Origin of the sequence: Vibrio iocasae (assembly GCF_042245395.1) — a bacterium.
In the GTDB taxonomy this organism is placed as follows: Bacteria; Pseudomonadota; Gammaproteobacteria; order Enterobacterales; family Vibrionaceae; genus Vibrio; species Vibrio iocasae.
Map to the genome: position 1 here is coordinate 3,052,549 of NZ_CP145311.1, position 230,686 is coordinate 3,283,234.

General features: G+C 43.8%; 206 protein-coding genes, 14 tRNA genes, 3 rRNA genes, 1 other RNA gene, 1 pseudogene and 1 riboswitch (2 of these 226 running past the window's edge). Of the genes and pseudogenes, 87 read left to right on the plus strand and 138 right to left on the minus strand.

Going from position 1 to position 230,686, the window contains the following annotated elements:
* From SNR28_RS23715 to recA, 19 genes are all read right to left on the minus strand, one after another.
* Positions 1-2,042 carry the 5' portion of a M16 family metallopeptidase gene (locus tag SNR28_RS23715; protein ID WP_375751352.1) on the minus strand. Its footprint begins 811 nt before the window's first position, so the window shows 2,042 of its 2,853 coding nt (coding positions 1-2,042); its start codon is at positions 2,040-2,042; its stop codon lies off the left edge, out of view.
* Positions 2,043-2,050: 8 nt separating this feature from the next.
* Positions 2,051-2,491 carry a YqaA family protein gene (locus tag SNR28_RS23720; RefSeq protein WP_375751353.1) on the minus strand — a complete coding sequence of 147 codons (441 nt, stop codon included), beginning with the start codon at positions 2,489-2,491 and terminating at the stop codon, positions 2,051-2,053.
* A complete protein-coding gene (locus SNR28_RS23725; protein ID WP_375751354.1) occupies positions 2,488-3,441 on the minus strand; it encodes an NADP-dependent oxidoreductase in 954 nt (317 codons plus the stop codon). The genes SNR28_RS23720 and SNR28_RS23725 overlap by 4 nt, the downstream gene beginning before the upstream one ends.
* Positions 3,442-3,562: 121 nt before the next feature.
* Entirely contained in the window at positions 3,563-4,693 is a 1,131-nt protein-coding gene (locus SNR28_RS23730) for a sodium ion-translocating decarboxylase subunit beta (protein WP_375751356.1), read from the minus strand.
* A 9-nt stretch (positions 4,694-4,702) separates the two neighbouring features.
* Entirely contained in the window at positions 4,703-6,496 is a 1,794-nt protein-coding gene (oadA, locus tag SNR28_RS23735) for a sodium-extruding oxaloacetate decarboxylase subunit alpha (protein ID WP_375751357.1), read from the minus strand.
* Between the two features lie 35 nt (positions 6,497-6,531).
* Complete coding sequence (locus SNR28_RS23740; RefSeq protein ID WP_375751358.1) at positions 6,532-6,792, minus strand: oxaloacetate decarboxylase subunit gamma; 261 nt, start codon at positions 6,790-6,792, stop codon at positions 6,532-6,534.
* 391 nt (positions 6,793-7,183) lie between these two features.
* A tRNA-Arg gene (locus SNR28_RS23745) sits at positions 7,184-7,260 on the minus strand.
* Positions 7,261-7,294: 34 nt separating this feature from the next.
* Positions 7,295-7,371: transfer RNA gene (locus SNR28_RS23750), tRNA-Arg, on the minus strand.
* Positions 7,372-7,407: 36 nt separating this feature from the next.
* Positions 7,408-7,484 (minus strand) — tRNA-Arg (locus SNR28_RS23755).
* Between the two features lie 44 nt (positions 7,485-7,528).
* Positions 7,529-7,605, minus strand: a tRNA-Arg gene (locus SNR28_RS23760).
* A gap of 46 nt (positions 7,606-7,651) precedes the next feature.
* Positions 7,652-7,728: transfer RNA gene (locus SNR28_RS23765), tRNA-Arg, on the minus strand.
* 94 nt (positions 7,729-7,822) lie between these two features.
* Positions 7,823-7,915: transfer RNA gene (locus SNR28_RS23770), tRNA-Ser, on the minus strand.
* A gap of 12 nt (positions 7,916-7,927) precedes the next feature.
* A tRNA-Arg gene (locus SNR28_RS23775) sits at positions 7,928-8,004 on the minus strand.
* A gap of 36 nt (positions 8,005-8,040) precedes the next feature.
* Positions 8,041-8,133: transfer RNA gene (locus SNR28_RS23780), tRNA-Ser, on the minus strand.
* A 194-nt stretch (positions 8,134-8,327) separates the two neighbouring features.
* Positions 8,328-8,525, minus strand: coding sequence for a carbon storage regulator CsrA (gene csrA, locus SNR28_RS23785; protein WP_277829125.1), 198 nt, complete (start codon positions 8,523-8,525; stop codon positions 8,328-8,330).
* Positions 8,526-8,623: 98 nt separating this feature from the next.
* A complete protein-coding gene (locus tag SNR28_RS23790; RefSeq protein ID WP_375751359.1) occupies positions 8,624-9,808 on the minus strand; it encodes an aspartate kinase in 1,185 nt (394 codons plus the stop codon).
* 144 nt (positions 9,809-9,952) lie between these two features.
* Positions 9,953-12,541, minus strand: a complete 2,589-nt coding sequence (gene alaS / locus SNR28_RS23795; RefSeq protein WP_375751360.1) for an alanine--tRNA ligase — start codon at positions 12,539-12,541, stop codon at positions 9,953-9,955.
* A gap of 155 nt (positions 12,542-12,696) precedes the next feature.
* Positions 12,697-13,140, minus strand: coding sequence for a recombination regulator RecX (gene recX, locus SNR28_RS23800; protein WP_375751361.1), 444 nt, complete (start codon positions 13,138-13,140; stop codon positions 12,697-12,699).
* Between the two features lie 57 nt (positions 13,141-13,197).
* Positions 13,198-14,298, minus strand: coding sequence for a recombinase RecA (gene recA / locus SNR28_RS23805; RefSeq protein WP_375751362.1), 1,101 nt, complete (start codon positions 14,296-14,298; stop codon positions 13,198-13,200).
* A 98-nt stretch (positions 14,299-14,396) separates the two neighbouring features.
* Here recA and modF point away from each other — a divergent pair, with 98 nt between their 5' ends.
* Both modF and SNR28_RS23815 read left to right on the plus strand, forming a co-directional pair.
* On the plus strand, positions 14,397-15,848 hold the full coding sequence (modF, locus tag SNR28_RS23810; RefSeq protein WP_375751363.1) for a molybdate ABC transporter ATP-binding protein ModF: 1,452 nt from the start codon (positions 14,397-14,399) through the stop codon (positions 15,846-15,848).
* Positions 15,849-15,972: 124 nt separating this feature from the next.
* A complete protein-coding gene (locus tag SNR28_RS23815; protein ID WP_375751364.1) occupies positions 15,973-17,613 on the plus strand; it encodes a tetratricopeptide repeat protein in 1,641 nt (546 codons plus the stop codon).
* A gap of 2 nt (positions 17,614-17,615) precedes the next feature.
* Here the strand turns inward: SNR28_RS23815 and SNR28_RS23820 are convergent, their stop codons facing one another.
* The 25 genes from SNR28_RS23820 to rsmI form a co-directional block, all read right to left on the minus strand.
* Complete coding sequence (locus tag SNR28_RS23820) at positions 17,616-18,071, minus strand: NUDIX pyrophosphatase (RefSeq protein WP_375751365.1); 456 nt, start codon at positions 18,069-18,071, stop codon at positions 17,616-17,618.
* A gap of 1 nt (position 18,072) precedes the next feature.
* Positions 18,073-18,483 carry a VOC family protein gene (locus SNR28_RS23825; protein WP_375751366.1) on the minus strand — a complete coding sequence of 137 codons (411 nt, stop codon included), beginning with the start codon at positions 18,481-18,483 and terminating at the stop codon, positions 18,073-18,075.
* A 132-nt stretch (positions 18,484-18,615) separates the two neighbouring features.
* Positions 18,616-21,846 (minus strand): carbamoyl-phosphate synthase large subunit, encoded by a 3,231-nt coding sequence (gene carB, locus SNR28_RS23830; RefSeq protein WP_375751367.1) that lies wholly within the window; start codon positions 21,844-21,846, stop codon positions 18,616-18,618.
* Positions 21,847-21,861: 15 nt separating this feature from the next.
* Positions 21,862-23,001 (minus strand): glutamine-hydrolyzing carbamoyl-phosphate synthase small subunit, encoded by a 1,140-nt coding sequence (carA, locus tag SNR28_RS23835; RefSeq protein WP_375751368.1) that lies wholly within the window; start codon positions 22,999-23,001, stop codon positions 21,862-21,864.
* A gap of 511 nt (positions 23,002-23,512) precedes the next feature.
* Positions 23,513-24,322: a 4-hydroxy-tetrahydrodipicolinate reductase gene (gene dapB, locus SNR28_RS23840; RefSeq protein ID WP_375751369.1), complete on the minus strand. Its 810-nt coding sequence runs from the start codon at positions 24,320-24,322 to the stop codon at positions 23,513-23,515.
* Between the two features lie 86 nt (positions 24,323-24,408).
* Positions 24,409-24,807, minus strand: coding sequence for an 8-oxo-dGTP diphosphatase MutT (mutT, locus tag SNR28_RS23845; RefSeq protein WP_375751370.1), 399 nt, complete (start codon positions 24,805-24,807; stop codon positions 24,409-24,411).
* Positions 24,808-24,881: 74 nt separating this feature from the next.
* The gene (gene secA / locus SNR28_RS23850; protein ID WP_375751371.1) at positions 24,882-27,614 is read right to left on the minus strand and encodes a preprotein translocase subunit SecA; all 2,733 of its coding nucleotides are present in this window, start codon (positions 27,612-27,614) and stop codon (positions 24,882-24,884) included.
* A gap of 432 nt (positions 27,615-28,046) precedes the next feature.
* Entirely contained in the window at positions 28,047-28,964 is a 918-nt protein-coding gene (lpxC, locus tag SNR28_RS23855) for a UDP-3-O-acyl-N-acetylglucosamine deacetylase (protein WP_375751372.1), read from the minus strand.
* A 98-nt stretch (positions 28,965-29,062) separates the two neighbouring features.
* Positions 29,063-30,295, minus strand: coding sequence for a cell division protein FtsZ (gene ftsZ, locus SNR28_RS23860; protein ID WP_375751373.1), 1,233 nt, complete (start codon positions 30,293-30,295; stop codon positions 29,063-29,065).
* A gap of 29 nt (positions 30,296-30,324) precedes the next feature.
* Complete coding sequence (gene ftsA, locus SNR28_RS23865; RefSeq protein WP_375751374.1) at positions 30,325-31,590, minus strand: cell division protein FtsA; 1,266 nt, start codon at positions 31,588-31,590, stop codon at positions 30,325-30,327.
* Entirely contained in the window at positions 31,583-32,362 is a 780-nt protein-coding gene (locus SNR28_RS23870; protein WP_375751375.1) for a cell division protein FtsQ/DivIB, read from the minus strand. The genes ftsA and SNR28_RS23870 overlap by 8 nt, the downstream gene beginning before the upstream one ends.
* A gap of 163 nt (positions 32,363-32,525) precedes the next feature.
* Positions 32,526-33,986, minus strand: coding sequence for a UDP-N-acetylmuramate--L-alanine ligase (murC, locus tag SNR28_RS23875; RefSeq protein WP_375751376.1), 1,461 nt, complete (start codon positions 33,984-33,986; stop codon positions 32,526-32,528).
* A 14-nt stretch (positions 33,987-34,000) separates the two neighbouring features.
* Positions 34,001-35,062: an undecaprenyldiphospho-muramoylpentapeptide beta-N-acetylglucosaminyltransferase gene (gene murG / locus SNR28_RS23880; RefSeq protein WP_375751377.1), complete on the minus strand. Its 1,062-nt coding sequence runs from the start codon at positions 35,060-35,062 to the stop codon at positions 34,001-34,003.
* Complete coding sequence (ftsW, locus tag SNR28_RS23885) at positions 35,049-36,260, minus strand: cell division protein FtsW (protein ID WP_375751378.1); 1,212 nt, start codon at positions 36,258-36,260, stop codon at positions 35,049-35,051. The genes murG and ftsW overlap by 14 nt, the downstream gene beginning before the upstream one ends.
* A 34-nt stretch (positions 36,261-36,294) precedes the next feature.
* Positions 36,295-37,614 carry a UDP-N-acetylmuramoyl-L-alanine--D-glutamate ligase gene (murD, locus tag SNR28_RS23890; protein ID WP_375751379.1) on the minus strand — a complete coding sequence of 440 codons (1,320 nt, stop codon included), beginning with the start codon at positions 37,612-37,614 and terminating at the stop codon, positions 36,295-36,297.
* A 3-nt stretch (positions 37,615-37,617) separates the two neighbouring features.
* Positions 37,618-38,700 carry a phospho-N-acetylmuramoyl-pentapeptide-transferase gene (gene mraY / locus SNR28_RS23895; protein ID WP_375751380.1) on the minus strand — a complete coding sequence of 361 codons (1,083 nt, stop codon included), beginning with the start codon at positions 38,698-38,700 and terminating at the stop codon, positions 37,618-37,620.
* Positions 38,697-40,058 carry a UDP-N-acetylmuramoyl-tripeptide--D-alanyl-D-alanine ligase gene (gene murF / locus SNR28_RS23900; RefSeq protein WP_375751381.1) on the minus strand — a complete coding sequence of 454 codons (1,362 nt, stop codon included), beginning with the start codon at positions 40,056-40,058 and terminating at the stop codon, positions 38,697-38,699. Before murF ends, mraY begins: the two co-directional genes overlap by 4 nt.
* Positions 40,055-41,539 (minus strand): UDP-N-acetylmuramoyl-L-alanyl-D-glutamate--2,6-diaminopimelate ligase, encoded by a 1,485-nt coding sequence (gene murE / locus SNR28_RS23905; protein WP_375754164.1) that lies wholly within the window; start codon positions 41,537-41,539, stop codon positions 40,055-40,057. Before murE ends, murF begins: the two co-directional genes overlap by 4 nt.
* A gap of 12 nt (positions 41,540-41,551) precedes the next feature.
* The gene (locus SNR28_RS23910) at positions 41,552-43,339 is read right to left on the minus strand and encodes a penicillin-binding transpeptidase domain-containing protein (protein ID WP_375751382.1); all 1,788 of its coding nucleotides are present in this window, start codon (positions 43,337-43,339) and stop codon (positions 41,552-41,554) included.
* Positions 43,336-43,701: a cell division protein FtsL gene (ftsL, locus tag SNR28_RS23915; RefSeq protein WP_375751383.1), complete on the minus strand. Its 366-nt coding sequence runs from the start codon at positions 43,699-43,701 to the stop codon at positions 43,336-43,338. The genes SNR28_RS23910 and ftsL overlap by 4 nt, the downstream gene beginning before the upstream one ends.
* Positions 43,701-44,648 carry a 16S rRNA (cytosine(1402)-N(4))-methyltransferase RsmH gene (gene rsmH / locus SNR28_RS23920; RefSeq protein WP_375751384.1) on the minus strand — a complete coding sequence of 316 codons (948 nt, stop codon included), beginning with the start codon at positions 44,646-44,648 and terminating at the stop codon, positions 43,701-43,703. The genes ftsL and rsmH overlap by 1 nt, the downstream gene beginning before the upstream one ends.
* A 175-nt stretch (positions 44,649-44,823) precedes the next feature.
* Complete coding sequence (locus tag SNR28_RS23925; protein ID WP_375751385.1) at positions 44,824-46,998, minus strand: EAL domain-containing protein; 2,175 nt, start codon at positions 46,996-46,998, stop codon at positions 44,824-44,826.
* 42 nt (positions 46,999-47,040) lie between these two features.
* Positions 47,041-47,985 carry a phosphate/phosphite/phosphonate ABC transporter substrate-binding protein gene (locus tag SNR28_RS23930; protein WP_375751386.1) on the minus strand — a complete coding sequence of 315 codons (945 nt, stop codon included), beginning with the start codon at positions 47,983-47,985 and terminating at the stop codon, positions 47,041-47,043.
* Between the two features lie 182 nt (positions 47,986-48,167).
* Positions 48,168-48,564: RNase P RNA component class A (gene rnpB / locus SNR28_RS23935), an RNA gene on the minus strand.
* Positions 48,565-48,617: 53 nt separating this feature from the next.
* Entirely contained in the window at positions 48,618-49,481 is an 864-nt protein-coding gene (gene rsmI, locus SNR28_RS23940) for a 16S rRNA (cytidine(1402)-2'-O)-methyltransferase (RefSeq protein WP_375751387.1), read from the minus strand.
* A gap of 63 nt (positions 49,482-49,544) precedes the next feature.
* On the opposite strand from rsmI, the gene SNR28_RS23945 reads away from it, so the two are divergent.
* Genes SNR28_RS23945 through SNR28_RS23960 form a run of 4 tightly spaced genes read left to right on the plus strand, consistent with a single transcriptional unit; the run spans position 49,545 to position 53,060 of the window.
* Complete coding sequence (locus SNR28_RS23945) at positions 49,545-51,359, plus strand: penicillin-binding protein activator (protein WP_375751388.1); 1,815 nt, start codon at positions 49,545-49,547, stop codon at positions 51,357-51,359.
* Complete coding sequence (locus SNR28_RS23950) at positions 51,349-51,714, plus strand: YraN family protein (protein ID WP_375751389.1); 366 nt, start codon at positions 51,349-51,351, stop codon at positions 51,712-51,714. The genes SNR28_RS23945 and SNR28_RS23950 overlap by 11 nt, the downstream gene beginning before the upstream one ends.
* A gap of 2 nt (positions 51,715-51,716) precedes the next feature.
* Entirely contained in the window at positions 51,717-52,307 is a 591-nt protein-coding gene (locus SNR28_RS23955) for a phosphoheptose isomerase (protein WP_375751390.1), read from the plus strand.
* Positions 52,308-52,313: 6 nt separating this feature from the next.
* Complete coding sequence (locus tag SNR28_RS23960) at positions 52,314-53,060, plus strand: BON domain-containing protein (protein WP_375751391.1); 747 nt, start codon at positions 52,314-52,316, stop codon at positions 53,058-53,060.
* A 60-nt stretch (positions 53,061-53,120) separates the two neighbouring features.
* On the opposite strand, the gene sspB is transcribed toward SNR28_RS23960, so the two are convergent.
* The 8 genes from sspB to zapE form a co-directional block, all read right to left on the minus strand.
* Positions 53,121-53,594: a ClpXP protease specificity-enhancing factor gene (sspB, locus tag SNR28_RS23965; RefSeq protein ID WP_375751392.1), complete on the minus strand. Its 474-nt coding sequence runs from the start codon at positions 53,592-53,594 to the stop codon at positions 53,121-53,123.
* A 3-nt stretch (positions 53,595-53,597) separates the two neighbouring features.
* Positions 53,598-54,233 (minus strand): stringent starvation protein SspA, encoded by a 636-nt coding sequence (gene sspA / locus SNR28_RS23970; protein ID WP_375751393.1) that lies wholly within the window; start codon positions 54,231-54,233, stop codon positions 53,598-53,600.
* 87 nt (positions 54,234-54,320) lie between these two features.
* Complete coding sequence (locus SNR28_RS23975; RefSeq protein WP_375751394.1) at positions 54,321-55,061, minus strand: cytochrome c1; 741 nt, start codon at positions 55,059-55,061, stop codon at positions 54,321-54,323.
* Positions 55,058-56,323 carry a cytochrome bc complex cytochrome b subunit gene (locus tag SNR28_RS23980; RefSeq protein ID WP_375751395.1) on the minus strand — a complete coding sequence of 422 codons (1,266 nt, stop codon included), beginning with the start codon at positions 56,321-56,323 and terminating at the stop codon, positions 55,058-55,060. Before SNR28_RS23980 ends, SNR28_RS23975 begins: the two co-directional genes overlap by 4 nt.
* The gene (gene petA / locus SNR28_RS23985; RefSeq protein ID WP_375751396.1) at positions 56,323-56,916 is read right to left on the minus strand and encodes a ubiquinol-cytochrome c reductase iron-sulfur subunit; all 594 of its coding nucleotides are present in this window, start codon (positions 56,914-56,916) and stop codon (positions 56,323-56,325) included. The genes SNR28_RS23980 and petA overlap by 1 nt, the downstream gene beginning before the upstream one ends.
* Before the next feature lie 313 nt (positions 56,917-57,229).
* Positions 57,230-57,622 (minus strand): 30S ribosomal protein S9, encoded by a 393-nt coding sequence (gene rpsI, locus SNR28_RS23990; protein ID WP_277829160.1) that lies wholly within the window; start codon positions 57,620-57,622, stop codon positions 57,230-57,232.
* 15 nt (positions 57,623-57,637) lie between these two features.
* A complete protein-coding gene (rplM, locus tag SNR28_RS23995; protein ID WP_375751397.1) occupies positions 57,638-58,066 on the minus strand; it encodes a 50S ribosomal protein L13 in 429 nt (142 codons plus the stop codon).
* 225 nt (positions 58,067-58,291) lie between these two features.
* Positions 58,292-59,395: a cell division protein ZapE gene (gene zapE / locus SNR28_RS24000; protein ID WP_375751398.1), complete on the minus strand. Its 1,104-nt coding sequence runs from the start codon at positions 59,393-59,395 to the stop codon at positions 58,292-58,294.
* A gap of 121 nt (positions 59,396-59,516) precedes the next feature.
* On the opposite strand from zapE, the gene zapG reads away from it, so the two are divergent.
* The 3 genes from zapG to degS all read left to right on the plus strand — a co-directional run bounded on the left by zapG (position 59,517) and on the right by degS (position 62,656).
* The gene (gene zapG, locus SNR28_RS24005; RefSeq protein ID WP_375751399.1) at positions 59,517-59,942 is read left to right on the plus strand and encodes a Z-ring associated protein ZapG; all 426 of its coding nucleotides are present in this window, start codon (positions 59,517-59,519) and stop codon (positions 59,940-59,942) included.
* A 100-nt stretch (positions 59,943-60,042) separates the two neighbouring features.
* Positions 60,043-61,410, plus strand: coding sequence for a DegQ family serine endoprotease (locus SNR28_RS24010; RefSeq protein ID WP_375754165.1), 1,368 nt, complete (start codon positions 60,043-60,045; stop codon positions 61,408-61,410).
* 178 nt (positions 61,411-61,588) lie between these two features.
* Positions 61,589-62,656 carry an outer membrane-stress sensor serine endopeptidase DegS gene (gene degS / locus SNR28_RS24015; protein ID WP_375751400.1) on the plus strand — a complete coding sequence of 356 codons (1,068 nt, stop codon included), beginning with the start codon at positions 61,589-61,591 and terminating at the stop codon, positions 62,654-62,656.
* A 53-nt stretch (positions 62,657-62,709) separates the two neighbouring features.
* On the opposite strand, the gene parC is transcribed toward degS, so the two are convergent.
* The 6 genes from parC to nudF form a co-directional block, all read right to left on the minus strand.
* Positions 62,710-64,986: a DNA topoisomerase IV subunit A gene (parC, locus tag SNR28_RS24020; RefSeq protein ID WP_375751401.1), complete on the minus strand. Its 2,277-nt coding sequence runs from the start codon at positions 64,984-64,986 to the stop codon at positions 62,710-62,712.
* Between the two features lie 3 nt (positions 64,987-64,989).
* A complete protein-coding gene (gene parE / locus SNR28_RS24025) occupies positions 64,990-66,870 on the minus strand; it encodes a DNA topoisomerase IV subunit B (protein WP_375751402.1) in 1,881 nt (626 codons plus the stop codon).
* Between the two features lie 210 nt (positions 66,871-67,080).
* A complete protein-coding gene (gene yqiA / locus SNR28_RS24030) occupies positions 67,081-67,665 on the minus strand; it encodes an esterase YqiA (protein ID WP_375751403.1) in 585 nt (194 codons plus the stop codon).
* Between the two features lie 34 nt (positions 67,666-67,699).
* Positions 67,700-68,518: a 3',5'-cyclic-AMP phosphodiesterase gene (gene cpdA, locus SNR28_RS24035; protein WP_375751404.1), complete on the minus strand. Its 819-nt coding sequence runs from the start codon at positions 68,516-68,518 to the stop codon at positions 67,700-67,702.
* Positions 68,519-68,588: 70 nt separating this feature from the next.
* Positions 68,589-69,026: a DUF1249 family protein gene (locus SNR28_RS24040; protein ID WP_375751405.1), complete on the minus strand. Its 438-nt coding sequence runs from the start codon at positions 69,024-69,026 to the stop codon at positions 68,589-68,591.
* Entirely contained in the window at positions 69,014-69,625 is a 612-nt protein-coding gene (nudF, locus tag SNR28_RS24045; protein ID WP_375751406.1) for an ADP-ribose diphosphatase, read from the minus strand. The genes SNR28_RS24040 and nudF overlap by 13 nt, the downstream gene beginning before the upstream one ends.
* A 247-nt stretch (positions 69,626-69,872) precedes the next feature.
* Here nudF and tolC point away from each other — a divergent pair, with 247 nt between their 5' ends.
* Positions 69,873-71,186: an outer membrane channel protein TolC gene (gene tolC, locus SNR28_RS24050; RefSeq protein WP_375751407.1), complete on the plus strand. Its 1,314-nt coding sequence runs from the start codon at positions 69,873-69,875 to the stop codon at positions 71,184-71,186.
* An 83-nt stretch (positions 71,187-71,269) separates the two neighbouring features.
* Here tolC and hldE read toward each other — a convergent pair whose 3' ends face one another.
* The 3 genes from hldE to SNR28_RS24065 form a co-directional block, all read right to left on the minus strand.
* The gene (gene hldE, locus SNR28_RS24055; RefSeq protein WP_375751408.1) at positions 71,270-72,700 is read right to left on the minus strand and encodes a bifunctional D-glycero-beta-D-manno-heptose-7-phosphate kinase/D-glycero-beta-D-manno-heptose 1-phosphate adenylyltransferase HldE; all 1,431 of its coding nucleotides are present in this window, start codon (positions 72,698-72,700) and stop codon (positions 71,270-71,272) included.
* A 74-nt stretch (positions 72,701-72,774) separates the two neighbouring features.
* A complete protein-coding gene (glnE, locus tag SNR28_RS24060; protein WP_375751409.1) occupies positions 72,775-75,624 on the minus strand; it encodes a bifunctional [glutamate--ammonia ligase]-adenylyl-L-tyrosine phosphorylase/[glutamate--ammonia-ligase] adenylyltransferase in 2,850 nt (949 codons plus the stop codon).
* Positions 75,625-75,731: 107 nt separating this feature from the next.
* Positions 75,732-77,336, minus strand: coding sequence for a methyl-accepting chemotaxis protein (locus tag SNR28_RS24065; RefSeq protein WP_375751410.1), 1,605 nt, complete (start codon positions 77,334-77,336; stop codon positions 75,732-75,734).
* A gap of 118 nt (positions 77,337-77,454) precedes the next feature.
* Between SNR28_RS24065 and SNR28_RS24070 the strand changes: the two genes are divergently transcribed.
* On the plus strand, positions 77,455-78,210 hold the full coding sequence (locus tag SNR28_RS24070) for a potassium channel family protein (protein WP_375751411.1): 756 nt from the start codon (positions 77,455-77,457) through the stop codon (positions 78,208-78,210).
* Positions 78,211-78,258: 48 nt separating this feature from the next.
* Here SNR28_RS24070 and SNR28_RS24075 read toward each other — a convergent pair whose 3' ends face one another.
* Entirely contained in the window at positions 78,259-79,779 is a 1,521-nt protein-coding gene (locus tag SNR28_RS24075) for a CYTH domain-containing protein (protein ID WP_375751412.1), read from the minus strand.
* Positions 79,780-79,978: 199 nt separating this feature from the next.
* On the opposite strand from SNR28_RS24075, the gene SNR28_RS24080 reads away from it, so the two are divergent.
* From SNR28_RS24080 to SNR28_RS24090, 3 genes are all read left to right on the plus strand, one after another.
* The gene (locus SNR28_RS24080; RefSeq protein WP_375751413.1) at positions 79,979-80,659 is read left to right on the plus strand and encodes a TIGR00153 family protein; all 681 of its coding nucleotides are present in this window, start codon (positions 79,979-79,981) and stop codon (positions 80,657-80,659) included.
* Between the two features lie 97 nt (positions 80,660-80,756).
* Positions 80,757-82,016 (plus strand): inorganic phosphate transporter, encoded by a 1,260-nt coding sequence (locus SNR28_RS24085; protein WP_375751414.1) that lies wholly within the window; start codon positions 80,757-80,759, stop codon positions 82,014-82,016.
* A 194-nt stretch (positions 82,017-82,210) separates the two neighbouring features.
* The gene (locus SNR28_RS24090) at positions 82,211-82,822 is read left to right on the plus strand and encodes a TIGR04211 family SH3 domain-containing protein (RefSeq protein WP_375751415.1); all 612 of its coding nucleotides are present in this window, start codon (positions 82,211-82,213) and stop codon (positions 82,820-82,822) included.
* 64 nt (positions 82,823-82,886) lie between these two features.
* Here SNR28_RS24090 and SNR28_RS24095 read toward each other — a convergent pair whose 3' ends face one another.
* On the minus strand, positions 82,887-83,633 hold the full coding sequence (locus tag SNR28_RS24095) for a general secretion pathway protein GspB (protein WP_375751416.1): 747 nt from the start codon (positions 83,631-83,633) through the stop codon (positions 82,887-82,889).
* Positions 83,633-85,246, minus strand: coding sequence for an AAA family ATPase (locus SNR28_RS24100; protein ID WP_375751418.1), 1,614 nt, complete (start codon positions 85,244-85,246; stop codon positions 83,633-83,635). Before SNR28_RS24100 ends, SNR28_RS24095 begins: the two co-directional genes overlap by 1 nt.
* A 113-nt stretch (positions 85,247-85,359) precedes the next feature.
* Between SNR28_RS24100 and SNR28_RS24105 the strand changes: the two genes are divergently transcribed.
* Positions 85,360-86,595, plus strand: coding sequence for a multifunctional CCA addition/repair protein (locus SNR28_RS24105; protein WP_375751420.1), 1,236 nt, complete (start codon positions 85,360-85,362; stop codon positions 86,593-86,595).
* Positions 86,596-86,645: 50 nt separating this feature from the next.
* Here the strand turns inward: SNR28_RS24105 and SNR28_RS24110 are convergent, their stop codons facing one another.
* Genes SNR28_RS24110 through folB form a run of 3 tightly spaced genes read right to left on the minus strand, consistent with a single transcriptional unit; the run spans position 86,646 to position 88,297 of the window.
* Positions 86,646-87,449 (minus strand): undecaprenyl-diphosphate phosphatase, encoded by an 804-nt coding sequence (locus SNR28_RS24110; RefSeq protein WP_375751421.1) that lies wholly within the window; start codon positions 87,447-87,449, stop codon positions 86,646-86,648.
* 9 nt (positions 87,450-87,458) lie between these two features.
* Positions 87,459-87,941, minus strand: coding sequence for a 2-amino-4-hydroxy-6-hydroxymethyldihydropteridine diphosphokinase (folK, locus tag SNR28_RS24115; protein ID WP_375751422.1), 483 nt, complete (start codon positions 87,939-87,941; stop codon positions 87,459-87,461).
* Positions 87,938-88,297, minus strand: a complete 360-nt coding sequence (folB, locus tag SNR28_RS24120; RefSeq protein ID WP_375751423.1) for a bifunctional dihydroneopterin aldolase/7,8-dihydroneopterin epimerase — start codon at positions 88,295-88,297, stop codon at positions 87,938-87,940. Before folB ends, folK begins: the two co-directional genes overlap by 4 nt.
* A 134-nt stretch (positions 88,298-88,431) precedes the next feature.
* Between folB and plsY the strand changes: the two genes are divergently transcribed.
* A complete protein-coding gene (gene plsY, locus SNR28_RS24125; protein ID WP_375751424.1) occupies positions 88,432-89,022 on the plus strand; it encodes a glycerol-3-phosphate 1-O-acyltransferase PlsY in 591 nt (196 codons plus the stop codon).
* 117 nt (positions 89,023-89,139) lie between these two features.
* On the opposite strand, the gene tsaD is transcribed toward plsY, so the two are convergent.
* Positions 89,140-90,156 (minus strand): tRNA (adenosine(37)-N6)-threonylcarbamoyltransferase complex transferase subunit TsaD, encoded by a 1,017-nt coding sequence (tsaD, locus tag SNR28_RS24130; RefSeq protein WP_375751425.1) that lies wholly within the window; start codon positions 90,154-90,156, stop codon positions 89,140-89,142.
* A 208-nt stretch (positions 90,157-90,364) separates the two neighbouring features.
* Between tsaD and rpsU the strand changes: the two genes are divergently transcribed.
* The 12 genes from rpsU to SNR28_RS24190 all read left to right on the plus strand — a co-directional run bounded on the left by rpsU (position 90,365) and on the right by SNR28_RS24190 (position 101,876).
* Positions 90,365-90,580: a 30S ribosomal protein S21 gene (gene rpsU, locus SNR28_RS24135; RefSeq protein WP_001145625.1), complete on the plus strand. Its 216-nt coding sequence runs from the start codon at positions 90,365-90,367 to the stop codon at positions 90,578-90,580.
* Between the two features lie 25 nt (positions 90,581-90,605).
* On the plus strand, positions 90,606-91,049 hold the full coding sequence (locus tag SNR28_RS24140) for a GatB/YqeY domain-containing protein (protein ID WP_375751426.1): 444 nt from the start codon (positions 90,606-90,608) through the stop codon (positions 91,047-91,049).
* Between the two features lie 84 nt (positions 91,050-91,133).
* Complete coding sequence (gene dnaG / locus SNR28_RS24145; protein WP_375751427.1) at positions 91,134-92,882, plus strand: DNA primase; 1,749 nt, start codon at positions 91,134-91,136, stop codon at positions 92,880-92,882.
* 99 nt (positions 92,883-92,981) lie between these two features.
* Positions 92,982-94,838: an RNA polymerase sigma factor RpoD gene (rpoD, locus tag SNR28_RS24150; protein ID WP_375751428.1), complete on the plus strand. Its 1,857-nt coding sequence runs from the start codon at positions 92,982-92,984 to the stop codon at positions 94,836-94,838.
* 222 nt (positions 94,839-95,060) lie between these two features.
* Complete coding sequence (gene tnaC, locus SNR28_RS24155) at positions 95,061-95,135, plus strand: tryptophanase leader peptide (RefSeq protein ID WP_375754166.1); 75 nt, start codon at positions 95,061-95,063, stop codon at positions 95,133-95,135.
* A 222-nt stretch (positions 95,136-95,357) separates the two neighbouring features.
* Positions 95,358-96,818 carry a tryptophanase gene (gene tnaA / locus SNR28_RS24160; protein ID WP_375751429.1) on the plus strand — a complete coding sequence of 487 codons (1,461 nt, stop codon included), beginning with the start codon at positions 95,358-95,360 and terminating at the stop codon, positions 96,816-96,818.
* A 73-nt stretch (positions 96,819-96,891) separates the two neighbouring features.
* On the plus strand, positions 96,892-98,106 hold the full coding sequence (locus tag SNR28_RS24165) for an aromatic amino acid transporter (protein WP_375751430.1): 1,215 nt from the start codon (positions 96,892-96,894) through the stop codon (positions 98,104-98,106).
* Between the two features lie 16 nt (positions 98,107-98,122).
* Entirely contained in the window at positions 98,123-98,503 is a 381-nt protein-coding gene (locus SNR28_RS24170) for a Rid family detoxifying hydrolase (protein ID WP_375751431.1), read from the plus strand.
* A 183-nt stretch (positions 98,504-98,686) separates the two neighbouring features.
* Positions 98,687-98,762, plus strand: a tRNA-Ile gene (locus tag SNR28_RS24175).
* A gap of 266 nt (positions 98,763-99,028) precedes the next feature.
* Entirely contained in the window at positions 99,029-99,943 is a 915-nt protein-coding gene (locus SNR28_RS24180) for a hypothetical protein (RefSeq protein ID WP_375751432.1), read from the plus strand.
* Positions 99,944-100,143: 200 nt separating this feature from the next.
* Positions 100,144-101,001 (plus strand): DUF2608 domain-containing protein, encoded by an 858-nt coding sequence (locus SNR28_RS24185; RefSeq protein ID WP_375751433.1) that lies wholly within the window; start codon positions 100,144-100,146, stop codon positions 100,999-101,001.
* 245 nt (positions 101,002-101,246) lie between these two features.
* Positions 101,247-101,876: a glutathione S-transferase family protein gene (locus SNR28_RS24190; protein WP_375751435.1), complete on the plus strand. Its 630-nt coding sequence runs from the start codon at positions 101,247-101,249 to the stop codon at positions 101,874-101,876.
* Between the two features lie 57 nt (positions 101,877-101,933).
* On the opposite strand, the gene SNR28_RS24195 is transcribed toward SNR28_RS24190, so the two are convergent.
* The 6 genes from SNR28_RS24195 to SNR28_RS24220 form a co-directional block, all read right to left on the minus strand.
* The gene (locus tag SNR28_RS24195) at positions 101,934-103,868 is read right to left on the minus strand and encodes an ATP-dependent DNA helicase RecQ (protein ID WP_375751436.1); all 1,935 of its coding nucleotides are present in this window, start codon (positions 103,866-103,868) and stop codon (positions 101,934-101,936) included.
* Positions 103,869-103,962: 94 nt separating this feature from the next.
* Entirely contained in the window at positions 103,963-104,457 is a 495-nt protein-coding gene (locus SNR28_RS24200; RefSeq protein ID WP_375751437.1) for an outer membrane beta-barrel protein, read from the minus strand.
* Positions 104,458-104,573: 116 nt separating this feature from the next.
* Positions 104,574-106,676 carry a putative bifunctional diguanylate cyclase/phosphodiesterase gene (locus SNR28_RS24205; RefSeq protein WP_375751438.1) on the minus strand — a complete coding sequence of 701 codons (2,103 nt, stop codon included), beginning with the start codon at positions 106,674-106,676 and terminating at the stop codon, positions 104,574-104,576.
* A 1-nt stretch (position 106,677) separates the two neighbouring features.
* On the minus strand, positions 106,678-107,196 hold the full coding sequence (locus SNR28_RS24210) for a Rab family GTPase (protein ID WP_375751440.1): 519 nt from the start codon (positions 107,194-107,196) through the stop codon (positions 106,678-106,680).
* Positions 107,197-108,948, minus strand: coding sequence for an OmpA family protein (locus SNR28_RS24215; RefSeq protein WP_375751441.1), 1,752 nt, complete (start codon positions 108,946-108,948; stop codon positions 107,197-107,199).
* 8 nt (positions 108,949-108,956) lie between these two features.
* A complete protein-coding gene (locus tag SNR28_RS24220) occupies positions 108,957-109,538 on the minus strand; it encodes a hypothetical protein (RefSeq protein WP_375751442.1) in 582 nt (193 codons plus the stop codon).
* Positions 109,539-109,863: 325 nt separating this feature from the next.
* On the opposite strand from SNR28_RS24220, the gene SNR28_RS24225 reads away from it, so the two are divergent.
* Positions 109,864-110,664, plus strand: coding sequence for an acyl-CoA thioesterase (locus SNR28_RS24225; RefSeq protein WP_375751444.1), 801 nt, complete (start codon positions 109,864-109,866; stop codon positions 110,662-110,664).
* Between the two features lie 44 nt (positions 110,665-110,708).
* On the opposite strand, the gene SNR28_RS24230 is transcribed toward SNR28_RS24225, so the two are convergent.
* From SNR28_RS24230 to SNR28_RS24245, 4 genes are read right to left on the minus strand one after another with little or no spacing between them, the layout of a single operon-like run.
* Positions 110,709-112,028 carry a rhodanese-like domain-containing protein gene (locus SNR28_RS24230; RefSeq protein ID WP_375751446.1) on the minus strand — a complete coding sequence of 440 codons (1,320 nt, stop codon included), beginning with the start codon at positions 112,026-112,028 and terminating at the stop codon, positions 110,709-110,711.
* Positions 112,029-112,031: 3 nt separating this feature from the next.
* Entirely contained in the window at positions 112,032-112,652 is a 621-nt protein-coding gene (locus tag SNR28_RS24235; RefSeq protein WP_375751448.1) for a histidine phosphatase family protein, read from the minus strand.
* Positions 112,618-113,325, minus strand: a complete 708-nt coding sequence (locus SNR28_RS24240; RefSeq protein ID WP_375751449.1) for a zeta toxin family protein — start codon at positions 113,323-113,325, stop codon at positions 112,618-112,620. Before SNR28_RS24240 ends, SNR28_RS24235 begins: the two co-directional genes overlap by 35 nt.
* Complete coding sequence (locus SNR28_RS24245; RefSeq protein WP_375751450.1) at positions 113,315-114,139, minus strand: manno-octulosonate cytidylyltransferase; 825 nt, start codon at positions 114,137-114,139, stop codon at positions 113,315-113,317. Before SNR28_RS24245 ends, SNR28_RS24240 begins: the two co-directional genes overlap by 11 nt.
* Positions 114,140-114,402: 263 nt before the next feature.
* Between SNR28_RS24245 and SNR28_RS24250 the strand changes: the two genes are divergently transcribed.
* The 4 genes from SNR28_RS24250 (at position 114,403) to SNR28_RS24265 (ending at position 117,665) form a co-directional block, all read left to right on the plus strand.
* Positions 114,403-116,052 (plus strand): methyl-accepting chemotaxis protein, encoded by a 1,650-nt coding sequence (locus tag SNR28_RS24250; protein WP_375751452.1) that lies wholly within the window; start codon positions 114,403-114,405, stop codon positions 116,050-116,052.
* A 105-nt stretch (positions 116,053-116,157) separates the two neighbouring features.
* Positions 116,158-116,529 carry a PilZ domain-containing protein gene (locus SNR28_RS24255; RefSeq protein WP_375751453.1) on the plus strand — a complete coding sequence of 124 codons (372 nt, stop codon included), beginning with the start codon at positions 116,158-116,160 and terminating at the stop codon, positions 116,527-116,529.
* 136 nt (positions 116,530-116,665) lie between these two features.
* On the plus strand, positions 116,666-117,076 hold the full coding sequence (locus tag SNR28_RS24260) for a DUF2061 domain-containing protein (protein WP_375751454.1): 411 nt from the start codon (positions 116,666-116,668) through the stop codon (positions 117,074-117,076).
* A gap of 79 nt (positions 117,077-117,155) precedes the next feature.
* The gene (locus SNR28_RS24265; RefSeq protein ID WP_375751455.1) at positions 117,156-117,665 is read left to right on the plus strand and encodes a GNAT family N-acetyltransferase; all 510 of its coding nucleotides are present in this window, start codon (positions 117,156-117,158) and stop codon (positions 117,663-117,665) included.
* A gap of 8 nt (positions 117,666-117,673) precedes the next feature.
* On the opposite strand, the gene SNR28_RS24270 is transcribed toward SNR28_RS24265, so the two are convergent.
* The 3 genes from SNR28_RS24270 to rraB form a co-directional block, all read right to left on the minus strand.
* Complete coding sequence (locus SNR28_RS24270; protein WP_375751456.1) at positions 117,674-118,453, minus strand: hypothetical protein; 780 nt, start codon at positions 118,451-118,453, stop codon at positions 117,674-117,676.
* A 76-nt stretch (positions 118,454-118,529) separates the two neighbouring features.
* Positions 118,530-120,524, minus strand: coding sequence for a methyl-accepting chemotaxis protein (locus tag SNR28_RS24275; protein WP_375751458.1), 1,995 nt, complete (start codon positions 120,522-120,524; stop codon positions 118,530-118,532).
* Positions 120,525-120,722: 198 nt separating this feature from the next.
* A complete protein-coding gene (rraB, locus tag SNR28_RS24280) occupies positions 120,723-121,139 on the minus strand; it encodes a ribonuclease E inhibitor RraB (RefSeq protein ID WP_375751459.1) in 417 nt (138 codons plus the stop codon).
* A gap of 536 nt (positions 121,140-121,675) precedes the next feature.
* Here rraB and arcA (SNR28_RS24285) point away from each other — a divergent pair.
* The 9 genes from arcA (SNR28_RS24285) (at position 121,676) to SNR28_RS24325 (ending at position 131,994) form a co-directional block, all read left to right on the plus strand.
* Positions 121,676-122,896 (plus strand): arginine deiminase, encoded by a 1,221-nt coding sequence (gene arcA / locus SNR28_RS24285; protein ID WP_375751461.1) that lies wholly within the window; start codon positions 121,676-121,678, stop codon positions 122,894-122,896.
* Between the two features lie 511 nt (positions 122,897-123,407).
* Positions 123,408-124,853: a YfcC family protein gene (locus SNR28_RS24290; RefSeq protein ID WP_375751462.1), complete on the plus strand. Its 1,446-nt coding sequence runs from the start codon at positions 123,408-123,410 to the stop codon at positions 124,851-124,853.
* A 630-nt stretch (positions 124,854-125,483) separates the two neighbouring features.
* Entirely contained in the window at positions 125,484-126,704 is a 1,221-nt protein-coding gene (arcA, locus tag SNR28_RS24295) for an arginine deiminase (protein WP_375751464.1), read from the plus strand.
* A 46-nt stretch (positions 126,705-126,750) separates the two neighbouring features.
* Positions 126,751-127,662 (plus strand): carbamate kinase, encoded by a 912-nt coding sequence (gene arcC / locus SNR28_RS24300; protein WP_375751465.1) that lies wholly within the window; start codon positions 126,751-126,753, stop codon positions 127,660-127,662.
* Positions 127,663-127,781: 119 nt separating this feature from the next.
* Positions 127,782-128,786 (plus strand): ornithine carbamoyltransferase, encoded by a 1,005-nt coding sequence (locus tag SNR28_RS24305; RefSeq protein WP_375751466.1) that lies wholly within the window; start codon positions 127,782-127,784, stop codon positions 128,784-128,786.
* A gap of 440 nt (positions 128,787-129,226) precedes the next feature.
* Positions 129,227-130,156, plus strand: a complete 930-nt coding sequence (gene pyrB / locus SNR28_RS24310) for an aspartate carbamoyltransferase (protein WP_375751468.1) — start codon at positions 129,227-129,229, stop codon at positions 130,154-130,156.
* A 14-nt stretch (positions 130,157-130,170) separates the two neighbouring features.
* Positions 130,171-130,635, plus strand: a complete 465-nt coding sequence (gene pyrI / locus SNR28_RS24315) for an aspartate carbamoyltransferase regulatory subunit (protein ID WP_375751469.1) — start codon at positions 130,171-130,173, stop codon at positions 130,633-130,635.
* Between the two features lie 424 nt (positions 130,636-131,059).
* The gene (locus SNR28_RS24320; protein WP_375754167.1) at positions 131,060-131,515 is read left to right on the plus strand and encodes an arginine repressor; all 456 of its coding nucleotides are present in this window, start codon (positions 131,060-131,062) and stop codon (positions 131,513-131,515) included.
* Between the two features lie 86 nt (positions 131,516-131,601).
* Complete coding sequence (locus tag SNR28_RS24325) at positions 131,602-131,994, plus strand: RidA family protein (protein ID WP_375751471.1); 393 nt, start codon at positions 131,602-131,604, stop codon at positions 131,992-131,994.
* A 107-nt stretch (positions 131,995-132,101) separates the two neighbouring features.
* Here the strand turns inward: SNR28_RS24325 and SNR28_RS24330 are convergent, their stop codons facing one another.
* From SNR28_RS24330 to mlaF, 8 genes are all read right to left on the minus strand, one after another.
* Complete coding sequence (locus SNR28_RS24330; protein ID WP_375751472.1) at positions 132,102-132,851, minus strand: 1-acylglycerol-3-phosphate O-acyltransferase; 750 nt, start codon at positions 132,849-132,851, stop codon at positions 132,102-132,104.
* 69 nt (positions 132,852-132,920) lie between these two features.
* Positions 132,921-134,186 (minus strand): UDP-N-acetylglucosamine 1-carboxyvinyltransferase, encoded by a 1,266-nt coding sequence (gene murA, locus SNR28_RS24335; protein WP_375751473.1) that lies wholly within the window; start codon positions 134,184-134,186, stop codon positions 132,921-132,923.
* Positions 134,187-134,196: 10 nt separating this feature from the next.
* Entirely contained in the window at positions 134,197-134,451 is a 255-nt protein-coding gene (ibaG, locus tag SNR28_RS24340; protein WP_375751475.1) for a BolA family iron metabolism protein IbaG, read from the minus strand.
* Between the two features lie 12 nt (positions 134,452-134,463).
* Complete coding sequence (locus tag SNR28_RS24345; protein ID WP_375751477.1) at positions 134,464-134,769, minus strand: lipid asymmetry maintenance protein MlaB; 306 nt, start codon at positions 134,767-134,769, stop codon at positions 134,464-134,466.
* A complete protein-coding gene (locus SNR28_RS24350) occupies positions 134,766-135,383 on the minus strand; it encodes an ABC transporter substrate-binding protein (RefSeq protein WP_375754168.1) in 618 nt (205 codons plus the stop codon). Before SNR28_RS24350 ends, SNR28_RS24345 begins: the two co-directional genes overlap by 4 nt.
* Before the next feature lie 57 nt (positions 135,384-135,440).
* On the minus strand, positions 135,441-135,917 hold the full coding sequence (gene mlaD / locus SNR28_RS24355; protein WP_375751478.1) for an outer membrane lipid asymmetry maintenance protein MlaD: 477 nt from the start codon (positions 135,915-135,917) through the stop codon (positions 135,441-135,443).
* 2 nt (positions 135,918-135,919) lie between these two features.
* The gene (mlaE, locus tag SNR28_RS24360; RefSeq protein WP_375751479.1) at positions 135,920-136,711 is read right to left on the minus strand and encodes a lipid asymmetry maintenance ABC transporter permease subunit MlaE; all 792 of its coding nucleotides are present in this window, start codon (positions 136,709-136,711) and stop codon (positions 135,920-135,922) included.
* Complete coding sequence (mlaF, locus tag SNR28_RS24365) at positions 136,704-137,507, minus strand: phospholipid ABC transporter ATP-binding protein MlaF (protein WP_375751481.1); 804 nt, start codon at positions 137,505-137,507, stop codon at positions 136,704-136,706. Before mlaF ends, mlaE begins: the two co-directional genes overlap by 8 nt.
* A gap of 305 nt (positions 137,508-137,812) precedes the next feature.
* Here mlaF and SNR28_RS24370 point away from each other — a divergent pair, with 305 nt between their 5' ends.
* The 11 genes from SNR28_RS24370 to mgtE all read left to right on the plus strand — a co-directional run bounded on the left by SNR28_RS24370 (position 137,813) and on the right by mgtE (position 146,626).
* On the plus strand, positions 137,813-138,778 hold the full coding sequence (locus SNR28_RS24370) for a calcium/sodium antiporter (RefSeq protein WP_375751483.1): 966 nt from the start codon (positions 137,813-137,815) through the stop codon (positions 138,776-138,778).
* A gap of 19 nt (positions 138,779-138,797) precedes the next feature.
* Positions 138,798-139,766: an arabinose-5-phosphate isomerase KdsD gene (gene kdsD / locus SNR28_RS24375; protein ID WP_375751484.1), complete on the plus strand. Its 969-nt coding sequence runs from the start codon at positions 138,798-138,800 to the stop codon at positions 139,764-139,766.
* A gap of 44 nt (positions 139,767-139,810) precedes the next feature.
* The gene (gene lptC / locus SNR28_RS24380; RefSeq protein ID WP_375751485.1) at positions 139,811-140,374 is read left to right on the plus strand and encodes an LPS export ABC transporter periplasmic protein LptC; all 564 of its coding nucleotides are present in this window, start codon (positions 139,811-139,813) and stop codon (positions 140,372-140,374) included.
* Positions 140,355-140,858, plus strand: a complete 504-nt coding sequence (gene lptA / locus SNR28_RS24385; protein WP_375751487.1) for a lipopolysaccharide transport periplasmic protein LptA — start codon at positions 140,355-140,357, stop codon at positions 140,856-140,858. The genes lptC and lptA overlap by 20 nt, the downstream gene beginning before the upstream one ends.
* Before the next feature lies 1 nt (position 140,859).
* Positions 140,860-141,585 (plus strand): LPS export ABC transporter ATP-binding protein, encoded by a 726-nt coding sequence (lptB, locus tag SNR28_RS24390; protein ID WP_375751488.1) that lies wholly within the window; start codon positions 140,860-140,862, stop codon positions 141,583-141,585.
* Positions 141,586-141,708: 123 nt separating this feature from the next.
* Positions 141,709-143,178, plus strand: coding sequence for an RNA polymerase factor sigma-54 (locus SNR28_RS24395; RefSeq protein WP_375751489.1), 1,470 nt, complete (start codon positions 141,709-141,711; stop codon positions 143,176-143,178).
* Positions 143,179-143,202: 24 nt separating this feature from the next.
* Positions 143,203-143,490, plus strand: coding sequence for a ribosome hibernation promoting factor (hpf, locus tag SNR28_RS24400; protein ID WP_375751490.1), 288 nt, complete (start codon positions 143,203-143,205; stop codon positions 143,488-143,490).
* Positions 143,491-143,492: 2 nt separating this feature from the next.
* Complete coding sequence (ptsN, locus tag SNR28_RS24405) at positions 143,493-143,936, plus strand: PTS IIA-like nitrogen regulatory protein PtsN (protein WP_375751491.1); 444 nt, start codon at positions 143,493-143,495, stop codon at positions 143,934-143,936.
* A gap of 1 nt (position 143,937) precedes the next feature.
* Positions 143,938-144,831 (plus strand): RNase adapter RapZ, encoded by an 894-nt coding sequence (gene rapZ / locus SNR28_RS24410; RefSeq protein ID WP_375751493.1) that lies wholly within the window; start codon positions 143,938-143,940, stop codon positions 144,829-144,831.
* 9 nt (positions 144,832-144,840) lie between these two features.
* Complete coding sequence (locus tag SNR28_RS24415) at positions 144,841-145,131, plus strand: HPr family phosphocarrier protein (RefSeq protein WP_375751495.1); 291 nt, start codon at positions 144,841-144,843, stop codon at positions 145,129-145,131.
* A 127-nt stretch (positions 145,132-145,258) separates the two neighbouring features.
* Positions 145,259-146,626: a magnesium transporter gene (mgtE, locus tag SNR28_RS24420; protein WP_375751496.1), complete on the plus strand. Its 1,368-nt coding sequence runs from the start codon at positions 145,259-145,261 to the stop codon at positions 146,624-146,626.
* Between the two features lie 157 nt (positions 146,627-146,783).
* Here mgtE and pmbA read toward each other — a convergent pair whose 3' ends face one another.
* Positions 146,784-148,127 (minus strand): metalloprotease PmbA, encoded by a 1,344-nt coding sequence (gene pmbA / locus SNR28_RS24425; RefSeq protein WP_375751497.1) that lies wholly within the window; start codon positions 148,125-148,127, stop codon positions 146,784-146,786.
* Positions 148,128-148,255: 128 nt separating this feature from the next.
* Between pmbA and yjgA the strand changes: the two genes are divergently transcribed.
* Positions 148,256-148,783 (plus strand): ribosome biogenesis factor YjgA, encoded by a 528-nt coding sequence (gene yjgA / locus SNR28_RS24430; RefSeq protein WP_375751498.1) that lies wholly within the window; start codon positions 148,256-148,258, stop codon positions 148,781-148,783.
* A 247-nt stretch (positions 148,784-149,030) separates the two neighbouring features.
* Here the strand turns inward: yjgA and tldD are convergent, their stop codons facing one another.
* The 25 genes from tldD to csrD form a co-directional block, all read right to left on the minus strand.
* Positions 149,031-150,476 carry a metalloprotease TldD gene (tldD, locus tag SNR28_RS24435; protein WP_375751499.1) on the minus strand — a complete coding sequence of 482 codons (1,446 nt, stop codon included), beginning with the start codon at positions 150,474-150,476 and terminating at the stop codon, positions 149,031-149,033.
* Positions 150,477-150,486: 10 nt separating this feature from the next.
* Positions 150,487-151,305: a carbon-nitrogen hydrolase family protein gene (locus SNR28_RS24440; RefSeq protein WP_375751500.1), complete on the minus strand. Its 819-nt coding sequence runs from the start codon at positions 151,303-151,305 to the stop codon at positions 150,487-150,489.
* Between the two features lie 12 nt (positions 151,306-151,317).
* The gene (locus SNR28_RS24445; RefSeq protein WP_375754169.1) at positions 151,318-155,190 is read right to left on the minus strand and encodes a YhdP family protein; all 3,873 of its coding nucleotides are present in this window, start codon (positions 155,188-155,190) and stop codon (positions 151,318-151,320) included.
* Positions 155,191-155,212: 22 nt separating this feature from the next.
* Complete coding sequence (gene rng / locus SNR28_RS24450; RefSeq protein WP_375751502.1) at positions 155,213-156,682, minus strand: ribonuclease G; 1,470 nt, start codon at positions 156,680-156,682, stop codon at positions 155,213-155,215.
* Between the two features lie 17 nt (positions 156,683-156,699).
* Positions 156,700-157,284 carry a Maf family protein gene (locus SNR28_RS24455; protein ID WP_375751503.1) on the minus strand — a complete coding sequence of 195 codons (585 nt, stop codon included), beginning with the start codon at positions 157,282-157,284 and terminating at the stop codon, positions 156,700-156,702.
* Positions 157,285-157,292: 8 nt separating this feature from the next.
* The gene (gene mreD / locus SNR28_RS24460) at positions 157,293-157,781 is read right to left on the minus strand and encodes a rod shape-determining protein MreD (protein WP_375751504.1); all 489 of its coding nucleotides are present in this window, start codon (positions 157,779-157,781) and stop codon (positions 157,293-157,295) included.
* Entirely contained in the window at positions 157,771-158,664 is an 894-nt protein-coding gene (gene mreC, locus SNR28_RS24465; RefSeq protein ID WP_375751505.1) for a rod shape-determining protein MreC, read from the minus strand. Before mreC ends, mreD begins: the two co-directional genes overlap by 11 nt.
* Positions 158,665-158,697: 33 nt before the next feature.
* The gene (locus SNR28_RS24470) at positions 158,698-159,741 is read right to left on the minus strand and encodes a rod shape-determining protein (RefSeq protein ID WP_277821545.1); all 1,044 of its coding nucleotides are present in this window, start codon (positions 159,739-159,741) and stop codon (positions 158,698-158,700) included.
* A 171-nt stretch (positions 159,742-159,912) separates the two neighbouring features.
* Complete coding sequence (locus SNR28_RS24475) at positions 159,913-163,473, minus strand: DUF6701 domain-containing protein (protein ID WP_375751507.1); 3,561 nt, start codon at positions 163,471-163,473, stop codon at positions 159,913-159,915.
* A gap of 3 nt (positions 163,474-163,476) precedes the next feature.
* Positions 163,477-163,965, minus strand: a complete 489-nt coding sequence (locus SNR28_RS24480) for a hypothetical protein (RefSeq protein ID WP_375751508.1) — start codon at positions 163,963-163,965, stop codon at positions 163,477-163,479.
* Complete coding sequence (locus SNR28_RS24485; RefSeq protein WP_375751510.1) at positions 163,955-164,689, minus strand: prepilin-type N-terminal cleavage/methylation domain-containing protein; 735 nt, start codon at positions 164,687-164,689, stop codon at positions 163,955-163,957. The genes SNR28_RS24480 and SNR28_RS24485 overlap by 11 nt, the downstream gene beginning before the upstream one ends.
* Positions 164,689-165,261, minus strand: a complete 573-nt coding sequence (locus SNR28_RS24490; RefSeq protein ID WP_375751512.1) for a prepilin-type N-terminal cleavage/methylation domain-containing protein — start codon at positions 165,259-165,261, stop codon at positions 164,689-164,691. Before SNR28_RS24490 ends, SNR28_RS24485 begins: the two co-directional genes overlap by 1 nt.
* On the minus strand, positions 165,251-165,724 hold the full coding sequence (locus SNR28_RS24495; RefSeq protein WP_375751514.1) for a type II secretion system protein: 474 nt from the start codon (positions 165,722-165,724) through the stop codon (positions 165,251-165,253). The genes SNR28_RS24490 and SNR28_RS24495 overlap by 11 nt, the downstream gene beginning before the upstream one ends.
* Before the next feature lie 85 nt (positions 165,725-165,809).
* A complete protein-coding gene (locus SNR28_RS24500) occupies positions 165,810-166,274 on the minus strand; it encodes a type II secretion system protein (protein ID WP_375751515.1) in 465 nt (154 codons plus the stop codon).
* Positions 166,275-166,457: 183 nt separating this feature from the next.
* Positions 166,458-166,994, minus strand: a complete 537-nt coding sequence (locus SNR28_RS24505; RefSeq protein ID WP_375751517.1) for a prepilin-type N-terminal cleavage/methylation domain-containing protein — start codon at positions 166,992-166,994, stop codon at positions 166,458-166,460.
* A gap of 49 nt (positions 166,995-167,043) precedes the next feature.
* A complete protein-coding gene (locus SNR28_RS24510) occupies positions 167,044-167,484 on the minus strand; it encodes a hypothetical protein (RefSeq protein ID WP_375751518.1) in 441 nt (146 codons plus the stop codon).
* Between the two features lies 1 nt (position 167,485).
* Positions 167,486-168,709: a type II secretion system F family protein gene (locus SNR28_RS24515; RefSeq protein WP_375751519.1), complete on the minus strand. Its 1,224-nt coding sequence runs from the start codon at positions 168,707-168,709 to the stop codon at positions 167,486-167,488.
* 9 nt (positions 168,710-168,718) lie between these two features.
* Complete coding sequence (locus SNR28_RS24520) at positions 168,719-170,446, minus strand: GspE/PulE family protein (RefSeq protein ID WP_375751521.1); 1,728 nt, start codon at positions 170,444-170,446, stop codon at positions 168,719-168,721.
* On the minus strand, positions 170,436-171,623 hold the full coding sequence (locus SNR28_RS24525) for a tetratricopeptide repeat protein (protein ID WP_375751522.1): 1,188 nt from the start codon (positions 171,621-171,623) through the stop codon (positions 170,436-170,438). The genes SNR28_RS24520 and SNR28_RS24525 overlap by 11 nt, the downstream gene beginning before the upstream one ends.
* On the minus strand, positions 171,620-172,465 hold the full coding sequence (locus tag SNR28_RS24530) for an ExeA family protein (protein WP_375751523.1): 846 nt from the start codon (positions 172,463-172,465) through the stop codon (positions 171,620-171,622). Before SNR28_RS24530 ends, SNR28_RS24525 begins: the two co-directional genes overlap by 4 nt.
* A gap of 2 nt (positions 172,466-172,467) precedes the next feature.
* Positions 172,468-174,120 (minus strand): pilus (MSHA type) biogenesis protein MshL, encoded by a 1,653-nt coding sequence (gene mshL / locus SNR28_RS24535; protein WP_375751524.1) that lies wholly within the window; start codon positions 174,118-174,120, stop codon positions 172,468-172,470.
* A gap of 12 nt (positions 174,121-174,132) precedes the next feature.
* Entirely contained in the window at positions 174,133-174,480 is a 348-nt protein-coding gene (locus tag SNR28_RS24540; RefSeq protein WP_375751526.1) for an MSHA biogenesis protein MshK, read from the minus strand.
* Positions 174,473-175,117, minus strand: a complete 645-nt coding sequence (gene pilO / locus SNR28_RS24545; RefSeq protein WP_375751527.1) for a type 4a pilus biogenesis protein PilO — start codon at positions 175,115-175,117, stop codon at positions 174,473-174,475. Before pilO ends, SNR28_RS24540 begins: the two co-directional genes overlap by 8 nt.
* Before the next feature lies 1 nt (position 175,118).
* Positions 175,119-176,597, minus strand: a complete 1,479-nt coding sequence (locus tag SNR28_RS24550; RefSeq protein ID WP_375751528.1) for an MSHA biogenesis protein MshI — start codon at positions 176,595-176,597, stop codon at positions 175,119-175,121.
* Between the two features lie 15 nt (positions 176,598-176,612).
* A complete protein-coding gene (gene csrD / locus SNR28_RS24555; RefSeq protein WP_375751530.1) occupies positions 176,613-178,604 on the minus strand; it encodes an RNase E specificity factor CsrD in 1,992 nt (663 codons plus the stop codon).
* A gap of 612 nt (positions 178,605-179,216) precedes the next feature.
* On the opposite strand from csrD, the gene SNR28_RS24560 reads away from it, so the two are divergent.
* Positions 179,217-180,308: an acyltransferase gene (locus tag SNR28_RS24560; RefSeq protein WP_375751531.1), complete on the plus strand. Its 1,092-nt coding sequence runs from the start codon at positions 179,217-179,219 to the stop codon at positions 180,306-180,308.
* A gap of 81 nt (positions 180,309-180,389) precedes the next feature.
* Here SNR28_RS24560 and SNR28_RS24565 read toward each other — a convergent pair whose 3' ends face one another.
* A complete protein-coding gene (locus tag SNR28_RS24565) occupies positions 180,390-180,929 on the minus strand; it encodes a single-stranded DNA-binding protein (protein ID WP_375751532.1) in 540 nt (179 codons plus the stop codon).
* A gap of 287 nt (positions 180,930-181,216) precedes the next feature.
* On the opposite strand from SNR28_RS24565, the gene SNR28_RS24570 reads away from it, so the two are divergent.
* From SNR28_RS24570 to SNR28_RS24585, 4 genes are all read left to right on the plus strand, one after another.
* Positions 181,217-181,858 carry a LuxR C-terminal-related transcriptional regulator gene (locus SNR28_RS24570; RefSeq protein WP_375751534.1) on the plus strand — a complete coding sequence of 214 codons (642 nt, stop codon included), beginning with the start codon at positions 181,217-181,219 and terminating at the stop codon, positions 181,856-181,858.
* A gap of 133 nt (positions 181,859-181,991) precedes the next feature.
* Positions 181,992-182,864, plus strand: a complete 873-nt coding sequence (gene galU, locus SNR28_RS24575; RefSeq protein WP_375751535.1) for a UTP--glucose-1-phosphate uridylyltransferase GalU — start codon at positions 181,992-181,994, stop codon at positions 182,862-182,864.
* A gap of 137 nt (positions 182,865-183,001) precedes the next feature.
* On the plus strand, positions 183,002-185,842 hold the full coding sequence (gene uvrA, locus SNR28_RS24580) for an excinuclease ABC subunit UvrA (RefSeq protein WP_375751536.1): 2,841 nt from the start codon (positions 183,002-183,004) through the stop codon (positions 185,840-185,842).
* A 59-nt stretch (positions 185,843-185,901) separates the two neighbouring features.
* Positions 185,902-187,677 (plus strand): PglL family O-oligosaccharyltransferase, encoded by a 1,776-nt coding sequence (locus SNR28_RS24585; protein WP_375751538.1) that lies wholly within the window; start codon positions 185,902-185,904, stop codon positions 187,675-187,677.
* 33 nt (positions 187,678-187,710) lie between these two features.
* Here SNR28_RS24585 and SNR28_RS24590 read toward each other — a convergent pair whose 3' ends face one another.
* The gene (locus SNR28_RS24590; RefSeq protein WP_375751539.1) at positions 187,711-188,832 is read right to left on the minus strand and encodes a pyridoxal-phosphate-dependent aminotransferase family protein; all 1,122 of its coding nucleotides are present in this window, start codon (positions 188,830-188,832) and stop codon (positions 187,711-187,713) included.
* A 157-nt stretch (positions 188,833-188,989) separates the two neighbouring features.
* A riboswitch (Lysine riboswitch) is annotated at positions 188,990-189,163 on the plus strand.
* Positions 189,164-189,289: 126 nt separating this feature from the next.
* Between SNR28_RS24590 and lysC the strand changes: the two genes are divergently transcribed.
* A complete protein-coding gene (lysC, locus tag SNR28_RS24595; RefSeq protein ID WP_375751540.1) occupies positions 189,290-190,642 on the plus strand; it encodes a lysine-sensitive aspartokinase 3 in 1,353 nt (450 codons plus the stop codon).
* Positions 190,643-190,826: 184 nt separating this feature from the next.
* Here lysC and metH read toward each other — a convergent pair whose 3' ends face one another.
* Both metH and metA read right to left on the minus strand, forming a co-directional pair.
* Positions 190,827-194,504 carry a methionine synthase gene (gene metH, locus SNR28_RS24600; protein ID WP_375751541.1) on the minus strand — a complete coding sequence of 1,226 codons (3,678 nt, stop codon included), beginning with the start codon at positions 194,502-194,504 and terminating at the stop codon, positions 190,827-190,829.
* A 115-nt stretch (positions 194,505-194,619) separates the two neighbouring features.
* Positions 194,620-195,561: a homoserine O-succinyltransferase gene (gene metA / locus SNR28_RS24605; RefSeq protein WP_375751542.1), complete on the minus strand. Its 942-nt coding sequence runs from the start codon at positions 195,559-195,561 to the stop codon at positions 194,620-194,622.
* A 209-nt stretch (positions 195,562-195,770) separates the two neighbouring features.
* On the opposite strand from metA, the pseudogene SNR28_RS24610 reads away from it, so the two are divergent.
* Together SNR28_RS24610 and SNR28_RS24615 are read left to right on the plus strand one after the other, a co-directional pair.
* Positions 195,771-196,695: pseudogene (locus SNR28_RS24610) on the plus strand (IS630 family transposase); the annotation flags it as partial.
* Between the two features lie 50 nt (positions 196,696-196,745).
* Positions 196,746-197,769 (plus strand): IS630 family transposase gene (locus SNR28_RS24615; protein WP_375751544.1). Its coding sequence is split into 2 segments (ribosomal slippage): positions 196,746-197,200 and positions 197,199-197,769, totalling 1,026 coding nucleotides; the frame shifts between segments, so codons are not numbered across the junction.
* A gap of 268 nt (positions 197,770-198,037) precedes the next feature.
* Here the strand turns inward: SNR28_RS24615 and SNR28_RS24620 are convergent.
* The 15 genes from SNR28_RS24620 to dusA form a co-directional block, all read right to left on the minus strand.
* Positions 198,038-198,114: transfer RNA gene (locus SNR28_RS24620), tRNA-Asp, on the minus strand.
* 31 nt (positions 198,115-198,145) lie between these two features.
* Positions 198,146-198,261, minus strand: a 5S ribosomal RNA gene (gene rrf, locus SNR28_RS24625).
* A 92-nt stretch (positions 198,262-198,353) separates the two neighbouring features.
* Positions 198,354-201,243: ribosomal RNA gene (locus tag SNR28_RS24630) — 23S ribosomal RNA — on the minus strand.
* 353 nt (positions 201,244-201,596) lie between these two features.
* Positions 201,597-201,672, minus strand: a tRNA-Val gene (locus tag SNR28_RS24635).
* Positions 201,673-201,692: 20 nt separating this feature from the next.
* Positions 201,693-201,768 (minus strand) — tRNA-Ala (locus SNR28_RS24640).
* 28 nt (positions 201,769-201,796) lie between these two features.
* A tRNA-Lys gene (locus SNR28_RS24645) sits at positions 201,797-201,872 on the minus strand.
* Positions 201,873-201,874: 2 nt separating this feature from the next.
* A tRNA-Glu gene (locus SNR28_RS24650) sits at positions 201,875-201,950 on the minus strand.
* 93 nt (positions 201,951-202,043) lie between these two features.
* Positions 202,044-203,595, minus strand: a 16S ribosomal RNA gene (locus SNR28_RS24655).
* The 16S, 23S and 5S rRNA genes sit together here with 5 tRNA genes alongside, the layout of an rRNA operon.
* 576 nt (positions 203,596-204,171) lie before the next feature.
* Complete coding sequence (locus tag SNR28_RS24660; protein ID WP_375751546.1) at positions 204,172-204,948, minus strand: phosphoadenylyl-sulfate reductase; 777 nt, start codon at positions 204,946-204,948, stop codon at positions 204,172-204,174.
* Positions 204,941-206,656: an assimilatory sulfite reductase (NADPH) hemoprotein subunit gene (gene cysI, locus SNR28_RS24665; protein ID WP_375751547.1), complete on the minus strand. Its 1,716-nt coding sequence runs from the start codon at positions 206,654-206,656 to the stop codon at positions 204,941-204,943. Before cysI ends, SNR28_RS24660 begins: the two co-directional genes overlap by 8 nt.
* Positions 206,656-208,470 (minus strand): assimilatory sulfite reductase (NADPH) flavoprotein subunit, encoded by a 1,815-nt coding sequence (locus tag SNR28_RS24670; RefSeq protein ID WP_375751549.1) that lies wholly within the window; start codon positions 208,468-208,470, stop codon positions 206,656-206,658. Before SNR28_RS24670 ends, cysI begins: the two co-directional genes overlap by 1 nt.
* A 123-nt stretch (positions 208,471-208,593) precedes the next feature.
* Positions 208,594-208,824, minus strand: a complete 231-nt coding sequence (locus SNR28_RS24675) for a hypothetical protein (RefSeq protein WP_375751551.1) — start codon at positions 208,822-208,824, stop codon at positions 208,594-208,596.
* A 145-nt stretch (positions 208,825-208,969) separates the two neighbouring features.
* Positions 208,970-209,635, minus strand: coding sequence for a TIGR04219 family outer membrane beta-barrel protein (locus tag SNR28_RS24680; RefSeq protein ID WP_375751552.1), 666 nt, complete (start codon positions 209,633-209,635; stop codon positions 208,970-208,972).
* Positions 209,636-209,758: 123 nt separating this feature from the next.
* Positions 209,759-209,977 carry an envelope stress response protein PspG gene (pspG, locus tag SNR28_RS24685; RefSeq protein WP_375751553.1) on the minus strand — a complete coding sequence of 73 codons (219 nt, stop codon included), beginning with the start codon at positions 209,975-209,977 and terminating at the stop codon, positions 209,759-209,761.
* 154 nt (positions 209,978-210,131) lie between these two features.
* The gene (dusA, locus tag SNR28_RS24690; protein WP_375751554.1) at positions 210,132-211,142 is read right to left on the minus strand and encodes a tRNA dihydrouridine(20/20a) synthase DusA; all 1,011 of its coding nucleotides are present in this window, start codon (positions 211,140-211,142) and stop codon (positions 210,132-210,134) included.
* Between the two features lie 122 nt (positions 211,143-211,264).
* Here dusA and SNR28_RS24695 point away from each other — a divergent pair, with 122 nt between their 5' ends.
* The 3 genes from SNR28_RS24695 (at position 211,265) to SNR28_RS24705 (ending at position 213,269) form a co-directional block, all read left to right on the plus strand.
* Positions 211,265-212,335 (plus strand): tyrosine-type recombinase/integrase, encoded by a 1,071-nt coding sequence (locus SNR28_RS24695; RefSeq protein WP_375751555.1) that lies wholly within the window; start codon positions 211,265-211,267, stop codon positions 212,333-212,335.
* Between the two features lie 156 nt (positions 212,336-212,491).
* On the plus strand, positions 212,492-212,866 hold the full coding sequence (locus SNR28_RS24700) for a DUF6516 family protein (protein ID WP_375751556.1): 375 nt from the start codon (positions 212,492-212,494) through the stop codon (positions 212,864-212,866).
* 4 nt (positions 212,867-212,870) lie between these two features.
* Positions 212,871-213,269, plus strand: a complete 399-nt coding sequence (locus SNR28_RS24705; protein WP_375751557.1) for a helix-turn-helix domain-containing protein — start codon at positions 212,871-212,873, stop codon at positions 213,267-213,269.
* Between the two features lie 90 nt (positions 213,270-213,359).
* Here the strand turns inward: SNR28_RS24705 and SNR28_RS24710 are convergent, their stop codons facing one another.
* From SNR28_RS24710 to SNR28_RS24725, 4 genes are all read right to left on the minus strand, one after another.
* Complete coding sequence (locus tag SNR28_RS24710) at positions 213,360-214,946, minus strand: hypothetical protein (protein WP_375751558.1); 1,587 nt, start codon at positions 214,944-214,946, stop codon at positions 213,360-213,362.
* Positions 214,947-214,948: 2 nt separating this feature from the next.
* Positions 214,949-215,977 (minus strand): hypothetical protein, encoded by a 1,029-nt coding sequence (locus tag SNR28_RS24715; RefSeq protein ID WP_375751559.1) that lies wholly within the window; start codon positions 215,975-215,977, stop codon positions 214,949-214,951.
* 110 nt (positions 215,978-216,087) lie between these two features.
* Positions 216,088-216,627 carry a hypothetical protein gene (locus SNR28_RS24720; protein WP_375751560.1) on the minus strand — a complete coding sequence of 180 codons (540 nt, stop codon included), beginning with the start codon at positions 216,625-216,627 and terminating at the stop codon, positions 216,088-216,090.
* Between the two features lie 76 nt (positions 216,628-216,703).
* Complete coding sequence (locus tag SNR28_RS24725) at positions 216,704-217,393, minus strand: S24 family peptidase (RefSeq protein ID WP_375751561.1); 690 nt, start codon at positions 217,391-217,393, stop codon at positions 216,704-216,706.
* Between the two features lie 180 nt (positions 217,394-217,573).
* On the opposite strand from SNR28_RS24725, the gene SNR28_RS24730 reads away from it, so the two are divergent.
* The 22 genes from SNR28_RS24730 to SNR28_RS24835 form a co-directional block, all read left to right on the plus strand.
* Complete coding sequence (locus SNR28_RS24730) at positions 217,574-217,855, plus strand: pyocin activator PrtN family protein (protein WP_375751562.1); 282 nt, start codon at positions 217,574-217,576, stop codon at positions 217,853-217,855.
* Between the two features lie 37 nt (positions 217,856-217,892).
* Positions 217,893-218,441, plus strand: coding sequence for a phage regulatory CII family protein (locus SNR28_RS24735; protein ID WP_375751563.1), 549 nt, complete (start codon positions 217,893-217,895; stop codon positions 218,439-218,441).
* A 9-nt stretch (positions 218,442-218,450) separates the two neighbouring features.
* Positions 218,451-218,798: a hypothetical protein gene (locus SNR28_RS24740; protein WP_375751564.1), complete on the plus strand. Its 348-nt coding sequence runs from the start codon at positions 218,451-218,453 to the stop codon at positions 218,796-218,798.
* A gap of 94 nt (positions 218,799-218,892) precedes the next feature.
* Entirely contained in the window at positions 218,893-219,462 is a 570-nt protein-coding gene (locus SNR28_RS24745; protein ID WP_375751565.1) for a hypothetical protein, read from the plus strand.
* The gene (locus tag SNR28_RS24750) at positions 219,459-219,869 is read left to right on the plus strand and encodes a hypothetical protein (RefSeq protein ID WP_375751566.1); all 411 of its coding nucleotides are present in this window, start codon (positions 219,459-219,461) and stop codon (positions 219,867-219,869) included. The genes SNR28_RS24745 and SNR28_RS24750 overlap by 4 nt, the downstream gene beginning before the upstream one ends.
* A gap of 10 nt (positions 219,870-219,879) precedes the next feature.
* Positions 219,880-220,482, plus strand: coding sequence for a 3'-5' exonuclease (locus tag SNR28_RS24755; protein ID WP_375751567.1), 603 nt, complete (start codon positions 219,880-219,882; stop codon positions 220,480-220,482).
* Positions 220,482-221,123 (plus strand): DUF6012 family protein, encoded by a 642-nt coding sequence (locus tag SNR28_RS24760; RefSeq protein WP_375751568.1) that lies wholly within the window; start codon positions 220,482-220,484, stop codon positions 221,121-221,123. Before SNR28_RS24755 ends, SNR28_RS24760 begins: the two co-directional genes overlap by 1 nt.
* Positions 221,120-221,524, plus strand: coding sequence for a hypothetical protein (locus tag SNR28_RS24765; protein WP_375751569.1), 405 nt, complete (start codon positions 221,120-221,122; stop codon positions 221,522-221,524). Before SNR28_RS24760 ends, SNR28_RS24765 begins: the two co-directional genes overlap by 4 nt.
* Position 221,525: 1 nt before the next feature.
* Positions 221,526-221,771 carry a hypothetical protein gene (locus SNR28_RS24770; protein WP_375751570.1) on the plus strand — a complete coding sequence of 82 codons (246 nt, stop codon included), beginning with the start codon at positions 221,526-221,528 and terminating at the stop codon, positions 221,769-221,771.
* On the plus strand, positions 221,771-222,007 hold the full coding sequence (locus tag SNR28_RS24775; RefSeq protein WP_375751572.1) for a hypothetical protein: 237 nt from the start codon (positions 221,771-221,773) through the stop codon (positions 222,005-222,007). Before SNR28_RS24770 ends, SNR28_RS24775 begins: the two co-directional genes overlap by 1 nt.
* Positions 222,004-222,831 carry a DNA adenine methylase gene (locus tag SNR28_RS24780; RefSeq protein ID WP_375751574.1) on the plus strand — a complete coding sequence of 276 codons (828 nt, stop codon included), beginning with the start codon at positions 222,004-222,006 and terminating at the stop codon, positions 222,829-222,831. Before SNR28_RS24775 ends, SNR28_RS24780 begins: the two co-directional genes overlap by 4 nt.
* On the plus strand, positions 222,828-223,280 hold the full coding sequence (locus tag SNR28_RS24785) for a hypothetical protein (protein WP_375751575.1): 453 nt from the start codon (positions 222,828-222,830) through the stop codon (positions 223,278-223,280). The genes SNR28_RS24780 and SNR28_RS24785 overlap by 4 nt, the downstream gene beginning before the upstream one ends.
* A gap of 84 nt (positions 223,281-223,364) precedes the next feature.
* Complete coding sequence (locus SNR28_RS24790; RefSeq protein WP_375754170.1) at positions 223,365-225,995, plus strand: replication endonuclease; 2,631 nt, start codon at positions 223,365-223,367, stop codon at positions 225,993-225,995.
* A 9-nt stretch (positions 225,996-226,004) separates the two neighbouring features.
* Positions 226,005-226,265 carry a hypothetical protein gene (locus tag SNR28_RS24795; RefSeq protein ID WP_375751576.1) on the plus strand — a complete coding sequence of 87 codons (261 nt, stop codon included), beginning with the start codon at positions 226,005-226,007 and terminating at the stop codon, positions 226,263-226,265.
* Positions 226,262-226,747: a hypothetical protein gene (locus SNR28_RS24800; RefSeq protein ID WP_375751577.1), complete on the plus strand. Its 486-nt coding sequence runs from the start codon at positions 226,262-226,264 to the stop codon at positions 226,745-226,747. Before SNR28_RS24795 ends, SNR28_RS24800 begins: the two co-directional genes overlap by 4 nt.
* 2 nt (positions 226,748-226,749) lie before the next feature.
* Positions 226,750-227,001, plus strand: coding sequence for an ogr/Delta-like zinc finger family protein (locus tag SNR28_RS24805; RefSeq protein ID WP_375751578.1), 252 nt, complete (start codon positions 226,750-226,752; stop codon positions 226,999-227,001).
* Between the two features lie 34 nt (positions 227,002-227,035).
* Positions 227,036-227,257 (plus strand): hypothetical protein, encoded by a 222-nt coding sequence (locus tag SNR28_RS24810; protein ID WP_375751579.1) that lies wholly within the window; start codon positions 227,036-227,038, stop codon positions 227,255-227,257.
* Positions 227,258-227,537: 280 nt separating this feature from the next.
* On the plus strand, positions 227,538-228,728 hold the full coding sequence (locus SNR28_RS24815; RefSeq protein WP_375751581.1) for a DNA circularization N-terminal domain-containing protein: 1,191 nt from the start codon (positions 227,538-227,540) through the stop codon (positions 228,726-228,728).
* Positions 228,725-229,663 (plus strand): phage tail protein, encoded by a 939-nt coding sequence (locus SNR28_RS24820; protein ID WP_375751583.1) that lies wholly within the window; start codon positions 228,725-228,727, stop codon positions 229,661-229,663. The genes SNR28_RS24815 and SNR28_RS24820 overlap by 4 nt, the downstream gene beginning before the upstream one ends.
* Positions 229,656-230,228 carry a phage baseplate assembly protein V gene (locus tag SNR28_RS24825; RefSeq protein WP_375751584.1) on the plus strand — a complete coding sequence of 191 codons (573 nt, stop codon included), beginning with the start codon at positions 229,656-229,658 and terminating at the stop codon, positions 230,226-230,228. The genes SNR28_RS24820 and SNR28_RS24825 overlap by 8 nt, the downstream gene beginning before the upstream one ends.
* Positions 230,228-230,614: a phage GP46 family protein gene (locus SNR28_RS24830; protein ID WP_375751585.1), complete on the plus strand. Its 387-nt coding sequence runs from the start codon at positions 230,228-230,230 to the stop codon at positions 230,612-230,614. Before SNR28_RS24825 ends, SNR28_RS24830 begins: the two co-directional genes overlap by 1 nt.
* Positions 230,611-230,686, plus strand: partial view of a baseplate J/gp47 family protein gene (locus SNR28_RS24835; RefSeq protein ID WP_375751586.1) — the 5' end (the start) only. 971 nt of this gene lie beyond the right edge of the window; 76 of the gene's 1,047 nt are visible here — the first part of the coding sequence; it begins with the start codon at positions 230,611-230,613; its stop codon lies off the right edge, out of view. The genes SNR28_RS24830 and SNR28_RS24835 overlap by 4 nt, the downstream gene beginning before the upstream one ends.

The following is a 230,686-nucleotide window of genomic DNA, read 5'->3' on the forward strand; positions in this document are numbered from 1 at the left end:
GACTCAACCGTGCCATCATTTGAACGACCATATACGGAATCACCAAACAGTACTTGTCTTGTTGCCTGAGAAGCTAACCAGGACGGTTTTTGATGTTCGTATACTAAACCTTCTAAAGATTGCTTCTTAAGTCTGTCAAATGCTTCTTGAGTAAAGGCTGGTTTAAACAACAGCTCTTCTAAGATAGTCAAAGTATCGCTTAAGTTCCTATCCAAAGAACTGACTGTTACTGTCGTTGTGTAGTTCCCCGCCCCCATGGTAATGCTGCTTCCAAGCTTATCTAACTCTGCCTGGATTTGCTCGATGCTCCTCTTCTGAGATCCTTCCATCACCATATCAGCAGTTAGCGCGGCAAGCCCTTCTTTACCACGAGCGACAAATCGATTACCGGCTGGCATTTGTATTTTCAGCATCACAGTCGGAGTTTCCGACGTTCTTGTCCCGAGTACTTCGATACCACTGTCAAGGTGAAGGCGATAAAGCTTAGGCATTGTTCCTTTCACCGCATCACCAACAGATGGCATTACCGAACGATCAAAATCATCGACAGCTTTAGTGTATGCTAAGTCACTATCAGCCACTTTAACGTACTCTGGTAACGTCCTTGCTGGTGTAACAAACGTAGCTTCACGAACAGCCAACTTGTCCTGCCCTCTAGGAATAACACTCAACGTGACTTTGTTTTTTCCTTCTACATATTTGTTGTACACCTCCATAACAGATTCAGGTGTCACAGCGCGAATCTTCTCTAGTTCAGATTCAATACGATCAGGCTGGCCATAGAAGGTTTCATTGGATGCAAGTTGACTTACTTTTCCACGAACACTCTGCAGAGCAAACACAGCACCAGCTTCAGAACGACCAATTATTTGCTCCAGCTTATCCTGTTCTGCACCATCTTTAGCAAACTTATCCAGTACAGACATAAGCTCATTGTAGATAGGCGTTAAATCACCTTTATCTCCAGAGTTACCCATACCATAGACATAAAAGCTACACGACAACTCAGAACAGCTATGAAACGCACCAGCATCAATCGCTTTCTCTGTCTTCACCAGTTCCTGATAAAGAATGCTGTTTTTACCATCGCCAAGTACAGCAGCCAGTGAATCCAGAGCTATCTGATCTTCATCGCCACGGTACCCTGTTGGCCAGCCAATCATCACCATTGGCTGACGAATACGATCTTCTAAAGTGATGTAACGGTCTTCAGGTAGCATAACTGGCTGTTTAGGTGCATTTTTAACTTCTGGGCCACGAGGTATGGTTCCAAAGTATTTTTTCACCCATTCAAGTGTTTGCTCAGTATCTAAATCACCACCAATAGTAATGGTGGCATTGTTAGGACCATACCAACGCAGGAAAAATGCTTTCAGATCGTTTACATCAACGCGATCCAGATCTTCTACGTAACCAATAGTTTGCCATGAGTAGGGGTGACCTTCAGGGTACATCGCTTCCCCCATACGTTCCCACATCAATCCATATGGACGGTTATCATAATTTTGAGCACGCTCGTTCTTAACCGTATCTCGCTGGATCTCAAACTTTCTCTGAGAGACCGCATCTATCAGGAAGCCCATACGATCAGATTCCAGCCAAAGTACTTTCTCTAACTGATTAGCCGGTACCGTTTCAAAATAGTTTGTTCTGTCACGGTTTGTTGTGCCGTTTAACGTACCACCAGCTTCGGTGATGATCTTAAAGTGTTCCTGATCACCAACATGCTCAGAGCCCTGGAACATCATATGTTCAAAGAAGTGAGCAAAACCAGATTTCCCAACTTCTTCTCGCGCAGAACCCACGTGGTACGTTACGTCAACATGTACAAGCGGATCCGAGTGATCCGGAGAGAGTATGACCGTCAAGCCGTTATCAAGCTCATATTTTGAATATGGAATGTTTACCTTACCTGATATCTCGCCCACTTCTTCCACAAGAGTGATACCTTCAGGCAAATTTGATGACACATTGACAGGTGCAGACTGTGAGCAGCCATACAACGCCACAAGTGAGGCCATTCCAAGCCAGATTTTTCTCATAAGAGCTCCTAAAAAAAACCTAAAAATAGCGCAGCCAAAAGGCTGTATCTGAGTGCTTTTCCTATGGCAATAAGAACTAAACACGGCCAGAATTTCATTCGCAACCAGCCAGCGGCTAAACAAAGAGGGTCACCAATGACAGGTAACCAACTAAAGAGTAGTGCGAAGTAGCCGTGTTTGTTTAACCAGAGTATGGCTTTATGACCATGTTTTTCGTTTTGAGTTCGGTTTGGCAACCATAAGCCTAACCAATAGTTGGTTAATCCACCTAGTGTATTGCCAATGGTGGAAACTAACACAACCGAAATTACTGAATATTGTTCTAATGTCAGAGTTGCGACAAGAGCAGCTTCTGAGCCTCCGGGGAGAAGAGTCGCACTAAGAAATCCTGTAGAGAATAGAACCCAAAGTGCAGACTCACTAAACCAGTGGGAAATCGTTTCTATCAATGTTGCATATCAAGTAATATCTTGCCTCGCGTTCTGCCTGTTTCAACTTGTTTATGCGCTTCAATGGACTCTTTGTAAGAGTAAACTTTTTGGACTTCGGTCTTGAGCAAGCCAACACTGACCATATAAAGCATGGTTTCAAGCTGTTCCGTATCCGGTTCTACCAACATACCGGTTGCCTCAAAGCCCAGTAGTTTCGCCTTTTCGCATATCATTTCTGCGGTAATAGTAGGAATAGTCACAACCCGTGCGCCATCTTTAAGACACTTAAGCGCATCCAGAGCGGCATCCCCACCTACCAGATCAATTAGGACATCAACATCACTTAATCGTTCCGAAACTGGTGCAAACTGATAGTTAATGGCATGGGCACCAAGGTTAGCCAGAAAATCTAAGTTAGCTTCACTACAAGTGGTATAAACTTCAGCCTGAGCCGCAACAGCAATTTGAACCGCCAGGTGACCAACACCTCCAGCGCCAGCAAGTATCAAAACTCTATCTTCCGATGATACACCTGCCTTGTTCATCGCCTGAGCCGCTGTTTGCCCGGCAAGAGGAAGAACTGCCGCCCCCTCAAGTGTCACCGCATCGGGAACGCGACACAGTTTTTCTTCGGGAACCGATAAATATTGGCTATAACCACCACCTTCCAAAGGGAACCCGATGAAACCCGCTACATAGTTATCTACTTCGAAGGATACTACTCCCTCACCAACTTTGACGACTTTCCCGGAGACATCATAACCAGGCGTCCACGGAAGTTTGTCTTTGTTTTGCTCTGCTGCCCAGCCAAGACCCGCGCGAGTTTTCACATCAATAGGGTTAACACCGGCAAAGAACACCTTAACTAACACCTCTCCGGCTTTTGGTTCCGGAACAGGTTCACTTTGAATAGCTAAAACTTCCGGGCTACCAAATTCGGTGATAACGACTTTTTTATTCTCTGTCATGTAATTTCCCTATCAACATTCAAAAAGAAAGGGATGCATTTAGCATCCCTTTGACTATAAACCATTTTAAATGATTTGGTTAGACTCTGAACAAGCGAAAAGCCCTCAAAATATCCAACTTTTATCCAACAAGCGCTAACAGAATACCTGCTGCTACTGCCGAACCAAGTACACCCGCAACGTTTGGACCCATAGCATGCATTAGCAGGAAGTTATGTGGGTTAGCCTGCAGGCCAACCTTGTTAACAACACGTGCCGCCATAGGTACCGCAGAGACACCAGCCGCTCCGATGAGTGGGTTGATATCTTCTTCTGAGTACTTGTTCAAAAGCTTCGCCATTAATACGCCAGCAGCAGTACCGATACTGAATGCAACCGCACCCAGAGCAAGAATACCCAGCGTCTCAACATTCAAGAACTTATCTGCCTGAAGCTTAGAGCCAACGCCCAGGCCAAGGAAGATAGTTACGATGTTGATGAGCTCGTTCTGAGCAGTCTTAGACAGGCGCTCTACCACACCTGCTTCACGCATCAGGTTACCCAGACAGAACATACCGACCAGCGGAGTCGCAGGAGGCAGGAACAGAATAGCCATCAATAGTACAGCAAGAGGGAAGATGATCTTCTCTGCTTTACCAACATGACGTAACTGTGCCATCTTGATCTTACGCTCATCTTCACTCGTCAGCGCTTTCATAATCGGTGGCTGAATAATTGGAACCAGAGCCATATAGCTGTAGGCAGCTACTGCAATCGCACCGAGCAGATCAGGGGATAGTTGGCTCGACAAGAATATAGCTGTCGGCCCATCCGCACCACCAATGATCGCAATTGAAGATGCATCGGCAAGTGAGAACTCCATACCCGGAATATAGTTAAGCAAGATTGCACCAAACAGAGTGGCAAAAATACCAAATTGTGCTGCTGCACCTAACCATAATGTCTTCGGGTTAGCGATAAGCGCACCGAAGTCAGTCATTGCCCCTACGCCCATAAAGATAAGAAGCGGGAAGATCCCGGTTTCAATACCTGCATAGTAAACGTAGTACAGCAGACCACCTTCATCAGTAAAGCCTGCACCCGGAATGTTTGCCAGAATGGCACCAAAACCGATCGGTAGCAGTAGCAAAGGCTCAAAGCCCTTGCGAATTGCCAAGAACAGCAATAAACAACCAACGATGATCATGGAAATCTGACCAAAATCGAAGTTCGCTATCCCTGTCTCCGACCAAAGAATCAATAAACCGTCCATGATTCTCCCTTATGCAAGACTCAGAAGTGGTGCACCCACTGCAACTGAATCGCCTTCTTTAACTTGAATATCAGCAACTGTACCCGCACGTGATGCACGAACCTCAGTCTCCATCTTCATCGCTTCAAGGATAATAAGTACGTCACCTTCGGCTACCTGAGCGCCTGGCTGTACATTTACTTTGAAGATAGTCCCTGCAAGTGGTGCAGGAACAGCTTCGGCATTGCCTGCTGGTGCTGCCGCAGGGGCTGCTTGAGGAGCTGGCGCTGTTGAAGCAGCTGGAGCTACAGACGTTAGCTGTCCCTGAGGGCCAACTTCTACATCGTATACCTGACCATCCACTTTCACGCTGTATGACTCAACGCCACCCGCTGGCGCTGCTGCAGGAGCAGGTGCCGCTTTCACTTCAGGCTCTTTGCCCGGAGCTGGTTCAAACGCATCAGGGTTGCCACGGTTCTTAAGGAACTTCAGGCCAACCTGAGGGAACAGTGCGTATGTTAGAACATCATCGACTGTATCTTCAGCCAGAGAAATACCATCTGCTTTTGCTTTTTCCAAAAGGTCTGTTGTTAGTGTGTCTAACTCATCTTCAAGCAGATCAGCAGGACGACAAGTTACAGGTTCTGCACCATCCAACACTCGTGCCTGAAGCTCTTTGTTTACTTCTGCTGGGGCTGAGCCGTACTCGCCTTTTAGAACACCTGCCGTTTCTTTCGTGATGCTCTTATAACGCTCACCAGTTAGTACGTTGATAACAGCCTGTGTACCAACGATCTGAGACGTTGGTGTTACCAATGGAATAAAGCCCAAATCTTCACGTACGCGTGGAATTTCTTCCAATACCTCATCGATACGATCAGCAGCACCCTGTTCTTTCAGCTGACCTTCCATGTTAGTCAACATACCACCAGGAACCTGAGCAATAAGAATGCGAGAATCGACACCTTTCATTGCGCCTTCCCACTTCGCATACTTCTTACGTACTTCACGGAAGTAAGCTGCAATTGGTTCAATCTGATCAAGTTTCAAGCCAGTGTCACGCTCTGTACCTTCCAGCATAGCCACAACTGTCTCAGTTGGCGTATGACCGTATGTCTGGCTCATTGAAGAGATAGCCGTGTCCAGAATATCCAATCCAGATTCAACCGCTTTAACTGCAGTCGCTGTAGAAAGACCCGTAGTAGCATGACAGTGAAGAGCAAGAGGGACATCACAAGATGCTTTAATACGAGTGATCAACTCTTCTGCTTCATATGGCTTAAGCAGACCTGACATATCTTTAATACAAAGAGAATGACAGCCTAGATCTTCAAGGCGTTTAGCAAGATCAACCCAAGTATCCGCATTGTGCACCGGGCTAGTTGTGTAGGAGAGCGTACCCTGTGCATGTGCACCCACATCTACCGCTGACTTAACTGCCTTTTGAAAGTTACGAACATCGTTCATCGCGTCAAAGATACGGAAAACATCCATACCATTCGCGTGAGCGCGTTCAACAAATTTTTCAACAACATCATCACCATAGTGGCGATAACCAAGAAGGTTCTGGCCACGAAGCAGCATTTGCATCGGTGTATTTGGCATCGCTTTTTTCAGCTCACGCAGACGCTCCCATGGATCTTCACCCAGAAAACGAATACATGAATCAAATGTTGCGCCACCCCATGTCTCTAAAGACCAGTAGCCAACTTTATCTAGCTCGGCTGCAATCGGTAACATATCCTCGATACGCATACGAGTAGCGAATAGCGATTGATGAGCGTCGCGTAGTACTACGTCTGTAATAGCAAGTGGTTTAGACATGCTTGTAAACTCCTTTTATTCCTGCACAAAGCTACTTACTTAGCGGCAGAGTTGCGGTACTTATGTACAGCAGCAGAAATTGCTGCAACAACCTGAGGGCTAACAGTAGATGATGATGTAGATTGAACTTGTGATTTTTGAACTGGTGCTGGGATCGGTTGAGGCACTTCTTCTGGAAGTAACCTGGACATTAACCGAACCAGATAAACTAGAATTGTTAGAAAAACAAAAACAACGACCATTCCAGTGGCCATTAGTGTTGCTGCTTCCCCTAATAAGCTTCCAATATCTGTCATTATGCTTCCTTTCTTGTCATCCTGACAAAATACCAAGATTGCGTTTTTTGTACGGTAAACTTGGCGTGGCTTAGGATTATCTCGATTAGGAAATAATTGTCAATTTGGTTTACAGGTGTATGAAAGATAACACACAAAATTAACGCCATTCTCTTATAAATAAAGACTTTCAGCTCCATACAAAGCCTTTTCTAGTCTATTTAACTAAGCGTTAAGGTTAACTTAAGGGAAAATGCGCACAATTAATGCGATACGAGTAATAAAACTGGTATTTTCAGTTTAAAAACAGGCATTTGTAAATGATAAGTTAAATTATTTTAGCAAGGTTGTTACTTGAAGTGTAATTAAGGAGTAAATAAAAAAGCCTTGCGAATGCAAGGCTTTAGAATGATGGCGCGCTCGGAAGGATTCGAACCTTCGACCGCCTGGTTCGTAGCCAGGTACTCTATCCAGCTGAGCTACGAGCGCGCAATATCAGTTGTGTACATTTAAATGGAAAGAATGGCGCGCTCGGAAGGATTCGAACCTTCGACCGCCTGGTTCGTAGCCAGGTACTCTATCCAGCTGAGCTACGAGCGCGCAATATCAATTTGTGTACATTTAAATGTGAAAGAATGGCGCGCTCGGAAGGATTCGAACCTTCGACCGCCTGGTTCGTAGCCAGGTACTCTATCCAGCTGAGCTACGAGCGCGCAAGAATTCTTTTTTTGATGAACATAACAAAGGTAGTAGAAAATGGCGCGCTCGGAAGGATTCGAACCTTCGACCGCCTGGTTCGTAGCCAGGTACTCTATCCAGCTGAGCTACGAGCGCACTGAGATATTTTCTATAACCAAATGATTATATTCATTTTTAATAATGGCGCGCTCGGAAGGATTCGAACCTTCGACCGCCTGGTTCGTAGCCAGGTACTCTATCCAGCTGAGCTACGAGCGCGCGAGGGTGTGAAGCTTATCACACTTTCGTTTCTAAGAAACGAAAAAAATGGCCTTTTGACCATGTTATCAGTCTACCAAATAGATAAACCAAATGGCGGTGAGGGAGGGATTCGAACCCTCGATACGGCTACAAACCGTATACTCCCTTAGCAGGGGAGCGCCTTCAGCCTCTCGGCCACCTCACCTTTTTTATAGAATGGCGCGCTCGGAAGGATTCGAACCTTCGACCGCCTGGTTCGTAGCCAGGTACTCTATCCAGCTGAGCTACGAGCGCGTTTTCTATAATCTGCAAGACATCCTTAAAAAGGAATGGCGGTGAGGGAGGGATTCGAACCCTCGATACGGCTACAAACCGTATACTCCCTTAGCAGGGGAGCGCCTTCAGCCTCTCGGCCACCTCACCGTCTTGCGGACGCACATATTACGATTTACCAAAAATATGTCAATGACTTTCTGAGATTAAATCGGTAAAAAATGCGTGATAGAGCAGGAATCAACCAATAGTGGTTTAATTGCTGCTTTTTTGTTGCTTTTCATGATGAAAAACAACATTCAAAATAGAAAAAGGCCAGTGAACTCACTAGCCTTCAAGTCTGATTAGTAGTTTCCTGAACCTGGGTTTCCAGTTCCTTTCTCAGCTTGTATGCGCATATATATCTCTTCACGGTGAACAGATACTTCTTTAGGTGCATTTACACCAATGCGTACCTGATTACCTTTTACGCCAAGAACAGTAACGGTAACTTCATCACCAATCATTAAAGTTTCGCCTACGCGGCGAGTCAAAATCAGCATTCTGTGCTCCTTGAGTGATCTCTGAACTATCTTTCTTTATTTGTGCTTATTATCCAACAAAACCAATAGACCCGTAAATTAGCTTAATACGCCTATGGCTAAATTACCGCTAATTTTTCTTGTTTTTCAACTAAGTCTTTCGCAACTATGAAAGTTTCATGGATAATATTAGCTGCTCTTTCTATTACTTCTAGTTTAAGCAATAGCATTGAAAATTGCTGACCAGAAGTCGAAGCAAATATCTCTATCGCATTTTCTGAAAGAATGTCAGTTGAGTGTTGAACAATTCCTTCTGCCTTACTACCTACGCAAGTAAGTGAACTCACTTCTTCACTATTACGGATTTTAGAACCAAAAACCAGTGCTAACTTATCGAAAGCATCTTGTTTAACAACAACACCTTGTCGATTTGCTTCCTCGATCACAGTCCAGACAGTGATCCCCAGTAACTGGCATTGTTTGATCAATGTTTCAAATTCAACTTGTTCTACGTGAATAAAGACAAGATCTTTTTGTAAGGCTATCCCACAGATACCGTGCACACATTCATCCCCTTTAACAAGGGTACCGATACCTTCAGAAAATGATGACCGTACCCTTAATGGTACGTTTTTCTCTTTTGCTTCTATGACACATGGTAAATGCAATACTTTTGCACCTTTCCTTGCCATCTCTTCCATATTTGGAAAATCGACAATATCCAGTTTTTTCGAATCAGTTACAACCCTTGGATCACAACTGTATATTCCGTCTACATCGGTAAAGATCTGGCATTCATCCGCTTTTAACGCTCCGGCTAACGCAACTGCTGTCGTGTCAGAGCCACCACGCCCTAAAGTCGTGATATCTCCATTTTCATTAATGCCTTGGAATCCCGCTACGATAACGATCTGATCATCAGAAATAAGCTCGTTAATCAGTTCCGTTTTGATATGCCTTATAGTCGCATTGTTGTGTAAATTGTCCGTATATATTCCAGCCTGGCCACCAGTCAGTGATGTACTCCTATAGCCCATTCTATTTAATGTCATAGAAAGCAATGCCATAGATACCTGCTCACCAGCAGATAATAAAACATCTAACTCACGTGCATTGGGTACAGCATCTATCTCTTTTGCCATTCCCATTAGACGGTTGGTTTCACCTGACATAGCAGAGACCACAACCACCAGGTTCATACCTGACTCTTTTATTCGAACAATTCGTTCAGCAACAGACTTAATACGCTCAATTGAGCCTACTGAAGTGCCACCAAATTTCAAAACGTGTAGCGGCTTTTTCACCAGTCTTCACCTTCCCCGAGAATCTATCTCGTCCAGCTATTAATTACGTTATATTTACGTCAATCTTATACAGAAAAACCAACTAACCTCAGTTAGTTGGTTTCTATCTGCTCTATTCTTAAATCATATCTTCAAGAATATAAGTTATTTACCCAGGCGCTCTTCAAGCCAAGGGTTTACAGACTTAAGCGCTTCTGGAAGAGCATCAATATCCGTACCACCAGCCTGAGCCATATCCGGGCGGCCACCGCCTTTACCGCCAACCTGCTGTGCAACAAGGTTAACCAGCTCGCCAGCTTTTACTTGACCAGTCAGGTCTTTGGTTACACCTGCAATCAAACCAACCTTACCATTAGCAACGTTAGCAAGTAGGATAATGCCACTACCAACCTGATTCTTAATATCGTCAACCATAGTTCTAAGGTTCTTGTTGTCCGCACCTTCCAACGCAGCAATAAGCACTTTATGGCCAGCGATATTCTGAACTTTACCCATAACATTGGCACTTTCAACGGCTGCCAGTTTGTCTTTAAGCTGCTGAATCTCTTTCTCAAGAGATTTTGCTTTAGTCGCAGACTCAGATAGTTTCGCTTCAAATTGCAGTTGTTGAGCTTCGATTGCGTCCAGTGCAGCTTCACCTGTCACCGCTTCGATACGGCGGATACCTGCTGCGATACCACCTTCAGAAGTGATCTTAAACAGACCGATATCACCAGTGTTCGACGCGTGGATACCACCACATAGCTCCGTTGAGAACTCACCCATAGATAGTACACGAACTTCATCGTCATACTTCTCACCAAACAGTGCCATCGCGCCTTTAGCTTTCGCAGACTCAATATCCATCACGTTGGTTTCAATATTGTGGTTAGAGCGAACATGCAGGTTAACCAGACGCTCTACCTCTTTTAGCTCTTCCGGTTTAACAGCTTCCAGATGAGAGAAGTCAAAACGTAGGTTTTCAGGTTTAACAAGAGAACCTTTCTGAGCGACATGCTCACCAAGTACAGTACGCAATGCAGCATGCAACAAGTGAGTCGCAGAGTGGTTTAATGAGATAGCAGCTCGACGCTCTGCATCAACAACTGCATCAACTTTATCGCCTTTTGCAAGCACACCTTCAGTCAACTCGCCGTGATGAGCAATCGCATTACCCAGCTTTTGAGTATCTTCTACTTTGAACAGACCAGCCGTTGTTTTAAGGAAACCAGCATCACCACACTGACCACCAGACTCAGCGTAGAAAGGCGTTTCGCTCAATACAACGATAGCTTTGTCACCAGCAGATAGTGCATCAGCTTCATTGCCTTCGACAAACATGGCAACAACTTCTGAATTACCTTCTGTGCCCTCATAGCCAAGGAACTCAGTAGAAGCGTCAACTTTAATTGCTTCGTTATAATCGGTGCCAAACTGACCCGCTTCACGTGCACGCTGACGCTGCGCTTCCATTGCTTTTTCGAAGCCTGCTTCGTCGATCGAGAATTCACGCTCACGCGCGACATCATTTGTTAAGTCTGCCGGGAAGCCATATGTGTCATACAGCTTAAATACTGTCTCACCATCCAGCACCTTGCCGTCTAGGTTATCCAGAGCTTCCGTCAGGATTGTCATACCACGTTCAAGTGTACGACCAAAGTTTTCTTCTTCGATACGAAGTACTTTTTCAACCAGTTCCTGTTGTTTCTTAAGCTCTTCACCCGCAGTGCCCATTACTTCAGCAAGAACACCGACTAGCTTATGGAAAAATGCACCTTGTGCGCCAAGCTTATTACCGTGACGGACTGCGCGACGGATAATACGACGTAGAACATAACCACGACCTTCGTTTGATGGCATAACGCCGTCGACGATAAGGAATGCGCATGAACGGATGTGGTCAGCTACAACGCGCAGTGACTGATTGGTAAGATCCTTATGACCAGTGACTTCAGAAGCGGCTTTGATAAGCGTCTGGAATACATCAATCTCGTAGTTTGAATGAACGCCTTGCATGATTGCAGCGATACGCTCAATACCCATACCTGTATCAACAGATGGCTTAGGTAGCGGTTCCATTGTTCCGTCAGCATGACGGTTGAACTGCATAAATACGTTGTTCCAGATTTCGATGAAGCGGTCACCATCTTCTTCAGGTGAACCAGGGCGGCCACCCCAGATGTGTTCACCGTGATCATAAAAGATCTCAGTACATGGACCACAAGGTCCCGTATCACCCATCTGCCAGAAGTTATCTGATTCGTATGGCTTACCACCTTTCTTATCACCAATGCGGATAATGCGGTCAGCCGGAATATTCATTTTCTTATTCCAGATCTCAAACGCTTCATCATCAGTTTCATAAACCGTTACCAGAAGCTTCTCTTTAGGTAGCTTCAGAGTCTCAGTCAAAAATTCCCATGCATAAGCAATTGCATCATCTTTGAAGTAATCACCAAAGCTGAAGTTACCAAGCATTTCAAAAAAAGTATGGTGACGAGCTGTAAAACCTACGTTTTCAAGGTCATTGTGCTTACCACCAGCACGCACACAACGCTGAGCTGTAGTGGCTCGGGTATAGGCTCGTTTTTCAAGGCCAAGGAAACAATCTTTAAACTGGTTCATACCCGCATTAGTGAACAGCAGTGTTGGATCATTTGCTGGTACCAATGAAGAACTATCTACAATTTGGTGTCCTTTGCTTTCAAAGAACTTTAGAAACGCGCTGCGTATCTCGTCGGTGCTCATGTACATGCGACTCTTCCTGAAACTTTCGAGATGGAAATTAGGGCAGAAAACGCCCAAAATAATTTAATGGCGGGTATTGTATACTCAAACCCATCTAAGATGCGAGCTAATGGAAGAATTTATTCAAACGCAAATGATAAACAGAGATTTGTGGTGTAGATTCAACTCTCTCCCCGGAGAGCATAGTTGATCTGCTCGAAGTCAAACCCTCGATATTGAAGAAATCGGACTTGCTTCGCGTATTCTTTCTGATCAACTGCCTTTTTGCCTTTAAACTTTTTCTCAGCGACAACTTTAGCCAGCTCAAACCAATCCGTTTCTTCAGACTCAATAGCCTGATAGATAACCTCTTCTTCTACTCTTTTAAACGAAAGTTCCTGCTTGATTCGATTTACACCGTGCCCCTTAGAAATATGCTGACGTACCTGGCTTTGCGCATACCGGAGATCATTAAGGTAATTGCTTTCAACACAATACTGGACCGCTCTTTCTGCATCTTCTTCGGAGTAGCCTTTGCTTTTGAGTTTTTGCAGGAGTTCGTATCTACCGTGGTCACGACGGGATAACAGATAAATTGAAGTTTCTAGTGCGGTAAATGAAGACATATAAAATTCAGATAAAAAAGAAGGGCGCAAGCGCCCTTACTCTATTACTTTTAACAATTACTTGCCGTCTACAGGCATTTCAGCTGGAGCAGCGTCATCTTCTTCAATAACTGCTGGAGTCAACAGCATCTCACGAAGTTTTGTATCAATCTCTTTTGCTGCTTCAGGGTTTTCACGCATGAACTTACAAGCATTTGCTTTACCCTGACCAATTTTATCGCCTTTGTAGCTGTACCATGCACCCGCTTTTTCAACCAGCTTGTGCTTAACACCAAGGTCGATTAGTTCACCTTCCGCGTTAAAGCCCTGGCCGTACATAATCTGAGTGTGAGCTTCTTTAAATGGTGCTGCAATTTTGTTCTTAACAACTTTAATCTTAGTTTCGTTACCAACAACCTCATCGCCCTCTTTGATAGCGCCAGTACGACGAATATCAAGACGAACAGAAGCGTAGAACTTAAGCGCATTACCACCCGTTGTTGTTTCTGGGTTACCGAACATAACACCAATCTTCATACGGATCTGGTTGATGAAGATACACATACAGTTAGACTGCTTAAGGTTACCTGTTAGCTTACGCATTGCCTGAGAAAGCATACGAGCTTGCAGCCCCATGTGACTATCACCCATTTCACCTTCGATTTCGGCTTTTGGAGTAAGAGCAGCAACAGAGTCGACAACCAGTACATCTACAGCACCAGAACGGGCAAGTGCATCACAAATTTCCAGCGCCTGTTCACCTGTATCTGGCTGAGATACAAGTAGGTCATCAATGTTTACACCCAGTTTCTTTGCGTAGACAGGATCAAGAGCATGTTCAGCATCAACGAACGCACAAGTTTTTCCATCACGCTGAGCTGCAGCAATCAACTCAAGAGTTAGCGTTGTTTTACCTGAACTTTCTGGACCGTAAATTTCAACAATACGTCCCATTGGAAGGCCGCCAGCACCCAAAGCAATATCAAGAGACAGTGAGCCTGTTGATACTGTTTCTACATCCATAGTGCGGTTATCACCAAGGCGCATGATAGAACCTTTACCAAATTGTTTTTCAATCTGACCAAGCGCCGCGGCAAGAGCCTTCTGTTTGTTCTCGTCCATTACTTTCTCCACACAAAGTGTTCTTAAACTTTTTCGATCATTATACTGTTGATTCATACAGTGTCTATACCTGTATAAACTTTTTTTGTTTCCTCGCGATCAATACCAAATTTAGAGTAAGCTTTATTCAACATAAGAATGAAAAGAGAACAGATATGGAAATCGTTTTTAATCAGCTAATTGCTAAAGCTCCTACCTATCAACTACAAGTTGAAGAATGGAAGATTGAAGAAAAGCAATCTTGGGGAATCTTTAGTACAGACGGTGATATTGGCTCACTACTAGGGGATCTTCTTTGCGAGTCTTATCCGGTAGAAGCGGGTTCCTTTTCTGTTACCAGCGACAAAATGGCACAGGTTTCTCTTGTTGAACAACAGCGCTTATTAGAAGCCGAAATTGCCAAAGACGACACCGACTTTCTGGATCGAATTGATACTGGTAGTACTGTACTTTCTTTAGTTAGTGAGCAATGTAATGATGAATCGCTGGTCTTATCACTTATTGAAGAACTGGATCTTTCCCACCTAAAAGATTCGGGATTCAGAGTTCTGTCCACAGGTGAAACGCGCAGGGTCATGCTGGCAAGAGCATTAGCCACCAACCCAGAACTTGTAGTACTGGATGAACCCTTTGCGGGTCTGGATATAAAACACAGAAAGTCTTTGGCTGAATACCTGAAAAAGCTTTCGCAAGAAATTCAAATGGTAGTGATTGTTTCTCGGGAAGAAGACATGCCAGAATGGATTACAAACATTGCACTCTTCAGCAGAGGAAGGCTAGAAGAACAAATGGATAAATCTGACTGGGATAGTCACCCAATAATATCTCAGCTTAAGAAGCAATCTCAGGAACAGAGCGAGCAGATAATGTCACTCGTTCGTCGTCACCGGCATCAGGCTAAATTTGATAACCCCGTATTTCAACTTACTGAAGGAAGAGTTGCGTACACGGATAAGGTCATATTTTCAGGAATTGACTGGCGTATTGATAATGGTCAGCACTGGCAGGTTAAAGGACCAAATGGCTGCGGTAAGAGCACCCTGCTCGGAATGATTTTTGGTGACCACCCTCAATGCTACAGCAACAACATTCAGATATTTGGCAAGCAACGAGGTAGTGGCGAGACTATATGGGAAATAAAGAAACACATAGGGATGGTTTCGTCTTCACTCCATCTTCAATATCGGGTCAACTGCAATGCTTTAGACGTAATATTATCCGGTTTTTATGACTCCATCGGTTTATATCAAAAACCATCAAAACAGGAAACCGAAGTAGCAAAGGAGTGGCTGGACATCCTGCATATGAGCCACTTTAAAAACACGCCTTTCAAGCAATTAGAATATGGACAACAAAGGTTACTCTTGATTGCCAGAGCCATCGTAAAACAACCAACATTATTAATTCTGGATGAACCTTATCAAGGACTCGATTTCTTAGGGAGAAGACTAGTGAAAAATACTTTGGAAATGATAGCGACCGAAAACCTAAGTCAACTCCTGTATGTTTCCCATTATGAAGACGATGCTCTAGAAAGCATAAAGAACCATCTGGAGTTTGTTACAGAAAATAACTACGACGGCTACAGAGCTATAATCAAAAATTAGCGTTATCAAATATACCCTCGATTTTGGAATGAAGCGCCGATTTTTTGCTCTATATTGTCGCTTTTGATAAAAAATTTATATATACCGCTGCGTATAAATAAAAACCAAAACAAAATAAAGCTAGATGAAATCGTTCAGTGAAGCCTGTGTTCTTATTCTCAATCGTTCGACAACAACTGCAGAGAACTTAAAGAAGTTATTAATACTTCTGGGCTTCAAAGAACATCAAATTTATTCCAGCTACTCTCCCGAAGCCGCAGTCGGTGCATATTTCCCTGTAAAATTTGACCTTGTTGTCAGCGAGCACCTTTTCCCTAATTCATTACTGACATCTGTAGAAGTTGCTTCAGAAATGAAAGAAAAGAATATGGTTTGCCGCAACGTAACATTTGTTGTGTTCAGCGATAAACCCATTCCATCGCAAGGGGTTAATTCTGAAGTAGATGAAGTCATTGTTTTACAAGGTCCAGATTTTGCTTCCTTGAAGGCCGCAACCAAAAGGATTCGCGCTGCATTTATATCCCGACAAAAAATAAGTTTAATTGGTCTTGCTAGTGACAATGAGCCATTGGGTGAATTATTGAGCAAGTGTAATGAGGTGGAAATCAAGTACCCAGAGCTGTTCTATCCAATCCAGAAGTACAGAGGCGGCTTTTTTTCCGCGCATGGGATGCACGATGTTACTGTTAATTTGTATCGCTCGATGATCTCCCGACTCGACAAGAATACGGATAGTAGTTGGTTATATGAAGTTCTCATCTCTGCTCTCATCAATAATGGTCAAACTGACGAAGCCGAAAAAACATTTCAACGTATTTCATCCAATGGTAATTCTCTGCCACCGGGATTGATAGAAGCTCAAGCCCAGATTCTATTGTCCAAGTCTGACGTAGCTGGTGCTATAAATACATATGAATTACTCGCTAACCAGATAACTCTAGATGTAAACAGGCTGAGACTTTTGGGTCACATGTATTTGTTTGTTAAGAAGTTTGAAAAGTGCCTCGAAAGCTACTTACAGGCAGTTCAAATTGCAGAAGGAACCCGACGGACCAAACTGGATAACCAGCTCCTGTATATAAGAGCATTGCTTTATGTAAGGAGTAACTGCAGAGATGCTCAGGCAGCTTACAGAAAGAAGTTTGAGCTAGAAGTTAATAAAATAGAGAAGCGAAAATATACGCTCGAAGACAAAGTAAAACTGTCAATTATTGAGCTTCATGCTTTAGTTTTTAAAGGTCGCCTACCCGAAGCGTTAAGAATGATCTCAGACATCATTCCTATCATCGGAAAAGTAGATTCCTCAACGAAAGCGCACTTCCTTTCTATCTTAGACGATCTGATGCTCGTAAAAGAATTTGCCTATGTCTATCAAAAGATAGATAACAGAGACGATCAGGCTTCAGGTATGGAAAAGGAGATCAATAGGAAGCTTATTGAGCAAAGGAAAAAAGAACACCAACTCAGGTGCTCTCAAAGCAATAAAATCGCTCTAAAGGCTGAAAAGGAGATGGAACAAGGTTTGTTAAAGCAAGCGTGTCAAACCTGCTTGAGTGGTTATTACCTCTACCCTTACAGCGAACGTATCGGTCTCAATTTGCTTGATATACTTGCCAAAACCCGACCTGATAATATGGGCTCGAAACAGATTGCGACACTAATTACATCCGTCAATAAAACAGTACTGCCATTTCTTAAAAAAGATTCTGACAAAAGAGAAAAAGCAGAAAAAGCTGTCAAACTGGTGTATGAGGAGTACGCCTGACGCTACTCGGATATATTCACCTTGTAGAGATTATTTATTGGCTTATCGACAAAGTAAGACCAAACGTGCCTATAGACATCATGCTGGTTAGGAAATGGTGTTAGTTCGATGGCTTCCTCAAGACTGCACCACTTATATTCTGTATGCTCTTCGTTTAACGTCACTTCTTGATTTGGTGGGCATAACACTGTAAACACTGGAATCAGTTCAATAACGTTCACGTTCGCTTCGTAAAACTGTTCAATACACTGGCCATTGTATAGAGAAGTCACTTTGATGCCTGTCTCTTCATCAAACTCCCGGATTATTGCCTGCCAGCCAGTCTCATCATTTTCAATTGATCCTGCCACATGACACCAGTAGCCCCCTTTGACCCTTTTCATCAACAGCATTTTTGTTTCTCCATCAATTTCAGACAGAGCAACTCCAGCAACGATAGAAGTGTTTAGCGGTATCATATTAGGCTTCCTTTTCTTTAGCGTACTCAGCTGATCCACAAGCAATTTCCCATAGATGGCCATCGGGATCAGAAAAATAACCAGAAAATCCACCCCAAAATACTGGCTGACCCTGCTTAACGATTATACCGCCCTGCTCTTCAGCTTTGCTTAGCAATTCTATGACTTCTTTAGAGGATGAAACATTGTGAGCCAGTGTAATACCAGAAAAACCATTTCCTTCTGCTGGAATACCAATGTCTTTAGCAAGCTCACTTTTAGGAAACAGAGCCAGCTCTGGTCCATCAAGATCGAAAAAGATGATTTCTTCGGATTGATAATCCGTTCGTTTTAACCCGAGAACTGATTCATAAAAGTTAGCAGAGCGTTCTAAAGAATCAACGCCAAGAGTCAGGATAGATAACTTACGCATAGAGCTTCCTAGCAGAGCCATTCACACACTTAAGAAAATACAGTATGCAGCATCTAACTGCCTGATGAAAAGCAAAAAAGGGAGAAAGCCTAAGCTCTCTCCCTTTCAATTTAGCCATTAAGTAAAGCTAGCTTACGCCAGACTTTCTTTCACTTTAGCATGTAGCTCTTGTACAGAAGTCACTGAGTTACGAGCATCAGCAGTATGAGCCATACATGCAGCAAACGCAGCATTTAGCGTAGTAGTGTAGTTCACCTTCTCAGCCAGAGCACCACGACGAAGCACTTTAGAATCTTCGATAGCCTGACGGCCAGCCGTTGTGTTGATGATGTAGGTATATTCATTGTTCTTGATACGGTCAAGAATATGAGGTCGACCTTCATGAACCTTGTTCACAAGACGAGGGTTAATACCCGCTTCACCAAGGATAACCGCAGTACCGTGTGTAGCATCTAACTGGTAACCCAGCTTAGTTAGCTTAGAAGCAAGGTCAACAACACGCTGCTTGTCATCATTGCGAACAGATAACAGTGCACGACCACCCTCTGGATATACATTCCCACAACCTAGCTCTGCTTTCGCGTAAGCTTCCGCAAAAGTTGCACCAACACCCATTACTTCACCAGTAGAACGCATTTCAGGGCCAAGTAGCGGGTCAACACCCGGGAACTTGTTGAATGGCAGAACCACTTCTTTAACTGAGTAGTACGGAGGAATAATCTCTTTAGTGAAGCCCTGAGACTCAAGAGTCTGACCAGCCATAACTCGCGCTGCGATCTTAGCAAGTGGAGCACCAGTTGCCTTAGATACAAACGGAACCGTACGCGCTGCACGTGGGTTCACCTCAATCAGGTAAACTTCGTTATCTTTCACCGCAAACTGAGTATTCATCAGACCGCGTACACCCAGTTCAAAAGCAAGCTTCTCAACCTGAGTACGCATCTCATCCTGAATTTCCTGGCTTAGCGTATAAGCCGGAAGTGAACATGCAGAGTCACCGGAGTGAACACCCGCCTGCTCAATGTGCTCCATGATGCCACCGATAACTACGCGTTCACCATCACAGATAGCGTCGATATCTACTTCCGTTGCATCATCAAGGAAACGGTCCAGAAGAACCGGAGACTCATTAGATACGCTTACTGCTTCGTTAAAGTAACGACGCAGGTCCGCTTCGTCATATACGATTTCCATCGCACGACCACCTAGTACATAGGATGGACGTACAACCAGTGGGAAACCAATCTCTTTAGACTTTTCAACAGCCTGTTCGAGAGCTGTTACTGTTGCGTTTTCTGGCTGTTTAAGACCAAGACGGTCTACCGCAGACTGGAAGCGCTCACGGTCTTCTGCACGATCAATTGCATCCGGGCTAGTACCAATGATTGGCACACCAGCAGCTTCAAGAGAACGTGCCAGTTTCAGTGGAGTCTGACCACCATACTGAACGATAACCCCTTTTGGCTTCTCGACACGAACGATTGAAAGTACATCTTCCAGAGTTACTGGTTCGAAGTACAGACGATCAGAGGTGTCGTAATCGGTAGAAACGGTTTCAGGGTTACAGTTAACCATGATGGTTTCGTAGCCATCTTCACGTAGCGCAAGAGATGCGTGTACACAGCAGTAGTCAAATTCAATACCCTGACCGATACGGTTTGGACCACCGCCCAGAACCATGATCTTGTCTTTATCTGTTGGGTTAGCTTCACACTCTTCATCATAAGAAGAGTACATGTAAGCAGTATCAGAAGAAAATTCCGCAGCACAGGTATCAACACGCTTGTATACAGGGTGGATATTGAACTGCTCGCGAGAACGGCGAATTTCGCTTTCTGCAATACCAAGCAAGTCCGACAGACGAGCATCAGAGAAGCCTTTGCGCTTAAGCTTACGCAGCATGGCTTCGTTCAAACCTGCATAACCGCCCGCTTTAATTTCTTCTTCTAGTTTAATCAGCTCTTCAATCTGAACCAGGAACCAGCGATCAATCTGAGTCAGGTTAAATACACCGTCTACAGACATGCCAGCACGAAATGCATCCGCTACGTACCAAATACGCTCTGCACCAGCTTCTTTTAGCTCGTGACGAATTTTTGTCAGAGCATCTGGTGCGTCAAGGTCGACCATTGGGTCGAAACCGTTCACGCCAACTTCAAGGCCACGCAGTGCTTTTTGAAGAGATTCTTGTTGGTTACGGCCAATCGCCATAACTTCACCCACTGACTTCATCTGGGTAGTCAGTCGGTCGTTTGCACCAGCGAATTTCTCGAAGTTAAAGCGAGGAATCTTAGTTACTACGTAGTCGATAGTTGGCTCGAATGAAGCTGGAGTCGCGCCACCAGTGATGTCGTTCATCAGTTCATCAAGCGTAAAACCAACTGCAAGTTTTGCCGCTACTTTTGCAATCGGGAAGCCTGTTGCTTTTGATGCAAGAGCAGAAGAGCGGGATACACGAGGGTTCATCTCGATGATAACCATACGGCCATCTTTCGGGTTGATACCAAACTGTACGTTTGAACCACCCGTCTCAACACCGATTTCACGCAGTACTGCCAGCGATGCGTTACGCATCAACTGGTACTCTTTATCAGTTAGAGTCTGAGCCGGTGCTACTGTGATTGAGTCACCAGTGTGGATACCCATCGGGTCGAAGTTTTCGATAGAACATACGATGATACAGTTGTCCGCTTTGTCGCGAACCACTTCCATCTCGTACTCTTTCCAGCCGATTAGAGATTCGTCGATAAGAAGCTCATTGGTAGGAGAAAGATCCAAACCGCGGCGACAGATCTCTTCGAACTCTTCTTTGTTATAAGCGATACCACCACCGGTACCACCCATCGTAAATGAAGGACGGATAATACATGGGAAGCCGACCATATCCAGTACTTTGTAGGCTTCTTCCATGGTTTTCGCAGTATCAGCGCGAGGACACTCTAGGCCGATAGACTTCATAGCAGCGTCGAAGCGAGAACGGTCTTCTGCTTTATCAATAGCATCAGCCGTTGCACCGATCATCTCTACACCGAACTCTTCAAGTACACCCTGCTTTTCAAGCTCTAGCGCACAGTTAAGAGCCGTCTGACCCCCCATTGTCGGTAGCACTGCATCCGGACGCTCTTTTTCAATAATCTTACGTACAACTTCCCAGTGAATTGGCTCGATGTAAGTCGCATCTGCCATTTCAGGGTCAGTCATAATCGTTGCAGGGTTTGAGTTTACCAGGATTACTCGGTAACCCTCTTCACGAAGCGCTTTACACGCCTGCGCACCTGAGTAGTCAAACTCACACGCCTGACCGATAACAATCGGGCCAGCACCAAGTATTAGAATACTTTTAATGTCATTACGTTTTGGCATTCTCTACGGCTCCAATTAAGCTTTGTGCTGTTGAATTAGTTCAATAAAGTGGTCGAATAATGGCGCTGCATCATGTGGACCCGGGCTCGCCTCTGGGTGACCCTGAAAGCTGAACGCAGGCTTGTCTGTACGGTGGATACCTTGTAGAGAACCATCAAACAGAGACTTATGCGTTGCCCTCAGGTTCGCAGGTAAAGTCTCTTCATCCGCAGCAAAACCGTGGTTCTGAGAAGTTATCATTACTACTTCGCGATCCAAGTCTTTAACCGGGTGGTTAGCACCGTGATGACCAAACTTCATTTTCACTGTCTGTGCACCAGATGCCAGAGCAAGGATCTGGTGGCCAAGACAAATACCAAAGATAGGCAGACCTTTTTCAAGGAACACTTTTGTTGCTTCAATAGCGTATGTACAAGGTTCCGGGTCACCAGGGCCATTAGACAGGAAGACACCGTCTGGATTCATAGCCAATACATCTTCTGCACTTGTTTGTGCAGGAACCACTGTCAGGCGACAACCACGGTCAACCAACATGCGCAAAATATTACGCTTGGCACCGAAATCATAAGCCACAACATGATAAGGAAGTTCGCTGTCGTCTTTCGCTTCTGGCAGACCACCAGTTAGCGTCCATGAACCTTGTTTCCATGGGTAAGCTTCTTTAGTTGTCACTTCTTTTGCTAAGTCCATTCCCTTAAGGCCTGGGAACTCTTTTGCTTTAGCTAGTGCCAACGCTTCATCGATGTTAGTACCTGCCACGATACAACCGTTTTGTGCACCTTTTTCACGAAGAATACGCGTTAGCTTACGCGTGTCGATATCTGCTATACCTACGATATTCTGTGACTTAAGGTAATCAGAAAGGGATTGCTCGTTACGGAAGTTAGAAGCGATTAAAGGAAGATCACGAATCACAAGGCCTTGTGCATGAATAGATGAGGATTCTTCATCTTCGGAGTTTGTTCCGGTGTTGCCAATGTGAGGATAAGTAAGGGTTACGATTTGTTGTGAATAGGAAGGATCAGTGAGGATTTCTTGGTACCCCGTCATTGAGGTATTAAAAACGACTTCACCAACGGCAGTTCCATCCGCGCCTATGGATGCTCCGTGGAATACTGTCCCGTCTTCAAGGACTAGCAGTGCTGACTTACTCAAGACAACCTCCAGAATAAAAATGCATAAATTGTGTATTAATTTGCAATTCTACCTTCCTTTTAGCCATAAAAAAATAGCTTTACGGAATTTAGATAAACGGCGGCATTCTACGTAGTAGTGTGATTTATGTCAACAAACATTCTTATTTAAATATTCATTTATAGCAATCACAATTAAGTTTCAAACAAAAAGCCCCAAAAACCATACTAAACATAGTCCAATTAACATAGATATTGTACAAAGCACCATTTGCGGGAGAATTAGCTTACAATTTGTCTCGCCAACTTTTAAACCCCAACGAGCAAACGTTAAAATACAAATTAAACCACAACTTAACGCCAACAAAGAAAAAATAAGCAACCAAACAGTCAAAACCATAACTAAAATACATGATTTCGACTTAAATACGATTAGTTAATTTATAGGACACAGGGGAGAGAAAGGCAAATGCGTCAAGCATTCCTGACGCATAAATATGTAAATCGGTGAAATTATTTTTTAACGTGTGGGTTTAAAGCTCATCAAGTCCAAGTACTTCTGTCATAGTATAGAAGCCAGGTTCCTTGTCGTTTAGCCAGATTGCAGCTTTAACAGCACCATTGGCAAAAGTCATACGATCGGTAGCTTTATGAGTAATCTCTACACGCTCCCCGATATCGGCAAACATTGCAGTATGTTCACCCACGATATCTCCGGCACGAATAGTAGCAAAACCAATTTCATCTTTAGTACGTTCGCCAGTTATCCCTTCACGAGCGTAAACTGCTACATCACTTAGTTCATTGCCCATTGCTGTAGCAATTGCTTCCCCCATACCAATTGCAGTACCCGAAGGTGCATCAACTTTATGGCGGTGATGTGCTTCGACTATTTCTATATCCGTGTAATCACCCATTACTTTGGCAGCCTTTTCAAGCAACTTAAAGACCAGATTTACACCCACACTGTAGTTTGGAGCAAGCACCAGCGGGATAGATTTTGCAGCCTCATCAATCTGAAGTTTCTCTTCTTCTGAGAATCCAGTAGTACCGATAACGATTTTTTTATTGTGTTGCTTACAAAGCTCTATGTTCGCAAGTGTACTTACCGGTGCCGTAAAATCGATAATCACATCAAAGTTATCGATGCTCTTCTCAAGGCTATCTACAAGAGATACTTCAAAATGCCCTTCTCCACACAGCTCGCCAATATCGACACCAATAAGAGACGACTCTGGACGTTCCGAGCCAGCGCCAACAGATGAATGTGGATTGTGGTGGGTTGCTTTGACCAGATTACGGCCCATGCGGCCTGCAGCTCCTGCGATCGCAATTCTTACCATTGCGTTATTCTCCATTTTCAGGGGTATGAAATTTATTCTATCTAAAGTAATAAAAAAGGTGAGACGCGTAAACATCTCACCTGCTTTTATTCATATTCTTTTATTACCCGATGCAAAATTGGCACGTTGGCTTCGGGAAAGTCGTAATCTACTAGCTTAGGAATAGCTACCCACTCTCCTTTTTGCCCCTCTTTACCATAAGGAGTATTGGAGAACTCAGTAACTACGTAGAAATCAAACATGAGTGACTTATCCGGATAATCATGAGTAAGCGCTTCAAAGTGATGCAGTGCCGTTACTTCAATACCAATTTCTTCAAATAACTCACGCACAGTAGCTTGCTCTGCCGTTTCTCCTGCTTCTACTTTGCCGCCAGGAAATTCCCACAACCCGCCTTTATGTGCTTTGTCCGGTCTCTTCGTGATAAAAACTTTATCTCTGGATTCGTTAAGAATAATAGCGGCAGCGATATGAACTCTTTTCATTATTTTGATTCCATAAAAAAGCCTACCAACTTTTACAAGCTAATAGGCTTATATCTTCTGTCAGTAAACCTTATTTAACTAAGCTTACCGTGACATTGCTTGTATTTCTTACCTGAGCCACAAGGACAAGGATCGTTACGACCGACCTTTTCTCCTTCACGTACAACAGGTCGCTGCGGTGCATTTTGGCCTTGCTCTTGCTCACCATCATCAAGCTGGTTTTCAGCCGCCTGGTGTTGGAACTGCTGACGACGTGCAGCTTCTTCCGCCTGAGCACGACGCTGTGCTTCCATACGCTCAACTTCTTCTTGTTGCTGAACTCGAACCTTACTCAGGATCTGGATAACATCAAACTTCAGTGTCTCAAGCAAATTCTCAAACAGTTCAAACGACTCGCGCTTGTACTCTTGCTTAGGGTTCTTCTGTGCGTAACCACGTAGATGAATACCCTGGCGGAGGTGATCCATTGCCGCAAGGTGCTCTTTCCATAGGTTGTCGAGTGTTTGCAGCATCACTGATTTTTCAAAGTTACGCAGAACCTGTTCACCTACAGTCTCTTCTTTACCTTTGTATACAGCAACCGCTTGTTCCAGAATCTTTTCACGAAGCGCTTCTTCATAAAGCTTGTCGTCTTCATCCAGCCATGCCTGAACCGGCGCATCCAGATCAAAGTCATTCTTCAGACGCTCTTCAAGGCCGGCAACATCCCACATTTCTTCCAGAGACTGTGGCGGGATATACTCATCAACAACCGATGCAAACACATCTTCACGGTTATGAGTAATCATTTCGCTGATGTCATCTACGCTCATCAGTTCATCACGCAGTTCGTAAACGACTTTACGCTGATCGTTAGCTACGTCGTCAAACTCAAGAAGCTGCTTACGAATATCGAAGTTACGACCTTCAACTTTACGCTGTGCTTTTTCGATAGAGCGGGAAAGCATACGACTTTCAATCGCTTCACCTTCATCCATACCACTCTGGATAAGTCCAGCCATTCGGTCTGATGTAAAGATACGAAGTAGCGAATCTTCCATAGACAGGTAGAAACGAGAAGAACCTGCATCACCCTGACGACCAGAACGACCACGTAGCTGGTTATCGATACGACGAGATTCGTGACGCTCTGTACCAATAATATGCAGACCACCCGATTCTAGTACCGCATCGTGACGAACCTGCCAGTCTTCTTTGATCTTAGCAACTTGTTCATCAGAATGGTTTTCAAGCTTAGCGACTTCTGCCTGCCAGCTACCACCTAGCACGATATCTGTACCACGACCAGCCATGTTGGTTGCGATAGTTACTGCAGACGACGCACCAGCGTTTGCTACGATGTCCGCTTCTTGTTCGTGGAACTTGGCATTAAGTACGTTGTGCTTAATTTTCGCTTTCTTCAGTGCGTTAGATAGAAGCTCTGACTTCTCAATAGAAACAGTACCAACAAGAATTGGCTGACCTTTGGCTACACGCTCTTTGATATCTTCGATGATTGCGTTGAATTTTTCAGCTTCAGTACGGTAAACCACATCCGCCATATCATCACGAATCATTGGCTTGTTTGTTGGGATAACTACCGTTTCCAGGCCGTAAATAGACTGAAATTCGAATGCTTCCGTATCTGCGGTACCTGTCATACCAGACAGTTTTTCATACAAACGGAAGTAGTTCTGGAACGTAATCGATGCAAGAGTCTGGTTTTCGTTCTGAATCTTAACGCCTTCTTTAGCTTCAACAGCTTGGTGAAGACCTTCAGACCAACGACGACCTGGCATAGTACGACCAGTATGTTCGTCAACGATAATCACTTCGCCATCTTTAACGATGTAATCAACGTCTCTTTCAAATAGTACGTGCGCACGAAGTGCAGCATTAACATGGTGAAGAAGGCTAATGTTAGCCGGTGAGTAAAGCGTATCGCCCTCTTCCATCAGACCATTCTTAGTCAAAAGCTCTTCAACAAACTCCTGACCAGTTTCAGTAAGGTGAACCTGCTTGGACTTCTCATCTACTGTGTAGTGACCATCACCGCGATACTCTTCTGAGTCTTCTTGATCTTGTTTTTCAAGGCTAGGGATCAGCGTGTTAATACGAGTGTATAGCTCCGAGCTATCTTCTGCCGGACCAGAAATGATCAGTGGAGTACGAGCTTCATCGATAAGGATGGAGTCAACTTCATCGACAACCGCAAAGAAACGGTCGCGTTGAACGCGATCCTCATTTCTGAAGGCCATGTTGTCACGAAGGTAGTCAAAACCGAATTCGTTGTTTGTACCGTAAAGAACATCACAACGGTATGCAGCTTGTTTCTCTGGTGGAGCCATATTTGGCACGTTCACACCAACGGTCATGCCAAGGAACTCAAATAGTGGGCGGTTGGTTTCCGCATCTCGCTTCGCAAGATAGTCGTTCACTGTTACGATGTGAACACCTTTACTTGGAAGTGCATTAAGGTAAGCAGGTAATGTTGCTGTAAGTGTTTTACCTTCACCAGTACGCATCTCTGCAATCTGGCCATTGTTTAAAACCATGCCACCAATCAGCTGAACATCAAAGTGACGCATACCATATACGCGCTTAGAGGCTTCTCTTACTGTAGCGAAAGCTTCTGGTAGTAACTGATCAAGAGTTTCACCTTTCTCAAGGCGCTCACGAAACTCAACTGTTTTAGCTTTTAGCTCTTCGTCTGAAAGTGCTTCGAAGTCAGGCTCGTAGTTGTTGATCTGTTTTACAATTTTTCTTAATCGTCGCAGAGTTCTGTCATTGCGACTGCCAATTACCTTTGTCAGTAGCTTAGTTATCATTTGTTGTGAATCTCTTGTTATCTGGCTTACGTAGCCTAAAAATGCTGTCAGTCTCTATCACTAAGAATACTGAGAATAAATCCTGTGACTCTTGATATTGTGGTGAAGCGTAGAGTTTTCAAGCCTTGGTCAAAATAATGCGCCATATATTAAGGGATTATTTCATCCCCGACCATTAGGATTGCGATTAGTTTGAGCAGCCTTAAAAATTTTGTCTAATCTGCCCAATTCGCAAGCAATCTCTCATCACAAAATGCACATAAATTGGGCAATATTAAGGGAAGGGGAATGGCCGTTTTTTTCCGAAAGGTGGCAATAATGATCCTATTTAAAGAGAATTGAGCAAGAAAGATCACTCCAAAGATCCCAACTACAAAAAATAGGCAATAAAAAAGCCAGACATCATGTCTGGCTTTTTCGAAAATTAGCTTATTAAGCAAGAACCATATTTGGCTCTGCAAATGCGACTGGTGAACCAACTTCTTCTTCGAATGTTGCCCATTCCCATGCTTCTTGATTTGCCATTACAGCTCTAAGAAGCTTGTTGTTCAGACCATGACCTGATTTGAAAGCACGAAGCTCACCAACAATACTGTGGCCACCCATGTATAAATCGCCAATAGCATCTAATACTTTGTGAGTTACAAATTCATTATCAAAGCGAAGACCTTCTTCGTTCAAGATTCGGTATTCGTCCAATACGATTGCACAATCGAAGCTACCACCAAGACACAGGTTTTGTGACTGCAAGTACTCAATATCTTTCATGAAGCCAAAAGTACGCGCTCGAGAGATATCTTTAACAAATGCGTTTGAAGAGAAATCAAACAGCATGCGCTGTTCGTCTGATTCAATTGCAGGATGGTTAAAGTCTATTTCGAAGTCCATACGGAAACCGTTGTAAGGCACTAGCTCGGCCCACTTGTCACCGTCTTCTACTCGTACTGGCTTCTTGATTCGGATAAAGCGCTTTGGCGTATTAAGCACTTCAATACCAGCTGACTGGATTAGGTATACGAATGGACTCGCACTCCCGTCCATAATTGGAATCTCAGGAGCATCCACTTCGATGATTACGTTATCAACACCCATACCAGCAAGCGCTGCATTTAAGTGTTCAACCGTCGAAATTCTAACGCCTTCGTCATTAACCAGTGCTGTACATAGCATTGTATCGCGAACTGAGTCAGGATCCGCCGGAAAATCGACAGCTGGTTCCAAGTCGGTACGACGATAAATGATACCTGTATTTGCAGCTGCAGGACGCAGGGTAAGCGTAACTTTACGCCCGGAGTGTAAACCAACCCCAGTCGTTTTTACGATTTCTTTCAGAGTACGTTGTCTGATCATTTACCATGCCTCAAGTTAAGTGCTACAAATCACGGCCAGCTATGAAACCGGCCGCAGATAATATCACAAATAAGACCTCAGTCAAATTTGCCGGATTTTTAGTCAGCTTGACGACGTAAAAATGCCGGAATATCCAGGTAGCCGCTCTCCTTCTCCGTCTTAGCTGCAGCACTCTGACCGTTATTCACAGTAGAAGTTGCATTGGACGGGGCTGCCGGTTGCGGTTTTACCTCTGGTTTTTGATGCAAAGGTTGTGCCGCTTTCTCTTCAACTTTTGCAGCTGCTGGCTGTTGCGGTGCAGCTGGCTGAGCTATCTGAGGTGCTGGTTTTGGCTTAGCTGCCGAACCTGCTACCAAAGTTATCTCAGGCTTTTTGTCACTTCCGATACCAGTTGCAACAACTGTTACGCGGAATTCATCTGTCATATCTGGGTCTAGTGACGTACCGATAACTACTGTCGCGTTATCGGAAGCGAAGGCTTTAACTGTATTACCTACCGTTTCAAATTCGTCCAGACGCATATCCAGACCAGCAGTAATATTTACCAGTACGCCTCGTGCACCAGCCAAATCAATATCTTCAAGAAGTGGAGAAGAGATTGCCGCTTCAGCTGCTTCTTCTGCACGTTCTTCACCTTTAGCAACACCGCTACCCATCATTGCGTGGCCCATTTCAGACATTACTGTTCTAACGTCCGCGAAGTCCACGTTAATCATACCTGGGCGAGTGATTAGCTCAGCGATGCCCTGTACAGCGTTCTTAAGTACATCATTCGCATAACCAAAAGCTTCTAGCAAGGTTACACTGCGTCCATATACCTTTAATAATTTCTCATTTGGAATGGTGATCAAAGAATCGACATGTTTCGATAACTCTTCAATACCTTGTTCAGCAAATGCCAGACGCTTTTTGCCTTCAAATCCAAATGGCTTCGTTACTACGGCAACAGTAAGGATATTTAGTTCCTTCGCTACCTCAGCAATAACCGGAGCTGCACCTGTACCTGTACCGCCACCCATACCGGCTGCGATAAATACCATATCGGCACCAGAGATTGCTTCTTTAATCTTTTCTTTATCTTCGAGAGCTGAATCACGACCTACCTGAGGGTTTGCACCAGCACCCAGACCTTTGGTGATATCAACACCAATCTGGATTACTGAATTCACACTCGCTTTACGTAGTGCCTGTGCATCAGTGTTTACGCTAATAAAATCAACGCCTTCGATTGACTCACGAACCATGTGTTCTACAGCGTTACCGCCGCCGCCACCAACTCCAACGACTTTAATTACCGCATCGTCAGACATTTCCATCATCGGTTCAAACATGTGTTATCTCCGTTTATCCTGCTCTCAGGTTAAAACTCTTTTTGTATCCAATTACGCATTCTACTAAATAATCCAGAGAATGAGGAACTCTTTGGTTCACTATATTCACTGTCGTCATTTGTTTGACTATCTTTTGCGTAATGAAGTAATCCAACTGCCGTAGCGTGGTACGGCTCTTTAACATAATCGGTAAGCCCACTCACTTCCAGAGGCTTACCTATTCGTACTCTGTTTGCACCGAACACTCGTTCAGCACATTCAACCATGCCTTCAATCTGTGATGCCCCACCGGTTAAGACAATACCAGCAGCCAGATGGTGCTTGATATTTTCTTCTCTCAGCTTGGCCTGAACTGAATTAACTGATTGATTTATGAAACCCATCAACTCTGCATATCGGGCTTCAATGACGCCAGACAATTCCTGACGCTTTAATGTTCTTGAAGGTCGACCACCTACGCTAGGTACGTTTACTGTATCATCTTTGCTGACCAGTTCACTTAACGCACAGCCATAGCGTACCTTAATATCTTCCGCATCACCAACTGGTGTACCAAAAGCAAAGGCAATATCACTGGTGACTGCATTTCCTGCATAGGAGAATACTTCAGTATGACGTAGCGCGCCACCAGTCCAGATAGAAACATCCATGGTACCTGCGCCGATATCAACAACGCAGACACCAAGCTCTCTCTCATCTTCAGTGATAACCGCATTACTCGCAGCCAACCCAGAGAAAACCAGCTGTTCTACTTTAAGGCCACAGCGCTCTACCGCTTTAATAATGTTCCTCGCCATATCACTATGACAGGAGATAAGGTGCACACTTACTTCCATACGTACACCAGACAAACCAAGCGGATTTTTAATACCTTCTTGATAATCGATCGTAAATTCCTGAGGAATCACATGCAAAATTCGTTGCTCTTCCCCAATTTTGATCGATTTAGCCGTGTGAATAACACGGTCCATATCATCCTGGGAAACTTCTTCTTCTGAGATAGCCCCCATTCCTTTCTCTATCCGGCTTGCAATGTGTTTACCCGATAGTGAAATATAAACATTGCTGATTTTGCATTCGGCCATCATCTCGGCCTGATCAACTGCGCGTTGAACCGATTTAACTACCGATTCAAGATCGTTTACGCCACCCTTGTCCATACCTCTGGACGGGCTGCTTCCTGCGCCAAGTATATTGATCTGCCCGTCTGGTAGTAATTCACCGACAAGGGCTGATACGCTAGCTGTGCCTATATCAAGACCGACAATGATGTTATCGTCAGCAGTCTTAGTCATCTGTACTCTCTTGTGCTAAATCTTCTTCCGGAAACCACCCTATCGCAGCTCCCGTATCATACCGCAAGTCAATATAGCTAACTTGTGCAGCCTTGTTCCCTAATTGCGTATAGAGAGAAGCAAATCGATCCAACCTCTCATCTAAAGATTCTTTCCCTAACTCCAGACGTATACCATTGTCCAGAATCATCTGCCACGCTCGTCTGTCATTCAGCACCACGGAAGTGACTGAAAGTTCGAGAGAGGAAAACAGAGGAGTTACCTTTCGCCAGGTCTCTAATACTCTATGCTCACTGTCTGTAGGGCCATAAAGTTTTACTCTGTCTTCTTTTAACTGAGCTACGTCTGCTTCGAATACATCACCGTGCTCATTTAGCAATGCGTTGCCGTTCCAGATAGCCGAAGCTTTATGCTCTACCAGATAGACCTTGATAATATCCGGCCATTGTTTCCGTATTGATGCTTGTGCAACCCACGGAAGTTCGGTAATAGCCCTTTGCAGTACATTAACATCCTGAGACATAAACGTACCCAGATGGTCTAAGCTCGCCAATGCAGTTCGTACATCTTCTGGAGCGATATATTCAAGCTCACCCTGAAGCACAAGCTTTGACAGGGGTAGACGCTGTTCATCCAGCATCCAGCTTATTGTGGAATAGAGCAGAGTACCAACAGAAAGCAGAACAAAAAGCAAAAAAGCACCGCCTAAAGCGTGCTGTTTTATTCTGTTTATTGCCTGATTCGAGTCATCGATACCAACTGCACTATTCATTCTTAATTCAATATCGCTATCTTTTCGCTTTTTTATATAACTCGAAGCTTAGCAACTTTAGTCAGATTGGATTAAATCTTTTTAAAGCCATTGGAATTATACAAAGCACACACAAACTATCTACCCAAAAATGCGTAATATTAGAGAATGTGTGAGGTTTTAATTACTCAGACTTCATGTTTTTGATATCAAGCTTGAGTGAAGCTAGTTGTTTAGCGACTTTACCAACATCGCCAGCACCTTGTGTAAGTACTAAGTCATTATCTTGCATTATGTTTGCTAAAACCGATGGTAAAGCATTCATATTCGGAACAAAAATCGGATCAATCTTACCCCGACTGCGAATTGTTCTGCACAACGATCGACCATCTGCACCATTAATAGGCTTCTCTCCTGCGGAGTAAACATCGAGCATAATCAACACATCAACGTTTTCCAGCACATTCGCAAAATCATCATAAAGGTCACGAGTTCGGCTGTAACGATGAGGTTGGAAAATCATAACCAACCGCTTGTCTTCCCAACCTGCTCTTGCAGCCTGAATAGTTACATCAACTTCACTTGGGTGATGACCGTAATCATCCACCAGCATCACCTGGCCATTTCCTGTCTCAAACTCACCCAGATGTTCAAAGCGACGACCTGTCCCCTGCGTGCCAGCCATAGCTCGCAAGATAGCTTCATCGTCAATATCATCTTCTGTCGCAACGGCAATTGCAGCAGATGCATTGAGTGCATTGTGACGACCCGGGATGTTCAGCGTGATATCTAAAGCATCCTTACCTTCACGAATAACGGTAAATTTGCCCTGTTGCCCTTCCTGACGATAGTTTTCAATACGTACATCAGCATCTTCAGAGAAACCGTATGTAATGACCTGGCGGCTAATGCTAGGAATAAGTTCACGAACAACAGGATCATCAACACAAACGATCGCTTGTCCGTAAAACGGTAGATTGTGCAAAAAGTCGATAAAAGTCTGTTTTAACGTCTCAAAGTCGCCACCATAGGTTTCCATATGGTCTGCTTCAATATTTGTAACGATGCTAACCATCGGCTGTAGGTGAAGAAAAGACGCATCGCTCTCGTCTGCTTCAGCAATTAAAATTCTGCTAGAACCCAGACGTGCGTTTGTACCAGCGCTTTTTACCAATCCACCATTAACGAAGGTTGGATCAAGCCCTGCCTCTGAATAAATCTGGGTAACCAGAGCTGTCGTCGTGGTTTTTCCGTGAGTACCAGCGACAGCGATACCGTGCCTGAAGCGCATCAACTCAGCAAGCATCTCTGCTCGTCTTACTACAGGAATGCGCATCTCTTTCGCTGCGACCAATTCAGGGTTGTCCACTTTGATTGCCGTAGATACAACCACAACACTCGCTTTTTCTACATTTGATGCCTGATGACCTATGTAGACCTTCGCACCCTTGTTAGTCAGTCTTTCTGTAACTGGGTTTTCAGCAATGTCAGAACCCGTTATTTCATACCCTTCATTGAGAAGAACTTCCGCAATACCACTCATTCCGGCACCACCGATGCCTACGAAATGGATAGTCTTCACCCTGCGCATTTCTGGTACTACTGCGCGGATCTGGGAAATATTTTGGGTATGTTCAATAGTCATTCACTGTTTCTCAATTAGTTTGTTAAGGCAGCAATCGCTTTTGCAACGGTCTTATCTGCATCTGTCTTTGCGGCTGCACGAGCCTTGTTTGACATTGCTGTTAATTCTTCTCGGGATAAGCCTGCAATAATACCTGCCAGTTTATCAACAGACAATTCGGGCTGTTCTACCATTAAAGCGGCACCACACTCAACCAAATGATCTGCATTTAGTGCTTGCTGTCTGTCTTTGTGCATAAATGGGACAAAAATTGCGCCAACACCAGCCGCTGAGACTTCCGATACCGTTAACGCTCCAGAACGGCAAACAAGTAAATCAGCCCATTCGTATGCTTCAGATACATCGTCAATAAACTCGGTAACTTCCACGCTTTCAAAACCTGCAGCCTGGTAGAGCCCTTCAACTTCTTGCTGATTATTCTTTCCCGCCTGATGACGAACGGTATAGCCAGAACCTAACTTAGCTAATACATCAGGCAGTGTTGTATTAAGAATTCTTGCCCCTTGGCTGCCCCCCATAACAAGAATACGGATATCACCTTCACGCCCTTCTAACCTCTTCTCTGGTGAAGGAATGGAGACAACATCTTCTCTTACTGGGTTGCCAACAACTTCTGCGTTAGGGAAAGCTCCAGGGAAAGCCTGAAAGACTTTTTTAGCGATTTTTGATAGCCACTGATTTGTCAGACCCGCAACGGCATTCTGCTCATGTAAAACCAAGGGAATTCCTTCGATTCTGGCTGCAACGCCTCCCGGTCCACTTACATAACCTCCCATACCTAAAACCACATCGGGTTTCCATCGTTTGATATGAGTTCTTGCCTGAAAAATGGCATTAATGATCTGGAATGGTGCTTTAATCAGCTTAGCGATACCCTGACCGCGAAGCCCTTTAACCTTTATAAAATCGATCTCGATACCGTGTTTAGGAACCAGTTCTGCTTCCATACGATCTTCAGTACCCAGCCAGCGGATTTCCCAACCTTCAGACTGAAGCTGTTTTGCTACCGCCAACCCCGGAAAAACATGTCCTCCAGTACCACCAGCCATAACCAATAGACGTTTATTCTTCTTCATTATTATCTTCATTTTCCTTTTGATTATTTTCTGGTGTTATTGTTTGATTGAGTCTTAACTCGTGATCAATTCTCAACAATATCGAAACCGCTGTAGTCATGATTATCAGGCTGGAGCCACCGTAACTGATCAATGGCAAGGTGAGTCCCTTGGTTGGTACTAAGCCCGCAGCAGCCCCAACATTCACCAAAGTCTGGAAAGCAAACCAGATTCCAATACCAAATGCTAAGTAACCACCAAATTGTTCTTCCGCTTCTAACGCTTTTTTACCAATCAATACCGCTTTTATCACCAGAGAAAAAATCAGCATTAATACCAGTATCACACCAATAAAACCAAGCTCTTCACCTATAACAGCAAATACAAAATCGGTATGTGCTTCTGGAAGATACTCTAGTTTTTGAATAGAGTTCCCTAGACCTTGTCCAAACCATTCACCTCGGCCAAACGCCATAAGGGATTGAGTTAACTGATAACCGCTCCCGAATGGGTCTTCCCACGGGTCCCAAAACGACGTAACACGACGCATACGGTAAGGTTCAGCAAATATCAGAACAACAACACCGGCTACACCCGCCATCATCAACGCGATAAACTGCCAGAGTTTAGCCCCTGCGATAAACAACATACCGAATATTGTGACAAGCATTACAACAACCGTACCAAGGTCCGGCTGCCCTAAAAGCAACATGGCAAATACAAGAAATACGATTAAGGGTTTAAAGAAGCCATCAAAGAACTTCTCTCTCACCTCATCTCGCTTTCGAACCAGATAGCCCGCCATAAAGATAAACAGGGAAAGCTTAGCCACTTCGGCGGGCTGAAGGTTAAATAGCCCCAGAGGAATCCATCTTGAAGCGCCATTTACTGATTTACCAAAAAGAAGGACGACAATTAGTAGGGAGAGAGATATTCCTAATAAAATGGTGCTAAAACGCAACCAGCGCCTCATCGGAACCTGCAATACGGTTGCTGCCGTACAAAGAGCAAGCCCAATAAAGATGGCATGACGAAACATAAAGTGAAATGGCTGTCCGGTTAGCCTGGTACTGATCGGGAAGGAAGCGGATGTCACCATCACTAACCCGGTTAACATTAACCCTATAGCAATCCATACTAACTGACGATCAAACAGCGCTTCAGGAACAGAATCTGCTCCCCAATCACCCACTCTTCCTAGCCATCTTTTTATCGCCACTACAAACTTACCTACACTTAACTACAACGTCTTACTACGAATACTGCTCTGCCAGTTGAGCAAAAGCATCCCCTCTGGCCATAAAGTTTTTAAACTGATCAAAACTAGCACAAGCAGGAGATAGCATAACCATGTCACCTGATTGCACTTCCTGAGAAACAGAGCCCACGATCTCTTCAATAGAGACCCAGCGAGTAGCCGATGGGTGAAGTTTCAAGAACTCGTCTCCGTCTTCACCATAACAATAAAGCTTCACACTTAACTTCGCCAATACTGGTGCAAGTTCAGAAAAATCGGCTCCTTTGCCAACACCACCCACTAATAAATGCAATGTTCCTGAGCAATCTAAACCTGAAAGCGCAGCCAAGGTGCTCGCTACATTCGTCGCTTTTGAATCATTGACCCAGCGAACGCCATTCCTCTCTACTACGAGCTGACAACGGTGTGTTAGCCCTTTGTATCTTTTTAATGCATCAAATGCTTGTGTGTAATCTATACCTGCGCATTTTAGCAGTGCCAGTACAGTCAATACATTGGCAATATTATGCTTTCCAACCAGACTCAGTTCAGATGTCGCCAAAACCTGAGTTCCGTGATCGCTAAGGTATTCACAACCATTACCCTGCGATAAGCCGAACTCTTTCTCATCAAACCCAAATGTGACGACTTCACCATCAAACTGTTCCGGGAAAGTCTCTGGGTCATCTCTGTTCACCACCGCATAATCGGCATTAGCAAAGATACGTTGCTTGGCTTTTTTATATAGAGATAACTTCCCTTCATAACGATCCATATGATCTTCAGAAAGGTTTAGAAAAGCCGCAGCTTTGAGTTGCAGAGACGAGGTAGTTTCCAGCTGAAAACTCGAGAGCTCCAGGACATACAGTTCACAAGGATCATTTAAAAGCTCCAGGGCTGGAACACCAATGTTTCCTCCAACTCCGACTTTTAATCCTGCCGCTTTTGCCATGACACCCGTTAAATCTGTAACCGTGCTTTTTCCGTTCGAACCGGTAATGGCGATGATCGGGGCCTCAGCTGCCCAGGCAAAAAGTTCAATATCCCCGACAATCGGAATGTTCTTTTCGGCAACTTGCTTGAGTTCAGGTGTTGCCAGCGCAATGCCTGGGTTCGCCACAATCATATCGGCTTCTAGCAGCCATTCCATATTCCAGCTTCCGGTATGAAGCTCAACACTGCTGTTCAGTTCTTCTTTACCAGGAGGATTTTCTCTTGTATCAATCACTTTAATCGAAAGTGATTTGGGCATTTTTAGCAGGTAGTTAACGACAGAGAGCCCGGTAATACCGAGCCCTAGTACAACAACCTTATTTATATTGTTCCATCTATCCATTAATTAACGAACCTTAAGTGTTGCTAACCCGATCAGTACAAGAACAATAGAAATAATCCAGAAACGAACAATGACGCGAGGTTCCGGCCAGCCTTTTAACTCATAGTGGTGATGAATCGGTGCCATACGGAACACGCGCTGGCCTCGAAGCTTATATGAGCCAACCTGAAGAATGACCGATAATGTTTCCATTACAAACACACCACCCATAATCACCAGAACAAACTCTTGCCTTACCAGTACAGCGATCGTTCCGAGTGCCCCGCCAAGCGCCAAAGAGCCTACGTCCCCCATAAATACCTGGGCTGGATACGTGTTGAACCAAAGGAATCCAAGCCCTGCACCAACCATAGCAGCACAGAAAATAACAAGCTCACTTGCGTGCGGAATGTATGGAATGTGCAGATAAGCTGCGAAGTTCACGTTACCAGTGGCCCAGGCAATAAAAGCAAAACCACCAGAAACCAATACGGTTGGAAGAATAGCAAGACCGTCCAAACCATCTGTCAGGTTTACGGCATTACTTGTGCCCACGATAACAAAGTAAGTCAAAATGATGTACAACACGCCGAGCTGAGGCATGATGTCTTTAAAGAAAGGAACAACTAACTGAGTCGCAGCAGTATCTTTTCCGTGCACATATAGAGCAAATGCCACCACAATCGCAATAGCTGATTGCCAGAAATACTTCCAGCGCGCGATTAAACCTGCAGGATCTTTTCTTACTACTTTTCGATAATCGTCTACAAAACCAACAGCACCATAGCCCAGAAGTACCACCATTACAGCCCAGACATACGGGTTAGATAAGTCCGACCAAAGCAACACACTTACCACGATAGAAGCGAGAATCATCACTCCCCCCATCGTTGGCGTTCCACGCTTACTAAAGTGCGATTCAGGGCCATCATTTCGTACAACCTGTCCAATTTGCAGTAGTTGCAAGCGAGCTATCAGTCTCGGTCCCATCCACAAGGACAGTCCTAATGCAGTCAAAACACTCAGAATTGAGCGAAACGACAGGTACTCAAATAATCGAAAAAACGAAAAATATGGCTGTATTAATTCAGCAAGCCAAATAATCATTTAAAGTTCTCCTTCAAAGCTTCCGCTACCGTACTCATACGAGCACTGTTTGCTCCCTTAACTAAAAGAGTATGCACCTGGTCAGAGCTTTTGTATAAATTTTGTTCTACATATGTCAGAAGTTCGTCATGCGTGTCAAAATGCAAGCCATTACATACCTCACTAATTACCTTGGTATCTTCACCAAAAGTAAGTACATGCTCGAACTTAAATGGTGCTGCATGTTCCCCGACTTGACGATGAAGTGCAAGACTTTCCTCACCTAGTTCAGCCATATAGCCCAAAATGAGCCACCTTTGACCTGAATATGTTGAAAGCAGGTCTACCGCGGCTTTCATAGCAGGAACACTGGCATTATAGCTGTCGTCTATTAACTTAACCTTCTCTGTTAACTGATGGGTTTCTACTCGTCCTTTAACATTAGAAAGCTCGGCCAAACCTGAACGAACTTCCTCTAGTGACGCACCAAAACTAGTTGTGAGTGCTGCTGCTGCCAATGCATTAGAAACATTGTGAAGGCCAACAAGCCCCAAACTTACATCAATCTCACCTTGTGGTGTGTTCAGAGCAAAGGAAGCTTCACCCAGATCATTAATCGAAATGTCGGTTGGGTAAAAATCTGCTGTTTGATCATTGGCAGAAAAAGTGACTACACTTTTGTCACTTAGCACCGTTTGCCAGAATTGTTCACCGTTACTATCCAGATTAACAATCGCAGTGTCACCAGCGTTCAACCCCTGATAAATTTCGCCTTTCGCTTGCTTAACGCCATCCATTGAACCGAAACCTTCCAGGTGAGATTCAGCGACATTATTCACCAATGCTACGGATGGTTTTACCAAAGCCGTAGTGTAAGCAATCTCTCCTATATGATTGGCACCGAGTTCAACCACTGCGTAATCGTGCTTGGGTTCTGAGCGCAGCAAAGTCAAAGGGCAGCCAATGTCATTGTTAAAGTTACCCGCAGTTGCCAGTACTTCTCCCTTTTGCTTTAGGATAGAAGCGACCATCTCTTTAACAGTGGTTTTCCCACAACTGCCGGTGATAGCTAGCGTCTGGATATCACACTGTTTGTGAACCCAAGAGCCAAGTTCACCAAGCGCAATAAGCGTATCTTTTACAATTAACTGAGGAAGCTCAACAGGCAACTCTCGACTTACCAATAATGCACTTGCTCCGTTTTCTTTCGCTTGTAGCGCAAAGTCGTGAGCATCGAATCTCTCACCAATCAGTGCAACAAAAAGCGCACCATCAGAAAGCGTTCGGGTATCCGTTGATACTGCATTGATGGGACAGTCATCGCCAACCAAAGTCGCTTGCAGTACCTGTCCAATTTCATTTAGTGATGTTGAGATCATTCCACTAATCCTAAAATCTTCATTGCTGACTCTCTATCAGAATAGTGAATCGTCTCACCGTTTAATACCTGATAGTCTTCATGTCCTTTTCCGGCAAGAAGAATAATATCCTCTTCCCCTGCTCGCTCAGTGGCATACAGTAAAGCCTCATATCTGTCATGTCTGACAATCGCATCTTCAGGTTTGTTCATTCCTGCCAGCATATCTTTAACTATCAGCTCGGCGTTTTCACTGCGAGGGTTATCATCTGTCAGTATTGCTTTATCTGCCAACTTCTCGGCAATGCTCGCCATCATAGGGCGTTTGCCTTTATCTCTGTCACCACCGCAACCGAAAATAGCCCACAGATTCGCTTTACAGTGAACTCGTAAGGCAGAGAGCGCTTTTTCCAGAGCATCCGGAGTGTGTGCATAGTCTACAACGATCTTCGCTCTGCCAGAGGTTTTGAACAGTTCCATACGCCCTACTACAGGCTGCAACCTTGGAGAGCTGGCAATTAAATCAGAGCTGGAAAACCCTAAAGCCAGTAATGTTGCGAATGCCAGCATTAAGTTCGATGCATTGAATGCACCAATTAATGGCGCTTTTAACTCACCAGAACCCCAGTAGCCATCAAAGCTTATGGTAATGCCACTCTCTGAGTAAACGACCTCTTTCGCCCAAATCGCTTTTTTCTGTTCTGGCTTTTTTATTAAAGAAACCGCTATCGAATCGGTAAGAGAGTTAAGCCAGGCTTCGCCGACCACATCGTCGGCATTGATGATGGCATGCTCGCATTGGTGTCCAGTAAAAAGCTGCATCTTCGCGTTAGCATACTCTTCCATGGTGCCATGATAATCGAGGTGATCACGACTCAAGTTAGTAAAGACGCCTGCTGAGAAAGGAAGTGTTTTAACTCTTCCTTGGACCAAACCATGAGAGGAAACCTCAAGTGCCGTATATTCTGCACTTTGGCTGGCAAGTTCATTCAATGTTTTTTGAATTTCAATTGCGCTACCTGTTGTGTTTACTGCTGGCTGTAAATTTTCAAGAAAGCCATTCCCAGTTGTTCCCATCACTGAAGCTTTTTTGCCTATCAACGTCATCCACTGTGCGATAAGTTGCGTGATCGTTGTCTTCCCATTGGTGCCAGTAACACCTATCAATGCAGGTTTCTTTGGGTAAAGCCTGTCCGCCAGCGCAGAAAGGTTCTTATCTAAATCCTGAATGTAAATCACCGGGCAGTGATTTACGAATTCAATCAATCCATGTTTTTTGCTTTCACATGCCTGAGCGATAACGGAATTTGCGCCATTCTCGACCGCTTTTTCTATAAACGTTCGCCCATCTATGGCATGCCCCACAACAGCAATAAAAGTCGAGCCCAACATAACCTTACGGCTATCAAGCTCCAATGAGGTCACTTCTTGGTTTGCAAACTCTTCGTCTTCAATTTGTAACCAAGGTGAAATAAGGGAATTAAGCGTTAATGTCATTGTTATTATTCTCTGTTTTTACTTTGCATCTGGCGCAATGTTCAGCACCTGTAGGGTCGATTTCATTACTTTAGAAAAAACTGGTCCCGCGACTGAACCACCGTAATAAAGGTCGCCTTGTGGCTCGTTAACAATCACAACCATAGCGACCTTGGGTTTACTCACAGGAGCCACCCCAGCGACCACCGCAACATACTCATCACTGTATCCACCTGCGGTCGCCTTTCGTGACGTACCAGTTTTTGCTGCGATTCTGTACCCCGGAACCGCGGCACGAGTTGCAGTACCACCTTCTTGTGTCACCTTCTCAAGCATTTCCAGAACGTATTTTGCGTTTTCTTTGTCCACTACCTGACGAGATCGATCGTGTTTATTACCTTCTACAACGTGCAGAGGGCGATACATGCCATAACTGCCCAACGTGGCATAAGCATGAGCAAGCTGAACAGGTGTCACTGATAAACCATAACCAAACGCTAGTGTGGCTATTTCAAACTGCGACCAACGACGTCGGTTAGGGAAAATACCCTCGGTTTCACCAATAAGATTAATTCCTGATGTCGAACCAAAACCTACCGAGCTATACATCCCAAGCAAAGCTTCCAGAGGCATATCCAATGCAAGTTTCGCTACACCGATGTTACTGGATTTCTTCAAGATGGTTGGCAGGTCTGCTTTACCAATTTTTGAGGTATCACGTACGCGGCTACCGCCAATCTGCATGATGCCGTTTCCGGTATCAATCACGGTGTTCGAATCGGCCACATCATTCTCAAGCGCTGCAAGAACAACAAATGGTTTCACCGTTGAGCCTGGCTCCAATGCATCGGTTATAGTACGGTTGCGCATTCGGAAGCTTTGCAGCTGTTCACGGTTGTTCGGGTTGTAGGAAGGCGCATTCACCATCGCGAGAATCTCGCCAGTCTCTACATCCAAAATAACGATGGATCCAGATGTTGCCCTGTGGTCAGCGACAGATTGTTTTATCGCTCTGTATGCGATTGCCTGTAAACGTTGGTCAATTGTAAGACGAAGCGGTTTGCCTTCCTTACGTTCATTCAAAGAAATATTCTCAACCACACGCCCGTATCGGTCCTTACGGATAGTTTGCTTTCCCGCTTCACCCGTTAACCAGGAATCATAACTTCTCTCGACACCTTCGAGACCTTTGTCGTCAATACCAGTCACACCGATCACGTGAGCACTTACTTCACCAGAAGGGTAATACCGACGAGACTCATTATTAAGGCCGACTCCTTTAAGTTTCAGCTCTTTAATGTAGTTCGCCATTGCAGGGCTAACCTGACGCTGAAGGTATATAAAACGACGCTTCTTATTCTTTTCGATTTTTTTGATCAAGCCTTCACGGTCAAGACTCAGAACATCGGCAAGTGCATACCAACGTTCTCTTTCCTGAATACCACCAGCTTTGTATATCGCCACTGGATCAGCCCATACAGCCTGAACAGGCACACTCACGGCAAGCTGTTCATCATTTCTATCTGAGATGATCCCACGAGCTGAAGGTAAAGCCTTAACACGGACCGATCGCATATCTCCTTGACGAATCAGGTTATCTGGCTCTATGACCTGAATGTAAGCAGCCCGACCAACAAGGGCAAAAAATGCAAATACAACAAAACCCAAAACAACATATAGACGCCACTTGATAAGTAACGACTCTGGTTCTTTTTTTACAACTCGTTTATTCGCTGATTTATTGCGAGAGGCTTTTTTATCGGTACTTTTTTTACCGGTATTGTTTCTGGACCTTTTGGGAGGTGTTTTTTTCTTGTTTCCAATCATTGCAGAGATACCGAGACTTCTTTATCTGCATCTGGGCGAATCATTTCGAGATCTTTTTCCGCCACAGCCTGTACGCGGCTATGCTCTGATAATGCATTTTCTTCCAAAATTAAGTTGCGCCATTCGTTATCCAACCTGTCCCTTTCTTGTAAGGTCAGGTTCTTTTCTGTGACTGCCTGGCGGGTATGATGCGTACTGAATACCACTCCCATTGCAAGCGTAAAAATAACGATAAGCATCAGCAATGGAAGTCGACCAACTGTAAAAATGTCCTTTAAGATCAATCTCGCCAGATTGGGCTGATTAGCCCTATCTGGCGCTTCTTCTGTAGTAGCTCTTTTCTTGAATCGACTAAGGAGCATTAAAGTTTCTCAGCAATTCTCAGAACAGAGCTCCGTGAGCGGTTATTAACCTCAACCTCTTCTTTCGAAGGCATGATTGCTTTGCCCACAGTCTTAAGCTTTGCACTGCCAAGCTCTTTAATTTGATCTTCCGTTAAAGGAATTCCGTGAGGAACCTCCGGCCCTTTACTTTCTTTGCGCATAAAACGTTTCACCATGCGATCTTCAAGAGAGTGGAAGCTGATAACTGAAAGGCGACCTTCAGGAGCCAAAATACTTAACGCACCTTTTAGTGCAGTATCGATCTCTTCCAGCTCACTATTGATGTAGATTCGGATCGCTTGAAAACTGCGAGTCGCCGGATGTTTTTTCTTTTCACGGGATGGTGACACATCCGAAATCAACTTCGCTAGCTCGCTAGTGCGAGTCAGTGGTTCTTTCTCATCATCTTCACGATGTTCAATTATTGCGCGAGCTATACGACGGGCAAACTTCTCTTCACCAAACTGTCTAAGCACCCAAGTTATATCGTCTAAATCTGCTTCAAGTAGCCACTGAGAAGCAGGAATACCTGAGGTTGGGTCCATACGCATATCAAGAGGACCATCCTTCATAAAGCTGAAGCCTCGCTCGGCATCATCAAGCTGAGGAGACGATACACCAAGGTCCAGCAAAACCCCGTCGACTTTCCCTGCAATACCGTACTCTTCGGCATATTCAGCCATGCCTGAAAAAGGTCCATGAATAATAGTAAAGCGAGGGTCATCTATTTTTTTAGCTTCTGCGATTGCAGTAGGATCGCGGTCAATGCTGTATAAGCGACCATTTTCACCCAATCTGGATAATATGTTTCGGCTATGCCCGCCACGACCAAAAGTTCCATCGATGTAGATACCATCTGGTTTAATATCCAGACCGTCAATAGATTCATTAAGTAAAACAGAGATATGTTGGAACGATTCAGTCATGATTGGAACTCATTATCCTTCGAAGGCTTACATCATCAGCGTGGCCGCTGATCTTCATATTAAATAAAGCAGGGTAATAGTGTACTGATTTGCACTAATGTGGCTAGCTTTAATATGTTATTTGCAGTCAAATTTCTGCAAATGGGGAAGTATAATTCATATGCAACTAATACCGTTACAGGTAGTTTCGTTGTTCTAGTAAGCCAAAATACTCTGTTTCAAACTCGAAAGCGGGTAGCGGTTTGCTGTAATAGTATCCCTGAGCGATGTCACAACCTTTCTCAGCCAGAAACTCAGCTTGAAGTTTTGTTTCAACGCCCTCAGCTACAACAGCGATGTTTAGGCCTTTAGCCATATCAATAACCGCTGAAGTTAACGCACGATCAAAATTATCAACCTCGATATCGGAAACAAAGCTTCTATCAATTTTCACACCATCAAAATCAAAGCTCCTCAAGTAAGATAGAGATGAGTAGCCTGTTCCAAAGTCGTCCAGCCAGAGTTGTATTCCTAACTCTCTAATATTATCCAAAACGTTTTTGGCAACAGATTCATCCTTTATCAGAATACTTTCCGTTACTTCAGCATGTAGCTGATCTGGTGTTAACTGATGTTTTCTTAAAGCTTTGTCCAGTTTTTCGACTAAGTTAGAACGATAGACCTGCCTTGCTGACAGGTTTACCGCCAAATGAAATTTCTCCGAGCAGTATTTTTGCCAAATCTTCAGTTGTTCGCATGCTTCATCAATCACCCAATCTCCTATTGGAATAATTAAACCACACTCTTCAGCAATGCCGATAAACTCATCCGGAGGCACTAATCCTTTCTCAGGATGACGCCAGCGAATCAATGCTTCTGCACCGACTAACTCCGTTGAGTTCAGCGCAAACTGAGGCTGAAACCATAATTCAAATTGTTCCATACCTTCATCAATGGCTTTACGTAAGTCTCGCTCCACCACCATTCTGTTTTTAACCTGTAGATTGAGTAACTGATCAAAGTTGGCAAATGTATTTTTCCCCATACTTTTTGCCTTATACATCGCAATGTCTGCGTTTTTAATCAGTTCCTCTGCAGAAGTACCATCATTTGGATAGTTTGCAATTCCAATACTGGCTGCAATGATGATCTCTTTATCTTGAACCTGAATGGGTTTCTGAATAGCCTGAATAAGTCTGTTTGCTACCTTAGTAGCGCTTATGTTGTCAGCGACATCTGGCAGACAGATTAAGAACTCATCACCACCGATTCTGGCAACAAACTCTGGTGCTGGTGACATGTTTTCCAGAATAAGTTGTCCGCCTCTAAGGTTCTTGGCTATACGTTCTGCTACGTCACACAGCAACTGATCCCCAGTCTCGTGACCGTAGTTATCGTTCACAAACTTAAACTCATCCAGATCTAAAAACAGAACCGAGAAAATTTCATTTGTTTCTTTTCTGGAAATTAACTGGCTCAACTGTCTGAAGAACTGATTTCGATTTGGAAGCTTCGTCAGTGAATCATGATATGCCAGGAATGAAATCTCCTGAGTTTGTCGCTTAAGACTTCTACCCATCTCATTAAAGGCACTAGCCAGCTCGCCAATTTCATCATCCCGTTCCACTTTGTTTTTACTATCAAAGTCCCCTTTGACGATTTTTTGCGTGTGCTTAACCAAAGCTTGTATCGGAACAATTAAGGAACGAGATAAAGCAATAGAGACAAGTATGCCGGCCAATCCAGCTGTTGCTGCAGTAATAACCAATGCTATGACGATGTTTTTAAAACCAGTATCTGCAGTGGCATTTATGTGTGCGGTTATGGAGTAAATATCATGGTGTATGGAATCCAGAGACCAAACCAACAATACGCCACCCAAAGCTTTATCTGAGATTAGTATCGGCTGGGCCATAGTGATGGTATCTGTTTCTATGTATAAGTAGGGCTCTTTATCTATCAATACCTTATCTAACAAACTTCTCTGCTCTATCACCTCGCCATAAGTTGGTATGGTTTCTACACCATCGTGAAAGATTTTTCCTTTGTCATCAAACACCACAATGGTTTTGATCTCTTCATTCGAAAATAGAGGCTTAATTAAGTTGTATGTCGCCTCCAGATCATACTGATAGATTGGGTTGATCAGAGACACTGATAAGTAGTCTAACAAGCTCTTCCCTCTTTTTTTAGCTTGCGCAAGTAAACTACTTTTAGTGTCTTCTACGCTCTGAGCCAAAACTCGATCGGAAGTAACGTTGAAATTGTATAGCTGCACAAAAGAAATTACCGCAATGATAAGTGTCACAGACACTATACTGCCTACAATAAATCGCCCTTGCATTCCTAGCTTATATTTGAAAATCGCCATCTAAACCCTCCCTGAGATAACGAAGTGAAAATGTAGTACTCGCTATAGTTGCTCTGTCACTATTTTCACCAAATCATCAATTAAAAGGAGGCTTTCTTCATGAGCGGATAGCTCATCAAACTTAGTCGTTTTCTGATAAGCCCTGAGTGCATTTTTACCTTCTTCTGTTTCATGTGCAGTCAACAGAAGTTCGGTAATTCTCTGCTTTAACGCAGAGTCCATATCCGGTCTAAACAGTTCGACACTGCGAGGAAACGGTACACTTTCGTAAATAATGACACTGTCTGCACGAAAGTTTTCTGGTAAGTCTTCTTCATTATCCCAATCCAGATCGCTAAGTGCGCCGGCAGCTACGATACCTTTATGAACCCAGGCTGATATGTTTATTTCCTTGTTTGCAAACACATACCCTATAGTCCCTGGAGGGGTACTTTCTCGTGGGTTATCCAAAGGCACCAGCTGAAAACCTGACTGAATTAAAAGCGCGGCTGGGATGAAGAAAGCGGTGCTGGAACCAGCATCCTGAAAAGCGATGGTTTTTCCAACTAAATCGTCAAAAGATTTTATACCGCTGTCTTTTCTGGCAAAAATCAGGGATGAGTACTCAGGAACACCTTTCTTCCATCGACGTAAAACCATCTCTGCTCCCGCCCGATTCTTAAACTCAGTTGCAGAAAAGACAGTTTCAGTAATCAGATCAATTTTGCCCTGCTTGATGTATCGAATCATTTGCTCATTATTTTTGGCAAATAGAATTTTGCCTTCAGTGATTCCAAATTCACTCAGGTTTTTTGCAAGGTAATCAACCAGTAGTTTCTGATGTTTATAGTGCTTTTTGGGATTAGTACTTACCCGACCAACAACAATAGTATTCCTGGCTTGTTCGAAGCTCTGGGTACTGCTTTGCTCTCCAGCCCCATTAGCTAAACCACTGAACAAGAGTACGGCAAGCGATAAAGATAAACCCGACGTTATATTGCGGAACATATTATATTCCCCTAGCCAATATTGTTAGTTTTGTTATTTTGTTGTGACTTTTTACTCACAATTTAATATTAGCAGAGTTCCACAATATTCAATGTTTTTGAGCATAGGACTTTGGTAATAGATTTTTTTGAAAGGCTTATAGAATGCGAAAAGCCCACTGCATGCGCAGTGGGCTTTCTTATTGGGGGAGTCGACACGTAAGCCGGGTTCTGTTCCGCTTGCGCGGCGGTAGCCATTCGTCTAGGCCAGCAATCGCTCACTGGCTCCAGCAACCTACCCGCCTCCTTACGCGAGCAACGCAATGTGGAGGCCTATTTGGTCTTGCTCCGGGTGGAGTTTACCTTGCAACGAACTATTGCTAGTCGCCCGGTGCGCTCTTACCGCACCCTTTCACCCTTACCTGTTCTCCCTAAGGAGCCATCGGCGGTCTTCTCTCTGCTGCACTTGTCGTGGGCTTGCGCCCCCCAGGCGTTACCTGGCACCCTGCTCTATGGAGCCCGGACTTTCCTCCCCTTCGTCAGTCTCCCCCAACACGTGGAAGAAGGACATCAACGAAGCAGCGACTACCCGGTCAACTCCGGCGGCGGATTGTACTAGAAGCCTCACCACATATCAAGCTATTAGCCCGGCACCTACTCTAAGTTATCAAGACCCCATTTATAGAGAGCGTTCTTTTTAACGCCATGCATTTCAGCGACAATAGCTGCAGCTTTCTTCAAAGGTAGCTCTTTCGTCAGTAATCCAAGCAACCTCAAAGCCTCTTGTGGGAACTCTTCTTTCGAACTTTCTCTGTAGCCGTGAACCAACAGAACCATTTCCCCTTTCTTACGATTATCATCCTCTTCAATCCACGGAATTAGCTCTCCTAAAGGCATTCCCTGAATAGTTTCAAAGGTCTTAGTCAGCTCTCTGGCAAGTACTACTTCGCGGTCAGGCCCCAAAACTTTTAACATATCCTGCAAAGAATCCATGATTCGATGAGGTGACTCGTAAAAAATACAGGTACGTTCTGCTTTTTCAATTTCTCTTAGCTTATCCTGTCTGCCTTTGCTTTTTGGTGGTAGAAAACCTTCAAAGCTAAACCGGTCAGATGGCAAACCTGAGGCGCTAAGTGCAGTAATCACAGCACAAGCACCTGGCAGAGGAACAACTTTAACTCCTGCCTGACGACATTTTGTTACAAGATGATACCCTGGGTCACTGATAAGTGGCGTCCCTGCATCAGAGACTAGAGCGATTGATTGCCCCTGCTGCAGCCTTTCAACCAAAACCTGAGCCTTTTGTTGTTCATTGTGATCATGAAGAGCATAAGTTTTGGTCTGAATATTAAAGTGAGACAGCAACTTACCTGTATGTCTTGTGTCTTCTGCAGCAATCACATCAACAGACGCAAGTACATCAAGGGCTCGCTGGGTAATATCCCCTAGATTTCCGATCGGAGTCGGTACAATATAGAGAGTTGGGATCTCGGACGGGTAAGTTTTATTATCTGTCATTTGTTTACCATCACTTCAGCGATTAATATAGAGACAATTTTACACATAGTTGAATAAGAACTCATGGCTAGAAAGAACCACAAGCAAATTAGTGTACCACGCATCGTTACTCCAATTGCACTAGCAATTACATTAGCTGCGTGTTCTTCAAAACCGCCTGAACCTCAATCGGTTGATATTTCTTTAGCCCCGGCACAAGGTGTTGAAGCATATTTAATCAAGGCGGACAGCAGCAAGGGCAGCATACAGAATGATTGGTTAATCATGGCCCTTAAAGCCGCGATAGAATCAGGTGATACCCAGCAGGCATCTCTGATCATCTCTCGCCTTGAAAAGCAAAAGCTTACCGTTCCTCAAATGGCGGAATGGAAACTTTTACGAGCTCAAAATGATATGGCGCTCGAAAGACCAGAAGTTGTTCAGCAAGAGCTCTACTTCGAACCTTGGTGGGAGCTCGACAATGCTCAATGGATTGAGTACCACACAATAAGAGCAGATGCATACGAAACTACCGGTGACTATTTCAATGCCAGTCTTGAGTTGAATGAGCTTTATAACATCTCAGCAGAAACCGAGCATGAAGCACTGGCTTCCAGAATCTGGGACCATCTGTCACAGTACTCTGAAATCGACCTTAATGATTTCAAAGCAAGAACCGACGACTGGGTAATGCGTGGTTGGATTGACCTTGCGCTTTACATGAACGTCCTCAATGACGATGTTGCAGAACTAAAATCGACTCTTGAATCATGGTTTGAAGAGAACACTCAGCACCCAGCAGCGACATACACGCCAGGTGCTATTCAAGATATTTTAAACCTAGAGATTACTGAACCAAAACGTACAGCATTGCTTCTCCCGCTAACCGGAAAGTATGAAAAACAAGCCCAGCTAGTACGAGATGGCTTCCTGTTTGCACTTCTTCAAGACCCTATGAGACCAGAAGATGCAACGCTTTCGGTTTTCGACACCAACCAACTTAGTACTGAAGAAATCAATGAAAAGCTTTCTGAAGAAAATATCGACTTCATCGTTGGTCCTCTTGTGAAATCCGAAATTGAAGAGATTCAGGCTATGCAGGAAACAAGGGAGAATAAAATCCCTATGCTCGCTCTTAACTTCCCTGAAGAGTTAGCAGAAAACCCTCAGTACTGCTATTTGACTCTTTCGCCAGAACAAGAGGTTAGTCAGGCCGCAAAACACCTAACGGAAGAAGGGTACAAATATCCTCTGTTACTTGCGCCAAAAGGAGCTCTGGGACAACGCGTTACCGAAGCATTCAAAAAAGAGTGGGAAGCCAACAACAAAACTGAAGTTGAAGTGGCTTACTTCGGTTCAAAAGCCCAACTTCAACAGACTATCGATACCGTATTTGGTCTGAAATCAAGCCAGGCTCGCATCGTTCAAATGGATAACATATTGGGGACCGAGACAGAAAACCAACCTCGTAGCCGTCGAGATATCGATTCAGTTTATATCGTGGCTAGAAGTTCAGAACTAACGTTGATCAAGCCATTCATTGAAGTTGCCGTCAATCCGGAAGCAACCCCGCCTAAGCTATTCTCTAATTCTAGAAGTAACGCAGGTGGTAAGCGCCAGTTTGAAGACCTTTCAGGTGTTATCTACAGTGATATTCCGTTATTGATAGAAGATGACGAAATGCTGGATGCTAAGATGGAAGAACTCTGGCCAGAGCAGAGCAATGGACAGAAGAGGCTTCATGCTCTTGGTATGGACGCTTACCAGTTAATTACTGAACTTCCTAAAATGCAGATTGTCCCAGATTATCGAGTACAAGGTAAAACCGGCGAACTGACTATGGGTGAACAATGTATCATCCAGCGCGAAGTAGGCTGGGCGGAGCACAATGCTCTTTAGCCGACGAGTAATTGGAGATAAATATGAAGCTTTGGCGAAGAGCTTCCTGCTTCGCCAAGGTTTATCTTTCATAGGTCAAAACTACAACACTAAATTCGGTGAAATAGATTTGATTATGAAAGATGGCAACACATTTGTGTTTGTCGAGGTAAAATACCGAAAAGACAAACGCTATGGTAATGCAGCAGAGTTTGTAAACCATAAAAAAATAACCAGACTAAAACGCACTGTGAATGTCTGGCTTAACAAGAATAACCTTTCTCCTTATATGACGGAGTACCGGTTTGATGTCATAGCAATTCACGAAGATGGAAGAGATATCAACTGGATAAAGAATGCAATCACTGAAGGATAAACATGCAAGAACGCATTAAAGAAAGCTTTACCGAAAGTATTCAAATTCAAATCGCTTCTGCTGAGGCTCTGCCAGACGCAATAACACACGCAGCTCAGGCTATGGTTACGACTCTTTTGAATGGCAATAAGATTATCTGCTGTGGTAACGGGGGCTCCGCTGCTAACGCTCAACAGTTCGTATCTTGCCTTTTGAATCGCTTTGAAACAGAACGTCCTAGCTTACCTGCGATGACTCTAAATACTGATACGACAACGGTTACAGCAGTAGCTAACGATTATCACTACCAGGAAGTATTTTCTAAACAGGTGCGCGCTCTAGGGCAGGAAGGCGATGTTCTGCTAGCCATCTCTACCAGTGGTAACAGTAAGAACATTGTAAAAGCAATGGAGGCTGCTGTAAGCCGTGATATGACGATTATCGCACTCACAGGTAAAGACGGGGGCGAGATGGCTGGCCTACTGGGCGAGCACGATGTGGAGATAAGGATTCCATCTCAGCGAACAGCTCGAATTCATGAAGTACATATGGTCACATTGCACTGCCTGTGCGACTTGATTGATCAGGTGCTATTTCCTTCACACGAAGAGTAAGTAACTATGAAAAAGTACCTACGTTCTCTTTTCGTCATCGCCATGCTTGTCAGTGTATCAGGCTGTGCAGGACTGGTGGCCGTTGGTGCCGCTACCACTGTTTATGCCGTTACTGATCCAAGATCAAATAAGGAGCTGATCACCGATCAGGATATATCTTTGCAAGCAAGTGCGCTAGGTAATAAAGCGCCGCTCCAGTTTAATGTACGTATAAGCGCAACAACTTTCCGTGGCAACGTTCTGCTTATGGGGCAGGCTGTTAATCAGGAGTACAAAGCTCAAGTTACTAATGAAGTAAGTAAGATTAAAGGGGTGAAAAACATCTACAACCAGATGAAAGTTAAACCTCTTCTTAGTATCAGCGAGATCAGCAAAGATGTTTGGATTACAACAAAAGTTAAAACAGCTTTAGTTGGCAAAGAAGAGCTCAAAGACGCAAAAGTCTCGGTTTATACAGAAGATGGTGAAGTTTTCCTAGTAGGTGCAGTATCGCATCAGCAAGCCGATTTTGCTGTAGAAATAGCCCGTAATATTTCTGGTGTCAAAAAAGTGATGAAGGCCTTCTACTATGGCGAAAACGCACCTGTACAGAAAGAGCTAGAAAAAGACAAGAATGCCCCAGCACCCGCTGAAGAGCTATCAAATACGCAACCGGTTAAAGTTGTGGAAAACAAAGATGACGCCTCTTCTTCTGAATCAGTTCGTTATATCCAGCCAATTGAAGATGAGACTTTTACCGAAGAAGATCTTTGATCGAATCTAAGAGACTCATATAAAAAAAGCAGCTTACGCTGCTTTTTTTGATTGAATACGTTATTTAACGACTCTCAAACTAGGACGCCCTTTAGGTTTAGGCTTCTCTTCATCTGAGACTTCAATTTCGTCATTTGGTGCATCAGAGCTATCAACAGTAGAGAATCCTTCCTCTATCTGCTCTTCTGCTTCCTGCATGTCCAGGTATGCATCCTCTGGCTCAAACATTGTTCCTGCACCATTCTCTCTAGCGTAGATCGCCTGAACAGCATAAAGAGGAACAATCACAGAGTGAGGCCTGCCACTAAAGCGGGCATTGAACGTAATTGCGTCATTACCCATCTCAAGATTTCCAACAGCTCTTGGCGCAACATTCAGAATAATCTGACCATCCTGAACAAACTCAAGAGGAACACGCACACCTGCAAGGGTTGCATCAACAACCAGGTGAGGTGTCAGATCATTATCAACCAGCCATTCATAAAATGCCCTTAATAAATAAGGGCGGCGTGGTTTCATTGCATCAATATCCATGAATTAACGTACCAGACGCATCTCGCGCTCAGCTTCTGTTAGAGAAGCCAAGAATGAATCACGCTCAAATACACGGTTCATGTAAACTTTAAGCTCTTTAGAACCAGGACCTGTTAGCTCGATACCAAGAACAGGAAGACGCCATAGTAGCGGAGCAAGGTAGCAATCGATAAGGCTGAACTCTTCACTCATGAAGTATTCAAACTCAGCAAATACAGGTGCAAGAGTTAGCAGATCATTGCGAAGCTTCTGACGAGCCTGCTCTGCTTCTTCTGCGTTACCTTCTACAATCTTGCGAGCAACTGAGTACCAGTTGCGCTCAATACGGTAGATCATTAGACGAGTGTTACCACGAGCAACCGGATAAACAGGCATTAGTGGTGGATGAGGAAAACGCTCATCAAGATATTCCATGATGATCTTTGAATCGTAAAGAGCAAGTTCGCGATCAATTAGAGTCGGAACCGACTTATATGGATTTAGCTCAATCAGTTCATTTGGCAGATTGGCTTCATCAACCAATTCAACTTCAACACTTACCCCTTTTTCAGCCAGTACGATACGTACCTGATGGCTGTACATATCAGATGCACTTGAAAAAAGAGTCATAACAGAACGTTTATTGGCAGCAACAGCCATTGAGCCCTCCAGAACACTTACAAATAAAAAAACAATGGAGGCTAATTGCCTCCATTGCACAAAAATTAGCGCTGTATGGTAGCATAATTAATGCACATCACGCCAATATTCTTTCTTAAGCAATACTACTACGATAGTGAAGATAACCAGGAAGCCCATGACCCACCAGCCCATCGCTTGTCTTTCAAGCTTCATTGGCTCCGCAGAGTACTCCAGGAAGTTAACCAAATCACGTACCGCTTCGTCGTATTCACTAGCACTTAGCTCACCAGTGCCATCTGACTCAACACCCACTACAGTTGTAACTTCAACGCCATCTACTGTGTGAGTTTCATAAATAGGTGTCGTAACACCCTGAAGCTCTTCAAGCACATGAGGCATACCAACACTTGGGAAAACAATATTGTTTACACCAAACGTTTTAGCTGGGTCGTGGTAAAAAGTACGAAGATAGGTATATAGCCAATCAGTACCCCGAACACGAGCCACTAGAGTTAGATCTGGTGGAGCAGCACCAAACCACTTAGCAGCATCCTTTTCAGGAATCGCATTTTCCATCAAGTCACCGATCTTCGCCTCAGGATCGAACACCATGTGCTCTTTCATTAGATCCAAAGGGATACCGATATCTTCAGCTACTCTCTGGTAACGCTGATACTGTGTTGAGTGACAGCCAAAGCAGTAGTTCATAAATAGCTTGGCACCATTTTGTAATGACGCTTTATCCGACAAGTCGTTGTTCGCGGCATCTAAATGTACGTTACTTCCACCAGCAGCAAAAGCCAGAGTCGGTAACATTGCAAATAACGCTAGAATCCATTTTTTCATTTGAATGTCACCCTCTCTGGAAGTGGTTTAGTTGCCTCATTTTTACTGTAGAAGAACAGTAAAACGAAGAACATGAAATATCCCAGGCTGAATATACGCGCTAGAAGCGTGTACAGGTCAGTTGCTGGCAGAGCTCCAAGAATACCCAAAGCAATAAAGCTGACAGTAAACTGGATGATATTAATCAAATGAAACTTACTACGGTAACGGTAAGAACGTACTTTACAGCGATCTAGCCATGGTAGAAGGAATAGCACGACAATCGCACCACCCATTGCTACTACACCTAGTAACTTATCTGGTACCGCACGCAGAATTGCGTAGAACGGTGTGAAGTACCATACCGGAGCAATGTGCTCAGGAGTCTTCAACGGGTTCGCTGCTTCAAAGTTAGGTGGCTCAAGGAAGTAACCGCCCATTTCTGGGTTGAAGAACAGAACATAACAGAAGAAGAACAGGAATCCTGCAATACCGATAAAGTCCTTCACCGTACCGTACGGGTGGAAAGGAATAGAGTCGATAATGTCGTACTTCTTGTCGTAGTACTCGTGGAACTTAAACTGAGTCTTATACCCCTCACCCATAGTTCCTTTTGGCAGTTTGGTCTCAATACCGTCAGGGTTGTTCGAACCAACTTCGTGTAGCGCCAAAATATGCAATACAACTAACAGTAGAAGAACAATCGGAAGTGCAATTACGTGCAACGCAAAGAAGCGGTTTAGAGTTGCTCCAGAGATTACATAGTCACCACGAATCCAAAGTGTCAGGTCATCACCAATGACCGGTATGGCACCAAAGAGCGAGATAATTACCTGAGCACCCCAATATGACATTTGCCCCCAAGGTAGCAGGTAACCCATAAATGCTTCAGCCATCAACACTAGGAAGATAAGCATGCCAAAGATCCAAAGTAACTCACGTGGCTTCTGGTATGAACCGTAAATCAAACCACGGAACATGTGCAGATACACAACCACAAAGAATGCCGATGCGCCAGTAGAGTGCATATAGCGTAATAGCCATCCGTATTCCACATCACGCATGATGTATTCAACTGAAGCGAATGCACCATCACCTGATGGTTCATAGCTCATTGTCAGCCAAATACCTGTCACAAGCTGGTTTACCAAAACCAACATTGCTAAAGAGCCAAACAGATACCAAAAGTTAAAGTTCTTCGGCATCGGATATTCTGATAAATGCTTTCTGTACGCATTCATCATAGGCAGGCGTTTTTCAAACCAATCCATTAGTCCTTGCATTACGCTTCTCCCTCTTCATCCACGCCGATAATAATCCTACTATCGCTTAGGTACATATGCCTTGGTATTACCAGGTTATATGGTGCCGGTACCCCAGAGAATACACGACCAGCCATATCGAACTTAGAACCATGACAAGGACAGAAGAACCCAGACTTCACTCCCTGAACCTGTTCACTGAAACTGTCTGGTAAATAGGTAGGCGAACAACCAAGGTGAGTACAAATACCAACAGCAACAAAATACTCAGGTTTTATTGAGCGGTAAGCATTTTGTGCATATGCAGGTTGCTGTTCTACAGAAGAACCAGGGTCTGCAAGTTGATCATCAATTTCTTTGAGGGCATTAACTGTAGATTCAGGACGCTTAACAACCCAGACAGGTTTACCACGCCATTCGACGCGAACCATCTGACCATCATCAAGTTTCCCAATCTCAACTTCCACTGGAGCACCTGCAGCTTTCGCTTTTGCGCTAGGGTTCCAGGACTTTATAAAAGGTACAGCGACTGCGACAGTTCCCAAGCCACCAACAACTGCTGTTGTAGCGGTCAGAAAACGCCTACGTCCACTGTTTAAAGGCGCATTGCTCATCCAACATATCTCCCATTTACTCCGCAATTATGGTTATGGTGTGACTACGGAGCTTTCTGGCTAACAAAAAAATATTAGTTTTACTTATTAAGCGGGAATAATAAGGAAAAATACACCTTTTGTTAACATTTATAACAAGAAATCGTTTAGAACTTCACAAAAAAGTAAGGTTATTCAATATGTAGAGTTGAAATATTGAGAAGTGTTATGTGATTAGAAATTTCACAAGATATAAAAAACAAAAAGCCCGGCATATAGCCGAGCTTTGAACCACAATCCGGTATAAAACCAGAGCGTAATTTCTGGTGAGAAATTAACGCTTAGAGAACTGTGGACGACGACGTGCTTTACGTAGACCAACTTTCTTACGTTCAACGCGACGAGCGTCACGAGTAACGTAGCCAGCTGCACGTAGCGCAGGACGTAGAGACTCATCGTACTCCATAAGAGCGCGAGTGATACCGTGACGGATAGCGCCAGCCTGACCAGAGATACCACCACCTTTAACAGTGATGTATAGGTCAAGCTTGTCAGTCATTTCAACTAGCTCAAGTGGCTGACGAACAACCATACGAGAAGTCTCACGACCGAAGTAAACGTCTAGTTCACGCTTGTTGATTACGATGTTACCGCTGCCTGGTTTGATGAAAACACGAGCAGCTGAGCTTTTGCGACGGCCAGTGCCGTAGTATTGATTCTCTGCCATTTCCATAATCCCCAATTAGATGTCTAGTACTGTTGGTTGCTGAGCAGCGTGGTTGTGCTCGGCGCCAGCGTAAACTTTTAGCTTACGGTACATAGCACGGCCAAGAGGACCACGTGGTAGCATACCTTTAACAGCTAGTTCGATTACCATCTCAGGCTTCTTGTCGATCAACTTATCAAAAGTGATAGACTTTAGGCCACCTGGGAATTCAGAGTGACGGTAGTAAGTTTTAGCTGCAGCTTTGTTACCTGTTACAGTAACTTTCTCAGCGTTAACAACGATGATGTAATCACCAGTGTCTACGTGAGGAGTGTATTCAGCTTTATGCTTGCCACGTAGGCGAGATGCAATTTCACTTGCAAGACGACCAAGAGTTTTACCTTCAGCGTCTACAACGTACCAGTCACGTTTTACAGTTTCTGGTTTAGCAACGAAAGTTTTCATGCTAACAATAACCCGTTAATATTAAATTTTACACTTAAGGAGCTTTCGCTCCCACTGTCTAAGAGCCCCAGACATCACCCCTTCGAGTGGATGGCACTCTCGCCTCTAAGAGGCTGCAGTAACGGTGGGTCGCAGGATTATAGAGAAGTGTGGGGAAAAAATCATCTATTTTTTAAAAAAAATTTCAATCAACAGACAGCCCGGCACCACTTGCCGCTATTGACCTTAAGCTAAATGCTCTTTAGCAAGATAATCATGACTCTGCATTTCTACTAAACGAGACAAACAGCGTTTAAATTCAAACTCTAACTGTCCACCCTCATACAGTGAGTCCATCTCCACTTCTGCCGATATAATCAGCTTCACATTGCGCTCATAAAACTCATCGACCAGAGCAATAAATCGTCTCGCAGCATCATCCAAAGTTGCGCTCATTTGCATGACATCCGCAAGTAGAACCGTGTGATAAATTCTGGATATCTCTATGTAATCATTCTGACTTCTTGCCGACTGGCAAAGTTGCGCAAAGGTAGCATACAGAACACCATCACAAGCTTTAACGATAGGAATATCACGGTGGTTAATTTCAATATTGGTGACTAATGCATGGCATTCAGTAGTCAACTGCCCGTAGTATCGATTCAGGTTTTCTGTGGCTTGCACATCTAAAGGAGAATGAAAAATCTCTGCCTGCTCCAGAGTTCTCAGTCGGTAATCAATACCGCTATCAACATTTACTACTTGGCAGTTCTGCTCAATCAAGTCTATTGCAGGAAGGAAGCGAGCTCTCTGTAAGCCATTTCTGTATAAGTCTTTTGGTGGGATATTTGAGGTCGCTACTAAAACAGTACCTCTGGCAAACAATGCCTGAAACAACGTCCCCAGTATCATGGCATCCGTAATGTCAGAGACAAAGAACTCGTCAAAGCAAATGATATCGAACTCTGCTTTAAAATTATCTGCCACTTTTTCGAGAGGATCAGCCGTATCACCCAGTGCTTTCAGTTCATCATGTACACGAAGCATAAAGCGGTGAAAATGGACCCTAAAGACCCTTTTTCCTTCCAATGACTCACAAAAGGTATCCATGAGGTAAGTTTTTCCTCTACCCACTCCACCCCACATATAAATACCCTTGGGCAACGGATTAGGTTTTACCTTCTTCCTCATTAACTTTTCGAAACGATTTAGAGTAGGAACTGGCAGGGACTCGTAATGTCTATATTCTGAAAACAGCTTATCGAGTTGGGTTACTGCATTTTCCTGGGCAGGGTCTTTCTGAAACCCAAATTCTGCGATGTCTTTTTTATATTTTTGTAGAGGCGTCATTGATATACCTGATCAGCTTAAATTTCTTTATCAGACTGCTCTGTCATAGTACCATGACGCCAGAGCATGTGTAATTCTACTGTAACAAAATTGTTACTTAAAACTATTATAAGGAGCCGTTATGCCTTTGATTTATGGACTTATAGGCTTATTGGTAGGGGCGATTTTAGGAATCATCATAGCTCGTATAAAAACCCCCCAATATAAGAAACATAAGCAGATGCAAAAGGAACTGGAAGCATCTAAGTTTGAGCTGGAACAACAACGACAGGAACTTGCTGATCACTTTGCGAAGACTGCTGAAATGCTGGATATTCTGGGTAAAGACTACACCAAGCTTTATCAGCATATGGCAGATACCTCTTCTGAACTGCTGCCAAATCTTCCGGAGCAGGACAATCCTTTCTCTAAAAAGGTGAGTAAAGAAGTAGAGAAAAAAGAAGAAGAAATCGATATGCCACCTAAAGACTATGCAAAAGGTGCTACCGGTTTACTTGAACCAGAAGTCAAAGAGATACTTGATTCCCCTGAGCCAGTAAAAGCATAAGTTTGCTGACTGAACACTTTATTTGACTTACTTCAAATTTTTTCTGAACTAACCAAAGGTTTTTGAGTCATAATTCTCATAAATTAAAGAGGAGAATATGATGAAAAAACCTTTGCTTGTTTTGACTGCACTTTCTATCAGCTTAAGTTCACTCATCACACCACTACCTGCAACAGCGGCTCTACCGCTCGCGGTAAACAACGAACAACTCCCTAGCCTGGCACCTATGCTGGAGCAAGTCACCCCTGCTGTAGTCAGCATTGCTGTAGAAGGCAAACAAGTTTCAAGACAAAGCCTGCCAGACTCATTCAAGTTTTTCTTTGGCCCTGATTTTCCAACAGAACAATTGAGAGAACGTCCTTTCAGAGGGTTGGGCTCTGGTGTCGTTATTGACGCTAATAAAGGACATGTTGTTACCAACTACCATGTTATCGATGGTGCTGACGAAATTCGCGTGAAGCTGCATGATGGCCGCGAATACGATGCAGAGTTCATTGGTGGTGACGAAATGTCAGATATTGCTCTGCTAAAACTAGAGAAAGCAAAGGACCTGACTCAGGTAAAACTGGCCGATTCGGATAGCCTCCGTGTTGGTGACTTCACTGTAGCTATCGGTAACCCATTTGGTCTTGGTCAGACGGTAACTTCCGGTATCGTTTCTGCGCTTGGACGCAGTGGCCTTAATATCGAAAACTTCGAAAACTTCATTCAGACAGATGCAGCAATAAACAGCGGTAACTCTGGAGGTGCTCTGGTAAACCTTAGAGGTGAGCTAATCGGTATCAACACCGCGATTTTAGGACCAAACGGTGGCAACATCGGTATTGGCTTTGCTATTCCATCTAATATGATGAGAAACCTAACTGACCAAATCCTTGAGTTTGGTGAAGTTAAACGCGGCATGCTTGGGGTTCAGGGTGGAGAAGTCACATCTGAACTAGCTGAAGCGTTGGGTTACGAATCAAGTAAAGGTGCTTTTGTGAGTCAGGTGGTTCCTGATAGTGCAGCGGATAAAGCAGGTTTAGAAGCCGGTGATATCATCGTATCTATCAATGGTCGTGATATTCACACCTTTGGCGAGCTAAGAGCTAAAGTCGCTACGCTCGGAGCTGGTAAAGAGATTAAGCTCGAAGTTATCCGTGAAGGTAAGCGACAGTCATTTGATGTCACCTTAGGTGAATCTACTGAAATGAAAGCTCAGGCCAAAAAGATCCACGATGGATTAACAGGTGCGCAGCTCACCAACACAACCGATAAAGATCCGGTACAAGGCATTAAGGTTACATCTGTAGAAGAAGGTTCAAAAGCTCAGGCTTATCAACTAGAAGCCGGTGACATCATTGTTGGTGTAAACCGTCAACGAGTGAAGAATATTGCTGAGTTGAGAACTATCGTTGAGCAAGAACCAAGTGTTCTGGCATTAAACATCCAACGAAACGGAAGAAGTCTGTATTTGGTTGTCAGATAACTAAAATCACAACTTTCTCGTTGCTTAAGGGAGGACTCTGTTCTCCCTTTGTTGTTTTTTCGCTTTAGCTCATCCTACCAACACCCAATCATACCGCTATTGAATTGCTATTCAGATTGCCTAAATGTTATCCTTTCATGCTTACACATAAGATAATAACAACAGCATAGAGGACTCAATGCTGAGCTTTTTTCTACGTTCCATTAGTTTAGGTTTGGCGACTGCAGTTATCGTCTTACTCGCTATTCCTTCGCTCAGAACGAATATCAACCTTATCCCACAGGATATTGTCAACAAAGTCGAAAGCTTTCAGGATGTTGAGGTTTCGTTTAATAACGCGGTTCGCAGAGCTGCACCCGCTGTTGTAAACATCTACAGCCGACAATATACCGCTCAGGATCGCAGCAAACTTAAGACACAGGGGCTAGGCTCTGGTGTCATAGTGAGTGAAAAAGGCTATATCATCACCAACTTCCATGTTGTTGCTAAAGCGGATCAGATCATTGTCGCTCTGCAGGATGGCAGAATTGCTAACGCGCAGTTAGTGGGCAAAGATCAAAGAACCGATATTGCAATTCTTCGTATAGAGCTGACTAACCTACCAGTAATTCCTCTTAATCCTGAATACCAGGCAAAAGTGGGCGATATTGTTCTGGCTATTGGTAATCCATATAACCTGGGACAAACCACAACATTTGGCATTATTTCTGCCACTGGTCGTTCATCGATCAGCATGGGTAGACAATCATTTATTCAAACAGATGCTGCCATTAATCAGGGTAACTCTGGTGGAGCACTGGTTAATACACGTGGCGAGCTGGTAGGAATTAATACTGCGTCTTTTCAGCAAGCAACAGAACTTGAAACCTATGGCATATCCTTCGCGATTCCGTATGTGCTAGCCAACAAAATCATGCAAAAAATTATTGCTGACGGCAGGGTAATCCGTGGCTATGTCGGCATCGACGGACAAGATGTCAATGCCATGACGTCTCGCCTGCTTGGGGGGGACTATACTGGTGCAATTATCGTATTAGGTATCGATCCGATGGGACCAGCGGCAGATGCAGGTTTTGAGAAAAATGACGTAATTCTGAGTATCGGAGATCAGAAAATTAACGGCAGGCAGAGCGTTATGGATATTGTTACAGACTTAAGACCGGGTACCGTGATTGACTTCGGTGTATTGCGCGATGGAAAGAACATTAACCTCACCGTCACTGTTGCCGAGTCCGTAGACAACTAAACCTGAACCATTCTCCAGACAGAAAAAACCGGCTTTCGCCGGTTTTTTATTCTTTATTCACCAGTCTGCTCTGGTTGTTGCTCAGGTAAGTCAACTTCAATTCGAGTGACCCGTTGCAGACCACGAGGTAATAAGCCACCTCTTCGTCCACGCTCTCCACGGAAGTTATCTAAATCCGCTGGTTTGAGCCCAAGCTTACGTTTACCCGCATAAAGGGTTATCGAAGCCCCTTGTGGGATTGAAGTCAGATGAGACACTATCTCCTCACGAGCCTTAGCTTTGGCCGCAGGGATATTAATGATCTTATTACCCTTACCTTTGCTAAGCTGAGGCAAGTCCTTAATTGGGAACATCAACATCCGACCAAGGTTAGTAATGGCCAGAATCTCATCGGTATCAATATCTGCGACGGTCATCGGTGTCATTACTTCGGAGCTTGCTGGCAAGTTAACTAACGCTTTACCACTTCGGTTCTTAGAAAGCAGATCGGCGCCTTTACAAACAAAACCATACCCCGCATCAGAGCCAACCAGCCATAGCTGATCATCTTCACCCATTATGACCTGACGAACTGATGTCCCCTCTGCAACGTTCAGACGTCCTGTAATTGGCTCGCCCTGACTTCTGGCAGATGGAAGAGAATGAGATTCAAGCGAATAACTTCGTCCATCGGAGCCAAGGAATACGGCTTGCTGGTTACTCTTGCCTCTGGCGTGTGCCAGATAGCTGTCACCCGCTTTGTAGTTCAGACCTTCAGGGTCCACATCATGGCCTTTGGCGTGACGAATCCAGCCTTTGTCCGAAAGAACAACGGTGATCGCTTCACTTGGCACTAGTTCACGTTCAGTCAGTGCTTTTGCTTCACTACGCTCAACCAATGGAGAGCGACGATCATCACCATACTTCTCTGCGTCAGCTTTGATCTCTTTCTTCAGCAGCGTATTCATACGACGCTCAGAGCCAAGAATCAGTTCTAGTTTCTCACGCTCTTTTTCCAGCTCTTCCTGTTCACCACGAATCTTCATCTCTTCCAGCTTCGCCAGATGACGAAGTTTGGTGTCCAGAATGGCATCAGCCTGAATATCGGTAATACCAAAGCGCTCCATCAGAACCGCTTTAGGATCATCCTCAGTACGGATAATCTCAATCACTTCATCCAAATTCAGATAAGCAATTAACAAACCTTCCAGGATGTGTAAGCGTGCCATCACCTTATCAAGGCGATATTGTAGACGACGGCGAACGGTTGCACGGCGAAACTCAATCCACTCAGAAAGAATCTGAACCAGACCTTTAACTTGCGGACGGTTATCCAGACCAATCATGTTCAGGTTAACCCTGAAATTCTTCTCCAGATCCGTAGAGGCAAACAGGTGGTTCATCAGCTGATCGGTATCTACTCGGTTAGAACGAGGAACAATCACGATACGAGTTGGGTTTTCGTGATCTGATTCATCACGAAGATCATCAACCATCGGCAGCTTTTTGGCTCGCATCTGAGCTGCTATCTGTTCAAGCAACTTAGCACCGGAAACCTGATGAGGAATTGCTGTGATAACAACATCCGAGCCTTCTTTATGCCATACAGCACGAGCTTTTATACTTCCTCGACCTGTTCGGTAAATCTTCTCTAGCTCTTTCCTTGGAGAGATAATTTCTGCTTCTGTCGGATAGTCCGGACCTTGAACATACTCCATAACATCCGGAAGCTCTGCCTTCGGGTTATCGAGTAGATGTATTGCCGCATTTGCCACTTCACGAACATTATGTGGTGGAATATCGGTCGCCATACCAACCGCAATACCAGTTACTCCATTCAGTAGAATATGAGGTAAACGTGCTGGCAACATCTGTGGTTCTTTCATGGTGCCATCAAAGTTAGGCTGCCATTCAACCGTACCTTGACCTAGTTCTCCCAAAAGAACTTCAGCAAACTTAGAAAGTTTTGCTTCGGTATAACGCATTGCTGCGAATGATTTTGGATCATCCGGAGCACCCCAGTTACCCTGACCGTCAACCAACGGATAACGGTAGGAGAATGGCTGGGCCATTAGCACCATTGCTTCGTAACAGGCAGAGTCACCATGCGGGTGATACTTACCTAGTACGTCACCAACAGTACGGGCAGATTTTTTATATTTTGCTGCTGCCGAAAGGCCAAGTTCCGACATTGCATAGATAATACGTCTCTGTACGGGCTTCAGACCGTCACCAATATAAGGCAAGGCTCGGTCCATAATTACGTACATTGAATAATTCAGATAAGCGTCTTCAGTAAACTTGCGCATTGGCAACTGTTCAACGCCATCATAAGTAATCTCAGTAGACATCCGTTAAACCTCTGCTAAATCGCCATTAGTCTGCAACCAAGAGCGACGGTCATCCGCGCGCTTTTTACCCAGTAGCATATCCATCATTTCATTGGTCTGCTCATCATCATCGATGGTTAGCTGTACCAAGCGACGGGTATTCGGATCCATCGTTGTTTCACGCAGCTGAAGTGGGTTCATCTCACCCAGACCTTTAAATCGCTGCACATTGATTTTCGCTTTTTTCTTGCTCAGACGTTCCAAAATACCCTCTTTCTCATCCTCATCAAGGGCATAAAAGACCTCTTTACCGCAGTCGATTCGGAATAGTGGAGGCATTGCTACATAAACATGTCCAGCTTCAACCAAAGCACGGAAATGGCGGGTAAATAGAGCACAAAGCAAGGTGGCGATATGCAGACCATCCGAATCCGCATCCGCAAGAATACAGACTTTACCGTAACGCAAATCTTCAAGATTATTAGAATCAGGATCAATACCTAATGCGACCGAAATATTATGTACTTCCTGAGAAGCCAGTACCTGATCAGCAGAAACTTCCCAGGTATTCAGTATCTTACCGCGTAGTGGCATGATTGCCTGGAACTCGCGATCACGAGCCTGTTTAGCACTACCACCCGCAGAATCACCCTCCACCAGGAAGAGTTCTGTACGAGCCAGATCCTGAATAGAGCAATCGGTCAGTTTACCCGGAAGTGCAGGTCCTGAAGCGACTTTCTTACGAACTACCTTCTTAGCAGCGCGCATACGACGGTGTGCGTTAGCAATACACATCTCAGCCATTTGCTCAGCAAGCTGAGGGCGTTCGTTCAACCAAAGGCTGAAGGCATCTTTAACCACTCCGGAAACAAATGCTGCACACTGACGAGATGATAAGCGCTCTTTAGTCTGACCCGCGAACTGAGGATCTTGCATTTTGATGGATAGAACGTAAGAACAACGATCAAATACATCATCACCCGTAAGCTTCACGCCACGAGGAAGCAGGTTGCGGAACTCACAGAACTCACGCATAGCATCAAGTAAGCCCTGTCGAAGACCATTTACATGAGTACCACCTAGCGCTGTCGGAATTAGGTTTACATAGCTTTCTGTAATCTGTTCGCCACCTTCTGGCTGCCAGATAATCGCCCAGTCAGCCGCTTCGGTTTCAGCAGAAAACTGCCCAGTGAAAGGCTCTTCAGGAAGAACGGTGTAACCCTTAACGCCTTCTGCAAGGTAATCTTTAAGACCACTTTCGTAGTGCCACTTGTGCTCGTTGCCGTTTACCTTGTCAGAGAAAGTGATTTCAAGCCCCGGACAAAGTACCGCTTTAGCACGAAGGTTATTCACTAAACGGGTTACAGAGAAGTTACCTGAATCAAAATACTGGCTGTCTGGCCAGAAATGAACACTGGTACCTTTGTTACGACGTCCACAGGTTCCTACTACTGTCAGATCTGATACTTTTTCACCATGCTCAAATGCAATCTCATACACCTGGCCATCGCGGCGAACCGTCACTTCCACTCTCTTAGAAAGGGCGTTTACAACAGAGATACCTACCCCGTGCAAACCACCTGAGAACTGGTAGTTTTTATTGGAAAACTTACCACCAGCGTGGAGTTTACAGAGAATCAGTTCCACACCGGAGACTTTCTCTTCCGGGTGAATATCGACAGGCATACCTCGACCGTCATCAATCACTTCAAGTGATTGATCAGCGTGAAGTATTACTTGTATTTTGGAGGCATGACCGGCAAGTGCTTCATCGACGCTGTTATCGATAACTTCCTGACCAAGGTGGTTAGGGCGCACTGTATCCGTATACATCCCTGGTCGGCGACGTACTGGCTCCAGACCATTAAGAACCTCAATGGCTCCAGCATTATATTGTTCAGTCATAATACGGAATTTACTCAAATATTTTCAGGCTACTACTCTGCCCTGAAAGTATGACGTTTTAAAATTCTTATAGCGGGCGCTAAGATGTAAAACTTACTTGTTCACGGGAGAAGCAATAAGGCTACATACTCTGGAACATGGCAGGTTATGTCAAGCAAGAGGCGAATATGTAGCATATTTTTATGAAGCTAAGCCGTTGAATGGCTAAATTTAAAGCTCCAGAAACGAAATGATATCAGTTGGGTAACGTTCAAAATCGACAAAGCTATGGTCACCTTCCGGCTCCACATTCTGTTTACAGCCCGCAAATTTATCTACCGATTGCCTGTAATCCAGCACTTCATCCCCTTCCTGCTGTAACAACCAAAAATCACCTTTCTTTTTAATTTCAGCGACATCTAGTTCCCGAAGCTGCTCCACATGGATAGCATCAAGAACATATCTTTCACCGGTATAAGGGTTTTCCTGTTCGCCTAAATAATCTTGTAGTAGCTCATAAGGTTTAACTGCTGGGTTAACAACAACCGCTTTAAAGCCATATAAGCTATTAAGCCAGGTAGAAAGATATCCACCAAGTGAGCTGCCAACCAGAGCTATCTGATAGTCACGCTTATACTTCTCAACAATCTCTAATAAAAGAGCTTTTGCCTCAGAAGGAAAGCATGGCATCTGAGGCACCACAACCTTTATATCCGGCCGGTGACTCTCACAATATGCCTTCATAACATTAGCCTTATGTGACTGAGGAGAACTGTTAAAGCCATGTATATAAAGCAGTAGTGAGGGTTTACTCATTAACGATTACCTGAATAAGTAGTAAGGACGAACTTTAATAACCACCGGCATTAAAGTCAGGTAGGAAATCGGATCCTTTGAGGCGATGCACCCGTGTTTCAATAGTACCGTCACTCTTAAGCTCCAGTGTTCGCCACCCCGGCTCTTTTGCATCCAAAGCGAAGTCCTGTGAGTCCGGCTTGAACTGTACACAAGTCGAAGGTGTTGCCATCACTCTGACACCAAAATGTCTCTCATCAAACTCCTGATGGACATGACCACACAAGGTCGCTTTCACATTAGTATGCTTAACAATGATGTTCCAGAAGTTGTCAGCATCATAAAGCGTATGCTGGTCAAGCCAGGCACTACCAACTAAAACTGGGTGATGGTGAAGAAGTATCAGTGTATATCTATCCGGGTACTCTTCTAACTTATCTTTTAGAAGAGCAAGCTGCTGTTCACTCAATCGGCCGTGCGGTACTCCGGTAACCTGACTATCCAGCTGAATAATTTGCCAGTGATCGCCTGCCAGTACATGCTCATCCGCTGAGATCTGTTCAGATGGTAATACACTACTCATATTTGGTTTGAAATCGTGGTTTCCTGGCAGCCATAAGCATTTCTTCTCTAAGCTGGCTATGCCCTGTTCAAACCTTTGGTACGATTTCGCTGTGTGATCCTGCGAGATATCACCGGTCGCAAGTACTGCATCGTACTCAACCTCTTGATTGATAACTTCCTGGACCACTGCATGAAAGCTATCTAGCGTGTTAACACTCAGCAAACAGCCATCTGTTGTCGAAAACAGATGCGTATCTGTCAGCTGCAATAGCTTTATACTGTCTCTTTCCGAGTTTGCCGATAATTTCAAAACAATTAACCTGATTAAATTCCTGTAAACTGGCTCAGACTTTTTGCTAGCTCAACCTTTAATTCTTTGCTCAGAATAAGGGAGCTCTGCTAATCCCATGTTTTAAGCAGAATGTCAGCCAATCACTCAAAAACTGATTGATCTGAAACTTTTCATCCTTCTGCATCATTCTATTATTTGGGTAGTCATAGCGAGCTTTCACTCTTGATATCTGCTCGCTTGCGCACACTTCTGCTACCCGCGCATCATGGTAAAGTCTGACCGTCATTTTTGGCAGCGGAAATATAAGCTGCTCATCACACTGACTCACATCGATCAATGTCGTATATTTTGTTATTTCGCTTACTTCAAGCTGATAGGCAATTTCTGCAACTTGATACGAACGCACATCCCCGACACTCGCTTTAGCGGGAAGCAAAGCGTTTAATTTCGCATAATTTGTTTCGTACACACGCATTAATGCTGCGAGATCAACGTGATACGATTTATCAGTTGCTATTTCTGCCATCGCGATTGTAAGTCTTTATAGTTTAGCTCCAACCATTGCAACGCAATAATTGAGGCACCGTTCTCAATTTTACCGTCTTGTACTAAGTTATATGCCTCTTCACGGCTAACGACTTGTACTCGAATATCTTCATTTTCATATTCTAGACCATGAATTCCACCTGCATTAGACGCATCCACTTGCCCAACATAAACATCGAGCTTTTCGGAGCAGCCACCAGCAGAAGGATAGTAACTCGTTACTTTTATCAGTTCTTTAGCTTCAACACCCGCTTCTTCAATGGATTCTCTTCGGGCGACTTCTTCAGGAGACTCATCGGTGTCAATAATTCCAGCAACTATTTCTATCTGCCACGGATTCTCCTGCTCCAGAGTTCCAACCCTAATCTGCTCGATAAGAATAACTTCATCGCGGATAGCATCGTATGGCAACATCGAGACCGCATGACCACGCTCAAACAGTTCTCTTTCAACAGGTTCACTCCAGCCACCTTTGAACAATTTGTGTTTAAAGCGATACTTCACCATTTTGAAGAAGCCCTGAAATAGTGTCTCCTTCGACAGTATTTCTACATCTTGTGAAGTATATTGTGATTTCATACCTATGCTTCCATACTTTGTTTTAATAGCCTCTGAACTCGCGGCTATTCTAATATTAGTCAATAAGAACTACCAATGATTAGGTTCAACTTTTTTGAGAAGGTTTAGTTATTTTGTTTAATTCTCAAAAAATATATTGCACATCCGTGCAATTAAATGTAAAAAAACGCAAAGAATTGAGCAAAGAGCCCTCAACATGGGTTAAACTCTTGTCGGATATCATTTAAACAAGGCGGGACCAGCCAAAATGAAAAAAATTCTACCACTTTTAATCAGTGTGACCCTAGGAAGTGCTTCATCACTTGCATACGCTGAAGACCTTGCTGAAATTTACAACCTTGCTAAAGAAAACGATCCAACGCTACTACGCTCTGCGGCTAACAGAGATGCAGCGTTCGAAGCGATTACATCCAGCCGCAGTACACTTTTGCCACAAATAAATCTTACAGCTGGCTACGATATTAAAAGAAGCGACCCTTCATCAAACTCTGCAGAAAACAATGCATTGTCTGCTGGAATCAACTTTACGCAAGAGCTTTATAAACGTTCAAGCTGGATTACTCTAGATCAGGCAGAAAAAACAGCTCGCCAATCTGATGCCGCTTATGCAGCGGAGCAGCAAAATCTAATTCTTCGTGTTTCAACAGCATACTTCGAAGTACTACGCGCTCAGGATAGCCTGGAGTTTGTACGTGCTGAGAAAGCAGCGGTTGCTCGTCAGCTAGAACAAACCAAACAACGTTTTGAAGTGGGTCTGTCTGCAATCACTGACGTTCATGACGCACAAGCTCAGTATGACACCGTATTAGCAAACGAAGTGGTTAGCGAAAACAACCTGATTAACAGCTATGAGTCTCTTCGTGAGATTACCGGTCAGGCTCATACTAACCTGGACATTTTGGACACTGCTCGTTTCAGCGCAGATCGTATGAATGAGTCACCAGAAGTGCTTCTTGAGCAAGCACAAACGCAAAACCTGACATTGCTTACAGCACGAATTGCTCAGGACATTGCACGTGATAACATTTCGCTAGCAAGCGCTAACCGCCTTCCATCGCTAACTCTAGATGGCGGATACAACTATTCTGATATTTCCAATATGCCATCAGCGCCTGATGCTGATTCAAACAACTTTAATATTGGTCTTAACCTGTCAGTTCCACTTTATACCGGTGGCAACCTAACTTCTCTGGTTAAACAGGCTGAGTTCAATTACGTTGCAGCGAGTGAAGATCTTGAAGCGAGCTACCGCAGCATCGTGACAACCGTACGAAGCTCATACAACAACGTTAACGCTAGTATTGGTACTATCAAGGCATACGAACAGTCTGTAGTGTCTGCAAAGTCAGCTCTTGAAGCGACCGAAGCTGGTTTTGATGTAGGTACTCGTACCATCGTTGATGTTCTGGATTCAACTCGTAGCCTATACGATGCGAACCGTAACCTTTCGGACGCTCGTTACAACTACATCATCAGCATCCTGAATCTTAAGCAGGCTGTTGGTACGCTGAGTGAGCAAGAAATTTTGGACATCAGTGCAGGACTGAAATCTGCGAGCTAATTGAAATACTTAGCTAAAAACACAAAGGGCTGATAATTCATTATCAGCCCTTTTCTTTATCTTGTTACCTGAGGTTTTAACGATTAGTTCTTATTGCTTTTAATCGTATTTATGATTTCAGTCGTTGATACGCCTTCTTCGAAGTTAAGTACACGTACTTCACCGCCTGCAGCAATCACCTCTTCACCACCGGCAATTTCTTCCGGTTTGTAGTCACCACCTTTCACTAGCAGGCTTGGTAATACTTCAGAGATAAGGCGACGTGGAGTCTCTTCACCAAATGGAACAACCCAGTCAACCGCACCAAGTCCAGCCAATACAGCCATACGACGATCAGTTGGATTCACAGGACGCCCAGGTCCTTTCAATTGCTTAACGGATTCATCAGTGTTAACAGCAACAATCAGACGATCGCCTAGCTCTGCTGCATGGTTCAGGTAAGAAACATGACCAGCATGCAAAATATCGAAGCAGCCGTTTGTCATAACGACCTTCTCGCCTTTTGCTCTGGCTTTCTTAACGGCTTCAATCAAAGCTGACTCAGAGATAATGCCGTAGTCGGTATCCTGACCACCATGAACAGCCTCAGCCAGTTCAACTTCAGAAACAGTAGAGGTACCCAGTTTACCTACAACCACACCAGCACCCGCGTTTGCTAGCGCGCACGCTTCGTCAAGCTGTTTGCCTGCAGCAACAGAGGCAGCAAGCACAGAGATTACCGTATCGCCTGCACCTGTTACGTCATAAACTTCTTTTGCCTGAGTCGGCAAGTGGAACGGTTCCTGATCTTTACGCAGTAATGTCATACCATTCTCACTACGTGTTACCAGCAGAGCTTCAAACTCATAAGCTTCAATCAGCTCCAGACCTTTCTTAATAAGATCTTCTTCGTCTTTTACTTTACCCGCAACCAGCTCGAACTCTGCCATATTTGGAGTCAGTAGTGTTGCTCCACGGTAACGCTCGTAATCTGCGCCTTTTGGATCAATAAATACCGGAATGCTTTTCGCGCGAGCTTTTTGAATAAGAGCCTGAACATGCTCCAGACCACCTTTAGCATAGTCAGACAGCACGACGGATTTAACGCTAGGTAGCAGAGCATCCATACGCGACAACATCAGTTCAGGATCGGTACCTTCGAACTTATCTTCAAAATCAAGACGGATAAGTTGCTGACCACGGCTCATGATTCTCAATTTAGTGATTGTTGGATAGTCTGGCAGAGTGACGAAATCGCAGTTCACTTTAAGCGAACTCAGAGTATTTTCCAGAACCTTTGCAGGCTCATCATCACCAACAAGGCCAATAATATTAGCCTGACCGCCAAGCGCTGCGATATTCATCGCGACGTTAGCAGCACCACCTGGCCTCTCTTCGTTTTCTTCTACCTTTACAACCGGAACTGGAGCTTCAGGAGAGATACGCCCTGTCGGGCCATACCAGTATCTGTCCAGCATTACATCGCCAATTATCAACACACCTGCTTGATCATATTCAGGTAGGCTCGGTTTCATATATTTCTCCAACAAATCATTCTGGGCGCAAGTTTAACATAGCACCTAAATATTATGGTCATTAAGTTGTGCAATTATCCCAGCCACTTAACCCAGTTATCGGTTACACAGTTTCTTTCATCGATAAATCTGGATTCATCAACATCAGCATCCTGATTCAGCAGGTTTCTATGATGAATTTCATCTCGCAGAGTGATATACGCTTCGGTCAACGCGTTGGCTTCCGATTCAGTAACAATATCTTGCTGCATCATAGACTCAAATATCCTGACATTATCAGACCAACGAGTCAGCTTAGGATAATCCGCGCTGTAGCATAAGACCATATACTGTGCGATAAATTCAATATCAGTAATCCCACCAACATCTTGTTTTAGCATAAATCTTCCGGCCTTTTTGCCACCAAGATGATCTCTCATTTTAACACGCATATCCGAGACATCTTTTTTCAGCTGTTCTTCTTCCCTTGGCTGACAAAGTATCCGGTGGCGAATGTCATCAAATGCCAGCAACAATTTGTCATCACCAAAGATCACCCGACTTCTGACTAGTGCCTGGTGTTCCCATGTCCAGGCATCATTTCTCTGATACTCTTCAAACGCATCTGTTGGGCTTACAAGCAAGCCAGAAGCACCGGATGGACGTAAACGTGTATCAACTTCATACAAGATTCCGGAAGCAGTTCGAACAGAGAAAATATGAATAATGCGCTGGGCAAGACGAAGATAAAACTGTCTGCCATCAATCTCTTTTCTACCGTCGGTATACACATTTGTCGGACAGTCATGCATAAAAACGATGTCCAGATCAGAGTTATAACCTAGCTCCCAGCCACCTACTTTTCCGTACCCAATCACTGCAAAGCCCTTTCCATCCCTGTCTTTCAGATGAGTTGGCTCCCCGTACTTCTCTGCTAGTTGCTGCCATGCCTGTTGAACAACCGCATCAACAATAGCTTCTGCGAGATAGGTTAAGTGGTCACTCACTTTCATGACAGGTAACACACCTGCAATATCTGCAGCTGCAATACGGAGGATACAGGTTTGCTTAAACTGTCTAAGGGCCTCCATCTGCTGTTCCATATCATCTTCAGGTATGCGGGCAAGATAATCTCTTAGCTCACTTTTGTAAGAAGAAAGCGGAACAGGATTGTAGAGCTGGTTTGGATCCAATAACTCATCCAGCAGAATAGGATAGCGTCCTAACTGCTCTGAAATCATTGGACTGGCTGTACACAATCGTACCAACTGTTTGAGTGCGGCCGGGTGCTCATCAAGAAGCTCAAGATAAGTGGTCCTGGTAAGTATCTTATGCATCAAGCTCAGCACTCTAGGTAGACCAAATTTCGCATCCTGATGCTGATAAATAGCCTGAAATAGCTTTGGCATCAAACGATTCAGAACTTCCCTACCTCTTGGCCCAAGCGTTTTTTTAGCAATATCTGCCTTAAAGCTTCGTATTACCTGTGCATCTGTTTCTACATCTTCCGAAGAGAGATCCTCTTTTAAGATATGCTCAATCACGTCCGGGTTATGCACCATATCCCAGAGCTCAGAAAAATGCCTTTCCACGTGAGTTGCTTCTTCTTCATCTTCGCCAATAAGGGTTTCGAAGACTGAGCGAACATTTCGCATATGTTCTTGTGTATTTTCCAGCAACGCTTCCCAGGATGTTTCGCCCATGGCTAAAGCCAGCTTTTCTCTATCTTGCTCGCTATCAGGTAGAGTCTGCGTCTGTTTATCACCCATCGCCTGAAGAAGATTCTCTTCCCTTCTTAGAAAACGATATGCTTCAACCAATTGCTCAACTTCATTGGGTTCAAGCAACTTTAATTCTTTTATCGCTGCAAGCGTCTCTAATAACCCTCGTCCCCTCAGAGACGGCTCTCGCCCACCTCGCATAAGCTGAAATACCTGAGCGATAAATTCAACTTCCCGAATACCACCAGCACCGAGCTTAATGTTATTGCTTAATCCTCTGCGTCTAACCTCACTGGATATCATCGACTTCATTCTTCGCAGTGACTGAATGGCACTAAAATCGATGTACCTTCTGAACACAAATGGCCGTAGCATCTGACGCAGCTCCTGATACTGTGGATACATCTCCCGCCCCATGACTCTTGCTTTGATCATGGCATAGCGTTCCCAGTCCCTGCCTTGCTCTTGGTAGTAGTCTTCCAGAGCAGAAAAGCTCATCACTAAAGGACCACTATCACCAAAAGGGCGCAACCGTAGATCCACGCGATAACAAAAGCCATCAAACGTCTGCAGATCCAACGCTTTAATAATCCGTTGCCCCAGACGAGTAAAAAACTGAGCATTGGCAATACTTCGCCTTGCACCCTGAGTTTCACCATTTTCCGGATAAGTAAAAATAAGATCGATATCAGAAGAGAAGTTAAGCTCACCGCCACCTAATTTACCCATGCCAATAATCAGCATTGGTTGAGGGTTACCCTCTGTATCACAAGGGGTTCCCCACTCTTTGCAGCAAAGCGTATATTGCCACTCATAAGTTTCAAAGATCATCGCTTCCGCAAGTTCGGAAATGTGCTGAAGGCTTTCATCCAATGACCATGAAGCCATAAAGTCTCGCCATGCAATAAGCGTCATCTCCTGACGTCTGAACTGTCTCAGAATACGGTGTCCCTGATTCTCATCAACACACTCTGACAGTTTCGCTTTTAAAGCGTCTCTATAGCCATCACTCCTGTTCTCTGTTTTCAGAAGTTCAGGAAAAGCTTTGCAGAGGGATTCGTCTCTGCTCAGGGAGTCTTCAACAAAATGGCTGAGCGCCAGTACTCGTTGCAGATCGTTTTGTATTTCTTGAGGCCATAGCTGGATATGCTGTTGTGCCGATTCTGATAATCGGGCAGAGGCCTTTTCTGCTTCAGTCTTAAGGGATTCTGGAAGCGATAACATTGATCATCCTTGCTTGCGTTGAGCGATATCCCAATACTCTAGCAATAAAAAACGCTCACTAGAATTTTAGCGAGCGTTTTATCGAACGTAGATTTTAAATCGTTGAACTAGATCTTAAATGAGCGAATCTTAGTATCCAATTCTTCAGCATTTGACTGCATCATTTCCGATGTTTCCAGTAGCTCACTAATAACAGATACCGACGCTTCGACCAACTCACGGACATTGGACAGGTTTTGATTCATCTCTTCTGCAACACTGCTTTGCTGATCGGCCGCAGTCGCAATCTGGAAGTTCATATCGTTGATGTTAGTAACCTGAGTCACGATACCATCAAGTTCTGTTCCTGCATTCGCAACCAGCTCTACACCATCAGCGGCTTCAACGACACTCTTCTCCATTAGTTCAACAGCCGAGTTCGCACTGTTCTGAAGTTGGGTGATCATATCCTGAATTTCTACCGTTGCCTGCTGAGTACGCTGTGCAAGATTTCTTACTTCATCTGCGACAACAGCAAAACCTCGACCCGCTTCACCGGCACGAGCAGCTTCAATCGCAGCATTCAGAGCGAGAAGGTTAGTCTGTTCTGATATTCCCTGAATAGTGCCAACAACACTTCCGATTGCGTCTACACGCTCTTCAACCTGATTAACAGCCTGAGCAGACTGAGCGATATCACCAGACAGCTCGTTCATCTTACCAACCGTATCCTGAACAAAGCGCTGACCACTTTTTGCCTGCTCTGACGCTTGCTCCGTAACAGAAGAAGCACTGCGAGCGTGATCGGCAACCGTATTTACTGTTGACGTCATTTCACTCATTGCAGAAGCCAGCTGGTCAATTTCAGCAAACTCTTCCTGAGTCGATTCTTTAGTTTCAGACATGCTCATAGTCATGACTTCAGTAAGCGTAGATAGCTCTTCTGATGCAGCAACCTGTGCTCCAATAACATCTTGCAATTGAATTCGGGTTTTTTCGAGCTCGCTAGCAAGGTCTCCATACTCATCTTTGCAATCAAGCGTAATAGGTTCAGAAAGGTTTTTATCAGCCATCGTTTTAATAGAGGAAGTAATAAAACGCGTCTGCTTTAACATTGTAGAGGCGGCACCGAGTAGTATCGCAACAAATACGATGATCATTACCAGCGTCTGCCAGATCACCTGAGCGATATAGTCATCATAGTATTCCTGAGCAACTTCAGCACTTTGTGAAGCAACAATCACCCAGTTGATACCTTTAACTTTAACCAGATACTCGAATCGCTCACCTTCATTGGCTTCAAAAGCCAATCTGTCAGAGCTTGATTTGATAAGGTTTGAGACCGTTGAGCCTGTGTCTGTCATACTACTTAGGTCAGATAGCTTTCTGGCATTTGGATGACCCAGTACTTCACCAGAGTCCAGTTTCACTAAATAAGTAAAATGAGCCCCGCTATGCTGTCGAGAAATAGTGCCGAACGCATACTCTGCCATCTCTACATTTTTGCCGTCCGAGTCAGAAAGAATGGTAGACAAAATCCCAGACTCCGCTGTTGCGGTTTCTTTAGCCTGCTCTTTTTGGACTGCTGCGACAGAAGAGTAAAATACACTGGCATCCCATAGCTGCTTACCAACAATTAGAATGGTGCTGAACACCATTAGCAGAACCAGCTTCGGAACTAACCGTATATCGGTGATTACCCTTTCCCATGGCTTGATTACCAAACTTGCCATTCTCAATTCTCCACGTATTCTATATAAGTACCAGGTAGCCTTATATTTCTTAAATTATAAATACTTAATTTATTTTCGGGCTCTAGGGGACATTAAAAACATTTATTTCGAGCCTCGTATGAAAAAACATCATACCAAAAATGATATTAAACCGATGAGTTTGATGTCTCTTTTATTATCATTTTTATCGTTATTTGTGATCTCTGGAATATTGTTCCTTAAACCGACGCCAGATATCCTCAAAACCCTTATCGACCTTGATCGATTAATCTGTAGCATTTTTCTGTTGCTTTGGACGATTGATCTCATTCGTTCTAACGATAAAAAAGAATACCTTAAAACACATTGGATAGATCTTCTTGCCAGCCTCCCTATATATGAACCACTGCGCTATGGACGTCTATTTCAGATACTAAGAGTCGTGAGAGTTATACGCTCCGGAAAGCATATCTTTCAGCAGATGCAAAAGAACCGTAGAGAAGCGACATTAGCTTCGATTATATTTCTGCTTGTCATGTTGCTTACCCTTGGCTCAGGTTTAATGATTATTGTAGAAGGAAATGAACCTGGCGCGAATATTAAGTCTGGTGAGGATGCACTTTGGTGGGCATTTGTGACCGTTTCGACGGTTGGATATGGTGATCACTACCCAGTCACAGAGTCAGGAAAAGCACTTGCTGCCATTATTATTGTCTGCGGGGTAGGTATTTTCGGTATGATCTCTGGGCTAATCACTTCTATTATTTCTTCTCCGGCTCAAAACACACCTAAAAAGCTTCAGCATGACAATAATGAGCTATTACACAAACTACTAAAACAACAAGAAGAGCTATTAGTTAAGGTTGAGGAACTGGAAAAGCAGATAAAAAAATAGCAGTTGGCTAATTTCTCCAACTGCTATTTAGATAAACAAGGTTCAGCCTTAGTTTGTGTTCCAGTATGGCTGGGCTTCAATACTCATTACTCTGGTTTGCTCCATTGCATGCAGAATTGAAGTCTCTTGTCTTGCTAACCAACGCTCTAACTGGTTTTTCTCTTCGTCTTCTAATAGTTCCAAATATTTCTGAAGAGGCTTAAGCGTTAACAAGTCATCAATACCGTGCAACAAATCTGCCCAGGGCATTCTGAATGCATTGCGCTGATCAATATCATAGATAGCCGCAAAGCAAACTCCCGTGTATAAGTTACGTGTCAGGCGATACTTCTGATCGATATACTCCTGACGACTCAACTCTCTTTCTGGTGGAAACGCTTCTATTAGTTCTGCCCAGGTACGATCTAACTGCTTCTCGGAGAAACGTCGGACCGGCCTAGCCATTTTATCTCGCGCTTTTTCATCCAAAAATGGTTGCCAACCACGAGCTAAGATCCAACGGCTAAGGTCCAGCAGTAAGCCTGTGTATCTGGCCGATTGCATCAGCTCTAATGTTTGTTCACGTGTTGGAAGCTGCTCTCGATCTTCTTTAAGTTCCTGAACTAAACGCTTACGAGCATCCAACTTCCTAAGAGCATGGCCTTTGTCTTCACAAAGGTCATCAATATAGTCCGCTTCTTTTAGCCATTCGAGCTCTTGTCCAAGCCATTTCAGCTCTTGTCTCAAAATGGCACTTGCTCGTCTAGGTACAATTCCACCGAATACTGTCAGAATCTGTCTGACAAAAGTGATGGCATAACGAATCTCGTGCAGTGCCGACAAAGAAGGACGTTCAATAAAGATCTGTTCGTGGTAATGCCAATGCGAAAGTGCATGCTCCATTGACTTTATAAAGCAGGTTTCTACAGAATCCTTTTCTCTGATATCAACCAGCGATAGCGGCTTTTCTTTATCACCCGTGTAGCCTTTCGCTAAACGGTAACCTCTTGCGGCCTTGCTCAAGTTTCCAAGACGCATACCGCCATCTTCAGAAATCGAGCGAGCAAGAGTAAACAATGCATCGGTTTGTCCGGATTTAAGCTCTAGTTCAACTTCGCAAATAGGCTCTTCCTGGTCTCCGGCAATCACGACACCAAGATCGAAAGCGACTTCTACCTGGCTTCCGTCCGCCATACCAATCAACCACTGCTCTCGGGTGAAGTTGGTAGAAAAAATCGGTGTTAACTCAGCCTGAAGTTCATTAACTGACTTACCATCCGGCCAAATATCAGATGGGTGAAGAGTGAGTTCAGGTTCATTACAGGAGTGTTCTGCATTGTACTCTGGTCTTTGATGCAATCCCGCAACCACTCTTCCAGAGGTTTTAACTGTTTGAATAAAGACTTCATCAAACCGTCGAATACGTAAGCCGATATCGTGCTGACGCAGCCAGTTGTCCTGAGTATCGAAGTAAGTGTTCCCCAACTCCCGGCAACTGTTCTGAAGTATTTTGGTGTCTGCTATTTTCTCTCTTAACTTGTCAGAAAAATCAGGCGATACAAAGAACTTCAGCTCTATCTCGGTTTCCATAGTTATCCCTTAGTACTAAGATAATAGAAAGGATATTGCTTAACGTTATGAACAGCAAGTGTGAATTCTTTTATTACCGATGATCTAAATCAGTTTTCACTACCTATTTTATGTTGTACCATGCGCTTCCTTTTATGACCGCAGCACATTTCACTAGAAAAACGACTTTTTAAATCGGTTATATTTTTGGTAAATAATTATGCCAGTAAATACTATTATGGGGTTGTTCGCTAAATCCCCAATTAAGCCTTTGCAAGAACACGCTGTATGCGTAGATGAATGCTGTTCTTACTTGGTGAGCTTCTTTGAAGCATGCCATAAAGATGACTGGTCTGAAGCGACCAGAGTTTGCAGCATCATTTCTGACAAAGAAAAAGAAGCAGATATCCTTAAGCGTGAAATCCGCATAAGCCTTCCTAAAGGGTTATTTCTTCCCGTAGCTCGTACCGACTTGCTTGATCTACTCACTCAACAAGACAAACTAGCTAACCTTTCTAAAGCTATCTCTGAGCGCGTTATTGTGCGCCAACTTAAACTACCTGCACCACTTTACGTAGACTTTATTAAATTAGTTAAGAGCTGCCTAAGCTCTGCTAATCAAGCATACAAAGTGGTTTGCGAGTTTGATGAGTTGCTAGAGACAGGGTTTAAAGGACGTGAAGTCGATCTTGTCGAAGAGATGATCTGCAGACTCGATGAAATTGAAGATGAAACTCATGCATTGCAGATGCAACTGCGTCGCGATCTTCGAAAAGTGGAAAAAGAGCACGATCCTATCGATGTGATTTTCATGTACAAAGTCTTGGAACTGCTTGGTGACATCGCAGACCAGGGGCTTCGTGTCGGACACCGTCTTGAGCTTATGCTAGCTCGTTCCTAACTCACTATTTCAGATAAATACTCACCGCATAGTGCCACTAAACATAGTGGCACCGATGAGTTGCGGTGTTGGTATGACTAAATTATTGGATTGAATTATGGATATCCTTGCTAACTACGGCACTCTGCTTATAGGTTTTGCCGCATTTTTTGGTTTACTCATGGCTATCGGTATCGGTGCCAACGATGTTGCAAACGCGATGGGTACATCCGTAGGCTCTAAAGCATTAACCGTAAAACAAGCTATCGTCATCGCGATGATCTTCGAGTTCGCTGGTGCTTACCTTGCGGGTGGTGAAGTTACCGACACGATTCGAAAAGGCGTAATCGAAACAGCGGTATTTGCAGATCAACCAGAAACACTTGTCTTCGGTATGATGTCAGCGCTACTCGCCGCTGGTGCCTGGCTGTTGCTTGCTTCCTTTATGGGTTGGCCAGTATCAACTACACACTCCATCATCGGTGCGGTAATCGGTTTTGCATTAATCTCAGTTGGCAGCAATGCCGTAGACTGGAACTCTGTAAAAGGCATTGTTGGTAGCTGGATAGTCACACCTTTAATTGCCGGCATCATCGCGTACTGGCTATTTATAAGTGCTCAAAAGTTTATCTTTGATACCGACACTCCCCTAAAAAATGCTAAGCGCTATGTACCTGTGTACATGTTCTTAACGACACTAACTATCGCGCTGGTGACGATTAAGAAAGGTCTGAAGCATGTTGGATTGCACCTAACTGGTGTAGAAGCCTGGGGCTGGGCTATTGGGGTTTCCGTGATCGTTATGATCTGTGGTTACATCTATATCGGTAAGAAATTCTCAGACAATAACGAAGACCGCCATTTTTCAGGAGTTGAAAGTATCTTCAGCATTCTGATGGTCATCACAGCCTGTGCTATGGCATTTGCACATGGCTCTAATGACGTAGCAAACGCGATTGGACCACTATCCGCTATCGTATCTACTGTTGAACACATGGGTGAGATTACCGCAAAAAGCCGTATCGCATGGTGGATTCTTCCTCTGGGTGGTATTGGTATCGTAGTCGGACTAGCAACACTAGGACACAAAGTAATGGCAACCGTTGGTACGGGCATTACTGAACTGACGCCAAGCCGTGGTTTCGCAGCTCAGCTTGCAACCGCTTCAACTGTGGTGTTAGCTTCTGGTACAGGTCTGCCGATTTCTACTACTCAGACGCTGGTAGGCGCAGTATTGGGGGTTGGTTTTGCACGTGGTATCGCTGCACTAAACCTTGGGGTAGTTCGTAATATTGTGGTTTCCTGGGTAGTGACTCTTCCTGCCGGAGCGATATTGGCGATAGTCTTCTATGAGATTATTCTGGCAATATTCTCCTGAAACTAAACACGAAAGTTTCGTTAGGATAATGTCATATTTGACTCAATTGCACAGAAAAGGTCAATTACAGGGCCTCTTTTGTTGCAGCGCCTAATGAAACTTCTTACTATTCAACCCATGAATTTAAAAAAAAGACTAAGGTCATCTCGCCCTAAATAGTCTTGGTTTCAATGAAGGATTTGAAAGGACTTACCGTGAAGAAATTATTCAGCTTGGTATTGTGTATGCTGATTGCCACACCGAGCGCTTTTGCAGCACAACGTTATATCGCAGACAACCTTTTCACTTACATGCATTCCGGCCCAAGTAACCAGTTCCGAATCATCGGAAGCGTGAACGCAGGAGACAAGGTCAACCTTGTTGAAGTGGACAAATCAACTGGTTATAGCCAGGTGATTGACAGTAAAGGCCGTAAAGGCTGGGTTGAGAGCAAGTTTGTTACTAACCGCGCAAGTATGGCAGTTCGTCTTCCTGCTCTGGAAAAAGAGCTGGCGACAGTAAAAGAAAAACTGTCAAATGCCGAAAAGAATGCAAATCAGGAGCAAGCAGGTTTAATCGAATCTCTTGATATCCGTAACAAGCAAATTGCAGAGCTAGAGCAAAGCTATAGTGATATTAGCCAGCAGCTAACTTCATCTCAAACAGAGATTCGTGAACTACGTGCTCGCCTGGATACGCAAAAAGAAGACCTTCTTCTTAAGTACTTTATGTACGGTGGCGGTGTTGCGGGAATCGGTTTGCTATTAGGCCTGGTTCTTCCTCACATTGTTCCTCGCCGTAAAAAATCGCCAAACGGCTGGGCATAAGCTCCATTTCTAAAAAACCGCTTCACATCGTGGAGCGGTTTTTTTATTGCGTCCTATTTGAAGCTTAGCCTTTCCACTCGAATAGAGCCGGAATTTCTATTGGTTGACCCGCAAACTCAATAACAATGATTCTGGGTGTTATTGATATCAGCTGAATATCATTGTCCAACCAATCCCCTTCATTGAGTTCTCTGCCATTGATCTTTACCCACCTTCGTTTGGAATCTGTCGCATACATATGTGTCTGCAGATCAAGGGGGGGTAACCTTCCTTCGTACTTACCACGACTCTCGGCAAGCTTATCTGGCTGAGTTGTCACCGCTATAGGCTCTGACTTAGTACCAGCTTCAGTAGCCGTTGAATCAGATTCATCCAGAGCACCCTGAACCAGTTTTGCCAGTTCAGGAGAAAGTTCACTCAAATCAAGCTCATCTAAAGTAAGTTCTTTGCTCTTCTTTTCTACATTACGAGGAACATCGTTTGATTTCTCTGCAACCTGTTTCGTTGAAGAATCCGAATTTACATTAGCAGAACCACTCTCCAAAGGCTGTTCCGCGTTTTGTCGAATAAGTTTGGCTCTTAAAAGGGCCAGTGGTTTACCTTGTTCAAGTTTAGGGTACTCAAGCATCACAACATCAGGCTTCACGGGTTTGGTTTTTTGTTCCGCTAAAAGCGCAATATTCTGTTTCGCCAACTCAACTTCTATTTGGCGATTTTCCACTGTCTGATAGATCTGGTATCCAACACTGATTGCGGCTGGCAACAGTGCTAATGAAAACAGCGTTAAAGGGTTACGACTCCAATGACTCATTAGATACCCTCCTGTTCATTATGAGGGTAAATCTTCAATTCAGGAGCACTCTGATTAGCAACCAAATCCAGTAAGCGTAATGTTTGTGTTCCCACGACGCCGTCGGCTTCAAGCCCTTGCCATAGTTGAAAGATTCGTACGCGCTGATACATCCGGTCACCAAATGTCTCTTCTTCCAAAAGAGGCTCATTAAGTGCATTCGCCAGCAATGTATCTAAAACTTTCACCGACTCACCAGTACTACCAAATCTAAGCGTTCTGTCCACTTCGTTGTACCAGAGCGTTGTGTAACTTCCGTTCCATACCGACTCTAGCCAACTAACAGGCACCTGAATTCTCTCTGACTGATTTAGCAGTTCTGCTTTATCCTGATATACCGCATAAAGCACAGCGTAAAAACTCCGACCATTTTCACTTAAATTCAGAACAACAGGCCGCCCATTTGCTTTTATATCTTCTAGCTGACCAACTACCTGCTCACATTGGAACGGGACTTTAAACTCGGAATTGCAGTTCGCTTCTCTGGCACCCGCTTCCATCCCCCAAAGGCGATATAGCGTTTGAATCGCTTCAACTTCGCTGCTGCTCCGCTGCATAAACTGTTGTAAGTCATCGCTGCTTGTAGCTTGTGGCTGTTCTATATTCTGAACAACAGGAATCGGCTCAAGTTGCACTTCGGTATAGCTCTGAATTTGTGGCGCAAACTTATAACTACCAATGAGCAACGCGATACCCGCAAGCGCTGCATAAGCGGGAAGTGGGCTCGCCTTTTCTTTTTGAATTTTTCCTCGGCTAAACGATGGAGCCTGAAAAGACATCACATCCTCACAAGCCTTTTCAGCAACAGATGCAGTAACTGTCTTTTCTCCGTTGTAACAAGCATATTGAAGCGCTTTATCACAGACCAGATTAATTAGTCTGGGTACGCCGCCCGTCTGTTTGGCAACGATCCGCACTACTTTTTTAGAAAACAGTTGAGACTCAACACCAGCGGTCTTTGTTCTGAAATGAATGTACTGCTCTATTTCCTGCTCAGTTAACGGAAGTAAGTGGTATCGCCCAGTAATACGCTGAGCTAACTGACGTAGCTGTTCTGTTTGAAGATTTGCCTGTAACTCAGGCTGACCAATTAACAACACTTTTAGAAGCTTCTGACTGTCCGTTTCTAAATTGGTAAGAAGTCGCAGTTGCTCCAGTACACCAGCCGACAAATGCTGCGCTTCATCGATAAGCAGAAGAGTCTGCTTTCCTTTGTCATGATTGCTATGAAGGTAACTGAAGATCACTTTATTTAACTGTTTAAGTGAAGCATTTTCCGGATAACCGATAGCAAACTCATCACAAATAGCTTCGAGTAAGTCAGTCTCTGAAAAGGTTGGGTTCAATATTAATCGGGCTTCGATATCACTGCCTATGGAAGCGAGCATAGCTTTGGATACGGTTGTTTTGCCCGTCCCGACCTCACCAGTCAGCATAGCAAAACCGCCACCCTCACCTAACCCAGCTTGAAGATGCGCTAACGCTTCTCGATGACGAGTACTAAGGAACAGGTATTTTGCATTTGGCACTATTGAAAATGGTGCTTCAATAAAACCAAAGTAGTCTTTATACATTTCTGCGATCTCTTCTTAACAGCTACGCCTGACAAAACAGGCTTAAAGAAAACTACCACCAGCTGATAGAATGTAAAGTACATATAAGTGAATTGTTGTCAGGAGTGTTCAAATTGCAGATCTATCTTGTTGGTGGCGCAGTCCGAGACCGGCTATTGGGCATTAAAAACCACGATAAAGACTGGCTTGTTGTCGGATCAACCCCAGATCAGATGCTTCGGCAAGGCTATCAGAGCGTCGGTAAAGAGTTCCCGGTTTTTCTGCACCCCAAAACCAAAGAAGAGTATGCCCTCGCAAGAACAGAAAAAAAGTCAGGCTCAGGTTATACCGGGTTTGAATGCTTCTTTTCTCAAGATGTTACTCTGGAAGAAGATCTTAAACGACGCGATTTAACCATCAACGCGATAGCAATGGATGATGATGGAACGCTTCATGATCCATACAACGGCCAACAAGACTTGAAAGATCGCAAGCTAAGACATGTATCTGAAGCATTTGTCGAAGACCCTCTCAGAGTACTCAGAGTCGCAAGATTTGCTGCAAAGCTTTCTCATATGGGCTTTCGGGTGGCCGATGAAACCATTGAGCTGATGAGGCAGATTGTCCTGTCAGGTGAGTTATCTCACTTAACACCAGAACGAGTTTGGCAGGAGTGGCATAAATCTTTACTAACGCAAAACCCAGATGTGTTTTTATCGGTATTAAGAGAGTGCGGTGCACTGAAAATCGTTCTTCCTGAGTTTGACGCATTGTTCGGAGTACCTCAGCCAGAAAAATGGCACCCAGAGATAGACACTGGAGTGCACACCCTGATGGTAGCAAATCAAGCGGCTAAGCTCGTTAGTTCCCCGGTAATACGTTTTGCCGCACAGACACATGACCTTGGTAAAGGTGTAACACCAAAGGCAGAGTGGCCTAGCCATAAAATGCATGAGTCACGTGGGCTCCCTATCATCAAAGCGCTATGTGAAAGAGTAAGAGTGCCAAATGAATACAAAGAGCTCGCTCTGGCAGTTTGCGCTCAGCACTCCAATATACATAGAGCAAAAGAACTGAGACCCGCGACTTTCCTTAAAATCTTTAACAGTTTGGATGTTTGGAGAAAGCCGGAAAAGCTGGGAGGTGTTTTACTGAGTTGCGTAGCCGACCATCAAGGACGGAAAGGTTTTGAAGACAACGCTTACCCTCAAAAAGCGATTGTAGAATCCGCTTATCAGGCTGCTCTTTCTATCGAGGTTCAGGAGATTATTTCAGATGGTTTTAAAGGCAAAGCGATACGGGATGAACTGGATAAGAGAAGAATCGATGCAATCTCGATAGCATTAGCTGACAGCAGACAAACAGATTAGGGCGAAATTAAAAATGGGCTACGAAAAATCGTAGCCCACCTTCTTTTAAATTAAGCCATTACAAGCATTGCCAATAAGCCAAATCCGAGTATGAGTCGGTAAATTACAAATGGGGTCATCCCCATTCTTGAAATCAGTTTTAGGAAGAAGTGAATACAGATATAAGCACTAACAAATGATGTGATAATGCCTGTAAATAAATGCCCGGTATGTACAATCTCAGCGCTATTCATCAGTTTGTAGCCAAGATACGTACCTGCAATCGTAATGATTGGGATAGACATCAGGAATGAGAATCGAGCGGCCGCTTCTCGTGTAAAGCCAAGGTAAAGTGCTGCTGTGATAGTAGCACCTGAACGCGATGTCCCCGGAATCATCGCCAAAGCCTGAGCAATACCAATAAACAGAGATTTTTTCCAACTAGCCTCATATTCGTTATTCATCAAAGAGGCGTTCTTATCCACCCACCAAAGCAATAGCGCAAATATTATCGTTGTTGTCGCAATTACCCAGGCACTGCGTAGATACAGCTCAATGATGTCTTTCATAAACAGGCCAAACAAACAAGCCGGTATGGTCGCTAACAACAGCATCCAAGCCAACTTCGCCTCTTTGTCTCTTCTTCCTTTAAAGATAGATTGGAAGAAAGCCTGTAAGAGCGTTATCACTTCTTTACGGAAATAGATTACAACAGCGGCAAGTGTGCCTACATGCACAGCAACGTCAAAGGCTAAGCCCTGATCTTCCCACCCCAATATAGCTGAAGGCAAAATCAGGTGCGCAGAACTGGAGATCGGTAAGAACTCAGTCAGGCCCTGAATTAAGGCGAGAATAAAAGCTTCTATATAAGTCATAAGTGTCCATTAAATTAATAAATCTACTACTTTCAGGGAGTCCAAGCCGTCCATTCCCGCCCAAATTTCACGAACCCTTTCTCCACTTCCTGGCACGACCAAATCTGGCGCCAAATCGTAGAGAGGCTGAATAACAAACGGATACTTGTAGATATCGTTTCTTGGAATCTCAGGGTTAGCTTTGGACACTTGTTCACCGAACAAGAGAATATCGAGATCAAGTGTACGATCCTGATACTTTTGAGCGTTCTCTTTTCTTCCCCAACTAAATTCAATGTTACGCAGGCAATGTGAAAATTCCGTTAACGTAAAAGCAGTATTTAGTCTAATTACAAGGTTATAAAACACCGGGCCATTAAAACCGACTGCTTTACACTCATAAATCGGCGACACTATAAGCGATTTATCAATTTTTGACAGCTCCTGGATAGCAGCTTTTACATGTTTTTTACGTTCTATATTCGTTCCGACACCAATATAGGCAGTGGTCATTGCTGGCCTCTCTCTATAATCACCCCAACACCTCTGGCCTGAGGTACTGCTCCAGGTTTCGTTAGCCGAATCTTGACCCAGGGTACTGAGAACTTCTGCATGATCAACTCAGCGACTTCCTCAGCGACTCTCTCAACCAACAGGAAACGACCTGTTTCAATATGGTTTAACACGGCTTCACTTACTGCAGCATAATCAAGAGCATCAACCACATCATCACTTTTACCTGCGGCTCTGTTGTCATGAGCCATTTCGATATCAAGAACCAGCTTCTGCTTGATGGTCTGTTCCCAATCATAAACACCAATAGTGGTGATGACTTCAAGCTGTTCAATAAAAACTTTATCCAGCGACATGTAGTTACTCCAAATCTGAGACAGGTCGGATACCAAAAGTGTTCAAAAGAACGTATGATTTTGAATATCGCGACAAAAAGGTTGCTCATGATAACAAACATTTAGTTTGTCGATCATCCTCAAAGGAATTAACGATGACGCCACTAGCACTGATAATGATCATTTTTGCCTACCTGTTAGGTTCGATCTCTAGTGCTGTGTTGATCTGTCGTCTATATAAACTTCCAGATCCAAGATCTTCTGGTTCAAAAAATCCCGGAGCAACGAACGTTCTCCGAGTTGGCGGGAAAAAAGCGGCTATCGCTGTATTGATCTGCGACATGCTTAAAGGGACCATTCCTGTGTGGGTTAGCTATTATCTTGGTATCGACCCTCTGATACTTGGTGTTATAGGAATCGCAGCTTGTCTGGGACATATTTATCCTATTTTCTTTCACTTCAAAGGCGGAAAAGGTGTCGCGACTGCGGTTGGTGCGATTGCACCGATAGGATGGGAGTTAACCTGGATGCTCGGTATTACCTGGTTATCTGTTGCTCTGATATCACGTTACTCTTCAGCAGCTGCCATATTTACTGCACTTCTCGCTCCTTTTTATACCTGGCTGGTGAAGCCTCAATATACCTTGCCTGTAGCAATGCTCTGCTGCCTGATTATTTTCAGGCATCACGACAATATAAAGAGGTTGATAGAGGGAACCGAACCTAAGGTGGGAGATAGTAAGTAGGTTACGGTGATACAAGATGTGATCCCACTCCACAAGCTCCACGTGGGAATGCATATCTGAATAGCTTTGTTCTGGTACATACTCCCACGTAGAAACATGGGAGCGAGCACAATAGTTTTACTTGATAGGCTCTAGAGTATCAATCGGCCATCTTGGATTAGCTGTTACCGATAAATCCGACACTTCACCATTCTTTAACCGTTGCATACCTGCATAAGCGATCATCGCTCCATTATCAGTACAGAACTCTGTGCGTGGGTAGTAAACTTCACCCTTCACTTTCTCAGCCAGCGCTTCCAGTTCAGCTCGTAGCTGCTTGTTCGCACTTACACCACCAGCAATTACGATACGCTTAAGGCCTGTCTGTTCTAACGCGCGCTTACACTTAATCGCCAGTGTTGCACATACTGCTTCCTGAAATGCGTAGGCGATATCTGCCTTAGTCTGTTCGTCATCATCGTTCGCAGCGATAGTATTAGCAGCAAAAGTTTTCAGGCCAGAGAAACTCATATCCAGCCCCGGACGGTCTGTCATTGGACGAGGAAACTTAAATCTGCCCGGAGTGCCCTTCTCTGCAAGACGCGAAAGCAATGGACCGCCTGGATAATCAAGGCCAAGAAGCTTAGCTGTTTTATCAAATGCTTCACCGGCAGCATCATCAATAGACTCACCAAGAATCTTGTACTCACCGATGCCCTGCACTTCTACAATCATTGAGTGACCACCAGAAACCAACAGAGCAATAAACGGGAATGGTGGTGGATTATCTTCCAACATAGGCGCAAGAAGGTGCCCTTCCATATGATGCACAGGCACTGCTGGAACATCCCAAGCGTAAGCGATACTGCGACCAATGGTTGCACCGACCATTAGTGCTCCAATCAGGCCCGGGCCAGCTGTGTAAGCAACACCATCAATATCTTCAGAAGTCAGATTCGCATCTTTTAGTGCTTCTTTAATAAGAGGGATAGTTTTCTTCACATGGTCACGGGAAGCCAGTTCAGGCACTACGCCACCGTAATCCGCATGAAGTTTTACCTGGCTATATAGTTGATGCGAAAGCAATCCTTTCTCATCATCATAAATCGCAATACCTGTTTCATCACAGGATGTTTCAATACCTAAAATGCGCATACTTTTCTCTGCACGCCTATCTCAATCAGTAAAATTGGCGCAATATTACCTAATTCCACAAATTTTGACCACGATAATACTTTACAAAGGGATGGTGATCGGATTAAAATTCGGCACCATTTTTGATCAAGCTGGTTAAATACCGATCGATGTCGATACGGTAAATATGGAACCAGCATTAACGAATAACCCCTGAGGTGAAAGGCATATGCCAGTAGTTAAAGTACGTGAAAACGAACCGTTCGACGTTGCACTACGTCGTTTCAAGCGCTCTTGCGAAAAAGCAGGTATCCTATCTGAAGTACGTCGTCGCGAGCACTATGAAAAACCAACAACAGTTCGCAAACGCGCTAAAGCAGCTGCTCAGAAGCGTCACGCTAAGAAGCTAGCTCGCGAAAACGCACGTCGCGTTCGCCTGTACTAATAGCTAAGTCCAGAAGGAATTAGTTATGGCTCTTATTGACCAACTCAAAGAAGAGCAAAAAAATGCGATGAGAGCCAAGGACAAAGCGCGCCTTGGCACTATCCGTTTAGCCCTGTCAGCAATTAAGCAACGTGAAGTTGACGAGCAGATCACTCTGACTGACGACGACATCATTGCTGTAATGACAAAAATGGTTAAACAGCGTCGCGACTCTGTTACGCAGTTTGAATCTGCAGGTCGTCAAGACCTGGCTGATGCTGAAAAAGCTGAAATTACAGTCCTTGAGGAATTTATGCCTCAACCGCTAACCGAAGAAGAAGTAGCTGCTCTGATTGAAGCTGCTATTGCTGATTCTGGTGCAGCTGGCATGCAAGACATGGGCAAAGTAATGGGCGTGCTTAAGCCGCAGATTCAGGGCCGCGCAGATATGGGTAAAGTTAGCGGTTTAGTTCGTTCTAAACTTGCTTGATACCTGAATCAAATTATAGCAAGCCGTGCTATCCTTTTCGGAGTGCACGGCTTGTTTGTATCCGTATAAGAAACTCTGAGGCATATGGCAGGACTTATTCCACGCGGTTTTATTGACGACCTACTCGCCCGAGTAGATATCGTTGATATTGTTGATGCCAGAGTAAAGCTTAAAAAGCAGGGCAAAAATTACGGTGCCTGCTGCCCTTTCCATAACGAGAAAACTCCCTCTTTTTCTGTCAGCCAGGAAAAACAGTTCTACCACTGCTTCGGTTGTGGTGCGCACGGTAACTCCATCGACTTCCTGATGAATTACGACAACCTTGAGTTTGTCGAAGCAATAGAAGAGCTGGCAAATAGCCAGGGTTTAGAAGTACCTCGCGAAGAAAGTAGTGGTAAATTTAGCAATGCTCCCCGAAGCAATACACAGGAAAAGCGTAACCTTTACGACCTGTTGGAGAGTATCGCTAAGTTCTATCGTTCTCAGTTAAAAGTATCTGGTAACAAACACGCTATCGACTACCTGAAAGAGCGTGGCCTTTCTGGCGAAATCGTCCAGAAGTTTGGCATTGGATTTGTTGCTGATGAGTGGGATTCAGTCCGAAAGAACTTCGGCCAGAACAAAGACACTCAGGATATGCTGGTTACTGGCGGTATGCTTATCGAAAATGATAAGGGTAATCGTTACGACCGGTTTCGCGGACGTGTTATGTTCCCTATACGCGACCGACGCGGACGAGTGATCGGCTTCGGTGGCCGTGTTATTGGCGATGGCACCCCAAAATATCTGAACTCACCAGAAACCCCTGTTTTCCATAAAGGTAAAGAGCTTTATGGCCTTTACGAAGTAATACAGGCACACCGTGAGCCGGAACAGGTTCTGGTGGTTGAAGGCTATATGGATGTGGTGGCACTAGCGCAATATGGTGTGGACTATGCGGTTGCATCGCTAGGTACCTCTACTACTGGCGACCATCTACAAATGCTGTTTAGACAAACCAATACTGTGGTTTGTTGTTACGATGGTGACAGAGCCGGACGAGAAGCAGCATGGCGCGCGCTGGAAAATGCGCTGGGTTATCTGAAAAGCGGCAACGTCCTTAAGTTCCTGTTCTTACCTGATGGTGAAGACCCGGATACCTACATCCGTAAATACGGTAAAGAAGCGTTTGAAGAACAAGTTGCCAATGCAACGCCACTTTCTGAGTACCTGTTTGCGAATCTTGGCGAACAAATCAAGATCAGTGGTACTGAAGGTAAAGCCGCGCTAGAAGCACTAGCACAACCGCTTATTGAAAAAGTGCCTGATGAACATCTACAAATACAGCTTTTCAGGTTGCTAGGTCAGAAGACGGGTAACTTTTTAGACCATCAGGTTCGGAAGAAAGCACCAGTAAATACAGCACCACAGCCCCATAAAGAGATTAAGCGAACCCCAATGCGGGAAGTGATCGCGCTCTTAATTCAGAACCCGGGGTTCGCAGAATTGGTGCCAGACTTAACTAGTGTTCGCGAAATTTCCATTCCCGGACTAAGTTTATTAACGGATGTGGTTGATAATTGTCGATCAAATCCCCATATCAGCACAGGCCAATTATTAGAATATTGGCGTAATGATAAAAATGAAAGTTTGATATCACGCTTGGCAGGTTGGGACATCCCACTGCAAGACGATGATATTGAAGAAGATATATTCCTGGATGCATTGGACAAAATCTTTGCCCAGTGTATTGAAAAACAGATTGAAGCTTTGCAAGCGAAAGAAAGAAGTGTCGGTTTATCAACCGAAGAAAAACGGGAGCTGCTAGCTTTAATGCTAGACTTAAAAGCGTAACCCTTAACTCGTAGTCAAAGTTTGTTCAATTTGTTATAATTGGCGGTTTGCGTTTCGCATTCTTACATCATCACTCAGACCAGAAGTTGGATATCGTCTATGGATCAAAATCCGCAGTCACAGCTAAAGTTACTTGTAATTAAAGGCAAGGAACAAGGCTATCTGACCTACGCCGAAGTTAACGACCATCTACCAGCAGAAATCGTAGATTCTGAGCAGGTAGAAGACATCATTCAGATGATCAACGACATGGGCATCAAAGTCGTTGAAACTGCACCAGATGCAGATGAAATGTCTCTAAACGATGACAACGTCATCACCGATGAAGACGCAGCAGAAGCTGCCGCAGCTGCACTTTCAAGTGTAGAAAACGAAATTGGCCGTACTACCGATCCAGTGCGCATGTACATGCGTGAAATGGGTACAGTAGAACTACTGACTCGTGAAGGCGAGATCGATATTGCAAAGCGTATTGAAGATGGTATCAACCAGGTTCAATGCTCTGTTGCAGAATACCCTGGCACTATTTCTTACATCCTTGAGCAGTTCGACAAGGTACAAGCTGAAGAGCTTCGCCTTACAGACCTTATCTCAGGCTTCGTAGACCCGAACGATGCAGAGACTGCTGCACCTACAGCAACTCACATCGGTTCTGAGCTTTCAGAAACCGAGCTTGAAGAAGAAGACGACGAAGAACTTGATGAAGAATCCTCTGATGACGACGAGGATGAAGAAGAAGATACAGGTATCGATCCAGAGCTGGCTCTGGAGAAGTTTACTGACCTTCGTAACAAGTATCAGGACCTTCAACTAGCAATCAATGAGCATGGTCGTGAAGCCAACGCTTCTAAAGAAGCATCTGGTGAACTACTGGACGTGTTCAAAGAATTCCGTCTGATTCCAAAGCAGTTCGATTACCTTGTAAACGAACTACGTACCTCTATGGATCGTGTACGTACTCAAGAGCGCCTGATTATGCGCCACTGTGTTGAGTACGGCAAAATGCCTAAGAAGTCTTTTGTTACTCTGTTTACTGGTAACGAATCATCAGAGGCATGGCTAGACGAAGTACTAGCATCAGACAAGCCATACGCTGAGAAGATCAAGCGTAACGAAGAAGAGATTCGTCGCTCTATTCAGAAGCTGGCAGCTATCGAAGAAGAGACTTCTCTTCCGGTACAAAGCATTAAAGACATCAGCCGTCGTATGTCTATTGGTGAAGCGAAAGCACGCCGTGCGAAGAAAGAGATGGTTGAAGCAAACTTACGTCTTGTTATCTCTATCGCGAAGAAATACACCAACCGTGGCCTACAGTTCCTGGATCTGATACAGGAAGGTAACATCGGTCTGATGAAAGCGGTAGATAAGTTCGAATACCGTCGTGGTTACAAGTTCTCGACTTACGCAACATGGTGGATTCGTCAGGCAATCACTCGTTCTATCGCTGACCAGGCACGTACTATTCGTATCCCTGTGCACATGATCGAGACAATCAACAAGCTGAACCGTATCTCTCGTCAGATGCTTCAGGAAATGGGTCGTGAGCCGCTTCCGGAAGAACTGGCAGAGCGTATGCAGATGCCTGAAGATAAGATCCGTAAAGTGCTGAAGATCGCTAAAGAGCCAATCTCAATGGAGACACCAATCGGTGACGACGAAGATTCGCATCTAGGTGACTTTATCGAGGATACAACTCTGGAGCTACCTCTGGACTCTGCTACCTCGACAAGCCTGAAAGTAGCAACGAAAGACGTTCTTGCAGGTCTGACACCGCGTGAAGCTAAAGTACTGCGTATGCGTTTTGGTATCGACATGAACACTGACCACACTCTTGAAGAAGTTGGTAAGCAGTTCGACGTTACCCGTGAGCGTATTCGTCAGATCGAAGCAAAAGCACTACGTAAGCTTCGTCATCCAAGCCGCTCAGAAACTCTGCGCAGCTTCCTGGATGAGTAATTAGAGCTACAGACATTCAAACTAAAAAGGTGAGTTTTACTCACCTTTTTTTATGCCTAAATTTTAAAAATAAAAATAAGTTAATAATATTTATCTCAACTTAAAAATAAAATGTTATCCAAATCGCAATATGAATTAGATAATAATGACATGTCGTTATTATTATAGATAATCAGAATATATCTCGTATCCGTCAAATAAGTTTCAAAAAGGAGGTTAGCAATGAACATCGATCAAAGCCAATCTTTTTGGTACAACTTAGATTACAAGATCGCTTGCTTCTTCCCTTCTAGATAAACCCTTGCGCGCATTGCTGCGCCACTTCTGCTAACAGTACCTCTATCTGCTTAATATCAAGCCTATTTTTGGATCCTGTCAGCAAAAATCTCGACTCAGGCTTTAAGGTTATTTAATTAACCTGAGTTGTTGCACCCAAAATATAAATAAGTTCACTTGTGAATATTTAATAATTAAATATCCACGAGAAGAACTGCTATTAATTAAATAAAGGAAAACATTGTGGATCACTTTAAACACCTACCAGAACCATTCCGTATTCGCGTAATTGAACCAGTAAAACGTACAACTAGAGAGTATCGCGAATCTGCTATCTTAAAAGCAGGGATGAACCCTTTCCTTCTTGATAGTGATGACATTTTTATCGACCTGCTGACAGACAGTGGTACAGGCGCAATCACACAAGAAATGCAGGCAGCAATGTTCCGAGGTGACGAAGCCTATAGCGGAAGCCGCAGCTACCATGCACTACAAAAAGCTGTTGAAGACATCTTCGGCTATCAGTACACAATCCCAACTCACCAGGGTCGTGGTGCAGAACAGATTTACATCCCTGTATTAATCAAGAAACGTGAAGAAGAAAAAGGCTTAGACCGTGAGAAAATGGTCGCTATTTCTAACTACTTCTTCGATACAACTCAGGGCCACACTCAGCTTAACTGCTGTGTAGCACGCAACGTTTATACAGACGAAGCATTCGATACCTCTGTTGAAGCTGATTTCAAAGGCAACTTTGACCTTGAAAAGCTTGAGAAAGCGATTGTAGAAGCGGGGCCAGCGAACGTTCCTTACATTGTAAGCACAATCACTAACAACTCATCAGGTGGTCAGCCAGTTTCTATTGCTAACTTGAAAGCGGTTTATGAAATCGCTCAGAAGTACGATATCCCAGTAATCATGGACTCTGCTCGTTTTGCAGAAAACGCATACTTCATCCAGCAACGTGAAGAAGGCTACAAAGACTGGACTATTGAGCAGATTACAAAAGAATCTTACAAGTATGCTGATGGTCTGGCGATGTCTGCGAAGAAAGATGCCATGGTACAGATGGGTGGCCTACTTTGTTTCAAAGATGACAGCATGTTGGACGTTTACACAGAATGTAGAACACTTTGTGTTGTTCAGGAAGGCTTCCCAACTTATGGTGGCCTTGAAGGCGGTGCAATGGAGCGCCTTGCTGTTGGCCTTTACGATGGTATGAGACAGCACTGGCTTGCTTACCGTATTGCACAGGTACAATACCTGGTAGATGGCCTGGAAGAGATCGGTGTTGTTTGTCAGCAAGCAGGCGGACACGCTGCGTTCGTTGATGCAGGTAAACTACTACCACATATCCCGGCAGACCAGTTCCCAGCACACGCATTGGCTTGTGAGCTATACAAAGTTGCGGGTATTCGTGCTGTAGAAATTGGCTCACTGCTACTTGGCCGCGATCCAGCAACAGGTAAGCAGCACCCTTGCCCGGCAGAGCTTCTGCGTCTAACGATTCCTCGTGCAACTTACACTCAAACTCATATGAACTTCATCATTGAAGCGTTCAAAGAAGTTAAAGAGAACGCAGCTAATGTGAAAGGTCTGACGTTTACTTATGAGCCTAAAGTACTTCGCCACTTTACTGCCCGCCTAGAAGAGGTAGAAAGTGCTGACGTAGACCAGACAACAAAATTAGAAGAAAAAGCATAATCAATCATAAAGCGCAGTAATTTCACTGCGCTTTTTTTAAGTCCAATAACGTTATTTTTTAGGTCACAACAATATGAATAAAACTCCGTCTCTACTTGGCGGTTCCTGCATTATCGCAAGTGTATGTGTGGGTGCCGGAATGCTCGGACTCCCCAGTGCTGGGGCTGGCTCCTGGATGATTTGGTCACTTCTGGCCATTATGATTACCATGATGTTTATGACAGTTTCTGGCTGGATGTTGCTGGAATCGTTCAAAAACTATGACTTGAAAGTCTCATTCAACACAGTAACGAAAGACCTGTTGGGAGATAAGATCAACTTCGTTAACAATCTGGCAGTGTACTTTGTAGGCGGCATTCTTTTATACGCTTACATCACATCCTCTGGCTTGATAATTCAAGACATGTTGAGTATCGATAGCAAAGTAGCCTCAGTAATTTTTGTACTTATCTTTTCTGCATTTGTGTGGCACTCAACAAGAGCGGTAGACAGAATTTCTGTCGTTCTTATTGCTCTTATGATCTTGACCTTTGTATTTGGTGTATCCGGCCTTGCGGTAAAAGTAGATGTAGCTGTACTGCTTGATAAAGCAAGCAAAGAATCAAGCTATGCACCATACGCAATGGCTATGCTTCCTGTAGCACTGGCATCTTTTGGTTACCATCACTCGGTTGCGTCTATGCGCGCCTATTACGGAGAAGAGCGCAAAGCTAAGTATGCGATTCTTGGTGGCACCGTTATCGCACTGGGTCTATACACGCTCTGGCTTGTCAGCATCTTTGGTAACTTGCCTCGCTCTAACTTTGGTCCTGTTATCGAGCAAGGTGGCAACGTCGACGCACTACTAACGGCTTTAAGCACAGTGATCGAATCTGACAAGGTATCAAATGCTATCAACGCCTTCTCAATGGCAGCAATTCTGTCTTCATTTATCGGTGTAGGTTTAGGTGTGTTTGACTATTTGGCAGACCTATTCAAGTTCGAAGATTGTAAAAAGGGGCGCGCTAAAACTTGGGCGGTTACCTTCTTACCACCACTAGTTCTGTCACTGCTATTCCCATTCGGGTTTGTAATCGCAATTGGTTATGCAGGTGCAGCAGCGACAGTTTGGACATGTATCGTACCGGCTATGCTTGCTCACAAAACACGAGCTAAAGAAAACGGCAGCGAAGGCTTTGTTGCACCAGGCGGCCAGCCAATGATAGCAGCACTGCTTACTTTTGGTGTTCTTACAGCAGCGTTCCACTTTATGTCTATGGCAGGCATGCTGCCAGCTTACAACGGTTAATCAGAAGGAGAAGAATATGGCAGCTATCGCTACCTCCAATGCACCAGCAGCAATCGGTCCTTATGTTCAAGGTGTCGACTTAGGCAGCATGGTTATCACATCTGGACAGCTACCACTGGATCCAGAAACAAAAGCTATACCTGAAGATGTGGCAGAGCAAACGAATCAATCATTAAACAATGCACTGGCAATACTTGAGGAAGCCGGATTGACCGCGGCCAACATCGTAAAAACGACCGTCTTTGTAAAGGACCTGAATCAGTTTACGATCATTAACGCTGCTTACGATGCTTTCTTCACTAAGCACAATGCGCCATTTCCGGCACGTTCGTGTGTAGAAGTAGCAAGGCTTCCAATGGATGCAAAGGTTGAAATTGAAGTGATGGCAGTTAAATAACTGGCTTATATCAGTTGATAAGCCACGATATTTAGCAGATATCACTGTCAATATCGAACAAAAGGTGAGCGATTGCTCACCTTTTTTATTATTCCCAGTTTAAGTGGATAAAAACTAAGCGTAATTGCCCCCTATAGCCGCTAGACAGTTCCCCCACGTTCCCCTATAATCATCCACCTATTCGGCCCCTTAGCTCAGTGGTTAGAGCAGTCGACTCATAATCGATTGGTCCGCAGTTCAAGTCTGCGAGGGGCCACCAGATACCAGAAAGCCTGATGAGGAAACTCGTCAGGCTTTTTTTGTTGTTGTCCCTTTTGAAGCCAATCTAAACTAAACTCCTACCCCCTAGCCATGTATCGCTTTCCACTAATATCAAAACAAAGACGGCTACAGTGAAATAATCTTCACTATGATTAACTCATTGGTTTGGTTTCAGAGATGCTTCTTGTTTTGGGTTAGTTGGTTTGTGTATCGCCACTCGCTTCAGCGTTAAACATAAGCTCTAGATGCAATTAGGGAGGTTTCATGACAATTTCAGAAGTATTCCTACTTTCATTTTCAGGCGTAGGAGGCGCTGCTACTGCGATAGGTGTCTTTACCTTTATAGGCAAAGCGCTAGTCGACAATTTTTTTAAGAAAGATATCGAGAAATATAGGTCTTCGCTGAAGAAGTCCGAGCTAGATTACTCCAATAGAATCGAAATTAATAACCAGCTAGAAAGCACCGTTGATAAATACTCAGGTACTATTTTAACTTCAGCTACCGATCTGCAAGATCGTCTTTGGCACCTTTGCCAGAAACAATCTAAGGCCAAAAATCCAGTTCTGCTCTCGAAAGATAACGAACCAATGTATGGCTCCTGGCCCATGACCAAAAGCCACTACTTATCGAGCACTCTGTACCTGTTTGCCAAATATTTTTACTGGGTTGATACACTACGCAATGACATAAGCTTTTTGGACTTTGGCGACAACACTAAAACCAACACCTTTAATTATCACTTAAAAAAGGTAGAGAGAGCCCTTGCAGAAACCGATCTCCAGAAGTTTTCAAAATCCAGAGTTTCAAGAGACAGACCTATATTTCAATTGATGCAAGCCGAAATTGGTGAGCGAATTGCGGGTATCGATAGCTCAGGAAACAGACGATACATAACATATAAAGAGTTCCTCGAAACTTTTGAAGAAGCACATAAAAACTCCGAATCCATATTGGCATTAGAAGAGTTGTTATGCTCTGCAATGTCGAATGCCAAAAGTAACTTTTGCCTAACCCGGCTTAGGTTGGTATCTAACTCTCTTTGTGAGCTGATATATTTTCTTAATACAGAAAGAAAGCTAGTTGCCGCAGAAATCTATGAGAAAGTCGAACTGGTTAACTTTGACACCTCAAGTTATGAAGAAAAGTGGCCAGATTCAATAAAGAAATCTGTTGATTAATTGTTTGCGTGCTCCTATTTTATTTTTATATGTTACTTTATAACAATAGCATTGTATTTATGTGAGCAACCTCCCGTTTAAAATGGAACAAATACATATACTCCCCTCTCTGAAAAAATCTATAAAATCATAGCTTTAATTAACAATTGCTTAATTAGAAAGTTATTGTGGCACAAAGCATACTGTTTGAGGGATAGGATATGAAACTAAATACTCTTGCTGCACTAGTAACACTAGCGGTTAGTACTTCTGCTGCTGCTGATGTAGTGGTAAAAGAAACTGAAAGTTTTAACGATGTTGCTACTAAAATTAGTCAACTAACTGAGAAAGGCGAAAACCCACTAGTTGTTATCGATATTGACAATACTCTACTGACTTCTACTTCTGACCTTGGTGGTGACATTTGGTACCAGTGGCAGCGTGGCAAGCTAGATGTAAAACCTGCTGCTGAAGACAAAGTAGATTGCCTGTTCCAGGACTCTATCGGCCTATTATATGAACTGGTTCCTCAGGAACTCATCGAAAAAGATGTACCTGCAACAGTTCGTAGCTGGCAGGACAAAGGGCTGACTGTATTTGCTCTAACTTCACGTTCTCCTAACTACCGTGCAGCGACTGAGCGTGAAATGATCCGTAACGGCTATGACATGACTATTTCTCCGCTTACGGAAAAAGGTTCTGACACAATGCCTGTGTACATTGACAACCCTAAGCGTGCGCTTAGCTATATCAACGGTATCATGATGACCACAGGTATGAACAAAGGCACAATGCTTCAGTACATGATGGACAAAACTGGTCAGAAGTTCGATAGCGTTGTATTCATCGACGACAGCAAGAAAAACGTCGTAAACATGGAAAAAGCATACAAAGACGACAAGTCTGTTGATATGACTATCTTCCACTACACGAAAGTAGAAGCAGACCGTATTGCTGAAAACGGCAGTGTACTAACACAGAAGCAAGCAGACAAAATGGCGAGCGACTGGAAAGAGCTGAACGTGACACTAGATAAGATTGCACCAGCACGTATTGGCGACACTTGCCTTGGCCAATAAACAACTTGCTTTAACCTATCAATAAATATCGCAAAACTTTAAGCCTGTTGAGTATGTTCAACAGGCTTTTTTCATTCTGTACCTGTGCATTGAGCAGCTTATAGAGTATTTGGATCATGATGTTCCTAAAGCTAATTAAGCTGCACCAACACAAACAGTTGCACGCAATATAATTGCTTGCAAACTTAATTTTCTATTGTTAGAGTGAATATATAAACCACTCAAATACAACAATAGGTCAGCTCATGATTACGCTTCATCATTTAAATAAGTCACGTTCAAAAAGAATTATCTGGTTATTGGAAGAGCTTCAGGTTCCGTATGATGTAAAAGCATATCAAAGAGTGCCAGAAACTAACTTAGCGCCACCTGAGCTGAAAGCGATTCACCCACTAGGTAAATCACCTGTTATTGAAGAAGAAGGCCGTGTACTGGCAGAATCTGGAGCCATCACCGAGTATTTAGCTGAGCGTTTTGCTTCCGACTCACTCGTTCCATCAAAAGAGTCAGAGCAATATCCACTCTATTTGCAGTGGTTACATTTTGCGGAAAGCTCTGCAGCACTACCTTTGCTGCTTCACTACTTCTTGAAGATCGACGGAAGTGAAACGCGTTTTCTTGACGGTTATAGCAAACAAGAACTAGCGCTCATTCTTGGTTACCTAAACAACCATTTGACGGAGAATAAGTGGCTTGTAGGAGAGCAATTTACTGCAGCCGATATCTTACTGTCATTCATTGTTGAAACATCTGCAGCACTTGGGTTACTAGTTGAATATCCAGCACTAACTGCTTATCTGTCAGCACTGCAATCAAGGCCAGCAGCACAAAAAGCGGCAGAGATTGAAGCCCAGTACGAGGCATCCACAAACTAAGCCCCGAACAAGCTACATCCAGGTAAGTTGGCAGCGCCTAAATCGCAGTTGTACAGCTTACCTGGCTTTTAGATCATCATGTTCCAAAAGCTCTTTTACCTTTCTAGCTACAGTTGCAAATGGATAAGCTTCCAACTTCCCAAAACCTTCCATCTTGCTTGCTTTAAGCTTTGTGCTTAATGGGGTTGTGATTCCACATAGATAGCGACAAATGGCTTTTGGTGATAAGCCATTACCACCTGCCTGCCTGTAAGGCTGTATCCATTTGAAGAGCTGTTCGTCATCAATCGGTGCTAAATCAGCTCCTGAAAGCGTTGCTACATCTCCTTTACACACGGAACAGTGTCCACACTTTTCTGGGGCTTTGGAGTCGGAAAAGTAAGATGCGAGGGAATAACTAAGGCATTCTATACTCTGGAAAAAGTTTACCATTGCGTGAATTCTGCCGATTTCGTTCTTCTCTTTTTGCGCAAATAAGCGATACATGGACTCAACAAGATCCGATTTTACAACCTGCGTGTTCAATACTCTGTAAACATCTGTTATTTGCTTACTCTCAAGCTCAATCCAACCTTGCTCACTAAAGTAATCTATTGCCGCAACAACTCTTTTTCGTTCTGCACTGTATGTCATCCACAGCGCATCAAAGTCTAAGCTGTGCCAGGTTCTCGCTTTCTTTGAGCACTGGAAAATCGCTTCTACAAACGCCCTCCTTTCTCCTTGGAATCGGCTCATAATTACAGATTCACTCTCTAACAACTTAAAGCGATAATCTGCAAAATAGCTGTACTGAGATTGAATCACGCCATGCAACTCCAAGTAGACGAGAAGAGTTTTTAAAGGCAGCTGGTGGATATTGCTGTCTCTGGAAAGCTGGTTAAGCATCACTTCCCAGTCATTATCACAAGCGTAAACCTGATCGATAACATGCGCGATAGCCGTTTTATCTGGCGTGTCACCATAGATGAAGTTTTCCAGAGTATTCAAACCATTGGTATTGGCTAAAATCGTGCATTCGGAATGCATACCATCACGCCCTGCACGCCCGATCTCCTGCGAATAGTTCTCTATCGATTTTGGCAGGTCAAAGTGAATAACTCTTCTGATGTCTGCTTTGTCTATGCCCATTCCAAATGCAATAGTGGCGACAATGCAGGATGTATTGCCTTGCATAAACCTTTGCTGAATAGACTCTCTCAAATCACTGGCAAGTCCTGCATGATAGGCTGTGGCATTAATACCAGCCTGTTGCAGAGCCTGGGCAACGTGTTCTGCAGTCTTTTGCAAGGTGACGTAAACAACGGTAGGTGCGTCTGGTGAGCGCTGGATAAGCTCAATAAGCTTTGAACGTTTATGCTCTTCACTGCTGGGAATAACCTGAAGCTCTAAGTTGCTACGGTAAAAGCCTGTTACCGTTACGGCACTTTCTTCGATCGCGAACTTGTTCCTCATATCATCAATAACCTGTGGTGTAGCCGTTGCTGTCAGCAATAGTACCTGCGGAATATTCAGGCTTTGACGATAGTGAGGCAACTTCAGGTAGTCAGGGCGGAAATTATGGCCCCATTCGGAAATACAGTGAGCCTCATCCACCACCAGCAAAGAGATAGGTACCTGTGAGATAAACTGTCGAAAGCGTTCGTTTTTAAGGCGCTCTACAGAAATCATCAGGATCTTTAGCTGACCACTTCTCGCTTGCTGCATGATTTGCTGCGTTGTTTCCCGATCCTGTGTTGAATCGATACTTGCCGCTGCAATCCCTTTACTATGCAGAAACTCTACCTGATCTTTGATAAGTGCCAATAATGGAGAAATAACCAAGGTAAGATGAGGTAATTGCAGTGCGGGAAGCTGATAACACAAGGATTTACCTGAGCCAGTGGGAAATATCGCCGCTGCCGAGCGTCCGTTAAGTACATCTGTAATGACCTTTTCCTGGCCATTTCTCAGGGAATCAAATCCAAAATACTGCTTTAACGTCTGCTCAATCATTGGTGCTATGCCTCTCAGGCTTTTTAGGTGCTAGTAGGATTCTATACTATTGATCCCTACCCCTGAACATCAGATAACTATTAACTCAGTTAGATTAGAAAAAAGTCACACTCATCATTAGTTGAGAGAAGTTCTCTTCCTCAGAGCCAAAGTAATTGTACTGAACTCCTAAGCCGAAGTTATCACTTAGGTTGTAGCGATACCCCAAACCGAGCGCTAATCCATTATCGGAATCAGAATTGCTACCTCGCCTCTCAAACTCATAGTTGGCAACACCTGCACTTAAATTTACTGAGTTTTTGTCAAAATCAAATTGCTTTCCGACCTTAATCGAACTTGCGCTGACTCCTTTTAGTTCTTCTGGATCATATGGCCAACCCGATTCACTGCTATTCAGAAATGACATTGATCCTGAAAGCATAATATTAGTGTCAAACAGATACCCTACTTCAACACTCGACCCTGTATGATCATATTTACCTGAGTTGCTAGCGACGCCATACCCACCAGCAAGAAAGACATCCCCTGCATGAGCAAAGCTAAAAATAAAGGTAGAAGTAATCGAAAGGCAGCGTAGACATGCTTTCATAATAATCCCAGAGAAAGGCACAGACAGTCGGCTCAATCTCTTAGGTTTACTATGCAAAATCAACTAGCCAAGAGGATTAGGGAATAGGCATCTCAAAATTAGATACCGACTCTCTTTTACTCATCCAGCAACTTACAGAACTCATCATACGGTATTGGTCGGCTGTATAGATATCCCTGGGCGGCCTGGCAGCTGTTGTCTTTAAGGAACTGTTGTTGTTCTTCTTTCTCAACACCTTCCGCAATCACACCTAAATTAAGGCTTTTCGCCATTGCGATAACAGCCAACACGATTGCTTTGTCACTTTCGTTTCCTGTTAATTCACAAACGAAGGAACGATCGATCTTCAGATGATCTATCGGCAGTTTTTGCAGATAAGATAAGGAGCTGTAACCTGTGCCGAAGTCATCGATAGCAACACTGATCCCCAGTTTTCTTACCTCTTCTAAGAAGTAACTGATCTTTTCGAAGTCCTGAACCAACACGCCTTCCGTTAACTCAAGCTCAAGATATGAAGCATCGATATCATTGTCGGTCACGCTATAATGAATAAAGTCGAGCAGATTTCTGTCGTTCACCTGAACTGGTGAAAGGTTTACTGATATTTTAATCGGCTTATCCTGCTTATGAAGATCAGCCAAAATCTTCATTGCCCTATCTATTACCCATTTACCTATCGAGACAATCAAACCTGTCTGTTCTGCCAGTGGTATAAACTCATCCGGCGGCACAATGCCAGTACCCGGTTTCTGCCATCGAATCAGTGCTTCCGCTTTAACAATGCACCCTTTTTCCAGATCCAGGACTGGTTGCAGGTAGAGCTCGAATTGTTCCTGCTCAATGGCTTCCCGAATAGCCGCTTCCAGCTCAATGCGTTTGCGAGAACGCTCCTTCAGTTCAGTTGAATAAAACTGAATGTTGCTCTTTGGCTTTTGTTTGGCAGAGAAAGAAGATAAATCCGCGTACTTCATCAGCTCTTCTGCATTCAGGCTGTCACACGGGTAATGTGCCGCACCAATACTTAAACCTACGTTGCACTTATACTTATCTTGTACAAAATAAGGTTCACTCACGGTTTCGATTAGCTGCTTCGCAAGCTTCTCACAATGAGACTGTTCACAATCTCTAAGTATCACTGCGAATTCGTTACCACCGATTCGTGCAAAAATGTCGTTCTGGTTTAGGAAAGGCCGAATTCGCTCAACAATCTCTTTTAAAACCAGATCACCAACAGTAAACCCAAAAATCTCATTGGTTCGCTTCAGGTGTTTAACATCCAACTGAAGAACAAAAAAACTCTGGTTGAGATCGATAGCATTTTCAAGGCTTTGCCAGAAATACTGTCGGTTAGGCAGATTGGTTAATACATCAAAATAGGTTAGCTTTTCATTGCTCTGTTGCAGGTATTTTTCGCGGCTAATGTCCGTAACCATAAACAGCCAGTGACTATTCACTCCACGGCTATCTTTTACCGGACAAACCGTTAATTGCAGCCAGCGACTTAATGCAGGCGGCTTCAACCAATAGAGCTCACCACTCCATCGACTTGATGTTTCTAACACTCTCTCAAACTCAGGAAACTGCCTCTGACATAGTTCCAACAGCACTTCCGCAGGTTGTCGTGTCGCGCCCTCACGGGTTTCAAATATACGGTAGAGCGATGGGTTCTGCTCAAGTGGTCTTATATTAGAGTCGAAAATGGCGACACCAAACTCGGCACTGTCTATCAAACCTTTAGCGGACAGTTTAATGTCTTCGGAGCTTATTTCTCTCGTCGCTGCTTCTATGCGCTCAAGGATCTGCTCATGCTGCTCGATAATACGATCATTTGATAGAAGTAACTCTCTGGCGATCTGTAATGTACTTTGGCGCTTGTTGTATTCGTTTTCCAGATTAAATAGAACGAGAAAGCGCTCATTATCTTTGAGGATAGCTGCCGCTTCTAATCGGAGAAGATCATCCCCTATCGATTCACTCCAGATTCCCGAATTGATCCGCCCTTCAGAACCTAATTCCCAAAACTCATTTGCATCAAACAAAAAATCAACCAGATAAACAGGATCTAAATCTAATGAAATCGTCTCGCCGGTATTGGTAGAGGGGAAAAGTTGATTAAACCAATGGTTGTTCGCGTGAAGAAGCGTGAATGTACCTGAGCTGTTTTGCTGTAAAACAACGCAATCAAAGATCCCTAGTTCCTGTAGAAACGAAGCTTTCATACTATTCCACCTTTAGACCATTGGCTTTGCAGTCTATGACTTTCTGAGCAATCTCAGAGAACATCTGATCTACACCATCACCTGTTTTGGCACTGGTTTTAAACGAGGCATCAAACGAGCTAATGAAGTCACTTTCCGAAGGGCAAACCCAAGACTTAGAGGCAGGAAGGTCATTTTTATTTATGACAAGAAAGACGGGAATATCACCGTTCTCTTTTGTCATTCGAAAGATTTCTAAACCATCTTCAAGGGACTGAGGACGAGTCTGGTCTACCACGATAATGGCTGCTGCGGCTCCCCGAAGGTATCTCGGATTAAAGCCGGAGTAACGGTCAACACCTTCAATATCCCAAAGCATTAACTGCACAGTATCTTCGGCTAGAACCACCCGCTTTTTGTCGACTTTCACACCGATGCTGGTGAGGTACTTATCGGAAAAGATACCCTCAACAAACTGTTTTACCAGACTGGTTTTCCCAACTGCCGATGCACCTAGCATGCATACTTTTTTTTGAATCATCTAATCCTGCACTTTATCAGTGCTCTCAGGCCTGAGCCTGATTACACCTAAAATCACTCTTCTGGATCCGCTTACTGATTCCAGAATACCTAGCCCAACGGTTCTTATCACGGCAGGGTTCACTCCTTGCCGGATTAACTCGTTTTTAACTGCTTCAGCACGTTTCGCACTGAGCTTTAAGTTGTAGTTTTCTGAGCCGACAGAATCGCTCGCCCCCATAACAATTATCTGTAGCTCTTGTTTCAGTTTATATGCTATATCCGTAGTTGCATTAATCTTCTTGCTCAGAGCGTGAACCTCAGCAAGAGAAGCCTGTCCCAACTCGCTCTTATTAAGTTCAAAGTGAATACTTGTTTGTTCAATATCTTTTATGTTCTGTTCAAGTAAAAAATTACTAAATAGCGCATCTTTTACTTCTTCACGAACCACCGTGACTTCACTCAACAAGTCTTCTAAGCCAGTGCTTCCTGCTAGTGGGGTTACACTTTGTCGGAACTGCTGGTATCGCCCGCTATCCAACTCTCCATAAAATTTCGAATCTGCTTGGCTATACGTAATCTCGGGGAAGCCTTCGAGTACTTTTAACCTTCTTGGATGGATAAGATCGGGTTCCAAAGACTGATATGGTCGTTCATGAATCGATATCTTATTTACGGGGACATCGACACCTTTCAACCACTCAGCGCTATCCAGGGCCACAGGGTCTCTTAGTAGCTCGACACAAATATGATCGTCACACCGTTCAGAACTTAAGAGCACTATGCCGGGAACCTGTTCGAGCTGGTGAACTTGCCACGCTTTGTAATCAAGTTGCCATTGCTTAAATAGGTGATAGCCACCATATGAAGCAGCAATCAGAATGAGTAAAACCGCTAACCAGGGAAATTTTTTCTTACTAACCTGTTCTTCTTTTTGCTGGGAAAGAAGACAGTCAGTGAGTTGCTCTTCTGTGTTTTCAAATGGTGCAGCATCGCCATTAAATACCCTGAACTCCTCTCCATAGATACTATGGATATCTTCAAGCGTCAGCTGTAATTGTTCACCAATATTAGCAGGGGCATTTCCGGTAATGGCAGCGACAAGAAACGCCTGTGGCCCTTGCTTAATGAGCAGAGTGAAATCATCGGTTTTGATTTCATCCAGACTTTGTTCGCTTTCGGAACTTTGATTAGAAAATGAGTCTGCAACGAAATCATTAATAGCCGTAAGCATCGCAGACACCATGTCGCCATCCGTTGCCTGAGTTTTGTCTTTGACAACGGTTTTAAGCAACATACCAGTTTCACGGTGGATAAGCAGAACTTGCTCTACACGGAATACAAATGTCTGGCTTACAACATATTGGGTATAACTGACACCTGCCTGCCAGGCCTTGAAACGCCATTTAAGGCCTCGATAGGTAAGGCTACTTTCCAGCAACTCGTTGGTTTGCTCGACCAGCTCTGCCAGAAAGGCGCTCACGGATTTTCGGACCAGGCTACCAACAAGAGGATAGAGGTAGCTGACAAACTGATCCTTACGCGCTACAACCGAAGCTTCAACCGACTTTTCAACCAGAGGTGTCAGAACTTTTCTGACCGTCCCATCTTGTTTTTCTCGATCGTGCAGAGCCTCAGTCAGTACATTGCTGACAATATCCCGGGCGTTGTCCTCTACAGTATCTTTGACTAGCTGATTATCTTTACCTAAGACGATTTCCCGGAGCTTTTGCATCTCCAGATTATCTGAAGTCGATCCATCCTTTCGACTCATAGGCAAAATCAGCCATCATCCTCGTCTGTCTCAAGGTTACTCGCAACGGTAGCAAGCAGTCTGGCAAGGGTTTTTCTGTCTGTTTTCGAGGTATTAAGTTCTTGTTTGACCTGATTAAGCAGTTCAATGGTTTGATCGTGCTGACGGGTAAACTTGTCTGTAAGATCCTGAACTTCTTCTTCTAAACGCCTTTGTAACTCATCATCTTGCTGCTTGCTACTGGTATCGTTCATTTCAATTTCAGAAGCCAGCTTATCAGCATAAGCGCTTAGATCCGCAGTCTTATCGTCATGCTGACTATCAACCCAGGTAATCCGGTTATCTAAGCTATCAACACTGTCTTTCAACGCAGCCTGCATTTCAGCAACCTGCTCTCTAAGCTCTTGAGCAGCTTGATCAAACCCAGCTCGCATCTCTTTTTGAAGCTCTACCAGATGAGCATCTAAATCCGCTTTTGCAGCGCCAAATACAATGCTTCTTAGTTGATCAAGTTCAGATACAGTTTCCTGTTCTATTTCAATCTCTTGATCAACCTCCTGATCGACTACTTCAACTTCTTCGTTTTTCTCTGTTTCATCATGTTCAGCCATTGTTATTTCCTTATCTCAGCTTTAAACACAATGGTACGGCTTTGTACTCCAGCCAAACCGACATGTAGTTATCCTGACAACTTACAAGGATTAATATATACACAATATCTATTAAGATTCTAGTTTCATTGAACTTTTTTGCAGACTAATGTGAGTTAAAAAAGATCTGTTTTGTGATCGTACAGCGATAGGTGCTTTTGGAACATCATGATCCAAATACTCCCAATGCTGTACAAATGAGTGAAATATTCGGCTATTGATTTATCAGATCCGACCAGTTAACATTAGAGAATCGTATTTTAACAAAATATTAACAAGGACTGTTATGCATATCGATACCTTACTAAATAAAGCAAAAGAGATAGCTGACGGTGAAGGATCAATGACGTTTCCTGAGAGCTGGGCTCAGGGAAGAACCGCGTTTGGAGGCTTATCTGCCGCTCTGCTTTACACTGCGATAAAGGAAAAAGTTACAGATGATCGACCGTTAAGATCATTAACGACTAACTTTGTAGGACCACTGTTTTCAGACAAGCCATTTTCGTTTGAAGTAGAGATTCTCAGGGAAGGGAAGAGTGCTTCGCAGATAGTAGCGCGGATAATTCAGGACTCGCAGGTCGCTGTTTTTCAACAAGCTTGCTTTGGAACAGACCGATTTTCAGATATCGAAGTGAGTGAGGCAGATGTGCATGATTTACCAGATCCTCAAAGCTTACAGCAAATTCCCGTTATTCCAGATGTAACACCGAAGTTTATTCAAAATATAAACCTTGCTGTTGCAAAGGGCGCCATGCCCTATAGCAGTTCTCCACAATCTGAGCTGCACGGCTGGATGCGCTTTAAAGAAGCACCAGAATCGATTACAGATGCTCATCTGATTTGTCTCATCGATGCCTGGCCACCAGCTGTGCTGCAAATGATGAAAAAGCCAGCTCCCGCTAGCACCATGATGTGGAACTTAGAATTTATTCACCCTCACCAGCCTGTAAAACCTAATGAGTGGTTTGCGTATAAGGCGCATACCAGACAAGCTGCTGGAGGATATGCGCACTTAGAAGCAAATATTTGGGATAGCGCTGGCGAGCTGGTTGCTATCAGCCGCCAGAGTGTTGCGGTGTTCAGTTAAGTCGTTATTTAATGGAATAACGACTTAATGAGATAACTATCGAATCACAAAGCCTGTACTGTTTCAACGCAGGCTTTGTCGCAGCTTTCAGGTACTCCGCTTGCAACTGGATTCGCTGTATCCATACTCCATTCAAACCAACCACCATCAAAGACGCTAATATTTTCCCACCCCATTACATGGGCATAGAAAAACGCTTCAGACGCACGCCAGCCTGTTCCACAGAAAAACGCAACATTCTGATCTTTGAAAATGCCCCACTCTTCCCAGTTCTTTTCGATTAAGGCAGCACTTAGCATGGTTCCATCTGGGTTATGGAAATCTTCCATATGGTAGGCATCTGAACCTGCATGTCCCCAACGAGCACCTTTAATACGCCCTGCTTTCTCGATGTAGCTATATCCACTGGTTTTTCCGGTATATTCATCCCAGCTACGGATACTCACCAATGACGAAGTCTCTGGTGTAGCAAGTAATGCCTTGGCCTCTGGAATATCAATAACATACTCAGGTTTTGCCGGAACACTGACACCAAACTCAACCGCTTCTACCGCTTCATTAACAAGAGGCTCGGTCGGGAAATGGTTTAGGTTCCAGGCTTTCCAGCCACCATCTAACAAACGAACATCTTTTACACCTGCGTACATGAATATGTTCGCGGCACGCGACGCGGCCATGTTGTTTCGATCGTAAAGAATAACCGTTGTATCCTGGCTTATACCCATGCCTTCGAGCAAGCTCTGAAGCTCAGCGTCCGACACTCGGTTCCACTTGTTTTCTTCCGTCTCAATCAGGTTAGTATTTAGGTATCCCGCTCCAGGAACATGGGAAACCAAATGTTTTGTCGGTGGCCCCCAGGCGACTTCCACAACTTTGTATCCTTTTTGTGGACCATAAGCGACCTTCCTACCTTCCAATAGATCAAACAACCAGTTAGCTGAAACGAGCTGCTTAAAGTTGTCCAGAGCGACCAGCTCTCCAGAATAAGCTTTAAGTGGCTGATCAATGGTGATGACATTGCCGAAACCAGACTGTTCCAACCTAGATTTAAGCAACTGCTGATCTTCTGGATCACCATACAGGTATGTGGCTTTTTCTGAATCTAACCCCTTAAGATCTAACTGTTGCTCAAACTGTTCACTACTTAGTAGCGGAAGCCAATGAGCCGATAGGTTCACTGAGCCAGGTAGATGCCCTCCTTCAGTCACCCCTGCCTGAGGCCATCCATTAAAGAACTCACTAGGGCGAACATCGATAATCTGATGATCAGATTTATTCGTTGTCATTTGTTCAAAGTTGGCAGCAAGACTAAATTGCGATGTACATAATAAAGTGGTCATCAAAGTAAGTACGCTATTTCTCATAGACTATGGCTTCACTCCCCACTCATTAATTTTCCAACTCTCTCCTTCTGTTCTCTCAATCACAACGACACCACCGGTCGGGACTTTAAGCTCAAGCTCGTTGTAATCACAATCAATCACGAAAGGTAAAAAACGAAGCAGACCATTACTGGTCACAACCAATACATCTTCTCCGTTGTGCTTAGAAGAAATCTCATTAAGAAAATCAGCAAGATCGGCCTTTATTTTTTCAACATCTACATCCCAGGCAGAAGGAACCGTAGCATTTTTATCCCACTCTTTAAGTGCATCAGCACCCACAGCTTCAACGATGTCTGCTTCCGGCATCCCATCATGCTCACCGTAGTCGAGCTCATTAAATCGTTCATCTATGGTGATCTTATCGTTGCTTACCTGCAGCGCATTATTAATAAGTTCTGCACTTTGAATATGTCGCTTCAAAGGACCGCTGTAGATATGAGAAACCTTGTAACCCTGGTTCTTAATGTACTGTCCGGCTTTGGTTCCCTTTTCAGTTTCCACCAAATCCAGATCGGTGCGTTTACCTACTCTCAGAAGAGTATCGCCTTTCTTGAATGTATTACCGTGTCTAACGGCTATGACACGCGTAGTGGTCAAGCTCATTTTGATTAACAACCTTAATAGTAAAATTCTGTTGGTATTTGACTAGCATTTCTTGCAGTAGATGATATCGCTGCTCTATGTATTCATGAGGGGTGTATCTTTCCCCGTCGCGCTTCATGTTTTCTTTTTCAGCTCTGTGAAGGGCTTCTTTTAGAGAGCATTTAATGTAAATAAAATCAATTTGATAGCCAAAATCGCTTTGCAATGCTTTGTACAACTGTAAATGTTGTTCAGGAGTAGAACTGTGCTCTAACACAATATTCCGTTGATTCGTTGCTGACCGTCTTATGAGTTCGTATCCCAACACCCGAGCAATCAGCTCGCATTTATTGAATGCCACTTCACTGTCTTTGCTAACGAGTTGGTGATAGAAACTCAGCTTACGCATTAAGCTATCAAACGCGATGTCCACACAGTCATCAAAGCAGGCACTATTTGCCCGAACAAATGTGCTTTTCCCAGAGTAAGGAATACCAGAGACAATGGTAAGTTTCGGGTTAGCAGAAAAGTCTTTCCCAGACATTTCCCGCTCTATGATCTCTTCAAACTCTAGTTCCGCACTGTTCACTGACCAGTGTGATTCAGTGATCTTCAGAAACGAAAACAGGCTATCTGTCTCATTGAATCGATAGCCTGTAATGTCGTGGGAAATATCTTCGAGCTTAGCTAGCAAGAAAATCAAACTCCCCGCACTGGTCGATAATAGCTTCTGCCCTTGCGATGTCTTCCGGACTATCAACACCACTCATACCAATACGGCCCTGATAACCCACTTCCACCATCTTTATCGGGGTTTCATTTTCAATGAAGCGCATCTGTTCTAGTCCTTCACACGCTTCATAAATGCCTTCGTCCCATTCAAAGAAGCTTTCCAGAGCATCATAAGTATAAGCATAAAGACCGATATGTCGTTTAACCGGAGAGACCGCCAGCTTCTCTCTTAAAGACTCTTCTTTTCTCAACACTGGCAGAATGCCTTTACTGAAAGTAATCGCGTAACCACTGCGATCTATCTGAACGGTTGTACCACTATGCGGTGTTACCTCTTTGACTTCGCGAAGTTTATCCAGCTCTTCCCAGTTCAGCGGTACATATGCAGTGTAAACGCCTTTAGTCTGAGTATTCAGCCATTCATCAATCAGAGAAGTAATAAACCATGGAGGACAAAGTGGGTTATCACCCTGAAGGTTGATAACAAACTCTGGTTTTTGCTCTACGTGCTTTACCGCATCCCAGCTACGATCGGTACCACTTTTACAGCTTTCTGAAGTCATCACTGAAGGGATGTTGTTAAGCTGACAGAACTTCTCAATTCTTTCATCATCTGTCGCCACAACATAACTACAATCTTCATACTGGATACTGACGTTCTCAGCGATTGCAGATACTCGCTTTATCATCTCAATGCCGCGAATTTTCAACAAGGGTTTTCCAGGTAGTCTGGTGCTGCCATATCTTGCTGGAATTACTATTAAAATCTTACTCATTTCGCTGCTACTCTTTAATTTCTTAATATGGCTTATCTTATCACAGGCCGAATGAATCTTATCAATGCACATATTCTCAAGATGTGTAACCCAGCCCCCAATTAGGAATAAGACACATTACTCCACTTTTTCGAACAGTTTATTTGCTCAAGGTCAAATATTGTTAATCAATCAAGCGCATAGCATTCGCACAATCTATTATTAAAAGTAGGGATTTAGGAAAGAATTCGTTCCGTTTATTAAGATGTCAGTTGGGAAAAATTATGAACTATCACAGCGTTAAATTTAGGCTGAGGGCAATGTCTGCATTCGTGATAATTGCTCTGCTTGCCATCGCCTATACCTCAATTTCAAGCATGCAAACCACGGCTAAGGCTATTGAGGTTCTCTACTCTCAGGGAATGGCAAATAGCAACCGAGCAAGCAAAGCGATCAATCTTGTCGGAAATGCCAGAGGAGAGCTGCTGCTCGCGTTTCAACATGATCCTGATGGTAAGTTCGCTACTATGCATGATCATCCGGTCAATCTTCACTTAGATCGTGTGCTCAAATTTCTTGGTGAAACTGAAGACCTGTTAAAAAATGAAATACTGGTTTCGGATCTAACTGATGAACAGAGAAATCTGGCCAATTCTTTTGTAGAAGAACTCAGGAAGATCACTGATCTCGGTTTCAATGTTTCAGTCAGTGAGATGAGAAAAGGCAATTTTACCAACGCGAACCAGATTCTATTAACCGTGATAAACCCGAGATTCGTAAATGTCGACAAGATCGCCACCGAGTTTCTGGAGTCTCAGGTTAATGATGCGCGAAATACCTTCATAGAAACCGAAGATTATATTAGCTCATTTACTATTTCCTTATCTGTAGCCATTCCGATCGTCGCATGTATTATCATTTTCCTTGCGCTCATTATTCTTGGTCGGATTAGAAAAGCATTGGAACAGATACAAAGTACGGCAGAGAAAGTGACCAATGGCGACCTTACACAAAGAGTAGAGTTCAGCGGCAATGACGAACTGGCCAAACTATCTGAGTACGTTGATGAAATAGTGACTCAGTTCCAGTCCGTAATAAGCGGTATGAGCCAAAATGCTGTGCAGCTTGCAAGCTCAGCAGAAGAGAGCTCAGCAGTAGCAATACAGACCAAACAAAACATTGTAGAGCAGCAGCAACAAACTCAACTAGTAGCAACTGCCGTTCACGAGTTTACCTCTACTGTACAAGAGGTCGCGAACAGCGCTGCTTCTGCTGCTGAAGCTTCTGACGAAGCCGATCATGCCACTAACGAAGGTATGGATGTGCTGCAAAGGACGATCAGCATGATCAGCACACTAAACGAAGAGATCTCTGAATCCACTACTGCTATCCACCAGCTTTCTCAGCAAAGTAACGAGATCGGTAGCGTGGTTGATGTTATCGATGGCATATCTGAGCAAACCAACTTGTTGGCATTAAATGCAGCCATCGAGGCGGCCCGAGCCGGTGAAGCAGGCCGCGGGTTTGCGGTTGTTGCTGATGAAGTGCGTTCACTTGCCAGCCGCACCCAACAGTCGACAGAAGAGATCAAAGCGATGATCCAGAGCCTTCAGACGAGTAGTAATCATTCCATGCAACGTATGGAGCAGGGTTCTGAACAAGCCAAAGTCACCGCTGAAATGGCTCAACAGGCAGGCGAGGCACTCAGTAAAATTGCCAATAGCGTTGAGAAAATAAACTCAATGAACGTTCAGATTGCAACAGCCGCTGAGCAACAAAGCAGTGTAACCAATGAAATAAATCAGAATGTTACCGCAATCAATGATATCTCAAATCAAACGGCTACAGGAGCAGAGCAAAGTAGCGCAGCCTCTGTCGAGTTAGCAAAACTGACCGAGAGTATGAGAGAAAACGTATCCCGGTTTAACTACTAAAAATCAGGATATAACTGAGCCTCAAAAAGTTGACTATACTGACAATAGCGTCTACGAAAGTGGAAGCTATTGTCATTGAGCGGACGGATACTCGGAAGGCCCGGTATGAAACAAGAGCTAAACCACGAGAAGCGGCAATTTTACAGGCTTCGCTATCCGAAATCAGAAAGACCTTCTATCGAACTGGAAGGACAAGTTTTTCAGGTTTGTGAAATATCTGAATTAGGTATGCGTTTGCTATACCGAAGCGAAGTTCCCGTCCCTCTAGGCGTCAAAATCAATGGTGTCATCCACTTCTCAGACAGCAAAGATGTCGAAATTGAAGGTATCGCTCTCAGGCAACACAGTGGTGAAGTTGCCGTTAAACTTTCTAAAGGCATCTCGCTTAAACGTATGACTGATGAACAGTTAAAACTTATACGTGACTTCCCGGGTTATTACTCTGGATTGCAGATGCATACTCACAAGATCAATTGACTTTCTCCCCTTTTCATCTCTGACCATTCTTCAGGAAGGATTTGCCTATTACAACAATAGTGCAAATCCCCTTTACTTAATGAGAATGATTATCAATAATACTTATAACAAAGAACAGCAGACAGAGAGAACCAGGATGATCAAGACAATAACTTTCGCAGCAATACACTTCACTATCGCAACCACCGTTGCCTATATATTAACTGGCGACCTATTAATTGGCAGTTTGATTGCGATGATAGAGCCATCAATCAACACCGTCTTCTTTTACATACATGAAAAGATTTGGCAGAAAGTGCCGTTTCTGAAGCGCAACGAAGCAAATACCAGAGTGAAAACAGCCAGCTTTGCAGTTATTCACTTTAGCGTCGCTTTCACCGTAACTTTCCTGCTAACAGGCGATGCATTCATCGGTGGTGTCATGGCGATGATTGAGCCAACCATTAACTCTTTCGCTTACTACTTCCACGAAAAAGTATGGATGCGTAATAACACAGCAAAGCAGCAAGTGGTAACTACAATCGATACTCAAATGGCCCATTGCTAAATCAGACTCATCCTGCTCTCTTGACATTAGTGCCAGCCAAATCTAATTTGGTTGGCACTTCTTTATCTGAGAGAACATTATGAGCGCTGATTTAAACTCCCCTGAAACTGCTTTTCATTTCCGCTCGATAACTCCCAACGACAATTCTGGTATCGCCTCTGTAATCAGACAAGTATCTGCCGAGTATGGTCTCACAGCAGATAAAGGCTACAGCGTTGCCGATCCAACACTAGATACACTCTGTCAGGTATATCAAAAACCACATTCTCATTACTGGGTTCTGGAGTTTGAAGGAAAGATCGTTGGTGGCGCGGGTATCGCTCCATTAGAAGGAGAAGTAGGAATCTGTGAGCTTCAGAAAATGTACTTCCTTCCAGAGGCCAGAGGAAAAGGCCTGGCTGCCAAACTCGCAGGTACATGCTTCCAGTTTTCTCGTCAGCAAGGCTTTTCGCACTGCTACCTTGAAACCACAGATGAGCTTGTGGAAGCTATCGTCCTCTACAAAAAGCTTGGTTTTAAACAAATATCAAAACCGCTCGGCAATACCGGGCATACAGATTGTGAAGTTCGGATGCTAAAAGAGCTCTGAGTGAGAAATCAAACCGGGTAATGAGTAACACTCTTCTCCGGATTCAGTTCTATCTGCAATGTGCGCTTTTCCCCATCAAGCTCTACTTCGAGAAAATAAAAGCTGTTGTCACGGCCTGTGAGCGGCGCTTCAACCTGAAACAGAGCACTGCATTGATTACTTCGGATATCAATTGGAATCGACAACTTCATTCCATTAAAAGTTACTGAAGCAGAAACCAAACCTGCACTGTATACCTGATAAAAAAGATCCACGCGTAGCTCGCAACCACCACCGTGATGCCAGATTTGCTCTGTTACGATATGGTCGAGCCTTAAATTTCGAACGAACTGGAGATAAGGTGCTTGCCAGATCCCCATTCTTCGATCTCTTTTATCCGGGATAGGTGCGCCTAAAGGACAGGCAAGATCTTCATCCAACAATAGATCGTCTTCTTGCTCAAGGAACAAAAGCTCAAAGCGGTTCCTTCCCTCATTCAAATAGCGTTTTATATCCTTTTTATATAGCAGTTGAGTACCATCACAATCTATCACGGCCTCACCGTTCACCCGAATTTCGCAAAAGTAGTCTATCCCACCAATCATCAAGTCAATAGCGGGATAACTCAGCATAGCTTCATCCACTTCTATATCGTGCATCAGATGCCATTCCTGCTGGACGATCTCTTCTTCTGCCAGATCTGCAGGTAGCACGGAACTCAAAGGAGCCGGAACAAAGATGTCGTCCTGAGGAACAGAAAGGTCAGTAAGTGGAGAAAGTTGCCAGTAACCGGCAAGTGATAACTGCATAGTAGATTGATCTGAATCAAATTTGTTGCATTATACGGGTAAAGCGACAAATTGATCCAGATCATTTAATGCCAGATTAGATCTTAAATTGAGAAACCAATTCAGACTGCTCTGAAGAGAGATTGTTTAACGACTCACTGTTGCGTGCGACTTCCCGAGAGTCTTTTGAGATATTGGTCGCCATGTCTGATATACCCACAATATTCTGAGCAACTTCTTTTGCAACAGCACTTTGCTCTTCCGAGGCTGTTGCTATAGAGCGGCTCATATCATTGATGGTACTTAGTTTGGCAACCATCTCCTGAAGCGTTTCGTAAGTCTGGTTAGTCTGTTCAACCGACTGTTCCGCATGATTCATATTTGACTCAACAATGGTCACCGCTTGCTTCGACTTTTCTTGCAGGCTCACAATCATAGTATTGATTTCATCGGCAGATTGCTGAGTACGGGTTGCCAGCGAACGAACCTCATCGGCAACCACCGCGAATCCACGCCCATGCTCACCTGCCCTTGCCGCTTCAATCGCTGCATTTAGTGCAAGCAAGTTGGTCTGCTCTGAGATAGATTGGATAACATTCAGAATTTCACCAATCTGTACCGATTCAGTGGATAGCCCCTGAATCACTCCTGTAGCGTCTGCTAGTGACGCCTGAAGTTCATTCACAAACTCCAGGTTCTTCTGCATGTTCTGCATATTGCCATTTGCCAACTGAACCACATCATCAACTTCTGTGCTGGTTTCTACCGCGTGAGAAGCCACCTCATGAACCGCGTGCTCCATTTCCGTCACTGCGGTTGCAATCGAGTCTGTTTGTTTCTGTTGCTGACCAACGTCATTGCTTGTTTGCTCACTCATTGCCTGACTTTCGCTGGCAACATTACTCAAAGTATTGGCCGATTGTTGGATTTGAGAGATAAGGCTATTTAGCTGATCGGTCAGTTGATTGATATGCAGGCCAATTCTGCCTAACTCAGAACGAAAATCGATTTCTATGCGCTGTGTTAAATCACCATGCTCTAAAAGTTTCAGGTTCTTGATAATGGCGACCAAAGGTTTGCGCACTGTAATCACTACTGTATAAGCAACACCAATCGCAATTGCTGCTGATACCAACACCAGAATAAAGTTAAGAGTTAACGAGTCTGATGAGTCCTTCTTGGCTGCACTCACTGCTTCTTGAGAGATGCTTCTGATCTCCGAAATCAATGCAGTTGAATCTTCGATCACTGTATCAAGTTCAATAGCGATATGAGAAAGGTGTTTATGGCTCTCATCATTAAGAGCAATAAACTTTAAATGCTGCTGAAGAAGGCCGTCCGGTTCAACAATGGCTTTGTTAAGGAGCTGCTCGTAGAAAACAACCGTATCTTTACTAATTGGGAGATCATTAACTATACGTTCAGACTTTTCTTTGAATCTTTCAAGGTAAGCATCTAGCTCTTTTTTGATAGCTAATGCTTGCTCGTTGTTGGAGGCTGCCAGTACTTTTTGTAGATAGCTTTCTGCTCCTTTACCCTGAGTTTGAATAAACTCTATATCCCACACAACTTGTTGATTGCCTTCCGCATCGAACAATAGATCTTTCATATCTTGTTGAAAAAACAAGAACTCTTCTTCGAACTTATATAACTCCGTCGTCGAACTGCTGCGTGCTGCAATCCTTTGATCATGTAACGATAAATGCGCTTCTGCATCTTGCAGAATATTAACGGATAGATCCTGTATTTCTATCAATACTTCCTGAAGCTGATCATAGGATTTCAGATCCTCAGTAAGCTTAGTGATCACCTCGTAATAAGAAAGAGAGGCTTGTTCAAAATCATCCCGCAATTCTGACCTGCGCTGTTCAGAGTCACTATTAGCATGCACAAGCATCGCTCTATTGGCATTTTGGAGGTGCTGAACAAGCACGTTTGATTCATCAAGGATCTCTGTGAGAGTCGAAGCCGTTAGCTCTAGCTGTTTGGCCATTTGGGATTGGGAGTAATAGGAAGACACCCCAATAGTGATAACAAAGACAATGACAACCGAGAACCCTAATATGATTCTCTGAATTAAAGATAGGTACATAGTTACCTCAACGCAGCACAAATATTAAGCTGATAATATATAAGAATATTTTAGCATTTTAGCCGTTTCCATACAGTATAGTATCTGTATAAGATTTCGTAATGAGAAACAGCTCACCAATATCTATTCAAAGCGTACTGACGTTAAGGTATTGTATATTATTAAGTTTTTTATTACTGAAGAAGTTCAGTAAAGAGGTTACTCCTCTTCTTCGTCATCTTCTTCATTATAGAGGGCATCTTCACCTTCGTAATAGGTGCCCCAGCCATCATAAATTATGTCGTACTTTTCAGCCAAGTGGACCAGTTTCTCCACCTGCTCATCAATCACTTCAGCATTAAGTGCTGATTCCATTGTAGCGTCACAGCATAGAAGCTTGTTGCCATCTTCATCTTCTGTTTCTTCGGCTTCCAACACTTCAAAACCCATTTTGAAAGCTTCTACAACGGCCTTTTCTAGTTGCTCAAAGCTCTCTGCAAACAGATGATGCTCGATTTCATACAGTGAATCCGGCTCACTGCCATCTTCCAGAAGCGCAGCGATAATATCGCGGGTTTCTTCTTTCTGGATTTCAATTAATTCTTCGACCGTTAGGTACTCGTCTTGCTGAGACATACTGTGCTCCGGATTTTCGGCTAAAACATTAGAGGGAAGTCGCGGTGAAATATCGCATGGATTGCAATAAATTACCACCAGCAATGATCCTTATCCGGGTTAGTATGTCTTTGTTATAGTCGCTTGAGAAGCAAGTTATCACTACCAAACTGCGAATTATTCCGATTCGGCAAACTTTAGAACAATATCGTTTTTGTTAGCCTGAGTTACTGTCGGGTAAAAGTGACATTCTATCTCTTGTTGATGAATAGAATTTTTTCTCAAACCACCAGCCACCGTTTTTTTATCAATCTAAATCAAGATCTTAATGTCTTATTGTTAGTTTTATACGTCGAATGAAGACAGAGCATAAAAACTCAGATTTTTCGTACACCTCCCCCAAACAACCCTAAAAACAAACAACTGATATTAACTAAATATAAAGAATAATATCAAACAAAAACCAATTAAAAAGAAACATTATATTAACAATAGAGCTTGATAAATAGTTTCATACTTGTCATAAAGAAAAGAAGGAATCACTGTAAGGAAACAAAATGAGCAAATTATATGTAGGTTCAGAGGTAGGCCAACTTCGACGTGTGCTACTAAACAGACCGGAAAGAGCGCTTACTCACCTGACCCCATCGAACTGTCAGGAGCTACTGTTCGATGATGTTCTGGCTGTTGAAGCAGCAGGGGAAGAGCATGATATTTTTGCCCAGACTCTCAGAGAGCAAGATGTTGAAGTACTTCTTCTTCATGACCTTCTGGTTGAAACGCTCGCAGTATCAGAAGCAAAAGAGTGGCTTCTGAACAACCAGATATCCGATTTCAGGTACGGTCCTACTTTTGCACGAGATCTTAGAAATTACCTCTCCGAAATGGATAATGAACACCTTGCGACAGTATTGCTAGGCGGATTGGCTTACTCGGAGCTCAAGCTGAACTCAACTTCGATGCTACCGAAAATGCATCGTCCGCTGGACTTTGTCATCGAGCCTCTACCAAATCACCTGTTTACACGTGACACATCCTGTTGGGTATACGGTGGTGTATCTCTCAATCCCATGATGAAACCTGCTCGCCAGCGCGAAACCAATCACTTGAGAGCCATCTATCGTTGGCACCCTATTTTTGCAGGAAGTGATTTCGTCAAATATTTTGGTGATGAAGACCTTCATTATGACAACGCCAATATTGAGGGTGGTGACGTCTTAGTTATCGGTAAAGGTGCAGTCCTGATTGGCATGTCTGAAAGAACGACACCACAAGGTGTTGAGAATCTGGCTGCGAGTCTATTTAAGGCAGGACAAGCGAAAGAAGTGATCGCGCTTAATTTGCCGAAACACCGTTCTTGTATGCACCTTGATACTGTCATGACGCATATGGATATAGACACCTTCTCTGTCTATCCGGAAATAATGACCAGTCAACTCGATACCTGGCAGTTAACACCAGATGCGAAAGGTGGCATCAAAGCGAAACAGCAACCTAATTACGTAAAAGCCATAGAGTCTGCCCTCGGCATTGATCAGTTGAAGCTAATCACAACGGGTGGTGATAACTATGAAGCAGAGCGAGAGCAATGGAATGATGCTAATAATGTTCTGACGGTAAAACCAGGGGTAGTTATCGGTTACGAGCGTAATGTCTATACCAACGAGAAATATGATAAGGCAGGAATCAAAGTACTTCCTATTCCAGGCAATGAACTGGGAAGAGGAAGAGGTGGCGCCCGCTGTATGAGCTGCCCAATTGAAAGAGATAGTATTTAAATAACCCTCTCTACCGCTGGACATCGTTCCAGCGGTTTTGGATCTAGTTCAAACTTCTAGCATTTTATTGCATGACCTACGTCCTTAGAAAAATATGCATACTTTTCCCGTAGTCCGATCTTCCTGAAAAAGCAGCCTGGGTATTATTCACGAAATAGCGCATAAGTAATTCTACGTTCTTCATATAACCCCTAAATACAGCTTGTGCTTATAGGAAATAACTGAATTTAGTCTTGCATACTTTCCAAAATAACAACCAAAAACATAAACAGAATATTCACCCACTAAAGTTAAAAACAAACCCACAGCAATCCAACTAACACTTATTAGCTGAAATATTTCTCCATTTTTTATGTGATTGACAGCAAAGTTAGCCACCCCTTTATGGCTATATGATCTTCTCAGAAACACGAAAAATCATTCCTTTTTACATAACACTTTACGCCGATCCAAACAGTCGGTGCGCTGTTTTACACCCTGAAAAAACTCGTCTGGGTGCAAGGAGATAACGATGACAACACAAACCGTACAAAACGAAGAAAAAGGTGGCTTATTCGCCAACTTCAAATTTCCATCCGCCTACACCATATTATTTGCTTTGATTGCTATTGTAGCCATGCTCACCTGGATCGTTCCTGCTGGTCAGTATGACCGTCAGATGAATGAAGAGCTTGGAAGAGAAGTTCCTGTAGCGGGGACTTATCAGTCGGTAGAGGCTAACCCTCAGGGAGTTGTAGATGTACTGCTTGCTCCAATTGATGGTTTTTACGACCACAATTCTTATGAAGCAACAGCAATTGACGTATCACTGTTTATCTTAATCATCGGTGGCTTCCTTGGGCTGGTAACTAAAACCGGTGCAATCGATGCTGGTATTGAAAGAGTGACTCATCGACTCGAAGGAAGAGAAGAGTTGATGATCCCTATCCTTATGGCTCTGTTCGCTGCTGGTGGTACTGTTTACGGTATGGCAGAAGAGTCTCTACCATTCTACACCCTACTTGTTCCGGTAATGATGGCAGCGCGTTTCGACCCGGTTGTTGCAGCAGCCACGGTTCTACTTGGCGCAGGCATTGGTACTCTGGGTTCAACCATTAACCCATTCGCGACAGTAATCGCAGCAAACGCAGCCGGCATTCCTTTCACAGATGGCATCATCCTTAGAGTGATTATTCTGGCTGTGGGCTGGGCGCTATGTGTTGGTTATGTTATGCGCTACGCGAAGATGGTTCGTGAAGATCAAACTAAATCCATTGTTTACGACAAGTTCGAAGAGAACAAAAAACACTTCCTGGGTGACAAGTCTGACGAAGGCATGGAGTTCACAACAACTCGTAAAGTAATCCTTGCTCTATTTGCCGCTTCATTTGGCATCATGATTTACGGTGTTGCAATTGCTGGTTGGTGGATGGCAGAAATTTCAGCTATGTTCCTGGCAGCAACAATCATCATCGGCTTAGTTGCTCGTATGAGCGAAGAAGAATTTACAACCAGCTTTATCGATGGGGCTCGTGACCTTCTGGGTGTTGCACTGATCATCGGTATCGCTCGTGGTATCGTGGTGATTATGGATAGAGGTATGATTACCGATACTATTCTTAACTCGGCGGAACATATTGTCACTGGCCTGTCTTCAGTTATGTTCATTAACGTAATGTACTGGCTTGAAGTACTACTATCATTCCTGGTTCCTTCATCTTCAGGTCTAGCTGTTTTGACAATGCCAATTATGGCACCACTTGCAGACTTTGCTGGCGTTGGTCGAGAACTCGTCGTCACCGCTTATCAATCTGCATCAGGAGTCGTAAACTTAATTACACCAACCTCGGCAGTAGTGATGGGTGGACTGGCAATTGCACGAGTGCCATATGTTCGATGGCTAAAATGGGTTGCACCGCTACTGGGGATGTTAACTGTATTAATTATGGTTCTGCTAAGTGTTGGAGCAGTAATGTAGAACTAACCAGAATTAATCCATAATTCTAAAGCCACCGTGACGGTGGCTTTTTTCGTATATAAAAAAAGGAATTCATAAAACACTTATAATTAACAGCACTAAATTATCAACTTGTAAGAATGAATAAAATTGCATTCCAACTAATTAAAAATCTCCTTTAATATTAATTAAATTTTAAAAATACATTCCTAACAAGAACAAATAAACAAACCTTAATTTTACGACCAAGTTCAAACTTTTAAATAATCTTTGAAGAATTAACAAGCAAATTTCACTAACTAACACATAGGAAAACATAAATAGTGAATATTCTATCTTTTTACAGTCAACCCAAATAAAATACTATTGAATAAAATTCCAAACATAGTTATTCACCATTATAAAATCAATAACTTAAGATAAGATTGATGCTTAAAAAATGAATATAAGTCAATCAAGAACAATCCTTGCGAGCTGAATAAAAAACCCCATAAGTGACCAATTGCAAAAGAAATCACTGTGTGATCATGATCTCTTTTACTTAAGACTGAATAAGTAAAATTAATATCAAAGCTAAATAGCTATTCATTATTACCCTACAGCCGAGATTAATTAAATTTACTATATCGGCACTATATAGAGAGATAGAAAATGAGCAGATTCTATGTTGGTTCAGAAATTGGTCAGTTGCGTCGAGTATTATTACATCGACCTGAAAGAGCTCTAAATCATTTAACACCTTCCAACTGTCACGAATTATTATTTGATGACGTTCTTGCTGTTGAACAAGCAGGTAAAGAACACGATGTTTTTTCTAAAACATTAAAAGAACAAGGTGTGGAAGTTTTACTTCTTCAAGATCTACTAGCTGAAACTCTGGCTGTTCCTGAAGCGAAAGAGTGGCTACTGACCACGCAAGTATCAGAGTACCGTTTGGGACAAAGATTCGCCAACGATGTTCGTTGCTTTCTAGGTGATCAATCCAACTACGAACTTGCATCTATCTTACTTGGTGGCCTGAGTTACGGAGAAATGCCACTGCCATCTTCTTCTATGATGCGCAGCATTCATGAGCCAAACGACTTCATAATCAAACCCCTACCAAACCATCTATTTACTCGTGATACATCATGCTGGGTTTACGGTGGCGTATCTATTAACCCAATGGCGAAGAGAGCTCGTCAGCGCGAGACGAACCATCTACGTGCTATTTACCGTTGGCACCCAGAGTTCGCTGGTCAGGACTTCATTAAGTACTTTGGCGATGAAGAACGCAACTACGATTATTCAACTATTGAAGGCGGTGATGTTCTGGTCATTGGTAAGGGCTCAGTGCTGATTGGCATGTCAGAGCGTACTACTCCACAAGGCGTTGAACAGCTTGCATCTGGCTTGTTCAAACATGGCCAAGCTAAGCAAGTTATCGCAATGGAACTGCCTAAACATCGTTCTTGCATGCACCTGGATACAGTAATGACACATATGCGTGAAGATACCTTCTCAATCTATCCAGAAGTCGTTCGCAAAGACGTGAAATGCTGGAGCCTGACAGGTGATGAAACTGGCCGCGTTGACGTGAAAGAAGAAGGCTACTTCGTTACTGCAATTGAGAAAGCACTAGGTGTTGGTCAGCTTAACCTGATAACCACAGGTGGTGACAGCTTCGAAGCAGAGCGTGAGCAGTGGAACGACGCAAACAACGTACTGACAGTTAAACCAGGCGTAGTTGTGGGCTACGAGCGTAATGTATACACCAACGAAAAATACGACAAAGCAGGCATCACTGTACTACCAATTCCAGGTGATGAACTAGGCCGCGGCCGTGGTGGTGCTCGCTGCATGAGCTGCCCAATCGAGAGAGACGGAATTTAATTTATAGAGGCCGTCAGTGTAACGGCCTTCAATGAGAGATAAACCAATGACTAAACAAACTGTTGTAGTTGCCCTTGGTGGCAACGCCCTACTACGCCGTGGAGAGCCGCTTGAGGCAGAAACACAGCGTCAGAACATTGCTATTGCTGCTAAGACCATCGCTGAAATCGCTCAAGAGTACAATGTTGTACTGGTACACGGAAATGGTCCTCAGGTTGGCCTTCTTGCTCTGCAAGGTCTTGAGTATAAAAAAGTGAATCCTTATCCATTGGACGTACTTGGTTCTGAAACTCAAGGAATGATTGGCTACATGCTTATGCAGGAGCTAAAAAACATTCTTCCTAAACAAGATGTCACTTGCATGCTTACGCAAATGACTGTTGACCCGGAAGACCCTGCGTTTACCGATCCAACCAAGCCAATTGGCCCAATTTATGGGGAAGCAGAAGCCAAAGAGATGGCAGAGAAATATCACTGGACAGTGAAGCCTGATGGCGAACATTTCCGCAGAGTTGTACCTAGTCCGCTACCTACTGGTATTGTTGAACATGATGCAATTACAACACTTATCGATCAGGACCATTTGGTTATCTGTACTGGTGGTGGTGGTATTCCAGTTAAAATCGAAGACGGGAAGCTTGTTGGTGTAGAAGCCGTTATCGACAAAGACATGTCAGCAGCATTCCTGGCAAAACAGCTCCACGCGGACGCACTACTTATTCTTACAGATGCTGATGCAGTCTATCTTGATTGGGGTAAACCAACTCAAGAAGCAATCAGAACAGCAACACCAACTGAACTAAGCAAGATTGAGTTTGATGCAGGTTCAATGGGACCTAAGATTGATGCTTCTTGCGAGTTCGTAAAATCAGGTGGCAAGCTCGTTGGTATTGGTGCTCTTTCAGATGGCCTTAGCATTCTGAAAGGTGAAGCCGGCACAAATATTATCGCAAAATAAAAGAATACTTATTCACTTTTTACTCATAATAAGTTAAACATAGGTAATCGCGCTGATCACTTCATCTACTTTTAAAAAAAGTGGTCAGCCAGACAAGATTAAACAAGGGGATCATTAACATGGCTTTTAACCTTCGCAACCGTAACTTCCTAAAACTACTAGATTTCACTCCACGTGAGATTCAACACCTCCTTGAACTGTCTGCTGAGCTAAAAAAAGCGAAGTATAACGGTTACGAGCAACCTCGCTTAACTGGCAAGAACATTGCTCTTATCTTTGAAAAGTCTTCTACACGTACTCGTTGTGCATTTGAAGTAGCGGCTTTCGATCAGGGGGCTCAAGTTTCTTACATTGGTCCATCTGGCTCACAAATCGGCCACAAAGAATCAATGAAAGATACAGCCCGAGTTCTTGGCCGCATGTATGACGGTATCGAATACCGTGGCTTTGGTCAGGAAATTGTTGAAGAGCTAGGCGCATACGCTGGTGTTCCTGTTTGGAATGGCCTGACTAACGAGTTCCACCCAACTCAGATTCTGGCAGACTTCCTGACTATGCTAGAGCACGGCCGCGGCAAGCAGCTTCATGAAATTACATTTGCATACCTTGGTGATGCTCGTAACAACATGGGTAACTCACTACTTGTTGGTGCTGCGAAGATGGGTATGGATATCCGCCTTGTTGCTCCAAAGCAGTTCTGGCCTGAAGAAGAACTAGTTGCACAATGTAAAGAGATTGCAGAGCAAACTGGTGCGAAAATCACAATGACTGAAGATGTTCAGGAAGGCGTACAAGGTTGTGACTTCTTATACACTGATGTTTGGGTATCTATGGGTGAGTCTCAGGAAGCATGGGATGAACGCGTTAAGTTAATGACACCATATCAGGTAAACATGGACACAATTAAGGCAACAGGTAACCCACATGTGAAATTCATGCACTGTCTACCTGCATTCCACAACGATGAAACAACCGTTGGTGCAGAAGTAGCTGAGAAATATGGCATGGCTGGCTTAGAAGTGACTGAAGACGTATTTGAGTCAGATTACTCCATCGTATTTGATGAAGCAGAAAACCGTATGCACACAATTAAGGCGGTTATGGTTGCGACTCTGGGTCACTAATTTCAGGCTCTCACATTTATTTAGAACTTGTATTTCACGTTATTTTGCCAGCTCTTAGGAGCTGGCATTTTTATTCATAATTCATGTAAATGAATTAGGTAACCATTTGTTTTTAATTAATTTAACCACTAATCACAATCATTCTAATTTTGCATATTTTTTCATTTAAAGAATAGTTAACGCAATCGCTTGCGTTAACAAAAAATGGGCGTATAATCCTTCGCAATTTGTCTGAGAAGAGATAGAAAATGAACCACAAAGTGTTAGAGAAACAAGCACTGCGCCGACTACCATCGGCATCCGTTTTATTTTCTATTGATATTATTTTTTAAAAGAGCCTCCTTAATTAGGGGGCTTTTTTTTGGCCTTATACCAATCAGGACAAGTCGGAGCATAGTTACTTGCCCTAATTGGTACCACACATAAGAGGGAAGAGAGCAATGGCGAATTCGCTATATCAAAAGCACATCATTTCCATTCCGGAACTGAGCAGAAGTGAACTAGAACTGATAGTGGAAACAGCAGGTAAACTGAAAGCAACTCCGAACCCAGAGTTACTAAAAAATAAAGTTGTTGCTAGCTGCTTCTTTGAACCTTCAACTCGTACTCGCCTTTCTTTCGAGACAGCTATTCAACGTTTGGGTGGAACTGTTATTGGTTTTGATAACGGCGGTAACACCTCGCTCGCGAAGAAAGGTGAAACGCTGGCAGACTCCGTGCAGGTTATTTCGTCTTACGTAGATGCATTCGTCATGCGTCACCCACAAGAAGGTGCTGCGCGACTTGCATCTGAGTTTTCTGATGGTGTTCCGGTAGTGAATGGCGGTGACGGTGCAAACCAGCATCCAACTCAGACACTTCTGGATCTGTTCTCAATTTATGAAACACAAGGCCGTCTGGACAACCTAAATGTCGCTCTTGTAGGTGACCTAAAATATGGCCGAACTGTGCACTCCCTGACTCAGGCTTTGGCTAAGTTTGATAACAACCGATTCTTCTTTATTGCTCCAGATGCATTAGCAATGCCTGATTACATCTGCGAAGAGCTCGATGATGCCGGAATCCAATACAGTCTGCATAAAGATATCGAACAGGTTGTCCCCGAGCTTGATGTACTTTATATGACTCGGGTTCAGAAAGAACGTTTCGATGAGTCTGAATATGCTCATATCAAATCTGCATTTATTCTTTCGGCATCTCAGTTGGTTGAAGCTCGCGAGAACATGAAGGTTCTTCATCCACTTCCAAGAGTGGATGAAATTACGACTGATGTAGATAAGACTCAGCACGCCTACTATTTCCAGCAAGCGGAAAACGGTGTTTATGCCCGAGAAGCACTACTAGCACTTGTATTGAACGAAGAACTATAAGCAGGAGAGATAAGATGGCTAAAACAAAACTTCAGGTAGAAGCAATCCGTAACGGAACTGTTATCGACCATATCCCTGCAAATGTAGGTATCAAAGTACTTCGTTTATTCAGCAAAGATCAGCGTAATCAGAGAATTACTATTGGCCTGAACCTACCTTCTTCTGAGTTGGGAGCAAAGGATCTGATTAAGATAGAGAACGTTTATATCACGGAAGAACAAGCAAACCAGCTGGCGCTTTATGCACCAAAGGCAACGGTAAATCAGATTGAAGAGTATGACGTTACCAAGAAGATGAACTTATCTCTGCCAGAGTCTATTCAGGCCGTGTTTGCTTGTCCAAACACCAACTGTATATCTCACGGTGAGCCGGTAGACAGTAGCTTCAATGTAATTAAGAAGAAAGAAGATGTTCAGCTGAAATGTAAGTACTGTGAGAAAGTTTTCTCACGAGAAATCATGACAGAGACAAAAAACTAAGAGTCACTCAAGCTGTCACAAAACCTAGAATGACCCGCAATTTATTTGCGGGTTTTTTACGTTTTATTACCTTTGAAATTCCAAGTTTAGGCATAACAAATAACACTAAAACGTACTGTAAACACCTAACTAACTGTCTTCTATGGCAATAATTCCTCCCTCCGAAAACCCTTCGGATAAAAACCCTAATAGTCCGCATAAATATCAAACTTTTATGCCAATATTGAAGAAATTATTAGTTTTTTATTTGGTGAGCGCTATCAATAAATAAAGTGAAGTTAGGTGTTATCATCCATCACATAATAAAAAACACAAACCATAACAATGAGTTATTGCATGGACTAGCGATATACTTCTTACATATAGATCGATTGAAAAGAGGAGCTAAACCGTGAATACAACTTATGCTTCTGAGCCACTGAATATGCATACTGATGAAAATATTACAGCGGCCTGCAAACGTCTTTTACAACAGCAAAGTTTCCAAACTCAAGATGATATTCGGACCAGCCTCATAAAAATGGGGTATGACGACGTCAGCCAATCCACAGTGTCTAGACTGCTCACCCGCTTAGGTGTAGCCAAAGTACCCAATGCTTACGGAAAAAAAGTCTATTGCCTTACCATAGAAAATGAAGGCATTGAGGTTAACTCCGCAATATCTTCCCAGATTGAATTCATTACCCATAATCAACTTGTCGTTGTGGTGCGCACCCACCCAGGCAGTGCTCAACTAGTTGCAAGGATTATTGATATGCAGCCTCATTCCGAAATTCTGGGTACGGTTGGTGGCAATGACACCGTTATGATCGCTCCCAGGGATATCACTAAAATTGATGAGTGTGAGAAGATTGTAAGAACTCGTCTGGGTGTTCACTGAAGTCATTGACCTGTAAGAAAATGAGTAGCAAACTGGAAGCGTCTGAACCACGCAAGTGGCTATATATTAAATAATAAGGAAATCTAATGACTAAAGTGCTTCATACAGAAAATGCACCAGCGGCAATTGGCCCATACGTACAAGGTGTAGACTTAGGTAATATGGTAATGACTTCTGGTCAAATTCCAGTAATACCTGCGACAGGGGAAATCGTATCTGAAGATGTCGCTAAACAAGCTCGTCAGTCACTAGAAAATGTTAAGGCTGTTGTTGAGTCATCTGGGCTCAGCGTTACCGATATTGTAAAAATGACCGTGTTTGTAAAAGATCTAAATGATTTTGGTACTGTAAACGAAGTCTATGGCAGCTTCTTTGATGAACATAAAGTAGCAAACTACCCTGCCCGCTCATGTGTTGAAGTTGCACGCCTGCCTAAAGATGTGAAGATTGAAATTGAGGCAATCGCAGTAAGAAAATAATCTACTGGGTACTTAAATAGTAAAAAGCGTGAAGATTATATCTCTTCACGCTTTTTTGTTTTCCTGTTATCCGAAGAACAAGGTTCGTACGATAACTTTGACCGAAGCTATACTTCGTTCAGTCTCTTGGTTCCTGCATTTAGTGCATCAACCTCTGCATCCATCTCTTCAAGCTTCTGCTTCATTTGTTCACGGCATATGTTTGCTAGCTCACGAACATTTTCTTTGCCATAGCCTTCAGTGCTGATTGGTGGAAGCATCTCAATGATCACATGACCGTTGTCCCACTTGTTTAGGTTTAGTTTTCCCTGAGTGGTGCTGCATACGATAGGAATAATTGGTACACCCGCACCAATTGCAGTGTGAAAAGCACCCGTTTTAAATGGTAGCAAACCACGACCACGTGAACGCGTACCTTCAGGGAACATCCAGATAGAAGCGTCCGTAGTGTTCATCTTCTCTACGACCTGATCAATGGTACCTTTCGCCTTTGCCTTATTAAAACGATCGATAAGAATGTTACCAGTGATCCAGTAGAGCTGACCAAACAGAGGAATCCAAACCAGACTCTTCTTACCTACCGTCACTGTCTTTGGCGTAATAGCCGCAGAAACGGTAAACAAGTCCCAGGTGTTCTGGTGGTTAGCAATATAGACATGCTGACCTCTGGTATAAACATCATCGGGAAACCTAAGATCCACTTTGTAACCGAATATCTTACCCATACGGTGAAAGTGACGGCCAACCGAAAACACGTTTTTGGGATTACGCGGGCTTAACAAGCTGTAACCTACACCGAATACGAACATAAATACGGCAAATATCGCGACAGCGATAACACGTAATATAGCAATCATTGAATTTCCTCAGTAAAACTAAAAAAGCCGAAATCGAAGCTGATTCCGGCTTTCATTTTGGATGCAATTCTAACTCGACTCTTTGAATCGCTCAATATTTGCACCAAGTGCTGTTAGCTTATCTTCAATTTTGTCGTAACCGCGATCGATATGATAGATACGATCAACAATGGTTTCGCCTTTTGCAATACAGCCAGCAATAACAAGGCTAGCCGAAGCTCGAAGGTCTGTTGCCATGACCTGCGCACCACTCAAGCTATCAACATCACCGCAGATAACAGTGTTTCCTTCGATTTCCGCTTTGGCCCCCATACGTTGTAGTTCTGGCACGTGCATAAAGCGGTTCTCAAAGATAGTTTCCGTGATATGACCGCCACCTTTTGCAATCATATTTAGCAAAGTAAACTGTGCCTGCATGTCGGTTGGGAAACCTGGGTGTGGAGCAGTACGAATACTTACGGCTTTTAGCTCACGCCCCGTCATATCCAAACTAATCCAGTCTTCACCCGTTTCGATTGCTGCACCAGCTTCTTCAAGTTTCGCTAAAACAGCTTCTAATAATGAAGAGTTAGTATTGCGGCAAACAATCTTACCCTTAGATACTGCAGCAGCAACTAGGAACGTACCCGTTTCGATACGATCTGCAACGACAGAGTGCTTGCATCCACCGAGGCGCTCTACACCTTCGATAGTTATCGTATCTGTACCTGCGCCAGAAATCTTAGCGCCTAGTTTGTTTAGGAAGTCTGCCGTATCGACAATCTCTGGCTCGCGAGCTGCGTTATCCAGTGTTGTGGTTCCATCAGCCAATGCCGCTGCACACATAACAGTGATAGTGGCACCAACACTCACTTTATCCATCACAATGTGAGCACCTTTTAGGCGACCATCAACTTCAGCTTTTACGTAACCTTCGTCCAGGGTAATAGTCGCACCCAATTGCTCAAGACCATTGATATGCAAATCAACAGGACGAGCACCGATTGCACAACCACCCGGAAGAGAAACCTGACCTTTACCAAAACGAGCAACCAAAGGACCTAAAGCCCAAATAGAGGCACGCATGGTTTTAACTAAATCATATGGTGCGCAATATTCGTTAATTGCACTACCGTCAACGTGAACTGAGCCATTACGCTCTACTTTTGCACCAAGGCGCTTAAGAAGCTCCATGGTTGTATCGATATCGCGAAGCTTAGGAACGTTAGCAACTTCTACTGGTTCTTCCGCTAGGATTGAGGCAAACAAGATCGGCAGAGCCGCGTTTTTAGCACCAGAAATTAATACTTCACCGTTTAAAGGGGTGCTAGACCCTTTAACTCTAAATTTATCCATTGTAAAACCTTTAAAGCGACATCAATTTTTTGTCGCGAGCCCATTCTTCAGGAGTGTATGTCTTTATTGATACCGCATGAATATCATTTCGTTGAATGTATTCCATCAGAGGAGCGTAAATTGTTTGTTGTTTTTTTACACGGCCCATTTCTTCAAAGCAAGGGTCTACAGCAACCACTTCAAATTGGCTACCTTCACCTTTAACATGAACTTCCTGAAGATCGAGAGCGTCTTCAATGATTTTTTTAACGTCGCTACTTTCCACGATATGTCCCGTTTAATCTTTTAAATTCTTTGCCAGCATACCTTCAACATTGCTTAGTTGAAAAAGTGTGCACAGTTCTTTTGGCACGAAGCTGAGCATTATATGACAGTTTAGATTTTTTGCATGCTCTATTAACTGAATTAATAATGCCATTCCTGCTGAATCAATTCGTTCCGATTTCTCTAAGGATATTTCCAGCTCAGACTGTTCTGGATTCCATTGCAAAATTGCTGCCCATATACCCGGAACAGTGTCCCGTGTAAGCTCACCAATCAGCTGATATTTCCCATTCTGATTCAACCATTGAGGGTGACTCATTTCTGCTCACCTTCAAAGCGAATTGGTTTTTCTGCTAGTTTGAAAAGTTCTTCACTCACAGCAGGAACACCATCTTTTCTGATTTTACCATTCCATTCTGACTGTTTGCTTGAAAGTAAGCTTACCCCTTCAGCTATCATGTCAAATGCTTTCCACTCACCAGACTTTTTGTCTTTTCGCAGTTTAAATTCAAGCTTGATGTTAGGGCGCGGAGCATCGATAACATCCAGTTTCACAGAAGTGATTCGCTTTCCGGTTGGAACCGGCTTTTCTGGTTCAAACTCAATTGTCTGGTCGGTATACAGTGTCAGAGCTTGGGCGTAAGAGGTCACAAGGTACTGATGAAAAGCGTCAATAAATTCTGGAATATCCTCTTTCTTGGCTTTTTTAAGGTTCGGACCAAGTACTTTAAGAGCAGCATAACGATAGTTTACGTAAGGCATCAGCTCTTCTTCTACCACTGTTTTCAGAAGTTCAGGTTGTTCACGGATCTGCTCTTTTTCTGCTTTAAGTCGTGCAAACGTACTTTCTGAAACCGCCTTCATCATTTCATAAGGCTTTGTTTTATCAACTTCCTGAGCAGATGCAGTTGTCGTTATCAGAGCGAATCCCATAAGCACCTGAGCGCAAAAACGATAGAAGTGTGAGGCTTTATAAAACATATTCAAATCTTACTCCTCCGAGTCTTTTGAGCTATATAGGAACTGGCCTATCAGATCTTCCAGTACCAAAGCTGACTTCGTATCTTCAATATAGTCGCCATCGCCAAGCATTTCGATATCATCAAATACAAAGCCTGGTACCAATCCGATATACTGCTCACCAATCAATCCGGATGTCAGGATCTGCGCACTGGATGATTCAGGGAAATGCCCGAAGCTTTCATCAATAGATAAAGTAACGACAGGAATGTACTGTTCTGTGTCTAAATCAATCGCACTCACTCTTCCTACGACGACACCACCAATTTTCACTGGTGAACGCACTTTTAGGCTACCAATATTGTCAAACGATGCTTTTAATTCATAGGTGTTACCTGAGCCAAGTCCGGTCACATTTGCGATCTTAAAGATCATAATTAAAATCGCGATAACGCCTGCTAGTATGAAGGCACCTACCCATAATTCCAATTTACGTGTTTGTTGCATTTTTAGTTCCCGAACATCAAGGCAGTTAGGACAAAGTCTAGCCCCAACACTGCTAAAGAAGAATGAACAACGGTACGAGTGGTTGCTTTACTGATGCCTTCAGACGTAGGTACAGCATCGTAACCGTTAAACAGAGCTATCCACGTAACTGTGATAGCGAAGACCATACATTTGATAAAGCTATTGCCAATATCTTTTCCAAGCTGAACTGAAGATTGCATCGCAGACCAGAAACTACCGTGATCGATACCTTTCCAGTCGACACCAACAAGCTGACCACCCCAGATACCCACAGCCATAAAAATCATGGCAAGCAATGGCATTGAAATCAAACCTGCCCATAAGCGAGGAGCGATCACTCTCTTGAGAGGATCAACGGCCATCATTTCCAGACTGGATAGCTGCTCCGTTGCTTTCATTAAGCCGATTTCCGCTGTCAAAGCAGAACCCGCTCGCCCTGCAAACAGCAGTGCTGTAACGACAGGCCCAAGCTCACGAAGAAGAGATAGAGCAACCATCTGCCCTAAACTGCCTTCCGCACCATAATCGACCAGTACAACAAAACCTTGCAGGCTCAGAACCATACCGATAAACAAGCCGGACACGACGATAATAGCTAAAGATTGAACGCCAACGCTGTATAGTTGCTTTACGAGCAATGGAAAATTCTTGATAGGCTGAGGTTTGTTCGCGATAGCGCCAAACAACATAAGACTTGCGCGTCCCCAGGCACTCACAAGCCTCAAAGTTCTCTGCCCAATACCAGCGATTGAATCCATTAAAGTATCAATCATTATTAAACAACCCTTTTGAAATATCGGAAGCGGGGAAACGGAAAGGTACTGGTCCATCCGCCTGGCCCTGAAGGAACTGCTGCACCATAGGATCAGGGTTATCCCTCAACTCCTGAGGCGTTCCTGTTGCAATAATTCGCCCATCCGCGAGCAAATAAACGAGGTCAGCAATGCTCATTACTTCAGGAACATCGTGAGAAACGACTATCGAGGTTAAACCCAATGCCTGATTTAAGTTTCTGATTAACTCAACTAACACACCCATTGTTATAGGATCTTGTCCGACAAAGGGTTCGTCATACATTATCATCTCAGGGTCAAGCGCTATTGCCCGTGCCAATGCCGCTCTTCGTGCCATACCGCCCGAAAGCTCACTAGGCATCAGTTTTTCAGCCCCTCGTAAACCAACTGCTTCTAGTTTTAGCAGAACCATGGTACGGATAATTTCCTCGGGGAGCTCCGTATGCTCTCTTAGCGGGAATGCAACATTGTCGAATACGTTTATGTCGGTAAAGAGAGCGCCTGACTGAAACAGCATGCTCATTTTCTTTCTTGCTATATATAGCTTAGAGCGTTTCAATGTAGGAATGTTCAGGCCATCAAACCATATTTCGCCCTTTTCTGGCGGAATCTGACCACCAATAAGCCTTAATAAAGTCGTTTTACCGATGCCCGACGGGCCCATAATTGCCGTTACTTTCCCTTTCGGTACTTTTAGACTGACGTCATTAAATATCGCCCGATCACCACGATAAAAACTAAGGTTGTTAATTGTGACTAGATCCGTTGTCGACATATATATACTTATTTTGTATAGATGAGCTAATGCTCGAAAAGAATCCCAATGATATGGAATATCACCCGTGTGTAAAGTAAAACTATTTTCCGGTGGAATTTGACATCTTTATCAGCGTATAATTCACAAAATTTTTTGACTGAGGTCGAATTTAGCTATTCCCAAAGAGGTACAACACGATTCTAATGGTGTTAACATATGCAAATTCGATATTGATTTTCTTCAAACTTAAACTTCCCTTTTTATACGCTTAACGTCAGAATTAGCGGCCCTATGTTTAATAGTGAAACTTTGTAGGAATCATCATGATTGAAGCAGTAGCCTTGCTGATTTTGGGCTTGATACTTTTAGTGTGGAGCGCAGATAAGCTAGTTTACGGTGCCGCAGCATTAGCTCGAAACTTTGGCGTCTCTCCTCTTGTCATCGGTATGACCATACTTGCTATGGGATCATCTGCACCTGAGATGATGGTGTCTGCAACAGCTGCCCTAGCTGGTAAAACCGATACAGCAGTAGGTAACGTGCTTGGATCAAACATCGCTAATATTGCGTTGATTCTAGGTATCACTGCTTTAATTAAACCTCTTTCTATCAGTTCAGCGGTCATTCGCCGTGAACTACCTCTGATGATTGTGGTCACTCTATTAGCTGGATTGATTCTTTGGGACAGTCACCTTGGCTTCTATGAAGGCGTTCTTCTGTTTGTTCTATTCGCCATGTTTATCATTGCGATGCTGGCTATTAGCCGAAAAGAAAAGCAAAGGGGAGATGCGTTTATCGACGAGCAGGAATCTGAAATCCCTGACGACGTTAGTAGCTCAAAAGCGACGATTTGGGTCGTCATAGGCTTGCTATTGCTACCATTCGCTGCAGATATGCTCGTTGATAACGCAGTGATCATCGCTAAGCACTTCGGTATGAGCGATCTGGTTATTGGCCTGACAATCATTGCTATTGGTACAAGCTTACCTGAACTCGCCGCTTCTTTAGCTGGTGTTCTAAAAGGTGAAGATGATATGGCGGTAGGTAATATCATCGGCTCCAATGTATTTAATATTCTGGCTGTGATGGGAATTCCGGGAATCCTGAACCCATCAATGCTAAGCGAACATGTTATGGGACGTGACTTTTGGGTCATGCTCATCGTTTCTATGTTGTTGGTATTGTTTGCTCTGGGTAAGTCTCGTAGCATTAATCGCTTTGAAGCTGGATTCCTATTTATCAGCTTTATTGCGTACCAAGTTTATCTATTTATTCATATGACGGCCTAAAGAGCAGGAGCCAAATCAGATGACAAACTTTGACTTCAAGAGTGCAGCAAATGATGTACTTAATATTGAAATAAAAGGCCTACAACAACTTTCTCAATATATAAATCAAAGCTTTGTGGATGCTTGTGAACTCATCCTAAACAACAAAGGTAAAGTTGTTGTGATGGGTATGGGTAAATCTGGTCATATCGGTAAAAAAATTGCAGCAACATTAGCAAGTACTGGCACATCATCATTTTTTGTCCACCCGGGAGAAGCTTCTCACGGTGATTTGGGCATGATTGAGCCGGGTGATATTGTTATCGCCATCTCTAATTCTGGTGAATCGTCAGAAATTCTAGGTCTGTACCCTGTACTAAAACGCCTGAACATTCGAATCATCAGTATGACTGGTAAGCCCCTATCTACAATGGCTAAACTGTCAGATATTCACCTGCAAATAACGGTTCCAGAAGAAGCTTGCTTCCTTGGTCTTGCGCCAACCTCTAGTACAACAGCGACCCTTGTTATGGGAGATGCCCTTGCAGTCTCACTAATGAAAGCAAGAGGTTTTACATCCGATGACTTTGCACTGTCACACCCAGGTGGTGCATTAGGCCGTAAACTGTTGCTAAAATTAAATGACATTATGCACTCTGGTGAACAGTTACCCAAAGTAAAGCCAACAGCTTCAATTAAAGATGCGCTTTTAGAGATTTCGCAGAAAGGTTTGGGTATGACAGCCATTGTCGACGAGAATGATGTTGTGATTGGTGTATTTACAGATGGTGATCTGCGTCGAATGCTGGATAAGCAAGTTGATATCCACGAAACGGCTATTTCTGAAGTGATGACCCATAACCCAAAAGTTGCATCACCAAACCTGTTGGCTGTTGAAGGTGTAAACCTTATGCAGGAAAAAAGCATCACTGCACTTCTGTTATGCGAAGAAGAAAAATTAGTGGGTGCTGTGCATATGCATGATCTACTGAAAGCTGGCGTAATGTAATGTCAGCTATAGTTGATTCCTTAATATATTAAGATACAGGTACTATGAATTTCGCTCGAATAATTTACTCACTGCTGATAATTGTTTCTGCTTATTCTGCCTATTACCTCTATCTTGGCAGGCAAGAACTGAATTTGCAGGTAACACCAGACTTAGAGCTACCGACCTTAAGTGGCAAGAATGTTGACAACACTAGCTACAACCAGTCGGGGATCAGAAGTTATCGAGTAACTGCTAAAAACCTGGATCACTATGCGAAAAGCGGTGATACCGTGTTTGAATACCCTGTTCTTTTTGTTTTCAAAGAAGGCAAAGTAGAAGAATGGGAAATAAATGCCGATCGAGGCGTGCTGGATAAAAAGCATGTATTGCGATTATATGGTAATGTTCTAGCAAAGAACCTATTACCGAATGCCAGTTTCGATACGATGGCAACGGATGAAATGTTAATCCATTTGGATAACCGGGATTTTTGGGCTGATAACCCGGTAGTACTTGTTGGCCCCCAATTTGAAAACAAAGGGCAAGCGATGAAAGGAAACTTCGGTGAAAACGTCGCTACCCTATATAACAATGTACAAGGTAGATATGAAACTCTCACACCTTAGTCTAATTGCTTGTCTATTCGCCACATCAAATGCGTTCGCTTTGTCGAGCGACTCAGAGCAACCTATTTATATCGATTCAGATTCACAACATCTGGATATGAAAAGCAACAAAGTAACCTTTTTAGGTGACGTAAAGCTTAAACAAGGCAGCATCAATATCAATGCTGACAAAGTAATCGTAATCCGTAGTCAGATCGACGATACGTTAAAAGAGATCGAAGCCTACGGTGAACCAGCAACCTTCTCTCAATTGACTGATGAAGGTAAAACATTGAAAGGTAGAGCAAAAGAGCTTTATTACAATGTTGATGACGATCAGCTAACTATGCTAAAAGAAGCTGTTCTAGCTCAGGATGAAAGTACCATCCAGGGTGAGAAGATTACTTATAAAATCACCTCTCAGAAGCTAACCGCTGATGGCGGACAAGGTGAAGAGAAGAAACGGGTCTCTACCGTACTTCAACCAACACAAACTAAGCAGTGATATGGCATTATTAAGAGCAGAGCACTTAGCTAAAAGCTACAAGAACAGAAAAGTTGTTGCTGATGTAAGCCTGAAAGTTGAATCGGGTCAAATCGTCGGCCTTCTAGGCCCTAACGGTGCAGGTAAAACCACCTCGTTTTATATGATCGTTGGTCTTGTTGCCAGAGATGAGGGCCAGATTCTTATCGATGATCAGGATATCAGTGTTCTTCCAATGCACAGCCGTTCCAGAATGGGGATAGGTTACCTTCCTCAGGAAGCTTCTATTTTCCGTAAGCTATCTGTAGAAGATAACATTATGGCTGTTCTTCAGACTCGTAGTGAACTGAGCAGAGAAGATCGTCAGGATCGCATGGAAGACTTGCTGGATGAGTTTAACATCCAACATATCCGTAAAAGTAACGGTATGGCACTTTCAGGTGGTGAACGCCGCAGGGTTGAGATTGCAAGAGCATTGGCTGCAAACCCACAGTTTATCCTTCTGGATGAGCCTTTCGCAGGTGTTGACCCAATATCCGTTATTGATATTAAGAAGATTATTGAACATTTGCGAGACCGCGGACTTGGTGTTTTGATTACAGACCACAACGTAAGAGAAACTCTGGATGTCTGTGAGCGCGCCTACATAGTAAGTCAGGGGCACCTGATTGCAGAAGGTACGCCAGATCAGGTACTTGCAAACGAACAGGTTAAGCAGGTGTATCTGGGCGAACAGTTCAAATTATGATACGAGGGCTAAACAAACACCACGTTGCTCTCAGTTTATCAGCCTGATCTGCATATTATGGAAACTTGGTTATATACTTAAAATGTAACCACGCTAAAAGAATAACAAGGTAGTAAATACTGAATGAAACCTTCATTACAACTCAAGCTAGGTCAACAGTTAGCGATGACACCTCAGCTGCAGCAGGCAATAAGGCTGTTGCAACTGTCAACCTTGGATCTCCAACAAGAGATTCAGGAAGCTTTAGAGTCAAACCCGCTACTTGATGTTGATGAAGGACAAGAAGAGTCTTCTGGTGAAGAGGCAGCCAAAGCAAAAGAAGAATCGGCTGCGGAGCAAAGTGAAGAATTTGTATCTGAGCCAGATGCTCCAGATAGCTCTGAGGTTATTGAGAAATCAGAGATCAGTAATGATTTAGAAATAGACGCATCCTGGGATGATGTTTATAGCGCAAACACAGGCAATACCGGCATAGCATTAGATGACGATATGCCAATCTATCAGGGTGAAACAACCCAAAGTCTTCAGGACTACCTTCTTTGGCAACTTGATTTAACGCCCTTTTCCGATACCGACAGAACCATAGCAACGGCTGTAATTGATGCTGTTGACAATTTTGGTTACCTGACTATTTCTGCAGAAGAGATCTTAGAAAGCTTAAACCTTGAAGACGTAGAGCTCGATGAAGTAGAAGCCGTTCTAAAAAGAATTCAGCAGTTTGATCCACTTGGAGTTGCCTCTCGAAACCTGCAAGAGTGCCTGTTGCTTCAGTTGGCTACCTACCCCGAAGATACGCCTTGGTTGCAGGAAGCCAGACTGATTCTGGAAAAACACATCGATCAGCTTGGCAACCGTGATTACAAGCTCATCATCAAAGAAAGCAAGATTAAAGAAGCAGAGTTAAAAGAAGTGATGACTCTGATTCAGCAACTCGATCCAAGACCGGGCAGTCGAATTACGCCTGATGAAACTGAGTATGTCATTCCAGATGTATCGGTGTTCAAGGATAAGGGTAAGTGGACAGTTGCTATCAACCCTGACAGTGTTCCTCGCCTAAAGGTAAACCAGCACTATGCTTCTCTTGGTAAGGGAAACAGCGCAGATAGTCAGTTTATCAAAAGCAACCTTCAAGAAGCTAAGTGGTTGATAAAAAGCTTAGAAAGCCGAAATGAAACATTACTCAAAGTTGCTCGCTGCATTGTTGAGCATCAGCAGGATTTCTTTGAGTATGGTGAAGAAGCGATGAAGCCAATGGTTCTAAACGACATCGCTTTAGCCGTTGATATGCATGAGTCCACCATTTCCAGGGTTACGACTCAGAAGTTTATGCATACACCAAGAGGTATATTTGAACTTAAGTATTTCTTCTCCAGCCATGTAAGTACGGATAATGGTGGAGAATGTTCGTCTACAGCAATTCGAGCTTTGATCAAAAAATTAGTTGCGGCAGAAAACACTGCTAAGCCACTAAGTGATAGTAAGATTGCTGCATTATTGGCTGACCAAGGGATAAAGGTCGCACGACGTACGATTGCAAAATACAGAGAGTCTCTGGGTATTGCCCCTTCCAGCCAGCGTAAACGCCTGCTTTAGGCAGCACAACAAGAAGGAAAGTCTATGCAAATCAATATTAAAGGCCATAACGTTGATCTTACGGATTCAATGCAGGACTACGTTCATTCGAAGTTTCAGAAGTTAGAACGGTTTTTTGATCATATCACCAATGTTCATGTGATTTTACGCGTAGAAAAAATGAACCAAATTGCCGAAGCAACCCTTCATGTGAGTCAGGGAGATATTCACGCAACGGCTCAGGATGAAAATATGTATGCATCTATTGATGCGCTCGTTGATAAGCTGGTACGTCAACTTAATAAACACAAAGAAAAATTAAATAGTCATTAGTCATGCAAATTAGCGATGTGCTAACACTGGACTGCACGAAAAGTGCAGTCCAATGTTCAAGTAAAAAACGTGCTCTGGAGATCATTAGTCAAATCGCAGCAGAGCATAGTGGGCAGAACTCAACGGAATTGTTTGAATGTATGCTCAACAGAGAAAAAATGGGAAGTACCGGTATCGGTAACGGTATTGCTATTCCTCACGCAAGAATGTTTTCATGCGATCGTGCTATAGCTGTCTTAGTTCAATGCGAGGAAGCCATTGATTTTGATGCGATAGACAATAAGCCTGTCGATATACTGTTCGCTCTTCTCGTTCCGGATGCTCAATGTAAAGAGCACCTGAAAACCCTGTCTTCGATGGCCGAACGCCTCAACGATAAACAGACTCTAAAACTACTTAGAAATGCTAAGAGTGATAAAGAGCTGTTTGAAATCATGACAAGCTAAAATGAGCCAGACAAAAACACAACCCAGCGAAAAGACACGGCTTATTATCGTTAGCGGCCAATCTGGCGCGGGTAAAAGTGTCGCACTGCGAGTACTAGAAGATCTAGGCTACTACTGTGTTGATAACCTTCCAGTCGACCTTCTACAGCAATTTGTCACTTCGGTACAAGGCAGTAAGCAAAACGTTGCGGTAAGCATCGACATACGTAACCTTCCTAATAACCCGGACTTATTGCACGACACAATAGAGCAGCTTAAAAATTACTCTGATGTCACTGTCATTTTTCTGGATGCCAGTCAGGAAACGCTGCTGAAGCGCTATAGTGAAACCCGACGTCTACACCCGCTATCTCTTGGTGATGACAAACTTACTCTTCAGCAAGCCATTGAAAAAGAAAAGCAACTTCTTGAAGAACTTAAAGAGCAAGCCGATTTAGTACTAGATAGTAGCAATCAATCGCTGCACGATTTAAGTGAAACGGTTCGTATGCGTGTCCTGGGTAAAGAGTCTAAGGAACTGGTTATGGTGTTTGAGTCATTTGGCTTTAAATACGGTATCCCAACCGATGCGGATTACGTGTTTGATGTGCGTTTTTTGCCAAATCCACACTGGGAACCATCGTTAAGGCCATTAACCGGACTTGATAAACCTATCGAAAAGTTCCTTGCATCACATGCTGCTGTGAATGAGTTTCAACAAGACACACAAGGTTTTGTTGAAAAATGGTTACCTCTGTTGGAGAAAAACAACCGTAGCTACCTTACTATTGCTATAGGTTGTACCGGAGGTAAACATCGCTCTGTCTATCTGACTCAGCAGATAGGACAATACTTCCGAGACAAAGGGAATCAGGTACTCATCAGACATAAGTCTTTAGAGCAGCATCACAAGTAGGTTGTATCTATGCAGGGAAGTGAAATACAAAGCAGTAAAACCGTTTTAATTCAAAATCGGCTAGGGCTACACGCAAGAGCAGCGGTGAAACTGGTTGAACTGGCGCAGAGCTTTGACGCAGAAGTCACGTTAAGCAACGAAGAAAACAAAGAGATGGGTGCAGACAGTGTTATGGGGCTCATCATGCTGGAGTCTGCTCAGGGACAGCACGTAACCGTAACAGCAAAAGGGCCTCAGGCAGAACAAGCTCTTGTTGCCGTTTGCCACCTCATCGAAGACAAATTCGAAGAAGACGAATAGTCTGAATTTTACCCACTCTAAACCCTTCCGTGTTTAATATCTCTCAGCGTCATAAGAATTTATTAAACTTGAGTATAGAATTAAGCTATTATTCAGAGCATTAGCGAAACTATAAAGGTAGGTGGGCATGGCAGAGCAGCTGCAGGAACTCGAACAAACACCTGAAACCCATCAAATCCTTCAGGAAGTCACAGAAGCCCTTGATAACGGCCGGTTTGTTCACGTTCGGCGTCAACTTCAGGACATGGAGCCTGAAGATATCGCTCACCTTCTCGAAGCCTCTCCCCGTAAATCCCGTGATGTACTTTGGCAGCTCACCGACCCGGAAGACTACGGTGATATTCTTGACGAACTGAACGAAGATGTAAAAGACGATGTCGTCTCTAAAATGGCCCCGGAAAAGCTTGCTGAAGCCACCGAGGGCATGGATACGGATGACTTAGCATACGTTCTTCGAAGCCTTCCTGATGACGTTTCAAAAGAAGTCCTTTCACAAATGGACTTCGCTGACCGGGATCGTGTTGAGAAAGCTCTCTCATACCCTGAAGACACCGCTGGCGGTATTATGAATACCGACGTAACCACTATTCGTGGAGACGTGGATGTAGACGTGGTGTTGCGATATCTCAGAATGAAAGGTGAACTGCCTGATGTTACCGATGCTCTTTATGTTATTGATGAAGAAAGCCGTCTGATTGGTCACCTGTCTCTGACAACCTTGATTACCACTCAGCCAGACGTACAAGTCAGTGAGGTGATGGACGACGCTGACGAAGCCATCCCTGTTGAAACACCTGAATCTGACGTTGCTAGCCTTTTCGAACGTCGAGACTGGGTATCAGCACCAGTCGTAGATGAAAACCAACACCTTGTTGGTCGTATCACCATTGATGACGTGGTTGATATCATCCGTGAAGAAGGTGACCACTCAATGATGAGTATGGCGGGTATGGACGATGATGAAGATACCTTTGCCCCTGTATTCAAATCTGCCAGACGAAGAAGCGTATGGTTGGGTGCCAACGTGCTCGCAGCGCTAGCGGCCGCTTCTGTTTCTAACATGTTTGAAGCAACTCTCGACCAAATGGCAGCTATCGCAGTCTTAATGACTATCGTGCCATCTATGGGCGGTGTTGCAGGTAACCAGACCGTTGCTCTGGTTATTCGTGGACTTGCACTGGGTCAGATTGGTGACAGTAACAAACGTGAACTTCTGCTAAAAGAAGCAGGTATCGGCCTTTTAAACGGTATTTTGTGGGCCTGTATTATTGGTGGCATAGTCATAGTATGGAAAGGAAACTGGTTGCTAGGAGGCATTATCTCGGCAGCAATGCTTACCAACCTGTTAGTCGCTGGTATTGCAGGGGTAGTTATTCCTGTATTGCTTAAAAAGATGAATATCGACCCTGCTTTGGCAGGAGGAATGGCACTAACAACCGTGACTGATGTCATTGGTTTATCCGTATTTCTTGGATTGGCAACGATATTTATCTAGAAAAAATACTCTCGCTCCCATGCTCCTGCGTGGGAGTGTATAAAAACTAGAGCTTCGTTCTCTGACGGATTGAATACAGTAATGCGTTCCCACGGGAACAGTGGGAACGAGGTAAACTCTTAGCCTATCGCCTATCGCCTATCGCCTATCGCCTAAATTATTCCCCTGCCACTTTCATGGACTCAAGAAGAATAGAGCCTGTCTGAATTTGAGAGCGAGTTTCTACATCGCTACCAACAGCAACGATCTGACTAAACATATCTTTCAGGTTGCCTGCAATCGTCACTTCAGATACCGGGTACTTAATCTCACCATTCTCAACCCAGAACCCTGCCGCACCTCTGGAGTAATCGCCAGTAACAACATTCACACCCTGCCCCATTAATTCAGTAACGAGGAAGCCAGTATCTAGCTCTTTTAGCATCTGCTCAAAACTTTGACCTGTAGACTGTACGTACCAGTTGTGGATGCCACCAGCATGGCCTGTCGGTGTCATATTCATTTTTCTGGCGGCATAGCTGGTCAACAAGTAAGTAGACAAGATTCCATCATCAATGATCTTACGATCTGACGTAGCAACCCCTTCGCTATCAAACGGGCTGGAAGCCAAGCCACGCAAGACATGTGGTTTCTCTGCAATATTGAACCAGTCTGGAAGAATTTTCTGACCAAGGTGATCTAATAAGAATGAAGATTTACGGTAAAGGTTACCACCGCTAATCGCCATCACCAGGTGCCCCATTAAACCTGTCGCGACATCTGAAGCGAACATGACCGGAAACTGACCAGTTTTAAGCTTTTGTGCATCCAGGCGGCTAACCGTTTTTTCAGCAGCCTTCAGGCCTACAGTCTCAGGCTTCCAGAGATCTTCTACGCGACGCGAAACCGTATAGCTATAGTCACGTTCCATCACTCCATTTTGACCTTCACCAATCACACAGCAGCTAACACTATGGCGGCTGGATGGGTAGCTAGCGAGTAATCCGTGGCTATTTCCGTAAACCTTGATACCGTAGTGGCTGTCATAGCTGGCACCATCACTCTGTTTAATCTTGTCGCTAAATTCAAGCGCAGCTTTTTCTGCTGAAATTGCAATTTCAGCAGCATGGTCGGGTTCAGGCTCATCTGGATGGAAAAGATCTAAGTCAGGTATATTTTGAACCATCAGCTCTTTTGGAGCAGGACCTGCGAAGGGGTCTTCAGAAGTATACTTCGCAATATCCAGCGCGGCCTCGACAGTTTGAGTAATCGCTTTTTCACTTAAATCAGAAGTAGAGGCACTACCCTTACGGTTACCACGGTAAACCGTTATACCCAAAGCACCGTCACTATTAAATTCAACATTTTCTACTTCACACATACGAGTAGAAACACTTAGCCCTGTCGTTTTAGTTATTGCGACTTCAGCGGCATCAGCGGTTCCTGTTGCCAGTTTTAATGCCTTCTCGACTGCTGCTTCAAGCTCAACTCTTTGATGAGCAACCTGCTGTTTTACGTCCATAATATTTTCTATTCTTAGATATATTTCCTCTAGGATAACAAGCTTTTCCCAATCTCCCCACAATTCTTGCTAAAATATGCTCAAGTAACATTGAATATCTCTCCACATAAGTTGAAGAAAGAAGATAAATGGCAAGAAAAAACCAAAAAGCTCCATGGGAAGAGGAAGAAGAAATCATCTGGGTAAGTAAAACCGAGATGAAGAATGACATGGAAGATTTGCAGAAATTAGGGGAAGAGCTGGTTGATATCCGCCCTGCTGCACTAGAAAAGTTTCCTCTACCAGACGATTTACGAGAAGCAATTGCAGATGCGCAGCGCTTTAAGAACGAAGCGAAGCGTCGTCAGCTACAGTATATCGGTAAATTAATGCGCAATATCGATCCTGAGCCAATTCAGTCCGCTCTGGATAAATTCCGCAATAAACATTCTCAGGCAACAGCTGAACTTCATAAGCTGGAACAGCTACGAGATAAGCTAATTGCAGAAGGGGACTCCGTTATCAATGAGATTTTGGAAATTTACCCTTCGGCCGACAGACAGCGTCTGCGTCAGCTTTACCTTCAGGCAAATCGAGAGAAGAAAGCAAATAAGCCACCAAAGGCTTTTCGCGAGATTTTCCAACTCCTGAAAGAGTTGAATGACGAAGAGATGTAATTTAACTCTGGCATGCATTCCCACGGTGACCGTGGGAACTAGCTGCCGAAATAATCTCTTCGAGCTTAGCTGATTACAGTTCCGCAAACCGCTATCATTTAAGAATTAATAGTGCACGTAGCTTAAATTGAGTTGGGCAGTTTCGTAATAAAGCCTGTTTTTCATGGATGAAAAACTCGGAGCCCACAAGGACGTCTCACAGCGTCTTTATGAAGAAATTGCCTGACTCAATTGATTACCAACACTATTACTCAGTACCACCAACGGTAATGGAATCCAGCTTCAGTGTTGGTTGACCTACACCTACAGGTACACTCTGCCCCGCTTTACCACACACACCTACACCGCGGTCTATACTTAGATCATTACCTACCATAGATACCTGCTGCATCGCTTCGATTCCCGAACCAATCAGTGTGGCACCTTTAACCGGACGCGTCACTTTGCCGTCTTCAATTAAGTAGGCTTCTGAAGTCGAAAATACAAACTTACCCGACGTGATATCCACCTGACCTCCACCAAAGTTTGGTGCATAAAGGCCCTTCTTAACCGTGGAAATGATCTCTTCTGGTGAGTGCTCGCCCGGAAGCATATAAGTGTTGGTCATTCGTGGCATAGGAAGATGCGCGTACGACTCTCTACGACCGTTACCCGTTGGGTTAACACCCATCAGGCGGGCATTCATCTTATCCTGCATGTAGCCTTTAAGAACACCGTTCTCGATAAGCGTGTTGTAGCGTCCTTCAACACCTTCATCATCGATATTCATCGAACCACGTCGATCAGACATAGTACCGTCATCAACAATGGTACAAAGGTCAGAAGTTACCTTTTCACCTACCTTGCCGGAGAACACAGATGAACCTTTGCGGTTAAAGTCACCCTCAAGCCCATGACCAACAGCTTCATGAAGAAGAACACCCGGCCAGCCTGAACCAAGCACAACTGGCATTGCACCTGCCGGAGCTGCATCAGCTTCCAAATTAACCATAGCTTGTCTGATGGCTTCATCTGCATAGAAGAACGCAACTTTCTTGCCATCCTGGACGTCTAAAAATCGCTCATAAGTATATCGACCACCACCACCTGAACTGCCTCGCTCACGACGGTCACCTTTAATGGCCAAGACCGTAATTGATAATCGTACTAACGGGCGAATATCAGCGGCGTAAGTTCCATCTGTTGCCGCAACCAATACCTGCTCATAAACACCGCTCAAACTCGCGGTTACTTCCTGAACCAAAGGTTCTTTGGTTCGGATATACACATCCAGCTCTTTAAGCAGATCTATTTTCTGCTGCTTCTCAAGGCTCTCTAGTGGGTTATCTGAGTTATAGATAGTCTGATTGGAGTTACGAGAAAACGCTTTAACCTGAGCATTTTGGCCTGCTTTAGCAATACCTCGAGCAGCAATCGCACTCTGCATAAGACTTTCAGCTTCAATCTGATCCGAGTAAGCGAAACCTGTTTTCTCACCAGTAACAGCCCGAACACCTACCCCTTGGTCAATATTGAACGAACCATCTTTAATAATACTATCTTCAAGAACCAGAGACTCGTGCCAGCTAGACTGAAAATAGATATCTGCATAATCAACCTGGCGAGTCGCAATAGCAGCTAAAGTATCTGCTACATTTTGTTCGGTTAAGCCAGTAGGCGAAAGTAGCGCCTGTTCTACACGAGTTATGGTCATTGTATACCTTTTAACTTTTTAGAATTGAGGTGAAACGAGCGTGCTCTGCTAATGGCATATTGGCACGAACCGTCTTTGTTATGTTGTGATCAATGTCAGTTACAAGTACACCGGACTTTTGATCGAGCTTCATTACCACATTTCCCCATGGGTCAATAATCATCGAGTGTCCCCAGGTTTCCCTGCCACATGGATGAATCCCACCTTGCCCACAAGCGACAATCCAGCACTGGGTCTCAATCGCTCTAGCTCTTAATAAAACCTCCCAGTGCGCCTTACCTGTGGTAGCGGTAAATGCCGCAGGAACGACAATAATATCTGCATCCTGCTTTCTGAGTTCAGAATACATATGTGGAAAACGGACATCATAACAGATAGATAGGCCAACACGCCCTAAAGAGGTATCAACCAAAGATAGTCGGTTTCCAGCGGCAAATGTCTCTGACTCACGATATCGGGAATGATTGTCTGCTACATCCACATCAAACATATGAAGTTTGTCGTAATAAGCAGCGAGTTCTCCGTCAGGATTGAACACCAGAGTTGTCGTCGTGACTCTCTGCTCCTGGCGGATAGGCATGCTACCGATAATCAACCATATCTGATGCTGTTTGGCTAAAGAGGCGAGCTGAGACTGTATAATGCCTTCACCCAGTATCTCTGCGTTTTTGTGGTAATCCTTCTTGTCACCAAACACAAGTGCATTCTCTGGAGTAAGCACTAACTTAACACCAGAGCTTGCAAGCACATCCAATTGCTCTTTTATATACTGCAAGTTTTCTTTAGGTTTTGGCCCAGAAGTCATCTGGATGATGCCTATTTTACTCATAGGGCTCCCTCCCTAATTGTTTCTGTTTTTGATCGAAGTAGGTACTTTAAATTCACCCTTATTTCTCGAAACTTCTCTAACAACTGGTGAATCCAGAGGCCCTTTCACTTCATATTGAACCTTTGTAAATACGTCAACCACCGGGGAAAGCACAGTTGAAATAGCAAAAACCAGAACCGCTGTCTGAGGCGTTACAGCAAATGCAGTAATCACCGGAATACCAGACGTAAGGTCAGGTACAAACTCAACTCTTGCATCGACAGTATTCTGATTCAAGTCCGCCATACCTTTTATACTCATATCCCCAGCGATGGCATCCATCTCGATGTCGTCGGTTTTAAAGATACCGTTATCGACTTTACCCGTACCGGTAATTGAGTTAAAAGCCAATCCTTTATCAAACACGTCCGTAAAGTCTAGCTGCATACGCCGGATGATCGAATCCAGGCTAAACAAACCTAATAACTTAGCTGCACCACTAACATCACTAATGATGCCTTTGCCAAACTTAGTACTGACATCCCCATTCAGAGTATCAACTTTCATAGACCAGGGTGAGCCCTGCCAATTAAGGTTACTCGTTAATTCAAATGGCGCTCTCTGAATACCGGAACTGATACCAAATCGCTCCATTAGATCAGTATTGTCATCACCTTTGACAAACATATTAAGCTCAGACTGACTATCTTTTTCAGTCAGTTCCCACCAACCGTTTATCTTTACCTGATTGCTACCGCTACTAAACTCAACATTATTCCACACCAATCTGTCTTGCTTTCTTTGAACGTCTACATTCGTGCGCCCAACTTTGTAACCTTGAAGCCAAAAATCGTCAATTGTCAGAGTCAGATTTGGCATTTGCTGGTGAAATGCTCTGTCGAATTCAGAAATCAGTGGCTGGTTCTCTTCAAGCTCAGCAACAGGTTGTTCTAGCTCAGTCTCATCTAAACTAGGAATAAATATATGAAGCCTTTCCAGAGCCACACTCAAGTCATAAGGCTCTAGATAAGTTGCTTTACCTTTCACTTCTGAACTTTCGATATCCATTTGCCACGAAAGTCCTCTTTTCTTGGCAGAAAAGTTCACATCGTTCCAGTCTATGGTCGCGAGCTTTAAGCTATCGACTGACATATTGATACGCTCAGGAGAAGGCAATTCAGGCGTATTCATTTGACTCAATACCGCATCGCTTTCCGTTTCACTTGCTGTCTGCAACATTGATAACCACTGATCCCAATCAAGTTTATCTGTTCGGACAGTAAGATGATGACCAACTACAGGGCTCACTTTAAAGCTTCCCCTACCCAATAGTAGGTTAGTTGCAGTAAGAACTGGCTTATTTTTTGTGATATCTATTTCAGTTTGATACTTCGCATTTGGCAATTGCAGTCTGGCCGAAATATTTTCCTGATTGCCCGACGCCTGCATACGAGCAGTCCACTTCTCACCAAGCGCTTTTGATAGTGGCTGAGGATACTTACTTGATACGAACTCAAGGTTAGCTCTAGTATCGATTTGGTAAGTAAAACCAACATCATTGAGTTGAAGATCGATATCCATTGACCACGGAGCATGCCCACCAATAGGATCTAACCAATGTTGCCCCACATAAGGTTCGAGAGGTTTAACTTCCCAGTCACCAACGAGGTCGATATTGACACCGTATCCTTTGTTCTGGCTCTCTCCTTTAAAGTCCACAGACACGGGTTGATCCAAAAGATTCGCCAAAAGCCCGGATGTTTTAACTACATCATTATCAAACTCTATCCTGCCACTCGCTTTGTTCAGCTTCATAGCTGGTGTCTCGATATCGATGGTATTGTTTTTCAGGTCGGCATAACCCCAGGCGCGTGTTTCTTTCTCTTCTGAGAATGGAATATTGAGCTGGAATTCAGATTGAACGTCGCCTTTGACCCGCACAGCGGTAAGAGCTGCACCAACAGAATCAACAAGAGGCGTTGCCATCATATAATCTCTGACCGCATTTCCTTTCGCGGTAGCCGCGGCCTCAATTTCAATATGCCCGTCAGGCCCAAGACTCGGAATACGCCCGGTAATCTTATCGGCTTTTACATCCATTAAGGTTGCCTGGTTGGAGCTTAGGTACATCGACTCATTTTCAAACAACAAATCTAGTTTAAGTTGTTCAATCGTAGGCCATGTTGTTAAGAAGCTGAACTGAGCATCTCGCAACCCTACTTTCGCCTGAAACACGCCTTTGTTGTTGAGGTAAGGGAAATCCTCAATGCTACCGTGCCAAAGTATCTGAGCAGTTTTCGCCTTACCACCCTGTATTGCAGTGGAAAGGTAGTTGGTCAGTTCCTGTCCCAGAGCCAGTGTCGGCAAGTAACGCCAGGTTTCTCCCGCATTGTAGACATCAGCTTCAGCATAAATTGCTAAGAATGGCGAAGCATCATTAAGGAAATCGAGACGAAACTCTCCAACAGCCTGCACGTCTGGAGACGCAACCGTCACTCTGTCCGACCAAAGCTTCCAACCTTGCTCATCGCGCTCCCAGACAATATCTACCGCACCCTGTTTGATTACCATCGGAGCCTGAAAAACATCTCCAAAAGGCAAGATGTCATCGATCAGATTCAGATTTGCCTGAAGCTTGTTTTTGTTCCCTGAGATCACTGCAGAGAGATCATGTATTTCCGGTAAGAGATACCATTGCTTCATTCCACCACGGCTTAATGTGGCGGAGTAGAGTAATTCTCCATTGTCAGCACCGTTTGACACTCTAATGTCTTCAACCAGACCGCTAGGTCCAAGTTTATCAATCCATTCAGTTACGGTTTCAGAATCCGGCATTAGATGAACGAGTGGCAATAACGAATCGATATCCAACTGGGATATATTTAACCGCCAATTGTTCTGCTTCCACTCGAAAGCAACGTCAAAATCTGGCCAGGGTTCATCATCGGTTCTCGCCAATAACGAGTGGCCACTCACTGTCCAGCCATTTTCAATATCAGTCGGACTTAGTCTGAATATCCCTTTCTCAAGGAAAAGCGTATGTTTTCGTTCGTCTTGCTGCCAATTGAGTTCAGAAGGAAGAAGCTCGACGTAGGCGTCAACCGGTCTGCTATGCTCTAACGTTAACCAACTACTAAAGCTCACGTTACCACTAGTAATCCCGGTCTCTTCTTGGAGGTATTGTGTCAGCCAGGGTGCTACACGTATGTGCTGTGCTTTTACATAGATGTCCCCGGAGACATCATACAAAGAACCGTGATCATAAAAATCTGCAACCACTGCCAGGCTGTTGATGTGGCTATCGGTAATACTAACCACACCATCGATACGATGTCGGTTGTCAGTATTGTTCCAGGCTACATTCTCAATATCGAGCTTGCGAACCTCTCCGGTTAGCGACTGATATTTGATCTGAGAGTCGACCAGATTAAAGTCTTGTAACTGCCTGAAAAGTAACTTTTCTATCTGCTTGACTATTGAGTGTGAATCACCCTGATGCTCTGCTTCTGCTGGGCTGTTTTCTGAGCCTCCCAGTATATCGACATTACTGATATCAAGCTTCAAGCCATGTCCGGTAAGCACCGCAACCTTGGGCTTAAGCGTGCGCAAAGATTCAATCAGATCGACTTCAAGCTGAACTTCTTCTACAGAAAAAGAAACCTCGCTGGCGCCTTCAAACTCAGCTTCAAGATTCTTGAGGGAAATAGAGGGGTGAGTATTTCGCCAGTAACCTTTTACGCTACTGACTTTAAAAGGAATACCCGTTTCTGATTTAACCCAGGCCTCAATATCATTTTGGTATGCATCAAGGCGTGGTAGAGCGATACGCAGGGTAGTAACAGCAATGGCAAGTGTGACCAATACCGTTACTACAATCCACAATAAAAAGCGCCCAAGGCGGGTCATCCAGTTGGCCACAAAGGCTCCATTACATCATGACAACGTCAAACTGTTCCTGCATATACAGAGGTTCAGCCTGAATTTTTACTTGTTTACCAATGAACACTTCAAGTTCTGCCACTGCGTGTGACTCTTCACCTTCCAGTGTTTCCGCAACGAAAGGAGATGCATAGACGACAAACTTGTCAGCATCGTAAGCACGGTTAACTCTGGTGATTTCACGCAGAATTTCGTAACAGACGGATTCGACAGTTTTTACCGTACCTCTCCCCTCACAAGTTGGACACTCATTACATAGGACATGTTCAATACTTTCACGGGTTCTTTTACGAGTCATCTCAACTAAACCGAGCTGGGTAAATCCATTGATATTAGTCTTAACCCTGTCAGCCGATAAGGCTTGTTCAAGTGAAGCAAGAACGCGATTACGGTGATCTTCTGAAGCCATATCGATAAAGTCGATAATGATAATACCGCCCAGATTTCTCAAACGAAGCTGGCTTGCTATCGCCTGAGTGGCTTCTACATTGGTATTGAATATGGTTTCTTCCAGGTTTCGACGACCAACAAAGGCTCCGGTATTGATGTCGATAGTGGTCATGGCTTCCGTTTGATCAATGATCAGGTAGCCACCAGACTTCAAAGTAACCTTTCGATCCAGAGATCGCTGAATCTCATTTTCAGCATCGAACATATCAAAGATAGGTTTATCACCTTCATAAAGCTCTAGCTTATCTGCAAGTTCAGGGACAAACTCCGAAGTAAACTCTTTCAGGGTTTCAAATGCTAACCTTGAGTCAACTTGTATCCGGTTAAGTTCAATACCAACAAAGTCTCTAAGAATTCGTTGTGCTAAACCTAGCTCACCGTACAGTGTAGAACGAGTCTTATACTTGCTTTTACGCTCAGTGATTTTATGCCAGAGTCTTTTCAGGTATCTCGCATCCTGGGACAGTTCTAAATCATCAGCACCTTCAGCTGCGGTACGAATGATAAAGCCACCGTTTTCATCACAGTACTCTGCTACATTCTTTTTGAGCCTTTCACGCTCTTTTTCACTTTCGATTCGCTGAGACACACCGACGTGACTAGCTCCAGGCATAAAGACCAAATAGCGAGAAGGAAGAGTGATATCGGTAGTCAGACGAGCACCTTTGGTACCGAGAGGATCTTTTACCACCTGAACGACAATATCTTGCCCCTGTCGAACAAGTTCTGAAATATCTCTTACCTGAAACTGCTGCTTCTCATTCTCAGCAACACATTCAGTATGAGGGACGATATCTGACGCATGCAGAAATGCCGCTTTCTCCAGCCCGATATCGACAAATGCAGCCTGCATTCCAGGTAAAACTCTGGATACACGACCTTTATAAATATTACCTACGATTCCCCGGCGAGCTTCACGTTCAATATGAACTTCTTTTAGGATACCGCCTTCTATCAGAGCAACCCTTGTTTCACTTGGGGTTACGTTAATCAATAACTCTGCACTCATGAGCGCCTCTCATTAATCTAGATAAATTCGTGCAAGAGCTGGTCAGTTTCCATTAGAGGCAGGCCAACTACCGCATGGTAGCTGCCTTCAATTCTTGAGACAAATCGCCCGCCTACTCCCTGGATTCCATAACTACCAGCCTTATCGCATGGTTCACCAGATGCCCAATAGGCTCTGATTTCTTCTTCTGATATTTCTCTGAACCATACGTCTGTAATAATCAGGCGTGTTTTAGTCTTGTTGCTGTCCGCAACCGTTACTGCTGTCATAACCTGATGCCGCCCCCCTGATAGGGACAACAACATTTGCATCGCATCATCCAGATGCTCAGGCTTTTCTAATACCTGATCACCCAGAACGACAATTGTATCTGAACCTATGACAACACTATCTGCTTCAGTAGCCAGTTTCATACCAGCCAAAGCTTTCTCTTTAGAAAGTCTTTTCACGTAATCCTGAGCACTTTCTTCTGGATTACGGTTTTCTGGAATATCTGGCTTAACAATGGTGAAAGGAACGCCAAGCAAAGAGAGAAGCTCTTTTCTTCGTGGAGAACCTGATGCCAAATAGAGTGATTGCGAACCCTTTTCTGATGCGGACACAATCCCTCCTACCTAATATGCCAGTGACGACGCACTCGTCTTAACAACAAGAATAACCAAGGCCATAAGATACAGTTTACTAGACCTGCCCAATATGACATCGGGTTGAAGGTCACATCCTGGATAAGATACTCACCGCCAAACTCAAGTAATTTAGCTGCAATCGTGAAAAAGCCAACCAAAATAGCTTGCTGCCAGAGAGCCATATTTCTTAGCACTAAGAAGTTGGATGCAACAATATAAGTTACTACTGACATAACAATACCGCGTATGCCCAGCGTTGAGCCTAACAGGAGATCCCATAAAAGCCCTAGCAGAAACGCGGTACCTACATTTACTCGATGTGGAAGCGCTAAAACCCAGTAGAATGTCACTAACAACAGCCAGGACGGACGAAATAGATCCATTTCACCTGGCCATGGTATTGTCTGAAAAACCAAAGCTACGAGGAAAGTCACCCAAATAACGACTTTACCACTGAAAATATTACTCTTCACCGGACTCTCCAACTTGTTGGTTTTCTATCGTATCCTGAGACTCAATAACTTGATGCTGTCTGTCTCCATTCGGCCAGATCAATAGCAAATATCTCAGTCGATCAAACTGCACCGCTGGTTTCGCTTTGATGTAAGCAAACTGTCGACTGTTGTCGTTATCCACTTCTTCTACATAACCAACCGGATAACCTTCCGGATAGATTCCCCCAAGGCCAGAGCTGATAAGCATATCACCTACCTGAATGTCTGTACTTAACGGAATGTGTTCCAGGTAGACAGAGCCAATATCACCATTTCCCGATGCAATAACACGAATGTCATTTCTGACAACCTGAACAGGTATCGAGTTGTTTGAGTCGACAAGCAGCAAAACCCTGGCGTTATGTGCGGCAACAAAGGTGACCTGACCAACAATGCCACTTTCGTTGATTACTGGCTGGCCTACATAAACACCATCGACATGCCCTTTATCGATAACGACCTGATGACGATATGGTGATGAATCGACCGCCATTACCTCTGTCACTACCTTCTTCTCATCTCTGACGAAGGAAGAGCCAAGTAACTTACGTAGTCGCTGGTTTTCTTCTTTGTACTGCTGAAGCAAAGATACGTCGCTCTTAAGGCGTAACATCTCTCGCTTCATCGCATTGTTGCTTTCCAGTAATGACTGCCTGTCATTCAGGCGTTGATAAAGGCCATCGAACATGGTTCGCGGCATGTCAGCAAGATACTGAATCGGGGATACTGCACTGTTTAGTACGTAACGAACATTATGGAAGGCGTCAAGACGACTATCAGCCAGCATAAGGCTGGCTGATAAAACTACTGAAATTAGTAGGCGTAACTCCAGGGATGGTCCCCGGCCGAAAATCGGTTTCATTCCACTTCACCCCAAACTGGACTGTGAATGGAATTACTCTTCACTGAAAAGATCGCCACCATGCATGTCGATCATTTCCAGAGCTTTACCGCCACCTCTTGCTACACAAGTCAGAGGATCTTCAGCAATAACAACCGGAATACCTGTCTCTTCCATCAGAAGACGATCCAGATCTTTAAGTAATGCACCACCACCTGTCAGAACCATACCGTTCTCAGAAATATCTGCCGCCAGTTCTGGTGGACACTGTTCAAGCGCAACCATTACCGCTGACACGATACCTGTTAGTGGTTCCTGCAGAGCTTCAAGAATCTCGTTAGAGTTCAGAGTAAAGCTACGTGGCACACCTTCAGCAAGGTTACGACCGCGAACTTCAATCTCTTCAACTTCATCACCAGGATAAGCTGAACCGATTTCGTGCTTGATCTTTTCTGCAGTTGCTTCACCAATCAAGCTTCCGTAGTTACGACGCACGTAGTTGATGATTGCTTCATCAAAACGGTCACCACCGATACGAACAGAGGATGAGTACACAACATCGTTTAGCGAGATAACCGCAACTTCTGTTGTACCGCCACCGATATCGATCACCATTGAACCTGTTGGCTCTGATACACGCAGACCCGCACCAATTGCTGCCGCCATTGGCTCATCAATCAGATAAACTTCACGAGCACCGGCACCCAAAGCAGACTCTTTGATTGCACGACGTTCAACCTGAGTTGAACCACAAGGAACACAAACCAAAACACGAGGGCTTGGCTTAAGTACACTATTGTCGTGAACCTGTTTAATGAAGTGCTGAAGCATCTTTTCTGTCACATAGAAGTCAGCAATAACACCGTCTTTCATTGGACGGATGGCAGAAATTGAGCCAGGAGTACGACCCAGCATCTGCTTAGCTTCATGACCAACAGCAGCGACGCTTTTTTGGCCACCAGCGCGTTTCTGGCTGATTGCTACAACAGATGGTTCATCAAGAACAATGCCTTGACCTTTTACATAAATAAGAGTGTTGGCTGTACCTAAGTCTATTGACAGGTCATTTGAAAACATGCCACGAAGTTTCTTAAACATACTCTTCGCTCGTTGGATAATATTAGAAGACAAAATTGCACTAAATGTACCAATGCCTTGCCATTACAGCAAGGCATTGAAGCATAAACATGGGCTTAATCTCGCTTTTTTTTCAATTTTCCTGCAGAAAGCAGTTTTATTGAAGTTTTCTTAGTTTTCAGGAGTATCGCTTTATTGCCCGGTTAAACGATTTTCTCCCCTGAAAATGATGCGATCATTCCCGCGATATATACCAAAGACAATAACTGCCGAAGGATCCTCATCTCCGACACCTCGCCAGTTATACCTTAACCACGGCTGATTAACGGTACTTCCTGAGCTACAGTCAGATGTATCCAATCCGTCTGGCAATATGCTTTGTTGACGTAACCACAACCGGACTTGCTCACGGCTATCACCACCATGAGTCGCCTGTAAATCACCGTATTCTCCCGAGCTGACTTGCTCCGTTCCTGCAGTGATAAAAGATGCAGAGGATGTTCCTGCACTATCACGCCAGATTGTTTGCCGACAAAAGTCATCAGCATCGAGCTGGCTTCCGCTATCATCGGTGTTCTCAATAAATGCAGTGCCAGTCCAGTATTCAGTCGAAAGTGGTACGGTGATATTGGTATCAACGTTGCCACCAACATCGGACAACTTCATGCGTCCATAGCGAAAATTTGGTGGTACGCCAAGTACGGATATGGCGATAGGTATCGATCTATCACTGCTAAATGATACTGCGTCTGATGTACTACCTATGATTTCAAGGCCAAAGCTTGAGTTACTGCCGTTATAAGGGCCATCCTGGATAGTCGTATAGTTTGTGGCTCCGCTGTCTGTATCCTTATGGAAGGTAAAGTTGTCCGATTCAATGATTAACTGGGATACTTCTGTGTTATCAGGTTTCGTAACGAGCTCCCAATCCGAACTGCTTCCCCATGTATCCAGAATACTATCACTGGTTGCACCTTTTCCATTAACAACGCCACTAATGCGCCCACGCAAGCCGTTACTTCCCTCTACGGCATAGTATTGAATATCTTCGATCAAACTATCACTAAACAGGTGATAATTTGCCACTGAACCACCAGCAGTATTGATTGCCTCAACAACCAAGCGATGTCCTATGGCTTGCTCCATATAGCCAAAATCGTTGTGCCCGCTTGCATACGTCCAGTCATGATCCTCGATGGAAAGATGATTCGGATAAAATCTGCCAACGTTCCGATATCCACGGTTGATCGTCATTCCATAATAATCAGATTCAGTGCTCACACCGATTTCAAGGCTGCCCACTTCATCCCAACTCAAACCTGTAAACTCATACTGCTCATTGCTGCCTTCGGTGTTTAGCTTGCTAAAACCTGTATTGACCAGCACGCTATTTCCTGCTGAACCACCAGAAGGCGTATGCAACGCACCAAGCATTTTAACCGTTGCTCCAGGAGAACTAGAATTGAAGAAATTTCTGGTTACGTACGAACTGCTACAGTGAGAGTTATCAACTTCGATATCACCAGAAGTAGCACCACTCACATAACGAATAGGTAAAACATTCAGACTAAATTGAGCACCTGAAGCGATAAACCCGCCCCCCCCAGAGGAAGTGCCCGTCATATCCCTGTTATTAGGCTCACAGATGGCAAAAGTCCAGGGACGAGCATTAACATTAACGACACCTTCAAGCGCATCCCAGTCAGCACCGCCATCGGTTTCGCAATCAAATCCTATTGGACAGCTAAATGATGGGTCGGATAGCATAAAGCTTATTGCTCCAGACTCATCATAGTTCAGTACGTCAAATGCCGAACCATCATTGAAAGTAACATTTACCGATTGAGCCGTCGTTCCAGCAACAGATAAATTACCAAGTATACCGCCTTGCCCGCTTGTCGGTTGTTCTAGGGTTGTGGCACTGCGAGTTAGCGTTTTCGAGCCATCATAATCATCGACCACTGTTGCTGAACCATCGTCACAAGCTAAGACCTTAAGAGAAAAGCTGGTGTTATTACCCGCTATTGCGTAGACCGTGTCTGAATCAAACTTATATGGCGCGACATAAAGCTCGCTTGAGTCATCTTTTGTGGGGTCCGTACTTAACTCACCTTCAATGGTGTAAGTACCATAGGAAGAAGCATCTAATCTAAGAATCAATTCACCGTTCTCTGGTGTGTACGAGCCATTGCTTCCAGAGCCTTTTACAACACTATTAACCGAAATGCCTGACGGGAGGTAAACCTCAATAGTTCCGGAATAATCCGTATCAACCTGATTGTTATTCCCAGCATCTCTGACAGTGAAAGTAAACTCCGGATTTTCGCAAAGCAGTGCAAACTCTTTTGCTTCTGTGATTTCGAGATAGAGGTCTTCAGTTGGCGACGGATTGAAACACTTACTCTCACCAACAATCGTGGAATACGGTGTCTCCATTTTTACCTCATTGGAGGTTACTGCACCATGAAGAGTAAAATTGTCTTTGAATTCTATTTTGTCAGCCAACACCAGCGCATACATATCCGTCAGCATCGCAGATTCTATTTTGACTTCAGAGCCTTCGTTGGGTGCAAATATTACAAAATCATCCGGATTCAAAGTGCTCACAAAACTCATACTACTTTTGAGTTCGACACTCTCTTCTACTGCCCAAATGATATTGCTGCCAGTCTGAATCGTTCCGCTTGTATCATGGATGAATTTCTCAAAGCTATACACACCTGACTCAGTGAAACGACTAACATTGTTTGAACTCTTTACTATGTACTCTTCGATCGTTCGTCCATATCGACCCGGAGCAGACTTAAAGTGAATAATCGCATCATCAAATATAATCTCTAACTTTTCTAAGTTGTCCTGAATCGTAATGACAACGTTTCCGTTTTCAGAACTATATTGACATGCTTTTTGTGGGCTATCCCCTACAGCAGAACATACTTGTGTGTAGTTCCAGTCCCCTATTGTTAGATCCTCATCGCCGTAATCTGGTGATATTTCACTGGGTGCAGTTGCTTTTTGCCCATTTTTTTTACATGTCCCAACTTCACAAGTATTTCGTTTATTTGGACCTTTAAAAGCATCGCCTTCCACTTTATTAAAGCCGATTTTAAGGTTATTACCATTCAGATAAATATTTTGATAATCCTGAGACCACCCACCAATATGATACGCATACGCCGAGTCTCCTGCTTTGGGGGACTTCGCTTCCAGCTTACTGTCGGAACTCCACGACTGAGCTGGTTCCGGGAAATATGGGCAGATATCTGGTATCAAATCCCCGGAGTTATCATCTGGTAGCTCTAATACCGTGTCGTAACACTTTAATGTTCCGCTTTCTAATCCATCATTATTTGAACCCGATGCATCATGAGAACCAGAAAATGAGTCGGTTTTTTGTGTTGTGTTCCAGCTTGATACCGTTGGAGAAATACTTCTGATGTTATAAGTAAGGAAATCTTGGTTTCCCGATTTTCTGTTCGTGATCCTTACCTGATAGTTAACATCATCCTGTAGGTTCTCTTCAAAAATATAGGCTTGAGAAAGATCAGAATCGTCATCTTCCTTCGCAGCCCAAAGGTAGACGATATGATTGTTGTTCTTTTTGAGGTTCAGAAACTGGTCGTCATTTTCGCCTTCTACTTCAAAGGCAATGGTAAAGTCCTGACTAAAGTTAATTGCGGAACAAGAAATCTCAGCCGAGTAAGATAACGGAGCGAGAAGGAGTGACATTATCGCGATTAATATAATCCACATTTCTTATTTGACTCCCTTAGCCCACACTTCCTGCATTCGCTGAACCTGATGCGAAGCCGAGTTACCACACACCGCGGTTGTAGTAACAGTATAGTACTGAAGATCATCAGGAATATTGCTATCCGGCGCATTACATACAATAGTTGGAGCCCGACATGGCATTCCTGCGTTATCAACTAACGCCTGTGCGGCTGTAGCGCCTAATGTACCGTTGATACTATCGCAGCGAGTAGTTAGCTCAGAAGGCAATTCTGTTTCGTTCAATGGAAATAGGATAGTAAGTGCCCATTCGTTTGCCGAATGAGCCAAAAACCACGCTTGCGTTCCTAAGTATTCTCTGGTCAGGGTATCCTGGTTAGACCATCGGACACGAGACAAGTTTGCCGCCAGCAGTCCCATAACAACCAAAACAAACACGATGACTATAATCATGTTTCCTTGCTGTTTTTTCTTGCGCTTCTGCTTCAGTCGTATCATTGGCTTATGGAACATTGAGCACCTGCACATCGTGTTTATAGCTACTCTCTTCTGCATTTTGAACAAAGAGTAAACTCAAATGAACTAAACCACCTCGCTGTAACGAAGCCTGCTGATAACTAAAACTGGATTGAGCAACATCAATGCCATCACCAACAGTCCAGGTCGTATTGTTTTGCTCTCGAGTAACAACACCTGAACTGAGGCAATAAGTAACTTCGTTATTCACATTGTAGATGTAATGACGATTCGCTATTGAGTGACTGGTGAAGTTATCGTCTATGGTATATACGCCTTCAGGTGTGACGCTACAGTTAATCGCGCAATCAGAAACCGATGCAGAAGCACTACTACTGACACCCAGATCATTACTTCGGCTAGGGTTTATTACGATGCGATCACCGGAAGTAAAAGAAACCGTGTTGCCTTGATTATCTGCAATAAACTCGACTTTGTTCGTCGCTTCGTTTTGAGTATAAAAGCCTGAATATTTGATTGGGAAAAATGAGATGCACTTGTTTCCGCCAGAAAGAGAAAAACTGTTAGGCACAGCGTGGCGAACCTCCCGGGACATTTTTTCTATCACAAACCGAGCTTGATTCTGCACCTTTTGCCTGTCTATGGTATCCGTATACCCTCTAAAGCCTAATTCTATATACCCCGTAATACCGAGCACTATAATGCCAACAATGATGATAGTCATGACCATCTCGACCAAGGTAAAACCACGAGACTTCATCAGTAGTTCCCCCTGTACGCAGAGTAGGTATATGTGCCATATTCTCCAGCAGTAATATCTATTTGAACCCGTTTGATAACCTCGCTTTTAGTTCCGGAAAGCTCTGACCCATTTTCATAAAACACAGCTACATTGGCAGCAAAGTTGGGATAATCTGTAGAGATGTCGGTACCGAAAATATCACTCAAGTTACCGACCGGAGTTCCTGAACAATAGGTCTCACTATGACTGTTAGTAGACCAGCAACCAATATAGTCATCTACATCGTTATAACTACCTACTGTTTCAGCACCGTCAGGTCCAAAGCTTCCTGAAAGAGTACAAACTCTGCTTCCTTCACCACAACGCTCATACCCTCCGTCTGGATCGCTGCTCTCATCAAACCCTTTTGAAATAACCTCAGTCATCAGGCTTTGCGCTAATGCCGATGCTCTGACTTCATAATGTGGGCGAGCAGAGTTTTCTACTTCTGGGAACAAAAAAGTAACAAGAGACAACATGGCAAAGGCCATTACTACAATGGCTACAACGCTTTCAATCAGGGTAAACCCTTTAACTGTCTTAGCAGCCATTCACATACCCCTGAGCATTGATACAAACCCGGTTGGATTCAGTACCACTTGCATTTGAAATAGTAATGGTTACCGCACCAACGTCTGGATTACCTAAAAGATCAAAGTTAATAAGAGAATGAGTGGAACTCAGAGTGAGACTATCATCTATCAATAATCGGTTACTGATAGTCTCCGCATCATCATCGCTAAGATCACAGCTCTGCACTGAACCTAAGCAGTTACCGGAAATCTCTAGTTGATAATTGTCATCAGGGGTGGTGACATTGGAATACATCCGCCCAAGCTGGATCTGACGGACAATAGAAATGGCTTGCTCTTGAGCAGCGTATGTTGAAAAGCTGGATTTACCTATATATCTGCTGGCAGCGTAGACGGAGATTATTCCGAGAAGAATAGTAACAATAACGAGCTCAATAAGTGTAAAACCGGCTACACATTTTGAACGCACGTTGCCCTTCATTGATACTTGCCTCAGAAATATCTGATCATAACTGTAAAGCCTAACAATTTTACAGGGCTTGCTTTAACAAACCCTGTATAAAATCTTAGTTAGCACAGTCATTTAGAGTAATTGAATACGCTGCTGCTGAGGTAGCCTGCTGATAAGAAACGAAGCAATCGTTCGGAGCAGCACTCAACCCACTATCAGACTTGAACGTATAATAGCGAATACCCGTCCCTTGAAAAGCATCCCAATCATTCGTTACATCCAGGGTAGCAGCTACATCGATACCAGCTGTACTAGCTGCAGGATAACCATAAACGATACCGATACTAACACCACTATCTGTAATTGTTTCAGTTGAATCAGTTTCTTTACCATCTATGGCAGCCTTACCATATGTAATACCTGCTGCTCCGTTTAAAGCACCTTTCAGCCCCTGTAACGCAGCGTTTCTTGCATCAGTCTGCAAATTCAAAAACCTTGGTGCCGCTGTTACCGCAAGAATACCAAGGATAACAATCACTACCACTAGCTCTATAAGGGTGAAACCACCTTGTCTTTTCATAGCTATACTCTCTTACTTATTGGTTACGTGAATATGAACGCACAAACACAACAGGCAATTCAATAACACATTGTATATTCAAGAAATTATACGATATTTCACTATAAAACCCGAATACATTTAGTTATAAACTCAACACATATCTAATGTTCTTTTTTATCACCTTAATTACTTAACTAAAGCTCATTGCAACGAAACTGTCACTCTTCCTGTATTAACGTCATAGGTAAAATAATGCCCGGTTGTTCCTTCTAGCTGAGTGTATCGACATTCACCGCTATTGATCGCTTCAGCGGAATAGTTACTATCACTTGTTGTACTGCCTACTACGGCCACCTGAGGAGGGTTCTGCAGCAACTCGTCCATCAAATCCCGGCAAGAGCTGCTGGTCGCTGACGAATCAGAACCAGATCCATTGTCTAACGCTATCGGGTAGCCATCTCTAAAACCTGAGTTTGAAGAGCTGGTCAGCAAAAAAGTGGTGCCGTCATAATTGACTGAGTTAGAGCCACTTGTATTTTTGGGCCTGGCTTCCGCTTCCCATTGCGCCCTGGCGGATAAAACTGCAGTCGCAAACCCACCAGCAACACCTTCTATACTTGCCTTTTTGGCTTCATCAGTTACATCCAGGAACTTAGGTAATGCTGCAACGGCTAAAAGCCCTACGATTACAATTACAACAACCAGCTCAACTAATGTGAAACCCGATGCTTTTCTCATATCACTCGACCTTAAACATTCTTAAGTAATTAGAAGTACTACATTTCTACTAATTTACTAGTTCAACAGAAAAGTGTTTGCCCTGCAGCGAGACAACAATTTTCCTTCTATCTGTAAATATATATCGACACTGAGTGCCGTTTTCTAAAGGCTCGCTTTCCATTTCAATGTACTGACGCCCCATTATTTCTTCTTCCGGATGCAACAAATCAAACCAACGTTTGCAGTCAGGACTTTTTAGGCTGCCCGGAACTACCCAGCCATGTTGATTAAACTGTACATCCTGATTCTGTATCTTCAATGTATCTGGGTACTTATGTACTAACCATGACTGCTTATAGTGATTTGCCCAATCCAGCATTCTTTTCTTTGCCACACTATAGGCAGCGGCTTCCGCCTCTGGTTCCACCTTTTCCCACGAAAAAAGAAATGATGAAATCAATATAAGGACAAGCAGAAGCCAAACCGCAAATCTCGGTTTTATACTCATTCTACCCCTTAATTACATCCAGCATCCCCCACATTGGCAGGAAGATACCCAATGCAAGCACCAGAACCATACCTGCGACAATAACCAATAAAATCGGTTCAATTCTCGCAGTCAGGGTTTTCAAGTCGTAGTCCACTTCGCGCTCATAGAAGTCTGCCACTTCCATTAATAACTCATCAATTCGACCCGTTTCTTCACCAACAGCGATCATCTGGATAACCAAAGGGGTGAATATCCCTGCGTTTATCGCAGTAGCAGAAACGCTTCCTCCCGCCTCTATCGCATTTTTCATCTCTAGCAGCCGCAGTTCGAGGTACTTGTTTCCCATCGATTCTGCTGAAAGCGCTATTGACTGATTCAGTGGCACGCCTGAACGAAGCATCAGTGCAAACGTTCTGGAGAATCGCCCTAGCTGCGCACGATTAACAATGTCACCAACAATAGGCATCTTTAATCTGAACTTATCCCATTGTTCTCTTCCAGCAATGCCTGAAACCCATACTTTAAAACCAATAAAAGAGCCAATAATCGCAATAATCATCCAAGGCCAATAGGCAACAAAAAACTCCGATGTCGAAATCAGTATTCGGGTTGGCAGCGGCAGATCTACCCCAAAACGACCAAACATAGTGGCAAACTGAGGAATGACCATAATGTTAAGTACGAACATCGCCCCCACGACAAAAGTCACAACAAACGTTGGATAGCGCATCGCTGTTTTTATGCGCTTACGGGTTTCGACTTCTTGTTCGTAATACTGGCTCAGCTGCAGGAGCACTTCATCCAGACGACCTGTGTTTTCACCCACATTGATCATTGAGACAAACAATGGGCTAAACACTTTAGAATGCAACTTCATAGATGCAGACAAACTTCGGCCGTTGGTAAGTTCGGCACCCACCTCTTCCAATGCCTGCTTTAGTTGTTTATTGGTGCTGTTTAAAGTTAATCCTTTTATCGCTCTTAAAAGCGGTACACCCGCTTTGGTAAGGCTGTACATCTGACGACAAAATATCACCAAGGCTTCGAGAGGAATTGATGGCGTCAGATATCTTGCCAAATCAAAGCCAAACGAAGATTCAGAGTCCGATATCGGCACAATAGATGTCGGGATAATGCCTTTGTTAATCAGAGACTCGGCCGCGAGTTCTTCAGAGGCTGCGTCTACCACTCCTGCTGCTTTGCTACCATCCGGACTTCTACCCTGATACTTAAAATTCGCCATCTGACACCCTTACAGATAAATCGGATCTGTGTTTCCCGATGAATCACCTTCCCCAAGAGTCATCACTTCATCGATACTGATAATACCCTGCAAAGCAAGCTCCATTGCTGATACCAGCAATGGTTTATACCCTTCAGCTTGACGCGCCTTTATAGCGAACTCCACGGCATCATTTGCTCGTAGTGCGTCCATCATCTCTTCCTGCAACTCCAGGAACTCAAAAACACCAATACGACCACGATATCCAGTTAGGTTACAACGCTGGCACCCCACTCCTTTTGTAAATGCAGCGTTCGCCTGATTTGGGAAACGACTTTCAATCCAGCTCTTTCGCGCATCATCCAACACGTCCGGAGCACTGCAGTCGGTACACACTTTCCTTACCAACCGCTGAGCTAAGACGGCTCTTACTGCACTTGCGACCAGATACCCCGGAGCACCCATGTCCATCATACGCAGTGCACTATCCACTGCGTCATTCGTGTGTAAAGTACTTAAAACAAGGTGACCCGTAAGTGCGGCTCGTAATCCGATCTCGACAGTTTCCTGATCTCGCATCTCACCGACCAGGATAATATCTGGATCCTGACGTAAAAATGTTCTAAGAACGGTAGAAAAATCGAGATCTATTTTCGGGTTTATCTGTACCTGATTCACACGGGACAAACGATATTCAACAGGATCTTCTGCGGTAATGATCTTTTTGGAAGGGTCATTCAGCTCAGTTAATGCGCCATATAAAGTCGTTGTTTTACCTGAACCTGTTGGGCCAGTAACAAGTATCATCCCATGTGGTCGCTTTAATTGCCTTCTGAAGCGAACAAGAAGATCATCTGGCAAACCTGACTCTTCCAGCTTTCGAACACCCGCAGACTGATTTAACAGGCGCATTACCACCGATTCACCTTGTTGAACTGGCATAGTAGACATACGGATATCAATAGACTGACCTTTCACCCGAATATTAAAGCGTCCATCTTGTGGAAGTCTTTTTTCAGAGATATCCAGGTTCGCCATTAACTTCAAACGAAGAACCAGTGCTGAAGCAATATTTACTTCACTTAGTATTGTTTCGTGTAAAACACCATCTACTCGCTGGCGAAGGCGAAGAATGCTGGTATCAGGCTCTATATGAATATCCGATGCGCCAACCTGAACTGCATCCTCAAACAGTGAGTTAATCAGCTTTACGACTGTAACTTCATCACTGTCAGCCTCTTCAGTTACTCCGAAGTCAAAGGTCTCCGTAGTTTGATGCTCTGCATGAAGCTGCTCGGCAAAAGAGGCAATCTCTTTTGTTCTACGGTAATAACGATCAAAGCTATCAACCAACTGACCTTCTGACGCAATGACAAACTCAACCTGATACTGAGCCAGGCGACTAAGCACTGTTTCCTGCGCGCTAAGATCGGCTGGATCACTCATTGCTACTCTTAGTACGTCACCATGCCTGCTAATCACTAACGCCCTTACTCTGCGGGCATGTACTTCTGGCAGTAGCTGCACAGCATCCACATCTACATTTGCCCGGGTAAGATCGATAAGAGGGAGAGATAGCTGCTGAGAAAGAAAGTCTAGCAACTGATGTTCAGATAAAAACCCTAACTGAATAAGTGTTGCACCTAGCTTTCGACCAGATTGCCGTTGAGCCTGAAGTGCTGATTCCACTTGTTCTTCAGTTATAATACCTTCTTCAACCAGCAAGTCACCTAAGCGCTTTTTCAGTTTAATCTGCATTTCCGTTCCCCACTAAGCCTTTGAGAAGTGACAATCGATCACGGATAAATGCCTGACTGTTTTTAGAAAGTCCAATTCGGCTTAAAGCATTCGTGTAGGAACTTATGGCAGCTTCGTAGTTGAGCTCTCTCTCTTGCTGAATGGCTAACCCTAACCACCAGCGAGCGTTATCACCCTCTAGTAATACCAACTGCTGGTAGGTTTCCATCGCGATAGCGTTGGTTTTAGTCTGTTGCGCCAATCCTGCTCTCAATGACAGGTACTCAATACTTGCGGATTCAGGCAGGTGAACCAAAGGGCTTAATGCCGCTTCAGGCTGACCTTCCTTAACTAATATCTTACTCAATGCGATTCGGAGCTTTTGGTTATCTTCATCCAGCCGAATGCCCTGCCTTAATACCTCTACCGACTTTCGAACATTTTTCTTACCATAATAGAGCGCAGCTAGCTTTCTTCTGCTTTTATCATCCGAAGGTCTGTATCTAAGGGCTTTTTCATACTCTTTAATGGCTCTGCTCAGATCATTACTATCTAATGCTCGCTTCGCTCGCTCTACTGCTTTTTGGGCAATTTGTGCGGAAGTCAGCTCAACATGCTGTACCTGCATAGCGCCAGAATCTAAATCTGTCGATTTCTTTGTTTGCTCTACTTGAGCGATTTTAATCGGTTTCTTAGTTACATCTCTTTTTTGAATTGTTTGCTTCTGTTCAACCTTTTTAGACGCAGGCAATGGCTTAGCTGCAGGGCTAGGTTTTGCTGTTTGTTTAGCTACCGTTTTTTTCTTTACCAGAGTATTTCTATCTACGCTATATACAGGTAAGTTGTTCTCTTCAGAAACCTTAACCGTTGGAGAAAGCTTAACCGCGTGAGATTGGAGATCGACCTCCTGTTCTGTCATTGGTTCTGCAGGTACAGATAACGGTACCGACTCAACAATAGCGCTGTCTACACTCGCTTTTTCACTGTTTACTTTATCTACTAAATCAAGGGCGTAGTCATCGTCCATCTGAGTAGATACCGCCCAGCCACCGAGAGCCAAACTTAATGCTAAACCACCAATCGCCCAGGCAAGCTTCCCTGAACTCTTCACCTTCGGAATTTCTGCCCGCTTGAGTGTTGATGACTCACCATTCTCTTTGTTTGCTATGTCAGTAAGCGCATTGTTAATTACACTCATGCCTCACTCCATCCCCATAAGTATGGGGTTTTATATTTTGGTTTTCGGGCATCATAAGTATCCTGCAAAGCAGCAAACAGATGTTTGTTACTCACTTTTACACTTCGATCGTTAAAAGCCAGCAGTAATGATTTATGGCAAATCTGGTTAATCAAACGAGGGATTCCTTTGCTTGCCTTCCAGATAGCCTTTTTTATACCTTCATTGAAGATATCATCACGAGATCCGCAAATATGAACACGGTGACTGATATACGCAAACGTCTCTTCTTGATTCAAAGGACGTAACTCCGCACTAAAGGTAATCCGTTGTCTAAATTGGCGCAGGTGATCCGCATGCAGTCGGATATCCAGTTCTGGTTGACCAAGAATAACCAGTTGAAGAAGCTTGCTGTTCTCTGTTTCAAAGTTTCCAAATAACCGAAGCGTCTCAAGCGCCTCATCGCTCAGCGCTTGAGCCTCATCAATTAGAGCGACCGTAGATTTACCTGTTTTGTGGATTTCCAACAACCGCATTTGAATAGCATCCACAAGCGTCTGATCTGGATGCTTTTCTACTTTCAGCTCTTTGGCTATCGCTTGTCTTAGCTCTTCTGCAGATAACACCGGATTAGGAAGATAGATCAACGCCACTTTTTCCATTAGCTCGTTGAGTAACATCCTGCAAACCATGGTTTTTCCAGTGCCCACTTCTCCCGTCACCTTTATCACACCTTCGCCCATTTCGACTGCAGACAAGACGGTCTGAATAGCCTCATAATGAGGTGGTAGGCCATGGAAAAGACCGGTATTGGGTGTCAGGCTAAATGGTGCCTGACTAAAGCTAAAAAATGTCTGATACATTTTTACTCCGAATCAGGGAACCACTCTTGCAATAAATCTCGAGATCTTTCAACCTCTTGTTGCCAGGTATGTACACCAACCACTGTTGGTTTGAGCAAGATGACTAGCTCGGTTTTCTCGGTGAAGTTATTGGTATTTCTAAACAAATGCCCAAGCCCCGGAATATCACCAAGAAACGGTACTTTAGATACCTGATTTTTCGTGTTTGATTTCATCAAACCACCGATAACAACCACGTCTCCATCTTTTGCTCTTATGACAGAGTCGGATTCACGCACCGTACTGCTGGCAAACGGTGCATTTTCCAAAAAGTCGTAGTTTTTCTCGACAACTTCAATAACAGAGGGATGAACATGCAATAGAACGTTGCCCTGGTCATCTATTTGAGGGGTCACATCCAAAGAAATACCGGAGAAAAATGGCGTCATCTGATATTCAGGGTTTCTAATAACCGTGTCGCCAACCTCTTGATAGTTATACTCAACACCGGTAACAAAGTACTCATCGGTACCAACTTTGATGACCGCTTTCTGGTTGTTCGTTGCTGTTATACGCGGGCTAGAGAGGATATTTAAATCACCCTGCGTCCCCATAAAACTAAGCACCGCCTGAAAGCTTCCGTCGGAGATCGTTACGTTAGTCTGACCACCCAGTAACTCACCAATCTCATTCATTCCCGGCAAAGTAGTGGACACAGCGGTTCTGGCGATAGAGATGTCATTGCCGAAAAGCGACATATTTGACCAGTTAATACCTTGTTGGTAACCATCACTTAGCGTTACTTCAAGAATTTTCGCTTCCAAAATAACCTGACGCTGAAGCCTTTGACTTGAAGAGTTCAGGAACTGTTTTATTTCTCGGATCTCATCAGGATATGCCCGAACCATCATCAAACCAGCTTGAGGAGAAACGACGACACTGCGCCCTTCTCCAGTTCCGATTAACGATGACACTGAGCTCTGTAGTTGTTTCCAGAAGTCACTCTCATTCTTCGTTTCAATGGTTGTACCCCCTGTGATGGTATTGTTCGAAGACGACCTGTTACTGTTATTATTGTTGTTATTTGATGAAGAGCTCGAACTAGAACTTGAGCTGTTTGAGTTGTTATTGGATGTATCGTTCGAGTTCCCCTCATCACGGGTAGTAACAGTACTGGTTGTAATGGAGGTTAGCGAGCGCCCACTTCTTGTAAATTGAATATAATCAACAGGAATTGTCTCTGTTCGGATTCCGGCTGGGTATACCTGTAAAATTTTTCCACTTCTGACTACGTCATAGCCATACATATCTTTGAGAACATCAAGCAACTCATCTAAAGTGACATCAGAAAGGTTAAGAGTGATAGTGCCTGAAACTTTTGGATGAATAACTGCGCTGTACTCCGTATCTTTAACTATGCTGGCAAAAAAGAGTTGAGCATCTACGTCTTTAGCCTGAACTCTAAAGCGCTTCAATATCTTGTCATTCAAACCACTTCCTGAATCCAGTTCAGGCATCAGATCAGCTTGTACAGACGCAGGAAGTTCATCCAGACTTCGGCTATTAGCATTGTTTGCAGCTTCATTCAGCGCTTGCTTGGCCTCTATGGGGTCTCTATGCCCCATTGAACAGCCAACCAATGCGAATATTATTATTCCTGTTAAGACTTTACGCATTTTTATGAAACCTTATTGCTTAATATCCAGCGGAAAGACTCTAAGCTCCCACTGTTTACCACTTCTGGTAACATCGACTTTTTCTGAAGTGATGTTTTTTATTTTGAATCCATTAATTACTTCCCCACGATTTACAATTTTGCTGTTTACAATCGCATAGCAACCATCTTTATCCTTTTCACAAACAATACTTTGAACTGATGGTAATGGGTGTTTTTTCTTTACTTTCGTCTTACTCGTCACCTTAGGTTGAGCCCAGTCCAACGGCGCAGTAGGGTCATCGGCAGCGTAGACTGCATTTCCCAACAAACAGAATGTAGCCATCAACAGACAAGATATTTTCGCTTTATTGCTAACCACCGATAAACTCCAGCCTCGTACCTAATGTATACACTTCCAAAACCAACCTTGCCTTTGGGTACTCTTCAACCTGATATTGAAACTTACTCCAGAAGTATTTCACCGTCATACCTTCCAAAGATTTAAGGTAATCCTTAATCTGAAAGTAGCTTCCCGTGAGCTCTATGCGCACCGGATGAATGTAATAGTTCACTCCTTTGTTATCGGCATCGGCTAGCACAGGTTTAGCCGGTTGTGACTCCAGAGAGACTAATTTAAGGCCTTTGCTGCTAACCAATACTTCCTGAAGCAAGTTAGCCATCTCCCCAGGCGACAACAATCTATCAACCTGCTCAGCAAGCTCTGACGACAGCTCTTGGCTTTTCTCCATTAGTTGCCTTAATTCTTTGTCGATTTCTTTGTCTGGATCTTGTCCTAACCTGTTCTTCAGGCTTTGCATTTCACCTTTCATTGCCAGAATCTGATTAGACTCCGTTTGAATGCGCTTTCTAACCGCTTCATTGTTCTGGATGGCAGGCTCTACCAAAAAAGTCAGCAATAAAAAGAAAAGCCCAGTGCAACCTCCTAGCATCAATAGCCACTTTTCCCGGTTCGACAATGCTAGAAATTTTTCGCTATATTTTTGCCAAAAATCCATACTATTGCTCCTCACCTACAGGAGTGGAGGTAATAAGAGACTCCTTATCTACACTTGTGACAAGCTGGAAAGTCACAACATCATTCTCGTTTCTTCCGATAACTAATTGCTCAAAGTTTCTTCCAACCAGATCTACCTCATTCTTAAACTGTGCCACCCATCGGGGCACACTATCAGGAGTTCTAGCCAAACCGCTTAAATTTAGCTTTTGTTTGTCCAGAATAATCGACGCGACAGAAATATCTCTGGTATCCAACTCAGACAATGAACTCATCACTCCCGAGTAACCAGCCTGTTCAGCAGTATCGAAGTCTCCGATAGCCTGGAGCGAACGTTTCTTATCTTTAATTTCCAGCTTTAACCTTTCCAGTGCTGCAACTTTTGACGGTGTTGGCTTATGGGCAACAACCTGATCCTGAACGCTCTTCAACTCTTGTGTAAGATGATCTGCTTCTCGCCTAACATTTTCAGCTTTATCATTGAACTTAGCATTTTGAATTGAGTAAAAACCGAATAACGACAACATGATCGCGGCAACGATTCCCCAAGAAATAGCGACGTTTGTTAACGTTAAGAGTTCTCTTTTTGGTCTCAGATAAGAAGGAAAGAGGTTGATCCCCTCAGGTGGTAGAATCTGCGCCAACTGTAAAAGTTGTTCTCCACATACCACTCTTTCTTGCTCTGTGGTTGCAAAAACCTGAACACCAAGTCTTTCAGAAAGTGCAGAGACCAGTTCTGACTGGATTTCTTCATCACAGCAAACATACAAGTGATTGATGCTGACATCTCGGTACTGAGATGAAAGGAAATCTGTTGAGCGCTGTATTTCCAAAGCTAAGCTATCGAGCTGAAGATCGCCCATTGCCGTGCCAGTTAATGGCGAGACAACACCGCGAATGACTCGTTGAAAACGAATCTTTCGCTCTACATAGGCACCAATTTTGAAATTAGACTTCTCAGATCGATGAAGCAGCATGAAGTTTGGATAATCACTCTTTAGATGTCCCCAAACTTCATCCTCAGGGATAATTCTGCTTAGAGTTGCCCCTGCATTTTCGATAGCCGCATTAATGCTTCCAAGGGTAGTTTTATTAAGCACATATACCTGCGCCTTTTTCCCATCAAGCACCGGATAGCCATCAGCGACGATATCCGTAACTCTTTCTGATATAAGGTCTTTTAGAAGGAATGGCAGAGCTCCAGACCATTCTTCTTCTGGTATTTCCGGTTTATCTATCTGATAGTTTTGATAAAACTGAGACGAGACGACAACGGTGAACTGGTGTCCAACAAAGTTGGCAACTGAGAGTGCGGAGTCGAGCGTTGATTCCCAACCGGACTCGATAGGAAACTTGTTTATTAAGCCGGCTTTATTATTTGGCTCAGAGCAATAAATGGCGTCGGCCTGAATCACAATATAATTCTGGCTTTTGGTTTTATTTTTTGATGTAAACTTGGCAAGCAATGACTTTAAGTTCATCGTTATCACTTATCTCTAGTATTTTTTACGCCAACGGTTTCTGCGACCAATTTGAACTAACGGAGCTTCTGGCTTAGGAATTATCTGTTTTTCAGCTTGAAACAGCCTTCCTTGCCCACCATCAACACCTAATTCAACTAATGCTCTCCATTCCCTTCCTGTTTCTACACCTACAGCAATAACCTTAGTTTTGGATTTATCACACGCACCAACAATACTTCTAATAAATAGCTGATTTTCCTGCCGTTGTTCGATTCTTTTCACCAAACTTCGATGAAGCTTCAAATAATCAACATTAAGATCTTTAATATAGTGCGTGCTGGTAATTGTCCGCCCTGCCTGCCCAACAATAACGGAACAACCGACTCCTGAAATCATCTTTACTACAGGTCGCATAAAGTCGAGATGCTTGACTAAAGTGCCTTCAGTGAACTCAAAACTCAAAGAACGACGCATATCAGAGGTCATTTGAAGGAGCTCATCTCTCAACCAGCGTACATGATTCCTATCTCTGAAAGGCAGTACGTTTAAGTTTATAGAATAGCATGTTAGTAACTGAGATTCTTTTAATTGGTTAAAAATAGTCTTAAAAACAAGACGATCCAATTGAGCTTCATACCCAACTAATTCAACCGCTGCCATAAATCGAGATGCTTTTAATATCCCGACACCATCATCGTTTATTCGGCTAAATAGTTCGGAGTGCAAGAAACTTGTTTCGTTAGTACTCGGATCAACCAGATAACAGGGCTGCTCAAATATGAGTACTTCTTCTTTCTGGAAAGATTTATCGAACAATGTTCTCCAGCGAACCGTACCTCTTGAATCACTATCTTTGATCTTTTTCTGAAAACGACTCCATGTATTTATGTTTTGTAACTGAGCACTTTTCAGTGCGGTTTCTGCTTCTCCAAGAATATGCCCACGTCGTTCACCTTCGGAGTAGTAAGTTATGCCAATATGGCACCAGTTATCCTTTTCTAAAGGCTCAATCGGCTCAACTTTTTCAAATTGACGAACACACTGGTTTGCCAAAACAGAAATGTCTTTATCTGTCTGATGCGGAATGAGCAGCGCAAAGTCAGAATCATAATAGCGAGAGAAAACAACGTCTGGAAAACGTTGAGAAATGTTGGAAATAATGCGACCCATTTCAATAATAAACTCGTCAGCGACAGATTTATCATTGTTTTCATACACATTCTCCCAATCATTTATTCGAAACAGCATCATGCCACCAGTCGCTCCGCTTTCCTGAAGCGCTGACTCTAACTTACTATCAAACAGTACTCTGTTGGCAGCACCAGTTAACTGATCCAGAAATGTATGTGAACGAATAAACGTATCGAACCGGCTTCGTTCTTGTCTTGCATCTCTAAGTTCTTCGATAAGGGTATCCAGTGCCTCACTTGCAGTATAAGGCCACTCTTGGTGATCACCTTTAGCATATTCTTCAACCCTACCAGCGAGTAGCATCCGCCCTCTTTCTTCCAGCAACTCACTCCCTCTTAATTGCCTTTTTAGCCACTGCACTCCCTGAATTAAAAAAAGAATAACAATAGCAATGGCCAAAGAAATAAATGAAAGAGAGCCCAATGAGTAACTTGAGTCTAAATAGGGAGGCAATACCTGTAGTTCAACTGTTATGTCACCTGAACCTGTTAATATGTATTGTCTGGATATTAAACGATTTCTCTCAGCTGGAGGTAAGTCTTCTTCAAAATGATAAAGGCGTGACTCTGAAGAGTTGATATCCAGCGAAACAATGTGACTAGATCGCAATAGCTTAGGTAACCAAATATCTATCTGTTCAGGAGTCTTTGATGCCACAAACTCTTGCTCAATAACATCAACGATATTTTCCAAGTTCTTATTAAGATAATCCTCACCAACACGTTTGAACGACAGTGTTCCTCCGATAAACAACACAAACATTGCACTTATTACCATTACGGTAATGAATGCGGTCAAGCGGGTGCTGAGTTTAAGTGTTGGTGTATATCTCACTGACAAAGTCCTTTTTGCCTATCGGTTCGCTAACTTAATTATTGCTGCTTATTGATAAAATATGAACCGTATCAAAAGATAATGTCGACATGTATCTCCTAAAAGAGCATATGGATTTGCTTTATAGCAAAAAATTGACTTTCAACAACCGTATTTTAAAGACAACTTTTGATAACTTTGATAACAAAGGCATCGTTATCTATATGTTCATCCACCAACAAAATTCCTAATAGATAAACTTCCTGAATGACACTTGGGGGCACTATGTCAGGAATGGATAGAGTAAAAACACAGCATTCTGTTTGTATGTTAACTTTGACCTGATGATCCGCCCTTCTACCTTTCCTATTATATTTACTTATCACACCCATCAGAAAGAGAGCTTGAGGTTACGTTGAAACCAAGGCCTATAACCTTACTGATACAATCAATTATTAATAAAACCCAACCTTAACAAATAATCTAAATATTTATTAAACATTACTCTCATAGGTGACAATAATAATAACAGAACAGCATTCTGTATGTAAGCTAACTTAACCTTGATAATTAGTTTTTATACCTTACCTATCATATTTAAATACAAAGTTTATTTTATGTATTGGGTATAATATGTTCTTGAAATCAATAGGTAACTTTAGAGGACTAGCGATAATTATTATTGTGGCTGGTCATATGTATAGTACTGGGTTTACTGAGGATGACTTTCTGTCATCAATAATTAGAAACATAATTACTGGGGGAACTTCGCTCTTTGTATTTATCTCTGGATTTATGTTCCATTATGTTTTTTTTAAAAGGTATGATTACAAGAAGTTTTTAACTAACAAATTTAAAAATGTAGGCATACCTTATTTTATACTAAGCACCCTGGCTATAACTATTTCGTATGTTTTACCAAAAGGGTACTTCGAGCCAATCGAAGCTTTGACATTGAATGAGATCAGCATACTTTATGCTGATGGCGCGATGTTCCAACCTGGTGAAGGCACTCTATCGACAGTAATAAAGTATTTTCTTACGGGCTCTGCTCTTGTTGCCTATTGGTATATACCATTTGCTATACTTTTGTTTGCTACTGCACCACTGCATATTAAATTCATAAAATCAGATCTTAAAGTCCAGATACTCTCGATTACGTTATTATCATTGATTTCCATTTTTGCACACAGAGCTGTTAACGGCCAAAATGCAATACAAGATCTGATTTATTTCACACCAGTATATTTGATAGGTATTCTGGTCTCTATCCATTCGAAAAAAGTTAAAGATCTCCTTGAGAACAAAATCATCATATTATTTTTAGGTGTTCTTTCACTGTCTATTATCCAGTATATGACAGGCCATCAAGGTAACTACCACAAACCGATCTTTGAATATGCTGGCATTGATCTTCAATATATTCAAAAGCTGTTTCTGATCTTCGCACTCTATGCTGCATTCGAAAAGTATCAGTTTGAATCTAGAATATTAGATACGATATCTAACACTAGTTTCGCCATATTTTTCATTCACCCATGGATAACACCTGTCGTGGACAAAGTCTATAAAGTGGCTGGAGTAACGCCTACCGAAGGAGAAAACAATATATTTTTATACTGCTTTAGCGTTATTGGTGTTTTGTCTCTATCCGTATTTATAGCCTTGCTTACGAAGAAAGTATTTAGAGAAAGCAAGAACACAAGGTATCTGATTGGATATTAATAGTAAGCAAAGTACTTAAAAAATAAAAAAGCTCCGATATTCGGAGCTTTTTCTATATGACAGTGATGTATATCTTCATTCCTAAAATGGAATGTCATCATCAAAATCCATTGGAGGCTCATTGTACTGCGGTTGCGCTTGTTGAGGAGCCTGTTGTTGAGCTGGTTGCTGTTGCATAGGCTGCTGCTGAACTGGTTGCTGTGGTTGTCCCCAGCCACCTTGTTGCTGCTGCCCACCCATAGCAGGAGCCCCTTGGCCCTGACCCTGCTGACGAGAGCCAAGCAACTGCATTTGACCTGTCGGCCACTGTACGACTACTTCTGTTGAGTAGCGATCCTGACCATTCTGATCTTGCCACTTACGGGTCTGAAGCTGACCTTCAACATATACTTGCGAACCTTTACGAAGGTACTCGCCAGCAATTTCGGCAGTTTTACCGAATAGAACTACACGATGCCACTCTGTCTTTTCGCGTTGTTCGCCAGATGCTTTATCACGCCAAGTCTCTGATGTAGCAATTGTAATGTTTGCAATAGCATTACCATTTGATGCATAACGAACTTCAGGATCTCCCCCTAAGTTTCCCATCAGGATTACTTTGTTTACTCCACGGCTTGCCATGTCTTGCTCCGTTATCTCTTCGAGTTTTCTGCTTAAATTTATGGGTGACAAGAATACCATGTAAATGGTCTCCATCAAGCCTAATAAGCCGATTTGATACGAATTAGATCTTGAAAATGATAATTGCGAAGCACTCCATCATCTCAATTATTGACACTTCAAATAGTTACCAAAACCTCCCTAAATGAAGCGCAAAACCCGAAAAACACTTCTTTTTAACATACCACCTCAAAACAAATCCGTTTTTAATACCTCTGCATGAACCAAATGGATAAGAGGGTCCCAATATGTTTGAAGTGAATAAAATCGTTTATCTGCAACCTGAAGCCTCATCAAGTTCAACCTACACGCCGACACCACTCGAACTATTGATACTCAACCACTTTGAAACCCGTGGTCTAAAATCACTTCCGGCCATAGGGGAATCTGATAAGACTGACAGCACTATTTTCGTTATAAATTATCAATCAGTTCAACTTGAAGAACTCAAGGAGCTAATACTTGAAAAGATACTGGGCCGAAAGACGATCATTATAAATGGCCCAGAGTCCATTCAAACTTCTGAACTTATTACATTAGGGCATGTACGAGGATTCTTTCTTAGCAATGAGAATGAGCCGACTTTTCTAGGAGAAATAAAGAAGATATCTAAGGGGGGGTATCGAATTCCCGAACACATCGCGGCCCAGTTGCTTCGTTATTATCAGTCGGTGCTTCTTAGGCATACAGAGCCTCTTTTTACCAACCTTACGCAAAGAGAAATCGAAGTTTTGCAGTATCTAAAAGAAGGCGTGTCAAATAATAGCCTTGCTGATCAACTTTTTGTAAGCGAACACACAGTAAAATCACATTTGTACAAAATATTCCGAAAATTAAAGGTTAAAAACCGTACCCAGGCGATAGAATGGGCGCATAAGTTTCTTCCGTAACCAGAAAATACAGAAACACGTAAAGCAGGTTAAATTTCAGAAAGTTGTTCCTGCATTAATTTCACTTGCAATACTGTTGTGCTACTGTTTTATAAGAAGTTGATAACAACGCAAATAAATCAAGGGTTTAATAATGATTAAAAAATGTCTTTTCCCTGCTGCAGGCTACGGTACGCGTTTCCTGCCTGCAACAAAGTCTATGCCTAAGGAAATGATGCCTGTAGTAAACAAGCCACTCATCGAATACGGTGTAGAAGAGGCTATTGAAGCGGGCTTAGACGGCATGTGCATCGTAACTGGTCGAGGTAAAAACTCCCTATTCGATCACTTTGATATTAACTACGAACTAGAGCACCAAATTAGCGGTACAAACAAAGAAAACCTATTGGTTGATATCCGTAATATCATGCACTCAGCTCAGTTCACTTATATCCGTCAGAGAGAAATGAAAGGCTTGGGTCACGCTATCCTTATGGGGCGTGAGCTGGTTGGTCATGAACCATTTGCTGTTGTACTAGCGGACGACCTTTGTGTGAATGAAGATGGCGACGGTGTTCTTGCTCAGATGGCAGCTCTTTACAAGCAGTTCCGTTGCTCAATCATTGCAGTAGAAGAAGTACCAGAGGATGAAACTCACAAGTACGGTGTTATCGCAGGTGAAATGATTAAAGACGATATCATCCGTGTAGATGATATGGTTGAAAAGCCAGAGAAAGGTAAAGCACCTAGCAACCTGGCTATCATCGGTCGTTACATTCTTACTCCAGATATTTTCGAAATCATTGAAAATACAGAACCAGGTAAAGGTGGTGAGATTCAAATCACTGATGCACTACTTAAGCAAGCGAAAGCTGGCTGTGTTCTGGCGTACAAGTTCAAAGGTAAGCGCTTTGACTGTGGTAGCGTTGATGGTTACATCGAAGCGACTAACTACTGCTACGAAAATGTCTACAAAAAAGATATGCAAAAGCAAGAGCTGGACAAACACTCTACTATCAAAAAGTAACAGTGCCAACTCTACTTATCTAAAATATGCTGCCAATTGGCAGCATATTTTTTACTGTTTTTTTATCCAGTATTTTCTTTGCTCTAATCTGAAGCTGTGCGATACTTAGCAAATTGACTGCAAAATGAGCTCAAAGAATGGAACAGATAGAAGTCAGAGGCGCTCGTACTCATAACCTTAAGAATATAAACCTGACTATCCCACGTGATAAGTTAATTGTAATAACTGGCTTGTCTGGTTCAGGAAAGTCATCACTGGCATTTGATACACTCTACGCAGAAGGCCAAAGGCGTTATGTTGAATCACTATCAGCATATGCAAGACAGTTCCTTTCTCTTATGGAGAAGCCAGATGTAGATCATATTGAAGGCCTTTCTCCCGCGATTTCTATTGAGCAAAAGTCAACTTCTCATAACCCTCGCTCTACTGTGGGCACCATTACAGAAGTATACGACTATCTTCGACTTCTCTATGCACGTGTAGGTGAACCTCGTTGCCCGACTCACCACGCTCCTCTATCAGCACAAACCATCAGTCAAATGGTAGACAAAGTTCTTGAGTTACCGGAAGGCTCTAAGATGATGTTGCTCGCACCGATCATCAAAGAACGCAAAGGTGAACATGTAAAGACATTAGAAAATCTTGCAGCACAAGGTTTTATAAGAGCAAGAATCGATGGTGAAACCTGTGATCTTTCTGATCCACCACCTTTGGAACTACATAAAAAGCACACCATCGAAGTAGTCGTTGATCGCTTTAAGGTTAGAGGTGATCTACAGCAAAGGCTTGCAGAATCCTTTGAAACTGCAATCGAACTATCAGGTGGCATCGCTGCTGTTTGCTGGATGGATGACAACAATAAAGACGATATTATCTTCTCTGCTAACTTTGCCTGTCCGCATTGTGGATACAGCATGCAAGAACTAGAACCTAGATTGTTCTCGTTCAATAACCCTGCCGGTGCCTGCCCTACCTGCGACGGTTTAGGTGTTCAGCAATACTTTGATGCAGAAAGAATTATTGTCGATGACAATCTAAGTATCGCTGAAGGTGCAATAAAAGGCTGGGATCAGAAAAACTACTATTACTTCCAAATGCTCTCCTCTTTGGCCGAACATTATGGTTTTGATTTGTTTGCTCCTTTCAAAACTCTTCCCAAAAAGATCAAAGATGTCATTCTAAAAGGTTCAGGAAGAACAGAGGTTGAGTTCAAGTACATCAATGATAGAGGTGATATTAGGGTTAAGCGTCACCCGTTTGAGGGCATTTTAAACACACTTGAACGCAGATACCGAGACACTGAATCTAATGCCGTTAGAGAAGATTTAGTTAAATACATTTCGACTAAAGAGTGTGCAACCTGTGATGGCACTCGCCTGAGAACTGAAGCCAGAAACGTATTTATTGGCGAAACTGCTCTGCCTTCTATCGTTGAAATGAGCATCAGTGATGCGATGGCATTTTTCCAACAACTCGAACTGACTGGCCAGAAAGCACAAATTGCAGAGAAGGTAATGAAAGAGATCAATGATCGCCTTCATTTCCTTATAAATGTTGGACTGAATTATCTCAACTTATCCCGAAGCGCAGAGACTCTGTCCGGCGGTGAAGCCCAACGTATTCGTTTAGCCAGTCAGATCGGCGCTGGTCTTGTAGGCGTTATGTATGTTCTTGATGAACCTTCTATTGGCCTCCACCAGCGAGATAACGAGAGACTATTAAAAACACTCACTCACTTGCGTGATCTTGGTAATACTGTTCTGGTTGTAGAACACGATGAGGATGCAATTCGGGCTGCTGATCATGTTATTGATATTGGCCCTGGTGCGGGTGTTCATGGTGGTACTGTTGTTGCAGAAGGCACTATGGATGAAATTATTGAAAATCCAAACTCGCTGACCGGTCAGTATCTGAGTGGCAAACAGTCGATTGAAATTCCTGCAGAGCGAACACCAATCAACCGCAAGAAAATGGTTGAACTGGTTGGTGCATCAGGAAATAACCTGAAAGATGTCAACCTTTCTCTGCCTGTTGGCCTGTTCAGTTGTGTCACGGGTGTATCAGGTTCAGGAAAATCGACTCTGATTAATGATACTTTCTACAAAATTGCTCATACAGAGTTAAATGGCGCAACTACCGCTGAAGCTTCCCCTTACAAAAAGATAAAAGGGCTGGAGCATTTCGATAAGGTTATCGATATAGATCAGAGCCCAATAGGAAGAACTCCACGTTCAAATCCGGCAACTTACACAGGTATTTTTACTCCTATTCGTGAACTATTTGCTGGTACTCAAGAGTCTCGTTCACGAGGTTACAAACCAGGTCGATTCAGTTTCAATGTCCGAGGTGGACGCTGTGAAGCGTGTCAGGGCGATGGGGTTATCAAGGTTGAAATGCACTTCCTTCCCGATGTATATGTTCCATGTGATGTCTGTAAAGGGAAACGCTACAACAGAGAAACCCTGGAAGTTCGCTACAAGGGCAAATCCATTGATGAAGTCCTGGAAATGACCGTTGAAGATGCAAGAGAGTTCTTCGATCCAGTTCCCGTTATTGCAAGAAAACTTCAAACCTTGATGGATGTTGGCCTCTCGTATATTCGTTTAGGTCAGGCTGCGACTACTTTATCCGGTGGTGAAGCCCAAAGGGTAAAATTATCCCGAGAGCTTTCTAAGAGGGATACAGGAAAAACGCTCTATATTCTGGATGAGCCTACCACTGGTCTTCATTTCCATGATATTAAGCAGTTGCTGGCGGTTCTGCATAGGCTACGCGATCACGGCAATACCGTTGTGGTCATCGAGCATAACCTGGATGTCATCAAAACTGCTGACTGGATAGTTGATCTGGGCCCCGAAGGCGGTGAAGGTGGTGGTCAAATCATCGCACAAGGAGTCCCTGAAGAAGTGGCGAAAGTCGAAGGTTCTCATACAGCTCGATTCCTTAAACCTATGCTCTTCAAACCTATGCTGAAATAGGAAAAAAAGGTAAAGTATGAGGAATAACACCAGCATAAAGTAAGGATACGTCCACAACCATGGCAATTGTGCATTTAAGCGGAACTAAGTTGGCTGCTCAAAAAGTCAAAGCTCCACTAAACCGACAGTTTATGTATGCCATGGGGCTCACCTTTATGCTGGCAATGCACTTTTACATGCCCAACCCTGGTGGGTTCGGGCTAGAACTGCCATTTAATAGCGTTACCTGGATATTCTTAAGTTTCGCACTGGGATTCGGATTCTACCAAACCGCAAGAAATCGGGTATTCAGGTACACAAAGCTCACTATTGCGTTGCTGATAAGCAGTATCATTTTAACCCTACCCATTCTCTATACCAATGCATCCCCATCAGGAGCCATTGAACGATTAGTTGCACTTTGGACGGGTTGGTTACTCTTCTTTGTTCTTCAACAGTTTTCGCTGAGCAACCGACATAAACAACGATTACTTTGGTTCATTGTTATCGCTGTGGTGATTCAGACGGTGTTCGGGTATATCCAGTACTTGTTTCCACCAGACCTAAGTATATTAGGGATGAATCCACATCAATCCAGGCCATATGGAATATTCCAGCAGCCAAACGTCATGGCGAGTTTTCTTGCTACTGGGTTAGTGTTGTCCGGGTACCTTCTTGCAAGACAGCAACAAAAGTATGGTCAAAGACTTTCTCGCACCACACTACTTTATTTAATGCCAGCAGTAACAGTGCCACTGATCGTCGTTCTTGCCTCTAGGACGGGTTGGTTGGGAGCTTCTTTAGGTACCGTATTGGTACTCCCATACCTTTATAAGTTCTCTACTAAAAGGCGATTATTTGGTTGGTTTACATCTGTGATTGTCGGCATTGCGGCTGGATTCATGCTTAGCTACTCGACAGGTAATACCAATCAAATTATAGAGAAGGCAGATCTAGATGGTGTCCGTAGCATAACCTACCCTCAGGCAGTCGATATGTTTATCGAGAAACCTTTTACTGGTTACGGTTATGGACGATTCGAGCCAGAATACATTGTCTATACCGCAAGGCAGCATCAACTCAACCCAAATTACTTTCCCGGAGTTCCTTCTATGGAACACCCTCACAATGAACTTCTTCTTTGGGGAGTGGAAGGTGGCTTGGTATCCTTAATTGGTATCGCGATAGCTGTTTTGTTTGTTTTGGCTAAGCTGATGTCGGTAAGGAATGGGACACGGCTGGCAATTACCGCTCTGTTCGTCCCGATAGTCATACACACCCAGCTGGAGTATCCGTTTTATCATTCAGCGATTCATTGGATAGCATTTATTGTTCTACTGTTCTGGCTTGATCAGCGCTCAGCGAACTATAAAAACTACCATTTTTCTAAGCTAACCAGACTTTCAATGCGCTTAAATAGTCTATTGCTACCAGCAATAACAACAGCTTTTATGGCAACTGTACTGCATAGTAATTATGTACTCATCAAGTTCGAAACTTCATCACCCAAGAACCCTGAAATACTCGAAAAGCTAACTAATAAAATCGCGTGGAAGGACCGAATAGACTGGGATATATATAGCTCATACCTTAAGCTTGGCTTGGTAACCGGAGAAAAAAATCTTCTTAAACCTTATGTAGATTGGTCTTCAGAAGCGATAAAACATAAACCTCGAATTGATATGTATAAAAATCTGATCATTGCATATCAGGGAATGGGACAAGAAACAAAAGCAGAACAAATAAGAGATGAAGCCCAGTACTTATTTCCTAATACGGATTTCAGCAATGTCCAGTTAGTAGATGATTTACCACAACGCTCTGAAGAGCAGAATGAAGCCACCCCTGAAAGTTAATGAGGAGGCAAAGCCTCCTCGTATTTAGTCCAGCTACTCAGTCAGTACTTCTTCTAAAGCTTTCAGGCAAAGTGTGACATTTTCGTTTTTAGCGGCATAACCCATCAGGCCAATTCGCCACGCTTTTCCTGCTAATGCTCCTAAACCTGCCCCTATCTCAAGGTTGTACTCATTCAACAGTCTGGATCTTACAGAAGCATCATCCACACCTTCAGGTATAAATACAGCATTAAGCTGAGGCAAACGGTATTCTTGTTCAACCACAAAAATCATACCTAGTTTTTCAAGGCCACCTCTTAACTTTTCATGCATCGCAGCGTGGCGGGCCCAGGCATTTTCTAACCCTTCATTTTTCAAAATAAGCAAAGCTTCATGCAGAGCATACAAGCTATTTACCGGAGCGGTATGATGGTAGCTACGCTTGCCTTCCCCACTCCAGTACCCCAGAACCAGACTCTGATCTAAGAACCAACTCTGAACAGGTGATTGACGACTTTTTATTTTCTCTACCGCTTTTTGAGAGAATGTTAAAGGTGCTAACCCTGGTACACAAGACAGGCATTTCTGGCTACCTGAGTAAACCGCATCCAACCCCCACTCATCTACTTTAAGCGGTACACCTCCCAGAGATGTAACAGTATCAACAATCGTTAACGCACCTCTTTCCTGAGCTAATTCTGCTAGTGCCTGAGCGTCACTCTGCGCACCAGTAGAGGTCTCCGCATGTACAAAAGCAACTATCTTTGTATCAGGGTTAGCATCTAGCGCTTCTTTAACCTTATTAACGGATACAGGGGAGCCCCATTCATCATCAACGACGACTACTTTACCACCACAGCGTACGACGTTTTCTCGCATACGCTCACCAAATACACCATTTCGGCAAACAATGACTTTGTCACCAGGTTCTACTAAGTTGACAAAACACGCTTCCATACCAGCACTACCCGGAGCCGAAACGGCAATGGTGAACTCATTTTCTGTCTGGAACGCATATTTCAACAGTTGCTTAAGTTCATCCATCATCTTTATAAAAAGCGGGTCAAGGTGGCCAACTGTCGGGCGACTAAGCGCTTGCAAAACCTGTGGTGATATATCGGATGGCCCGGGCCCCATCAATGTTCTACGTGGTGGATTAAAGCTGTTAATTGTCATTGTTATTCCTTGTTTATTATATTTCGGTAGGACCTAGTTAGATTAGATCATTTCTACCTCTGCCACAATTCAGCTCAGATATAGTGAATATTATTTAGCTAAATATTCATTTTAGCGATTGACTTTTGAGCACTAAAAACGTTCAATGAAAAGGCATTTATGCAGAAGAGGAGCATTGCCCAGGCAGGTGTTTAGTGGAGCCACAACTCCAATACTAATCACTCAGGGGGAGCAGTGCCGAGATGAGTATTCATTGTGGACGAATAGTTGTCGGGTAGTCAGGTTGAATCCTGCTAACTGTCACCAGCAATGGTGAAGAGCTTCTGAGGTATACGCATCTTTTCTTTGCCTTTCCTCTACTCTCTGACTCTCTCTTCAAAATGTTACCGCTATTTAGGACTTTTCCATTTGAGTCCAGTAGCACAAATTTGTATTAAAAAATTTTGGAGAAATGCCTGTGAGCGCATTCAATGTTGCTAAATTTGGTGGAACCAGCGTTGCGAATTATGAAGCAATGAGCCGTTGTGCTGAAATTATAGAATCAAACCCAGACTCTAAGCTTGTCGTTATTAGTGCCTGTTCTGGTGTAACTAACTTATTAGTTGAACTGGCTAATGGTGTGCAAGATGAAAGTCGACGCCAGGATATCATTGAACAGCTGGAACAAATTCATTACTCGATCATTGACCAACTTTCTAACCCTTCTGTAACACGAGAAGCTATCTCTTCGCTATTAAAAAGCGTAGCTTCAGCAGCAGAAGCGGCATCTTTTCAGAGTAGTGATAAACTGACTGACCATATCGTGGCATATGGCGAAAGAATGTCGACGCATATCCTCACTCAGATAATGAACGAGAAAGGGCTAGAAACGGTTCGTTTTAATATTCGAGATATCATGCGCACCAATAGTGCGTTTGGTAAAGCAGAACCTGAGCTTGAAACGATCGCCGATCTGGCGAAAGAAAAGTTGACTCCTCTTTGTCAGGAAAAATTTGTAGTTACTCAGGGCTTTATTGGTTCTGATGCTGAAGGGGCAATTACTACATTTGGACGTGGAGGCAGTGACTATAGTGCCGCTCTCATTGCAGAAGCAGTGGAAGCTGCAGGCCTTCAGATCTGGACAGATGTTCCAGGTATTTATACTACCGACCCAAGAATTGCTCCAAAAGCCTCTCCAATTCCAGAAATCAGCTTTAGCGAAGCATCAGAGATGGCTAACTTTGGTGCAAAAATCCTTCATCCATCGACACTTGTTCCAGCGCTTCGTCACGGTATCCCAGTGTTTGTAGGTTCATCTAAAGAACCAGAGAAAGGTGGCACATGGGTTAGGCAAGAAGCTGAAAGTTCACCTCTGTTCCGTGCAGTCGCATTACGTGGTAATCAAACCATGATTACGCTTCGCAGCGCTAATATGTTCCAGACCTATGGTTTCCTGGCGAAGGTATTCCAAATTCTGGCTGCACATAAGATCTCTGTAGACCTTATCACTACTTCAGAAATCAGTGTTTCATTAACCTTAGATCAAACAAATACCGCGGGTGGTGCGCCTGAACTACCAAAAGAGGTTCAGGAAGAGCTTGAGGAATTATGTACCGTAGAGGTAGATCAGGGCCTTTCTCTAATAGCACTGATTGGCAATAACATGAGTCTGGCAAGAGGTTACGCTAAGAAGGTATTTGGCACTTTAGAAGACTTTAACCTGAAGATGATTTGTTATGGTGCGAGTGCACATAACCTTTGTTTCCTATTGGAAGAGTCAGAAGCGAGAAGAGCAGTGCAGATGCTTCATATGGAGTTGTTCGAAGATTAATTAGTGCACTGTTTCCACTTAGTGGGAATGATTACGCAAACCGCTCAAGACATCTCTGTACGCTTAAAACAAGGGCATCCATGCCCTTGTATGTTTGCTCCACCACACCCACTAAGCAGAAATCTAAAAAAATAGGTGCTACATATGCGCACCTATTTACAAACACTTTCAAGCTAAGAATTCGCTACAAGTTAGGCGCTAGCCACTTCTCTGCCTCTTCAACACTCCAACCTTTACGTTGTGCATAATCTTCTAGCTGGTCCTGCTGGATCTGAGCAACAGCAAAGTACTTAGACTCAGGGTGTGAGAAGTACCAGCCAGAAACGGATGCACCTGGCCACATTGCGTAGCTAGATGTTAACTGCATACCAATTTTGTTCTCTACATCCAGTAGATCCCAGATTTGCTGCTTCTCTGTATGCTCTGGACAAGCTGCGTAGCCTGGAGCCGGACGCATTCCCTGATAGTTTTCTCTGATCAGCTCTTCGTTCGAGAATGATTCATCTGGAGCGTAGCCCCAATACTCTTTACGAACCTTCTCGTGTAGGTACTCTGCAAAAGCTTCGGCTAATCGGTCAGCAACAGCCTGAACCATAATAGCGTTGTAGTCGTCACCTTTCGCTTTAAACTCATCTGCAAGCTCTCGCTCACCAATACCACCAGTTACAGCAAAGCAGCCAACCCAGTCTTGTTTATCACTGGATTTAGGCGCAACGAAATCGGACAGACAATAGTTATAACCTTTCGGCTTTAAAGTTTGCTGACGTAAATTAAAGAGAACATTTGAGACCTCAGTGCGAGACTCATCAGTGTACACTTCAATATCATCACCAATGTTGGCAGCCGGAAACAAACCACAGATACCGCTTGCTGTGAATAACTTCTCAGATTCCACTCGATCCAGCCAATCGTTAGCGTCTTTAAACAGCTTCTTCGCTTCCTCACCAACCTCTTCATGCTCTAGTATCGCTGGGTATTTACCCATTAGCGACCAGGTCATAAAGAATGGAGTCCAGTCGATATAGTTCCTCAATGTCGCAATATCCATATCTTCGATGATATGAACACCAGGCTTGGCTGGTTTAGGTGGAGTGTACGTATCCCAATCCAAAGCGACTTTATTTTCACGAGCCTGCTCTAGTGTAACTGGCTTGCTACGAGGTTTTTTACGGTTGTGCTGCTCACGAACTTTTTCGTATTCTTTATCCAGCCTTTCAATGAATGCAGGACGTAGCTCGTCAGATAATAGTGTTGTACAAACACCAACCGCTCGAGACGCATTATTTACGTAAACAACAGGCTTAGAGTAGTTCTGCTCAATCTTGACGGCTGTATGGGCTTTAGAGGTTGTTGCACCACCAATCATTAGTGGAATATCAAAGCCCTGTCGTTCCATCTCCTTAGCAACATGAACCATCTCATCCAGAGACGGGGTAATAAGACCAGACAGACCGATAATATCTACATTCTCTTCCTTAGCGACTTTCAAAATCTTTTCGCAAGGAACCATTACGCCAAGGTCAATGATCTCAAAGTTATTGCACTGAAGAACAACACCAACAATGTTTTTGCCGATGTCATGAACATCACCCTTTACCGTAGCCAGTAATATCTTACCGTTTGAGCTGCCTGATTGTTTTTCAGCATTAATGTAAGGTTCAAGGTGAGCAACGGCCTGCTTCATTACACGGGCAGATTTAACCACCTGAGGTAGGAACATCTTACCCTCACCGAACAGATCACCCACCACGTTCATGCCATCCATCAAAGGTCCTTCGATTACCTCTAGTGGTCTGGATGCCTTCTGGCGCGCCTCTTCTGTATCCTCGGTAATAAACTCAGTTATACCTTTCACCAACGCATGCTCAAGGCGCTTTTCTACTGGCCAGGTTCTCCACTCAAGAGCCGATGCATCGTCTTGCTTACCTACCGCTTTTTCGAGGTACTCTGCAGCAATTTCCAATAGGTTTTCAGTTGCATCGTTGTGTCGGTTAAGGACGACGTCTTCTACCGCTTCACGGAGCTTATCAGGTACATTGTCATAAATTTCAAGTTGTCCGGCATTTACAATCCCCATGTCCATACCGTTCTTAAAACAGTGGTATAGGAACACTGCGTGAATCGCTTCTCGAACGTAGTTATTTCCTCGGAATGAAAAGGAGACGTTAGACACGCCACCAGAAACCATGGCATGTGGTAGATCGCGTTTGATATCAGCTACAGCTTCAATAAAATCGACCGCGTAATTGTTGTGCTCATCGATACCAGTAGCGACAGCAAAGATGTTTGGGTCGAAAATAATATCTTCCGGTGGGAAGCCAACTTCATCAACCAGAACTCGATATGCATTGGTACAGATTTCAATTTTACGTTCACGGGTATCCGCCTGACCAACTTCGTCAAAAGCCATTACAATGACAGCGGCACCATAGCGACGAATAAGTTTTGCCTGTTCGACAAACTTCTCTTTACCCTCTTTTAGAGAGATAGAGTTAACGATGCCTTTACCCTGAATACATTTAAGGCCCGCTTCAATGACCTCCCATTTGGATGAGTCGACCATGATAGGTACTTTCGAGATTTCAGGCTCAGAAGCACATAGGTTCAGGAATTTTACCATACAAGCTTCGGCATCAAGCATCCCTTCATCCATATTGATATCGATGATTTGGGCACCGTTCTCAACCTGTTGGCGGGCAACTTCTAATGCTTCATCGTAAAGCTCTTCTTTTATAAGGCGCTTGAAGCGAGCGGAACCAGTTACGTTTGTCCGTTCGCCAACGTTTATAAACAGAGACTCTTTAGCGATACTTAAAGGCTCAAGACCAGAAAGGCGACACTCTACTGGCAGATCAGGTAAGTCACGAGGCTTCTTGCCATCAACGATATCCGCTATAGCTTTTATATGCGCTGGTGTCGTGCCACAACAACCACCCACAATATTTAGGAAACCACTATCAGCCCACTCACCAATATGCTCTGCCATATCCTCCGGAGAGAGATCATACTCACCAAATGCATTAGGTAAACCCGCATTAGGGTGGGTAGAAACGTAATTCTCTGAGATACGAGACATCTCTTCTACATATTGACGCAATTCATCTGGTCCCAGTGCACAGTTAAGACCAAAGGAGATAGGATTTACGTGGCGCAGTGCGTTATAGAAGGCTTCTGTCGTCTGACCGGAAAGAGTACGGCCCGATGCATCTGTAATGGTTCCAGAGATCATTACAGGCAGCTTTACACCAAGCTCTTCGAAAACAGTGTCTACAGCGAATGCACAAGCTTTAGCATTCAAAGTATCGAAGATCGTCTCTATAAGGATAAGATCCGAACCGCCTTTAATCAGTGCGCGGGTAGATTCAGAGTAGGCTTCAACAAGTTGATCGAATGAGATATTTCGATAACCCGGATCGTTTACGTCAGGTGAGATTGAACAGGTACGGTTTGTTGGACCAAGGACACCGGCAACAAAACGAGGTTTTTCTGGGGTTTTAGCTGTCCACTCGTCCGCAATGCGTCTTGCCAGTTTTGCCGATTCATAGTTAATTTCTTCACTAAGGCTTTCCATCTCATAGTCAGCCATCGCGATAGTGGTAGCATTAAAGGTATTGGTCTCAAGTATATCTGCACCAGCTTCCAGGTAGGCATCATAGATCTCTTCGATGATCTTTGGCTGAGTCAAAGAAAGAAGGTCATTGTTCCCTTTGAGGTCACACTGCCAGTCAGCAAAGCGTTCTCCTCGGTAATCCTCTTCCTCAAGCTTATACCCCTGAATCATGGTTCCCATAGCACCATCTATTATCAGGATTCTTTTTTTCAGCTGCTCTTCTATTATTTTTCGGATGTTGCTTGCTGTCACAGTGTCTACTTCCTAAATATATTTATTATCTGAGCATCCTATCACACGGAGTCTGTACCCAGATGTTGATTATTCTGCATGTTCTTGTTGAGTAATTTTAATAGTAATTGTCGAATTACTCATCAACTGTGAAGTTTTCTTCAGAGAAGTGTTCCAGATCGTAAGGGGTTTGCTGATAAACGCAGTAGTTCAACCAGTTAGAAAACAGAAGGTGTCCATGACTACGCCAGCTCGCGATGGGTTTATTATCTGGATTATCGTTAGGATAGTAGTTAACCGGGATAGCAGGGTCCATACCCTCTCCAAGATCACGAACGTACTCGTTGTGTAAAGTGTGAGAGTCGTATTCAGGATGACCTGTTACAAATACATTCCTTTTATCTTTTGTCGCGGCAAGGTAAACCCCGGCGACATCAGAAACGGCCAGAATATCCAGATCTGTATGCTCTTCTAGAAACTCTGGAGAGAAGTCCGCATAACGTGAGTGGGGGGCAAGAAAAGTATCATCAAAACCACGAAGTATTGGATGAAACTGATGCTGAATCTGATGATGATATACACCTGACAGTTTCTCTTTTCTAGTTTTTTTAGGCAGGTCGTAAAGGAGTTTCAAGCCAGCCTGAGCAGCCCAACATACAAATAGTGTTGAGGTTACGTGCTTTTTCGCCCAACTCATGATCGTTTCAAGATGCTCCCAATAAATCACATCTTCAAACTGAACTAAGCCAAGTGGTGCTCCGGTTATGATCAATCCATCAAAGTTACGTTCTTTCACCATTTCAAACTGACGATAGAAGGTATCCAAATGTTCAGTAGGGGTATTCTTGCTAGGACGATTGTCTATTCTCAGAAGTTCCACATCGATCTGTAGTGGACTATTTGAAAGAAGACGCAAAAACTGAGTCTCTGTCTCAATTTTTTTTGGCATCAAGTTGAGAATTAAGACCTTAAGTGGACGAATTTCCTGAGTAGAAGCTCGCGACTCTGGCATAACAAATATATTTTCATTACGCAGTACATCGGATGCAGGTAATTGATCGGGAATCTTAATAGGCACAACTCTTCTCCATAAGCTATCTAGACGTCTATACACCCAATTTAGCTTATGAGTTGAACCATGTCGAGTAAAATGTGATCTATATTGCGTTGTTCTCAGATATTTGATTTTTCTTCAAACGCAAAAAAGCCTTGTCTTTCGTCGGGGACGCCTAGTTATACCAATTCCATTAATTTTGTGATCTAATGAGGGCTCTTAAAGGAGCCCTCATGAAGCACGATTTCCCCAGCCTTATCAACTCCACGTCTAACGCTCGGCTTAGAATACGTTACCTTGCTGTTTCCCACTTTGTTGATGGTAAAAGCCGTACAGAGATCGCTAAGTTCCTCAAAGTCAGCAGAGTTAGCGTTAATAAATGGGTTAAGGCCTATCTCGATCACGGCCTTGAAGGACTGCAAGAAAAGCGTCATTCAGGGAGGCCTCACCGCTTAACCGAAGAGCAAAGGCAACAACTCAAAGAGTATGTCACCGAACATGCTGTTAATGCTGATGGTGGCCGCCTCCAGGCAAGGGATATCGGCCTCTTTATAGAAAGCAATTTTGGTATTACCTATCAACAGTCAGGGATATATCGCCTGCTACATGATATTGGCTTGAGTTGGATTACGACTCGCTCCAAGCACCCTAAGCAAGCAATAGAAGCTCAAGAAGCTTTTAAAAAAATTCCCAATAGAAACGATCCTTAAGATCCCCGGGCATGTCGCACTAAAAGATGTTCAAATATGGTTCCAGGATGAGGCCAGGTTTGGTCAGCGCAACACGACAACCCGAATATGGGCTCCCAAGGGCACTCGTCCGAGGGCGGTACAACAGCAGCAATTTGAATATGCATACTTGTTTGGAGCCGTATGCGTTACCACTGGTGATGCGGAAGCCATTGTTGTGCCTGTTAGTAATATGGAGGCAATGAAGGAACAACTTCGGCTTATCTCACATGCCACACCAACAGGTAAGCACTCTGTTGTCATTATGGATCAAGCGAGTTGGCACCAAAGCTATCTTGCAGATGATTTTGACAACCTCAGTATCATTCATATACCGCCATATTCCCCGGAACTGAACCCAATAGAGCAGGTGTGGAGTTGGCTTCGTCAAAACGAACTCGCAAATCGATGTTTTGAAAACTATGGTGATACCAATTCCATTAATTTTGTGATCTAATGAAGGCTCTTAAAGGAGCCCTCATGAAGCACGATTTCCCCAGCCTTATCAACTCCACATCTAACGCTCGGCTTAGAATACGTTACCTTGCTGTTTCCCACTTTGTTGATGGTAAAAGCCGTACAGAGATCGCTCAGTTCCTCAAAGTCAGCAGAGTTAGCGTTAACAAATGGGTTAAGGCCTATCTCGATCACGGCCTTGAAGGACTGCAAGAAAAGCGTCATTCAGGGAGGCCTCACCGCTTAACCGAAGAGCAAAGGCAACAGCTCAAAGAGTATGTCACCGAACACGCTGTTAATGCTGATGGGGGCCGCCTTCAGGCAAGGGAGATCGGCCTCTTTATAGAAAGCAATTTTGGTATTACCTATCAACAGTCAGGGATATATCGCCTGCTACACGATATTGGCTTGAGTTGGATTACGACTCGCTCCAAGCATCCTAAGCAATCAATAGAAGCCCAAGAAACTTTTAAAAAAATTCCCAATAGAAACGATCCTTAAGATCCCCGGGCATGTCGCACTAAAAGATGTTCAGATATGGTTCCAGGATGAGGCCAGGTTTGGTCAGCGCAACACGACAACCCGAATATGGGCTCCCAAGGGCACTCGTCCGAGGGCGGTACAACAGCAGCAATTTGAATATGCATACTTGTTTGGAGCCGTATGCGTTACCACTGGTGATGCGGAAGCCATTGTTGTGCCTGTTAGTAATATGGAGGCAATGAAGGAACAACTTCGGCTTATCTCACATGCCACACCAACAGGTAAGCACTCTGTTGTCATTATGGATCAAGCGAGTTGGCACCAAAGCTATCTTGCAGATGATTTTGACAACCTCAGTATCATTCATATACCGCCATATTCCCCGGAACTGAACCCAATAGAGCAGGTGTGGAGTTGGCTTCGTCAAAACGAACTCGCAAATCGATGTTTTGAAAACTATGGCGATATTGTCGACAAGCTTTGTCGTGCCTGGAATAAGTTCTGTTCAGAGAAAAGCAGAGTTATCTCACTCTGCTTTAGAGATTGGGTTAACCTGATAACTTAATTAATGGAATTGGTATGATATTGTCGACAAGCTTTGTCGTGCCTGGAATAAGTTCTGTTCAGAGAAAAGCAGAGTTATCTCACTCTGCTTTAGAGATTGGATTAACCTGATAACTTAATTAATGGAATTGGTATTAAGGCTTCAGAAGAAGTGGCGGAATGGCGGGAACGCCCAGTTCGGGGTTGCGGGCAACCGGGACTCGTACGACCGAAGGGCGTAAATTTCGGGCATTAAAAAACCCGACGCTTTCGCATCGGGTTAAAAGAAGTGGCGGAGCGGACGGGACTCGAACCCGCGACCCCCGGCGTGACAGGCCGGTATTCTAACCAACTGAACTACCGCTCCGCACTGGTTAGACTCTAAGTCTAAATTTAAAGCCTGGCGATGTCCTACTCTCACATGGGGAAGCCCCACACTACCATCGGCGCTATTGCGTTTCACTTCTGAGTTCGGCATGGAATCAGGTGGGTCCACAACGCTATGGTCGCCAAGCAAATTCTTTAATTCGGAAAACTGATGTTAATTAACTGTTCTATACACATTCAACGTTCTTATTCGAGTCCACAAAACCCTTTGGGTGTTGTATGGTTAAGCCTCACGGGCAATTAGTACAGGTTAGCTCAACGCCTCACAACGCTTACACACCCTGCCTATCAACGTCGTAGTCTACGACAACCCTTTAGGACACTTAAAGTGCCAGGGAGAACTCATCTCAAGGCTCGCTTCCCGCTTAGATGCTTTCAGCGGTTATCGATTCCGAACTTAGCTACCGGGCAATGCCATTGGCATGACAACCCGAACACCAGAGGTTCGTCCACTCCGGTCCTCTCGTACTAGGAGCAGCCCCTTTCAATTCTCCAACGCCCACGGCAGATAGGGACCGAACTGTCTCACGACGTTCTAAACCCAGCTCGCGTACCACTTTAAATGGCGAACAGCCATACCCTTGGGACCGACTTCAGCCCCAGGATGTGATGAGCCGACATCGAGGTGCCAAACACCGCCGTCGATATGAACTCTTGGGCGGTATCAGCCTGTTATCCCCGGAGTACCTTTTATCCGTTGAGCGATGGCCCTTCCATTCAGAACCACCGGATCACTATGACCTGCTTTCGCACCTGCTCGAATTGTCATTCTCGCAGTCAAGCGGGCTTATGCCATTGCACTAACCACACGATGTCCAACCGTGTTTAGCCCACCTTCGTGCTCCTCCGTTACTCTTTGGGAGGAGACCGCCCCAGTCAAACTACCCACCAGGCACTGTCCTCACCCCAGATAATGGGGCTAAGTTAGAACATCAAACATACAAGGGTGGTATTTCAAGGATGGCTCCATGCATACTGGCGTACACACTTCAAAGCCTCCCACCTATCCTACACATGTAGGCTCAATGTTCAGTGCCAAGCTGTAGTAAAGGTTCACGGGGTCTTTCCGTCTAGCCGCGGGTACACTGCATCTTCACAGCGATTTCAATTTCACTGAGTCTCGGGTGGAGACAGCGTGGCCATCATTACGCCATTCGTGCAGGTCGGAACTTACCCGACAAGGAATTTCGCTACCTTAGGACCGTTATAGTTACGGCCGCCGTTTACCGGGGCTTCGATCAAGAGCTTCGACCTAAGTCTAACCCCATCAATTAACCTTCCGGCACCGGGCAGGCGTCACACCGTATACGTCATCTTACGATTTTGCACAGTGCTGTGTTTTTAATAAACAGTTGCAGCCACCTGGTATCTGCGACTCTCGTCAGCTCCATCCGCAAGGGACTTCACCAATAAGAGCGTACCTTCTCCCGAAGTTACGGTACCATTTTGCCTAGTTCCTTCACCCGAGTTCTCTCAAGCGCCTTGGTATTCTCTACCCGACCACCTGTGTCGGTTTGGGGTACGATTCCTTACAATCTGAAGCTTAGAGGCTTTTCCTGGAAGCATGGCATCAATGACTTCACTACCGTAGTAGCTCGACATCGTGTCTCAGCCTTAAAAAGAGCCGGATTTACCTAACTCTTAAGCCTACGCACTTGAACCTGGACAACCGTCGCCAGGCCCACCTAGCCTTCTCCGTCCCCCCATCGCAATTGTAAGAAGTACGGGAATATTAACCCGTTTCCCATCGACTACGCCTTTCGGCCTCGCCTTAGGGGTCGACTTACCCTGCCCCGATTAACGTTGGACAGGAACCCTTGGTCTTCCGGCGTGGAGGTTTTTCACCCCCATTATCGTTACTCATGTCAGCATTCGCACTTCTGATACCTCCAGCAAACCTTACGATTCACCTTCAACGGCTTACAGAACGCTCCCCTACCCCGCAATCAAAGATTGCAGCCGCAGCTTCGGTTTATTACTTAGCCCCGTTACATCTTCCGCGCAGGCCGACTCGACTAGTGAGCTATTACGCTTTCTTTAAATGATGGCTGCTTCTAAGCCAACATCCTAGCTGTTTTAGCCTTCCCACATCGTTTCCCACTTAGTAATAATTTGGGACCTTAGCTGGCGGTCTGGGTTGTTTCCCTCTCCACGACGGACGTTAGCACCCGCCGTGTGTCTCCCGGATAGTACTTACTGGTATTCGGAGTTTGCAAAGGGTTGGTAAGTCGGGATGACCCCCTAGCCTTAACAGTGCTCTACCCCCAGTAGTATTCGTCCGAGGCGCTACCTAAATAGCTTTCGGGGAGAACCAGCTATCTCCAGGTTTGATTGGCCTTTCACCCCTAGCCACAAGTCATCCGCTAATTTTTCAACATTAGTCGGTTCGGTCCTCCAGTTGATGTTACTCAACCTTCAACCTGCCCATGGCTAGATCACCTGGTTTCGGGTCTATATCCAGAGACTGAACGCCCAGTTAAGACTCGGTTTCCCTACGGCTCCCCTAAACGGTTAACCTTGCCACTGAATATAAGTCGCTGACCCATTATACAAAAGGTACGCAGTCACCCCACAAAGGAGGCTCCTACTGCTTGTACGTACACGGTTTCAGGTTCTATTTCACTCCCCTCACAGGGGTTCTTTTCGCCTTTCCCTCACGGTACTGGTTCACTATCGGTCAGTCAGGAGTATTTAGCCTTGGAGGATGGTCCCCCCATATTCAGACAGGATATCACGTGTCCCGCCTTACTCGATTTCACTGAAAATGGTTTGTCGGTTACGGGGCTATCACCCTTTATTGCCATGCTTTCCAGCATGTTCACCTGAACCATTAAAAGCTTAAGGGCTAATCCAATTTCGCTCGCCGCTACTTTCGGAATCTCGGTTGATTTCTTTTCCTCGGGGTACTTAGATGTTTCAGTTCCCCCGGTTCGCCTCATTAACCTATGTATTCAGTTAATGATAATTGCTTATGCAATTGGGTTTCCCCATTCGGAAATCGTAGACTCAAGTGGCTTTTACTGCCTTATCTACGCTTATCGCAAGTTAATACGTCCTTCATCGCCTCTGACTGCCAAGGCATCCACCGTGTACGCTTAGTCACTTAACCATACAACCCCAAAGAGTTTCCAAGAAACCTTTAAGATTGTTTAATCAAACAACCAAAGTTGTCTGCAATTTTTATACATGATGCAGACTCGATTTTGCCGGACTCAAATTCCAAGAACACTTGAATGTGTGTTGGTACCTATATCTTTAAAAGACATAGGATTTGAGAACTTTTAATTGAATAACAACGCATATCCGAAGATATGGGGATTGTTGTTATTCGTCAGCTTTCCAAATTGTTAAAGAGCAAAAGTGTATAAACACTTTCTAAGGATTCTTACAGTCAAAAATCCAACCAATTCGATATTTCTTCTTATTGGTTTGGATAACTGCTTTCCAAAAATACTTAGAGAGTGGTGGGCGATACCGGGCTCGAACCAGTGACCCCCTGCTTGTAAGGCAGGTGCTCTCCCAACTGAGCTAATCGCCCACAATATGTGGCATCAAGAATGGTGGAGCTATGCGGGATCGAACCGCAGACCTCCTGCGTGCAAGGCAGGCGCTCTCCCAGCTGAGCTATAGCCCCAAACTTGATATTTTCCTTTAAAAGGAAATGGTGGGTCGTGCAGGATTCGAACCTGCGACCAATTGATTAAAAGTCAACTGCTCTACCAACTGAGCTAACGACCCAATGGTATCCCGTAGGGGAGTCGAACCCCTGTTACCGCCGTGAAAGGGCGGTGTCCTAGGCCTCTAGACGAACGGGACACTAAAACTTGAAGGTGTTGGGCACCTTCTACTCTAAACTTTCTAAACCTAATCAATCTGTGTGAACACTCATCAATGCACAATCTATATCGTTAAGGAGGTGATCCAGCCCCAGGTTCCCCTAGGGCTACCTTGTTACGACTTCACCCCAGTCATGAACCACAAAGTGGTAAGCGTCCCCCCGAAGGTTAAACTACCTACTTCTTTTGCAGCCCACTCCCATGGTGTGACGGGCGGTGTGTACAAGGCCCGGGAACGTATTCACCGTAGCATTCTGATCTACGATTACTAGCGATTCCGACTTCATGGAGTCGAGTTGCAGACTCCAATCCGGACTACGACGCACTTTTTGGGATTCGCTGACTCTCGCAAGCTAGCAGCCCTCTGTATGCGCCATTGTAGCACGTGTGTAGCCCTACTCGTAAGGGCCATGATGACTTGACGTCGTCCCCACCTTCCTCCGGTTTATCACCGGCAGTCTCCCCAAAGTTCCCACCCGAAGTGCTGGCAATTAAGGATAAGGGTTGCGCTCGTTGCGGGACTTAACCCAACATTTCACAACACGAGCTGACGACAGCCATGCAGCACCTGTCTTACAGTTCCCGAAGGCACACCTGCGTCTCCGCTGGCTTCTGTAGATGTCAAGAGTAGGTAAGGTTCTTCGCGTTGCATCGAATTAAACCACATGCTCCACCGCTTGTGCGGGCCCCCGTCAATTCATTTGAGTTTTAATCTTGCGACCGTACTCCCCAGGCGGTCTACTTAACGCGTTAGCTCCGAAAGCCACTCCTCAAGGGAACAACCTCCAAGTAGACATCGTTTACGGCGTGGACTACCAGGGTATCTAATCCTGTTTGCTCCCCACGCTTTCGCATCTGAGTGTCAGTATCTGTCCAGGGGGCCGCCTTCGCCACCGGTATTCCTTCAGATCTCTACGCATTTCACCGCTACACCTGAAATTCTACCCCCCTCTACAGTACTCTAGTTAACCAGTTTCAAATGGCCTTCCGAGGTTGAGCCCCGGGCTTTCACATCTGACTTAATTAACCACCTGCATGCGCTTTACGCCCAGTAATTCCGATTAACGCTCGCACCCTCCGTATTACCGCGGCTGCTGGCACGGAGTTAGCCGGTGCTTCTTCTGCAGCTAACGTCAAATGATGAGCGTATTAAACTCACCACCTTCCTCACTGCTGAAAGTGCTTTACAACCCGAAGGCCTTCTTCACACACGCGGCATGGCTGCATCAGGCTTGCGCCCATTGTGCAATATTCCCCACTGCTGCCTCCCGTAGGAGTCTGGACCGTGTCTCAGTTCCAGTGTGGCTGATCATCCTCTCAGACCAGCTAGAGATCGTCGCCTTGGTGAGCTCTTACCTCACCAACTAGCTAATCTCACTTAGGCGTATCCGATAGCGTGAGGCCCGAAGGTCCCCCACTTTGCTCCGAAGAGAGTATGCGGTATTAGCCATCGTTTCCAATGGTTATCCCCCTCTACCGGGCAACTTCCTAAGCATTACTCACCCGTCCGCCGCTCGACGCCCTTAACGTTCCCCGAAGGTTCAGTTAAGTCGTTTCCGCTCGACTTGCATGTGTTAGGCCTGCCGCCAGCGTTCAATCTGAGCCATGATCAAACTCTTCAATTAAAGTTTTTGTGGTCTTTCGACCGGCTCAATGAATACTGACTTCAAAACTACATAAGTAATTTCAAAGCTATTATCGTTCCAACAGAACGATAATGAATTGACTGTGCCGAATAACATAAAGTTATTTCGTTTGGTCACTCAGTTCATTGATAAATCTTTTAGATTATCATCAACGAGTGCCCACACAGATTGATAGGTTTAAATTGTTAAAGAGCGTTGCTTTAAGAGGCTTTCTCTCAAAGCGGACGGTCATTTTAGCGATTTAATCTTTCGTGTCAAACACTTTTTTGCTTTTTTATTTTCACTTTTAAAAGTGAAAGCAATATCGATTTTACATCTCAAATTGACTGTCTGCTTCAACGACTCAACCCTTGTGAGCCTTGCCGTGTCAGCGAGGGGGCATTATAGAGATCGGATTATTCTTGGCAAGCATTTTTTAAGGTTTTTTCTAAAAAAAATGCTTTTTTTGCGGATATTAATTGAAGCGCTTATTTGTACCACTTTACTAAGAAATAAATAACAACTTATCCACAGATTTATTAATCATTGCTCAAAAATAAAGCTGCAAAAGCAGCTTTAAATTCCCGAACCGTCTATCTCTGTGTCATCTTCATGAAGACCACACTCTCGTTTCAATCCAAAGAAACGAGTATCTTCTTCTTTCATGCCAGGTTCCCACTTAACAGTTGTGTGTGTGTCACCAACAGAAAGGTAACCTTCATCCCATAATGGATGATATGAAAGACCGTTCTCTTCAAGATAGTAGTGAACATCTTTATTAGACCAATCCACAATCGGCAGAAACTTAAATACCCCATTTTGAATGGCAAGCACTGGTAAATTGTTTCTTGAACTAGACTGCTCTCTTCGCAGCCCAGAAAACCAGGTAGACACATTTAGCTCTGTTAGCGCACGTTTCATTGGTTCTACTTTGTTTAGTTTGTTGTATTTCTCGATGCCTTCGACACCTTGATCCCACAATTTACCAAACTTTGCTTCTTGCCACGCTGGGCTAATTTGAGCCTGATAGATCTTCAAATTCAGATCTAACTTCTCTTTTAATGAGTCAATGAACTGATACGTCTCAGGAAAGAGGTAACCCGTATCCGTTAAAATGACAGGAACATCAGCTTTCTCTTTCGTTACCAGGCGCAGCATTACCGCAGCCTGAATACCAAAGCTAGAAGACAACGCATGCTCTCCCGGCAAATTAGCAAGTGCCCATTGAACTCTTTCTGCCGCACTCATACTTTCTAGCTCAGAATTAATTTCTGCTAACTGGATTGTCTGTTCCGCTTTATTTAGCTTTAGAAGCTCATACAAATCGATTCTTGTTTTACTCAACTCAGGCATAGAAGTCCCTCTTGGATACAATTACTTCTTCTATAATTCCAGCTCGGATAGCGAAATCACCAAAAGCTTCTCCCTCTTCACGTTCTTTAGCCCAACGGCCAACCAGAACGTCTATTTCTTCAAGGATCTGCTTGTCTGTAATGTTCTCTTTATACATTTTAGGTATACGGGTTCCTGCTTTATTACCACCAAGGTGCAGGTTATAGCGTCCAGGAGCTTTACCAACCAGACCTATTTCCGCGAGCATTGCTCGACCACAGCCATTAGGGCAACCAGTAATTCGAAGGATGATATTGTCTTGCTCTGGTAGTTCGTGTTTCTTCAAGATTTGTTCAACATCAGTAACAAACTCTGGTAGAAAACGTTCTGCTTCTGCCATTGCCAGAGGACATGTAGGGAATGCAACGCACGCCATAGAATTTTTGCGCTGTTCACTTACACCATCATCAATAAGGCCGTGTTCACGAGCAATCGTCTCAATTAACTCTTTCTGATCAGACGGCACACCAGCAACAATAAGGTTCTGGTTTGCTGTCATTCTGAAGTCACCTTTGTGAACTTTAGCTATTTCAGCCACACCGCTCTTTAAAGGTTTGCCCGGATAATCCAACAGTCGGCCATTTTCTATAAACAGAGCCAAATGGTGTTTTCCATCTATGCCATCTGCCCAGCCAATTCTGTCTCCACGCCCAGTAAATTCATAAGGGCGGCTTTCCTCAAACTTAACTTCCGCTCGTTTTTCCACTTCAGCCTTAAATACATCTATACCAACACGGTCTAGCGTATATTTGGTTTTGGCGTTTTTACGATTAGAACGGTTACCCCAGTCACGCTGAGTGGTCACAACTGCCGCAGCCACATCCAGCGTTTTTTCCAGAGGTACGAAACCAAAGTCATCAGCGCGACGAGGATACGTTGATGTATCTCCATGTGTCATCGCTAAGCCACCGCCAACTAACACATTGAAACCAGCTAGCTTGCCATCTTCAGAAATCGCGACAAAGTTAAGATCATTTGCATGAACATCGACGTCATTCTGTGGTGGAATCACAACCGTAGTTTTGAACTTACGAGGTAGATAAGTACTACCTAGAATTGGCTCTTCATCTGTAGTTTCCAGCTTTTCGCCATCTAGCCAGATCTCTGCATAAGCTCGAGTCTTTGGTAGAAGATGCTCACTGATCTTCTTCGCCCACTCATAAGCTTCCTGATGCAGCTCCGATTCCACCGGATTCGTTGTACATAGTACATTACGGTTAACATCACCCGCAGTCGCGATTGAATCGATACCAATACTGTTCAATGTTTGATGCATCAACTTAATATTTGGCTTCAATACGCCATGAAACTGGAAAGTCTGACGAGTAGTAAGACGAATACTTCCATACATGGTATGTTCGTCAGCAAACTTATCTATTGCCAGCCATTGTTTGGGAGTAATTATTCCACCCGGCATACGTGCACGAAGCATCACGTTATGCAACGGCTCAAGCTTTTGTTTAGCTCGTTCTGCTCGGATATCGCGATCATCTTGCTGATACATCCCATGGAAACGGATCAGCTGGAAATTGTCTGCCGTAAATCCACCTGTGATTTGATCCTGCAGATCTTGCCCAATCGTACCGCGTAAGAAATTACTCTCTTTTTTCAGGCGTTCGTTATCCGAAAGAGGACCTAACACCTGACCTAATACTTCTTGTTTGCTCATTAGTAGACATCCCTTTGGTAACGCTTTTCTTTACGTAGTGTATTTATAAATTCTTCTGCTTTCTCTGCTGACAACTGCCCCTGCTCCTGAGCAATTGTCACCAATGCTGAGTTCACATCTTTTGCCATACGGTTTGCATCACCACATACGTATATATGTGCACCATCATTGATCCAGCTCCACACTTCTTCTGCATTTTCCAGAAGTCTGTTCTGAACATAAACTTTCTCTTTTTGATCTCGGCTAAATGCAACGTCTAGTTTTGTCAGAAGACCTGATTTCAGATACTTTTGCCACTCAACCTGATATAGGAAGTCTTGGGTAAACGTACGGTCACCGAAAAGCAACCAGTTCTTTCCTTCCGCATCGCGGTTATCTCTTTCCTGAATAAAGCTTCTGAAAGGTGCGATACCTGTCCCCGGACCAATCATGATAACTGGTGTATTGTCATCTGCTGGAAGCTTAAAGTTATTGTTGTTTTCAACGAATACTTTAACCTCAGCACCTTCTTCTAGCCTGTGAGACAAGAAACTTGAAGCGCCACCAAAACGAGCTTCTTCACCCTTTTGATACTCTACTACTCCAACCGTTAGATGAACTTCTTCATCAACTTCAGACTGGCTTGATGCAATTGAGTAAAGACGAGGCGTCAGTTTTCTTAGTAAGCCCACCAATTGTTCTGCCGTTAGTTTTGTCTTTTTCTCTGAAAGAACATCAATAAGCTGAGTATTAGCTGAGTACTCACGTAGCTTATCTTTATCAGCCACCAGCTTCTCAAGCTTTTTGCTACCCGACAGTTCTGCATACTTAGTGATTTGCTGTGGGTTTGAAGTCGTAATTTCGTATTTGGAGATAAGTGCGTTTCGAATCGAAATGCTCTCACCATCCACTTCAATACTTTCTGCGCCTGACAGCTCAACTTTTGCAAGAATCTGATCGGCTAGTTCGTTACTGTTTTCATACCAAACACCTAGCGCATCACCTGGCTGATAGGTAAGACCTGAATCTTCCAGATCGATCTCGATATGTCGAACATCTTTACCTGAGTCGCGGCCAGTTATTTTCTGGCTGGTCAAAAGCGTCGCAGTATATGGGTTTTGCTTGGTGTACTGAGAATGAGCGGCCTGCGCAACTGGTAGTTGAACAACTTCAGCATTCGTTGGTGCAGCTAACTCCTCTTTTGCTGTATTAAGCGCTTGCTTAATCCAATCTGCAGTCGGGTCTTCATAATCGACATCACAGTCAATCCTATCAATGAAGGACTTTGCACCTAGCTTAGACAGATACTCGTCAAAATCTTTACCTGTCTGGCAAAAGAATTCGTAGCTTGAATCGCCAAGGCCAATAACACCGTACTTAAGATTATCTAACTTAGGTGCTTTCTTGGACTGCAAAAACTCGTGCAATTCAATCGCGTTATCTGGCGGCTCACCCTCTCCGTTTGTAGAGGCCACAAAAATCACATGCGATTCTTTTGCAAGGTTCTTACCTTTGTAGTCGCTAGCATCAAACAGCGCGACTTCAATACCCTCAGATTGAGCCTGCTCTTTCAGTGACTCAGCAACACCTTTTGCGTTACCCGTCTGAGAAGCAAAAATAATAGAGAGCTTACCCGCTGGAGCTGCAGAAACAGCAGAGGCTGCCTGAGCGATAGGTGCTCCTGCGGCAACAGATTGAGATTGACTGATTCCCCAAAAATATCCACTCACCCATGCGAGCTGCTGTGGGGATAGTTCTGAGGCAGCCTGCTGAAGCTGACCTATTTGCTGGTCATTCAGAGGACTTGCTAAAGCAGAGAGTTCCTTAAGTACCATGTCACGATATTCCTGTTAATTGCGTGACGATAGATTAACCACTCTCGTTAATAACAAAAAAGAATAGAAGGTTATGTTTTATAACTTTTTGGTAATAGAAAACTTGAAATATAGAAAGTCAGGTTATTTTTCTTCAACTCTGACTTGCTTAAAACCGACAGCCATAGCCGATTTAGAAGCCAGATCTAAATCGTAATACTGGCACTCCTCACCACGAGAATCAGTGAGTGGAACAAACCCTCCCTTTGCGTGACGGAACTCGACAACCCAACCACCATCCTGAATAGAGGGTTCAATAATCGCTTCTAATAGCTGCTCATCTCTATATAGCGTCCTTAGCTCTGTAAGAGTCATAACTATCCCCTCGTGCTTCTTTCCCGGTGACTCGCGATAAAGGTTTACTACTTAAGCATGGCTCATTTACACCGATACGCTACTTTTTATTTCATTTAGATATAAAAAAACACCTGACTAAAGCCAGGTGTTCTATACATTCCAATTAGAAACTAAATTGTAGCCCAGTGAACCACCCGTCCACCAAAAGTTCTTCATCTTCTGGAGTTCCCAACTCTTTAAAGGTGTAGTCCATAACTCGATACCCACCTCGCAAAGCAAGTTCTCCAACTGGAATATCAATGCGATACTGCAACCCGGCCATCACTTCTGCCGACTTCATTACATCTCTGTCAGCAAAATCAAACTGACCAATGATATCAAGGTTAGTATTCGGAATTTCAATCACACCAGCAGCGTAAATACTCCACACACTACTATTAAAGTCATAACCCTGACTATTCAAGTCTTGGTACTTGGTGTTTTTATACTGAGATAGGGTCAAGCCCAAATCAAACTGGAGAAGCTCATGCTCGATGATGTCGTAATAAAAGGTATAGTCATACTTATCTAGTGAGAGGATGTTTGGTGCATTTACACTACTGTACCTTAGCTTAAAATTCGGAACGTACTGAACATCATGCTCGATATCAAAATAGAAGGAAGAAGTATCATCGTTAACATTTCTGCCGTCATCCTCAGCACGGTTATGAGTACTAGACCACCAGTGATCCACTCCGAAACTAATACCTACCGATTCCGCAGAAAACGCGTTCGGAGCGAAAGGTAGCAATAAGGTTATTAATGTCGCTCGGGATAAGCATCTGCTCATGCCTGACCTCTTATATTTATAAAAACAACTGACTTACCAAGATATTAGCATACACAGTTGAGTTCATAGCAGATGCTTGAAAAATCTTTGTATAGGCCCCTCGTTATTTGGTCTTAGCCTTGATTAACGATAACGCCTATATGAACGTGACTGACTTTTATAGAACCAGACACCTAACCCAATGACTATCAGCCAAGGCAACAGTTTAAAAATGAACCCAACCATTCCCGCCATAAACATAACAAGAAATGAGATAGCGATAGCACCCAATACTGTCAAAAATGAAATTCCGGTGAACAGCAACATACCCAGAAAAGCCAATAAGAAAATAAACTCAAACATACATCATCTCCTCTTTTTCCTAGATATAGCAGGAAGTAGGCCAATTCCTGCTATATGAAAAATCCCATACTTTCAAACAATTAAAAAAGCCGCTGCATTTAATGCAGCGGCCTCAGATAATGGTTTGGTAAAATTAACTAACTAATGGTTAATTTTACACGTCCAACTCTGCAGGTATTTTTGCCAAAGCAGTTTCCACCACTTCTATACCCGCTCCTTGCTTATGAGCATTCTCACTAATATAGCGACGCCATTGACGCGCTCCAGGCATTGCCTGGAAAAGCCCCAACATATGACGAGTAATATGGCCGAGATAAGCGCCTTTTGACAGTTCGCGCTCTATATATGGATACATCTCCTCAACTATCTGGCGACGTTTTTTAACTGGCTTGTCTAAGCCAAAGATGATCTGGTCAACTTGAGAGAGCAGATAAGGGCTCTGATAAGCCTCTCTTCCAACCATTACACCATCAAGATGCTTTAAGTGTTCTAAGCTATCTTCCAACGTTTTAATCCCACCATTTATTCCAATGGTCAGATTGGGAAAATCTTTCTTTAGCTGGTACGCACGCGGGTAATCCAGTGGCGGGATTTCTCTATTCTCTTTCGGGCTTAGACCACTCAACCATGCTTTACGAGCGTGAATAGTAAAATCATCACACCCACTCTGCTCATGAACTGTAGAAACAAACGTTGTTAAGAACTCATAGGAGTCTTGGTCATCGATGCCGATACGAGTTTTTACCGTCACCGGGATATCAACAACATCTTTCATTGCTTTTACGCAATCAGCCACCAGCAGAGGTTCAGCCATTAGACAGGCACCGAAACGTCCATTCTGAACTCGGTCTGAAGGGCAACCTACATTTAGGTTAATCTCATCATAACCACGCTCTTCAGCCAACTTTGCACAAGTTGCCAGATCAGTAGGGTTAGACCCACCAAGTTGAAGAGAGACTGGATGCTCTTCTTCGCTATAAGCAAGAAAATCACCCTTACCGTGGATAATTGCACCCGTAGTGACCATCTCTGTATAAAGCAAAGATTCTGATGTCATTAGACGATGGAAATAGCGGCAATGTCTGTCAGTCCAATCGAGCATAGGTGCTATAGAAAATCGGGAACTATTGAATTTACTTGTTTTGCTTACTGTATCTTGATTCATAAGGAATTTATTAATTCTGTCAACTACGATAAAATACCATGAACTGACATAAAATAAGATTGGTGGGTCGCCTATAGTTCGCCTTCCAAAATAGTAAATGGGTCGCCTCGTGGAGATACTCAATGGCATCATATAGCATTCAGACCAGAACCCTTAGTAGTGGTGAGAAGCGCTACAAAGCAACTATTATCGTTAAAAAAGTACGTGGGCGAATTGTACAACGTTTCTCTAAAACACATAAGAAAAAAGCTATAGCCGTTGCCTGGGCAAAACAGCAAGTGCACGAAATTGAGGAAAAAGGCTTTAATACTCAACGCACTACTACCATTAGTGAGCTGTTAGATTTATTTATTGCAGAACGCCATTTATGGGACAACACGGGGCGAACCAAGCAATTTGTAATTAAAATGCTCCGGGATTGCGATATAGCCAAGGTTCAAACCAACAAACTGACAACTGCTGATCTGATAGAACACTGTAAAAACAGGAAAGCCGCTGGTGCACAACCAGCAACGATTTACCATGATGTGGCCTACCTTCGCTCTGTTATGAAAAAGGCGAACCCGGTATTCAATATCGAGGCGAACTACGCAGTGTTTGAAGAAGCTGTACCAGTACTTATTGATATGAAGTTAGTAGGTAAATCCCAAAGGCGAACAAGGCGACCCACAACTATAGAGCTGGATAAATTAAAAGAAGGCCTAGCCGCCAGAGAAAACTTCAGGTCAAACGGAAAAATCCGGATTCCTTTTCGGGACATCTTAGAGTTTAGCATTCTCACCTGTATGCGAATTGGTGAAGTGTGTGCTTTACGCTGGGATGACCTGAACGAAAAAAATAAAACTGTTGTTGTCCGTGATCGGAAAGACCCTCGTAAGAAAGAAGGCAACCATATGCTGGTTCCTCTGCTAGGTGATTCATTTGATATCGTAATGAAGCAGGAAAGAAAAGGGGAACTGATATTTCCGTATAACTCCCGTTCGGTAACTGCCGGCTTTCAGCGAGTACGGAACTCTCTTGGAATTGAAGACCTTCGTTATCACGACCTACGGCGAGAGGGTGCAAGTCGGTTATTTGAAGCTGGATATTCAATCGAAGAAGTGGCCCAGGTTACCGGACATAGAAATTTGAATATTCTTTGGCAAGTATACACCCAACTATTTCCACATAAATTACATAACAGAAACACCTAACGCCATAAGGAGCTAGGTATGGCAGCTTCGAGGCATCATCACCATTTATCACAGTGCTACCTAAAAGGTTTTACACAAGGAAGCAGTAAAAAACCTTGTACTACCACAATCCAATAGTTATACTCAGGACATAACTATTACAATAAACGAGAAAATATGTCTGAAGCTAATACACAACATCAAGGATTAGAGTACCTACTAGATCTTCATGGAACAGAAGTAAGCAGGGATGATGGTTATACATGGCGAATTGACGCTTGGACCGTAAAACCATCGAAAGATGTACCTCACGGAATTAAATACCGCCTTACTTTGCATAATAAATATGGTACCCGCGTAATGGGATACGACAATGCACACGCGGTTAAAGTTAAAGGAAAACGATTAGTCGCTGGAGCGAAGCGACCATACGATCATAAGCATCGCACCGCCTCTGATAAAGGGGTGCCTTATGAGTTTGAATCAGCAGCAAAGTTAGTCGAAGATTTTTTCGATTCTGTTGATGAAACTATTAAAGAAATTGAAGGATAAGACTATGAAAGCACGAATTGGTGTTATGCCAGAGAACATGATCAGAGAGCGCACACTTGCTGTTCTGAAAGGTGAATACACTCCTGAAGCTAATGAGCCTAAGGTATGGTTTACATCTCTAAACGCAATATCCCAGCTTCTGTGCGACGAAAACAGAGCGCTTCTGAAACTAATCAAATCAGAACGCCCTGAAACTATAACTGAGCTGGTAGAAATGACAGGCCGAAAAAAACCAAACCTGTCAAAAACTCTCAATGCACTTGCGAATAAAGGTTTCGTGAAACTGGAAAAAAGAGGTAGAACAGTAAAACCTGTAGCACTTTTTACTGAGTTCGAAATCGTTGTCGTTGATGACTATAGAGAGTTATCAACTGAATGCACGTCAGTCGAAGTTGCAGCTTAATCAGCATTTACAAACGAAGGCCCCTCACCTACTTGTGGGGGGCCTTTTTTATAAATTAGTTGGCACAGAATTCTGAACGCCATCTAAAAACTACTTAACTTGTTCTGTGCCGCTAACTTGACTACCAATCTCTGGCTCTGTGCTTTGAGAGCTTGCATAACAAGTCGCCGAAACTAAAACAATCGCACTAAGAATCGTAGTCACAAGCCAAACATTAATGTAAAACTTCCGCTTATTATTTATATATGTATTGTTCAGATTAAAGTGCTCATCATCTGAAAGAATATTGTTTATATCGTCCTCAGTAAGAACGTTCTGGTAAACCTTCTTACTGCTATCGTACATTTCTTTAAAACGCCTTTGATCTTCACAAGATTCAAACAGAGCAAGCCCAAACAAAGCACTAAACACAAGAATTGCGAACACCATTATTCCAACAAATAACGGTGAGCCGATAAACATCAATAAGTCAGAATATGTATGGATTTCGCTACCTCGCGCAAAGATCCTAAAAAGGACTGTTGAAATAGCAAAAGTACCAATTCCCCATACTCCTGCCTTGATAGAGTGAGCTATCTTTTCTGCAATATCGTTGGCTTTCTGAGATGTGGCTTGTACTTGGTCAGCTAACTTGTTTGTAGAGTCAATATAACTCTTAACATCATCTTTTTGAGAGAGGTTGAAGCCAGAATAAGCTGAAGCAATAACGGCATCATCAACTTTTAATAAGTCTTCGACGTGAAGTGGAATAACATTTCTGGTAATTCCTATTTTATCGACAGAGTTAGCCTGGTATATCCACTGGTATAAGGTCCAGAGTGAACTTGCGTCCAAGCTTCTCAACGCATCTAGTTCATACACTCCCACAATGTCTTTGAATCCTTTTAGGGTGTATTCAACTTTACCATTGTTAACAATAGTAAAATTGGCTAGAAAGCTGATCAGATAAACATTGTGAAGAGAATTAAAAATAGTTTTCACAAGCTTCAGTTCCGGTGGAACAGCTTCACTGAACTTAAAGTGATCTGGTAAAAACTGCCACTCAGAAGCATTAGCAAAGTTCCCCAAATTACTTCTAAGTTTCAATAAATCATCTACTCGTTTTTTGCTGAGTGCGACCCTGAACATTTCATTTGAGAACTCAGTTTTCGGGATAAAGTGAAAGTAGTCTGTTTTACAGGCGATGGTGAAGTCACCCAGAAAAATTACACCTTCAATGCCGACTCTATGATAGCGCTTGTGAATGTTGCGATGTAGTTCTTCTATGGAGAGGTTATTTAGGTAATTAGACCAGGCATCAATAGAATAAACGTTTTCAACCAGAACGTTGTCACCAACCTCTTTTAGCTTCTTAAAGACTTCAACCTCAACCGTAAGATGTTGCTCATCGTCATCAAGGTTCTCAATACAGTCTCTTAACTCTTCAAGCCTTTCATCTAATACATCTTGAGAAGTGCGATTAGAGAATTCGACTGATTCTTCAAACTCATAGGAAACTTTAACAGTGTATGAATCTTGCCAGTCCTGGCGTTTTCTCAGGAAGTCAGACAAAGAGTCAACATCACTTTCAAGTAAGCTTTCAAGTTTGCTAGATGCGTAGAAGTAATCAAGAGACTCTTTTGCAGCCTCCCATTCAACTATTGGAGTTGTCCAAATGCTTCTAACATCATCTAACATAACTATTCTTCTGTGCTTTTCTTAAAGTGCTCATAGCCTTGTTCACTGTAGATAATAATGCCTTTCCTACCGCTACTATCATAAGGCTCAATAATTTCATTAAGATTTGCTATTCCATCTTTTAAGTTTAGCTCGATTTTATCTGTCAATGAGATAACTGACTTTCGTTTGGCTTTTACGCTCGACATGTCAACTTCAAACTGCTTATCAAATGACTTCTTAGCTTTCCCTGGTAGAGCCAACAATTTATCTGCGACTTCTTTCGGCTTAAAGTTACTATCTACCGGCTTATGTTCAAGCACCACTGTTTCTATAATGTCTTGATAGGAAATAGTTTCCCCGTCATGATTGCGTAGATAGGTTAAAAGGTGGTTTCTTATCAACAGGTGATCAGCTTTAAAGTCTTTTTTTAGCTTATTAAGCTGGCCATCGATTGCATCAAATGCATTTGATGTATTGACACTGCTTGAGCGAATTGGGGAGACATCTAAGAATTTTATCCAGTAAGCATTTGCCCGAGACACCCATAAAGCAGGCTCTTTTCCTTTTTCAAAAGTTACCAAGGCAGTATTTAACGCTTTTTTCTCAGTCGGAAGGCCAAACAGGTGCTCAAAATCTTCAACGTTAGCTACTTCTTCTTGCTCCATTTTGATCAAGACCAAGACCTCAACATCATTATCAGAGGGCTTACAGTGAATAAGAAGCAAGCTACCAGGTGTTACTTTTACTTTTCTCTTAAAGCTGTCTAGCTTTTTCTGTGAGTCTTGCTGTTCTTCTAGAAGCGATGCCGCCAACCTTTCACTGAATACATCCCAGTGGTTTGGGTCATCCATATATGCTTCAAATTCAGACTTTACACTAGAATCATCATTAAATAGGTATTCTTGTGTATTTTCGTTTTCTTGGGTGAGTTTTACTGACGAACGGGCAAACTCCTGAAAGTTCTTAATAGCCTCGGCTCCACCCTTAAATTGTTCATATGTCCCCTGCTCGATGAAAAGATGGTGACAACTAGTATTTATATACTTCACTCTTATTCTCCTAACCAACAAAAAAGCCACACGCGCACATGTGGTTGATGGATTTATTATTTATACAGTCTGAACACAGCTAGTCGGTTACCTTATGGGTAACTTACTGACTACATACTTATTGCTTTTCCTTCTAGGGAAAGTTTTATGCTTTGGGGTTCAAAGTAAAATTCTGGCTGCTCAAGACTCCCTGAAAACGTAAGTGACATCTCTTCCCCCAACGAACCAGTGAAAAAGATATCATCACCCTTCTTTAAATTGCTCAATGCCTGAATAGCATGCTTTTTATTAATGGCTAAATGGTATAGTTGGGTATAATCAGCGTAACTGTCGTGTTGATTGTCGGAGTAAGATGCCTTTATTTGAATGCCGTCTTCACTTTCAATTACAGAGATAACATTCGCGTACCAAGACTGCACCTCTCGACTTTCGTTAATGAATGAGTCATACAGGCCTTCTAATTTCTTTTGTTGAACTTGATTACCTGACTCTTTCACTTCTTTCATAACAGTTCTGAACTCATTTATCTGTTCTGTAAATGCTATCTGAGATTCAGGTGCTTTTTCTGGGCTAAAAATTGCTGCGCCAATTATCAAAGCCACAAACAAACCAAACAATACGCCAAAGATTTTCAGTCCTTTCTTGAGCATACAACTCAACTCCTAAGTAGTTATATTTTTATTAATAGCCAATAACAAAAAAGGCACCCATATGGATGCCTTACTTCTAAACCACCGTCTTCATAACAGTGGTGACCACTTTCCCCATTACTGCAAACTCTTTGAGTTTTTCTCCGTTCACAATAAATGAGGGGTATTCTTCTTTATTGTCTGATATTACCTCATAGCCCTCTGCCATAATGTCGTACTTCAGACGTTTGATGTATGCATGTTTACCTATACGAACCACATATACACCATGATTTACCGGGTGTTCCTGCTCCCTGATGTCTACAAGAACCTCATCACCATCACTCAATGTATCTTCCATCGAATCGCCTTTGCAGGTGATGATCTTGGCAGTATCTTCTGTTAATCCGAATCGGGCAAGCCACTGACAGGGCAAGAACTCGGTTCGAATAATGTATTCCGCACCATTTTCAGCCCCCCAACCACATGCCGCATAAACGTTGTATACCGGGACTGGGCACACATCCATTTGATGGACTGATTTTACACCACCTATATTGGTGATTTCTGTCACATTATCAGGAATTTCTTCTACACCAAATCTTTGACGTAGCTGAGCAATAATGAAGTCATCAAAGTTGGAAATATGGTACTCCAACAAAGTCCCTTTACCCTTTGCTTTTCGGGATACCCAGCCCATTCTCTTAGCTTTTTGACTTAATCCTTGATTAGAGCTTGGCAAACCATCTAAGTCGATCAGCTCTAAAGTTGTGAACCATTCGCGCACTTGAAATTCCTAAAATCACATTGACTTCAAAAGAAACAACAAATAGGATCACTAAAAGAAATAGTAATCCTAAAAGAAATAGGATAAACAACGTTTACCTCCGACAGTTTGCAGACAAACGGAGATAAACGCAGATAAACAAGTGCAGTATACCATGCAAGGTATATTTGAGGTAAAGCTATGAATACTCAGTATGCGTTACACGCCGTATTTGGTGCTCCTATCGTTAAGTTAAGCGATATCTCCGAGGAATACTTCGGTATGAAGTACGCCACCGCAAAAGCTAAAGTGAATGCCAATGAATTTCCTGTCCCTGCATTCCGTCTCCATGAAGGTACTGAAAAGAACCTTGGTACCAAAATGCCATTGTTTGTTTCAGTCGATGACCTAGCCAACTACATCGATAAAAAGCGGGAAGAAGCAAAAACCGAGTGGGAATCCATTTACGGTTCTTTTCACTAATCCATCAGTATCACTTGCTACAGGATGAGTATCAGATATGGGCGCTAAACCTTCAATGTGCGAGTTTTTAAGCTCTGCACAACAAGCATTTGATGAGGCATGTATTGCCTTTGCTCAGAACAATAATATGTCTGATCTGGCTGATGAAATTGGCCTGCCTAAAAATGTTCTGAGAAATATGCTTAACCCTGAGCAACCAAGGCTACTTACACCGCCTGTTCTGGTTGCTATCACCAAGACAACTAACGATTACACGATTTGGAATTCTCTATCTCGTGATTTGGACTTGGTTACAGCCCCTATTCCTTCTACTGCAAGTGATTCTGACAACGTGACTTTCCTTAAGCGAGTTCTTGAAAACTCTACTGCTGCGGGTGATTTGTCACGAATGGCTCTAGAGCACGGTGGTGAACACCGTCTATCACGCTCAGCCAGAAACAGCATCATCGACAAAGCACAACTGGGTATCAGCAATCTTGTGCTTTTAATTTCTGATCTGGAAAACCGCACCCAAGGCACATCACCACTCTTATCTATGAGTCTGGACATTGTGACCAACGGTATGCCGGTTCCGGGACTTGCATAGGGGATAACCATGGGTCAGTTGGCAGAAAAACTAAATACAAAACCACAAGAAACAGCACCTTCAGCGGAAGCTAGCATTCAGGCATGCAAGGCCTTATTTGGTCCTAAAGCTATCCGCAAAAAAATCAAGAACTGCTACGACAAACTAACAGACAAAGAGCGCGGAATGATTCTTATCGCTGGCGGTTTAATGCCAGCCAGAGAACACAATGGTCGTTCTTTTGATGACTTCACAGATATCGAGCTAGAACAGATTCGTCAAGGCATGAACTTTCTAAAAGAAATGAACATGAAAATCGAACGAAGAGTAGGTGACGTTCGCAAGCTCAAACATAGCCAGTTTAGTAATACCCACTAGCCGTAAAAAGCGCAGCAACAAATAGACCGTTTTGGTCACGCCCTCGTTAGGGGGCGGTTCTTTTCATCCAAAATTCATGTGTAGGAGCAGGAATATGGAAACTAAAACCGAGTTAGAACAAGCAATCGAGGCCAGAGAACAAGCCAGAGTTCATCTAGAAAAAACTGAATCTCTACTTGAAGAATGCACAGCAAGCCTAGAAAAATCCCAGCGTTTTAATGATCTCGCTATCCGAAATCAACGTCAGATGATATTCGCGATGAGTACGCTTCTACCAAGGAATCTGCAAGTAGATATCGATATTTCAGCAGATGGAGAAGAGCTTAAGCATGTTGAGCTAGCTGAAGACATAGCTTTCGCAAGGAAGCAGCGTGAAGTGTTCGACATAGTGCATGCCATCAATGTGTTGGCGATGGCTAATACTGATGTAATTCATATTCATACAGAGATTGCTAGTCACGTAAACGAATTTTCTGTCTGTGCTGTTCCTGCCAACCAAATTTACCAAGAAGGCGTGCCACATGTATACCTAATGAAAAGAACCCATGTGTACCTTCATGAAGAAGGTTCGCTGGATCAGTTGATTAAAATTGAAAGTCAATTAACTGGGCTGCTCATTGATGCTCGTTATGCTGCGGAATCTGATCCGGAGGTGGCAGCATGAGCACCTTCGAACAATCCCTACTTGAAGACACTATTGAGCTGATTAAACAGCGGTTCAACAAAGGCGACACTGCCCAACAGCACGAAATTCTTATTCAACTAGACCCTATCGCTAAGAAATTAGAACTCGTTCAGGTCTACCGCCCGCAAGAAGAAGTATTAGCCGATCTGAAAGAAGCCATTGATAACGGTGGTGATCGTGCGCGTGATTTCTTCGCTCACTCTTTCGCTAGCTGGTATCGCAGCGGAATGACTAAGAGAACATCTCAACTTCATGAGTGGTTGAACCTCGATATGAGCAACCGCCGCCTATTCCTTGAAATGTTATCCCTAAGAGATTTAGGTCGCTTCGATGATGAAGCCCTTTATCAGTTTGAACAGTACTGCTTGTCAGTGATCGGTAAGTAAGGAGAGAGAAATGAACATACATGTAATGTTAGATCTGGAAACAATGGGCAATACCAGTAATGCAGCAATTGTTTCAATTGGTGCTGTAGTTTTTAACCCTATTACAGGCGAACTAGGCTCAGAGTTTGAAATTATCGTTAACCTGAATAGTGCCGCTTACTATAGTGATATTGATCCTTCTACTGTCACCTGGTGGTTAACTCAAAGTGAAGAAGCCAGAGCTATCTTCCTCAAAGATACTCCTAAGTCATCACTTAAAGATGCATTGTTAGCACTTAATCAGTGGTTTTCTGAACTTGGTGAATCAAAAGAAATTCAGGTTTGGGGTAACGGCAGTGGTTTCGATAACGTAATTCTGAACAACGCATTCAAAGCCGTTCGCATCCGTCCAAACTTCAGTCATTGGAATGATCGTGATGTGCGAACCATCGTTGAGATGGGGCGCTCCATTCTGAATATCGACCCTAAAACAACTCTTACCCGTGAAGGAACTCATCACTCTGCACTTGATGATGCCAAGTTCCAGGCTAAGTACGTTTCTGAAATCTGGAGAACGTTTAACTGCTTCGTTACGCATCCAGCTCATGTGCTGAATCCTGAGGAGGAAGCATAATGTTATTGCACTTAGTTCCACAAATCATCAACCGATATAAGGAAGTAGAGCTTTCTTTAGTTGATGTTCAGATCCCAGAGCTAAACGTAGTTTTAACTGCCGATAAAGACCTCGTTGTTAGAAGGCCATTTCCGAACAAAACCTACTTTGTTGCGTGCCGAAAAACAGGCCGTAAAGCTATGCATGGCCTGTTTTTAGAAGTTGATAAGCAGCTTAAGAGCTTTACCGTTATCACCCGCTGGAACGCGAAGTCTGCATACTGGGAACCTGAAACAGGAAAAACCTTAACCCACCAAATTAACTACACCGTTGCCGATTCTGATTTTGATGCAATCAGTGATGACCATACCTTGCTGTATGGTCAATTCGAGTTTGAAAGTCGCTGGCTTATTGACTTCACGGTTGACCCACCTGTAAACACACAACCTCGTATGGATGTTCTTGTCTGTGAATATCACAGCCGTGGCGAGAACATTTCACTCAAGGATGAGTACGAAGGAAGCATGATGGTTAAAAGAGTTGAGGACATAACAATCCCAACTATTGAAACCGAGCGACTAATGAAAAGAGGTATGCATAACAGCCGTCTACCAGCCTTTGAGCACCGCTTCTTTGTTATTTGTTCTCAGGAGGTTGCATGAACTCCGTAATCACTATCTTTCGCAAAGATCTTGAACATGGCCTTCGTTCTGAAGGCTTTACTACTCGCAAGATTGAGCAGTTTGTTCGTGTTTTTAACGTAACTGAATCCAGCCAGGGCGAAATGCTTGAGTTGGATTCTACCCGCGCAATGCTAGTGAATGTAAACGGCACTGAACAAGGACTTTGTTTAGAAGACTTTATCACTGCGTGGTGGGTTTACTGGGTTGTTGTATTTAACCAATCAACTGACTCAGCAACTCATCATCAAGCTATTGGCGCAATTCGCGCTCTTTTCTTTGTTTCTGCGTGTGTTCGCAGTACATCCCAAAAATCAACTATGCAGATGTGGTGGCGTGACTGTGAGCCACTGCATGGTTACCCAACTATGGAGGCAAGCTGATATGGCGGTACATCATAGAGATATCTCTGAAGAAGAGTTCACTCAACTACAGCAAGGGAAGAAAGCCTTTGTGGACGGATATGAATCAGACGAGTACGACGAACTAGACGTAATCATTTTTCGTGCTTGGACTGAGGAAAAACAGAAACTGGTGAGCAAGCACAAAATCATTCAGGTTCTGAGTAGCCACAACACAAAAGCTATTAAAAACAATCATGTTATCGCTTTCGTTGGGGAGGCTCGCTAATGATGTACTCCGCTGTTCGCCTTTGTCCAGAAGGTGGAATTGTCCGACACGAAGACACTCAGGAAGTTGCCAATGAGCTCATTGGCGATTTCGAATCAATGACAGATGCAGTTAATCAAGCTTGCCGTACTTTAGGCTGTTGCGTAATGCATCCAGTTGATAAAGGCCTTATCAGCAAGGGGCGCGGTAAAGGTGGTTATATGCTGGTTAGCACTCAAGAGTTGGAGGCCGTATGACAGCTATTACTTCCCCGGTCATGCGCTATCACGGTGGTAAATTCCGCCTAGCTCCTTGGGTACTAGAACATTTTCCTGAACACAAGTGCTATACAGAATGCTTTGGCGGTGCTGGTAGTGTGCTGTTAAGAAAACCTCGTAGCTATTCAGAAGTCTACAACGATATAGATTCTGATGTAGTAAACCTGTTCCAGGTACTTAGAAATCCGGCTACCAACGAACAGCTGAGAAAGTTATGTGCTTTAACACCATATTCAAGAGAAGACTATGAAATTGCGCTTCAGCCTACTGATGAACCATTAGAAAAAGCCCGGAGAACTGTAGTCCGTGCAACGATGGGATTTGCTGCAACTACATCTGCAAGTGGTTTTCGTATTGATACTAAGCGCAAGTACGCCACTGCAATGCACCTATGGTCTCTTTATCCAGATAACTTAGCAGCCGTTGGGAAACGCTTTTCTGCTGTACTTATTGAAAATAAGCCTGCTGTTGAAGTACTTCGTAAGCACGATGCTATAGATACACTCCACTATTGCGATCCTCCTTACCTTCCGGAAACACGAGTTAAAGGTAACCGTAGTTACACCCATGAAATGACATTAAAAGACCATGAAAAGTTGCTGCAGTGTCTTCTTAGTCTAAGTGGATATGTAGTACTCAGTGGCTATGACTCCGAGCTATACAACGACACTTTGGTTGGTTGGGAAAGAAAATCTAAAAGCTCACGTATTTCTGCTGGGAAAGGAACGAAAAGCAGAACCGAGTGCTTATGGATATCCCCTTCTTGTGCTGAAGCACTAGCAAAAATGGAAGTGGCAGCATGAGATTGGAAAGCGCATTAAGAGAAGCAGGCACCCGACCAGCAAAAGATATAGCAGCGGATTGCGGTATATCCGCTGATTACTTTCGCTCTCAAGCTTCAAGAAGAGGCATTTCAACCGCTTTTACCCTTGTTGGTGTTAATAAGATGCCTTGGAGTAATGACGAAGTTAAGTTTCTTAAACGAAATGCTCAGTTACTTACTGCCAAACAAATTGCAAACAAGCTAACCAGAACTGAGGTAAGCGTAAAAAGTAAGGCTCGTAAGCTAGGCATTTGTCTTCAGAAGCATGGCGAAAACCACCCTTTAGCCAAAGTGAGTAACCACGATGTAGAGCTATGCAGGCAACTAGAAGAAGCAGGCTTACGCCCTTATCAGATTGCTGAAAAAATGGAGATGGATTACAGCCATGTTCAGTGCATTTTGAAATATCGCACTCGTTGCTATGGGTAGGGTTTAAAACACGTGACCCGCCATGATTATATATCCCACCCGGTAGAGCTTGAGCCACATGAAGCACCCTTGCTACATGAGCATGTGCTCGTTTCATCGTACTACCAGCCAGTTAAGCCGATAAAGTGTCCGTGGAAAGTCCTACTTCCAGTAGATGAGAGGGATGCTTGCATCCCTCATGGCTATAAGCCAAGGCTAACTTCTGAACCGGACGACCAGAACTTTATTGAGCGTGACCTTTATCAGCTCAACTCACACGATCATATCTGGCGAACAGAAAACAAGTTCTTTAGTGATCTGCCAACCTACCTGATGAAGTACTTTGCTAACCGTTATAAAAGTATTTTCAAAAAAGACGGTAGAACAGCAGCCAACCAATACCTGCGTGAAAAAATGCTACCCGCTAAACAGCGGGCGCTTATGGTTCTGGACAGATACAAACGTCTTCCAAATACTCACAAAATGGCTTTGCTCAGCGAAGATAACAACTCTGAGCAAAGTGATTTTAAGTCGAACCAGCAAATGAAGTTCGACTTTGAACGAATCGAAGAAAAAGCCAAACCAGCTAAAGCCCGGATTCTGGCAGAGCTGGAAGTTGATGAGCTAAAAGATATGGCTTTCAGGCTCTCTGTTCTTGCCAATAAAAAGCTGGATCTGTTGGCAGATGAATACGCCTGTGAAAATGATGATGAACTGGAAGAAGTACTACCGGAGGTTTACGAAGAGCTTGCGGATTTTGTTAAGCAGTTCGGCCTTATCCCTCCCCGAAAATACGAGAAGCAAAATGCTCAAAGCGCCTCTACTGATATTTTGAAAATCCGTGATGAGAAGTGGTGGCTGAGAAGGCTGAAGAAAGTCCGAAAAATCATGAGAGAGCACTTGGCTATTGCTATGGGTCAGGTGTCTTCCAAAGCTTCACCATATTGTTCATGGGACTGTATTCGTGAACACAAAGCCCAACAAAAACAGAACTGGGAAGCGATCCTGAACATGGTGTTATGGGACGAACTAACAGGTGAAGAGTTTGAACTTAAAGACATGGTTCTGAAAAGTCAGGCTAATCCAGCTATTCGCCGACATGAACTTATGGTTAGAACCAGAGGTTGTGAAGATATTGCTAATGCCATGGGATTGCAGGGGCTTTTCCTTACTCTGACTGCACCATCTAAGTATCACAACACCTACAAAAGAGGTGGTTATATTCCTCACTGGAATGGTGCCAGCCCTGCAGATACTCAGCGTTATCTTAACCATGTGTGGCAGCTCATCAGAACAAAGCTAAATAATGAAGGGCTCCGTTGGTTTGGCGTTCGTGTTGCCGAGCCACATCACGATGGTACACCACACTGGCATTTACTGATCTGGGTAAAGCCGGAAGAAGTAGACAAGGTTCGTGACATCTTTATTTCTTATGCAACAGCCGAAGACAGAGCGGAGCTTCACCCTGAGTTTGAAAAGGAAAAACAGAAGCCTTTCCGCAAATGTCAGTATGTTGGCCCTATGGATTACCGTCCACGTTGTGATGTGGGTTTTATTGACCCTGAAAAGGGTACGGCTACTGGCTACATTGCGAAATACATCTCTAAGAACATTGATGGTTATGCCATGGATGGAGAAGTTTCTGACGAAACAGGCAAGTCGGTTAAAGATATGGCTAAACACGTTTCAGCATGGAAAAGCCGCTGGAACATCCGTCAATTTCAATTCTTTGGTGGTGCGCCGGTTACCACATACCGGGAGCTACGCCGTTATGCCAATCTGGACAGAGCATCATTCCTGAATTATCTGACCATGCTTAAGCGTGATCAGATGCTGAGCATCTATGAAGAGCTGGAAGTTAAGACTGGCCGTGATCTTGTTGGTCCGCCTATTCCTGTAGCAATCATCAGCTCTAACAAGAAGTACGATTCTAAATATCTGTTTATCCTGCTTAGCCAGGTATATCAGCCAAGCATCGAATCAAATAACGGTGATGTAGTGAAAACCATGCAGGCTGCTGATACAGGCAACTGGCATGACTACATCATGGGGCAAGGTGGCCCGTTCGTTAAGCGTAGAGATCTGCTTATCACGAATGTTTATGAAACTCTTGAATATGCCAGCCCTCACGGAGAGGACGTTAAGAAGCTGAAGGGCTTCGAAGCATTCGGAGAGGAATATAAAACCCGAACCAGAGTTTTTTCTATTGTGCCTAAGTCAGGTGCTAAACCTGAGCAGAAGAAAGAAGTTACCTATGAGTTTGATAAACCAACCGATGACCCATCCACATGGAAATTCACCAAGCGCGTTGTGACGTTCAATAAGAATGATGATGTGAACGCGCCTGCCACTGGGAGCGAAGCGACCGCTTTTGGAGCCTCTGGCTCCTCTCGGAGTTCTGTCAATAACTGTACGGAGGAGCTCCGAGAACAGGTCACCAGTCAGGTATCCAAATTAACAACTCCTTATGAGAAATGGTTGGAAAATCCACCGGATTATGACGACCCGGCAATAAATGCCTTCTTAAAAGGTAGTGCACTGAAGTTAGAAGATGGTTCAAAAATCCAAATCCGCCCTGCGGAGCTGGACGCACACGGAAATATCAGGCCAGCGCAGCTTATCAAGGTTAAAGAACAGGAAGATAACCTGAGTTGGATGGACTTTGATGGTTGGGAAGATGAAACCGACCAGTCAGAAGAAAACGAATATAAACAACCGGACTTAAGTCTGTTTTAAGGAGTAGATATGGAAATGCCAACACCTTGCCAAAACTGTGGTGAACTACATGACCTTACGGAATTAAAGGAGACTGGAGAACGGCAGCAAATGGTTTGCTCTGATTGCTATGAATCTTTGGTTGATAAATGTGATGAGTGTGGGGAAACCATTGAACACTGGTTTGATGTTAACGAAGTGGACGATGGTAGTCCTGAAGGTAAAAAGCTCTGCCATGATTGTTTCTACGACCTTTGTGCAGAAGACAATGACTGGGAGGAAGAAGAATGAGCACCGTAAAAATACTTCTGGAAGTGGCAATTGATAACTCAACTGATTGGCTAGGGATGGATGACTATAAGCAACATGACGGAGTTGTATCTGATCTTGATGCCTTTGAAGAAATGGTGAAGTTAGAAGAAACAACACCTCTAAACCTAATAATTGCCTTGAGCGATGCTTCAACTGAGTCCAGGTTCGTAGCAGTTGAAGCTTTGGAAGAACAAATATGCCCAGTATGCAACGGTAATGTTGAGAGCGTAGCCTTTCACAATACTGGTGTTGATAGCTCGACTCACTATACCACCATTCATCAATGCAAATTTTGTGATGGTAGAGGCCGTGTTCCTTTTGATAGGCATAAACAATTTGTTAAAGGTCGATTACTCAGAGAATTGCGCCTATCTAAAGGCGAGACTCTTAGTGAATGTGCAGAACGCTTGGGGGTGAGCGTTGCTGATATTTCAAAATCAGAAAATGGAGTGAGGTTATAACCATGCTAATCACCTGCCCTATCTGCGAGAGCAAAGCCCGGATTGCTACATCCAGGGCAATAACGAAAGACACACGAGAAGCATATTGCCAGTGTTTAAACCTAAACTGCGGTAAAGCCTTTACGACCTTAACCACAGTTAACAGGATTATTGAACCCACTGGTAATAAACCTGATCCAGAGCTTCAGCCGGAGCTCTGCAAAGGTGACTTAAACCAGATGGATATATTCACGGAACTAGAACAAAGCGCATAAACCGGACGCCTAGACTACGGAAAAATTAATTAAAATGAACCTAATTCCTAAAAAGCGCTTAGATGGCCTACTTCAAATATTGCCTTCCAGGGAAATGCCGGAGAAAACCAAGGAGGCTGCAAAGTTGGTTATTGAGTCCGGCTTTACTTACGACTTAGCAGCCCTAAAAACAGGCGTTTCGAGCAAGCGTATTTCTTTGGCCGTACGCAAATTAAGTCGCATGGACGCGATTCTCTTAGAGGCATATCGGCTATGAGAATTAAAAGGATCGCAAAAACAACTAAAAACGCACAAAAACGATCTTCAACGATCTCTATATTCCCAATCTAAAACAGCCCTTGATTCAGTTCCCACAAGGGCTGTGCTCAAATAAACCTACCGAAATTAATTGCGCCTCAGATTGCGCAAAATTGCAGTGCTGAATTTTAGTGCGGAGGGAGGGGTGAGCCCGAGCGAGGTCTGCGCGCCCATATCCCGCCACAAAATTTCTGACTCAGCCTGATTCGACTTTTTCATAGCATTTAAGAGAGTTTCTGATGTGGGAACGACAGTACGAACACGGACGCTGGAATGGGCATAGGCTCAACATCCTCAGCACCGCCATTGATGGTGGTAAGCGTCTTCATGTGAGTGAAGTTCCTTACGCTGACTTGCCACACATCAGAGTGATGGGCAGTAAAGCCCGGACCATTAACCTTGAGGTTGTTTTTGTCGGGGCCAGTTCTCTGGCTGACTCCAACGCATTTATCAACGACCTCGAAAAGACTCCCCTGGGTGAATTGGAACACCCTTGGTTAGGTGAACTTTCCCTGACCTATGAAACCTATTCGCAGAACATCAGTACCAAGCGTGGTCTGGTGACTCTCAGTCTTACGTTTGTCCGGAGCGGTGTATCTCCTACTATCACCGCTCCGGCAACCGTTCGCTCTAAAGAGCAGGCAAGCATTGTTGAAAGTATTTCGACTCAATCATTCAGTCAGGACGTTCAGAAGATGGACGTAGCGGAAATAAACCAGACTCAGGAATATTTCACCGAAAGCCTGAACGTGTTGGTCGATATCACCAACCGCTTGAATCTGGCCGATGACACGCTAAAAGACATAAATGGCAACATTAATAGCGCGTTCGCTGCTGTCAGCAGCCTGAGTAATCAGCCTGATAACTTTGCAGGACTGTTTTCAAGTGCTGTTGATTCAGTCGCCACTGGTGTGCAGGCAGAACCTAACTCAGAGAGTGAGGCCGTAGACAACTCACGTAACGCTCAGGCACTTATGCTTAAACAGGTAAAAGACACTCCTGCTACCAATCATCACAACGTTCAGATGGTCACCGGAGCGGTGAAGATGAGTAAAGATCTTACCCTTCTTGAGCAAAACGATACTTTTGATGTCACTACTGCAACCAAACAACCTGCCATTATGCAAAGTGACGTATCCGCTTTGATATCAGGTGTAGATAACAGAATCACTGAAGTGACCAAAAGCTCTACCATGGAAAGTCTGACTCTGTATGATGCTCTGGCTTCCTTGAAAGGAAACCTTCAAAGCCAGCATGACAAACTGGTATCTGGCTGCAGTGCCAATCGTACTACTCAGCTTCCTAAGTTCAGACCGGCTTTAGCTATCGCTCATGATGAATACACCAAAGAGGGTTTACTAAGAGCGATTAACTCCCCTCTTCACCCGCTCTTTATGAGTGGTGATATTGCCGTGAGGGATGCCGGATGAATAAGTTATCTTTGCAGATTAATGGTAGCCATGTTCCCTTTTATAAAGCGGATCTGAACTACTCGATAGAGCAGCTTGCACATACATTTAGCTGCAGCATTGCACCGATGAACATCACCGAACCTCTGCCTGTTGAGTTCAGGCTGAATGACAGCTCAATCTTTACGGGCCAGATTGATAAGGTGGATAGCTCCACGGCTTCAAGCTCTCAGGATATTGCTATTTCTGGCCGTTCAAAGAGTGCCAACATGATTGATTCACGCATCAGTATGGACGCTCTATACGACCAGCCAATTGATAAGTTGCTTCGCTCTCTGGCAAAGCCTTTCGGGTTAGATGTTCGTAGCTTGGTAAGCAAGCTTTCCCCCGTTCCTGAGTTTCAGATAAGTGCGGAGTCACCGGTTGAAAACGTGGCTCAGCTAATCCGAGAGCAGGGCTTTATGCTGATCGAGCGAAACGGTGTGTTAACGATAGAAAACACAGCTCACGCCACTATTGCAGGCATAGGCCTTGAAACCGGAAATAACGTTGAAAATCTTGATATTTCCCGAACCTTCAACAAACAGTTTTACCGTACTGAAGTGCAAGGCGCGTGGGATGATGCCAATGCTGTTATCACTTCACCGGGTATCAATAAACAACGCACCATGGTGATTATCTGCGACCAACTACAAAGTGCAGAGGCTTGTTTATCCAGAGCCACTTATGAAAGGGATTTAGCCATAGCGGAAAGCCTGACCGCATCAACCAACATTGCAGGATTGTTTCCCGAACTGGCTATTGATGGTCTGAACCGTGTTATCCGGGTTATCGACAAGAAGCAGAGTTTCAATGAAATGCTGGTTATAAAAGCTTTAGGGTTATCGGTGACCGAAAGCTCTGTAAACACATCGGTAGAGCTGTTCCGGCCATTTAAGGAACAAAGCCATGCGTAGAGAGCAGCAACAAAGGCTGATGGCCCGAATCAAAAACATTACTGGCACGGGAACGGTGACCGGAGCAACAACGGGCCGTTTGCAAATCAAAACCGCACTGGGCCGAACCAATGACCGGATTGACCGACTACATAACTACGGTTTTATGAGCCGTCCTCTGGTTGGAGCCAAAACTTATAACCTGTTTATCGGTGGTGTGACTGCTCGTGGTTTTACCGTGAGCGTAGAAGATAAACGCCATCAGATAGAACTAGAGCCTGGGGAAGTGGCCGTACTGGATGATAAAGGCAACCTGATCCACTTCACCAGGGATGCTATCAAAATCAATTCATCAGCAAAGATTGAGGTTATTGCTGCCGGTGATATCAATGTCACCGCTCCTAAAGTTAGCGTTACCGCTGAAAGCACAGAGTTTTCAGGGGACGTTGCTATCGGAGGCAATTTAGACGTTGCAGGCAATGTGGGCGGTAGCTCCGGTAAGTTTGGTGGTGTCACGGTAGAAACCCATGACCATGATTACACCGATGACAACCAGACCAGAACGACAAAGGAGCCAAATAAGTAATGAGCCAATTTAACTTAAATGCTCTCACTGCTCCTGTTACCTCAAAGGAAGGTATGACTCATGCCGCTTTGCAAAGCATTTATAACCATGCTGAGTCTACACAAAATGACCGGGCACGGATGAACAAAGAAGAGCGTGGTGGCAATTGGAGTGATGAGTTGCTGACTATGGTCGGCTCTCGTGACTGGACACTGAAGCGCGAGAAAGTCACTTCTCAAACCTTAAGCCTTGCAAAACGCTTTTACGAGACGGCATTAGCCTGGTTAATCACTGATGGATACGCCAAAAGCATAGACGTTTCAGTATGGGAAGAAAAACCAAGCCAAATGGAGAGAAACATCACTATCACGCTCCTTGATGGAACAAAGTTTGAGGTACCACTATGAGCACTCAAAGAAGCTTACAAGAACTTATCGACAGAGCCCAATCAACGCTGATCGCTAAGACAGGACAAAATA

What these genes read in the sequence shown, in the direction of transcription:
- SNR28_RS23725 (WP_375751354.1), bottom strand. Translation starts at nt 3,441, where the DNA reads ATGACAGAGAATAAAAAAGTCGTTATCACCGAATTTGGTAGCCCGGAA.
- SNR28_RS23730 (WP_375751356.1), bottom strand. Translation starts at nt 4,693, where the DNA reads ATGGACGGTTTATTGATTCTTTGGTCGGAGACAGGGATAGCGAACTTC.
- oadA (WP_375751357.1), bottom strand. Translation starts at nt 6,496, where the DNA reads ATGTCTAAACCACTTGCTATTACAGACGTAGTACTACGCGACGCTCAT.
- SNR28_RS23740 (WP_375751358.1), bottom strand. Translation starts at nt 6,792, where the DNA reads ATGACAGATATTGGAAGCTTATTAGGGGAAGCAGCAACACTAATGGCC.
- csrA (WP_277829125.1), bottom strand. Translation starts at nt 8,525, where the DNA reads ATGCTGATTTTGACTCGCCGCGTAGGCGAAACTTTAATGATTGGTGAT.
- alaS (WP_375751360.1), bottom strand. Translation starts at nt 12,541, where the DNA reads ATGTACATGAGCACCGACGAGATACGCAGCGCGTTTCTAAAGTTCTTT.
- recX (WP_375751361.1), bottom strand. Translation starts at nt 13,140, where the DNA reads ATGTCTTCATTTACCGCACTAGAAACTTCAATTTATCTGTTATCCCGT.
- recA (WP_375751362.1), bottom strand. Translation starts at nt 14,298, where the DNA reads ATGAATCAACAGTATAATGATCGAAAAAGTTTAAGAACACTTTGTGTG.
- modF (WP_375751363.1), top strand. Translation starts at nt 14,397, where the DNA reads ATGGAAATCGTTTTTAATCAGCTAATTGCTAAAGCTCCTACCTATCAA.
- SNR28_RS23815 (WP_375751364.1), top strand. Translation starts at nt 15,973, where the DNA reads ATGAAATCGTTCAGTGAAGCCTGTGTTCTTATTCTCAATCGTTCGACA.
- SNR28_RS23820 (WP_375751365.1), bottom strand. Translation starts at nt 18,071, where the DNA reads ATGATACCGCTAAACACTTCTATCGTTGCTGGAGTTGCTCTGTCTGAA.
- SNR28_RS23825 (WP_375751366.1), bottom strand. Translation starts at nt 18,483, where the DNA reads ATGCGTAAGTTATCTATCCTGACTCTTGGCGTTGATTCTTTAGAACGC.
- carB (WP_375751367.1), bottom strand. Translation starts at nt 21,846, where the DNA reads ATGCCAAAACGTAATGACATTAAAAGTATTCTAATACTTGGTGCTGGC.
- dapB (WP_375751369.1), bottom strand. Translation starts at nt 24,322, where the DNA reads ATGGTAAGAATTGCGATCGCAGGAGCTGCAGGCCGCATGGGCCGTAAT.
- mutT (WP_375751370.1), bottom strand. Translation starts at nt 24,807, where the DNA reads ATGAAAAGAGTTCATATCGCTGCCGCTATTATTCTTAACGAATCCAGA.
- secA (WP_375751371.1), bottom strand. Translation starts at nt 27,614, where the DNA reads ATGATAACTAAGCTACTGACAAAGGTAATTGGCAGTCGCAATGACAGA.
- lpxC (WP_375751372.1), bottom strand. Translation starts at nt 28,964, where the DNA reads ATGATCAGACAACGTACTCTGAAAGAAATCGTAAAAACGACTGGGGTT.
- ftsZ (WP_375751373.1), bottom strand. Translation starts at nt 30,295, where the DNA reads ATGTTTGAACCGATGATGGAAATGTCTGACGATGCGGTAATTAAAGTC.
- ftsA (WP_375751374.1), bottom strand. Translation starts at nt 31,590, where the DNA reads ATGACTAAGACTGCTGACGATAACATCATTGTCGGTCTTGATATAGGC.
- SNR28_RS23870 (WP_375751375.1), bottom strand. Translation starts at nt 32,362, where the DNA reads ATGAATAGTGCAGTTGGTATCGATGACTCGAATCAGGCAATAAACAGA.
- murC (WP_375751376.1), bottom strand. Translation starts at nt 33,986, where the DNA reads ATGACTATTGAACATACCCAAAATATTTCCCAGATCCGCGCAGTAGTA.
- murG (WP_375751377.1), bottom strand. Translation starts at nt 35,062, where the DNA reads ATGAAGAAGAATAAACGTCTATTGGTTATGGCTGGTGGTACTGGAGGA.
- murD (WP_375751379.1), bottom strand. Translation starts at nt 37,614, where the DNA reads ATGGATAGATGGAACAATATAAATAAGGTTGTTGTACTAGGGCTCGGT.
- mraY (WP_375751380.1), bottom strand. Translation starts at nt 38,700, where the DNA reads ATGATTATTTGGCTTGCTGAATTAATACAGCCATATTTTTCGTTTTTT.
- murF (WP_375751381.1), bottom strand. Translation starts at nt 40,058, where the DNA reads ATGATCTCAACATCACTAAATGAAATTGGACAGGTACTGCAAGCGACT.
- SNR28_RS23910 (WP_375751382.1), bottom strand. Translation starts at nt 43,339, where the DNA reads ATGATTGGAAACAAGAAAAAAACACCTCCCAAAAGGTCCAGAAACAAT.
- ftsL (WP_375751383.1), bottom strand. Translation starts at nt 43,701, where the DNA reads ATGCTCCTTAGTCGATTCAAGAAAAGAGCTACTACAGAAGAAGCGCCA.
- rsmH (WP_375751384.1), bottom strand. Translation starts at nt 44,648, where the DNA reads ATGACTGAATCGTTCCAACATATCTCTGTTTTACTTAATGAATCTATT.
- SNR28_RS23925 (WP_375751385.1), bottom strand. Translation starts at nt 46,998, where the DNA reads ATGGCGATTTTCAAATATAAGCTAGGAATGCAAGGGCGATTTATTGTA.
- SNR28_RS23930 (WP_375751386.1), bottom strand. Translation starts at nt 47,985, where the DNA reads ATGTTCCGCAATATAACGTCGGGTTTATCTTTATCGCTTGCCGTACTC.
- rsmI (WP_375751387.1), bottom strand. Translation starts at nt 49,481, where the DNA reads ATGACAGATAATAAAACTTACCCGTCCGAGATCCCAACTCTCTATATT.
- SNR28_RS23945 (WP_375751388.1), top strand. Translation starts at nt 49,545, where the DNA reads ATGGCTAGAAAGAACCACAAGCAAATTAGTGTACCACGCATCGTTACT.
- SNR28_RS23950 (WP_375751389.1), top strand. Translation starts at nt 51,349, where the DNA reads ATGCTCTTTAGCCGACGAGTAATTGGAGATAAATATGAAGCTTTGGCG.
- SNR28_RS23955 (WP_375751390.1), top strand. Translation starts at nt 51,717, where the DNA reads ATGCAAGAACGCATTAAAGAAAGCTTTACCGAAAGTATTCAAATTCAA.
- SNR28_RS23960 (WP_375751391.1), top strand. Translation starts at nt 52,314, where the DNA reads ATGAAAAAGTACCTACGTTCTCTTTTCGTCATCGCCATGCTTGTCAGT.
- sspB (WP_375751392.1), bottom strand. Translation starts at nt 53,594, where the DNA reads ATGGATATTGATGCAATGAAACCACGCCGCCCTTATTTATTAAGGGCA.
- sspA (WP_375751393.1), bottom strand. Translation starts at nt 54,233, where the DNA reads ATGGCTGTTGCTGCCAATAAACGTTCTGTTATGACTCTTTTTTCAAGT.
- SNR28_RS23975 (WP_375751394.1), bottom strand. Translation starts at nt 55,061, where the DNA reads ATGAAAAAATGGATTCTAGCGTTATTTGCAATGTTACCGACTCTGGCT.
- SNR28_RS23980 (WP_375751395.1), bottom strand. Translation starts at nt 56,323, where the DNA reads ATGCAAGGACTAATGGATTGGTTTGAAAAACGCCTGCCTATGATGAAT.
- petA (WP_375751396.1), bottom strand. Translation starts at nt 56,916, where the DNA reads ATGAGCAATGCGCCTTTAAACAGTGGACGTAGGCGTTTTCTGACCGCT.
- rpsI (WP_277829160.1), bottom strand. Translation starts at nt 57,622, where the DNA reads ATGGCAGAGAATCAATACTACGGCACTGGCCGTCGCAAAAGCTCAGCT.
- rplM (WP_375751397.1), bottom strand. Translation starts at nt 58,066, where the DNA reads ATGAAAACTTTCGTTGCTAAACCAGAAACTGTAAAACGTGACTGGTAC.
- zapE (WP_375751398.1), bottom strand. Translation starts at nt 59,395, where the DNA reads ATGACGCCTCTACAAAAATATAAAAAAGACATCGCAGAATTTGGGTTT.
- zapG (WP_375751399.1), top strand. Translation starts at nt 59,517, where the DNA reads ATGCCTTTGATTTATGGACTTATAGGCTTATTGGTAGGGGCGATTTTA.
- SNR28_RS24010 (WP_375754165.1), top strand. Translation starts at nt 60,043, where the DNA reads ATGAAAAAACCTTTGCTTGTTTTGACTGCACTTTCTATCAGCTTAAGT.
- degS (WP_375751400.1), top strand. Translation starts at nt 61,589, where the DNA reads ATGCTGAGCTTTTTTCTACGTTCCATTAGTTTAGGTTTGGCGACTGCA.
- parC (WP_375751401.1), bottom strand. Translation starts at nt 64,986, where the DNA reads ATGTCTACTGAGATTACTTATGATGGCGTTGAACAGTTGCCAATGCGC.
- parE (WP_375751402.1), bottom strand. Translation starts at nt 66,870, where the DNA reads ATGACTGAACAATATAATGCTGGAGCCATTGAGGTTCTTAATGGTCTG.
- yqiA (WP_375751403.1), bottom strand. Translation starts at nt 67,665, where the DNA reads ATGAGTAAACCCTCACTACTGCTTTATATACATGGCTTTAACAGTTCT.
- SNR28_RS24040 (WP_375751405.1), bottom strand. Translation starts at nt 69,026, where the DNA reads ATGGCAGAAATAGCAACTGATAAATCGTATCACGTTGATCTCGCAGCA.
- nudF (WP_375751406.1), bottom strand. Translation starts at nt 69,625, where the DNA reads ATGAAATCACAATATACTTCACAAGATGTAGAAATACTGTCGAAGGAG.
- tolC (WP_375751407.1), top strand. Translation starts at nt 69,873, where the DNA reads ATGAAAAAAATTCTACCACTTTTAATCAGTGTGACCCTAGGAAGTGCT.
- hldE (WP_375751408.1), bottom strand. Translation starts at nt 72,700, where the DNA reads ATGAAACCGAGCCTACCTGAATATGATCAAGCAGGTGTGTTGATAATT.
- glnE (WP_375751409.1), bottom strand. Translation starts at nt 75,624, where the DNA reads ATGTTATCGCTTCCAGAATCCCTTAAGACTGAAGCAGAAAAGGCCTCT.
- SNR28_RS24065 (WP_375751410.1), bottom strand. Translation starts at nt 77,336, where the DNA reads ATGGCAAGTTTGGTAATCAAGCCATGGGAAAGGGTAATCACCGATATA.
- SNR28_RS24070 (WP_375751411.1), top strand. Translation starts at nt 77,455, where the DNA reads ATGAAAAAACATCATACCAAAAATGATATTAAACCGATGAGTTTGATG.
- SNR28_RS24075 (WP_375751412.1), bottom strand. Translation starts at nt 79,779, where the DNA reads ATGGAAACCGAGATAGAGCTGAAGTTCTTTGTATCGCCTGATTTTTCT.
- SNR28_RS24080 (WP_375751413.1), top strand. Translation starts at nt 79,979, where the DNA reads ATGCCAGTAAATACTATTATGGGGTTGTTCGCTAAATCCCCAATTAAG.
- SNR28_RS24085 (WP_375751414.1), top strand. Translation starts at nt 80,757, where the DNA reads ATGGATATCCTTGCTAACTACGGCACTCTGCTTATAGGTTTTGCCGCA.
- SNR28_RS24095 (WP_375751416.1), bottom strand. Translation starts at nt 83,633, where the DNA reads ATGAGTCATTGGAGTCGTAACCCTTTAACGCTGTTTTCATTAGCACTG.
- SNR28_RS24100 (WP_375751418.1), bottom strand. Translation starts at nt 85,246, where the DNA reads ATGTATAAAGACTACTTTGGTTTTATTGAAGCACCATTTTCAATAGTG.
- SNR28_RS24110 (WP_375751421.1), bottom strand. Translation starts at nt 87,449, where the DNA reads ATGACTTATATAGAAGCTTTTATTCTCGCCTTAATTCAGGGCCTGACT.
- folK (WP_375751422.1), bottom strand. Translation starts at nt 87,941, where the DNA reads ATGACCACTGCCTATATTGGTGTCGGAACGAATATAGAACGTAAAAAA.
- folB (WP_375751423.1), bottom strand. Translation starts at nt 88,297, where the DNA reads ATGTCGCTGGATAAAGTTTTTATTGAACAGCTTGAAGTCATCACCACT.
- plsY (WP_375751424.1), top strand. Translation starts at nt 88,432, where the DNA reads ATGACGCCACTAGCACTGATAATGATCATTTTTGCCTACCTGTTAGGT.
- tsaD (WP_375751425.1), bottom strand. Translation starts at nt 90,156, where the DNA reads ATGCGCATTTTAGGTATTGAAACATCCTGTGATGAAACAGGTATTGCG.
- rpsU (WP_001145625.1), top strand. Translation starts at nt 90,365, where the DNA reads ATGCCAGTAGTTAAAGTACGTGAAAACGAACCGTTCGACGTTGCACTA.
- SNR28_RS24140 (WP_375751426.1), top strand. Translation starts at nt 90,606, where the DNA reads ATGGCTCTTATTGACCAACTCAAAGAAGAGCAAAAAAATGCGATGAGA.
- dnaG (WP_375751427.1), top strand. Translation starts at nt 91,134, where the DNA reads ATGGCAGGACTTATTCCACGCGGTTTTATTGACGACCTACTCGCCCGA.
- rpoD (WP_375751428.1), top strand. Translation starts at nt 92,982, where the DNA reads ATGGATCAAAATCCGCAGTCACAGCTAAAGTTACTTGTAATTAAAGGC.
- SNR28_RS24165 (WP_375751430.1), top strand. Translation starts at nt 96,892, where the DNA reads ATGAATAAAACTCCGTCTCTACTTGGCGGTTCCTGCATTATCGCAAGT.
- SNR28_RS24170 (WP_375751431.1), top strand. Translation starts at nt 98,123, where the DNA reads ATGGCAGCTATCGCTACCTCCAATGCACCAGCAGCAATCGGTCCTTAT.
- SNR28_RS24180 (WP_375751432.1), top strand. Translation starts at nt 99,029, where the DNA reads ATGACAATTTCAGAAGTATTCCTACTTTCATTTTCAGGCGTAGGAGGC.
- SNR28_RS24185 (WP_375751433.1), top strand. Translation starts at nt 100,144, where the DNA reads ATGAAACTAAATACTCTTGCTGCACTAGTAACACTAGCGGTTAGTACT.
- SNR28_RS24190 (WP_375751435.1), top strand. Translation starts at nt 101,247, where the DNA reads ATGATTACGCTTCATCATTTAAATAAGTCACGTTCAAAAAGAATTATC.
- SNR28_RS24195 (WP_375751436.1), bottom strand. Translation starts at nt 103,868, where the DNA reads ATGATTGAGCAGACGTTAAAGCAGTATTTTGGATTTGATTCCCTGAGA.
- SNR28_RS24200 (WP_375751437.1), bottom strand. Translation starts at nt 104,457, where the DNA reads ATGAAAGCATGTCTACGCTGCCTTTCGATTACTTCTACCTTTATTTTT.
- SNR28_RS24205 (WP_375751438.1), bottom strand. Translation starts at nt 106,676, where the DNA reads ATGAAAGCTTCGTTTCTACAGGAACTAGGGATCTTTGATTGCGTTGTT.
- SNR28_RS24210 (WP_375751440.1), bottom strand. Translation starts at nt 107,196, where the DNA reads ATGATTCAAAAAAAAGTATGCATGCTAGGTGCATCGGCAGTTGGGAAA.
- SNR28_RS24215 (WP_375751441.1), bottom strand. Translation starts at nt 108,948, where the DNA reads ATGAGTCGAAAGGATGGATCGACTTCAGATAATCTGGAGATGCAAAAG.
- SNR28_RS24220 (WP_375751442.1), bottom strand. Translation starts at nt 109,538, where the DNA reads ATGGCTGAACATGATGAAACAGAGAAAAACGAAGAAGTTGAAGTAGTC.
- SNR28_RS24225 (WP_375751444.1), top strand. Translation starts at nt 109,864, where the DNA reads ATGCATATCGATACCTTACTAAATAAAGCAAAAGAGATAGCTGACGGT.
- SNR28_RS24230 (WP_375751446.1), bottom strand. Translation starts at nt 112,028, where the DNA reads ATGAGAAATAGCGTACTTACTTTGATGACCACTTTATTATGTACATCG.
- SNR28_RS24235 (WP_375751448.1), bottom strand. Translation starts at nt 112,652, where the DNA reads ATGAGCTTGACCACTACGCGTGTCATAGCCGTTAGACACGGTAATACA.
- SNR28_RS24245 (WP_375751450.1), bottom strand. Translation starts at nt 114,139, where the DNA reads ATGAGTAAGATTTTAATAGTAATTCCAGCAAGATATGGCAGCACCAGA.
- SNR28_RS24250 (WP_375751452.1), top strand. Translation starts at nt 114,403, where the DNA reads ATGAACTATCACAGCGTTAAATTTAGGCTGAGGGCAATGTCTGCATTC.
- SNR28_RS24255 (WP_375751453.1), top strand. Translation starts at nt 116,158, where the DNA reads ATGAAACAAGAGCTAAACCACGAGAAGCGGCAATTTTACAGGCTTCGC.
- SNR28_RS24260 (WP_375751454.1), top strand. Translation starts at nt 116,666, where the DNA reads ATGATCAAGACAATAACTTTCGCAGCAATACACTTCACTATCGCAACC.
- SNR28_RS24265 (WP_375751455.1), top strand. Translation starts at nt 117,156, where the DNA reads ATGAGCGCTGATTTAAACTCCCCTGAAACTGCTTTTCATTTCCGCTCG.
- SNR28_RS24270 (WP_375751456.1), bottom strand. Translation starts at nt 118,453, where the DNA reads ATGCAGTTATCACTTGCCGGTTACTGGCAACTTTCTCCACTTACTGAC.
- SNR28_RS24275 (WP_375751458.1), bottom strand. Translation starts at nt 120,524, where the DNA reads ATGTACCTATCTTTAATTCAGAGAATCATATTAGGGTTCTCGGTTGTC.
- rraB (WP_375751459.1), bottom strand. Translation starts at nt 121,139, where the DNA reads ATGTCTCAGCAAGACGAGTACCTAACGGTCGAAGAATTAATTGAAATC.
- arcA (WP_375751461.1), top strand. Translation starts at nt 121,676, where the DNA reads ATGAGCAAATTATATGTAGGTTCAGAGGTAGGCCAACTTCGACGTGTG.
- SNR28_RS24290 (WP_375751462.1), top strand. Translation starts at nt 123,408, where the DNA reads ATGACAACACAAACCGTACAAAACGAAGAAAAAGGTGGCTTATTCGCC.
- arcA (WP_375751464.1), top strand. Translation starts at nt 125,484, where the DNA reads ATGAGCAGATTCTATGTTGGTTCAGAAATTGGTCAGTTGCGTCGAGTA.
- arcC (WP_375751465.1), top strand. Translation starts at nt 126,751, where the DNA reads ATGACTAAACAAACTGTTGTAGTTGCCCTTGGTGGCAACGCCCTACTA.
- SNR28_RS24305 (WP_375751466.1), top strand. Translation starts at nt 127,782, where the DNA reads ATGGCTTTTAACCTTCGCAACCGTAACTTCCTAAAACTACTAGATTTC.
- pyrB (WP_375751468.1), top strand. Translation starts at nt 129,227, where the DNA reads ATGGCGAATTCGCTATATCAAAAGCACATCATTTCCATTCCGGAACTG.
- pyrI (WP_375751469.1), top strand. Translation starts at nt 130,171, where the DNA reads ATGGCTAAAACAAAACTTCAGGTAGAAGCAATCCGTAACGGAACTGTT.
- SNR28_RS24320 (WP_375754167.1), top strand. Translation starts at nt 131,060, where the DNA reads ATGCATACTGATGAAAATATTACAGCGGCCTGCAAACGTCTTTTACAA.
- SNR28_RS24325 (WP_375751471.1), top strand. Translation starts at nt 131,602, where the DNA reads ATGACTAAAGTGCTTCATACAGAAAATGCACCAGCGGCAATTGGCCCA.
- SNR28_RS24330 (WP_375751472.1), bottom strand. Translation starts at nt 132,851, where the DNA reads ATGATTGCTATATTACGTGTTATCGCTGTCGCGATATTTGCCGTATTT.
- murA (WP_375751473.1), bottom strand. Translation starts at nt 134,186, where the DNA reads ATGGATAAATTTAGAGTTAAAGGGTCTAGCACCCCTTTAAACGGTGAA.
- SNR28_RS24345 (WP_375751477.1), bottom strand. Translation starts at nt 134,769, where the DNA reads ATGAGTCACCCTCAATGGTTGAATCAGAATGGGAAATATCAGCTGATT.
- SNR28_RS24350 (WP_375754168.1), bottom strand. Translation starts at nt 135,383, where the DNA reads ATGGGATTCGCTCTGATAACGACAACTGCATCTGCTCAGGAAGTTGAT.
- mlaD (WP_375751478.1), bottom strand. Translation starts at nt 135,917, where the DNA reads ATGCAACAAACACGTAAATTGGAATTATGGGTAGGTGCCTTCATACTA.
- mlaE (WP_375751479.1), bottom strand. Translation starts at nt 136,711, where the DNA reads ATGATTGATACTTTAATGGATTCAATCGCTGGTATTGGGCAGAGAACT.
- mlaF (WP_375751481.1), bottom strand. Translation starts at nt 137,507, where the DNA reads ATGTCGACAACGGATCTAGTCACAATTAACAACCTTAGTTTTTATCGT.
- SNR28_RS24370 (WP_375751483.1), top strand. Translation starts at nt 137,813, where the DNA reads ATGATTGAAGCAGTAGCCTTGCTGATTTTGGGCTTGATACTTTTAGTG.
- kdsD (WP_375751484.1), top strand. Translation starts at nt 138,798, where the DNA reads ATGACAAACTTTGACTTCAAGAGTGCAGCAAATGATGTACTTAATATT.
- lptC (WP_375751485.1), top strand. Translation starts at nt 139,811, where the DNA reads ATGAATTTCGCTCGAATAATTTACTCACTGCTGATAATTGTTTCTGCT.
- lptA (WP_375751487.1), top strand. Translation starts at nt 140,355, where the DNA reads ATGAAACTCTCACACCTTAGTCTAATTGCTTGTCTATTCGCCACATCA.
- lptB (WP_375751488.1), top strand. Translation starts at nt 140,860, where the DNA reads ATGGCATTATTAAGAGCAGAGCACTTAGCTAAAAGCTACAAGAACAGA.
- SNR28_RS24395 (WP_375751489.1), top strand. Translation starts at nt 141,709, where the DNA reads ATGAAACCTTCATTACAACTCAAGCTAGGTCAACAGTTAGCGATGACA.
- hpf (WP_375751490.1), top strand. Translation starts at nt 143,203, where the DNA reads ATGCAAATCAATATTAAAGGCCATAACGTTGATCTTACGGATTCAATG.
- ptsN (WP_375751491.1), top strand. Translation starts at nt 143,493, where the DNA reads ATGCAAATTAGCGATGTGCTAACACTGGACTGCACGAAAAGTGCAGTC.
- rapZ (WP_375751493.1), top strand. Translation starts at nt 143,938, where the DNA reads ATGAGCCAGACAAAAACACAACCCAGCGAAAAGACACGGCTTATTATC.
- SNR28_RS24415 (WP_375751495.1), top strand. Translation starts at nt 144,841, where the DNA reads ATGCAGGGAAGTGAAATACAAAGCAGTAAAACCGTTTTAATTCAAAAT.
- mgtE (WP_375751496.1), top strand. Translation starts at nt 145,259, where the DNA reads ATGGCAGAGCAGCTGCAGGAACTCGAACAAACACCTGAAACCCATCAA.
- pmbA (WP_375751497.1), bottom strand. Translation starts at nt 148,127, where the DNA reads ATGGACGTAAAACAGCAGGTTGCTCATCAAAGAGTTGAGCTTGAAGCA.
- yjgA (WP_375751498.1), top strand. Translation starts at nt 148,256, where the DNA reads ATGGCAAGAAAAAACCAAAAAGCTCCATGGGAAGAGGAAGAAGAAATC.
- tldD (WP_375751499.1), bottom strand. Translation starts at nt 150,476, where the DNA reads ATGACCATAACTCGTGTAGAACAGGCGCTACTTTCGCCTACTGGCTTA.
- SNR28_RS24440 (WP_375751500.1), bottom strand. Translation starts at nt 151,305, where the DNA reads ATGAGTAAAATAGGCATCATCCAGATGACTTCTGGGCCAAAACCTAAA.
- SNR28_RS24445 (WP_375754169.1), bottom strand. Translation starts at nt 155,190, where the DNA reads ATGACCCGCCTTGGGCGCTTTTTATTGTGGATTGTAGTAACGGTATTG.
- rng (WP_375751502.1), bottom strand. Translation starts at nt 156,682, where the DNA reads ATGAGTGCAGAGTTATTGATTAACGTAACCCCAAGTGAAACAAGGGTT.
- mreC (WP_375751505.1), bottom strand. Translation starts at nt 158,664, where the DNA reads ATGAAACCGATTTTCGGCCGGGGACCATCCCTGGAGTTACGCCTACTA.
- SNR28_RS24470 (WP_277821545.1), bottom strand. Translation starts at nt 159,741, where the DNA reads ATGTTTAAGAAACTTCGTGGCATGTTTTCAAATGACCTGTCAATAGAC.
- SNR28_RS24475 (WP_375751507.1), bottom strand. Translation starts at nt 163,473, where the DNA reads ATGTGGATTATATTAATCGCGATAATGTCACTCCTTCTCGCTCCGTTA.
- SNR28_RS24480 (WP_375751508.1), bottom strand. Translation starts at nt 163,965, where the DNA reads ATGTTCCATAAGCCAATGATACGACTGAAGCAGAAGCGCAAGAAAAAA.
- SNR28_RS24485 (WP_375751510.1), bottom strand. Translation starts at nt 164,689, where the DNA reads ATGAAGTCTCGTGGTTTTACCTTGGTCGAGATGGTCATGACTATCATC.
- SNR28_RS24490 (WP_375751512.1), bottom strand. Translation starts at nt 165,261, where the DNA reads ATGGCTGCTAAGACAGTTAAAGGGTTTACCCTGATTGAAAGCGTTGTA.
- SNR28_RS24495 (WP_375751514.1), bottom strand. Translation starts at nt 165,724, where the DNA reads ATGAAGGGCAACGTGCGTTCAAAATGTGTAGCCGGTTTTACACTTATT.
- SNR28_RS24500 (WP_375751515.1), bottom strand. Translation starts at nt 166,274, where the DNA reads ATGAAAAGACAAGGTGGTTTCACCCTTATAGAGCTAGTGGTAGTGATT.
- SNR28_RS24505 (WP_375751517.1), bottom strand. Translation starts at nt 166,994, where the DNA reads ATGAGAAAAGCATCGGGTTTCACATTAGTTGAGCTGGTTGTTGTAATT.
- SNR28_RS24510 (WP_375751518.1), bottom strand. Translation starts at nt 167,484, where the DNA reads ATGAGTATAAAACCGAGATTTGCGGTTTGGCTTCTGCTTGTCCTTATA.
- SNR28_RS24515 (WP_375751519.1), bottom strand. Translation starts at nt 168,709, where the DNA reads ATGGCGAATTTTAAGTATCAGGGTAGAAGTCCGGATGGTAGCAAAGCA.
- SNR28_RS24520 (WP_375751521.1), bottom strand. Translation starts at nt 170,446, where the DNA reads ATGCAGATTAAACTGAAAAAGCGCTTAGGTGACTTGCTGGTTGAAGAA.
- SNR28_RS24525 (WP_375751522.1), bottom strand. Translation starts at nt 171,623, where the DNA reads ATGAGTGTAATTAACAATGCGCTTACTGACATAGCAAACAAAGAGAAT.
- SNR28_RS24530 (WP_375751523.1), bottom strand. Translation starts at nt 172,465, where the DNA reads ATGTATCAGACATTTTTTAGCTTTAGTCAGGCACCATTTAGCCTGACA.
- mshL (WP_375751524.1), bottom strand. Translation starts at nt 174,120, where the DNA reads ATGCGTAAAGTCTTAACAGGAATAATAATATTCGCATTGGTTGGCTGT.
- pilO (WP_375751527.1), bottom strand. Translation starts at nt 175,117, where the DNA reads ATGGATTTTTGGCAAAAATATAGCGAAAAATTTCTAGCATTGTCGAAC.
- SNR28_RS24550 (WP_375751528.1), bottom strand. Translation starts at nt 176,597, where the DNA reads ATGAACTTAAAGTCATTGCTTGCCAAGTTTACATCAAAAAATAAAACC.
- SNR28_RS24560 (WP_375751531.1), top strand. Translation starts at nt 179,217, where the DNA reads ATGTTCTTGAAATCAATAGGTAACTTTAGAGGACTAGCGATAATTATT.
- SNR28_RS24565 (WP_375751532.1), bottom strand. Translation starts at nt 180,929, where the DNA reads ATGGCAAGCCGTGGAGTAAACAAAGTAATCCTGATGGGAAACTTAGGG.
- SNR28_RS24570 (WP_375751534.1), top strand. Translation starts at nt 181,217, where the DNA reads ATGTTTGAAGTGAATAAAATCGTTTATCTGCAACCTGAAGCCTCATCA.
- galU (WP_375751535.1), top strand. Translation starts at nt 181,992, where the DNA reads ATGATTAAAAAATGTCTTTTCCCTGCTGCAGGCTACGGTACGCGTTTC.
- uvrA (WP_375751536.1), top strand. Translation starts at nt 183,002, where the DNA reads ATGGAACAGATAGAAGTCAGAGGCGCTCGTACTCATAACCTTAAGAAT.
- SNR28_RS24585 (WP_375751538.1), top strand. Translation starts at nt 185,902, where the DNA reads ATGGCAATTGTGCATTTAAGCGGAACTAAGTTGGCTGCTCAAAAAGTC.
- SNR28_RS24590 (WP_375751539.1), bottom strand. Translation starts at nt 188,832, where the DNA reads ATGACAATTAACAGCTTTAATCCACCACGTAGAACATTGATGGGGCCC.
- SNR28_RS24660 (WP_375751546.1), bottom strand. Translation starts at nt 204,948, where the DNA reads ATGCCTGAGTTGAGTAAAACAAGAATCGATTTGTATGAGCTTCTAAAG.
- cysI (WP_375751547.1), bottom strand. Translation starts at nt 206,656, where the DNA reads ATGAGCAAACAAGAAGTATTAGGTCAGGTGTTAGGTCCTCTTTCGGAT.
- SNR28_RS24670 (WP_375751549.1), bottom strand. Translation starts at nt 208,470, where the DNA reads ATGGTACTTAAGGAACTCTCTGCTTTAGCAAGTCCTCTGAATGACCAG.
- SNR28_RS24675 (WP_375751551.1), bottom strand. Translation starts at nt 208,824, where the DNA reads ATGACTCTTACAGAGCTAAGGACGCTATATAGAGATGAGCAGCTATTA.
- SNR28_RS24680 (WP_375751552.1), bottom strand. Translation starts at nt 209,635, where the DNA reads ATGAGCAGATGCTTATCCCGAGCGACATTAATAACCTTATTGCTACCT.
- pspG (WP_375751553.1), bottom strand. Translation starts at nt 209,977, where the DNA reads ATGTTTGAGTTTATTTTCTTATTGGCTTTTCTGGGTATGTTGCTGTTC.
- dusA (WP_375751554.1), bottom strand. Translation starts at nt 211,142, where the DNA reads ATGAATCAAGATACAGTAAGCAAAACAAGTAAATTCAATAGTTCCCGA.
- SNR28_RS24695 (WP_375751555.1), top strand. Translation starts at nt 211,265, where the DNA reads ATGGCATCATATAGCATTCAGACCAGAACCCTTAGTAGTGGTGAGAAG.
- SNR28_RS24700 (WP_375751556.1), top strand. Translation starts at nt 212,492, where the DNA reads ATGTCTGAAGCTAATACACAACATCAAGGATTAGAGTACCTACTAGAT.
- SNR28_RS24705 (WP_375751557.1), top strand. Translation starts at nt 212,871, where the DNA reads ATGAAAGCACGAATTGGTGTTATGCCAGAGAACATGATCAGAGAGCGC.
- SNR28_RS24710 (WP_375751558.1), bottom strand. Translation starts at nt 214,946, where the DNA reads ATGTTAGATGATGTTAGAAGCATTTGGACAACTCCAATAGTTGAATGG.
- SNR28_RS24720 (WP_375751560.1), bottom strand. Translation starts at nt 216,627, where the DNA reads ATGCTCAAGAAAGGACTGAAAATCTTTGGCGTATTGTTTGGTTTGTTT.
- SNR28_RS24730 (WP_375751562.1), top strand. Translation starts at nt 217,574, where the DNA reads ATGAATACTCAGTATGCGTTACACGCCGTATTTGGTGCTCCTATCGTT.
- SNR28_RS24735 (WP_375751563.1), top strand. Translation starts at nt 217,893, where the DNA reads ATGGGCGCTAAACCTTCAATGTGCGAGTTTTTAAGCTCTGCACAACAA.
- SNR28_RS24740 (WP_375751564.1), top strand. Translation starts at nt 218,451, where the DNA reads ATGGGTCAGTTGGCAGAAAAACTAAATACAAAACCACAAGAAACAGCA.
- SNR28_RS24745 (WP_375751565.1), top strand. Translation starts at nt 218,893, where the DNA reads ATGGAAACTAAAACCGAGTTAGAACAAGCAATCGAGGCCAGAGAACAA.
- SNR28_RS24750 (WP_375751566.1), top strand. Translation starts at nt 219,459, where the DNA reads ATGAGCACCTTCGAACAATCCCTACTTGAAGACACTATTGAGCTGATT.
- SNR28_RS24755 (WP_375751567.1), top strand. Translation starts at nt 219,880, where the DNA reads ATGAACATACATGTAATGTTAGATCTGGAAACAATGGGCAATACCAGT.
- SNR28_RS24760 (WP_375751568.1), top strand. Translation starts at nt 220,482, where the DNA reads ATGTTATTGCACTTAGTTCCACAAATCATCAACCGATATAAGGAAGTA.
- SNR28_RS24765 (WP_375751569.1), top strand. Translation starts at nt 221,120, where the DNA reads ATGAACTCCGTAATCACTATCTTTCGCAAAGATCTTGAACATGGCCTT.
- SNR28_RS24770 (WP_375751570.1), top strand. Translation starts at nt 221,526, where the DNA reads ATGGCGGTACATCATAGAGATATCTCTGAAGAAGAGTTCACTCAACTA.
- SNR28_RS24775 (WP_375751572.1), top strand. Translation starts at nt 221,771, where the DNA reads ATGATGTACTCCGCTGTTCGCCTTTGTCCAGAAGGTGGAATTGTCCGA.
- SNR28_RS24780 (WP_375751574.1), top strand. Translation starts at nt 222,004, where the DNA reads ATGACAGCTATTACTTCCCCGGTCATGCGCTATCACGGTGGTAAATTC.
- SNR28_RS24785 (WP_375751575.1), top strand. Translation starts at nt 222,828, where the DNA reads ATGAGATTGGAAAGCGCATTAAGAGAAGCAGGCACCCGACCAGCAAAA.
- SNR28_RS24795 (WP_375751576.1), top strand. Translation starts at nt 226,005, where the DNA reads ATGGAAATGCCAACACCTTGCCAAAACTGTGGTGAACTACATGACCTT.
- SNR28_RS24800 (WP_375751577.1), top strand. Translation starts at nt 226,262, where the DNA reads ATGAGCACCGTAAAAATACTTCTGGAAGTGGCAATTGATAACTCAACT.
- SNR28_RS24805 (WP_375751578.1), top strand. Translation starts at nt 226,750, where the DNA reads ATGCTAATCACCTGCCCTATCTGCGAGAGCAAAGCCCGGATTGCTACA.
- SNR28_RS24810 (WP_375751579.1), top strand. Translation starts at nt 227,036, where the DNA reads ATGAACCTAATTCCTAAAAAGCGCTTAGATGGCCTACTTCAAATATTG.
- SNR28_RS24815 (WP_375751581.1), top strand. Translation starts at nt 227,538, where the DNA reads ATGTGGGAACGACAGTACGAACACGGACGCTGGAATGGGCATAGGCTC.
- SNR28_RS24820 (WP_375751583.1), top strand. Translation starts at nt 228,725, where the DNA reads ATGAATAAGTTATCTTTGCAGATTAATGGTAGCCATGTTCCCTTTTAT.
- SNR28_RS24825 (WP_375751584.1), top strand. Translation starts at nt 229,656, where the DNA reads ATGCGTAGAGAGCAGCAACAAAGGCTGATGGCCCGAATCAAAAACATT.
- SNR28_RS24830 (WP_375751585.1), top strand. Translation starts at nt 230,228, where the DNA reads ATGAGCCAATTTAACTTAAATGCTCTCACTGCTCCTGTTACCTCAAAG.